The following is a 230686-nucleotide window of genomic DNA, read 5'->3' on the forward strand; positions in this document are numbered from 1 at the left end:
CCGCCAACACAGGCTAGTACGGCATCCGGTAAGCGTCCTTCTGCTTTTAATACTTGTTGTTTAGCTTCTTCACCAATGATTTTTTGATACTCTCGTACAATTGTTGGGAATGGATGAGGACCCGCAGCGGTACCAAGTAAGTAATGAGCGTCTTGGTAGTTTGCAGACCAGTCGCGTAGCGCTTCGTTTACCGCATCTTTTAATGTGCCAGAGCCGGCGGTTACCGGAATAACCTCTGCGCCCATTAATTTCATTCTAAATACGTTAGGCTGTTGGCGCTCAACGTCTTTAGCCCCCATATAAATGCGGCATTTTAAGCCAAGTAATGCACAGGCTAGGGCTGTTGCCACGCCGTGTTGGCCCGCTCCAGTTTCGGCAATAACTTCTTTTTTACCCATACGTTTAGTTAGCAACGCTTGACCAAGTACTTGGTTGGTTTTGTGTGCGCCGCCGTGCAGTAAATCTTCACGTTTTAGGTAAAGCTTTACTTTAGGGTTTTTAATTAAATTACGCGTTAATGTAAGCGGCGTAGGGCGACCGGCATACTCGTTTAATAATTTTGTAAACTCAGCCTGAAACTCAGGGTCTTTTTGTGCTTTGTTAAATTCGTTCTCTAACTGCTTAAGCGCAGGGACAAGTAGCTCAGGTACAAACATACCGCCAAACTCGCCAAAATAAGCTGGATTTTGCATTATAACCTCAATAATTTCTGATGCTTGTAAAAGCATTTTGTAATTTGATAGGGCACTTTTTACCCGCAGATTCTTCAACGCCTGAATTTAAATCAAGGCCTAGGGCACCTTGAAACAGCGCGTCTTTTATATTGTCTGGATTTAAGCCACCCGCTAACATAAAGGGGGTTGTTGCGTCGCGCAGTACTGCCCAATCAAATGCTTTACCTGTACCACCGGCTTGTGTATCGCTGTGGGTATCATAAAGATGGCGGTCTACGCCCGTAGCTGCTGGGGTTGGCAATGTATCTTTAATTGCCTGTGCTTTCCAAATTTCACAACCTTTAGGTAACTGTGTACGTAATGCGGCAATGTAATCGTCACTTTCTTGACCGTGTAATTGTACTGCGGCAAGTTTTAGTTCGTGCGCGTATTGTACCACTTGCTGCGGGCTTGCATTAACAAAAACGCCTACAAATTTAAGTGGCGCACTTTGGCTCAGCTCAATCGCACAATCTAAATCAACATAACGAGGCGATTTAGGGTAAAAAATGAGTCCACCGTACACTGCGCCGTTGTTGTAAGCGGCCTGTACGTCTTGTGCTCGGGTTAAACCGCACACTTTGTTATCACCTAAAATCACTTTTTTGCAGGCTTGTTCTAAATCGCGCTCAGCCATTAAAGAACTGCCAATTAAAAAGCCGTCACAAAATGGCGCTAGGCGTTTAACATCTTGATGAGTGTAAATACCTGACTCTGAGATAACCACTTTATCTTGTGGGATAAGCGTACGTAGCTTTTCGGTGGTGGCTAAATCAGTGCTTAAATCGCGAAGGTCACGGTTATTAATACCAATAATTTGTGCATCAAGTGCAAGGGCGCGGTGCACTTCTTCTTCGTTACTTACTTCGGTTAATACCGACATGTTAAGCGAGTCGGCAACTGCATGTAGCGCTTTATATTGTTCATCATCAAGTACTGAAAGCATTAGTAATATAGCATCGCCGCCATAAATACGTGCCATGTAAACTTGGTACTCATCAATAAAAAAGTCTTTACAAATAAGTGGTTGCTCTACTTGGCTACGTACAAACTCTAAATAATCAAAGCTACCTTGAAAGTATTTAGTATCTGTAAGTACGCTCATGCAGCTAGCATATTTTTTATAAACAGAGGTGATCTCGGTTAAATCAAACGGCTCTCTTATTAGTCCTTTTGAAGGAGATGCTTTTTTACATTCTAAAATAAACTGCGTACCCGGCTTTGCTAACGCTTTATAAAAGCTGCGGCTGGTTGGCACTGCTAGGTGTTTAAAGCTCTCTAGTGGGCGCGCGGCTTTACGCTCTATTAGCTCTTGTTTTTTATCAGCAACAATTTTGTCTAATACATTAGCCATGACTTACCTCAATAATTGCATTTAATGTGTTCATGGCTTTGCCTGAACTTAGTAATGTTTGTACCTGTTGTGCGCCTTCTTTTAATGACTGTACTTTACCGCTTAGGTATAAAAGTGCAGCCACATTGACCACGATTGCAGCATTGTGCGCATCACTGCCTTTACCTTGTAAAATAGCAAGGCTCGCATTTGCGTTGTATTGTGGGCCTTCACCGGCTAGTTGTTCAAGTGAATAGTTTGCAAGGTCAAAGTCGCTTGGGTTCAATGTGTACTGCGTTATTTCGCCATTGTTTAGCTCAACTACGTTAGTTGGGCCGTGCAGGGCTATTTCATCAGTGCCAGAACCATGCACTATCATCGCGCGCTTAGTGCCTAATGTTTTAAGGGTTTGCGCCATTGGCATACATAAAGACTCATCGTAAACACCCAGTAATTGCACGTGTGGTGCAGCAGGGTTAGCAAGTGGGCCTAAAATATTAAAAATGGTACGTGTTTTAAGCGCAGTACGTACGCCCATTGCGTGGCGTACACCACTGTGGTAATGCGGTGCAAACAAAAAGGTAAAATGGGTTTGTTCAAGGCACTGTGCAGCCTGTGCTGGACTCATATCAATATTAATGCCCAGTGCTTTTAATAAATCAGCAGAGCCCGAATTACTCGATACACTGCGATTACCATGTTTTACCATATTAATACCCGCGGCAGCTGCAACAATAGCCGCGGTAGTACTAATATTAATCGTGTTTGAGCCATCGCCCCCGGTGCCGCAGCTATCGGCAAGTTGCGTGCTAGCGGTTGTAAAGGCAACGGCGTTTTCTCGCATTGACGCTGCAGCGCCGGCAATTTCATCGCTTACTTCGCCTTTTATTTTAAGGCTGATTAGCAATGCAGTGAGCTCTATTTCGCTCATGTTACCTTGCATTATTTGGTTAAATAATGCGTTTGATTGGGCATAGTTTAACGACTTGCCTTGAATAAGTTGCTCAATAGCGTATTGAACATTTATGGTCTCTTGTGCTTGGGTACTCATAATGTCCTCTATTAGTTGGTGCGCGTTAAGTACGCAACACTTTGTTGAAGTAGCATTGCCCCATTTGGCGTAAGTATTGACTCAGGATGAAATTGATAACCTAACGCTTTATCGTCGTGGTGATATATGGCCATAGGAATATCGTCAAATTGTGCAATTACCTCAATATTTTCAGGTACCTTGGTTGCCATTAATGAATGGTAACGGGCTACGGGCATGGTGTTGCCCATTCCTTCAAACACCGGATGCGGGTTTAAATTAATGATTGATGACTTACCATGTACGGTTTCGCCAGCGTGGCCGATTACTCCGCCATAACTTTGTGTAAGTGCTTGTTGCCCTAGGCAAATGCCCAGCATGGGGAAGTGACCTTTAGCCAGTTCGATTAATTCCATTAAGCAACCTGCATCACTGGGTGCACCAGGTCCTGGCGAAAGCACTAATAATACTTGCCCAGGCTCTTGGCGCATTTTATTAAAAATAACCTCTGCACGTATGTTATTTCTGTATACCACAAGCTCACAGCCCAGCATGGTTAGTTCATCAACAAGGTTGTAGCTAAACGAATCAAAGTTATCTAAAAAGTATATTTTCATTGGGTTTGCTGTGCTCATTTTATACCGCCTCATAAGTCGATTTTATGGCGGTGATCACCGCTTGGGCTTTAGCGCGGGTTTCGTTAGCTTCGGCTTGCGGATCAGAATCGTAAACGACACCTGCACCTGCTTGCACATACGCGGTATTATTTTTAACAAACGCTGAGCGAATAACAATGCAGCTATCCATTGCACCATCGCCTGTTAAATAGCCTACTGCGCCACCGTAGCTGCCACGGCGTTTGCCTTCGGTTTGGCGTACAAGTTCGGCAGCGCGTACTTTAGGAGCGCCTACCAGCGTGCCCATGTTCATACACGCTTGGTAAGCGTGTAGTGCATCAAGCTCAGGCTTTAATGTGCCCACCACGCGAGAAACCAAGTGCATTACTTGCGAGTAGCGGTCTACTTTTAATAGCTCTTTTGCATGGCGCGTGCCGGCTACACTAATGCGTGCCACATCGTTACGAGCTAAATCAACCAGCATTAAATGCTCAGCACGCTCTTTTTGATCGTTTCTTAGTTCAAGCTCAATACGGCTGTCTAAATCTGGGTTGATTGTGCCATTGGCAAATTTTCCACGTGGGCGAGTACCGGCAATAGGGTAAACTTCAACTTGTTTGCTTTGTACTTCGTATTTAAGTGCAGACTCAGGTGAGGCGCCAAATAAAGCAAATTCTTCATCGCGCATATAAAACATATAAGGGCTTGGGTTTTGCTTTTTAAGCTGGCTATATGCGTGCAATGAATCAGGGCAGGGCAGTGAAAACGTACGCGAAGGCACAACCTGAAAAATATCACCATCAACGATGTTCTTTTTAAGTTTAACCACTTGCTCGCAGTAAGTTTCATCGCTTATATCAACACTTACATCGCAGGTGCCAGTTTGCATAGGCGCACTAAACTCTTCTGCTTTGTCGCATAAGGCATTTAATCGTTCTAGCTCTTTACCTACCTCAAAACAATTAGCGTGTACGTCTGGGCCATTAAACACATTACCAATAAGCTCGGTGGTTTGTTTTTGATGGTCGATAACCACTAAGGTTTCGGCTAAGTAAAATACGTAGTCTGGGCAGGTGTTTTCGCCATCGGGTACGTCGCTTAGCTGCTCAAAATTAGCCACCATGTCGTAGGCAAATACACCGCCTAAAAATACCGAAAACGGGTTTTCGGTGGTGCTTTTGATACTGTTTATACAGGTGCGTAGTGCGCTAAATGCATTATCGGCAACCAGTTTACTTGCCTCGTCAATGTCATTAGAGCCGCCTTTATAAACAAGAGTTAGGCTTGTGTCAGTTAAGGTTGCATCGCAGCTTTGTACATTGGCTCTTAAATATGGCAGTAACTGTTTACCGTTATTAGATTGAGCACTTACCGTGACGGTTTTACCTTGGCAAACAATGCGCAGCGCGCAGTCAACTAAAATTAAGCTTTTAACACTGTCTTTAGAATCAATTTCGGCTGATTCAAGCAGTAGCGAATTAGGCTTATCAAGTGCTGCATAAAGTGCAAGTGGGCTACTAATGTAGTCGCGCACTTGCGTTATGCTAGTAACTTCGCCTGGTGTGGTAGTTATATGACTAAAAATCAAACCTCATTCCCTCAAAAAATAAAACCCCGCAATGCTTTTGCAATGCGGGGTTTGAATAACGATATCTAAATTACAAACAGATCATTACCGTCCCGCTATATCAGGCGCCACCACCAACGATGTGTAAGAGTAAGACCGTTATTCATGTTTTTTTGCCTCAAAATAAAAATTAAATACGTAAAATTTAGTTATAAAAAAACCCGCATAGTTGCGGGTTTTGAATATTTGCTAGACACGACAATTCATCACCCAAAAATTATGAGTGCCACCACCAAATAGTGTGTTGAATTGAATTGATCATTTTTATTAATTCTTAATGTGTCTTAAAGTGGCTACAGTAAAACGTATTTAGCGCTTTTGTGTCAAGTGTTTATTTAAAACAATTTAGTCAAAAAAGTTGTTATACTTATATAAACATCTATTACCCTTAAATTTAAGCAGTTTTCTTTTGATAAAATACGATTTACACAGCCATACAACGCATTCAGACGGACATTTAACAGTTGAGCAATTATTAAACCGCGCCGTAGAAAAAAACATTGATGTGTTTGCGATAACCGATCACGACACTGTGGCTGCTATTACGCCGGCAAAAGCGTTTATCGAAACAGAAAACCTACCGCTTAAGCTTATATCTGGCGTAGAAATTTCTACCAAGTGGGAAAGCTTTGAAATACATATTGTTGGGCTAAATATTGATATAAATAACAATGCCCTTACATCATTGTTATCGGCGCAGCAGCAAAAGCGTGATGAACGCGCCATTGAAATTGGCAAAAGGCTGGCAAAAAACGGTTTTGATGGCATTTACGAACAAGCCAAGGCGCTGGCAGAAAACGCCCAAATAACCCGTGCTCATTTTGCGCGTGCATTGATTGAAAGAGGCGTAGCTAAAAATTTTCCTGGGGTATTTAAAAAATACTTAGGGCGCAGCAAAACAGGTTATGTTCCAAGCAATTGGTGTGATATGCAAACAGCTATTAGCGCCATTCATGCTGCGGGCGGGGTTGCAGTACTTGCACACCCAGGGCGTTATCAAATGTCTAATAAATGGTTACGTAAGTTGCTTGTGCAATATAAAAGTGACGGGGGCGATGCCATGGAAGTTGCGCAGCCGCAACAAGCGCCCACTGAACGCCAATTTTTAGGGCAATTGAGCCAAGAGTACGGTTTACTGTGCTCGCAAGGTTCTGACTTTCATTTTCCAACTAGTTATTTAGAGCTAGGTAAAAACTTATACTTACCCAAAGACTGCCAAGGGGTTTGGCAAGTGTGGGAAGGGCAAGAAGGAGCATTATCATGAGTCAATTAATTCATATTCACCCAGCAAACCCACAGCCACGACTTATTAGCCAAGCGGTTGATATTATTAAACAGGGCGGGGTTGTTGTATACCCAACAGATTCGGGCTACGCAATAGGGTGTAACCTCGGTAATAAGCAAGCAAAAGAGCGCATTGAGCGCATTCGTGGAATAGAAAAACACCATAACTTTACGCTGGTATGTCGTGATTTATCTGAGCTGGCAACTTATGCCCGTGTAGATAACCAAATGTTTAGACTTATTAAAAATAATACGCCAGGGCCATACACCTTTATTTTTAAAGGCACAAAAGAGGTGCCAAAGCGGTTATTAAACGATAAGAAAAAAACCATTGGTATGCGCGTTATAGAGCATCCAATTGCATGTGCATTACTTGCAGAGCTTGGGGAGCCGTTAATGTCGTGTTCGTTAATTTTACCTGGAGAAGAGTTTACAGAATCAGATCCAGATGAAATTTTAACGCGTTTAGATAAACACGTAGATTTAATTATTGACGGCGGGCACCTTGCAGAGCAAGCAACCACGGTTATTGACCTATCAGAAGATGATATTCACATTTTGCGTGTAGGGTGTGGCGATACCAGCCCGTTTGAGTAACCTTGGTGAGTGATACAACACTGGGCGAAAAAAATACTCAAAGTGAGCCAGTGCAGCAAAAGCTGCCACTGGCTTTTTTGCATGGCAAAGCCGTTGTAGATAAACCTGAAGATTTATACATTCCGCCCGATGCACTTGAAATTATTTTGGAAACCTTTGAAGGCCCGCTTGATTTACTGCTGTATTTAATAAAAAAGCACAAGTTAGATGTGCTCGAACTCTCTATTTTTAGCATTACTGAGCAATATGTCAGTTATGTAGAAATGATGAGTGAGTTTCAGTTAGAACTTGCCGGTGAGTACTTAGTAATGGCAGCGTTATTGGCACAAATAAAATCGCGTCTGTTATTGCCTGTGCACGAGGAGCTCGAAGAAGAGGAAGACCCCCGCGCAGAACTGATCAAGCGTTTACAAGAATACGAGCAGTTTAAAAAAGCAGCCGAAAATATAGATTCCATCCCCCGTGTAGGCCGTGATATTTTTGTTGCACATGCAACTATGCCGGTCATTGAAAATACCGCTCAAAACCTGCCAGAGCTTGAGTTAAAAGATTTAATGTTAGCACTGAGCGACGTGATGGCGCGCGCCAAAACATTTGAGCATCACCAAGTGACCGCAGAAATCCTCTCTACCCGTGAACGGATGAGCCAAATTTTAGCCCAGCTGAGTAACGCAAAAAAAGCGCTGCCGTTTAACGATTTATTCACCCTTAGTGAAGGGCGAAGCGGTGTAGTGGTTAGCTTTATTGCTATGCTTGAGCTTATAAAAGAAGGCTTAATTAGCTGTTTGCAAGTCTCACCTGATAGCCTAATTTACATAAACCTTACTGACACACCAAATAGCTAATTAGTAAAACTGTAGCTCAAGTTGTATGTGCGTATATGCACAGATGCTGTTTGTATACGCTATTTTAGTTTTCCTTCACCCTCTATATTCTTAAATTATTGAATTTAGAGGAACCCACATGTTTAAAAATACGCCCACATCTTATGGCCTTATTGCCATTACTTTACACTGGTTGATGGCTTTTACCGTGTTTGGTTTATTTGGCTTGGGCTTATACATGGTTGAGCTAACCTATTACGACAGCTGGTATAAAGGCTCACTGGATTTACATAAAAGTATAGGTATAACGCTCGCCGCAGTGCTTATTTTTAGAATATTGTGGCGCGTATTCAGCCCCAAACCTCGCCCCCTTAGTCAAAATAAAACAGTAAACCACATTGCACATACCGCGCATATTGTTATGTACCTAATTTTAGCAGTCATTGTAGTGGCGGGATATTTGATTTCTACCGCCGATGGCAGAGCAATCGCCGTTTTTTCGATATTTAATGTACCTGCTTTGGATTATAGCTTTGATGGACAAGCCGATATTGCCGGAAAAATTCATTACTACGGTGCGTGTACATTAATTGGCTTGGCTGTTTTGCATGCACTGGGGGCATTAAAGCACCACTTTATTGATAAAGATAAAACCTTAACAAGAATGATCAAACCAAAGGAATACTAACATGAAAAAACGACTAGTAAGTGCAGCTCTATCGGGTGTAATGATGTTATCGGCCACTGCAAATGCAGCAGATTATGTAATTGATACGCAAGGGGCGCATGCATTTGTTACCTTTAAAATTAAGCATTTAGGCTACAGCTGGTTGCACGGGCGATTTAACCGTTTTGATGGCAGCTTCAGTTACGACGCTAAAGCGCAAACAGGGTCTAATATTTTAGTAAATATAGATACAGCAAGTTTAGACTCTAACCATGCTGAGCGTGATAAACACTTACGCGGTAAAGACTTTTTAAATGTGGATAAATACCCAACAGCAACATTTAAAAGCACCAATGTGAAATTTACCGATGATGATACAGCCACAGTAACGGGCGACTTTACTTTACATGGCGTAACTAAACGCATTACGTTTGAAATGGATAAAGTAGGTGAAGGGCAAGACCCTTGGGGTGGCTACCGTGCTGGTTTTGAGGGCGAAACCAGTTTAAAACTCACCGATTACGGTATTGATTATAATTTAGGCCCGGCGTCTACCCATGTTGATATTGGGCTGTCTATTGAAGGTGTGCGTAAATAATAAAGTGTAGATTAAATTAAAACGCCACTTTAGTTAGTGGCGTTTTTGTTTTTTGTAGCGTGAATTCTTGATTCTAATAAGGGTTTTAAATGTGGGGGCAACCAGCGTAACATTACTTGGTGGTATTGCTCGGTTTGCTTAATTTTTTTTAATTGCTCATCTAATAGTTGAATATTTTTAGCACCTTGCTCATTTTTAGTGCAGCCAATGTAGCCATAACTGAGCGGTGGCGCTTCAACAATCGCTCGCTGAGTTAGGTTTTCTTCAAAGTACATAGATTTAGCTAAGTAATGGTGCTCACTTGGGTAACCTAATAAAATATCTAAGCGCTTTAAATTAAGCATATAGGTAAGGCTGGCTAAACTATTTCGCGTTGGGCGAATAACAATATCAACATCGGGGGTGTTATTTATTACGCTGTCGAGTTGCTCGCCGTATGAGCGGTTCATAGATACACCTAATGTGAGCTTTTTTTCTGCTAGTAAATCCTGCAACGACACTGGCTCTGAGTTAGGCACTTCTAGTGAATGCGCCAAACCTTTATGCATAGCAATGGAAGGTGAAAGGCCCGTGGTTGAGCTTTGCTCACTAAAGTGAATAAACTTTTCTCTAAATGCATTTTTATAAAGTGATAGGGCGCAATGTGTGGCTGATTTATTGGCTAGTTCTTGCGTTACTTTGCCTGAGGGGATAACAAGGCGATTAAACGTGATGTGCTCAAGTTGTTGCTCGAGTAAGGTTATAACGCTTTCATCACGCCCCTGGTGTTGGTATTTTCCATTTAAAATGTAATAGGGCGCAAAGTCGTGCGTTAGCCAGTTAATCGTGTGGGCGTAACTGACTGAAGAAATGCTTAAATATAAGGTGATACACAAAAATGCACGGAGCATTACTACAACTACCTAAAACAATGAAAGTATCGCTATTGTAGTCAATTAAGTGCAACAAAGTAAAATGCCAGCTACAAAGCTGGCACATTTTATTAACATTAACTGCTTAATCAGTTAATTGCTCGCAATGTTTAGTTGGCTTTTAACCATTTTACAAATTCGCGCGCTTCGCTTGCTTTTTGGAACATTGCGTTTTTCAAACCTTGTGTATCACTAAAAATAACACGTTGTTTGTTTACAGAAATTGATTGCACCGGATGGGCAATTTGGATCATAGATCCATTGTATTTATAAGACATAATAAAACTCACTTTATTCTTGTTATTTACTCTGCGCTATTTTTTATAGCCAAATGCAGTTAATAAATTAACGATGTTGTGTTTAGCTTCATTACAGTGTTGACGATCTTTATGACACTTTTGCGATGATATTAAAAAAATCATCAAGGTATTAATAGGGGTTCTCGCCGTACAATAACTTAGCTTTAAAATATACGTTTTGCGGGGCTTACTGGATCAGGGTAAAAAGGTTAACCGCGGTGGTTTTTTTAAGACCAGAGAAGAAAGGTAACCTAAATAAAAAATGTGTGCAAGCTATTTATTTAAAAATTATTTATACTTAATTTTATCAACTGCTTAAACGCATGGATTCTAACCTTAAAAGGGTAAGTATGAATTACATAATAGTCAGCGATATTTATGGTTTAACAGCACCTTTAATGAGGTTGTTAGATATTATGCAAGCCAATACAGAGGTTATAGACCCCTACAAAGGAGAACTGCAACCCATTGATAGTGAAAAGTATTATTATAATAAATTTATAAATGACTGTGGCCATGACAATTACGTAGCTAAGCTCTTAAATGTATTTAATAACCTTACAGAGCCAACAGCCTGTATAGGGTTTAGTGCAGGCGCAAGTGCCGCGTGGCGCGCACAGTTATTAACAGGCAATCCACACCTAAAAAAGCTGATTGGCTTTTACCCTTCACAAATTAGAAATCATTTAGATATTGCGGCAAAAGTACCTTGTACGTTTATTTTTCCACATACCGAAATGCATTTTAATGTAGATGAAGTGATAAGTGCTTTAGCCAGTAAAAGCCAAGTTACGTGTAACAAAACACCGTTTTTGCATGGTTTTATGAATGCTTACTCAACTAATTACAATGTAAAAGCATATGATGAGTATTGCGCACTTATTAAAAGCATTTAAAGTGTATTTAACTGCGTTTTAGTAATAACAGGAAAGTCGGTACGCGTATTATATTGCGCGTACAAGGTAGTAAAAATACTACTGCGTGAGAGCTTATCTAGCTCTTTTATGAGCGTTTTAGCACTTGTGCGTGCAGCTCTGCAGCATAGTTGGTATTGTTTTATTATAGCGGCAACGCTTTTACCTTGTTTTTGAAGGGCTAGATCGGCTTCTACAAAAAATGCTGCCCCTGTCCAATAAACCCGCTGTTGTGCACGTTGCTTCCACATATCACTTGAAAGTTTATTAAGTGGCTGCTGCTTTGTTTTAGTTTGTAAGCGTGCTCGCTCAAACCCTGCGTTTAGGCGCTGAACAAATTGCGCTTGGCTAATGACACCGCTGTTGCGCATTATTACGTTTTGCATGTAACTGGCAAACCCCTCGCTTAACCAAAAGCCAGAGTAAGGCAGTAGTGGTAAATATAAATGTGAAAGCTCATGGTAAAGCGTCCAATCTTTTGTAAATGCATTTAAACTTGCGTAGCGGTCAATATGCAGCTCTAATCCATCGGGATTATTTCGTTTTACGCTAGCCCATGGCACGGGTTCAAAAGCAAAATATTGTGGCTTTAAATTAATAGGGAGGGTGCTTTGTTGTAATGGGCCTAAGGTATTTTGTGTTTTTTTAAGGCTTTGATTTACCCAAGTAGCTACCGTTTTTTGACCCTTAGTAGTCAGTGCGTCTAAATTATGAATAACCACATCAACAGCTGAGGCTTTTAAAGAGCACATTAATAGCAATAACAGCCAAAATAACTTCATTTATACCTCCTAAATACGCGCTTAATACTAGACCCACTATTTACGTAATTAAGCACATGTTATTCGTTATTTTTTTAACTAATATCAATTATAAAAAGCAAATTGCATACATGCTCAATCAAGCATGATTTAATCAGGTAACACTATTTTTAGTATAGGTATTAACCATGGCTTATCAGCATATTAAAATCCCTGAGCACGGACAAAATATTACTATTGATGCTAAAGGCCAATGGCATGTGCCTGTAAATCCTATTATTGCTTATATTAATGGTGACGGGGTTGGGCAAGAGGTCACACCGGCCATGCAGCATGTGGTGAATAATGCCATTACACACTGTTATGCAAAGGAGCGAAAAATTCACTGGATGCAAGTATATAACGGCGAGCAAGCAGCAAAGTTATATGATGGCGATTGGTTCCCAGAGGAGACGATTAACGCAGTACGTGCGTGTAAAATAGCAATTAAAGGGCCGCTAACTACACCTCTTGGCGGCGGTTTTCGCTCATTAAATGTGGCGCTAAGGCACGAAATGGATTTATTTGTAAATATGCGCACTGTTAAAGGGTTAAGTGCATTGCCATCGCCGTTAAAAAATCCATTTTTAACTAACATAACAGTGCTGCGTGATAGCAGCGAAGATGTATATTCAGGAATAGAGTGGCAAGCGGGCAGCGTAGAGAGCGAGAAAATGCTCGACTTTTTATGTGAAGAAATGGGAGTAACGCGCCTAAGGTTTTCTCAAGAGTGTGGCATAGGTATAAAAAATATATCTAAAGAAGGCTCTGAGCGCCTAGTACGCTATGCAATTAATTACGCCCTTAAAAATAACAGCGAATCGTTAACGCTTGTGCATAAAGGAAATGTACTTAAATTTACCGATGGTGCCTTTAAACGTTGGGGGTTTGCCTTAGCCCAAAATGAGTTTAACGCTACCCCACACGAAAACGGGCGCTGGCTTGAAATAGCACGCGCTAATAAATCGCCTTTAATTATTAAAGAAGTGATAGCCGATAACATGCTGCAACAATGTTTAATGAACCCAGAGCAATTTGATGTGGTAGCAACCACAAACCAAAATGGCGATTTTTTAGCAGATATGCTCAGCGCACAAGTTGGCGGAGTGGGCATTATGCCGGCTGCTAATTTAAATAACGATGTGGCATTTTTTGAACCAACTCATGGTACGTTTGAGAGAATAGCAGGGCAAAACAAAGCAAATCCAAGTAGCAGTATTTTAAGTGCCGTTTTAATGCTTAAGTTTATGGGCTGGGATGAGGCAGCAACGCTGATTGAACAAGCGCTCGAACAAGCACTCAAAAGCAGTAATGTAACCTTTGATTTAGCGCAAAATATTAATAACTCGACAACCCTAAGCTGCAGTGATTTTGCACAAAAGGTTATCGAGTATTTTTAAGCAACTCCATTATTAGGCCGCTGTGGCTGTTTTTGCCTTGTGTACACATGGGCGATTAGTAAGCTGTGCAGCGCGGTGGTAAATATCGTGTGCATTAGGTTCATCGCACTGAGTACCGCTAAGCGTATCCATTAATGCAACTACAATAATAGCCGGTACTTGGCAGCAGTATTCATCAAGTACTGCCTCGGTTGTTTGTGCATCTACATGGCAAAGCGGGTGGTTTTTACGCTGATACGCATGCAGTAGTGTATCTACTTCTAAAATGTCATCGGGTTGGTGCTTTGTTTTACGGCACTTACAACCAAACTCATCAACCAAGGTAGCAAGTGCTTGGTATGTCTCAGCGGCATTGGTTTTAGTGCATAACTGCTGGGTAATAAACTGATGTAAATTAGCGTCAATAAATAACCCGTCTTGTTGTGTGAAGCTTGATGTTGTCATAATCATTACTCTTAGTTTGTTGGCTTAACTTCACTTTAGCGCTAAGTGTATTATTAATGAAATTGTTGTTTTCAATAACTGACATTGATTTTATCAATAGTAAATGACAACTAACCAAAAACCACTGAGCATGTTTAATTAAAGTGGTGCAAAAACCTATAAAAATGCACAAAACTGGGACACACTAAATAATAATTAAAAGCATAACTTAGTTAGGTGATTGATTTTAAATCTGTTTTATTTTTGTGGTGGGTTGGCATCAAGGTTGCTAAATATAAAGGGTAGGGTTCACTCCTATTTCTACGATTTTAAAAAAGCGCCGTGGTATTTTCCCAAAGTTGAATACCATGGCGCTTTTTTATTTTTAAAAGAGCAATGCGCATATAATAGTTGTGATAAAAACGACAAAATAAAGTTTATGATGCCAGTTTTTCTTATAATTTTTACGATACTGTTTGATCATAATATCAACATCTTCTTCAGAAAAAACATGTTCACACCGATAGCACACGTGCATTCCCTTTTTAATAAATGCGCCACATTTTATACATCTATAAATATAGCTAAGGCGGCTTTCGCATAGGTAAGGATATTCTTTTTTATTTTTCATAATTGTTATTTTTGAGCGCTTTTTTTTGTTTTACTATCGTTTCTATACCGTGCGCGACGGTTATACACCCTAAGCCTATTGCACCAAAAATAAAAAAATAGAATTTTTTAGGGCTCGATTCGATAGAAGCAATTACTCGTTCCCCTCCTTTATTATGTATAACGCCATCATTATAAGTAAAGTAGCTCCATAGAATGAAAAACAAGCCTAGTAAAATAGTTACGTATGCTTTGGCTTCTTTCTTTGAGTTTTGCTCTGTTATTTCTAATTGCTTTATAACCTTAGGATCCACTCTCTTTGGGTTGTTTAGCTCTTCTATTAGACGTTTGTATCTTTGCGGGTATTTGTTTGCATCAATAGTTTCAAGTGCTTCATGTAATTCTTTAAGTGAATAATTAGAGTAATCAATGTTGATAGTGATTTTCCTTAAATCTTTTTTAATACATTTTGAGCTGTAATCAGAATTTTAAATTAAAGAAAATTACTAATTACCTATCAGCAATTGTTTTAGCAAACTCAAGCAACTCACGGCGTAACCACTGGTGTGCGGGAGCATGGTGAAGTAGTGGGCTCCATATCATTTTTACCTCAATAGGGACTATTTGAAACGGTACTGGGCTAATGACTAAATCGGTATGTGTGGTTAATAATTTAGCCTGCCTGCGCGGTAAAGTAGCAATAAGTTGCTCTGATTGGCATAGCAAACTTGCAATCATGTAGTGGCGTGTAAACACCCGTATTTTACGCGTTTGCTCTAGCTGCCAAAGTGCTTCATCTACCCAGCCTAGTTTTTGCTTGCCTGACTTATTGGTAACGGCAGCTTCTGGCCCCCAGCCAGCGCGGTTTACCCAAACATGTTCTTTTTGTAGGTAATCATCAAGGCTTGAGTGCTGTAAAAAGGTATTTTTAGGGTGGGTTAAACAGCAGTAATTATCGCGCCAAACACTGGCTTGATGAAACGAGCGGGGCAAGCCATTAAACCGGTTTATGGCTAAATCAATAGTGCCTTTTTCCATATCTTGCAGGTTTACATCGCTTGGACACAGTACATCAAAATTAACCCCCGGGTTTTTAGTTAACTGCTCAGTAATAAAGGGGGCAATTAAGGTCGACTCCATGTAGTCGTTTGCCATTATTCTAAAAGTCACCTCTGCCGTTGCCGGGTTAAATTGCTCACTGGGCTGAGTAATCGCCTCTGCCATTTTTAAAAGAGACTCTATTTCAGGCTTTAAGCTAAGTGCTTTGCTGGTGGGGGTCATAGAGCCTGCGGCACGCACAAGTAGTGGGTCGTCAAATAAGTCACGTAATCGTTTAAGTGCGTTACTCATGGCAGGTTGTGTTAGTGCGAGTTTATTAGCCGCTTTTGAAACACTTTTTTCATCAATGAGCACATTTAAGTACACTAATAAGTTGAGATCGACGTTACGTATATTCATATGATCAATTTTATTTATATGCTTTATTAATTACCTAAATTAAAGCCTGCTTGCTAAGGTGTAAACAATTAATAAAAAATAACCGCTATAAGTGGTAAAAATAAAAGTGCTGCAATCATGTCAAAATCGTTAACTAATCAATCCAATAATGCGCTACAGCAAGTTATTGCTACTAAGTTGGCCCGCGCTGTTTTTGCAGGCTTTGAAGCAATGTTTGCGCAGTTTTTAAATATTACCCTAGGTGCGCAAAGCCGGTTTGAACAACAAAAATATCACGATGTGCAAACTGCCATGCGCGAACGCTTACAAGTGTACGAACGGGAAGTAAAAAATGTCAGTGAAGCTGTGAGAGTTATTGCTTACGCTGAACTGAGTTGCCCGCAAACATGGCAGCTAGCTAAAAATATATACGGCGATATGGTGCAAAATCATGAAAACAAACCCATAGCGCATACCTTTTTTAATTCTACCTTTGGTGCAATTTGGGACGATAAAAAAATTCGAACCGTACATTTGTTTGTATTAAAAGCAAAATACAGAAGCGAGCCGCGTTCGTATGAAAATTTAGTAAGGCGAATATCGTTTAAAGATGGGTTTAACCATGCTGTAAAAACGCTCATTACCCGCCAAGCATTTAGAGTGCCTTTTGGTCATTTAGACGCAGATTTACAGGCCTTGCAAACAACGTTAATGGCCGGTGCAAAGCAACAATGTAAACAAGTGTATGAGCTTATAAATTTAAACGACGGGTTTATAGAATACGCAAATTCATTATTTTTTAGAAACAAAGCCTGCTACTTAATAGGGCGCTGTATCGCTAAAAATGGCGATAATATGCCTTTTGCTATCGCCATATTAAATACTAATAAAGGGTTAAAGCTTGATGCCGTAATGATGGGCGCCGATCAGTTAAGTTTGCTGTTTGGTTTTGCTCGTACCTATTTTATGGTTGATACCGACCAACCCGCGCGCTATGTAGATTACTTAAGCGTGCTGATGCCACATAAAAAACGCTTTGAGTTATTTAACGCCATTGGTTTTATTAAGCACGCTAAAACAGAGTTTTATCGTTACAAAGTTGATACTACTAAAAATAGCCCTACTAATTTTAAATACGTGACAGCCCCAGGTACACCCGGCATGGTTATGCTGGTATTTACCATTGAAGGGCTAGACTACGTTTATAAAGTAATAAAAGATAAATTTAGTGCACCAAAAACAGCCACCAAAGCGCAAGTAAAAGCCAAATACAACTTTGTAAAGCAAGCCGACCGCGTAGGGCGCTTAGTAGATACACACGAATTTAGGTATTTAGCGTTCGACCTCAGCCGCTTTAGCGACGAGTTACTTAAGCAAATGAAATCACAAATTGGCAGCAGCATGGTTATATCGGGTAAGGCGCTTATTTTAAAGCATGTGTATGTTGAGCGAAAAATGACGCCGCTTAATTTATACATTAATCACTGCTCTAACAAAGCATTACAACAGGTTATGACCGATTACGGTAAAGCGATTAAAGACTTAGCCGGCGCAAATATATTCCCAGGCGATATGCTAATGAAAAACTTTGGCGTAACCCGTTGGGGGCGCGTTGTTTTTTACGACTTTGATGAAATTTGCCCATTGACTGATTGCCACTTTAGGGATGTACCTAGTGCACAAAACGACCTAGAGGAGCTAAGCGCCAACAGTTATTTTGATATAGCAGAAAACGACATTTTCCCCAGTCAGTTTAAGGTGTTTTTTAGCGCAAACGAAACAGCATTTAACTATTTTAACTGCGAACATAACGATCTGTTTTTAGCCGATTTTTGGCAAACTTGCCAACAACAAATTAAATCAGGCTTTTTACCTGACGTATACCCGTATAAACAAAGCTGGCGGTTTAAATAAAAATAACTAACCCCATGTCTAGCTAGGGCCTGTTTATCTTTCGAGGTTAAATTTGCAGCCGTCTGTTTGGTAATTAGGCAAGGCAGAGCCTATGTAGTGTGGTTGTTCCCCATAAATAGGCGATAACGTAGCATAAATGCCAAACAGGCGCTGCCCGAAGGGTTTCTGCCTAGGGGCCATTTACTCTTTGTTGCCTACATGGATGTAGGTAAGGGGCGTGAGCAGGACGCGGAAGCTTTGCTCGGTTTTTACTTAGCCCACTAGGTTACAAACCTCGCGCCGCGATTAAATGGCCCCTAGATTGAACAAATTTTAATCCTGAAAGGTTAACAGGCCCTAATTAAAAGGCTAAATACGGAGCATTAATGAAATATATTTCTCATGAGGGTGGCACCCTTGCATTTAGTGAAACCGATAAACCGGTTTTAAAAAGCCACGAAGTGCTAGTAAAAGTGTCTGCTATAGGTGTAAATCGCGCTGATTGCATGCAGCGCCAAGGTAAATACCCAGCGCCAGCTGGGGATAGCCCCATTTTAGGTTTAGAGTGCGCAGGCACAGTGGTTGAGCTTGGTTTTGATGTTGATAAAAGCTGGCTTAATAAACGTATTTTTAGCTTGTGCGCAGGCGGGGCTTACAGCGAATACGTTGCCATAGATGCTAAACAATTAATGGTATTGCCAGATGATTTAACCATGGTTGAAGGTGCAGCTATTAGCGAAGTGTACCTAACAGCATTTGGTGCGCTTTTTGAACTTGGTAAATTACAACAAGGCCAAACAGCGCTTATTCATGCAGGGGCAAGTGGTGTAGGCGGTGCGGCTATTCAAATGGCTAAAAGTGCAGGTGCAACGGTGGCTATTACTGCCGGCTCAGATGAAAAATGCAAGCATGCAAAAGCCCTTGGCGCCGATCATGCCATTAACTACAAAACAACTGATTTTGTAGTATATATGCAAGCAAATGAGCTTTTAGCAAATGCAATTGTAGATCCTGTTTCGGGCAGTTATTTAAATAAAAATGCGGCTATTGCTGCCATGGATTGCCAAATTATTATGCTCGCTTTTTTAGATGGGCGTTTTGCTGAGGTTGATTTTGCAGCGCTATTACGCAAACGTATTTCGTTTCATGCATCAACACTTAGAAACCGTAGCATTGAGTTTAAACGCCAATTACGCGATGACTTAGTTGCGCGTTTTTACAATGATATTGCTACTAAAAAGTACGACTTTAACGTGTATAAAACACTACCGTGGAGCGATGCTAACGAAGCGCATGCTATTTTAGAGCGTAATGAAAATGCCGGTAAAGTGGTATTACTTGTAGAATAACCACCCAATGTAACACTGAGGCGTGTGTTGGCGTTGTTAATGCATGGCTCAGCTAATATAATTTAGTAAATATAAAATACGTACAAAACACACAAGGTTAAAAATGAACCCAATACTAGCAATACTTAAAGAGCACAATGTAAGCGACGAAAAAGTAAAAGCATTGTTCGAAGCCTTTACACAAAACCCAATGATGGCAATGGCATTAGTACAAGAACTTGGTATTCCGCCTGAAAAACTACAGCAGTTAATGGCCGTGGTTATGACTCAGCCGCACTTAATTAAAGAAGCCACCGACGAACTCGGCCTAGACTTTGAAAAAGTAAAAGAAGCGAAAGACAAGCTAAACCAGCAATAAGCTTCACAAATTATCCCTTACCAAGGCATAAGCCTTGGTAATTCTACCTAAAATCACCACACTTTTTGTTACATTATTCATTGAACTGCTTGCTATTAAGCTAGTCATACTATTACTTATGATAGGTAGGGACTAGGTATGAAGCCACTTTATAAATTTTGGAAAAATAACCGTTCATTAATTTTATTTATTGCGCTGATGAGCGTGTTTAGAAGCGCAGTTGCCGATTGGTATGAAGTACCGACAGGCTCGATGAAACCCACCATATTAGAAGGCGACAGAATCTTAACCGATAAAATGGCTTATGATATACGCATCCCTTTTACGCATATTCCTTTAGTTAAATTAGCCGACCCACAAACAGGCGATATTATTGTATTTGACTCACAAGCTGCTGATAACCGGTTAATTAAACGCGTAATTGGTGTGCCAGGCGATACGGTAGCGCTTTATAACAACGAGCTAGAAATTAATGGCGTTAAACTTAAATACAATAACTTGCAAAGCAATATTGATTCTTTAGATAAAATAGAAGATTTAAATGGCCACAAGCATACGATTCGTGTTGCGCATACGCCTTCACAGCTATCGGGTTTTAATAAAATAACTATTCCTGAAGATTATTATTTAGCAATGGGTGATAACCGCGACCACAGTGCTGACTCGCGTGTTATTGGTTTAATCCCCCGCAGCGAACTACTTGGCAAAGCAGAGCGTATTATTGTGTCGCTTGATTACGACGATTATTACTTACCTCGTAAAAACCGCTTTTTAAAACCCTTACTTTAAGGCGGTTTTGGGCGCTAACCATACGCCGATGTTAATCGCTTAGCTCTACAATTTTTTGCGCAATATTATAAAGCGAGCAGTGCGAGTCCATTGCTTGCTTTTGCAACTTTTTATGAGCTTGCTCTTCGCTAAGGCTTAGCTGCTCTATTAAAATATACTTTGCCTGATGTATTATTTTTTGCTCTGTTATTACTCGTTTAGCATCAACTAAAGCCTGGTTTATTTGCTTAATATGTTGGCTTTGCTCCATGATTAGGTCGTACATGCTTTTATTACTATTGAGTTTATTAGCAGCGGTATTTTGGGGGGTATTTTGTTTAAACGCGAGTTGCCCGTCGGTCATTGGCATGTATTGTTCTTCAAGACTGCTTATAACCTGTTTATTTGAATTTAAAGTGCGCTGCGCCTGAGCAATTTGCATTGCTGCAGAGTCAATAAGGTAGTCACTGAGGTTTTGCTCAATTTTGTGCATAATATCGATACGCGTTGTTGTTACCTCGTACCACACCTCACTAAGCTGAGAAAGCGGCTGCGCATTTTCGTCATCTAAATTTTGTAAAAGCCCGCGTAGCTGATCCACTTGCTTATTTACGGGGTGATCAGTTAACGAGCGATAGCATTTTAATACGTGTTCGTCGGCGTATTCGTTAAAAAACGTAAAGCTGTGATGCTGTTGTTGAACAAAATGAGCAAGCTGTTGTTTTTGCTCCACGGTAAACTTACTTGATGCAAACGCTTGCGCGCCACAGGCACGTTCTTGTCCGGCGTATTCTTTACCTTGCATAAAATTAAAATAAGCCACTAGCAATCGTGTAACGCGCGGGTCGCTGGCGCCATCGGCGGCTTCTAAAATTATATTTAGCAAACACGAAATAAGCTGCGTATACGATTGAGTTGCATGCACTGGGGTAATTTTTTGATTTGCTATTTGTTGTCGCAGATCTGGCAGCGCCTCTAACGTTTGCAAACTATGGGTAATTAAATTGTACAAACGGGTGTGGCCCGTGTCGGCGTTATCGGTAATAAAGGTCGTTTTAATTGAGTGGTAAAACTGCGTTTGTGTTTGCTCTGTTAAGCTAATTTGTTGTTTTAACTGCGAAGCAAAACGTTTGCGGTTAGAGGCTAAGTAAATATTGCTCATGCCACGCTCTTTTTGTAACTGGTGTATAAAATCGCCCAGTTTAGTAAGCGATGCACAGCTTTTTTGAAGCTGTTTTAAGGCATGAATTTCTTGGTATTTTGCTGCTAATAAAAACTGTTTTGTGAGAGGATTGCTCGATAACATAGGACTTGTTCCACACTTTTTTGTATATAAAGTGCAACCACTGTTCCAATCATTTAAAAAATTTTCGATTGAATTTAAAATTAAATTAAAACAGCTGCTTAAAGCCATACTTGTTATTTGTTCCCATTTTAACTTATCTGTCCTTATTACAGGAATAAACCTTTTTGGTGCAAAAATAGTTGTTTTTGCACTCGATTGCGCCCTTCATGAATTAGGGGAAAAAAGTGTTTACTCTGTAAACTGCACAGAGCAAACACCAGAGGGGGAATTTATACGTTGCTACATTGCAGCAACGCAGGGCTGATAGCCATTTGATGATTTATTACCTCGCCAACCATAATTAGCGTAGGGCCTGTTAATGTATGCACTGCACTTTCGCTAATAATTTGCCCAAGCGTGCTGGTTATTATTTTTTGCTGGTTGGTGGTGGCATTTTCTATCAATGCGATAGGGGTTGTTTTAGGCCAGCCAACCGATTGCAAACCAGTACTTAATGCGTTTAAACGTCCTAAACCCATATAGACGACTAGCGTGGGGTTGTTAGAGCCTTGTACATAGGTGTAGTTGTGCCAATTAGGGAGTTTATTAGGATCGGCAAATTGCGCCGTTAAAAATGTAACACTTCGGGCCACATCGCGAGCAGTAAGCGGTATACCAGTATAAGCCGAGGCTGCACACGCGGTGGTAACGCCCGGGACAATAGCAAAATTAATATTGTGCTCTGATAGGGCGTTGGCTTCTTCATTAATACGCGCAAAAATACTCGGATCGCCACCTTTTAAACGAACAACTTTAAACCCTTGTTGTGCGTATTTTACTAATAAGGCACTAATGGCAGCTTGTGGCATAGAGTGCTTGCCTGCGCGTTTACCTACATACACTCGCTGCGCATGTTTAGGCAGTGTATTTAACAGCGCTTCACTAACTAGGCTGTCGTACAATACCACGTCGGCTTCTGCAATCAGGCGCTGCGCTTTCACCGTTATAAGCTCAGCATCGCCCGGGCCTGCCCCTATTAAATACACTTGGCCGTTTTTTTGATGTTTGGCTTTGTGCTTTGTATCTTGAGTGAGTTTATTAACAAACTTGTTTAGCCATGGGCTTTCAATACCCGAAAAATACGAAAGAACACTCATTTTATTGCTCCTTATGCTAACGCTGTAATGGCTTTTGGCTCAGCGCTAACAAAGACATTGCCATTGTCTATTTTGGCTTCAAATACGGGGAGCTGTATTGCCTCTGCTTCTAGGCACTCGCCGGTATTTAAACAAAAATGTTGCTTATACAAAGGGGAGGCCACTACTAATTTTCCATCAATAGAGCCAATAATGCCGCGCGATAGTACATTGGCTTTGCCTATCGGGTCGTAGTTGCTAATGGCTAACACAGGCTCACTATTTTGTGGAACATAAAATATGGCCACTTGCTGGTTGTTTACTAATGCGCATACGCCACTATTAGCAACTAGGTCGTCGATTGTTCCAATTTTATGCCAATACATCAGCTTGCTCCTGCTCAATTTCCATTACGGGGATACGGTTTGTCGAATTTTGCTGGTTACGTTTTTCAGACTCAGTGGCGGGGCGAATTTGGTTGCGCTCTTGTACAAATAAAATATTGCTATCGGCATCTGGGCTATTAATAAATTGGCGGAACCGTTTTGATGCCTCTGGACTTTCGACTGCTTTTTTCCATTCGCAGGCATAAGTTTTAGTTATAAGCGCCATTTGGGTTTCAAGCTCATGGCAAATACCTAGGCTGTCGTCTATTACTACGCTTTTTAAATACTCTAACCCACCCTCTAAATTTTCCATCCACACTGAGGTGCGCTGCAGTTTATCGGCGGTTTTAATGTAAAACATGATCACGCGGTCAATGTATTTAATGAGTGTTTCGGTATCTAAATCGGTAGCAAATAAATCAGCATGGCGCGGGCGCATACCGCCATTTCCACATACGTATAAGTTCCAGCCATTTTCGGTTGCTATTACGCCTATATCTTTGCTTTGTGCCTCAGCGCATTCGCGAGTACAACCCGATACGGCCATTTTAAATTTATGCGGGGCGCGTAAACCTTTGTAGCGGTTTTCAATCGCAATCGCGTGGCCAACACTGTCTTGTACGCCATAGCGACACCACGTACTGCCAACACACGATTTAACGGTTCTGAGCGATTTACCATAAGCGTGACCGGTTTCAAAACCGGCTGCAATAAGTCTTTCCCAAATAATAGGGAGCTCTTCAAGGCGTGCGCCAAATAAGTCGATACGCTGCCCACCGGTTACTTTACAGTACAGGTTAAAGTCTTTGGCAACTTGGCCAATAACAATAAGTTTGTCGGGCGTAATTTCGCCACCCGCTATACGGGGAACGACAGAGTAAGAGCCTTCTTTTTGCATATTTGCAAGGTAAGTGTCGTTGGTGTCTTGCAGGCCAACATGAGCGGGTTCTAAAATAAACTCATTCCACGTTGAAGCTAAAATAGAGGCCACGGCAGGTTTGCATATTTCGCAGCCGTGATGACCGCTGCCATGTTTAGCGAGCAAATCATCAAAAGTTTTAATGCTTTCTACTTTTACTAAATGCAGTAACTCTTGGCGCGAAAAAGCAAAGTGTTCACACACATGGTTGTTAACTTCAACCCCACGGCTTTGAAGTTCACTGTCGACTACCGATTTTAATAATGCGGCACAACCACCACAGCCGCTGGCGGCTTTGGTGCAAGCTTTAACTGCAGATAAATCGCATGAGCCGCCATCAATTGCACCCACAATGTCGCCTTTGCTTACATTGTGGCACGAACAAATAGTGGCAGTATCGGGCAGGGCATTTCCCGCTAAAACAGGCGCTCCTTCGCTATCAGGTAAAATGAGGCACTCAGGGTGTGCGGGTAATTCCATGTCGTTTAACATGTACTGCAACAGTGTGTCGTAATCGCTAGTATCGCCAACAAGTACTGCGCCTAATAACTTGTTACCTGCCTCATTTAAAATAATTTTTTTATAACAATCACGAATAGGATCTTGATAAATTAACTCTTTGCAATCGGGGGTTTTAGCGTGGGCATCGCCAATTGAGCCTACCTCTACCCCGAGTAGTTTTAATTTTGTGCTCATATCGGCACCTAAAAACTCAAGTTCGCCGCCTGTAAGTTGGCTTGCAACCACGCGAGCCATGTTATAACCCGGAGCGACTAGGCCAAAAAGCTTTTTGTCCCACAAGGCACATTCGCCAATAGCATATATATCTGGGTTTGATGTCTGGCATTGGTTATTTATTACAATGCCGCCACGTTGCCCTAATTCAAGTTCGGCCACTTTGCCAAGCTCATCGTATGGGCGAATACCGGCCGAGAACAAAATTAAGTCGGTTTCTAAAAACGTGTCATCTGAAAAATTTAGTCTGTAACGGCTCGTTTCGCCTTTTACTATTTCGCTGGTGGCTTTAGCGGTATGCACGCTTACGCCCAATTTTTCAATTTTGTTTTTTAACAGCGTGCCACCTTGTTCATCAAGTTGTACCGCCATGAGTTGGGGTGCAAACTCAACTACATGAGTATCAAGCCCAAGTTGCTTAATTGCATTAGCTGCTTCAAGCCCTAATAAGCCGCCACCTATCACTACGCCACTTTTACTTTGTGCAGCGCTTGCTTTTATTTTCTCTAAATCTTCTAGGGTACGGTAAACCAAGCAATGGGGTTGCTCATTCCCTTTAATTGGCGGCACAAACGGGTACGACCCTGTTGCTAAAATAAGTTTATCGTAATTAAATTTATCACCGGTTTGAGTGCTAACTACCTTGTTTGTTTTATCTATTTCATTAACCCACTGGTTAGTATGCACATTTATATTTAACTGCTGATAATTATCAAAGGTGGTTAGGGCTAAATCGGCGGCTGTTTTACCATCAAACACGCTGGATAAGTAAACACGGTCATAAGCTAAATTTGCTTCTCCACACAGTACGGTAATGTGCGCGTCAGCGTCGCTTTGGCGCATTTGCTCTACAAAATGGTGCCCAACCATCCCATTACCAATAATGAGTATTTTTGTTGGTGTTTGCATTGGTATCCCCTCAATGACGGTTTAATTTAAAAACAAAAAAGCCCGCCACAGTTACAAATTAATGCAACTGCGAGCGGGCTTCTTTGCCTGTGGTCATAACAACCTAAATGTGTGTCGTTTTAATAACGAACGGTATGGTTATCATATAAGCAAAAACACGGCCACTTTTATAAGTGTTTGTTTTTTAATAGCTACATTACTTTTAAATGGTTTTACTTACGCATATTTGAGTTGTTTTGGTGCGGTGCCAGCACTATGGGAGTGCACAAAATGAGTCTACAATGTGGTGTTTAGTCAGCAAAAGTGCATTTGTGCCGTTAACTAAAAACGAGGGGTAAGCGTTTAGGCTATAAATAAAAAATGCGCTTTGTTATTTTGAGATAAAAATAACAGTAAGCGCATTAATTCTGTAAAGCGGCTTTACTTGCTTTGTTTTGCTAGGGTTTCTACATCGGTATCTTCAACAGGTTTAAAGCTGCCCGTTGCTTCATCGTAGGTTTTAATTTCTGCAGATTCTATATCATATACCCAACCGTGTAGCTTAACTTGACCAGTTGCAATTTTTGCAGCCACAGCAGGGTGTGTTTTTATATGCTGTAATTGTTGTACTACGTTTTCTTCAATTACTAAGCCTAGGTGGTCGTTATTGTTTAGCTCTGCGCAACCGCATTTTTCTTTTACAACTTCAGTTGCTACGCGGCTGTGGCCAAGCCACTCTTTAACGTGCGGTAAGCTTGATAAACCTTCAGTATTTATAGCGCCTTTCATTGCGCCACAATCCGAGTGCCCACAAATAATAATGTGCGATACGCCCAGTGCAGCCACCGCAAATTCAATTGAGGCTGTCATACCGCCGGTTTGATTACTATGTGGCGGGATAATATTGCCCGCGTTACGACAAATAAATAATTCACCGGGTTCAGTTTGAGTCACTAAGTTAGGATCGATACGCGAGTCGGCACAGGTGATAAATAACACTTCTGGGTTTTGACCATTGGCTAGTTTTTGAAACGCTGCTTTTTTTGATGGGTAAACTTCTTTTTGAAACTTAGCCACGCCCGAAATAATATGTTCCATGTACAACTCCTATTGGTGTAATTTAATCGTGTTATTTATAGCTTTATTCGCCTGACAAATTAGCGCCATTATAACTTTGTTCTTGTTTGTTTTGTACTATTACACTGTTTAATAAATTTCATGCGCACGATCAAAGGGCGACACACGTACATGCAGTGATTAGCGTATACATAAGCGTAGCTAGCAGAGACTTCGAGTAAAATAAAAGGCGTTAAGTGGCGAAAAAGGTGGTTGAGGAAGTTAGTAGCTTAACTTGCTTTAAGTTTATGGGCTGATTTTAAGTTATACATGCGCTGATCCGCTAAGGTTAAACACTCAGTATGGCTTTGGCACTCATCGCTAGATGCTATGCCATAACTAATACCTGATTGGGGCCATTGCTGTTGAATAGTGCGATGTAATGCGGTGAGCTTTTGGGTAAGTGTGGTTTTTAGTTGGGGAAGGTGTGATTTGTTTTTAACTTTACATAACCAAATAAATTCATCGCCCCCGGTTCTAAATACGGTGCCGTCTTGCGCTAGATGCTGTGTCATTAATTTTGCTGCATTAATTAAAAACGCATCACCTTTGGCGTGCCCAAGCGCATCGTTTATTTTTTTTATTCCATCACAATCTATAAACACAATGATGTAAGCACTATGTGCAAGTTTAATCAGCTCATCATTTAATAGTAGTCGGTTGCCAACTTGGGTTAGAGGATCAAAGCGAGATTCATGTAACAAGGTACTAAATTCGTGCTGTTTTAACTTTAGCCACTCAGACAAAGACAGCACAATACACACACAATCTATTGCTAAGGCTAACAGCACAAGTATTTCTGATGAGGTCGCATTTATTAAATCAAAATGAAACGCAACGAATACTACTAATGACAGGCTATAGAGCATATTTCCAAATAAAAAATACTTGGCTCTAAAATCGTTCAGGCTAAGCATGGCAAACCCAGTGGTTAAGCTAAGCATAACCCATACGGCTGCTAAAAAGTGCGTGATATAAAACACTAAATAAAAGGGCATAAATAGGCTGCAGATACCGCATACAAATGCGCTAACGGTAAAGTATTTTAAAGCACTCCCAAGCTTATTGGCTTTTTCTTTATCGAAATTAAACAGGTAGTAGGTAAATGCTGCTGCGCAACTCACAGCAAAGGAAAATAAATAAATACCTAAGTAATGCTTATTAAAAGAGGGGCTGGCATAAATTGTATTTACAGCGCCCGAAGCAAACGCCCAGCCTAGACCGTGCAAACCGACATACCCAGCACAAAACAAAGCCACTTTTTGCTTTACTCTTAAAAACATTACAAAGGCCATCATTGCTAAAGTGAGCATGACAGAAATAGTAATAAGGCTTAATGAGTTTATATAAAACTGATGATGCAAAAATACACCTTCGCTTAAAATACTTAAATCAACCGGCGTTGGATAGTGTTTGGCTTCTAAATATATCCATAAATAGCCACTGCTTGGCGCATAGAAGGGCAGTTTAAATGCTTGTCCATGCATTAAAATTGCCGGTTGATTAACGTGAGACTGCGAAAAATCAGCAAGCTTAACTATATCCCCCTGTTCGGTTTGCCAATAGGCTAAACCAACGTCGATAAAATTGGCTTGCGGCAGCACATACCAATCTCCAGTGGTGGGGTTATTTAGCGCAATTTTTGTTACTACAGCGCCACTTTTACCGAGCAGGTTACTCGTTTCACTAGCGTTTTTATAAGATGTAATTACTTGCTGTCCAGAAGGAGGCGTATTGAATGCTAAGATAGGGCGCCATAGGTTATCATCCTCTAGGGTAATGTTGTTATTAAGTGTATAAGCAGGTGTTAGCGGGCTAAACAAAGCACAGAAAAAGAATACTGTTAATATACCAACCCGCACCATACCTAAACTCACTTTAAAAACCGACTAAGCGATTATAATCAAATTGTAAACAAATAGTATATAAATCAAACAAAATTATCGCCTTTAAGTAATGGCTTAATTTGGCTTTAAATAACAAACTGCATTAATAAATAAGTAATAATGAATATGCAATTAGCTCGCAGTTAAGTGGTTTGTGCATGCAGATTGAAAACGCCAGTACAAGTAATGGCGCTAAGTTGGAGCAGTGGGTTTGTGATCATGCAAAAGCCAGTCAACGCTTTACTCTCAATAGCACGGGTGATGACTACTTCGAGCTCAAATCAAGTTTAAGTAATAAATGTGTTGATATCGCAGGTAAACTGCAAACATATGGTGCTGATATTGTACAGTGGCAGTGTTATAACGGCGACAATCAACGTTTTCAATTTATTGAATAATACAATTAGCAAAGTTTTTTACACTAATTTAAATTGTTGACAATTAATTGTTATTTATTTTGTGTTGTGTAATTATTCAACATAGTACCTAACCGCTTTTTTACAAAAGCGGTTCTTTAATAATAAAAGAATAGGCTTGCTATGAAACACACACATAAAACCATTTATATCCCAATAGCTCTATTGTTAGGCACTGGGCTTGTCGGCTGTACTAATAATCAACCAGAACAAAGCATACAGCTTAGTAATACTACACAAAAAGAACACATGCTGTGGGATTTTGAAAAAGCTGACTACCAACCTTTTTTAAAAAGCCACAATGCCACTACAAGTCTAATTGAACAGCAAGGCAACCATAAATTAAAGGTTACATTTGCTGCAAAAACGCATCACGAAAGTGATATTGAATTTGTAAATAACCAAACTTGGAATTGGCAAGCTTTAGGTAATTTCGCTTTTGCTTTAGATATTGAAAACCCTGATAAAGTGTCTACCCAGTTATATATAAAAACAATTGATAAAACTGGCAAAGCACAAAGCCGCAGTGTAGTGGTACCCAGCGAATCAACTAATACTTATTATATTGAATTAAAAGGCGCTGATTTAAATATAGAGTCGGGTATACGCTCTAATCCTCCAAGTTGGAAAAGCAGCTACACACCGGTATTGTATCGAGGTGGTGCAAAAAATATTGATGTCAGCCGAGTAACAAAAGTGAGCTTTGGCACAAAGGGCTTATTAGAAGACAAACACTTACTCATTGATAATGTAAGGCTAATAAAACCGACAAACTTTGATACTGAGTACCTAGCAGGCTTAGTGGATAAGTTTGGCCAAAACGCCAAGCGTGACTTTGCCAATAAAGTATCTTCAACTGAGCAGTTAATTGCGGTTTCAAAACAAGAGCAAGCCAATCTTAGCAAAGTCCCTTTAGCTGGTCGCTCTAAGTTTGGTGGATGGCAGGATGGGCCAAAACTTAAGGCTACAGGCTACTTTAGAACCGACAAGTACAATGGAAAATGGAGCCTAGTTGACCCACAAGGCTATTTATTTTTTTCAACCGGTATCGCCAATGTACGCTTAGCCAATACCACTACCATTACAGGTTACGATTTTGATCAAAAATACATAGTACAAAGAGAGCCCGGTGATTTAACCCCTGAAGATTCGATTGGTTTAAACCCTGCACCGAAATCGGCATGGCCATCACGTTATATTAGCTCAGAATTAAGAGCAAATATGTTTAATTGGCTACCCGCTGTTGATGATCCGGTCGCAGATAATTATGGATATCGCCGTGAAGTTCACAGTGGTGCGTTAAAAAAAGGCGAAACATTCAGTTTTTATAGAGCTAATTTACAACGCAAATATGAAACCCAAAACGAACAGGTATTGATGCAAAAATGGCGAGATACCACCATTGACCGTATGCTCACTTGGGGTTTTACCTCGTTCGGTAACTGGATTGATGAGGGTTTTTACCAAGAAGACCGCATACCCTATTTTGCGAATGCGTGGATCATTGGTAACTTTAAAACCGTTAGCAGTGGCAACGATTACTGGAGCCCACTACCAGACCCCTTTGATCCCGCCTTTATTAAACGCGCTGATGCGACGTTAGCAACGCTAGCCGCACAAGTTAAAAATAACCCATGGTGTGTTGGTGTATTTATAGATAACGAAAAGAGCTGGGGCATGATGGGCTCAGTTAATTCGCAATATGGTTTAGTGATTAACACATTAACTGTCAATGCAAAACAAAGCCCCACAAAAGCTGAATTTGTGTCCCTGATGAAAGAAAAGTATCAAGACATATCAGTATTAAATGTAAACTGGAAAACTAATATTTCATCTTGGCAGGAATTTGCCTCAGGGGTGGTTATCCATGATATCAACGAGGCAGTACAAGCTGATTTTTCCGTGATGTTATACCACTACGCAAAACAATACTTTGCCGTTGTTGAGCAAGCGACAGCCAAGCACTTGCCTAATCATCTATACATGGGCGCGCGATTTGCTGATTGGGGCATGACACCTGAAATTCGCCAAGCTGCGAGTGAGCACGCAGATGTAATGAGTTATAATTATTACCGTGAAGGCTTAAATGATGATTTTTGGGATTTTTTAGCCGCACTTGATAAGCCCAGTATTATTGGAGAGTTTCATAATGGGGCGTTAGATTCAGGGCTATTAAACCCAGGCCTTATTCATACTCAGTCACAACATGAGCGTGGCGTTAAATATCAACAATACATGAAGAGTGTGATCGATAACCCATACTTTGTTGGCGCACATTGGTTTCAATATATAGATTCGCCGTTAACTGGGCGCGCTTATGATGGCGAAAACTATAATGTTGGCTTTGTTAATGTCGCAGACATTCCGTATCAGCCGCTTGTCAACGCCGCTAAAGAAGTTAATCAGCAACTATATCAACGCAGGTTTAGTCATGAAGATAACTAAAAGCTTGGCCTTTAGCTTATTTTTAGTGATTACTTTATCTGTATATGCAGAGCAACACGAGGTTAAGCCGCTTATAAAGCAAGGCCCTTATGAGATATGCAATAAAAAAGCGTTACAGGTTTTAGATTTAGATGCAGCGATTGAGACACTGGCATCTGGCTTTGATTGGTTAGAAGGGCCTGTGTGGGTGAATGATGGCCAGTACTTGTTGTTTTCAGATATTCCCACGCACCGTGTGTATCGGTATCAAGAAGGCGAAGGAGTGCAGCTATATTTAGCACACAGTGGTTATTCAAATGGTCTATTGCTGAATCAGCAGAACGAGCTGGTGTTGTTGCAATCGCGCTCACGTCAAGTAGTTAAAATGGCCGCGCCATTAACATCAGCTAAGGCAAACTATCAACAACTTGCTAGCCAATATAAAGGCCAGCGGTTAAATAGCCCTAATGACGGCGTATTTAATCGCCAAGGCCAGTTGTTTTTTACCGACCCTCCTTATGGTTTAGCCAAGCAATTGGACGATCCCGCTAAAGAGCTAAACTTTCAAGGTGTTTATAGCCTAACAGCGGCAGGGCAGTTACAGCTATTAGACAAGACACTGATTTACCCAAATGGCATTGCGTTATCAAAGGATGAAAGCACCTTGTATGTGGCCGCATCCAACCCGCAAAAGCCTGCATGGTATCAATACAAATTGCATAAAGACGGGACGGTAATAAATAAAACGTTACTGCATCAATTGCCTGCTGTTACATCGGATAGCCATGGTTTGCCAGATGGCTTAAAAATACATACAGATAGCGGGATTATTTTTGCAACCGGGCCTAACGGGCTCTGGCTATTTGATGAACAAGGCACGTTATTGGCACGGGTAAGGCTGCCTCACATCAGTGCCAATTTAGCCTTTAATGCTCAGCAAAATCGGGTGTATATCACTGCACATCAACACTTGCTGGCGCTCTCACTAAAGAATTAAGCTAGTAAGGTTCACCATTACAACTCATCGAGCAAGTCAAATCAGTTGATTAACTTGCTCGCGCTTTACTTCAAAGCAAATTTCCGCGTTAAGTTATTTTCATTTTATTAACTATATATCCTTTACAATAAATTTGCGTTATTGTAAATTGTTAACAATAGACAGTATCATGTAAACTAATTTGGTGGCTAGATGAGAAATTCATTACTAAAAATAAAAAGCGTAAAGGTGGAGTATTATCAAATTCCTCTGGCTGAGGTGTTAAGTGATGCTAAACATGGAGATCATACCCATTTTGAAGTGATTGCTGTGCGCATCATGACAAACGACGGCTATGAAGGCATGGGTTATACCTACACCGGTGGCAAAGGTGGCCGTGCTATTTATTCATTATTAAATGATGAAATTAAACCTGGCTTAATTGGCGTCGACTCATCAGCCATCATGTCAATTTGGGATAAATTACAGTGGGATCTGCATTATGTTGGTCGCGGTGGTTTATTAAGCTTTGCTATTTCTGCAGTTGATATTGCGCTGTGGGATATCAAATGTAAGCGGTTATCAGCACCACTGTGGCAAGTCGCTGGTGGTCATAGCGATAAAACAGCGTGCTACGCTGGCGGAATCGACCTTAACTTTGATGAGAAAAAGCTGCTGGCGAATATTCAAGGCTATCTAGATCGTGGCTTTAACGCCGTTAAAATTAAAGTTGGTAAAGCAGACAATAAAGAAGACGTAGCTCGTGTTGAAGCTGTCAGGCAGTTGATTGGTGATGATAGAACGTTAATGGTCGATGCTAATTACTCAATGAACGTAGAGCATGCAATTCGTTTTGCCAAAGCGATTGAAAAATTTGATATTACGTGGTTTGAAGAACCAACCATCCCTGATGACTACAAAGGTTTTGCTCGTATAGCACAGGCGACATCTATTCCTTTAGCGATGGGCGAAAACCTGCACACTTTACATGAATTTGGCTATGCAATTGATCAAGCCAAATTAGGCTTTTTACAACCTGATGCCTCTAATATTGGCGGTATCACTGGCTGGCTGCACGTAGCAAGTCAAGCTTATACCCACAACTTACCTATTTGTAGCCATGGTATGCATGAATTACATGTATCGCTTCTGGCTTCACAACCTCATGCGGGATTTTTAGAAGTTCACTCGTTCCCGATTGATGAATACACAACGCGACCGTTACAACTTGATGATAACGGTAAAGCCTGCGCCCCAGATATTATCGGTACTGGCGTAGAGTTTGACGCGCAATTAGTTAAACCACATTTAGTAAAACAATCATAAGGTATCACTATGCAAGCAGCAGAATATATTGGTAATAAATCGTTTCGTATCGTTGCAGGTCAAGCGATAAAGCCACAAGCAGATGAAGTTCGTTTAGATGTTGGTTTTGTTGGTATTTGTGGTACCGACATGCACATTTACCACGGTGTAATGGATCAACGTGTAAACCCACCACACACCATAGGACATGAGATTTCAGGTGTTGTCGCCGAGCTTGGCAGTGAGGTTACTAACCTACAAGTAGGTGCTCGTGTTGTTGTACGTCCACTTGATTATTGTGGTGACTGCCCAGCCTGTAATGCAGGCCATAGCCACGTGTGCCATAACCTTAAATTTATGGGGATTGATTCAGTTGGCGCATTCCAAAATTCATGGACCGTAAAAGCCCGCACTATCCATAAACTACCAGAGAATGTATCACTTGAGCAGGGTGCACTGATTGAACCGTTATCGGTTGCATGCCACGATATTTCGCGTTCTCGTTTAAAAGCAGGCGAAAAAGCTGTAGTGATTGGGGGTGGCCCAATTGGTCAGCTTGTCGCATTAGTGGCAAAAAGTGTGGGTGCAGAGGTATTGATCTCAGAGGTTAATAACGAACGACGTAAATTTTCGTCACGTTACGATATTGAAACAATTAATCCGCTGGAACAAGATTTACAAGAATATGTGTCTAAATGGAGCGATGGAAAAGGCGCTGATGTTGTGTTTGAAGTATCTGGTGTGCAGCCTGCAGTTGAAGCCATGACCCAAATTGCAGCTGTGCGTGGCCGTATCTGTATGGTTGCTATCCACTCACAAAAACCGCCAGTCGATCTATTTCAGTTTTTCTGGCGTGAGTTAGAGCTGGTTGGTGCACGTGTATACGAAGATGCTGACTTTGAAATGGCAATTGATTTGGTAGCCAGTGGCAAGATTGACTTAGCACCATTTATTACATCTGTGAGTGAACTTGCTGATATTAGCTCTGCATTTGCCAGTATGGATAACAATCCAACGGGTATGAAAGCACTTGTCTCTTGCCAAACTAAGTAATGGAACAAATTATGTTAGATAAATTTAGCCTAAAAGGTAAAACAGCGTTAGTCACAGGGTGTAGTCGTGGTATTGGTAAAGCAATGGCACTGGCATTAGCAGAAGCGGGCGCTGATATCATCGGCGTATCAGCAAGTCTAGCAAAGTCTGGCTCAGATGTTGAAACCCAAGTCTTGGAGCGCGGTCAGCTATTTCATGCTTATCAATGTGACTTTTCATCACGAGAAAGCTTGTATACTTTTATTGAGCAAGTGAAAAGTGAGCACCCTAAAATAGATATTTTAGTGAATAACGCTGGCTCAATCTTGCGCGATCCAGCGGTTGAGCACAGCGATGAATATTGGGATAAAATCATTGAGATTAACTTAAACTCACAATTTATCTTAAGTCGCGAACTAGGAAAAGAAATGGTCTCGCGTGGCCAAGGTAAAATTATCTTTACTGCGTCATTATTAACCTTTCAGGGCGGGATCACCGTACCTGGCTATGCGGCAAGTAAAGGGGCAATAGGCCAATTAACTAAAGCACTTGCCAATGAGTGGGCGAGTAAAGGTGTTAATGTAAACGCTATTGCACCGGGTTACATTGCAACAGATAATACCGAAGCACTCAGAAATGACCCAGAGCGTGCAAAATCGATTTTAGAGCGTATTCCGCAAGGTCGTTGGGGAACACCGGATGACTTTAAAGGGCCAACTGTATTTTTAGCATCAGACGCCTCAAACTACATGAACGGCAGTGTATTGCTAGTTGATGGCGGCTGGATGGGACGATAAAAAATGACAATTAAAAATAACGTAAACTTTATCAATGGTGAGTATGTAAGCTCATCAAATAGCGACACCATCAGCGTGCTCTCGCCAAGTACCGGCGAGCAGGTGGGTGTTATTCCTAAAGGCAGTGTTGAAGATGCACAAACAGCCCTTGAAACAGCGACTGTTGCACAAACTGCATGGGCACAAAAAACGGCACGTGAACGTGCCACAATCCTACGCCGTTTTGCACAAGGTATTCGTGATAATAATGAGCGCCTAGCTGAGTTATTAGTACAAGAGCAAGGTAAGCTGATTGATGTGGCTCGTATGGAAGCCAATGTCACAGCAACGTTTATTGAATATGCATGTGATAATGCCTTAACAATCAAAGGGGATATCATTCCTTCAGATCACGAAAACGAAAAAATCTATATTCATAAAGTGCCACGTGGTGTGGTTGTGGCAATCACAGCGTGGAATTTTCCGCTGGCGTTAGCTGGTCGTAAAATTGGCCCTGCACTAATCACCGGTAATTCTATCGTTATTAAACCAACGCAAGAAACGCCATTAGCAACTATGGAACTCGGTGAAATTGCTAACCAAGCGGGTGTTCCTGCTGGCGTACTTAACATTGTTAATGGTACTGGCTCTGTGGTGGGTCAACATTTATGTGAAAGCCCGCTGACAAAACTGATCACCATGACCGGAAGTACCCGTGCAGGGCAAATTATTCATCAAGCCAGCGGTAAGCATTTAACTCCTGTTATGCTTGAGCTTGGCGGCAAAGCACCGTTTATCGTAATGGAAGATGCAGATCTAGATAAAGCTGTTGACGATGCTGTTACAGCACGATTTGCAAACTGTGGTCAAGTGTGCACCTGTGCAGAGCGTTTATATGTGCACAGTGATGTATACGACAGCTTTATTGAAAAGTTCATCCCTAAGGTTAAAGCCTTAAAAGTGGGGGACCCGATGGATCCAACATCAGAGATGGGTCCTAAAGTAAACCAGAGTGAAATTAATAATATTCACTCAATTGTTGAAAAAGGCATTGCTCAAGGCGCGAAGCTTGCCACTGGCGGCAAAGTCGCGACGGTGGCAGGATTTGAAGGCGGAAACTGGTACGAACCCACGGTACTTGTGGATGTTGACCAAGATAATATTTTAGTGCACGAAGAAACCTTTGGCCCAATATTACCTATTATTAAAATCAATAGTATTGATGAAGCGATTGCATACACGAATGACAGTGAATACGGTCTATCAGCTTATTTATACACAAAAACATTGGATTACATTCACCGCTCTATTGCTGAAATGGAAGTAGGCGAAGTGTATGTAAACCGTGGTTTAGGTGAGCAGCATCAAGGTTTTCACAATGGTTGGAAACTAAGCGGTATGGGCGGTGAAGACGGCCAGTACGGGTTAGAGCAATACCTTGAGAAGAAAACAGTGTATTTAAATGAGAAGTAATTAGGCAGGGTGGATTCTCTCACATTTGCCCACCTAAAGCCGATGCAGTGCATCGGCTTTTTTGTGCTTGTGTGTTTTTTAACAAAAAACAAATAGGACATGAAATTACCATTTTTAAGCGTTAGTTGTGTATTTTGAGCAAAAATAACGGACTAGTATGGTTCATCAAATTTATATTTTACGGTGAAGGTATTAAGTCATGACAACAAAAAACACAAAGGTGAGTGAATTTGCCGATGCATTTAAAGGGCAACGTACCGCAACAGGCATAGGCCAAATGGATGACCAAAATGATCCCGTAAATATGATATTAGGTTTAAAAGAAGTACGAAAAGCCGCGCATAATTGTACCGTGTTTCAATCAGGTGCCAAACCTGGCCGCATTGTTATTCCTTCTGAAGTTGCAATTAGAGAAACCCGGCAAATTCCCTTTGAAGTTGACCCACCTGAGCATGGCGGTGTTCGTGAGTTATTAAACCCGTGGTTCAAACGTCCGTTAGAAGAGCAATACCAAGCGCGTTTACAACAAATCATAGATGACACTATTGAACATGCTCTGAATACCGAGACGATTGAAATTGTCAGTGAATTTGCACTGCCACTGCAATCGAAGGCACTGACATTGTTACTTAATACCCCAATGGATACAGCACAAACATGGATTGATTGGGGAACACATGTATTTCGCAGTGAAGACAGTAATCTAGATGGCGATAAAGCCAACATTCTGTACGACTACATAGATCAACAAATTGATAAAGCAGTGGCGCAACCTAGTGATGATCTGTACTCAGTATTACTGGCAGCCAAGGTCAATGGTCAAACCATGACCAAGGAGCAAGTTAAAGGGGTCATGATCCTAACTTTTGCAGGTGGCCGCGATACCGTCATCAATGCTATCACTAACTCAATGGCTTACTTTAGCGAACACAGTAGCGATTTACAGCGTATTTGCAATGAACCAGAAATCCTTAATCGTGCGGTGGAGGAGTTGCTTCGTTATTTTTCACCCTTAACGCATATGGGGCGAGTATCCACACAAGATACACAGGTTTGTGAGCATGCGATAAAAGCTGATAGCCGTATCTCTTTGTGCTGGGCATCAGCAAACCGTGATGAAAACATCTTTAAAAATCCAAACCATGTAGATTTTGACCGTAAAGTAAACCCTCACGTCAGTTTTGGCTTTAGTCATCACAGCTGTTTAGGAGCCACTCATGCGCGACAAATATTACGTCAATTGGTGTTATCTCTGGCTAAAAAAGTTGCCAGCATAGAGACAGTTAAAGCCGACGAAAATATTGAACAGCTTGGTGAATTTTCAAGAAAAGTCGGCTTTAACAGCCTTCACGTTCGTTTAACCGCTAAATAATTAATCGATAACAAAGCGCACTGTAGCAAGTGTCAGTAAAAAGTAGAGGAATAATCATGGCTAAAGTAATTTTTATGACCCAAAGTAATGGCGCAATTGCAGTGGAAGGAAACGGTGGTTCGTTAATGGAACTTGCGGTGGCAAATGGTGTATCAGGCATTGATGGTGATTGTGGCGGAGTGTGCTCTTGTGCAACCTGTCATGTTTATGTTGCCCCTGAAGATTTTGAGAAAGTGGGAGCCGCGGATGAAATTGAAAGCGACATGCTCGAACTTGACGATAACGTGACTGAATATAGTCGGTTATGCTGTCAAATTGAGGTATCGGATGTCATCGATGGCATGACATTTGTGGTGGCAAATTAATCGGTAAATTCTTATGCAACATATAAATACAGAGCAAAACGACATTGATTTAAATGTAGTCGTCATAGGTGCCAGCTACGCAGGTGTTAACTTTGCGTTTAATTTACGCCAACAGGGCTGGCTTGGCGCTATTACACTGATTGATAGCGACCCTGAATTACCTTATCACAGACCGCCGTTATCAAAAAAAAACTTGCAAGCAAGTGACACAATTGCCAGCCCATTGAAAGCAGAAAAAGCTTATAAAGATAACAATTTATCGCTGTATTTAGGGCAAACGGTTACAGCCATCAACAGTGAAACAAAAACAATCACATTAGCATGTTGGCGGTTAATTACCTTTGACAAACTTGTTATTGCCACGGGCTGCTCGGCGTTTATTCCTGCGATTAAAGGCTTAAATGAAACTGTTGATGCTCAAGGAAGTCGTCAGTATTTTGCTATGCGAACCTTTGCTGACGCAAAGGCGATAAAAGCTGCGCTTAATAACAGTCGCGATAAACAAGTCGTGATTATTGGCGGCGGGTATATTGGGCTTGAGTCAGCATCGTCATTTGTTGCATTAGGTGCCAATGTCACTGTGATTGAAAAGCAAGACAAAATATTATCCCGGGTGACCTCTGCGGTGATGTCTGACTTTTTAACTGATTTACATAAAAGCAAAGGGGTAAATTTACAAACCAGCAAGGATGTAGTCGAAATAAAACACCAAAGCAATAAACACATCGTGGTATGCAGCGATGGCAGTCAATACCCCGCTGATTTTATTCTAGTGGGTGTGGGTGTAAAGCTAAATACCCAATTGGCAAGTGCTGCGGGGATAGAGGCCGATCAGGGAATTAAAGTAAATGAAGCGTGCCAAACATCCCATCCTGATATATTTGCTATCGGTGATTGTACTCGTCATTTTAGCAAAATTTATCAGCGATGGATCCGTTTAGAATCAGTCCAAAATGCGGTTGATCAAGCCAAATCGGCGGCCATGTTTATTGCTAAGCAACAATACACGCCCGCGGCTGTGCCTTGGTTTTGGTCTGATCAATATCAATACAAGTTACAAATTGTGGGCTTAGCAAATGGATATAATAAGCTAATAGTGCACAAAGAAACACCAGAGCAGTTTTCTGTTTGGTATTTTCATGATGACACCTTGTTATGTGTTGAAGCAGTTAATAGTAGCAAAGCTTATGTACTAGGGACGCAAGCGCTAAAACAAGGGCTATCAGTCAATAAGGCGTTATTAAGGATCACAACAGCATTAAGTAAAACCTTATTACAGAGCACATAATTGCGCTTATTAGCGCAGTTGTTGACGATACTGTAGCGGCGTGACTTTGAAGTGAAACTTAAACTGTTTAATGAAGTAAGAAGGACTGGAAAAGCCTAAATCATAAGCAATATCTGTGACTGATATATCAGTTTGACCCAATAATCGCGCAGCGTTATATAACTTATGTTGAATAAGGTAATCGGAGTAGGGAACACGAAAGTGCTTTTTAAAAACCCGAGAAAAATACGACGGCGATAAATGACACATATCAGCGGCTTGCTCTAACGAAACGTTAATACCGTTATGGGTCTTCAATTGTTCAATAATCGGCGTTAACTTTTTAAAGCTTGCTAAGCCAGAGCGCGGTTTATTGAGCGTTGCCGCGCCATTTTTACCGTACTCGCAAACGAGTGTTATAAGGCTATTAAACAACTGCTTACAGGTTTTGCTTTTAGGGTTTTGGTTGTATTCGCTTAGCATCCAGGCTAATAAGCAGTGCAGCCTTTGTTGTATTTCGACACAGAAACTAAGATGCATACCCGATTTAAGCAGCTCGGTAAATTCGTTTAAAGCCGGGTCATTTAGTTGCTCAGGCATAAATTGCACTATATACCAAGATTTAGACCGCGGGTTTAACTCAAAGTCATGGGTTTCCATTGCTGGTGTAAATACGGCCTCATAATCAGATAGCTTTGACTCGCCCTGATGATAGAAATAAGTGCCATCGATGCGCTCAAAAAAGATGAATTCATGGACCTGATGAAAGTGCATAAAACAGGAATAAGCATCGTGCTGCAAGTAACTGACATGATGAATTTCAAAATCGTAGCCATCCTTTATGGTAAATGGCTCGCAATAGATTGCAGGCTTAGACATATGGTTTATTGTTAACAAAACTTAGTTGAAGTGTATCGCGCCTTATTAAAAGCTGCAATGTCTGATAAGCCAAATTGAATATTAGATACCCTGAAGTAGAAAATATGGAATTAAAGTTTTTATGCCCTTACTGGGGTTGTGAAGGAATAGCCGCAGAGCAGTTTCTTGCCCGCGTACTCGCTGCGGGTTTTGATGGGGCTGAAATTAACTTCCCTGATGACGATGAGTTTATTGCAACCATTAAACGTGCAGCTCGTGAAGATAACTTTGTTGTGGTTGCTCAACAGTGGCTGGCTGCTAAAGCAGAATCGTTTGCACAGTACCGAGCTAGGTTTAATGCGCGACTACGCTTTCTTGCTACACTTAACCCTGTGTTTATAAATTCACATACAGGGAAAGACTTTTATAGTTTTGCGCAAAACAGCTTATTAATAAAAGATGCGTTAGCGTTAGAACGTACTTTAGCAGTGACAATTACGCACGAGACTCACAGAGGGCGCTTTAACTATGCCGCTTTTGCTACTAAGCCTTACCTTCAACAATTTCCAGAGCTAAAATTAAACGCAGACTTCTCCCATTGGACTAATGTAAGTGAAAGCTTGCTTGAAGAGCAACAAGATGCCCTATTAGCAGCGCAACAGCAGAGCTACTATATTCACGCAAGAGTCGGGCATACTCAATCCGCGCAAGTAAATGATCCCTTAAGTAGCCAATGGCGAGAAACATTAAACCTGTATGTACAATGGTGGCAAACGCTCATCGACTTAGCAAAAGCACGAGGTCAGCAAACATTTTATATTTGCCCAGAGTTTGGTCCTTGGCCTTATATGCCGAATGAACTCAATTCTAATAAACCAATAACAGAGCAATGGCAACTGAATGTTGCTATGAAAGATTACCTAAAGCAGCACTTGGTTGTGTAACTAGAGGGTATATTTTATAACCGGCTTTAATTAAAAAAGCCGGTTATATCAGCGTTTGTACTATTTCCCGTAGCGTTTTTCGTACATGGTCGATGTGACGTCTTTTACCGCCTCAATCATTTTAGGGTAAGGAATATCGGTGCCCGTGACAAAGCCGATATTGGCATTTTCACCATCAAAGGCTCGCCCAGATACCGGTTCATCAACATACTGAAACCAATGCGCGCCTACCATATAAGGTTTTTCGAGAACGCTTTGCATGTATTTTTTATACATGGCTGCACGGTCAGTTTGATTCGCTGCATGGACAATGCCTGGATTGAACAAGCCAGAGTCGGTTGCAGTTCCGATATGAAACTCGCCAATAACAACGGGTAAATCAACATCTTCTAAAAATTGCCAATAATGATCTTGCATGCCTTCTTCGTAAATATTAAAGCTTAACACATCTGAGTATTTTACAGAGGCTTTAATAATTTCATCGGGCATACCCCAATTAGCCATGCGAGCACCCATATATAAATGATTAGGGAGCTTTTTAGCTAAGGTGCCATTAACCACTTTAAAGTATTGCTCGCCGAGCATTTCTAGCATTTTAGAAATATCAGCTATTTGTGCATCGCTGTAAGTGGTAAATGTTACGCCCTTGTCGAACTCATCCCAGTTAGCGATATCACTTTGCCATGCTTTATTTAATGCAGTAATTGAGCTGTATTTTTGTTTAAGGTGCGTAGTAAAAGCATGCTTAGCAGGGCTATTCGCTGCATTTTTAGAAAGTGCATCGAGTATGATCCCATAACGCTTTTCAACACTGCCTTCACGCTCGCCCCAACTTTTCTCGTTATCTATAAAAATACCGATACACCAAGGTGATGCTTTAATTTTTTGTGCTATAGCATCGATTGTTATTTCGGCGCGTTTTTTAAATTCAGGGTCGTATACGTCAGGCATTAAACCCCAGTGGTTGGTGTGGCCAGAAAGGGTTTTAAAATCACCAATAATCCAACCGTTAGCAAAATAGGGCACTGATTCTTTATCATAAAAAGCTGGGTCGACCCAGTTACCAAACGATGTGAACCCCCAATCCTTCATGCGGTCAAGTGTTACATCATGCCATTTATCTATGTACGATTTAGGTGATGTTTCGCCGTAGCGACGTTGTAAATTTGCACGATAAAAGCTGTATGTTTCGCCATGTGCCACGGGGCCTTTATGGGTTGAGCGTCGGTAGCTGTAATGCTCGCTCAGTGGCTCATTGTAATCCGGCAGCCATTGGAACATATTATGACGCAGCTCAGAAGTAATAAAGCGGCTCTGGCGAGCTTGCTCTGAGACTTTAACAATGCCCATAGAATCTTCGGGGGTGATTTCATCACTGCTGCGATTACGTACTGAGTCGTCTTTAAAGTCTACCCCGGTAATTGTTGTTAGGTTAGCCATACGGACATTAGCGGGACCATGAGAGAAAAATAAATACCCTTCAGGGTCGACCATCCACCATTTACCGTCTACTTTTTCAGTTCTGAAATAGCCTGTAGCCTCTAACTTAGGACCGTTGGCGTAACCACCAAATCGTGAGCGGTCGCTCATGCCTTTGGATTTTGCAAGTTCAGCTAGTTCAATATCAGCCAAACGTTTAAGCTGCTCATCTGATGTGATTGTCAGTGCATTGGTTTGTTTACTGTATTGACCATATTTGTCGATGATATTAACCATCCAATTTGGATCAGATGGTGGGTTTTCTCTTAGTTTGATATCGCCAATTAATATTGACTTATCTTCTAACACGCCGATAGTGAACAGGTTCATTGCGCTAATTTTAGTAAAGTCGCCACCATCATCACGCCAAGAGCGCCACACCATTAAGCGATCTTTTGTTTGCCAAGGTGGCGCATCTCCCCACATACCGGCATTTGTTTGTGCTTCTTTGCCAGCTAAAGGAAAATACACCGTCCCTTGGTAATTAGCAGGTAAACTCACTGAGCGACTTTGTAGTTGACCGTGTGGGTTTTCTAATGACAAGTAAACATGTATAGAGTCTGAGCTGGTGTTTTGTACATCAAATGCCAAATTATAGTTATTATATGCCGACACGTCCCACGGGCTCGGTGGAGCTATTTTTAGCTCAGAAATATTTCCCTGAGCTGAAAAATTTAACGCTAATTGTTTATTATTTGCTGATTCAATCAATTGATGAGATGTGTGACTATCAAAAAGCCAACTTTGCTGTTGTTGATCTGAAAAATCAACCAGCTTGGTCAGTGTTTCTACCTCAGTAAATGGATCTGCTTGTGAGTTAACTGATGGCTCTTGCACAGGCGCTTTATGTGTATCGCTGCAACCATTGGCAAACACACAGGCTAAGCTTAGCGCAATTAAATTAAGTGTCATTGAAGGGCGAGGTGTTGTCATTATAGTTTGGTCCTGTTGTAAACTAGAATGAATAACATACGATCATTGTTAACAATAAACAATGATCGTATGCATATTTATCACTATTAATTCTGTTTTATTAACTTCATTGGGTAGCTGTTGGACGAATTCCATTGGCCAACATATAAATTGTCATCTTGATCTACACAAATACAGTGCACATGATTAAATACTTGCCAATCAGTTTGCATCGGTTGTAGTTGACCGTCCTGATAAACAGGTTGTGGTGCACCCAAGTTAGCGATGATTTTATTTGTTTCGTCAAAAATACTAATAAAACCTGAATCATCGGCATTGCGATTATCAACGTGTGACCAACACACCGGCGCATAAAAAACGGATCCCTTGAATACGGGACCACCAATGTAGGCGCCATTAGCACTGATTTTTTTAAGGTATTGGCCATCTAAAGAAAATACTTTTAAACATTGCTCAAACCGAGAGCTTACGAGCAAAGTCGGGTTATTTTCATCACGTAAGTCAATTTCAATCCCGTGCGTATTTTGTAAGTTGTAGTGGCTATCGCTGTTATCGTGTCCTCCCCAGTGTTTTATATAGCGGCCTTGTTTATCAAAATGAAGTAAAAAGTCGCTACCGTAGCCGTCGGTTACATACAAATCGCCATTCGGGGCAATGGCGATATCAGTAGGGCGAAAAGGTTGCTCAGGTGAATAAGCGCCATAAGTTTGTGGGTGGCCAATTGTGTAAATGAGCTTGCCGTCTAGGGTCATTTTGGCAATAAAACCAGCTTGTGGTATTACATTGTTGGTAGGGCTATCCCATTGTTCTTTGCTGTGACCATCCCAATGTCGGTTTACGACCCAGCCACTATCGACCACATATAAATACTCTTGCTCGCCTTCTTGCACAATTTTAATGGCATGGCCACCTGGGAACAGGGTACCAAATGCATCCAGTAACTCACCTTGTTGCGAGTAAACTAAAATGTTATTGCGCGTGTTATCAGTGATCATAAAAATACGCCCTTGCGAGTCCATCACCATGGCGTGACAATTTTCGATGGGGTAGTCTTCGGGGTCTAATTTACCCCAGTGCGCATCTATCTTGTATTGGTAGTTACCATGACCCACTATTTTGCCATGCGGGTCTTGTCCGTTTTTTGGTATTGCGTGAGCAATTTGTTGTTTTTGTTGTAAAGTTAACTGTTGGATCATTGTAATTTCCAAATAAAAAAAACCAACTCAAAGTAAGGGCTAACAATCTTTGAGTTGGTTTGGCTAGAAAAGGGTGGCTATCCTGGGTGATTTAAAATCGCATCCTCATCAACCCTATCGAGAGGATAGTAAATCGCTTCATTTTCTTTAAATGATTGATTGCTGACGGCATTATAGGCACAAATCATTGACCAACGTGGCTCAGACGCTCTATTTTGGTTAGATTTATGTAGCAAATTACAGTGGAAAAACAACACATCGCCAGGCTCAAGCTCAACGTTAACCAGCTCATGATATTTCATGGCCTCTTCGACAAACTCTAAGCACGCGCCTTTTTGATCGCCAGTTTTACTGTGATCTAAACGCCCTAAATGATGAGAGCCTTTTAAAACTTGTAAGCAGCCATTTTCAATCGTTGCTTTATTAATCGCCACCATACAACTGATTGCTTTAGGGTAAAGCATATAGTTATCACGATGCCAGTAACCAAAGTCTTGGTGCCATTCCCAAGCACCGCCTACAAAGGGTTCTTTCATCATAATTTTGGTGCTGGTATGGTAAACCTCTTCGCCGATGAGGGTTTCACAGACATCAACTAAACGACGGCCACGGGAAAACATACTGTAAAAGTCATCTCCCGTTTTTTGCCATAAACACACTTTACTTACTGCACCATCGGCATCTTTTTTATGCCATGCTCGCTCGTATAACGAATCGTCGTTAAAGGCGGTTTGTTGTAGGCGCGCAATTTCTTGCTCATTGTAATAGCCTTTTGAAATAACGTAGCCGTCTCTATGAAAGTCAGCAATTTGTTGTGGTGTGAGTTGTCTGTTGTTCATAACTGGGTGTCCTGTTAGTGACTATTTGTTGTAAATTGTTGACAATGATGTATCGGTTTATTTAACCGGTCAAGCTGTAATTTATATAAAAATATGGTATTTATATATGAATGATGGTGAAATTAATTAACTAATTGTTTCTACATAAATTCATTGTAAATACGGTAGAAAAATTATTTTTTAATTCATATATGAAGATGGCAAATTGATTAATTTTTGCGCTGATGGTGGCTTATGAACACAAAAGTAAAAAATAAATACGCAGTTCCCGCGTTAGATAAAGGTCTCGATATCCTTGAGTATTTGGCGCTCAAGGGCAGTGCATGCTCACAAAGTGAAATAGCGGCTGGGCTTGATCGCAGTGCAAATGAAATTTATCGGGTTTTGGTCGGCTTAGAGTCTAGAGGTTATTTAATTCGGGATGAATTTTCTGGCCGGTATAGCTTATCTTTAAAGCTTTATAACTTATCCCGTTCTATTTCACCTATAGATCAAGTGCGCCAATGTGCTATTCCATATATGGAAGACCTAGCAGTCAGTTTAGGGCAGTCGTGCTACTTAACTATGTTGTATCAAAGCCAAGCTATGACGGTAGTACAAGCTCGCAGCCACAGTGCGATGCATTTGAGCATTGCTGAGGGATCACTATTTAAGTTGTATCAATCAACACCTGGCAAACTGCTGTTAGCAAATAGTAATAGTGCAGTACGAGAGATGCTTATTGATCATGATGACGTTTACAGGGAATACAAAAAGCAAAATGAAATCTTAAACGATTTAAATATAATCCAAGAACAAGGATACATAATACAACGCAACCCACTTATTAATGGTGTTAACGACTACAGCTTTTTAATAGGGAAGCCTGAAGCAACGTTAATAGCAGCACTCACAATATCGTCATTCGAAACCCCCTTTTACGATGCGCTTAACCAGCAAAGTATTATTACTGAGCTAAAAGCGGCCGCTAATAGCATTACTTCTATATTAATAAGATAAAGCGATTAACTTATATCACACCTTTTGTGATAAGCAGTTTGGCAAAGTTATTTCATTACTTATTGTGTAACAATAAAACATAAGCATTAAGCACCCATGCTCTATAAAGAGTATTTGTTACTCAATTAAAAAATCCTAGCTTATATCACTAATTTTTAGCGCTATTAATATTACTGGGCGCTCAACTTCTTATTTTTATACCTCCAGTCCCCGTATTTGCTCTTAATTCACGATGATTAAAAAATGCCCATAAATTGTAAAATAAATACGCAATTTATTTGACTTATGTAGCAAAGTTACTTTACTGTAAAGTTAATTGTTAACAATATTATGGTAACAATAAGGCATCTCGTTAAATATTAAACAACAATTACACTCTACAAACACATTATTTAGGTGCAAAAATGACTCACACACAATTTAAATTAAATGCGATTTGCGCAGCTATGCTACTCACATCCACATTGGCTAATGCTGAGCAACAAAACGATACAGCAGCGCAAAATGATTTAGAAGTTATACAAGTAACCGGTATCAGAAGTGCTCTTAGTAAATCTGCATCAATCAAACAAACTTCATCGGGTGTGGTTGATGCCATTTCGGCAGAGGATATCGGTAAATTACCTGATACTAATTTAGCAGAATCATTACAGCGTATTAGCGGCGTATCTATTGATAGAGCCAATAACGAAGGTAACCAAGTAACAGTGCGTGGCTTTGGTCCTAGCTTTAACTTAGTGACTTTAAATGGCCGCCAAATGCCGAATTCGTCGGTATTACAAGAAGCCGGCGTGTCACGTAGTTTTAATTTTAGAGAAATTGCAGCTGAAAGTGTCTCTGGTGTAACTGTTTATAAAACAGGTAAAGCGAATGTCGCATCGGGTGGTATTGGTGCAACCATTGACATTAATACCGCCAAACCATTTGATTACGACGGCTTTAAAGCGTTCGCGAATGTTAAAGCGATAAAAGACACCAGTTCAGAAAAATCCAATGTTACACCTGAAATATCCGGCATGATCAGCCAAACATTTGCTGATGATATGTTTGGGGTATTGTTGTCAGTTTCTCACTCAGAGCGTGAAAGTGGTCGTGAACGCGTTGGTACGTCGCAGGGGTGGGTTAAAAATCGCGCTAAACCAGATGGTGTAGATAGCAGCGCTATTGATACATCAGCAAACCCCACTGGGACCTATTGGGTGCCTTGGACCCCAGAAATGGAGCGCTTTGAAACGGAGCGTACCCGTGATAACGCTCAATTAGTATTACAATTTGCCCCTACACATAATATAACTGCTACGTTTGACTACACTTTATCGCGTTTTGAAGAGATCAGTGAAACCAATAAAATGTCGTTTTGGTTTGATAATCCAGGCGGTACAGCAGATCAAAATGGTACTTTAGTGGATATCACCAATGCCAATGATGAGCTTAACTTTTGGGCATGGGAGCTTTATGAGAAAAAAGAAAACGACTCTTTTGGTTTAAACTTAGCGTGGCAAGCATCTGATTCGCTTAAATTAAGCTTTGATACCCATGATTCAACCTCTCATTCGAACCCTGACGGTACAACGGCCGAAACAATTGCAAATTTAAAAAATGTGCCTGGTTCAGTTGATTTGATTGGTGCTAACTTCGCAACTGAAGTGCCCAGTATTACTATTGATGACTCATCATTATCGGGCGGTGCTTATAATCCTGATAATATCGTATCTGATTTATATCAGCGTCGCGGCTACGAGATGAAAAATAACATCAAGCAATATCACGCCAGTGGTATGTGGGAAAACTTAAACAGCGGTGCAATTTCAGCGATTCATTTTGGTGCTATGTACACGGATTATCAAATTGATACTTATTTATCCGAGCAATTCTCATTTGTAGATATTCCGTTAGATAGCTTAGGGTTGACGTTTGATGACGCAGCAGGTTTTGCTGATGGTTTTTCAGGCTCTGATCAACTATTTCCTTATATGCCAAGATACAGTGCCCATGACTTTGTGGATATTGTTAAAAACGAAGGTTTATTTTTAGAGCCTAATGTTTCTACTAATGGTGTACAAGAACAAACAATGGCGTTTTATGTGTCATTAGATGTAAGTACTGAGTTTAATAATATTCCAATTGATATGAATGTTGGGGTACGTTATGAAAGCACGGATGTAACCGGTTATTCTGTGAAACCAGCGATCATCGCGCTTAACTATCGCCATGCTGAAGAGCTACGCCCTGTGTATGCAGATGAAGCCACACCCCAAGAGCTGGAAGGTGAATACACGCGTATTTTACCAAACCTTGATTTAAGTGCTGATCTAGATAACGGCTATAAAGCACGTTTTTCATACAGTAGAACGTTAGCTCGTGCAGGTATTGATGCTATGTTCCCATCTACCACAATTAATGCACGTCCTGGAGGTCCATTTGATGCCTCACAGGGTAATCCAAATCTATTACCTATTACCTCAGATAACTTTGACTTCTCGTTTGAGTGGTATGGTGATGATGGCAGCTATGCATCTGTAGGTTACTTTAAAAAGTTTGTTGAAAACTTTATAGGCGCAGGGGTGGTACAAGGCACACTTGATGACATTAACGGTGAGCCGCTGCGCGACCCAAGTGTAAACCCGCGTCCTGGCTGCCCTGACAGCAGCGATGAGCCTAACCCAGATTGTTTGAGCCAACCGTCTGATCCGGTTGTTACCTTTGATATCTCAACACCTGATAACCTACAAAATCGTGAAGTAGATGGTTGGGAATTAAATGGTCAGTACATGATTGAAGATACAGGTTTTGGTGTTGTTGCTAACTATACCATAGTTAATAGTGATGAAGAGTTTGATCCGTATAACTTTGATCAAACTATTGCACTGGCAGGCTTGAGTGACTCTGGTAATCTTGTTGGTTTTTATGAGAATGACGACTTCGAAGTGCGTCTTGCTTATAACTGGCGCGACGAGTTTTTACTTTCGCTTGGCACAGAGCCTACGTTTACTGAAGCCTATGGTCAGCTAGACTTCAACTTTAATTACACCATTAATGAATCGTACTCAGTTAATTTCGATGCGTTGAACTTGACTGACGAAACCGTTCGTCGTCATGGTCGCTTTAGCGAGCAATTGATCTCTGCTGAGCAATATGGTCCACGTTATAGCATTGGTTTCACGGCTAAGTGGTAATAAGCTAAATTTAAAGAGCAAGGCACTGCTAGTCTTGCTCTTTTTATCGGCTATATAGCAATAATAGAGGTTGCTATGAATGACACATTAAAATCAATTGTAATAGTCGGTGGTGGAACCGCTGGTTGGTTAAGTGCAGGGATTATTGCAGCCTATTTAAAAAAACATCACAGTCTTAATTATCACATTACATTAGTTGAATCAGCTGATATAGCAACGGTTGGCGTCGGTGAGGGCACATGGCCGACCATGCGCAGAACGTTACAAAATATGGGGGTTGATGAAGCACAGTTTATTAATCAATGTAATGTATCATTTAAACAAGGTGCCAAATTTGCCAACTGGCATAGCACAAAAGAAAACGACTTTTACTACCACCCGTTAATGATGCCACAAGGGTTTGCAGATAATGATTTAGCGGCAGCTTGGCTTCGCCAAGACACTGACTCAGCAGCACCGCATAACCATTTTGCAAATTTTGTTTGCCCACAACACGCATTGTGTGAGCACAACCTAGCGCCTAAAGCCCTAACAACTCCACAATACAGTGGTGTGGCAAATTACGCATATCATTTAGATGCAGGCCTATTTGCCACATTTTTAAAAAATCATTGCATTAACCACTTAAACGTAACACATGTAGTGGCCAGTGTTTTATCGGTAAATAATAACGCTAATGGCGATATACACTCCTTAAGTTTGGATAATAACACGGCGCTTTGCGGCGATTTATATATAGATTGCTCAGGGTTTAAATCTTTACTATTAGGTGAAAATTTAAAAATCGGCTTTAAATCATGCAAAGACATTTTGTTTGCTGATAGCGCATTAGCAGTACACATGCCGTATGACGATGAAACTCAGGTGATTAGTTCACACACCATCTCTACAGCACAAACAGCAGGTTGGATATGGGATATTGGCTTGCAGACACGTCGTGGAGTAGGGCACGTTTACTCAAGCCGCCATATCAGTGAGCAAGAGGCCAAAGAGCAGCTTTTTGGTTACTTAAACATCTCGCCCGCTAAGCGGGCTGACTTTAATGTGAAAAAAATTAGTTTTGAACCAGGACACAGAGAAAAGTTTTGGCACAAAAACTGTGTGGCAATTGGTTTGTCGGCTGGATTTATAGAGCCATTAGAGGCGTCGGCCTTATTGCTGGTGGAAATATCCGCTAACTTTATAGCAGAGCAATTACCAGCTAACCGGCAAGTCATGGATATAACTGCCGCACGATTTAATCGCACCTTTAGCTATCGTTGGCAGCGTATTATCGATTTTTTAAAGCTGCACTACATGTTAAGTGAGCGAACCGATAGCCTTTTTTGGCAGCAACATTGCGCTGAGCAAAGTATCCCGCAAAGCTTACAAGGTAACCTAGCATTATGGCGAACACATATCCCTAATGACAACCACTTTGATTATTCTGTCGAGGTATTTCCGGCAGCAAGCTACCAATACGTACTGTATGGCATGGGCTTTAAAACGGCGACGACCCATTATGGTAATCATCCTCGCGCGATTAAAAAAGCGCGCAATCTAGCAGCTATAAATACCAAAGACACGGCTGAATTAGTGAGTAAATTACCGGATAACCGCACATTATTAAAACAAATCAAGCAGTATGGTTTACAAAAAATTTAGCTAAATCACCGCATTTAAATGAGCAACTTTACGATGACAAACGCAACATTATTAGATAAAAAAACACACGTAAACTTATACATAAACAATGCGCCAAGTGCTGAATTTGGTGACAATATTAATTACATTCCCATAGTGGCTGATGAGCTAAAACAATTGGTGCTAGATTACCCTGTGTATTTTATGAAAAACCCACAGACAGGCCAGTTTGAACTGTTTGTTTTAACCGGCTTTACAGCGGGAGAGAACCTATTTTTGCAGCAAGGACGTTGGCGAGCGCAATACATTCCGCTGCACATCAAGCGCCAGCCGTTTAAACTAGGTCTACGTGATGCCACGATAACCGAGCCTACGGATAACGATTTAGCGGTGCTTATTCACCAAGATCACCCACGGGTTAATGAAAACACTGGAGAGCGGATTTTTGATCAGCAAGGAGAGCCCACAGCTTACTTGAATGCTGTTTGTGAGCAGTTAATGACATTAATGCACGGTAATAAGCGCACTAGCGCGTTTATTACAACCTTGCTAGAGCATGAATTGCTTGAAGCCGTACAACTGAGCCTCAAACAACAGGGCGAAAAGCAAACGTATAGTGGCTTATACGCCATTAACGAACAAGCATTGGCACAGCTTGACGCACACGCGCTTAAGTCATTACACGAAATGGGCTATCTCCAAGCCTGTTATATGATTATCGCTTCAACAGGGCATATACAAAAGTTAATCGGCTGGCTTAACGAAACACCTTAAAACAACCGATCATATAGTGGTGAAAGCTCAATTGATGGCTTGTTAAATTAATTGAAGTTTCAGCCTATTAATAATCTATAGCTAAAGGCAATAGGACTAGATGAATAAAAATAAAACAGTATGTTGGGGAATTGCCGGGCTTGGTAGCATTGCGCAGCGTTTTGCTTTCGATTTAAAAAATAATGTAAATAATGCCGAGTTATATGCTGTGTCATCGCGCTCTCAAGAAAGAGCAGATAAATTTGCCAATGAGTTCGCTTGTCAGGCTGCGTATGGTGATTATAAATCGCTTGCAGAAAATCCACACGTCGATGTTGTTTATGTGGCGACTATTCATCCATGCCACAAAGAGTTGGTAGCTTTATTTTTAGCCCATAATAAGCATGTTTTTGTAGAGAAGCCAGCCTTTACTAATGTCGAAGATTGGGATGAAATGCTCAATTTAGCAAAGAGTAAAAACCTTTTGCTTATTGAGGCAATGAAATCAGTTACTTTTCCTGCTTATCGTGAACTGCTTAAATTTATTAAAAGTCATAATCTGGCAATTACTCGTATTGAGGCTTCATTTGGTACTAAGAATGAGTTTAATAATACTAATCGTCTATTTGATCCAAAACAGTGTGGAGGTGCCACATTAGACGTTGGGGTATATCCTCTATGGCTATATGTCGATATTTGTCGCCAGTTAAATATTCCTCTACAGAAACCCTTAGTAAATATTACGCGAGATAATCCAATATCAGCCGTTGATGAAATGGTCTCCTTTGTATTTAACACCAAGGTACAAGGTAATCTATCAGCTTCAATAACCAGAAACTTACCAAGTAAAGCTGTTTTATCAGGCCCAAATGTTGAGATTATCATCCATGAGAAATGGTGGAACCCGCAAATTATTGAGATCACACACTATGGAGCCAAACAAAAAATTGAAATTGATAGTACAGGGGAAAGCTTTGAGTTTGAGATAGAGCATATTTCAACGCTTATCTTAACGAACAAGTTAGAATCTGATGTGATACCTCATGCTAACAGTCGCGCAGTCATTGAGATAATGGAGCAAGCGTTGATAGCCAATGGTTACCAGCATTTGGTTACTGCTCAGAATGTTTGACGCTACTTAGCTTTGAGCGAAACGATAAATCAATATTATGAGATTCAGGTTTTATTGGCGGATGCTATAACCATGAGTAGTGATGGCGAATGAATTATATGGTGGGTTTAAATGTCTTCTTTTAAGCGCAGCGCCTCATAATCTCTTTGTGAATAATAACTTAAAGGGGTTTTATTGGCTTTAAAACTAAAAAAGCCACTTTGCAGCGGCTTTAATTCAGCATAAAATTTATTTCATTACTTGATATTGTGTTTAATCGCTTTGATTGCAGTGGCGCTATCTTGGGCTTTTAGGGCTTCAAGAATTGCACGGTGTTCGTTAACACACTCAGAACTTGAGGTAATACGTTTGTAATTTAAACGCATACGCATGACATACGGATACCAAATATTAACCAGCTCTTCACCACCGGCTTGGTAAATTAAATATTGGTGAAACGAGATATCGATTTTTGTGACTTCAGTGTAATCTTCACGTTCCAAGGCATCTTGTAACGAAGCTAAGATATCTTCTAAATCTGCAAAGTGTTGCTCATTTAAACTGCCGTTTAACTCGGTTACGGCATATTCTTCGATACTGCGGCGAAGTTTGATCATTAGCTTTTGCAGTTTAGGGTCGAGTACACTGTTTACTGATGCGCCACAGTTATTACGTGAAATCAATAAACCTTCTTTCGTTAATTGCAGTATAACATCGCGGATAGGGCCACGAGATAGGCCAAATCGTTCTGCTAATTCTTTTTCATTTAATTTAGTTTGTGGGGGCATCTCACCAGAAATAATATCTGAACGTAGCTGCTCAGCTATCTGATCTTTTACAGATAAAATTTTTGTTGGTTTAGTTGCGGCCATATTTTTTCCTACGTTTATTTTATGCTTTGTTTTTCTTTACTTAGTGTATATAAAAAAAAGCGAATGGTCTATTGTCAACACATTACAATAGACCACTATTTAAGCTTATTTTTTAAATCGACGCTCGTACATTTCGTTGTTTATAGTTTTTGCCGCTTCGACCATTTCAGTATAGGGGCGATCTGTGACTGTAATAAAGCCAACGTTATAGTTTTCTCCATCATAAGCTCGTCCTGTAATAGGTGAGTCTATGTATTGGAACCAGTGAGCACCAATAAAGTATGGGTTATCAATCACTGAACGCATGTAATCTTTGTACATTTTAGCACGGTCTTGTTGATTTGACGCATGGATAAGACCTGGGTGGAATAGGCCAGAATCTGATGCGCCTACATGGAACTCACCAATAATAGTTGGCTTGTCGAATTCGCTTAAGAATTCCCATTTTTTAGGTTTAATGCCTTCTTTGTATGCATTAAAGCTTATCACATCAACATGCTTTGCTGATGCTCTAACGACTTCAATGGGCATTCCCCAATCAGGAAAACGTGCGCCTAAGTACAAGTGATTAGGTAAGTATTTATCCATAGCTGCATCAACAACGCTAAAATATTTATCGGCGTAAGCGCTTAGCATAATTGAAAAGTCAGCCAGTTGGTCGCTGTTTTTAACATCCACTTTCACGCCTTTATCAAACTCTTGCCATGAGGCTAAATTTAAATGCCACACTTTATTGAGTTCGTTTATGTCAGTGTATTTTTGTTTCATTAAACGTGAGAATTCAGCTTTAGTTGGCACTGTGGCGGCGTCTCTGCCTAGGGTGTTGATCACGATACCATAATGGCTTTGCACTGAATCAGGGCGACCAAAGCTTTTTTCGTTATCAATAAACACGCCTACTGCCCAAGGAGAGTTTTTTACCTCTTTAGCCACATTTTCTACTGTAATATTGGCACGCTCTGTAAAATGCGGGTCGAATACGTCAGGCATTGCACCCCAAAAGTCATTACCGCTCGAAACGGTTTTAAAGTCGCCGATGATCCAGCCATTGGCAAAGTAGGGAACTTGCTGATTATCGTAGTAGCTTGGATCTGTCCAGTTACCTAGTGAAGTAAAGCCCCATGTGATCATGCGTTTTAAGGTTACTTCACGCCATTTTTGCATATAGTCGTTATTGTTTTGACCATATTTACGCTCAAGGTTGGCAGAATAAAAGCTGTAAGTTTCACCATGAGCGAGTGGACCAGAGTGAGCACTCTTACGGTAACCATAGTGTTTACCCATTGGCTCATCGTAACTGGGCAACCATTCAAACAGGTCTTTACGTACTTTTGATGCGACAAAGCGACTTGCTAGGGCTTCTTTATTCACTTGGTTTAAGCCTTTAGAATCTTCCGGTGTTAAACCTGATTCATTGGCACTTTTGAATAGGGATTGGTCAAAATCATAGCCAGTTAAGGTAGTGGAATTGGCAAGACGAATAATATCTAAACCCGTTGCCAAATAAAGGTAACCGTCTGGGTCAACCAGCGACCATTTACCCTTGTATTTTGCTGTTTTGAAGTAGCCTGTTCCTTCAAGTTTTGGCCCTTGTGCCCAACCGCCAAAGCGTGAGCGATCTGCTGGACGCTGTGATAGCAGCTGTTGCGCTTCTTGTTTTTTATCTGCGATTAACTCGGCTTCAGACTCTACTTTGTAGGCAAAGTCTTGTTTTGCATTTTGGCCGAACTTATCAACAATGTGGGTTAAAAATTCAGTATCGAATTCAGGGTTGCTACGTAAATCGATTGATTTTATCTGTAATGCTTTATCATGTAATGCGCTTTGTACACTCAAAGAAATCTTAGTGATCCCTTTTAGGTTTAAATTCTTTTTGCCCCACATAGAGATAAACTGAGTTTCATCGGATTGCCATGTTGCAGGGTTAGAGCGTAAGCCTGAGGTAAAGTTAAGCTCTTCACTTTGTTCTCCCTCAGGAGTGGCTAAATCATGGCCATCAAGTTTGGCATAATAAGTATTAAAGCCACCGATAGGTACATTCACTGTGCGGGTATAATTAGCACCATCAATATCTGAGATATCTAAGTAAATTTGTACTGAATGTTGGCCAGGGTTTGCAAGCTCAAAGGCAATATTGAAATCTTTAAATTGGCTCCAATCCCATGGGGTATCTGGGGTTAATGTGATACCTGAATAGAGGTTTTGCTCTGAATCAAATGCAACATTAATCACATCGGCATCATTGGTGACTCTTGCGCCGCTGGTTTTTATTTGTACGGCGGTGTTAGCAGTATGTTGGGCATCATCTAACAGCTGCAGTAGGGTTTTGCTGGTGTTTGTTGCTTGGGCTGCCACGGGCTCTGACACGCTGTTTGTCTGCTGATTACATCCTGTGAGAGCGAGTAGGAGTGCAGTTACAGCTAGATTTTTGTTATGTTTCATTGTTGTCCAACCTTATTTAAGTATTTAACACACCATACACGAAAAACAACAAATTGAAAATTGTTAACAAAGTGCAATTTATTGTGTTGCCGTTATTCTATTATAATTTATTGATTTTAAATGATTTAAAAGTTTCAAAAAAATATAAGCACAAATCGAATTTGCTAGTTTTTTCAAAATATATGTTGCATACGAGTTAATTATGAAATAACCTCAAATGAATCGCTCATGGTTAATTGTTAACAATTTTAAGGGTGGCATACTTTGATTGTTAATTTCTCAATTAATACACACACAATGATAACAACAAAATTGGATAAAGATGTATGAATGGTAGCAACCGTAATGTGTTCTTTTTCGCCTTGGTGGTCGCCTTTGGCGGTTTTATTTTTGGCTTAGATGCTGCTTTGATCTCAGGAACGGTTCGTTTTGTCTCTGCTGAGTTTAATTTAACTGATATACAAATAGGCACTGTGGTAAGCGCTCCTGGTTTTGGCGTGTTATTCGCTTTATTGATCACCGGGTACATATGTAACGTATTTGGTCGTAAAAATACACTGATTGGCATTGCATTCATTTATATATTTTCAGCTATTTCTTCGGTATTAGCGCAAAGTTACGAAGCGTTAGTGATTGCACGTTTTATTGGAGGGTTGGCATTTACGTCTTTATCAGTGGCTGCAATGTATATTGGCGAAGTAGCCCCAGCTAAGTATCGTGGCAAGCTGGTTTCTATGATCCAAATAAATATTGTTGTCGGTTTATCAGCAGCCTATTTCGCAAATTACTTACTCGTTGAACTTTCGCAAAGTAGTTACCAATGGGTCAGCACTTATGCAATGCAAGATAACTTATGGCGTTGGATGCTGGGTGTTGAAGTTATTCCTGCTGTTATTTGGTTTTTATTGTTATTTACCATTCCGCAAAGCCCTCGCTGGTTAGTAATGAAAGGCAACGAAACACGTGCAAAAGCAGTGTTATTACGCTTAACCAAATGTAGTACGCTGGCCGCTGAACAACTGCAGACTATAAAGTCGAGTTTAACCGACTACTCAGATAGCGGTAGCTATCTAGCTTCATTCAAACAGTTACTTGATAGTCGTGTTCGTGCCGCTGTGATTATTGCGTTAACAATAGCATTGGTACAGCAAGTCACTGGGATTAACGCCATTATGTTTTATGCGCCAACCGTGTTTGAGCAGTTGGGTGTGGGGACTGATGCGGCATTTTTAAATGCGGTGTTAATTGGTTTGGTTAGTATTGTGTTTACAGTGGTGGCAATTGTTTTGATTGATAAGCTTGGCCGTCGACCTTTAGTGATTGGCGGTTTAGCAACAGCAACGTTGAGCTTATTTATGTGTTATATCGGCTTTAGTCAGGCAGAATACAGCTTATCAGCAGAGCATATTGCTGAATTTTCAAGCTTAAATACAGTGACTGGGTTAGAGCAATTAATTGGTCAGGTATATCACAGTGATGTTGAGTTTAAACGTGCTTTGGCCACGGTGTTCTCCGCAACCCAATTACAAGGTTTTGAAAGTGATTTAATACAACGTGCGGCAACAATTAATGCACCGCTTATTTCACTCGGTATTGCAGGTTTTATTGCCGCGTTTCATTTTTCAATCGGGCCTATAATGTGGGTGATTTTTTCTGAAATATTCCCAACCCGTATCCGTGGTGTTGCCATTCCAACGTTTGCCTTTATTGCCAGTGTTGTGAGCTACTTAGTTCAGCAGTTTTTCCCTTGGCAATTAAATAACTTTGGTGCGGCGAATATCTTTTTGTTTTATAGCATTAGTGGCGTGATTGGTTTTGTCTTACTTTATAAAATTATGCCAGAGACGAAAAACAAGTCGATTGAAGAAATTGAAGCGCAATTAGCCGGTGTATCAACTAAAAAAGTATTGGAGGGTGTGTGAGTACTTTATTAGCGATCGGCGAATGTATGGTGGAGCTGGTTCCTCAAGGGATCAGTGAATGCAAGCAATCGTTTGCCGGAGATACGTATAACGCTTTAGTTTACGCCAAGCGTTTTGCACAGCAGCTAAATTGTGAATTATTTACAGCGGTTGGTGAAGACGTATTAAGTGTCAACATGCTGAAAAAATGGCAACAAGAAGGCATTAGCGCTCAGCAAGTAATAAAAACGGCTACGCATAATGTGGGGATCTACGCGATTTCAACAGATCAACAAGGTGAGCGTGGTTTTGATTATTGGCGCAATCAATCTGCTGCTAAACATATGATGCAACTGTTTGCTGCCAAGCCATTTGATTTAGGTTTAGGCGCGAATGATTGGGTGTTTTTTAGTGGTATTAGTTTAGCCATTCTTGATGATGAATCTAAACAAGCATTGCTCGATTTATTAGCTAGTTTAAAACGACAAGGCTGCACCATTGCGTTTGACCCTAATTACCGTGCCCGTATGTGGCAATCAAAAGAGCATGCAATTGACTGGTTAGAGCGCGCATACCAAATCAGTGATCTCGTATTGCCTGGGCTTGATGACCACCACACCTTATTTGGCCACACGGATATTGGCGAAATAGTCCAGTATTGCCAACAATTTGCTGTTAATGAAGTGATAGTAAAAGCCGGTGATAAAGGCATGCAGGTGTTTTGCCAAAATAGCTTAACGGCACAGTGCTCATTTAATCCTGCGCCACAGCAAGTTGACAGCACCGCGGCAGGCGACTCTTTTGCCGGCACTTACTTAGCGGCCAGAATGACTCTTCATGAACCACAAACCGCATTACACATGGCTGATAAAGTTGCCTCACACGTTGTGCAACATCAAGGCGCCATTTTACCTTTTGAGGTTTACCAAGCGCTTAAATTAAACAGTGCAAAGTAAGGAATAGACATGTCTGATAATCAACAAAAATTAAGTTTAGCGAGCCGCCGAGCAATCGAAAGAGGCTATGACAGCCGAGGTCCTCAATGGTTAACAGAGTTTGATGTAACACCATTAAAAGGTGATTTTGCTTATCAAGAAGGGGTTATTCGCCGTGATCCGTCATCAGTTTTATATATAGATGGGCTTTACCATTGTTGGTACACCAAAGGCGAAGGCGAAACGTTAGGTTTTAATGCAAATGATCCCGAGGCAAAAGTATTTCCGTGGGATTTAACACAAGTGTGGCATGCCACATCGAAAGACAGTATTACGTGGCAAGAGCAAGGCGTTGCTATTGCACGTGGTAAAGCCGGTGAATATGATGATCGTGCCGTATTTACACCTGAAGTATTTGCTCATCTAGGTAAGTATTATTTGGTTTATCAAACAGTTGAAACACCTTATACCAACCGTCAATACGAGCATATTGCCATTGCTCAGGCCGATTCTCCTTTTGGCCCATGGTACAAGTCAGCTGCGCCAATCGTTAGCCCAAGTAAAGATGGTGTGTGGTCTGGGTATGAAGACAACCGCTTTGCCGTTAGTAAAAAAGGCAGTTTTGATAGCCATAAAGTACACGATCCATGTTTAGTGTTTTTCCAAAATAAATTTTACTTGTATTACAAAGGTGAAACGCAAGGAGAGGGGATGAACTTTGGCGGGCGTGAAATCAAACATGGTGTTGCAATTGCTGATGACGTAATGGGCCCGTATGTAAAATCAGAGTTTAACCCTATCTCTAACAGTGGTCATGAAGTGGTGGTATGGAACTTCAGAGGCGGAATTGCCAGCCTGTTGACAACCGACGGCCCTGAAAAAAATACCATTCAATTTGCAAAAGACGGTATTAACTTTGAAATAATGGCGCATATTAAAGGCGGGCCTGAAGCCATTGGTTTATACCGCCCAAGCAAAGGTTTTGATGAAAACCCTGCGCCAGGTCTTAGCTGGGGGCTGTGTCATAAATATGATGCTAGTTGGAATTGGAATTATATTTGCCGTTTTACACCGCGTAAGCAAGTGCTTGATGCCGGCACATTTCAAAATAGTAATTAAGGCTTTCAGTAATGAATAATCAAAACAGCCAATTTGACCCTACTGAACACCCACACCGCCGATTTAACCCTTTATTAGGGGAATCCGTATTGGTCTCACCGCATAGAGCTAAACGCCCTTGGCAGGGCCAAGAAGAGAGTGTCGATCATGAAATCAAACCTGCCTATGACGAAAACTGTTTTTTATGTAAAGGCAATACTCGGATCAATGGTGAAGTAAACCCTGATTATGAAGGGACGTTTGTTTTTACCAATGACTTTGCTGCACTGCGTGAAGATGTACCTGATGTTGCGTTTAATGATCCATTATTTAGTATGCAAACTGAGCGCGGTACTGCACGAGTAATCTGCTTTTCGCCGGATCATTCGAAAACCTTGCCTGAATTGTCTTTGGCTGAAATTACCAATGTGGTGGCAACGTGGCAGCAGCAATGTAAAGAGCTATCACAGACCTACCGCTGGGTACAAGTGTTTGAAAACAAAGGCGCTGTAATGGGTTGCTCTAATCCGCACCCGCATGGCCAAATTTGGGCGCAACACCAGCTACCTAGCTTAGTCGAGCGTAAGCAGGTTAACTTACAACAATACACCCATCAGCATGGGTCAAACTTATTGCTTGATTATGCCAAACGAGAAGTGGAATTACAGGAGCGCGTTGTCTGCATCAATGATGACTGGCTAGTGGTTGTGCCTTATTGGGCTGCGTGGCCATTTGAAACGCTTCTATTACCGCGCTTTGCGATAACCAGAATGACTGATTTAACAACAGTCCAGCAAGCGAGTTTAGCTGAGGTGATCAAACAAATCACAGTCAAATATGACAATTTGTTTCAATGTTCATTTGCTTATTCAATGGGTTGGCATGGTGCGCCATATGATGACCAAGATGACTCATGTTGGCAATTACACGGCCAGTTCTTCCCGCCACTGTTACGCTCTGCAACTGTTAAAAAGTTTATGGTGGGTTATGAAATGATGGCTGAAGCGCAGCGCGATATAACCCCAGAGCAAGCCGCAACTATATTAAAAAAACAATCACTCACTCATTATAAAGAGAACAAGAAATGAATGTTGAGCATAGCGTACGTTTAGCTTTTATTAATCACTATGGACGCGAAGCAGACTTTATAGTTAAAGCTCCTGGGCGTGTCAATTTAATTGGTGAACATACAGATTATAATGACGGGTTTGTACTACCTTGCGCTATTGAATACGCCACTTTTATTGCGGTGTCGGCGCGAGATGACGATAAAGTAAATGTACTTGCACTAGATTGTAATAATCAAACAGATTCGTTTGTTATTAATACTGAGCTTAATAGCCACAGCACTCAAACGTGGAGTAACTACGTGCGCGGTGTAGTAAATGAATTACAAAAAAGCGGCTATACACTAAGTGGTAGCGATATCTGTATCAGCGGTGATGTACCCCAGGGCGCAGGCCTTAGTTCTTCGGCCTCCCTTGAGGTGGGTATTACCTATGCGTTTAATCATTTATGTGATTTGTCTATTGAGCGAAAAGAGATAGCCAAAATTGCGCAAGCTGCAGAAAACAATTTTGTGGGATGCAACTGCGGGATAATGGATCAGCTTATTTCAGCATGTGGTAAGCGGGGGCTAGCACTGGGTATTGACTGCCGCTCACTTGATTTAATTGAAGTGGGTATTGACCCAAGCATGAGCATTTTGATGATTAACTCTAACGTTAAGCGTGGCTTGCTAGATAGCGAATACAACTTACGCCGCGAGCAGTGTTATGAAGGTGCTGAGGCCTTAGCTAAATCAAGCTTACGTGAGGTTAGTATTGAGGAGTTTGAGGCGCAAAAGCATACCTTAAAAGCAGATGTTGCAAAACGTGTTGAGCATATAGTGTATGAAAATGCGCGAACTCTAGAGGCAATGGACGCGTTTAGTAATAACGACACCACAGCATTAAGCAAACTGATGATGCAAAGCCATGAATCCATGCGTGATTTGTTCGAAATCACGACACCAGAAATTGATTTTCTTGTGGATATTATTGCAAATGTAATTAATACACATGGCGGCGTAAGAATGACGGGCGGTGGTTTTGGTGGGTGTGTGGTTGCATTTGTTCCTAAGGTTTTAGTAAAGGATGTAATTTACGCTATTGAATCGCAGTACGAGCAGCAAACTGGATTAAAAGAAACAATATACACAAGCGTACCTTCAACAGGTGTATCACTTATTAGTGCATAAGGAGAGCCAAATGGACAAAGTACTGGTAACAGGTGGGGCGGGCTATATTGGCAGCCACACTGTTTTAAGCTTATTAAGAGATGGTTTTGATGTAGTTGTAATAGATGATTTAAGTAACTCAAGTCGTGAAGCGCTTACTCGCGTAGAGGCCTTAGCAAAGCGCAAAGTAGAATTTATTCATGCTAGTTTACTCGATACTGACAAGTTATCTGCCACGTTTTGCGAGCACAAGTTTGATTCCGTTATTCACTTTGCTGGCTTAAAAGCGGTTGGCGAATCAATAAAAAAACCACTTGAATATTACTATACCAACTTGGTATCTACCTTAAACTTATGCCAGTGCATGCTTAAATATAACGTTAATAAGCTAGTTTTTAGCTCTTCAGCTACGGTTTATGGTCAAGGTGCTTCTGTCCCGTATACCGAAGATTTACCGCTTGGGCGCGCGGCAAGCCCATATGGGCAAACCAAAGTAATGATCGAACAAATTTTGCAAGAAATCGTTGCCTCTAACACAGCTCTCCAAGTGGCAAGTTTGCGATATTTTAATCCTATAGGTGCAGATGTTAGCGGCCAAATAGGAGAAGACCCATTAGGCATTCCCAATAACTTAATGCCTTTTATTGCTCAGGTAGCTGTAGGTAAACTTGATAAACTCGCTATTTTTGGTGGTGATTATCCTACAGAAGATGGTACATGTGAACGTGACTATATACACGTTAGTGATTTAGCTAATGGTCATATTAAAGCTCTTAAGTGGCTTGGCGAGCAACACCACAGCTTATATGAAGCGTTTAACTTAGGCACTGGTATTCCTTATTCTGTGCTTGGCATAGTAAAAGCGTTTATTGAACATACCGGAGTTGATATAAACTTTGAGATCGGAAAGCGCCGCGATGGCGACTTAGCATCTTTTTGGGCTGACTCATCTAAAGCCCAGTCTGTTTTAGGCTGGCAATGCAAATATACCCTCGCAGACATGATGAAAGACACATGGCGATGGCAAAGTAATAACCCCCAAGGCTTTTTAAGCAAGTAACCGTGATGCAGACAATAACGCTTAAGCGGCATGATGGCTTAAAAGTGACTTTAAGTAGCTATGGCGCCACTATTCGAACAATTGAGGCGCCTAACGGCGATCACCTTGCTTTGTGTTATGAAAATAAAGCAGATTGGCGCAGTAATCCAGCACGATATCAGCATTAATAAGGTGGCTTTTCACTGCGTTAGCCCTAGCAATGATCAAGGTTTTTCTGGTCGTGTTGAATTTATTTTTAGCTATAAGCTTAGTGATAACCAGCTAGTGATCACAATGCAGGGTGAGCCAAGTGAAATCACCAAGCTTGATTAAGTTCTAACTGGCAACGGTTTTGATGATTACTATTTATTAGACCCAAAGGGGGCAGGGCAATTACAGCTTCATGGCTCTATTGTAAATAAAATAACGGGCTACCAAGTTGATATACATTCAACGGCAACGGGTTGTAAGTTTTATACTGGGTTTTACCTTGACCCGCAATTTAAGCATCTTGATGGCCAACAATTTGGCCCTTACATGGGGCTGTGTATTGAGCCACATGAACTTCCCAATGCTGTCAATCATCCACATTTTCTCAGTACGCTTTATGCACCAGAGAAACCGTATTACCAACAAATAAAATTTGAGATCCATTTCCCACAATAAAAATAATCAAAAATAAGGTAAGCCGATATGAAACGGAGAAACTTTCTTAAATTAAGTGCAGGGTTAATTGGCTCTAGCTAAATGCAAACAATTTACCAGTTGGCCTTATGTTAAAAAGTTTAACAAATAATTTAACTGACTTTTATAAATAACGTTGAATCCCTTTAATTTAGCGAAACCGTGATAAAGAGTGCGAAGTAAGCGTGAAAGCAGCTTCGCTTTTTTTGAATTAACACTGTATTGTTAACAAAATACAGTTGACAATGAATTGCTGCTCATACTATTGTTTACAAAATAATAACCTGACAACATAATAAAACCTTCAATGGGGAACACACATGAAAACCATCAACAGTATATTTAAACTCAGTGCAATAACTGCAGCACTTATGACTACTCAACTGGCTTACGCTCAGCAAGAAGAAACTAAAAAAGCTGAAGAAGACATAGAAGTTATAGAAGTAAGTGGCCTAGCTGCTAGTGTTAAAAAATCAATTAACGATAAACGCTTCGCTGAAAACGTGGTTGATTCAATTAACGCTGAGGATATCGGTAAATCGACAGACCAAAACATCGCTGATGCATTATCACGTGTAACGGGTGTTTCTGTTCAGTCAGTAGATGGTGAAGGTTCTCGCATCTCTGTTCGTGGTGCAAATTCACAGCAAAATAACATCAGCATGAATGGAGTTCAGCTTGGCTCAACAGGTTATAGTCAAGGTGTTGATTTATCGCAATATTCATCAGATATTTTATCGAAAATTGAGGTGGTAAAAACACCAAGTGCCGATCATGAAGAAGGTTCTCTTGGTGCGAATATAAATTTAACCACTACAAAACCACTCGATTTAAATTATGAAATTGCAACCGTAACACTTGAAGGTCGATATAATGATTTATCTGAAGAAGATAACTATAAAGTATCAGGCACTATGTCGAAGAAGTTTTTTGAAGACACTTTTGGTGTAGTTGTAACTGCAGTAAAAGAAACAAATGCCTACAGAAAAGATCAGTATTCAGCAACGCAGTGGTTTGCACTAGAATCGCCTCTGGCCAAAGATACAAATGGTAATGTAGTAGAAAATGCGGTAGGTATTTCACCTCGCCTTACTGATTATGAATACCATGAAAGCCAAAATGACCGCACTAATTTTAACCTAGGTTTGCAATGGTTAGCGTCAGAAACTACGGAAGTAAATTTTAATGCCAATTTGAGTAACCAATCAATCCAAAACTCAATGCACGGTATTCGTACACGTTCTGTTGATTATAAAAACTTAGTTGAAGGTGAAGATCCTGGTCTATCAACGGGACCTTCAATTTATACAGATCCAGAAGCTGATTGGCGTACCATTGATCTAGAAACCAACACCTTCACTAAGTTTGTAAACCGCTTTGGTACTGGTGACTTGCTGCAATCTGAAGCTGATTTTGATAACAAAAGCGCTGTTTATTCGTTAGATATTAATCATCAATTTAGTGATTTGTTGCAAATGGATGCTGGTGTTGGTTATTCAAAATCAGAGCAAGTTCCTAATAATTCTGTGTATGTTGGTATGCAAAACTATGGGAATATTAATGCATGGATCATTAATAATGTCTCGCCAGAAGATGTTGAACCAGTAGGCTACGACTGTACGCTAAGTAGTCAATGTCAGTTGATCTCTGGAAGTGGTGAGATTGATTATGGCGAAAACAATACATTTGGTGATCCACTCAATGTATGGGATAACTATGGCACGACAGGATTTAACCCTGATGATTTAAGTGCGCAACATTTGAATTATATGAATCGTACGTTAAATACAGTAGAAGATGAGCAAAAATCGCTATTTGTTGACTTTGATTATGCACTTGATTCAAATAACTTCCGTTCAATTGAGTTTGGCGCGAAATGGTCTAACCGGACTAAGTACGTAGATGCGCAACAGGGTACATTTAACACAGTGGGCGAAGGTGTTGTTGTGTTAAATCCTTATACAGGACAACCAACCGTATTAGGCAGTGGCTTACGTGATATATCAGGCGATATGGTGACAAGTGGTGACGAATTCCCAGTCGATGACTTTATGGCTGGTCTTGGTTACGGTCGCGATAGTATTACTGATGGTTGGTCTAGTTTTTCTGCATTTAAAGCCTTTGAAGTCGCGCAAGGTAGTTCAGAGGTTGCGTTTGATATTAATGATTCAAATACACGTAATACGGAACTTGATAACTTAGCTTTATACACTAAGTTAAATTTCGAAGTAATGGATGGCAAAATTACTGGTGATGTGGGTGTTCGTTATGTTAAAACGACAGTTGAAGTACAGGGATCATCCGGCGTGCAATTTGCTTATGACCCTTCAAATGCGGCACGTTTAATGGACCCATTTAAGCTTGAGGAGTTACGTGATACCAGCTTACCATTATGTGAGGCCACGCGTTTTTACGGAACTAATTATGACGAAGAAGCGCGTTGGTCACGGGTTGATGGTTTAGGCTATGATACATTAGGTACTAATGACAAAACAGATGATGTTGTTATTGCTGACCAAGGTGCATGTCATGATCCAAATGCTATTCAAGGCAATCCTAATGAAACAGAGTGGTGGTTATGGCGTCACTCTGATGTCTCAACTGAAAAAAATTATGTATACGGCGAACGTAAGTTTGATGAAAACGGGAATTTGTTACCAACAGAAGATCGCAGTGTTCGCACATTTGCTGTAACAGATGAGCATGAATATGATGTGTTTTTACCAAGCTTAAATATCAATTATCTGCATGATGAAGATACAATTATTCGATTTGCTGCATCTAAAACTATGGCGCGCCCACAAATAGATTCGCTTCGCCCAGGCTTTAAAGTAAGTGAGACACAATGGGGCGGAGAAAACAGGAATAATTCTATTACACTGACTAACCCGAAATTAGATCCACTTGAATCATTTAATCTAGATTTATCGTATGAGTGGTATTTCAATAAGTCAGGTTTATTAGCTGCGACACTGTTTTACAAAGATATGACTAACTTTGAAGAGTCAGAAACAATCGTGACCTATATGGATGACTTACGTGACGTAGGACTCACAGAAGGTGAATCATATGATCCAAGTGACTTAGTGCTTATTGCAGGACAAGATAGCTTAGAAGGGTGTATGCCTAAGCGCTTCCAAGGCGGCGAAGACTACTTAAAGGACTGGATGTACTCGGGTGATTTAGAGCAAATGTGTGCTAAGTTTAATACCACGCGTATTAAAAACGGTAAAGGAGCGTCAATAAAAGGTCTTGAACTACAGTACATGCAAACCTATGATAACTTACCGGGTATTTGGTCTGGTTTAGGTCTACAGGCTAACTATACATATCAAGACAGTGAATATGAGCAAGAAGTGTCGTCAATTGACAGTAATATCAAAGCTCCATCACTTGCGGTGGCGTATACCCCTGAGCATAGTTACAACTTGACTGGTTTCTGGGAGAAAAATGGTCACCAGTTGCGTTTATCATACCAAGGTACGACTGATCAGTTAGTACAACGTTCTTGGGAGAATGGCTCGCTGTGGGAAGATGGTCGTCAAACACTCGATTTCTCAGCTACTTATCAAGTAACAGATATGATGTCTGTATCATTCCAAGCGGCTAACTTAACAGATGAAGGAGTACGCCAGTACTTCACGAGCAGGTTTCTTGAAGCAGGCGGTGTGACCTTTAATGAAGGTAGCCCACTAGAAGGGGATGCAACTAAGTCACGCACGGTTTATCAATACCATACCGGACGTACATTTAGACTTAATACGCGTATTAATTTCTAGCACGTTTATCGAGAAAAAGCCCGCAACATCGTTGCGGGCTTTTTTTTGTCTGATAATTGTACAAGCTTTTTTATACCGTGCAGATGAAGTGAGTGGCATATATTAAAGTAGGTTAATTACTGATCTAGTTCAGTTTGAGCACAGTAAAGCCAGGGCACGTTTGATTCTATATCAATTTAGTAACTTTATGCACTAGGGCTTTAAGCGAAGCGTTGCATGAAAAATTTCTTAACACCTTGTTTTACTGAAAAAGTTGAATTGTAAATCAAGGGATGACCCATTGAAACGGGAAAATAAAGTATTGGCAAAGTATGGGGAATTGTAGGTGATTAATTAAAAAACTCCCAAGGCTGGAACTATTAAACTAGTGTTGAATAGACCCTATATTTACCAAACTATCAGCGGGTTGATCGTAGAGCTCAATATGGCTGCCATCACGCCAAGTGACACTAATCTCTTTTATGTTAGAATCATTCCCTAAGCCAAAATGGGCAATGTTCATTAAACTCTGTGAGTGGTTTGCACTGTGCGAACCGACAACTTGATATTGGGTCGTTTGAGCCGTTTTTATTTCAACCTTTGCCCCCATTGCATCAATCCCTGATGGCGAATATCCGATACGCACTAAGCTGTAATGGTTATTAAGCATCGCTGAGGTGTTTTTATACAAGTGCCAACGACCGTTGTCGTCATCGCCACTGAGCAGATCAAGCTTACCGTCATGGTTGTAATCAAATGCTGCGCCCATATCGCCATGAGAATCTTGATTTAACTCGCTGGTGGCTGAATTTAATAGCTGGCTAGTAAATTGGTTATTGCCTTGGTTAATGAGCATCACATCGGCCACGCGTTGTTTTAAATAGCCAAATCGATACACCACGAAATCAATTAAAGTGTCATTATTAAAATCACCCGGCACCACGCCCCAGTTATTATCAATAGTTTGTTTTGGTAATTGCGCTGATATATCCGTAAGTTGATCTTTATCGTTACGTAGTAAAATATCACTTAATGCCAGATCTTGTGGTGTCCAATCTGTGTTATAGCTAGTGACATTTTTGAACGAAGCGCGCACATCCCATGCTAAATTATCCGCTAAATACCATTCTACCCGCCATTTGTTGTTACCTAAATGACCAATATACCAGCCTGTTTTATTGATATTTTTTGCAAATCCTTGGGCTTGATCTGCAGCGATGCTTTGCTCTGAGACTGGCGTGTTTATGGGTACCTGTTCGGCACCTAAAAAGACCGGCATAGCTTTCATTTTTTTGCCCCGAGGAAAATGATAAAAATCACTTAGAATCAAATCCCCCTGTGTTGTTAGGCTCAAGCCATCATGACTTTTATTGCCTTCGTCTCGTAAGTCTAAACGCTTTAGTTGGTCATTGTATGAAATACTATTATTGGCGATGGTGTAATGTAACTTGCCCCTAGCAAGGTAGTAGTCCAAATCTCTATCATTATCGATATCGGCATGGGCAAGAGTTAAAGTACCCGTTGTATCGAGTGATTGTGGCAACACCTTAGCTGTGACATCGGTAAAACTAAAATCATTGTTGCCTTGTAAAATTACTAACGGGCTGTAACCATTAAAGCCGAAAATATCAGGAATGTTATCGTTATTAAAATCAGTGATCAGCACGCGCTCGCTATTTAAATTTTCAAAGACGGGGGAAGGGTGATAATCGAATGTACCATTGCCGTTATTTTCAAATAAAATGTTACGGGGGCTCTGCTCTGTCACCATTTTTTCAGCGTTAACTTGCATAAAGTCCAAGTCGCCATCGTTATCTAGATCAATCCACCGAACAGAACGTCCTCGCGCTCCCATTTCTGATAAGCCAGCTTGCGCTGTAACATCAGTAAATTGACCTTGGTTGTTTTGTAATAACCGCTGTGGTTGCGGGCTAAGGCCATTACCGCCGCCTAATGATAATAAAATGTCATTATCGCCATCATTATCGTAATCGCCACTGGCCATGCCGCGTAAGTCAACTCGTGGGTAAATATCAGCTTGCTTGGTAAAACTAAAATCACTATTTGATAAGAATAACTGAACAGGCGTAGAGTCATGATTAGTTAGTAATAAATCATACAGGCCATCATTATTTAAATCAGATAGGGATGGGCCGCCGTACTTCCAATTTTTATCAGTTGTTAATCCCACTTCAACAGAGACATCGTCGAACATTATTTTAGGTTTAGCTTGCATGCTGGTGTGTTGATTACTGCAAGCTGTGATGCAAAGTGCAATAGATATAGCACTGAGTTTAAATACTGTATTGCTCATAGAAATACTCCTTATAAGGTGTTGGTGTAGGCGTAGCCAAAGTAAACTCATAAATGTAGCTTTCTAAGTTTTCAACAATATCAGCTAAGTTATCGACCGTTTGTTGGTTGCTTAGGGTAGTACTTGTTACAGATTGAGCATCAGTGTTGATTAAGGTTATTTGCTCATTGATGAAATTAGACACTGATGTTTGTTCTTCTGTGGCTGTGGCAATTTGCAGAGCCATGTCGATCAGCTCTTTAAGTACATTTCAATGGTGCGCTGTTGTATGGCTGACACATTTTTAACAAGCTCTGGCCAATAAGTGCCAGCGATATTTAGCGGTTTATTGATTTTTTGATAGATGTTTTCACGGGGTTGTAGCGTCACTTCTTCAGACTTTAAATAGCTCACGTTTTGCGTCATTTGAATAAACGCACATTGTGCATTTTAAGTGGCAAAATTATAAAATAGGCCATTATAAGTTTGCACTGCGGTCGCGCTTCTGAAAATTTCGCCGTATATGTATACATCTAATTGTGTATTGCTTGCAGTATTTATAACGCTATCGTGAAATGAGCGTTCGACACTACTGGTGATGACCACAATTTCACTCAATGTCATTAATAGTTTGCGGATGAGATTGTTAATTTCATACATCGTGTCAACTTCTCGACCAAATTGCGTTATGTATGCTTTACTTAGGTGATTTTTTTCATCAGCTACTTGTCAGACTATTTGCAGATCGCTTAATTGTTTATCGATTATTTCTACGTGGTTATTCAAGTTCGGAAATTGCTTAACTGGCTGCTGGTTCTCAGTAATGAATTGTTTAAACTGATTAGTATTTGTTAGCGCGTTTTGTCGATAAGCGAGCCTCTGCTGCTGCGCCAAAGAAGATCGTACTTTTTCAACTGATATAAGCCCTGTAATTAGTAATGGAATAAGCACTAGCATTAAAATTCGTGTCTTTATTTTATAGTTATTTAGGAATGACATAACAAGCTAAGTTTTATGTTAATTGTCAACAATTTGCTTAGGTTACATTTTTTTGTGTCTAAATAGCAACCATTAATTAGTGCAATAATAAAGCAAAGCATAAAGTTGGGTGCTCAGCGTTTAGTTAAACGTTATATCTTGGTGCGTGAGTAAATGGCAAACGTGTTAAATATAAGGGCCTAAATCAATGTTGAACCGTGTGTTATTCCGGGTTAAATAGGGGTCTTCAAAACATGTAATCTTACATTTGAATGAAGTTTTTATAATTTCTTAATGTTTTTATGAAAACAAATGCTGATATTTTTAACGAAAACATATATCGTTTGTTTACTGTTAACAATATTCAATGTGTGAGATTGAAAATATGAATAAAAATATATCTCGTCGCTCAGTTCTCAAAATGTTTGCTGCTGGGGTTGTTGCAACTGGCGTCTCTGGTTGTACTCGTCATTTAGGTGCTATGACTTCAACCTTTACTTGCGGTAACAAGGCTCACCGTGATAACTGGTATAAAACGTATAATAGAGTTTGGCTTGGCAAACAGTATTGGGCTAATCCGATGGAAGATTGGCGTGTGAATAACGGTGCGGCTGAATGTATAACTCGTGGGGGGAATCGCAGTGTTCATTCTCTAACACATCAAATAACGAATATTGATCAAGCTTTTTCCATGTCAGTGGAGGTTACGCGTTTAGAGCAAAATAATAACGATGGAGGCGCGGGTATTCGTCTTGGCGCTAAAAGTGAGCTCAATGAATACCGCAGTAACTGTTTTGTTCAACAGGGATACGACCTCGGTATCAAAAATAACAATTTAGTGTTGGGTAACAACACTGTGCCTTTAAAAATTCCGTTAGAGAATCAATCCGTTACTTTAACACTTTCTGGGACTCCTCAATCAGGTGCTATGGCGTTAGAGCTAACGGCTCGTTTAACATCAACTGAAAATATAATCGGTACGGTTACCCATTTGGTACCTGCATCAGAGCTATTAGGTAATGTCGCGCTAGTGAGTAATTTCTCAATTCAATCTGTTACTTATGAAAATGTGCCAGAAGATAAATTAGGCGCACGTTATAAATTTAGCCACTGGGCTATGCAAGGTGAAGCGTTCTCTGTTACTAATGAACAGACATTTGGCCCTATTCTTTGGACTATGTATTCGTTGAGCGATACATTAAGTCATGAAGATTTTGTGATGAAATTGAGTGCTTACACAGGACCAATAGGTGAGCAAGACAATCAACAATTAGAGCTGCAAGTACAACGTGACAATCAATGGATTGCTATCGACTCACAGCGTATTGACCATGATGGCTGGTTGGCGACTTTTCGTATTGCCAATTGGGATGAGAAACAAGATACGCCTTTTCGAGTTGTATATCATGAGAAATTCAGCGATGGTACACACACACCAGATATATATTCAGGGATTATAAAAGCAAACCCAAGCAATAATACGCTACGAATGGCTGCATTGACCTGTCAAAATGATTATGGCTTTCCGTACCAACCTGTTGCGCAAAATGTCGAAAAATTAAACCCCGATTTAGTGTTTTTCTCTGGCGATCAAATTTATGAAAGCCATGGGGGATTTGGTGTTATTCGTACGCCGGATGATTTGGCAATTTTAAACTATTTACGCAAATTTTATCAATTTGGTTGGGCTTTTAAAGAAGTCATGCGTAATCAACCGACAATTTGTTTACCTGATGATCACGATGTACTGCAAGGGAATTTGTGGGGTGAGGGGGGCGCAAAAATGCAAAATATTGCAAAAGACCCTTCAGCAAGTGTTTTAGGCGGTTACATAGATTCTGCGCGGGTGGTTAATATGGTACATAAAACAACGCTTAACCATCATCCAGATCCTTATGACTCTACACCAACGAATGGCATTACTTCTTATTATGGGGCGATGCTATACGGCGGTGTTGGTTTTGCCATTCTTGCCGATAGGCAATGGAAAAGTGGCCCGGAGCGTATTAATGTTTCGGTAGGAGAAACAGGGCAAGACAAAGATCCGCTTTATTATAACCCGTTATTCAATCCTCCTGGTTTGGATCTGCTAGGAAATCGCCAAGAGAATTTTCTTAAAGCGTGGGGTAATGACTGGCGCGGGCATAAATTAAAGGCGGTATTAAGCCAAACCGTATTCGCTGCTATTTCTACTCATCAGCCTTTGCCAGATCGTTTCTTAAAATATGATTTTGACTCAAGTGGTTGGCCTGCCGCTGCGCGTAATCGTGCAATTGATGCAATGCGTGACTCTATGGCGTTACATATTTGTGGCGATACCCATTTAGGTTCTTTATCGCAATATGGTGTAAATCAACAAAGAGATAGTAATTGGGCTTTTTGTACGCCTGCCATTTCAGCAGGTTGGCCAAGGTGGTGGAAACCTGACTCGATGAATATGCCTTACCAAAACCGCCCTGCACACGGACTTGCCGAAACAGGCGAATATAATGACACCTTTGGCAACAAGATTTATGTCTATGCGGTTGGTAATCCAGAGGTTGGAAAATCAAATAACCGCTATGTGAAAGCGCATGAAAAAGGCAGTGGTTTTGGTTTTATTACGTTTGATTGTGACAATCTCACTTACACAATGGATGCCTATCGATTTTTAGTCGATGTTAACGATGGTAAAGCAAGTAATCAGTTCCCGGGCTGGCCTGTAACCATTCATCAGCAAGAGAACAAAGGTAACAACCTGTTAAGTTAATTCAGGTTAAAATTACTAGTGTACTTTTTAAAACGGCAGTTGATATATTCCATCGCCGTTTTTATTGACGCAATTTTAAGTAAAAAATAATGCCTTAGCTCTTTCAGTAATTCGGTTCTGAATTCGGCGTGGGCATAAAGAGTAGGAAGCGCGCTAATCAATTGAGTTATGGTTTAACTATTTATAGGAATAGGTTAATTAAATTGATTCAGTGGAATGAATAATTTTGGTACGACTGAGTGGATTCGAACCAGCGATTTCGGCGCGGGGCATAAAGAGTAGGTAGCGCGCTAACCAACTGAGCTAAAGTCCCACAAATAGTATCTAAAGTATATTTATTCAGAGGGGAGAATAGTTTTGGTACGACCGAGTGGATTCGAATCAGTGATTTCGGCGTGGGCATAGAGAGTAGGTAGCGCTCTAACCAACTGAGCTACATTCGTACATATAGTATCTTAATTATATTTATTCAAAGGGAAGAATAAATTTGGTACGACCGAGTGGATTCGAATCAGTGATTTCGGCGTGGGCATAGAGAGTAGGTAGCGCTGTAACTAACTGAGCTACAGTCGTACAAATAGTATCTTAATTATATTTATTCAGTGGGAAGAATAGTTTTGGTACGACTGAGTGGATTCGAACCACCGACCTCTACCATGTCAAGGTAGCGCTCTAACCAACTGAGCTACAGTCGTACAAATAGTATCTTAATTATATTTATTCAGAGGGAGGAATAAATTTGGTACGACCGAGTGGATTCGAACCACCGACCTCTACCATGTCAAGGTAGCGCTCTAACCAACTGAGCTACGGTCGTATTACCTAATTAAGATGCGATAAATTTAATTATCAGCGGCCGCTAATATATAGCGTGGTGAGTGGTGAATCAAGCAAGTTTGTTGCTTTTACGTTTATTTGCCGTTTTTTTATTCATATTGGGCTGATTTCACACGTTTTATAAAAGTTTTGCCACCAGGTAATGTGTTTTTTGGCTGAGCCTTTAAGCTGGTTTAGTAGATTGTTTTGTGAATCCAGCGCTATTAAAGTATTTATTTGCTTATTTGTTATGGCTTGGTTAAACCACAGTTGGTTATACAAAGGTAAAAGTGTTTCAAGGTAGCCTGCTAAAGTAGCCTGATAAGGCTGTATTTCTTTAAGGAAATACTTTTGAAACACGTTACTGACGATAGTGGCTACTTTTTAATTTTTTCCTGCTGGGCATATTTCATCAATGGATTGCGATTCAATAAATTGCGTGGCTGAATTATTAAACGCTATTTGCAGCCTTGCAGAATAAATAAGTAATTGGTTAAAACGGTACTTATTAAGCTGCTCTAACGCGTTAAAAATGTCTGCGGAGTTAATTTTTAAGTAGTGTTTATTGAGTATGTGTTGTTTTATGAGTGCAAGCTGCTGCATGGCCGCTACCGTGTCGCTAAACCCTGCCGGCGAGACAGAAAGCTCTGCGCTGCTAGCTTGCCACGTGTTTTTTAGCTCAAATTCGTTATACAACATTAAATTAAAGTAGTGGTTTAGTGTTTGCTCTTTATGTGTTTTTGCTTTTAATAGGGTTTTATAAACTGCTGAGTCAGGCTTAAGCGTGCTTAAGCACTGCTGTGCATTTTGCACAAACTCTATTTGATACTTTAAAACACCGGCATGTCCGGCCGTTTTACCTAGCTGATTGTTGTGCTCACTAATAAGTAAGCTGAGCTTACAATGGCTTAAGCTGGCAAGTTCAATCAAACTAATGGTGGTGGTGTTTAAAAGCGTGTTAGGGGGTAAAAGCGGACTAATTGCTACAGGTTTACTTAAACCAGGGGCTTGAGTTTCAAGGGTATTACTTAGGCGTGCTATGTATGTTTGATAAGTGTTGCTGGGCGCTTTTGAACACCCAGCAAGCACGGCGCAACACACAGCTAATAAACAACTTAACCATGTTTTGCTTGGTATTAATGTTAGTGCTTTTTTATACAAATGGCGCCTGCTTTAATCGCTTATTAACGGTGAACATAAGCCATACAGCAGCAACGGTTAAACCAAAAATAATACCTATCCAAAAACCGTGCGGCCCCATGGCGGGCACAATTAAATCTGTTCTTCCCAATACGTAGCCTAAAGCAAAACCGATTAACCAGTAAGATATAAACGTTATATACGATATAGGCTGCGTGTGTTTTAAACCTCTTAAAATGCCGTTCGCAGCGACTTGAAGTGCATCAGGAATTTGATAAATACATGCCAAAATCATAATTGAGGTCGCTAATGCAATAACGGCTGGGCTGTCGGTGTATAGTTGGCTTATTAAATCGCGGCCAATAAAGGTTATAAAAGCTAAAAATAACGCAATAGCAATGGCTAATATGTAGCTGGTTGATATAGCAGTTTTTAATTGGCTTAAATGGTTTTGACCAAATAAATTACCAATACGAATACTAATGGCGATAGATAAGCTCAGTGGCATCATAAATAATAACGCGGTCACGCTTCCCGCAATTTGATGGCCCGACACTGCAACAGCACCTAAGTGTGCAATAAATAAAGGTATACACGCAAATAGCGTAATTTCAAAAAAGGTAGCCAACGAAATGGGTATACCTAATTTAGTAATAATCCCAATGGTTTTAATATTGGGCTTTTCAAAATTTGCCAGCAGGGCTTTTGCATCGATTTTTTTACTAAACTGGCAATACGTTACTTGTGCAACAGCCATTACAGTTAGTACCAATGCCGTAGCAATACCACAACCTGCACCGCCGTAGGCTGGTAAGCCAAATAAACCATTTATAAAAATATAGTTAGCCGGAATATTAACGCCAAGGCCCAGTAAACTGATATAAAAAGCGGGTTTTGTCATCCCCATGCCTTCGGTCATATTTCGATAAACGGTAAAAATTAAAAAGCCAAAGGCTCCCCATTTCACAAAATGGATATAGTCGTACGCAAGGTTTGCGATAGCGGGGGTTGTATCGAGTTTTAAAATCACTATATCGGCTAGGTTGGCTATACCAAAACCAATTGCGCTTAAAATAGCGGTTAAATACAGAGCTTGCTGAAAATAGTGGCTAATGCCTTTTTTATCATTAGCGCCCGCAAATTGGGCAATAATACCGGTTAACGCGAGCAAAATACCTTGCAGTGCCAGTAATAACGGGTTCCATATACCGGTTGCAATCGACAGCGCAGCTAAATCTGTTGGACTTACTTGGCCTGCCATAATGGTGTCGACCACCGACATTAAAACGAGTGTTACTTGTGCTAAAAATACAGGTACGGCAAGGGTGATTAAACGTTTGGCTTCCCAGCTACTAAAGGTCATAAAAACAGCTATTTGATAAAACAGGGCGCAATTGTAATCGATTGTGTTTCAAATAAAAATCACTGTTGTGAATGATTTTACGAGTTGATACGTTAAACTAGCACTTTGTAATAATTTTAAGTGATTTTATGTTTACAGGAATCGTTCAAACTCAAGCTACTGTTGTATCTACCACGCACACAGAAGGGGTTTTACGTTTAGTTGTATCGGTAGGTGATGAATACGTTAAACATTTAGATTTAGGCGCCAGCATTGCAATTAATGGCTGTTGTTTAACAGTGGTTAAAGTTGAATTAAGTAACCACGATGTAGTGGCACAAGTACATTTTGATGTAATTGATGAAACACTATTACTAACGAATTTAGGCAAGCTTGCACTAGGTAGCTTAGTTAATTATGAGCGCTCAGTAACCTTTGGTACTGAATTAGGTGGGCATATTGTGTCGGGGCACATACACTGCACTGCCCAAATCGGGCAAATAGTTAAGCAACAAAATAACTGTAAAATTCAGTTAAGCTTACCTACTAAATGGCAAAAGTATGTTTTGTACAAAGGCTTTGTAGCAATAAATGGCGCAAGTTTAACCGTGGGCGAAATTGACGAGCAGGGGTTTTGGTTACACCTGATCCCCGAAACGCTGGCCATTACAAATTTAGGTAACGCTCAAGTGGGTGATGAACTAAATATAGAAGTTGATCAGCAAACTTATACCATTATTAACACGGTAGAAAATTACTTACGCCACCAAGGCTAAAAAATTTGTTCATCGTCGCTGTCTATGTGTAACTCTAATTTTTTATGAGCATGGTCTATGTGCATGTTTAAATGAATAGGGTTACAACAGGCACTGCATTCTTCTACGTAGTCTTGATCCCCCATACTTGCGTCAATGTCTAGGTGTATGTGGTTGCCACAGTGTGGGCACGTGATACGTTGTGATAAAAAATCTTTCATAATCACTCCAATAGTACCAAGGTTAGAATTAACTTGTTGATACGCATTAATTAAGTTGTGCAGTTATACTAGCAACAACTTGATGGCTCAAAACTGAACCAAACAACAAGGTATTGAGCCTAAATAACATCCTTTTTAAATATAGTGCTGAAGCAACGATTATGACAGTTATTTTACGCCTTATAAGGCGTTATTATTTAAAGCGATAGCAGCTCATCAATATGCTGCTTAGCCTGAGTAAGGTAGTGCCCTGCAAATATATTTGCGTGATTTAAAATAGGGTAAAGTTGGTATATTGCTTTGCGCTTTTTATAGTTTTCGCTTAATGGGTATTGCGCGTTATAGGCGTTATAAAAATCATCAGGTAAGGGGGCAAATAGCTCGCTCATTGCAATATCTACCTCACGGTCTCCGTAATAACATGCGGGATTAAATAAGGTCGGTACATTTTTAATAAAGCCCATATTTCCTCGCCAAAAGTCGCCATGTACTAAAGAGGGCTCCACAATATGGCTGTGCAATTGCTCTTTTACCAAATTAATTAATAGCTCAGGCTCTACAAGCTGGATGCCTTTTTCGGCTAATAGTTGCAGTTGCCAGCCGATGCGCTCTTCTGCGTAAAATAAGTCCCATTTTTTATGCCATTGGTTTGGTTGCACGGTAGTGGCTAGGTAATTATCTACATCAAAGCCAAACATTGCTTGGTCGTGCTTTTGGTGCAGCATAGCCAGTTGTTTACCCATATCGTGCCAATGCGTGTGGGGCTGTTTATCAAGTACTAACCATTCAAGTACAATAAACGAAAATTCAATATTAGCACCTGTTACAATGCAGTCGGGCACCATAAAAACACTATTTTGGGTGAGCTGCTTAAGTCCTATTGCTTCGCTTTCTAGACGATCTAGTTCGCTTTTAAGGGCAATTTTAACCAGGTAATTGTGTTTTCCATCGGTGAGTTGATAGAGTTTATCGGTATTTGTACTTTGCAGCTGACGTTTGTAAGTATGTTTAAAGTCATAATGAATGGCTTGGCTAATGTGCTCGTTTACTGTTTTCCACATATCAATTGCTCGCCTTTTAAACAGATACTTAAACTATGGCAAAAAAGTATTAATTTAACAAACTAATCGTTGTAAAATTAACGATATAAAAAATGCTAATGGAGTAACAATGAACAAAAGTTTTATCACCAATTTGCTTGCTGTCTTGTGTGTAGTTATAGGCTACTTTTTTAACCACGCTATTGTGTTATCGGTGGGGTTATTTGCGCTATCTGGTGCTGTCACAAACTTATTGGCTGTTCATATGTTATTTGAAAAAGTACCTTTGTTATATGGCTCGGGTGTTATTGCTCTAAAATTTGAAAGTTTTAAAGTGGCTATTCGTAATTTAATTTTGACTGAGTTTTTCTCTGAGCAAAAAATTAATAACCTACTTAGCAAAGCGCAACCTAATATCGATTTTGAGGGCATTATTACTAAAGTTGATTTAAACCCTGCATTCGACAACCTACTTCAAGTAATAGAGCAATCACAGTTTGGCAGTATGTTAGGTATGTTTGGTGGCACAGCGGCTATAGAGCCAATGCGAGAAAAGTTTATTGAAAAAATGCAGCTATCACTTGCGCAAATTAGCCAAACAGACGATTTTAAAGCGCTAGTAAACGATACGTTATCGCAAGGGAATAGCGCACAAAGCTTACATGCTACGGTACTTAAATTAGTTGATGAGCGCTTAAATGAACTCACCCCTAAAATGGTTAAAGACATTATTCAAACTATGATACGTGAGCATTTAGGTTGGCTAGTAGTATGGGGCGGTGTGTTTGGCGGTTTATTTGGCTTAATTGCGGCCATTATTTAATAACTAAGCCTGCTTACAAAGCAGGCTTAATTTTGTGTTAACGCCATACTATTTTGGCCCTGTGATGATTACTTTTTCTGGGTTGTACGATTTAGCTAAATCTTTAATTGATGTGCGAGTACTGGTATCAATATTTAAATAATTTGCGCTTTTATCAAGGTTATACAAAGTAACAAAGTCGCCCATTGATAAGTTATTACAGTGCAGCTTTTTGCTCATTACCGCTTTGCTTATATTTAAATCCCGTGACGCTTTACGTACTACGTACGATTTATTAGCTGCAACAGCCATACAAGCCTGTGTACCTGGCGATGAATCGGCCGCGACAAATTGGGTGGCTAATGCTGGTTTTGCAATTAGTAAAGTTGCGCCTAGTACCATAGTTGTGCATAAAGTAGCTTTTAACGTGTTCATAATTAGTCCTCATTGTTTGTGGTTCAGCTTTATTATTGAGCGATTTAAACTAAAAAGCTGTTAACCAAACGCAACAAGGTGTAAGCAGGTATGTTTAAAAATACACACTTAAGCTAGGTGACTGAATTTAAGCCCTAATAAATGTGTTTTTTGACACACTTAGGCAAAATTATTTTATAGCTACTGACATATTTTCTCAGCCTGCTATTATCGCCCCATTATTTACGCGCTTAATTTTTAGGAGAACCAGTGAGCAAAACGTTAGCCAGCTATTACCAGCAAGCGTATGCCTGCGAGCACAAGCATTTTAACCAATGTTTTTATTGTGGATGCGAAGCCACAGAGCGCGATCATTGCCCGCCGTTACATATGCTACAGAGCATTATTGATTTAGGCGAAGAGGCCGACTTTGTCTCTATTGCCGCGTGTTATGAGTGCCATGCCTTATTACATAATGAAAGGCTAATGACGATAGATGAGCGTTTTACAAAACTTAAAAAAAAGCTCTCTAATAAGTACGCTAAGGCGCTGCGTGTTTATAACATGTGGGAAGAAAACGAATTAAGCGAAATGAGTGACGAATTTGCGCACAGCATTCAAGCGGGTATGAAATTAGGTAAAGAGGCATCTGAGCGTTTAGCGTTTACAGGCTTTACATATGCCACCGAAGAAGCCCGCGTGACCGTACGCGAAAAAACCAAAGAGTTTGATGTAGAAGGGAGCGTTTTTACCGACTTTAAAGAGGCATTAAATTACTGTATTAACGTACTTAAAGTTCATAAAAGTGACTTTTATAAAATATTGGTAGAGGATTATAACGGCGACTTTAATAGAGCACTTAGCCAGTATCGTCATCGCCATGATAAAGTAACAGCAGCAAGCGATGGCAATACATTAATTAAGGATTTTGCTAAGCAACATAAGCAAAACTCAGACTTTGTAACTCGCACCGTAAAACACTTTATAAACAAAGACCCATCGCTTACAACCGAAGGCGCACTTGAAAAGCTGTATAACAATTATATAAAAAAATAATTACAGCTGTTTAACTCATTTAATCGCTTTTTTACCTGTTTTTTTAGCTTTATTACGCCGCTTTAGCTAAAGTAGCAAAAAAACAGGAGAACCTAACAACATGCAAAAATTTGCTCCCTCATTGTTAGCAGTTGGTTTAGCTGCTGCCCTTGTTGGCTGCCAAGAAAACGGCCCACAAGATGCAAAAATCACCATCAATAAAAACCCATACCCAAGCACCTACACACCGCTTGCAAGTAAAAGCACATTAATTACCAATGCAACAGTACTTACTGGCACTGGCGAGCGCTTAGATGACGCCGATGTGTTACTTGTTGATGGTAAAGTACAACAAGTAGGTAAAGACTTATCGACTAATGCAGATGCAACCATTGATGCACAGGGAAAATGGGTTACCCCAGGTATTATTGACGTACATTCTCATTTAGGTGCTTACCCAAGCCCATCAGTTGAGTCTCATCAAGACGGAAACGAAATGACCAGCCCAAATACTGCTGAGGTGTGGGTAGAGCATTCTGTATGGCCTCAAGATCCTGGCTTTAACCGCGCGCGCGAAGGCGGTATTACTTCACTACAAATTTTACCAGGCTCAGCTAACTTATTTGGTGGCCGTGGCGTAACACTTAAAAACATTCCTGCGCATACCATGCAAGCAATGAAATTCCCTGATGCGCCTAATGGTTTAAAAATGGCCTGTGGTGAAAACCCAAAACGCGTATATGGTCGCCAAGGTACTTTGCCTTCAACCCGTATGGGTAACATGGCCGGTTACCGTATGGCATGGGCAGAAGCACAAGAGTACAAACGTGCATGGGATAAGTACGACGCCGATTACGAAGCAGGTTTAAACCCAGAAGCACCAGTTCGCGATATTAAGCACGATACTCTTCGCGCGGTAATTGAAGGTGAAGTGTTAATTCATAATCACTGTTATAAAGCTGAAGAAATGGCGATGATGATCGACCTTTCAAAAGAATTTGGCTATCACGCAGGTACGTTCCATCACGGTGTAGAAGCTTATAAAATTGCAGATTTATTAGCTGAAAATGGTTCGTGTGCTGCACTTTGGCCAGATTGGTGGGGCTTTAAAATGGAAGCCTACGACATGGTTCAAGAAAACGTAGCTATTGTTGATGCGGTAAAAAATTCGTGTGCCATTGTGCATTCTGACTCAGACACCACTATTCAGCGCTTAAACCAAGAAGCGGGTAAAGTAATGTACCGTGCAAACGAAAATGGGTTTGATATTTCGGAGCAGCACGCGATTAAGTGGATCACCTCAAACGCGGCTAAATCATTAGGTATTGAAGATAAAACTGGTTCGCTTGAAGCAGGTAAACAAGGCGATGTGGTTATTTGGAACCAAAACCCATTTAGCGTTTACGCAAAAGCTGAACAAGTATTTATTGATGGCGCAAAAGTTTACGATAGAAACGATAGCGCATTTCAAGCACAAAGTGATTTTATGTTAGGCCAACAATAAGGAGCCCAGAATGAAAAATTTATCACGTTCGTTTTCGCTATCTCTGGTTGCTGCCGGACTATTAGCCTCAGGTGCAGCCAATGCACAATCGCTTGCTATTATTAATGCCACGCTGCATACGGCAACCGAGCAAGGCGTTTTAGAAAACGCCAGCATTGTTATGGATAACGGTAAAATTACCGCTATTAATCCACAGCAAGTACAAGCAGATAAAGTTATTGATGCAAATGGGCAAATTGTAACCCCAGGTTTTATTGCTAGCATTAATCAACTTGGCTTAGTGGAAGTAAGTGCAGTTGCAGGCTCACGCGATGCAGGCGAAGAAAAAGCAGGCATTGATTTTGATGTAAGCCTTGCTTATAACGCTCACTCAAGCCTTATCCCGTATGCACGTAAAGGCGGTGTAACCCGCGATGTAATTACCCCGCATGGTGGCGATAGTATTTTTTCGGGCTTAGCAAGCGTTGTTGATTTAAGCGGTGATTTACAAGGCGACATACAAAAACAAGCTGCATTAGTGGTTTATTTAGGTGAGCGCAGTAAGGGCTCGCGCGCATTTACATTGCAAACGCTAATTAATAAGCTTGAAGAGCACCAAACAAAAGCAGCTAAAAAGCCTAAAAAAGACGACGACAGCACCCCAAGTACTGAAGATAAAGTAATGGTTAAAGTACTTAGCGGCGATATGCCACTTGTAGTGGGTGTATCTCGTGCGGCTGATATTATTGAGCTACTTAAAGTTAAAGAGCAATTTGGTATTAATTTAGTGCTCAATGGTGCACAAGATGCTGTTGTTGTTAAAGAGCAGATTGCTAAAGCGCAAGTACCAGTAATTATGAGTGCTATGGATAGCTTACCTTCAAGCTTTGACTCTTTACATGCCAGTTTAGATAACGCAGCCGCGCTTGAAAAAGCTGGGGTAAAAGTTATTTTAACAGTGGGCGGCGATGCCAGTCATAATATTTATCAACTTCGATTTGATGCAGGCAATGCAGTTTCGTACGGCATGAGCCAGCAAGGTGCACTTAATGCTGTTACATCCAATGTAGCCGACGTATTTGGCATAAATGCAGGTAGCCTTGAAGTAGGTAAAGCTGCCGATGTGGTTGTATGGAGTAACGACCCATTTGAGCTAAGTAGCCATGTAAGTAAAATGATTATTAACGGTGAAGAAGTATCTACGCAGTCGCGCCAAGATAAACTGCGTGAGCGCTATACCAGTGAATCATCTATGCCGCGTGCATATACAAAATAATTAATATAGCTTTAATTATCCAAAATTCAGGTTAATTATTAAAGGCACAAAAAAACCGCTTACTTTAAACGTAAGCGGTTTTTTAATTTAATCTAAAATTATACTAATTTAGATAAAATTTCGTTAAACGTTGCACTTGGGCGCATTGCTTTAAACGCTGCATCATCATTTGGTTGGAAATAACCACCAATATCCATTGAAGGACCTTGTGCATCGTTAAGCTCGCTTACGATTTGCTCTTTTTGCGTTTCTAAATCGCTCGCAATTTGTGTAAATTGCGCTTTAAGCTCGCTGTCTTCGTCTTGCTTAGCCAGCTCTTGTGCCCAGAATAAAGATAAGAAGAAGTGAGAACCACGGTTATCAATTTCTTTTACTTTACGTGAAGGCGACTTGTTTTCAGCTAAGAACGTACCTGTTGCTTTATCTAGTGTGTCAGCAAGTACTTGTGCTTTTTTGTTGCCTGTATTCAAGCTTAGGTGCTCAAGCGAAGCCGCTAGTGCTAAAAACTCGCCTAACGAATCCCAACGTAAGTGGTTTTCTTTTTCGAACTGTTGAACATGCTTAGGTGCTGAACCACCTGCGCCAGTTTCAAATAAGCCACCACCGTTCATTAGTGGCACAATAGAAAGCATTTTAGCACTGGTACCCAGCTCTAAAATTGGGAATAAATCTGTTAGGTAGTCACGTAATACGTTACCCGTTACAGAGATAGTGTCTTTACCTTCTTTAATACGCGCTAATGAGAACAAAGTTGCTTCAAGCGGTGCTAAAATTTGAATGTCTAGGCCATCAGTATCGTGATCTGGTAAGTATTTGTTTACCTTTTTAATTAGCTCTGCATCGTGAGCACGGTTTTCATCTAACCAGAAAATAGCAGGCACGCCCGTAGCACGTGCGCGGTTTACAGCAAGCTTAACCCAATCTTGGATTGGTGCATCTTTAACCTGACACATTCTCCAAATATCGCCTTGCTCAACAGTGTGCTCAAGTAATGTTGTGCCATTTGCATCAACAACACGAATAGAACCATCCGCTTTTGCTTCAAACGTTTTATCGTGAGAACCGTATTCTTCTGCTTTTTGAGCCATTAGGCCTACGTTTGGTACGCTACCCATAGTGGTAGGATCGAACGCGCCGTTTTCTTTACAAAAATCAATTGTAGCTTGGTAAACGCTTGAGTAGCTACGATCTGGGATCACAAAGCTAGTGTCTTGTAGTTTACCGTCGTTGTTCCACATTTGACCGCTTGAACGAATGGCAGCAGGCATAGACGCATCAATGATCACATCGCTTGGAACGTGTAAGTTAGTAATACCACGGTCAGAATCAACCATTGCAATAGCAGGACGCTCAGCGTAAACCGCTTGAATGTCTGCTTCAATTTCTTCGCGCTTAGCATCATCTAATGTTTGAATTTTAGAATAAACGTCGCCTAAACCGTTATTTACATCAACACCTAGCTCTTCAAAAAGCTCGCCGTGTTTAGTAAATACGTCTTTGTAGAAAACTTTTACCGCATGACCAAAAATAATAGGGTCAGATACTTTCATCATTGTCGCTTTCATGTGAAGCGAAAATAATACGCCTTTTTCTTTAGCTGCATCAATTTCTGCTGCTAAAAACGCTTGTAGTTTAGCTGCGCTAATGCGCGATGCATCAATTACTTCGCCAGCAATTAGCGGCGTGCTTTGTTTAAGTACAGTCACATCGCCATTAGTCGCTACGTGCTCAATACGTACATCAGTTGCTGCATCAACAGTTACAGATTGCTCAGAACCAAAGAAGTCACCTTCGCTCATGCTTGCAACGTATGATTGTGAGTCTTTGCTCCACGCACCCATTGAATGAGGGTTATTGCGTGCATATTCTTTAACAGAACCTGGTGCACGACGATCTGAATTACCTTCACGCAATACTGGGTTTACAGCACTGCCTTTGATTTTGTCGTAAGTTGCTTTAATTTTAGCTTCTTCATCATTTTTAGGCTCAGCTGGGTACTCTGGTAGTGCGTAGCCTTTTTCTTGAAGCTCTTTAATTACAGCGCGTAACTGCGGTACAGACGCACTGATATTTGGTAATTTGATGATGTTTGCTTCTGGTGTTTTTGCAAGTTCGCCAAGCTCTGCAAGCGCATCGCCAATGCGTTGCTCTTCAGTAAGGTAATCAGCGAAGTTTGCAATTACACGACCTGCTAATGAGATATCGCGAGTTTCAACTTCAACACCTGCCGCATTTGTATAGGCTTGGATAATTGGTAGCAACGAGTAGGTTGCTAGCGCCGGAGCTTCGTCCGTTTTAGTGTAGATAATTTTTGATGTCATCATCATTCCTAGATAGTAGGCCGCAGTGGCCGTATTCAACAATGCAAAGAAACTCATTAGCGCATGGTTGCGTTAATAAGCAGTTTGTTAGGTGTCGGTACTCTTAATATGCCAAAAGGCAGAATAGTCACACCTGACTAACTGATTTTTATAGGTTGCAAAGTACACGTATTTTAGCCGCGTAAAAGCATAAGCTAAAATGTAACCGCGTAATTTAGCAACAAGAGTGTAACAAGCTTGTTTAAAAAGGGCTAGCGCTTGCGCTTTTGAACAGCCTTAATTAGCAGGTAACTGTTAGAACATTGGGGTATATAAAATAAAATCAAGGAAAAGGGTTGAATTTAGCGTGTACAGGAGCAATTTAGTAATAAGAAGAGAGTTGAGTGGTAAGTGGGGAATTAAGCGAGGATCTAAATTAGGTCGCTCGCTTTAGTCGAACAAATTTTTGATCACTCTAAAATGTCGCCGTTAGGCGCAATGTTTTTAGCGTGTAAGCCCTTAGGGCCTTGTTCTAGCTCGAATGTTACATCCTGACCAGCTTTAAGTGTCTTATAACCGTCCATTACAATCGTTGAGTAATGAGCGAAAATATCATTCTCGCAGCCGTCTTCTACGATGAAACCAAAACCTTTGGCGTTGTTGAACCATTTGACTTTACCACAAGCCATACTTCTACATCCTTCTATAAGTTGACTAATTTAGTTATTCTAAACCGTATAATTTGCTAGACTGACTAAGGATTAATCAATCTACTTCTGACTGTAGTTTATTTGGCCAGTCAGTCAAGTGTTTTGTGGTATTTTTTTAACATTTAATTTATTTTTTATTCAAGTTTGCTTGAGTTCTAAAGACAAGACTATATTTAATTATGAGTGGTATGAAAGATTCAGGTGTCATCGACACAGTTCGCGATAGTGAAAAGCAAAAGCTGCAGCCACCGCGAAAATACAAAGTTGTTTTAAATAACGACGACTACACGCCAATGGACTTTGTAATAGAAGTTTTAATGACGTTTTTCAATATGGATAGCGATAGAGCAACTGATGTGATGCTACAAGTTCACGAAAAAGGTAAAGGGATATGCGGTGTATTTAGCGCCGATGTAGCCCATACCAAAGCGGAACAAGTTAACCGTTATGCACGGGATAACGAGCATCCACTGCTTTGTAGTTGTGAGCAGGAATAAATACCAATTAGGTGATCAATCATCTCATTGTTGTGGTATAAAATAATTATCTCAGTAAGGGGTTGCCAATGCTAAACAAAGACTTAGAACTAACGTTAAATGCCGCGTTTCGTGAAGCGCGTACACGCCGCCATGAGTTTATGACGGTAGAACACCTTTTACTTGCGCTTTTAGATAACCCTTCAGCAGGCGAAGCGCTAAACGCCTGCGGTGTTGATATTTCTGGTTTAAAAACCGAACTATTAGAATTCATAGACGAAACCACACCGGTTATTCCCGATTTAGAAGAAGAACGCGAAACCCAACCAACACTGGGCTTTCAGCGCGTGCTTCAACGTGCGGTTTTTCATGTTCAATCATCTGGTAAAAACGAAGTTACAGGCGTTAACGTGCTCGTTGCTATTTTTTCTGAACAAGAAAGCCAAGCGGTTTATTTACTTAAGAAAAGCGATATTTCTCGCTTAGATGTAGTGAATTTTATTTCTCATGGTATTTCTAAAACGGATGATGAGTTAGGAGATGACACTGACGATATTCATGAAGAAGTACAAGAGGTTCAAAACGAAGAGGCAAGTAAGTTAGATAGCTTTACCACTAATTTAAATGCCCAAGCCAAAGACGGTAACATTGACCCATTAGTAGGGCGCGACAGCGAAGTAGAGCGCACCGTGCAGGTTTTATGTCGCCGTAAAAAGAATAACCCACTGCTTGTTGGTGAAGCAGGGGTAGGTAAAACAGCCATTGCAGAGGGCCTTGCGTACCGCATTGTTAATGAACAAGTGCCTGAAGTAATTGCCGATGCTGTTGTTTACTCGCTTGATATGGGCGCATTGCTTGCCGGTACTAAGTACCGCGGCGACTTTGAAAAACGCTTTAAGAGCTTATTAAAAGAGTTACAAGCAAAACCTAATTCAATTTTATTTATTGATGAAATACACACTATTATTGGTGCAGGTGCTGCATCGGGTGGTGTTATGGATGCCTCTAACTTACTTAAACCGCTGCTTTCAAGCGGGCAGTTACGTTGTATGGGCTCAACCACTTACAATGAATACAAAAATATTTTTGAAAAAGACCGTGCGTTAGTGCGCCGTTTCCAAAAAATTGATGTACTTGAACCAAGTGTGGCCGATACCACTAAAATTTTAAATGGTTTAAAAGAGCGTTATGAAGAACACCATGGTATTCGTTACACGCAAAAAGCATTAAAAGCAGCTGCAGAGCTAAGTGCTAAATACATTAATGAGCGTCACTTACCTGATAAAGCTATTGATGTAATAGATGAAGCTGGTGCCAACCAACGTTTGCAGCCAAGCTCTAAACGCAAAAAAACCATTGGTGTATCAGATATTGAATCGATTATTGCTAAAATGGCGCGTATTCCAGCTCAAAGCGTGTCATCGACCGATAAAGAAACGCTTAAAAATCTTGATCGTAATCTTAAAATGTTAGTGTTTGGGCAAGATCAGTCTATCGACGCGCTAACATCTGCGATTCGTTTATCTCGCTCTGGGCTTGCAAACGAAGATAAGCCAGTGGGCTCGTTCTTATTTGCGGGGCCAACGGGTGTAGGTAAAACCGAGGTTACTAAACAGCTTGCTAAATGTATGGGCGTTGAGTTTATTCGCTTTGACATGTCAGAGTATGTTGAGCGCCATGCAGTAAGCCGTTTAATTGGTGCGCCTCCTGGGTATGTTGGCTTTGAACAAGGTGGTTTACTTACCGAAGCCGTTATTAAAAACCCGCATGCAGTTGTATTATTGGATGAAATTGAAAAAGCCCATCCAGATATTTACAACATATTACTGCAAGTAATGGATCACGGTACGTTAACCGATAACAATGGTCGTAAAGCTGACTTTAGAAACGTGGTGGTGGTTATGACAACCAATGCCGGCGTACAAGAAACCACACGTAAATCGATTGGCTTTACCGAGCAAGATCATACGCACGATGCAATGAGTGAAATTAACAAGGTATTTTCACCTGAGTTTAGAAACCGCTTAGATAATATTATTTGGTTTAACCACCTTGAAAAAGACGTTATCTTGCAAGTGGTCGATAAATTTGTAGTTGAGCTGCAAGCGCAATTAGATAAGAAGTCAGTTAACCTTGAGCTGACCTCTAAGGCCCGAGAGTGGTTAGCAGATAAAGGCTACGATAAAGCAATGGGTGCACGTCCAATGGCACGTGTTATTCAAGATGAGCTTAAAAAGCCATTGGCTAACGAAATACTCTTTGGTGAACTGGTTGATGGCGGTACTGTTAAAGTATCAGTTAAAGATAAGAAAATTAACTTTGACTATGAAAGTAATTTAACACCCGCTTAAATAAGTGTATTCACTTATCATACCAATGCGCAAATTATGCGAATGGGTATATAAACTAGCCTGCGCGATACGCGTGGGCTTTTTTGTGCTTTTTTATAGGCAACAAAAAACCCAGCAAAAGCTGGGTTTTTTGTTTATTAAATGTAATTGCTAGTCAGTACCATCAATTACATTTAATAAACGCTTTAAGCTAGTTATTCACTAGCCAAAAACTAAATCTCGTTTACGCACTTAGCGAGCACGGAATACGATACGTCCTTTCGATAAATCGTAAGGAGTCATTTCTACCGTTACTTTATCGCCGGTTAAAATACGGATATAGTTTTTGCGCATTTTACCTGAAATATGAGCCACAACTACGTGACCATTTTCTAGCTCAACTCGGAACATTGTATTTGGTAAAGTATCAAGGACTGTCCCTTGCATTTCGATTACGTCTTCTTTCGCCATGTTTAGCGTAACACCTCTTTAATAGTTAAACGCTGCAGATTTTGCCCAAAATACGCCAATAAGTAAAGGCGCAGCGGGCATTTTTGCAAATTAAATAGCCAACCACTGGTCATTAACGTGTTTTTGCGCGGGTAAAAACTGAGTTTTGTATTTCATTTTGGTGCATTCATCGATTTGGTAGCCCAAATACACAAATTCTTTATTTTGCTGTTTGGCAAATTCGAGCTGCTGTAAAATCATCACAGTCCCTAAACTGTAGTGCTCAAAGTCGGGATCGAAAAACGTATAAATAGCCGAGACAGCGTTATCCATGCAATCTGTTACGGCCACTGCAACTAAAGTGTCTTGGTGCCAAAGCTCAATAAACGTTATTTCTAACCAGCTACAAAATAAAAAGCTTTGAAACTGTTCTAAGTTAGGCGGAAACATAGTGCCGTCGCTGTGGCGCATTGAAATGTATTTACTATAAAGTGGATAATATTCTTCGCGCTTAGCGTGTGTGTATTTAACTTCAAAGTTTGCTTTTACTTTATTTAGTTTTCTTTTTTGTGACTTTGAAGGGAGGAACTCTTGGGCTAACACGCGCACCGAGTTACAGGCGCTACACGAAGGGCAGTGCGGTCGATAAATTTGGTTACCACTGCGCCTAAAACCGAGCGATAAAAGCATCTCAAATTTATGCGTGCTGTAACAGGTCGGGTCAAGTATTACCAATAATTGCTCTTGCCTGTCAGGTAAATAGCTACAAGCAAACTCTTGGCTAAGGCCAACGCGTGCAGGAATGTGTTCACTCATAAATTGCTGTTAACTCCTGTGGTTGCCACATGGTTGAGTTGAGGGTGTAAGCATTTGCTCGTTTAAGTTTAGTCAAAAATTCTGAGCGAGGGATCACTTTTGCGCCTAAAGAGGTTAAATATGGGTTTTCTAGTTGGCAGTCAATAAAATGTGCGTTATGGCGTTTTAACCAATTAACTAACGCCCACATGGCCAGTTTTGAGCAATTAGTTTGATGATGAAACATCGACTCGCCACAAAAAACGCCATTTTGCATAATGCCATACAGCCCACCGGCAAGTTCGCCGTTTTGCCATACCTCAACACTATGCGCAATATTAGCGTCATGTGCAGCAATATAAGCGCTTAACATATCGTTTGTTATCCATGTGCCTTCGGTGTCTATACGTTGCTCACAGCACGCTTCTATCACCTCAGCAAAGGCATTGTTAATAGTTACTTTAACAGGGTGCTTTTTTAAATGTTTACGCAAGCTTTTACTTATATGAAAGTCATTTAGCTCTACAATGCCGCGTTCACTTGGCGACCACCACATAATGGGCTCACCTTCGCTAAACCATGGGAAAATACCCATTTTATAGGCATTACTTAAGCGCTTTACAGATAAATCGCCGCCTATGGCAAGCAGTCCATCGGGGGAGGTAAGTGCATATTCGGGATTTGGAAATGCTATATCGGTTTCACTTAGTTGGTATAGCTGGTTTCTCATAGAGGGCTTAACTTATTAATTATCATAAAAGTGTAACTATATTTTAGGCATAAAAAAAGGCTGAACTAACAGCCTTTATTAATTTTGTAGCGTTTATAGGTTATCTAAGAAACGCTCTGCATCTAGGGCTGCCATACAGCCTGTACCTGCAGACGTAATTGCTTGACGGTAAATATGATCAGACACATCACCTGCGGCAAATACGCCAGGTACGCTTGTTTGTGTAGCGTTACCGTTAAGACCAGACTCAACCACTAAATAGCCGTCTTTCATTTCTAGTTGGCCTTCAAACATGTCGGTGTTTGGCTTATGGCCGATAGCAATAAACACACCCGCTAAATCAAGCTCTTCGGTAGCATCAGATTGTGTATCTTTAATGCGTACGCCAGTTACACCCATGTCATCGCCAAGTACTTCGTCTAGCGTACGGTTGTAGTGCATTACTACGTTACCATTTTGTGCTTTTTCGTTAAGGCGATCAGCAAGAATTTTTTCACTGCGGAAGCTATCACGACGGTGAATAACGTGTACTTCATCCGCAATGTTAGATAAGTAAAGCGCTTCTTCTACAGCAGTGTTACCACCACCTACAACGGCAACTTTACGCCCTTTATAGAAAAAACCATCACATGTAGCACATGCAGATACACCACGACCTTGAAAATTAGTTTCAGACTCTAAGCCTAAGTATTTAGCCGATGCACCAGTGGCAATAATTAATGCATCACATGTGTAAGTACCTTGGTCGCCAGTAAGCGTGAAAGGCCGCTTAGACACATCTACTTTATTAATGTGGTCAAACACAATTTCCGTTTCAAAGCGCTCAGCGTGCTCTTTCATACGGTCCATTAATGCAGGGCCTGTTAAACCGTGCGCATCGCCTGGCCAGTTTTCAACTTCAGTTGTGGTCGTTAATTGGCCACCTTGTTGAATGCCGGTAATTAAAACGGGGTTTAAATTTGCACGTGCGGCGTATACTGCGGCAGTGTAACCCGCAGGGCCAGAGCCTAAAATTAGTAACTTAGAGTGTTTTGCTTCAGTCATGATCTTTTCCTAAACGTTTAATACTGAACTTAATGGCTTCGATTCTAAGAAAAACAAGGCACAAGTAAACAAATTATGTGAATATTTTTTTCTGACAAAATTAAAAGCTGTGCAATTTTATGTACTGACTTTGCCTTGAACGATAAAAAAGCCCGCGTAAAGGCTAAAAAACAAACAGATGAGCAACAAAGCTTCGTTAATTCATGACCCGTTAGTATTTTTTTGATATGTTTTACCTAATTTTATTTGTCACTGATAGATTATGTGACCTTAGTGAATAGGCAACTATGTTATTTTGGCAGGAAAAACCCGCATTTGGGTTGACTTCAAAAGACGTTAACGTCTTAACCAACGCACAAGAGTACCGTACGCAATTGCTACGTTTAATTAGCAATGCAAAAAAAAGAATCTACATTACGGCACTTTATTTACAAGATGACGAAGCAGGGCGCGAAATACTTGAAGCACTGCATCGTGTGTCGTTGGCAAACCCCAACCTTGAAATAAAAGTGTTGGTTGATTTTCATCGTGCACAACGTGGTCTTATTGGTGCAAAAAAATCAGACGGTAACGCAAGTTTATATTGTGACTATTTAGAAAAATTTAAATCAAACGTACAAGTTTACGGTGTGCCAGTTAAAGCCAAAGAGTTGTTTGGTGTGTTACACCTTAAAGGTTTTGTTGTAGATGATACTTTATTATACAGCGGCGCCAGCTTAAATAACGTGTACTTACAATACAACGAACGCTACAGGCTCGACCGTTACTTTTTAGTTGACCAAGCATCGCTGTGCGACTCTGTGGTTGATTTTATTGAGTCTAAGCTAATAGGCTCGCAAGCCGTGCCACGTATTGATACACGCCCGCTTAAGCGCTTAATAGACTTTAAGTTTGAACAAAAGCAATTAATGCGCGAGCTCAAGTCGGCCAGTTATGCAAACCCAACTACGCACAATACCGACCCACTCGGTGTGCGTTTGTTTTTAGGTTTAGGGCGTCGTAATAATAGCCTTAACCGATTAATTAAAAACTTGTTTGATACCACAGAACAAGAGCTCGTACTTTACACACCGTATTTTAATTTTCCGGCGCCGCTTATGCGCTCACTACGTCGATTATTAAAACAAGGTAAGCAAGTAACCATTGTAGTAGGTGATAAAACCGCAAACGATTTTTATCTGCCGCCAAGTGAGCCATTTAGTAAAATTGGTGCACTCCCGTATTTATACGAAACTATTTTGCATAAATTTGTAAAATCGCAAAAGCTCCATATAGATAACGGCAATTTAAACGTGTATTTATGGAAGCACGAGAGTAACTCGTTTCACTTAAAAGGTATTTGCGCCGACCGACAACGCCACTTATTAAGCGGCCATAACCTTAATCCACGAGCGTGGGGCCTTGATATCGAAAACGGTATTTTAATTGAAGACCCACAGCAAAGTATTATGCAAGCCATAGATAACGAAAAGCAGGAAATTTTAAAACACTGCCGCCGTTTAACTGGGCCAAATGATTTAGAAACAGTAGAAAATTACCCGCAACCGGTTAAAAAGCTACTTGGTCAGGCTAAACGCGTAAAAGTAGATTTTATAATTAAGCGTTTTATATAAATTAATTTATATAGTCAAAATTTAGATACAAAAAAAGCAGCTAATTAGCTGCTTTTTTATTGCTTGTAGTTAGGTAACTATTTTATTCAATAACACCTAACAACTAAACGCAAAATTACGCGTTTTCTACTGCAGTGCGAGGGTCAACATATTCCATGTTGAACGCTTCAGCTACTTCTTTGTAAGTTACTTGGCCTTTAATTACGTTTAAGCCTTTTAAGAAGTGCGCGTCATCTAGTAGTGCTTTTTTGTAACCTTTGTTTGCAAGGTTAATAATAAACGGCAATGTTGCATTGTTAAGTGCAAAGGTAGACGTACGTGGTACAGCACCTGGCATGTTAGCAACACAGTAGTGAACAACTTCATCAACAATGTATGTAGGATCAGCGTGTGTTGTTGCTTTAGAAGTTGCAATACAACCACCTTGGTCAATAGCAACATCAACAATTGCAGAGCCTGGCTTCATTGCTTTAATGTGATCGGCTGTTACTAGTTTAGGCGCTGCTGCACCTGGAATTAGTACGCCACCAATTACTAAGTCAGCTTCTAGTACGTGTTTTTCTAGTGCGTCAGCCGTTGAGTAAATCGCTTTAACTTTGTTACCAAATTGCGCGTCTAGTGCACGAAGTACATCTATGTTGCGGTCAAGTACTACAACGTCTGCGCCCATGCCAACAGCCATTTGCGCTGCGCTACGACCCACCATGCCGCCGCCAATAACAACTACTTTAGCTGCTTCAACGCCTGGTACGCCACCTAGTAACATGCCACGGCCGTGGTTAGATTTTTCAAGCGCTTGTGCACCGGCCTGAATAGACATACGACCTGCTACTTCACTCATTGGTGCAAGAAGCGGTAAGCCGCCACGTGCATCGGTAACTGTTTCGTAAGCAATACAAATCGCTTTGCTTTTAACAAGGTCTTCAGTTTGTGGAAGATCAGGTGCAAGGTGAAGGTAAGTAAATAAAATTTGATCTTCGCGTAGCATTGCACGCTCAACAGCTTGTGGCTCTTTTACTTTTACGATCATGTCTGCTTTTGCAAAAACATCAGCTGCAGTTGCTAAAATTTCAGCGCCAGCTTGTGTGTAGTCTTCGTTAGTAAAACCAATGCCCATACCTGCATCTGTTTCAACAATCACTTGGTGGCCGTGATTTACTAATTCACGAACACTCGCAGGAACCATACCTACACGGTATTCATGGTTTTTAATTTCTTTAGGTACACCAATAATCATAAAATTTGCCTTATTAAGAACGGATTAACATTTTTCACTATTATATTCATCATAAGGCAGTGTGTCTCACCTTTTTTAAAAGGCTAGCCAGTGTTATTATCTAAATAATAAAAATAAACAGAATATTAAACTAGTTGGGTGTATGCATCAGTTATTAGATAGAATTGACCGTAAAATTTTAATGGAATTACAGCACGATGGACGCCTTTCTAATGTAGAACTGGCCCGACGAGTTGGCCTGAGCGCCACGCCCTGTCTGGAGCGCGTAAAAAAGTTAGAACGTGAAGGTTATATACTTGGCTACAAAGCGGTGGTTGATCCAGCAAAGCTTGGCCAAGGCTTATCTGTGTATGTTGAGGTAACCATTACCAAAACATCGCCCGACGTATTTGATGAGTTTAGTGCGGCGGTTAAACAGCACGAAGAGATAATAGAGTGTCACTTGGTATCGGGTAATTTTGATTTTTTATTAAAAACACGCGTAAACGATATGTCAGAATACCGCGGTGTACTAGGCGACATTCTTTTAAAGCTGCCAAACGTGAGTGAAAGCCGCACCTATGTAGTAATGGAAGAAGTAAAAGGTGAAGATGGCGTAATAATTCGCCCTTACATTGCCTAAATTTAACCGCAAAAGATAAACACACTCTAATTTATAAAAACTTGTTCATAATCAGGCCATACACATTAAGATAAAGTGCATCAAATTGCATTTCCTGCTAAGGTATTTGATTGCAAGCAAGTGCCAATAGAACAATAAAGAGGGATAGGAAGTTATGCGCCTAAACGGTGTGCAAAGACTATTAGAAACAGGGCTGATCATCAGTACCTTTGCGGCAATATTCATTTTATGTGCTTTAATCAGCTTTGATCCCGCTGACCCTGCGTGGTCGCAAACGGGTGAATTTAGAAACGTAAAAAATATTACAGGCACTGCCGGTGCTTGGGTAGCCGATATATTATTACTGTCATTTGGTTGGCTTGCTTATTTAGTGCCAGCCGCTATTCAGCTGTTTGGCTATTTATTATTTAAACAACCTCATCGTATTTTACAGCTCGATTACACCACTCTTGCCTTGCGTGTTATTGGCTTTGCTTTATTTATTACCTCAGCAACGGCAATCAGCAGCATTAACTTTGATGATATTTATAACTTTTCATCCGGCGGGGTAGTGGGCGATGTGATTGCATCGGCCATGATGCCAGCATTTAACTTTACCGGTACATCAATTTTATTATTGTGCTTCTTTTTTGCTGGGCTTACTTTATTAACCGGTGTGTCGTGGGTTGAATTTGTAGACTACCTCGGCGATTTAGTGGTTAGAGGCTACCGTTACACTGCTAATTACGCCCAAGGTTGGATGCAACGAGAGCGTATTGCGGCAAATCCGGTGCAAGCCGATGCGCAATTTAATGATGACCCTGACGATTATGAGCAAAGCGATACCAGATTCGAGCAATCATCAGAATTTGAACAAGAACCAGCTAAAAGTAAAAAACCAGCTAAACAAAAAGCCATTACTAAAGAGCAGCCTACCTTTAGCGAGCCGCAAATTAGTGATGACTACAGCCCATTTGATGAGCTAGACGATATACTCGACCAAGAAATTGGCTTTAGCGCCATAGACGATGAGCCAATGGATACAGCGGCTGCACTTAATGCGCTTGATCAAAGCCAAGTTGTTGAGCCTGAAAAACCGGTTACCACGGTGGTATCGCCAGCAAGGCCTATGCCTAAGCCAAAACCTGCATATCAGCCTCCGCCAACAGCAAAAGAAAAGTTTGAAGAGTTACTTGATAAAGAGCCACCGCCAGGGCCATTACCGTCGCTTGATTTACTCGACAGACCGGATAAAGCCAAAAACCCGATATCGGAAGAAGAGCTTGAAAGTGTATCGCGCCTTGTTGAAACAAAATTACTCGACTTTAACGTACAAGCAAAAGTGGTTGGCGTATACCCAGGCCCAGTTGTAACACGTTTTGAGCTTGATTTAGCACCGGGTATAAAAGTGTCTAAAATTACTGGTTTATCAAAAGATTTAGCCCGTTCGTTGTCGGCAATTAGTGTACGTGTGGTTGAGGTGATCCCAGGTAAAACTTACATAGGGATAGAGCTGCCTAATAAGTACCGTGAAATTGTACGTTTATCTGAGGTAATTAACGCCCCTAAATTTGAGCAAAATCCATCGCCACTAACCATGGTGTTAGGTAAAGATATTGCAGGGCAACCTGTGTGTGCCGATTTAGGTAAAATGCCCCATTTACTGGTAGCGGGTACCACAGGTTCGGGTAAGTCAGTGGGCGTTAATGTAATGATATTAAGCTTACTGTACAAATCGGGCCCTGATGATGTTCGTATGATCATGATTGACCCGAAAATGCTTGAGCTTTCGGTTTACGAAGGTATTCCGCACCTATTGTGTGAAGTAGTTACCGACATGAAAGAAGCCGCTAACGCACTACGTTGGTGTGTAGGCGAAATGGAACGCCGTTATAAATTAATGTCGGCGTTGGGTGTACGTAACTTAAAAGGTTACAACCAAAAAGTACTTGAGGCCAAAGAAGCGGGTTACCCAATTCTTGACCCATTATTTAAAGACACCGACGGCATGAAAGAAGGCCCAGACGAGTTAGATAAACTACCGAGCATAGTGGTAGTAATAGACGAATTTGCCGACATGATGATGATTGTAGGTAAAAAAGTTGAAGAGCTAATTGCCCGTATTGCGCAAAAAGCACGTGCCGCAGGTATACATTTAGTACTTGCAACACAGCGCCCATCGGTAGATGTAATTACCGGCTTAATTAAAGCCAATATACCTACGCGTATGGCGTTTCAGGTGTCGAGTAAAATAGACTCGCGTACCATATTGGATCAACAAGGCGCAGAAAACTTACTCGGTATGGGTGATATGCTTTACTTACCGCCAGGCACAAGCGTACCAGAGCGTGTGCATGGCGCATTTGTAGACGACCATGAAGTACATGCGGTAGTAAACGATTGGAAAGCACGCGGTAAACCTAATTACATTGATGAAATTTTAAATGGTGATGCAACAGAAGATGTTTTATTACCAGGTGAAACCAGTGAAAATGCAGATGAAGAGTCAGATCCGCTATACGACGAAGCCGTTGCGTTTGTAATCGAAACCGGCAAAGTATCGGTATCATCAGTACAACGTAAATTACGTGTTGGCTATAACCGCGCAGCACGACTAGTAGAACAAATGGAAACATCGGGTATCGTGAGTTCACCAGGCCATAACGGCGCTCGCGATGTATTAGTACCTAATGGAGCAAATTAATGAAAAAGTTAAACAGTTTATTATTAATGCTTGGCAGTTTAATTGCCACGCCTAGCTTTGCTGATGACAGCCAAGCACTGCAAGACAAACTCGCAACCCTTAAAAGTTTTAAAGCGCAGTTTTCTCAAAACGTAACCGATCCGCAAGGCCAAGCGGTTATGCAAGGCGAGGGCACAATTGCCCTTAAACAACCTATGATGATCCGCTGGCAGCAAACAAACCCAGACGATACCTTATTTGTATCCAATGGTGACAAAACCTATTACTTCGACAGCTTTGCTGAGCAAGTAACTATTATGGATACCCATAGCCTTATAGATTCAACACCGTTTGTACTGCTTACTTCAAAAGATCCCGCACAATGGGAAAAATACAGCGTTCAAGCCACAGAGTCTGGCTTTAGTGTAACGCCAAATAAAGGCGTAGAGAGCCAAGTAGAGCAACTTGATATTACCTTTGCAGGTAACGAGCAAGGCCTTGCTAAGTTAGTTGTGACTGATAATTCTGGTCAGCTTTCATCGTTTAGTTTTAACAATGCACAAGTAAATACCGCGCTTGATACAAGCACCTTTGAATTTACCCCACCAGAGGGTGTAGAAATAGACGATCAGAGTAACGGTGAATAATTTAGGCTTTAACTTTGGGCCCGATGTACGCCCACTTGCGGCGCGCATGCGCCCAACAACGCTTGACGAATACATAGGTCAGCAGCATTTACTAAGTAGCGACAAGCCCTTGCACCAAGCCATTGTTGCAGGGCGTTGCCACAGCTTAATTTTGTGGGGGCCGCCTGGGGTAGGTAAAACCACCCTTGCGCAAATTATTGCAAATCACGCCGATGCCGAACTTATACAAATGTCGGCTGTGACTGCAGGCGTAAAAGATATTCGCGACAGCGTAACGCAAGCGCACGATAACCTACAAAGCCGCGGGCAACGCACCTTAATGTTTGTGGATGAAGTACACCGTTTTAATAAATCGCAGCAAGATGCATTTTTACCTCACATAGAAGACGGCACTTTTATATTTGTAGGCGCGACAACCGAAAACCCTTCATTTGCACTTAACAACGCTATTTTGTCGCGTGCACGCGTGTATGTTTTAAAGTCGCTAGCCGATACCGACCTATACACCGTGATAGAGCGCGCACTTAAGCAAGATGAGCAACTAAACCAAAAAAACATTCTTATTGCCGATAACGCCAAACAGGCGCTTTGCCAAGCAAGCGGCGGCGATGCCCGTAAAGTATTAAACTTGCTTGAGCAAGCGGTTGATTTAACGAGTGAGCAAAACGGCACATACAACGTAGATGAGCACGTATTAAGCCAAGTACTGCCAACCCATTTAGCTAAATACGATAAAGGCGGCGATGAATTTTACGATTTAATATCGGCTTTTCATAAATCAGTACGAGGCAGCTCACCCGATGGTGCGCTGTATTGGTATTGCCGTATTTTAGCCGGCGGCGGCGACCCACTTTATGTAGCAAGGCGTTTACTTGCCATTGCCACAGAAGACATAGGTAATGCCGATCCGCGTGCGATGGAAGTGGCCTTAAACGCATGGGATATTTTTCAGCGTGTAGGCCCAAGCGAGGGCGAACGCGCCATTGCTCAAGCCACTTTATATTTAGCCAGCGCACCTAAAAGTAATGCGGTTTATATGGCATTTAACCAAGCAAAGGCTGATGCCAAAAACGAGCCAAGCTACCCAGTGCCAGAGCATTTACGAAACGCGCCTACAAACCTAATGAAAGATTTAGGCTATGGTGCCGAGTATCGCTACGCACATAACGAAGAGGGTGCCTTTGCCGCTGGTGAAAAATATTTACCGCCAGAAATTCAAGACAAACACTATTATTTACCGAGCGATCGTGGCCTTGAGCAAAAAATTAAGCAAAAGCTTGATTACTTAAAAGAACGCGACGCGCAAAGCCCACTTAAACGATACGAAAATGATTAAACTTTATATGATGATCGCCCTTGGCGGCGCCTCAGGAGCATGTTTACGATTTTTTATTAGCGAAACCATGCTAAAACTCCTTGGTAGGGGATTCCCTTTTGGCACGTTGACGGTTAATATTCTGGGTTCATTGTTAATGGGCATTTTGTACGGTTTGATAGAGAAAGAAATTATCGCCACAAGCCCCGCTAAAACCCTTATTGGTATTGGCTTTTTAGGTGCGTTAACCACCTTTTCAACATTCTCAATGGACTCGTTGTTGTTATTACAACAAGGTCACTTTATTAAAATGGCCCTCAATATCATCTTAAATGTGATGATCTGTATTTTTATGGCTTGGCTGGGCCTTCAGCTGGTAATGCAAAAAGGTTAAAAAACTAACATGTTAGATTCTAAATATTTACGACAAGACGTTGAGCAAACTGCAGCACGCTTAGCGGCTCGTGGCTACGAGCTTGATGTTGCAAAAGTGACAGAACTTGAAGAACAACGCAAAACATTACAAGTAAAAACGCAAGAGCTTCAAAGTCAACGTAACGCCAGTGCTAAAGCCATTGGCCAAGCAAAAGCAAAAGGCGAAGACGCACAACCACTACTAGACGCAGTGGCAAATTTAGGCAGCGAATTAGACGCAACTAAAAAAGCGCAAGACGAAGTACTCAACGCCATTAACGAAATTGCTTTAGCAATTCCAAACTTGCCAGACGAATCAGTACCAGAAGGCGCTGATGAAGAGGACAACGTTGAAATACTTACCTGGGGCACGCCTAAAAAGTACGACTTTGAAGTAAAAGATCACGTAGACGTAGGGCAAGACCTAAACGGCCTAGACTTTGAAATGGGCGTTAAAATTAGTGGCGCACGTTTTACAGTAATGCGCGGCCAAGTAGCGCGTATGCACCGTGCACTTACGCAATACATGCTAGATACCCACACAGATAAAAACGGCTATACAGAAATGTATGTACCGTACTTAGTAAATAGCGCAAGCCTTTTCGGTACAACCCAATTACCTAAGTTTGCAGGCGATTTATTCCATACATTAGGCCTAGTAAACGACGACGGTGAACAACAAGCTGGCTTTAGCTTAATCCCAACAGCAGAAGTACCGCTGACTAATAGCGCACGTGACGAAATTTACGAAGAAAGCGATTTACCGATTCGCTTAACTGCGCACACGCCGTGTTTTAGAAGTGAAGCGGGCAGCTACGGTCGTGATACACGCGGCTTAATTCGCCAGCATCAGTTTGATAAAGTTGAACTAGTTCAACTAGTAAAACCAGAAGATTCAATGCAAGCGCTTGAAGAGCTAACAGGCCACGCAGAGCAAATTTTACAAGCACTAGAACTACCATACCGTAAAGTAATTTTATGTATGGGCGACATGGGCTTTGGCGCAGCTAAAACATACGACTTAGAAGTATGGTTACCGGCCCAAGATACCTACCGCGAAATTTCGTCTTGTTCAAATATGGTCGATTTCCAAGCGCGCCGTATGCAAGCACGTTTTCGCCGTGAAGGTGCTAAAAAGCCAGAGTTACTACATACACTAAATGGCTCAGGTTTAGCCGTTGGCCGTACACTCGTAGCCATACTAGAAAACTACCAACAAGCCGATGGTTCAGTAGTTGTACCAGAAGTATTACGCCCATACATGGGTGGACTTGAAGTGATTGGGAAAGTTTAAAGTACTAGCTGTCATTTTTTAGCTGTAAGCTTTAGAAAGAAAGCCGCTGTTTTAACGAACAGCGGTTTTTTTGTTTTAGGAAAAGGTTCGAGGTTAAAGGTAAAAGCTGAGATATTAATTCGCAGTGAAATTCATTGTGTAAGAATCGGCTTCATACATATCGGCGCTATTTTTGTATAAGGCGTACTTTAACGCGTGACACACAATTAAAAACTTTTGCTGGTTTTATAATCTCGAAAATGGGCTTACAACACCATTGGCTCCTTGTTGTAAAACATGAGTATATATTTGGGTTGTTCGCACATCACTATGGCCTAATTGTGCCTGAACCGTGCGAATATCAGCGCCACTTTGCAATAGGTGCGTTGCAAATGAATGGCGTAAGGTATGTGGTGTAACGTGTTTCCTAATTTTTGCATCGTCAGCAGCCTATTTAACAGCGCGTTGTAATTGCTTTTCATCAATATGATGACGCCTCAGCTGCTTACTCTCAGGATCAATGCTTAATTTATGTGATGAAAATAAATATTGCCACCCTAATTGTTTGTTATAGTTTGGATATTTTTTACGTAACAAATGCGGCATGTAAGCGCCGCTATATAAGGGGTTTTTCAGATCTAATTGTAGGTAACTATCAACTAATTGTATTTGAGCACGTAATTGCGGCATGAGCTCTACTGCAAGCGTTACAACACGATTTTTACCTCCTTTGCCATCCCAAATTCGAATGCAGTTATAGTCAAAGTCAATATCGTGTACTCGTAAACGCAGTACCTCCATTAATCGCATACCACTGCCATAAAGTAGTCCACAGGGTAAATAATGCTTCGCAGAGCACACTTTAAAAAAATTATTTATTTCCTGCTGCGTTAAAACTACCGGTAGTTTAGTTGCTCGTTTGCTCTTAATAAAACCTAATGATAATGAGAGTGGCTTTTTAATCACTTCTTTAAATAAAAAGCTCAACGCATTTAAGGCTTGTGTTTGAGTATTAGGAGCAACATTTTGTTGGTTGACTAAATGATTTAAAAAAAGTTCGACCTCATTATCTCCCATCGTTGTTGGGTGCCTCATAGAGTTAAAACGAATAAACGAAGCTATCCAGTATAAATACGCTTTAATGGTACTTTTAGCATAACGCTTTAGATACATTTGTTCGGCTATCATAGTTAAAAAAGGTGATTTCATGAAATGAATCTCTAGTAAAATTTTACTGTATATATAGACAGTGCATATTGTTTTGTCCAATATTACTGATCTCCACCATTTCGGTGTATTTTCGCACTGATTAAAAATAATTTTCAGTTAACTAATTGTTTACAGGTGTTTATTTGATGGTTAAGATAAATGCATTGTAATATATGGACATTTGTCGGTTTATAAAACGACAAATGTCGTAGACAAAATTGTTATATGGCTAAGGAGTCAGCCTTTGAAACATCTCGCAGTATCGATACTTTTATTCTTCATGTTTTTTTTTGTTAAATGGCACTAATGATCTACTGAATAGTTATGAGTTTTCCCAAAAAACAATAGTAATTGCAAACCTTATAGGCTTTTTGTTTTTACTAACGAGTTTTATTCTAGCTTTTTCATTTGCGATAATGTGGAAAAATGATCGAGATACCAAAGCATTTATCCTTATCTTTGTTGGTTTGGCTTTTGGTTTTTTAATTCCTGAAGTATTGCTGCCTCTATTTAAAAATGTAAATCCTGCAATTCCATTTTACGTAGAAATCCTAAAGAACATTGCATTGTTTTCATCCGCTGGTTGTGCTGGAAGTCTATTTGCAATATCTGCAGAGCGCTATACAACAGATGAAAAAAACACATCGCAAGTAAGTAAATGTGAGTGTGTAAGCTCCAGAAAAGAAACGATAAAATTATCCGGCCAGGTATCTAAGCTAACAAAATTGATATACATTGCTTTTGTACTTCAATTTATTCTAGTTGTTGCTCTTATCGCCATATAACAAGTCGTTTAAAAGGACAAAAAACAGTTGGCTTTTGCTCCTTCGTCGCTAATTTTAGCCAACTATTTTATTGCCTCTTAACGGGGCGTTATAAGGCATAGTCGAAGAATGTTGAAAACGGAAAGATTACTGCTTCGTCAATGGACAGAGGATGATTTTCTTCCATTCGCTGAAATGTGTAACGATAAAGAAGTAATGGAATTTTTTCCAAAACTTCAGACCCAAGAAGAAAGTTTTGAGATGGGGAGAAAAATCCTATCCCTTATCAATGAGCGAGGATGGGGTTTATGGGCAATAGAAATTCCTAATCAGCATAAATTTATTGGCTTTGTGGGTTTGCATACTCCTACAAATAAAATGCCGTTTTCACCTTGTGTAGAAATTGGGTGGCGATTATCAAAACATTACTGGGGTAAAGGCTACGCAACCGAGGCTGCCGAAGAAGCTCTAAAATATGCGTTCAATACGCTAAATCTAAATGAGGTGGTCTCATTTACCACATTAGCCAATGATCGTTCTAAAGCTATTATGCAAAAAATTGGTATGCATAACAGCAACCAAAATTTTATGCACCCAGACATTGAAGTTTCACATCCTCAATGTGAGCATGTGCTATACAAAATTAGTAAATTAGCGTGGCAGAGAAATGCCTTATAACAAGTTACTTAAGTACGTTCCGCTTCGCTCCACAGGACGCGCTAACGCGCGCCTCTTAGCAAGGCGTTATATAGCAAAGGAAAGCCTGTGCAAATTGAAACCCAAAGGCTCATTTTAAAGCCAATTTGTAAAGATGACAGGGAGCTTTTTGAGCAGCTTCATCAATCAAGCGATGTACTCAAGTATGTTAGTGATCCATTTACCAAATCTGAAATAAATGAACGTTTTAATTGTCGCTTAGGCGAATGGAAAAAAACTTCTAATCATTGGTTAACTTTAACAATCATTGAAAAAGCTACTGGGATTAAAGTAGGCGTAACTGGTTTTTATCCCGAATGGGAGCCATATCAACAAGCTGAACTTGGCTTTTTACTAAGTCCTGAGTTTCAGGGCAAAGGGTATGGTAAAGAGTCAACTATTGCCGTTATTGAATATGCCTTTAATCAATGTAACTTCCATAAAGTGATCGCAACTGTCACTGAAGGTAATTCCCCATCATTTAATTTACTAAAAGCGTTGGGTTTTACTCATGAAGGTACAATTCGAGATAACTTTAAATTAGGTGGTAGTTGGTGTAATGATTTAAAGTTAGGGTTACTTAATCATGAGTACAATGCTATATAACAAGTCATTAAAGAAAGACTCGTCACGGCTTGCTCGAGTTCCTTCGTCACTCAGTATAGCAAGCCTAAACTCGCTTCTTAATGAAGCGTTAGCAGTCAAAAGGAATTTTATGCTTTATTTGTTTTTAGGAAATGTAATTGTTGGCTTGTTCATTCTTCTTGGCATACCAATTGAAGATAAGCTTTCTACTGGCCAATACATATTTCTCATCGCCTTTTCTATATGCTTAGATTTTCCACCAACCTTGGGCTATGTGCTTGGAAGGCGTTTATCTAAAACTACGAAAATTCATTGGGAAACTTTGCTTTTTCTAGGTGTTGTTGTGGGTTTGTTTACGCAAGTTGTACTACCTGAACTAGGCTTTGGCGTATCCGAAGATAGTTCACTTTGGTACGTTTCTGCCCTTTTGTTTTTTGCAGTCGCTTTCATACCTCCAAAAATTGAAAAATGGCGGTTTAAAACGGCATGACTGCTAACAAGTCAATAAACTCGCTCACTTCGTTCGCTGGGACGCATACACGCAGGGCGGCTTCGCCATTATGCCCTACGTGCCTGCGCCCGTTATTGAAAAGTTAGCTGATAAGGAGATTCAGTGAGTTTTTTTGTAAGAGCTTTAGTAAAGCAGGCGCACCTGATTTGGATCGCTTCGATTATCAACATTGGCCTTGGCTTTGTTATCCCTGGATTCGATGTTTTTGCCAAGAGCATCAGTCATGTCGCACTTGAAGCGCCTGTATTTGCATATACACACAGGGTTGCGGATATCGTGATCGGCATCTCCATGTGCCTTTTTGCCCTTGGAATACAGCTGACCACACCTAGTCGTGTTTCTTTTTCCATGGCATCTGTTTTATTGCTTGGTCTTAGCATGATCAGTGCGGGAGTTTGGACGTTAGAGACGCCCCTGCACTTGCTCTACAACCTGTCAATCTTCATGATTATCGCACCTCTTGCGTATTCGCTTGAGTTTAAAAATATCATCAAGTCGCCTTCGTTTGAACTTTTTTCAGCAGCAGCGTCGTTCCTGCATGTGTTCATGTTTTGGCTGATCTATGCTGGCTTCATCCCGTCAGAAATTAATGGGTTGGTACAGCGTGTATGGGCCATCCCGACAATGGGTTGGTTCGGTATTGCAGCTTACATGCTAGGTTCGCGGCAGTTTTCGGCTAACAATTCAATGCAAGCGACAAGCGCGTGATTGAGGCGTTAGGTAGCTATGGATAGTACGGCAATAGAATTCAGGGATTTGTGTCTAGGAATACTAAAGTTCATATCATCTACCTCTGAACAAAAAGAGTTTGCCCGAAAAGTTGAATATATCGACTATAAAAGTGAATTCGTTTGTTGGTGGTTTGACGATTTGGTAATGGAGTCACTGCCAAAAGGTACTGGCTTAATTTTCCAGAGTTTCAACGAAAGTGAGAGGCTTATTCTCTGGGAGTTCACCAAACTCTTTGATCAAAATATTGATAGCCAAAACCAACAAATTGATGACTTATTGCAAAATCCTCAATGGCAAAAAATAGTTGAGGCTGGCACAGGTAGCATTCGGAAAACTTAGTGTAAAAACTACCTAACAAGGCAAATAAAGCGGGACTGCTAACAGTTTGCTCAGTTCCGCTCCGCTTCACATTTTAGCAAACTATTAATCAGCCCCTTATTGTGGGCGTTAGGCTACATATTTCGACCACCGCACTCCGAGGATAAACATGACTGAAAAGCAGTTCGAAAAATTAAAATACTACGTGATTTCAATTACCATATTATTCGTCGTTGGACATCTGTTGTGGGAGCATTTGAATGGTGGAATATTGAGCCACCACTTGATGCACCATCCTGATTATCCTTCAATATCAAACTGGTGGGGATTATTAATCCTCCCATTTTTGGCTTGGCTTTCTACAGAACGGATAGAGAAGCGTGTAACTCTCCAACCTAATGACGCGCCAGTAAGGGCAAAGACTTTACGAGTCGTGCGCGTTGGTTTTTTTGGCATGCTGATTTTAAGTTTTGTGCAGTCATTCAGCTTTAGTGTCGGCTACGAAAACGTTGCAATTTACTTGTCTTTAGGTTTGGTAGTAGTCGGTTTATTCCTGCCTATATACAGAGCAGAGTGTATTTTTGGTTATGTGTTTGGCTCAATAGTTTTTACTGGAGCAATAATACCGCTCATAGGTATATTGGTAATGACGGGGATTTCATGGTTTTCTCACGTATGTATAAAGCCATTAGTTTTTCGAGTTGTTAGGGCGAAACCGCAGTAGTCTAGCCTAACAATCCGCGTCATTCGGGGCCTTCGGCCCCTGCGACGCTCACAAGTTCGCGCGCATGCGCAGGGCGTTAGGTGACAAGGAGAATTTAATAGATGGAACCAAATTATTCAGAGTATTCGATTACAGAGCTAGAAGATGCACTAGCCAATATAGATAAAGAAGCCTTTCCAGACCGAGCTGAGCGAATAAAAGGCGAATTAATTTCGCGACAACCATTAGAGAAAAGCAGCCCAGAGACGCTTGAAGTTAATTTTGAACCGAACGAACAGTTCTTTAAGTGTCCAACCTGTGAAGAGAAAATAGGTTTCTTCTCTAAAACTGCCAATAAGTGGGGAAAGAAAAAAGTATGTCCACACTGCAACTCACCTTTTGAATCAACGGTTAAGCTCAAAGTATTCGCTATTGCAATAATACCAGCGCTTATTATTCATTTGTTTATCTTGCGCCCGCTTGTAGTTTCTTTTGGTCTAAATGGAGCAATTAGCACCGGTATTTTATGTGGCATTCTTACAATTCTTGCTATGCGTTACAGGAATGTCCGGAGCGCTTATGTCACCTAACAAACCAGTCAAGCTCGCTCACTCCGTTCGCTGAATGATAAAGGGGTCAAATCTTGACTTCAGACATCAAATTGCAAATAGCTAAAGTGGATTAGACACAACTCCATCTGACATTTTTCATCACAGAGCTTAACTAATTCGGACAGTCAGCTCTGTACGTGAAGCGGACATTTCGCATTCTCTACCATACAAATACCGTGTATTGTTATTAAGCTGAAAATATTGATAGTGAGATACGAGAAATCTGAAATACTAATTTAGCTCACATATCAGTTCATATGGAAGGCAAACGTTTCTGCGCGAAAACAATTAGATAAGGAAAACTCATGCACAGATTAGTTCAGGCGTTCACGATTGGCCTACTACTAAATTCAGGTAAAGCTGTTGCACAAAATAATCAGATAATGCTTTTAGAAAAAAGAATGGACGCTATTGCCGAAAAGAGCATTAGGCTAGATGGGCCGGGCTGTTCCATAGGTATAATCCAAAACAAAGAGTTTATTTTCAAAAAAAGCTATGGTCTAGCCAATGTAGAACACCAAATACCACTCAATAGTCAATCGGTATTCAGAATGGCGTCGGTATCAAAGCAATTTACAGCTTTTGCTGTTTTGCTATTAGCTGATGATGGCGTCATCAAACTAACCGACGATATTCGTCAGCATCTACCAGAACTAAAAGACTATGGAAGAAAAATCTCCATTAACTCAATACTCGGCCATTTCAGCGGTTTAGGCGACTTTGAAGATCACCTAGATACGCTTCGTGAGTCTACTTTGAGCGGCTTTATAATTGGAAGTGAAAAGTTCGTATCAAATGCCGAATACTATTCTGTTATCAAAGACCTCCCGCTTGTGCATGAGCCTGACACCACTATGGAATACAGCAATCACGGGTATATCATTCTGGCAAAATTGGTTGAACGAATAAGCGGAATGACGATACGCGAATTCACCCATAAGCGTATATTTAAGCCCCTTGGTATGAGGCATACGTTTTTTTCAGATAGCGCCGAAGAGATTATTCCTAACCGCGCATCAGGATATCGTTCGTCTGAAGCAGGAAAACAACTCAATCATTTGACGGCCTTACACACAATTGGTGATGGTGGCTTATTCAGTACCATAGATGACATGCTTATATGGGATAATCACTTCCATGCGCCTAAATTAGGCAAAGATCCTGAGGCGTTAATTGCGCTAATGAACACGCCAAATGTGAATGTGCCAGAGAGTGACGAAGAAAAGTGGTATTACGCAAACGGGCAAAATACCGATGGTCGTTATTTTTTCCACAACGGAGGTTGGGTTGGTACAGACACCAGTTACATTCGAAGACCAGACACCCAAACGTCTGTTGTTGGAATGTGCAATTCGGTGTCACTGAGTGTAAATGATTTTACTTATACAACCTTTGAGATATTGGCTGATTTAGAGTTGTGGGACGGGGAAGACCCTTCGGTATACTGAAATAAAACGCGTGAGCCGGTGAAAAAACAGCTATCGCTGACCGGCTCAAATGGAAAAGACACGTTGACCGACCGCTCCTTGTCTTCAGCGAACCTTCATTCGAAGGAGATCAAGTAACCGCTTCTCGCGCAAATCCGCCTGTCAGGTTAGATCGGAACTACAGATGTAATGTGTCAGATCAGATATGAGCCACTACAGCTAAAGCGTCCTAATATAACCCATTATATTTCTCTAAAAGCGAAGCGCCTCTAATCCTCTTTGTGAACTACTTTGGCTTTAAACAACATCAGCTCAGCATCTTTTCCATCCATTAATATCGCTACATTACCCTCAGTGGTTACATACACATCCCTTAATCGTCCAGTTGTTTCTGGGAATACGTGTGATTGTGTGAATTTTCCATTAGCCAGATTAACGCTGTAGAGCTTTTTATCTACAAGCGTGGTAATGAGCGCATGTTTTTGAAGTGAAGGGAATGCGGCGTGTTTAGTGCCGTAATACGCCATACCTGACGGGGCGATTGATGGCGTCCAATCTACGCTTGGCTTTTGCATGCCGGGGTAATCTCTAAAAGGAGATATGCGCGCTTGCGAGTAATCGTCACCGTAGGTGATCACCGGCCAGCCGTAGTTGGTAGCTGGCGTTAAGTAATTTAGCTCATCGCCACCTGCGGGGCCGTGCTCGTGGCTAACAATTTGCTCGGTATCGTAATCATACACTAAGCCCTGTGGGTTTCGGTGACCGAGCGAGTAAACAGCGTGTGCATTGGGGTTTTTGTGATTAATAAATGGGTTATCTTTTGGGATAGTGCCATCTAGGTTTATGCGTAATAGTTTGCCAAGTTGGCTGGTTATTAGTTGTGCTTGCTCTCTAAAATCAAAGCCATCACCAGTTGAAAACAGTAGAGTGTTGTCGGGTAAAAAGAGGGCGCGGCCAGCGTAGTGTTGTGGGGTATTTTTATCAGTCGCTACTGTGTAAATAATAACAGGCGTTGAAAAGCCGGTGCCATTAAAGGTAGCTTTTGCAATTACTAGGCGATTAGCCTCAGCTGTGCCTTGTGCGTAGGTAAATATAACTTCTTTGCTGGTGTTAAAATTAGGCGAGAGCACTATATCGAGTAAGCCGCCTTGGCCTGCAACGTATAAACCTTCAAGGTTTAAATTTACTCTAGTTTGCTGATTGTTTTTTACAATAACAACGTGGCCGTCGCGCTCTGTAATTAGCCATGACCCGTTTGGTAGCTTAACCATGCTCCACGGCGAATTTAATTGTGCTGCGAGTGTGTGAGTGCTGTATTGCTCTTTAGGTAATGTAGCTGCACTGGCGGTAGATGCAAAAAGCCCTACAAACAGCCATAGCGCTAATAGAGAGAGTCGTTGTTTACATTGCAAGCCTTTGCTACTGTAAGAAAAAAGCTTTACTTTAAGTTGAGATAACCATGCCATTTTTAACACGTTTACTCCCTATATTTTTAGTTTCTTGGTTATTTACCTTTACGCTTGCTAGCTTGTTTCATAGCCAATACGTTGTCAATCAATTAGTTGATGTGGGCGTTGTGGTCAGCTTAAGCGACCGTATTAATTTAACGCTAGATGATTGGTTAGGGCTATTACCTACCTATGGCGCTATTATTGCCATTGCTTTAGCTATCGCTTTTTTTGCTGTTGTGTTACTTGTTAAAAAGTTTGAAAAATACAGCATGGTGTTATTTGTGGCATCGGGTATCACTGCTTTTGCCGTGGTGCTAGTGGCCATTGAGTCGATTATGAATATTCATATTATAGCGGGCGCACGTGGATGGGGGTTTTATTTTCAGTTACTAGCAGGTGCTTTAGGTGGCTTGCTGTTTGCCTTATTAACCAAGGCGTTAGCCCCTAAACAGTAGGTTAAATAAAAAACTCAGTGGCTAACGCTAAGCGTTAACCTCCTCGTTAAAATACGATGTAAAACGGTTAATTAAAGCGCTACATAATAAGCGCTTTAATTGCCTCTAGGCCTTTTCTGAGTGTAGCTTCATCGTTAGCGTAGTTAATGCGTACGCACTGGTGTTTATGCTCCCAGCTATCTTCAATGCCAATAAAAAAGTTATGCCCAGGAATTATATATACATCTTGCTCTTTGAGTTTTTGATAAAGCATTTCGCTGGTTATTTTTGAGTCTTTAAACCATAGCCACATAAAAAACGCGCCTTCGAGTTTATGCAAATAGACAGGTAAGTCTGCAAAAATTTCATCAAACAGGTTTATGGCTATCTCTGCTTTATTTTTATAAAAAGGCAATACCGTATTTTTACACAAAGGCAGTAATTCGCCTTCGTTAATTAAGCGGGTTACTAAGCTTGGGCCAATAGCGTTAGGCGATAACACCATAGAGCCGTTAACACGGCCAATGGCTTTAATTATTTCGTTATTGGCAACCACAATACCAGTGCGCAGGCCTGGCAAGCCCAATTTTGAAAGCGACATACACAATATAATGTTTGAGTTCCACGTAAGGTTTGCATCGGTGTAAATACAGCCCGGGAAAGGGTCGCCGTAGGCGTTATCAATAATTAGGGGAATATTGTACTTGTGTGCTAGGGCGTCTAGGTGGCGTACTTCCTCATCGGTAATGACATTACCAGTTGGGTTGGTAGGGCGCGATACGCACAGTGCGCTAATACTGGTATCGTTGGCTAATACGTTTTCAACTGCATCAAAATCAATGACATATTTAAACTGCTTAGAGCCACTGGGTGTATTTAAAATTTCGATGTCGGGCTTGATTGCCACAAACATATCATCAGATAAACCTTGGTCGGCGTAACCTACGTATTCAGGCGCAAGCGGAAACAAAATACGCTTATTAGTGCCACCGCTCATTTTGCCCGCAAGCATATTAAACAATACAAAAAAGTTAGCTTGGCTGCCGTTACCCAGTGCTATGTTTTGTGGTGTTAAGCCCCAGTCAAACTCGCTATTGAGCTGTTTAGCAAGGGCCGCTCTAAATTCATCATTGCCAGTTGGCCCGTCGTACAAACCAAATACTTGCGATACTTTATTACTGGCTACTAGCTTTTGTAATTCATCTAAAAATACAGCATTAACCTGTGGTACGTGTGCGGGGTTACCGCCACCTAGCATAACAATATTTGGATTATTGCTTGCGTTAGCGCTGCCTAAATCTTCCATAAGCTGAGTTATTCCGTTGGGTTGTGTAAATTTAGTACCAAAATTTGAGTAGTTCATAATACCTATGTGTGCGCTAATAACGAGGAGGGCAGTATAGCGTAAATAAAGGGCTTTATTTGCATGTTGAGAATAATTCACGGTTTAGAACTTTAAACCCTTTAGGGTATAATTAACGCACTTTTATTCGCTAGGCTATTGTTATCAGTAATTTTGAATCGACATTACATCACACTACGCTTGAGGCTGAACCTGCCGCTGATTTAAACGAGCCTGTAGTAAAAAACACGCAATTTAAAATAGCCACGTTTAATTTATTTAACTACCTTGAGCCGCCTAATGCATATTACGATTTTGAAAAAATTTATACCGCAGAGCAATGGGCACGCAAACAGCGCTGGATTGTAGATTATTTAAATGAGTACGCGCCTGATGTAATAGGTTTTCAAGAAGTATTTAGTATTGAATCGCTAAAAGCGTTAATGGCGCAGCAAGGCTATATATATTTTGCTGTGGTTGATACGCCAGAGGTGATTGATGATTTTATTTTTAAGCGCCCGGTCGTGGCTATAGCGTCTAAATTTGAGATTGTTGATGTTGCTGCGGTTAAGCACAATACCGAGCTTGTTGAAATGCTTGGCCTTAATAGTAATTTTACGTTTAGCCGTAAGGTGTTAAGAGCCACCATTAGATTACCCCATGTAGGTAATACAGACTGTTATGTGGTTCATTTTAAGTCAAAACGAGCCATGATTGAGAGTGATGAAAGTACTACTAGCTCAGCCAAAACCGAGCCACCCTCAAGCGAAAAAAACATAATAGACACTCTAAAAGCAAATGTGGCCGGCTCGTGGGGCTCGACCATTCAGCGCGGCAGTGAAGCCACTTTACTAATGATAGAAATGATTGCCCGACGCGAAGCTACACAGCAGCCTATGGTGTTAATGGGCGATTTTAATAACGACTTAGCCGATGGTGTGTTGAGCCATTTACTAACGAATACATTGCGATTTGCCCCAGCATTTGATGTTAAAACATACCTTGCAAAATATTGTTTAAATGACGCGTGGCAGTTATTTAAAACACTAAAAATGAGCCAATTTACGACGCACAACCCACAGCAAAACGCTGGGAATGCAGATGTTCAACAAAGTAATGCTCCCGCTGCGCCATTATTAAATCGCAGCCCTACCCATTACTATGGGACGAGTAGTACGGTACTTGATTATATTTTACTCTCGTGTGAATTTGACCCAAGTTACGATGATAGCTTTTATGAAGTGAGTGATTATCATACATACGACAGGCATTTAATAAACCCAGAATACGAACGAGACGATTTAACAACCGATCACGCAGTGGTATCAATTACGCTAACGTTAAGGAGTTAATTCGTGGGTAACATTTATAAATAGCTTTGCAGCTTTTACATTATTATTGAACCTATAAATTACAAGTTATTAATTATAATGAACTTATTTTAGGCTTAAAACTTGCTGTAACTACTAAGTTAAAACAATTTTAAGGACATAAAAATGACTGAAGTTGCGCTTTCTGCCTATATGGCGTTTTACCTTTACTTAATAATGTTAGTGGTACAGTGGTCGGTAGCTACCTTTAGCAAAGCTAAACAGTCTAATGCTGTACCGGGTAAAATTAGCGATGATTTATCGCACGACAGTTTTATATTTAGAGCCCATCGTACTTTTCATAACACACTAGAAAACAGCGCGCTGTTTATTGGTACTGTGTTGTTTGCATTTGTTATAAATTACCAAAGCCCTATATTTGCCATGTGTGTTTGGGTGTACGTAATAGCGCGATTAATTCATATGGCGCTGTATTACGTTATAGCCACAGAGAAAAACCCAAGCCCACGCACGTACTTCTTTTTAATCAGTTTTATAGCCAATATTGTTATGCTAATTTTAATTGGCTTAAGATTATTGGCTTAATCAAGTTAAACGGAAAATAAAGTTAACAACCACTATTATTTAAATTTTTGGCGATTGGATAATAAATGGGCAATGCTATATAGTTAAAATTTATGAATTAATATTTAACTTTCAAAGGCAACGGATGAAATTTAAAATAGCATTTATGTTTTTACTCGTTTCAATGTTTTTAATTTACAAGTTTTATTCTCCCCAAGAAACCAATAATAGTGGTTCGAGTAATGCTTTGAATAAAGGCAGTGAAGCGGGTTTAAAGCTATTGAATAATTTATCACTGGGCAGCCAAACTAAGCAATTTGAGTTATGTTCAAATAATTTAGAAACGTTAAAAACTAACGACGATTACTCTACTTGTGTTGATAGCGTATTGATTAATGAAAATAAACGTCTTTTAAGAGAACAAGCTAAGTTAGTCGAACCAATTTACTTAGCCTGGATATACTTTAATTGGCAAGAAGCTTTATTGCATTTAACTAGTTTAAAATTGGAACTACAGGATTTTTTAATAAAAAAAATCGCGTATACCGTAGGGCAAATAGATTTACAAGAATTACTCATTTGGATTGATAATAGTAAATTAAATAATGATATAAAGGCAAAACTAATTACAGCTGGGTATTTATCCTACATGGAAAGTAGACCAGAAACAGTTCTAGAGGAAGTAAGCTACCTCTCCAATACCTCGATCAAAATGGCAGTAATAGATAATTTGCTAATGCAATGGGGCGTTCAGGACACACTAGAAGCGCTTAGCTGGATTGAGCAACAACCCAGGCCTGATATGTATATGCGGTTGATATTACCTATGTTAACGGCATTAATTGATAAAGATACTTCTTTGGCTGAAGAGACTATTTTATTACTAGACGATTCACAAATAAAATATGACGCCGTTGCGTATTTCACACAAAAGCTTGCTAGTGATGATATTGAATCATCAGAAAGCTGGGTATTGTCATTACCTGGTGGTCCTGTAAGGCAAGCTGGTTTGCGCAGGCTAGTAGAGGTAATGGCTACACAGAGAGTCGAACTCTCACGTATACTCGATATCATTTTAGCTGAAAATGACTTAACACTTCAGGGTAAATTATTGACAAATTTAGTCGCTACTTCGCCTGAAAAAGGACTAGATGCGTTAAAAGAAATAATCCCCACATTATCATTTCCTATAGCGGTTAGAAAGTCACTTTTGGCTGCACTTACCAAGCGTCTAATTGCTCAAAACCCTGATGCAACAAAAATATGGCTTAATTCATTAACTCCTAGTGAAGAAACTAGTTATGCTAAGCGTTTGGCTGGCGAGAATATGTTAGCCAGCAGCTTATCATCAAGCATAGAGATTGCGAATAGTATGTATAGTTCAAAAGAGCGAATACTTTTGATTGAAGCGGCATTTTCATTTGTAAAGCAACAAGATGAAATTGATTACAATTTTCTGTATAGAAGTTTAGTTTTGACTGAAAGTGAAATAACCCATTTAGAAAATCACTATAATGATTAGTTGTTAGGTGAGGGAATTTAAAGCTTAGTGAGTGCATCAGCTTATAAGTACTTTGCATTAAATCTCAACGAATGTGTTTTAAAACTTATTAAATGCAGTGAGTATATCGCAAACATTAGAGGGTTTGTAAACATAAGTTCCGCACTTAATAAGTTAAGTTTTTAATATATTACTGGGCTTTATAAACTCGTATCCAATCTACCCAAAATATACTTTTATTGGGATCTGCAAGCTCAGATGCATTAGGCTTAACGTCTCGCCATGGCTGATGTTCCATATCCAGTATTATGTGCATAGGCTTGTTTAAGCCTGTTCCGTTAGTATAGTTTTCAGGATCAATAATATTTGGGCCAGAGACACTTCGAACCAAAACACCATCTATATAGTAATCTAAATTCCACGCATCCTTCCAATGTACTCCATATCTACGAAATTTATTGCGGTATGTTTCTCCGTTGTTGTAAACCCAAGAGCCAGCGTCCTTTGGCTGGTAATCTTGAAATGGGTCTCGAATAAATACGTGATGACTAACATGCATACGTTGGTCAAACCACTCTTGGCCAATTCGGTCGCTACCATATGACTCCATAGCATCGATTTCTTGGGTAGAATCAGCACTAAGCATCCATACAGCATTTGCCATAGTGTTGTTTGTTGGTTTTACCATCGCCTCTAGGTATAGGGGGTAAGTAAAGGTTGCTTTAGAAGAAATAATACCTGAGAGAACTTTGTTCGTACCTGCTTTTTCGGTTGCTTGCAGACCAAGCGCCCCGCCAGTTGTATATGAGTGGCCAGCGCTAAATTCTGTATCGCCAGGACCTAGCCAAGCATTTATATAAGATGCGTTCCAACGATTATTAAAAGCAGCTGGTTTATTATTAGGTTGTGCAATGTAGTTAAACTCATCTGAAACACTTTGTAACTGCCAGCTTTTACCTGCGCCTGCTTGTGCTGGAATACTAAAAGGGCTCCAATCAGCTGCCTGGACTGAAGTGATAGACATAAACAAAGTGCTACCTATTAGTAGCTTTAGCTGTTTCATATAAAATCTCCATTTAAATTAATGTTGAAAGTTTAAAGAAATAGATAAACCTTCTTTAATTTGCCGATACACATTTTTTAGATAGTCACACGATAATTTCGTCTTGAATAACGCAAATATGTGAAAAGGCTGTCAGTAAAATATTCTTTTTAAGTCCGATAATTCGCTTAAAAATCGAACTAGGTATAATATTGCATAGATGTTAATGGTTAACAATATTTAATCAACAAAAATAATAGTAAGGGATGTGCAATGAAGAGGAAGAAGTGTTCTATAAGTTTTTAGTAGTAAAAGTAAAATGTTGGATGCTATTTAAAAACTTTGCAACTTTAGAGGCTTGTAAAAACCAAGCGACAAACCTGTAAAGAGGAAGAGAGTAGAAAGGGTAAAGTGAAGGCCTAGTAAATTAAGGCCTTCGTTCTGAGCTATTTACTTGACGTATTTAACTATTTTTTATTCAATATTGATTTGTGTACTTGTTACTATCCCATCGTAATTGACAGAAACGATAACTGTACCGTTACCATTTGAATTACTCGTTAATCTATATCTAGCCTGATTGGTTCCAATATTAATTAATTCAGCATTTGCAATTGTGCTACCATTTACACTCCAATTCGCAAATTCTGAAACATTCAAGCTAGAAGAGGTATCACTATAGTTAGCGGTTAATGTTAAATCTAAAGTACCCAGAGGGCTCAAAGTTAATGGATTTTCAGCGCCATTAATTTGAATACTTTCTAGGGTTGCGTCGCCTTCAACTTGTACGGCTACTGTTTTATACACTCCACCACAGCTCGCAACAAGCTCTGTAACGCCTGGTTTTAATGCGAGTAAAGTACCTTTATTTTCGCCCTGTTTTGTAACACCGACAGTATATGAATCTAACGTAGACCACTTTATAGTATTGTCTATATCGAAAGGAGAAGGATTGTTTATTAGATTGGCTTGCGCAGCTACGCTTATACGAGAACCTAAGTTTAATTTGATAATATCCTTAGATGTATCATCAGAAAGAATATCAATACTCTCTAGGTTAACTGGGTTGGCTGTGACAATTAAGGTATCCGATATGTTACCTATATTCGCAGTAATTGAAGTGTTCTCAATTTCACTTGATGAGGTATATAGTGTACCGTTGTTATCGATTAACGCGCTTGTTTCATCATCAAGAGTAAAACTAATATCTTTTATTGTATTTAAAGATATATAGCCATCTGAATAAGTAATATCTGCACTAATACTTGCTTCTATACACGTATTAATGTCACCTATTTCTGGTGAGGCTTGTTTTAGTTCTATGTTCGAAACGGCTTCATCACTAATTGACATTTGTCCTTCACCGGATATTTCATTTATTGTAGTGCCAGTAACCGTAATCAAACCTCTATCCAGTGGAGAATTAGTAATGGCTGTCACTAAGCCACGACTATTGACAGTGGCTACTTCTGGGTCGCTTGTACTCCAAGTAAGCTCATCGGTTACATCTCTCGTTTCTCCGTTACTATCTATACCCATGGCTTTAAGCTGAAATTGTTCTCCAGGTCTAATGCGTGTTTGATTATTGATAATAGTAACGGATTCTATAATTGTACCTTCAGTGCGAAGCTCTTCGAGAGTTACTGCTTTTTTTAGGTCGGTTGACTCAGTATCAGAGCCACAGCCAGTAACTGCTATTAATAATATCGAAATAATAGAGAGTTTGTGAGAGGTGTGTTTTATTGCCATTTTAGGATTGTACCTTTTAAAATGAGAGAATGACTAAAATTGGTAAGTAAAACCAAGAGAAATAGCTGTTATCTCGATATCGTCTTTGTCATAAAGTGATTGATAGCCAAGCCTTACTTGGGTGCTGTTTAAGTATGGAATATCTTGGTGCATTGCCACACCCCAAGCAAAACCTTTATATTGAAATTCATCATTTATAGTTTCTTCAGGGCCATTAACTGTAATATCTGTTTGCGCATAGCCGACTGAAACATCTAAACCGAAACCATTAACAACATCAGACTGCATTACGAAAAATAATGCGGCACTTTTTTCTATATCGAATTCAATGCGATAAAGGTTATCTTTCTCGTTGGCGGTTAGGTATTGGGCTTCAAAAGCCATATTATTGTTACTGACCCCTAAACGAAGTGCAGTTGATTTTGGCTTAACATCTTCGTTACTAATTGCCATTTCAGGTAATACATAGTCAACACCAATATATGCGGTGTCTGCAAAACATTGCGTTGAGGCACAGAATAGGAGTAGATAAAGAGTTTTTTCCATGTGAAAGTAAACTATCCGTAAATTATTATAAGTAAGGATGGTATATAATTGACTTAACTTAATCAAGGGAAGAGATTCGCTTGGATAAAATTAGGAACAAATTATAAATACCTGATTTAATAGCGTAATGCGCAATAAAAATCGCGCTATTTTCGGCTTATAATCTTATCTTGGCTAATCTACACCAATAAACCCACCGGTTTGATGTGCCCAAAGGCCAGCATAAATACCATTTTGCGCAATGAGCGCTTCGTGGCTGCCTTGCTCTACAACGCGTCCTTCATCAAGGACAATAAGTCTGTCCATTTGCGCAATGGTCGATAGCCTGTGAGCAATGGCAATCACAGTTTTACCTGTCATTAAATCATCTAGGCTTGCTTGTATTGCGGCTTCTACTTCTGAGTCGAGCGCGCTGGTGGCTTCATCGAGTATTAAAATAGGTGCATTTTTCAGTAATACCCGCGCTATAGCGATACGCTGGCGCTGCCCACCGGAGAGGGTTACACCGCGCTCGCCTACTTGAGCATCAAACCCTTTATTGCCTTTGCTATCTTCTAAATCGCTTATAAACTCGAGTGCTTTAGCTTGCTTGGCAGCGCTGAGCATTTCGGCTTCTGAGGCATCGGGTCGGCCGTATAAAATATTATCTTTTACAGAGCGGTGAAGCAGGGAAGTGTCTTGCGTAACCATGGCTATATAACGGCGAAGGCTTTCTTGGCTTACATCGGTAATGTTTTGGCCATCAATTTTAATCGTCCCCGAATCGGTATCGTAAAAGCGCAGCAGTAAATTAACTAACGTTGATTTACCAGCGCCAGAGCGACCCACTAAGCCAATTTTTTCACCGGGTTTGATATGTAGGTTTAGGCCGTTCATTACCGGGCCGCGATTGGTTTCGTTAGCGGCTTTGCCGTAGTTAAAGTGAACATTTGAAAAAGCGATATCGCCCTTAGAAACGGCAAGCGTTTTTGCATCGGGTTTGTCATCTACTTTAATGGGCGTAGATAAGGTTTTCATGCCATCGGTGGCGGTACCAATGTTTTCAAACAAGCTGCTTATTTCCCACATGATCCACTGCGCCATGCCATTTAATCTAAGCGATAAACTAACCGCAACTGCAATGACGCCTGCGCTAATTGCACTTAACGACCATAAATAAAGGGATAGTGCGGCCACACTAAATACTAATAAGTAATTTAGGCTATTAATGGCAAAGTTAAGGCTGGTTACTAAACGCATTTGCTTATAAACAGGCTGCAAAAATACATCCATACTTTGTTTAGCGTATTGCTCTTCACGTTGTGTGTACGAAAAAAGCTTAATGGTTGATATATTTGTATAGCTATCGACTATACGGCCGGTCATTTCAGAGCGCGCATCGGCCTGCGAGCTGGCAATTTTTTTAAGTTTTGGCACAAAGTACATTTGAATGGCGGCATAAATAATTACCCAGACTAAAAGCGGTAGCATTAAACGCCAATCAGCTTCTGCAACTAAAAACACCATAGCGCCAAAATAAACCACAATATACATTAGTACATCGAGCAGTTTCATTACGGCTTCTCGTACGGCCAGTGATGTTTGCATTACTTTTGTGGCAATACGCCCTGCAAACTCGTTTTGATAAAAGCTAACACTTTGGCGTAATAAGTATCTATGCGCCGACCAACGAATCGACATAGGGTAATTACCCAGTAATGCTTGGTGTAAAATAGCCGAGTGAAAAAACACCACAATAGGCAATATCACTAAAAGTACTACCGCCATTTTTATAAGTTCGGTTTTTTGCTCTTCAAATAGGGTTTGCGGTGTGTAGGTGCCCAACCAATCAACCAATTGGCCCATATAGCTAAATAACGATACTTCTAAAATGGCAAGCAGGGCAGCACTAACAGACATTAAAACTAACGACAGCTCCATACCTTTAGTGTAATGACGACAAAACGCAAATAATGTAGAGGGCGGCTGCGTTGGCTTTTGCTCAGGAAATGCGTTGGTCATTTTTTCGAATAATCGATACATTTTATAAACTTAAATGACAAAAAATAGAAAAGGATCATACCATTTAAGTGGCGCGCTGTAGATCTTTAGCGACTAATTTACACTGCTACTTTTATCGAATAGGGTTTGTGAGATTTACGCCTTTAATCATATAAATGTCGTCATAGCGTAAACCGCCATTTCCGTAGGGCTTTTTATGTGGGCCCGTATTACAGTTAGCTAAAAAATAGCTAAGTGGGCGTTCGCGTTTCATTCTAAAGGTGGCATTTTTATACACTAAGGTTTGGTTTTTAAATTCGCCGCCTTGTACATATACATTGTATTGCTGGCCTTGCATTTTTACCGATGCATTATTAACAACGTACCAAATGTTGTACCAACTGTTTGTATCAAGTGGTTTAGCCGATTGCGCTTGTGCATAGTTTTGGATATTACTATAGCCCTTATCAGTTTTGACCATTAGGGCCCCGGTATTGACTAACCCATTTGATTCGGTTTTATCGGTAACCCGAAGAGTGGCTTCAAAGGCGTCGTAGCCATGAACGTTTATTTGCTCTGGCTCTAAGTTACTTAATCCAAAAGCATGGTTATTTGGAAAAGAGGCGACGTTAATACGGGTAAAAAAAGTGTAGGTTTCGCCAACGGGTACTGTTTTTGGAAGCTTTTTATAGCTGAGGGCTTTGCGGTTGCCGACAATACCATTTTCGGCAGGCTTTTTAATTAAAAAATGGTTAATCCCTTTGGCTGTCTCCTCAACTTCTATTTTAGTTACTTGTGGGTTAGCGACATAAGGTTGAGTTTGATTGTCTGTGTCAACCTTTGTCCAGCCTTTTAGCGGTTGTTCAAAGTTATCTACTAATAGCCACTTTGCAGAGGGAGCGTTTTGATTGTTTTGGCTACAGGCTAATAATCCTGAGCAGGCCACTAACAGTAAGCTGTATTTAACGCGCATAATCCCTCTTTTACTAATATAAGTGTAAGCATATAAATTGGTAAACCAATATATGACTTTTAATTTTTTAAACTTAAAATTTATATAACCAATTTAGTGTAAATTAGTCAACCAATATTGTATTTTATCTATTCTACTGACGTTTATATTTTAAACGCGTAAAATACCTAACTACACGCAATTAAAAATAATAAAAGGGATTATATGTATACAGGAACGTGCCTATGTAAAGCGGTAAGTGTTGAAATTAAAGGGGCTATTTCTCAAATTATTCATTGTCACTGCTCACTATGCAGAAAAAACAGCGGAACTGCTTTTGCCACGAATGGTTTTGTAAACACTCACGAATTTACACTTACCAAAGGTGAAGATAATTTAACTGAATTTAATTTCAAACCTGGGCGTGCGCGCTTTTTTTGTAAAACATGTGGCTCACCTATTTACAGTGCTAATGCAGAGGATAAATCTCGCTTGCGAATACGCCTTGGGTTGATAGATAACGATATTACTGAACAGGTAATATCGCATAATTTTGTTACCTCTAAAGCCAATTGGGAGCAATTAGAAACCCATTTGCCGTGCTATGAAAAACACGAACCAGGGCGCTAAATTACTCTATGTGATAAATGCTGTTTATGTCGTTGTGAAGGGTGGGCGCCCACGTTTTAAATAATGGCGAATGGGCTATTTCTTCTTTATTAATGTGCACTAAGCTTTGCTGAGAAAGTATCACGACAATATTTTTGTATTCGTTAAACTCTATAAGGGCAATACAGCTAAAGTGTTGCCTAAACAGGACGAGTAAAGCTTGGAGCTCTTTTCCTGTTTTAGGGTTTAAATTTATAATAATTTGCGCATTTAGCCCGCTGCAGCGACGTATGTTTTGCCAAAATTCGCTGTTAGATAAAAAGTCTTGATGTACATCGCCACTAAAAATATCAATTGTAATGACATTGTATGTGCGCGCGCACGTTGCAACAAACAGCTCTGCATTTTGTAAGTGCACTGTATGATTAGCGGGCAAGTTAAAATGGTGCTTAGCAACGCTTATCATCGCGGGGTTTATTTCTACACTGTCAAACACAGCTAAGTTATTTATATAAGCCGTTTTGTTATGTAAATAATGAATGGCTCGCTCAATACCCGCAGTACCTAAACCTAAATTTAAAACCCGTAGTGGCTCAGCTGTTTTAAGTAAAAATAACAGCATACATTGATTGACCGCAATCAGTAATTGCTCATTCTTATTAAGGCTCATCACCCCTTGAATAGTGATATCGCTTTGTGCATTTTGCGCAAGTGTTAACCAGCGATAGGCCGTATTTTGATAAACACAAATAGGCCCATATTGGTTGTTACTAGTGGCAATTAAATTAGCAGAGACAGTGTCGGCTTTAAGCTGGCGCATAGGTTACAAATACAAATAAAACACCCCATTAGTTTGCCACGAAAACACGCTATGTATATAGCGTATTTATGTAACAAGGTTTGTAATACGCTTGGTTACTTAAAAGAGGGGAGTACTTATGTGTGGTTAATTTTTACAGTTGAGCTTACTTGTATAAAGCTTTAACTCAAAATAGTTGCACTAAATAGGTTGTTGAGTAATGGTAAGGTAAAAAATAAGGAGCTTATAATGCGCAAAACCCCTTTTTCTATTACAACTAAACTTATTAAATTGAGTACGTTAGCCTTTGCTTGTACGGCAGGATTATCAGCACAGGCTCATGCCAGCATAAAATATGAAGAACAACAAAAGCTACATGATATTGCAGCGCAGGTATCAGCTAAACGTATTGAGAGCGACATACAAACGCTGGTGGATTTTGGTACCCGCCATACGCTTTCTGAAACTAAGTCAGATACACGGGGCATAGGTGCTGCACGGCGTTGGATTAAAAAAGAGTTTGAAAAAATATCAGCGCAATGTGGTGGTTGCCTAGAAGTTATTGAAGTTAAAGACACTATATCAGGTGAAAAACGAATTCCTAATCCTGTTGAAGTGGTGAATATAGTGGCTATTCAGCGTGGTAGCACTGAGCCAAACCGAATGGTTATTATGTCGGGCGATATTGATTCGCGGGTGAGCGATGTAATGGACTTTACCAGTGATTCACCGGGTGCTAATGATAACGCTTCAGGGGTTGCAGGGGTTATTGAAGCTGCACGTGTACTAAGCAAGCATAAATTTAATGGCTCAGTTGTGTATGCAGCGTTGTCTGGCGAAGAGCAGGGTTTATTTGGCGGTAAAATACTCACAGCGTATGCACAAGAGCACAATTGGCAAGTACATGGCGTTTTAAATAACGACATGATTGGCAATATTACCGGTATTAATGGCGTTACCGACAATACAACGGCGCGTATTTTCTCAGAAGGCACGCGTGTAGTAGAAACGAAACAACAAGCAAGAACGCGCCGTTTTACAGGTGGTGAAGTCGATTCGGCGAGTCGTAATTTAGCACGCTATATAGATACAATTGCCGATAGGTACATTCCAAATTTAGATACGATGTTAGTTTACAGGTTAGATAGGTTTGGCCGGGGCGGGCACCATAGACCGTTTAACGATGCGGGTTTTGCAGCAGTCAGAATTATGGAAACTAATGAGCATTACGACCGACAACATCAAGATTTACGTACAGAAAATGGTGTGGTCTATGGCGATACCATAGATGGCGTTGATTTTGACTACACAGCAAAGCTTACATCACTGAACGCAGTAACAATGGCTTCAATGGCTTGGGCGCCAGCTCCCCCTAAACAGGTAAAAATTGAAGGCGCGGTTAAGGCCGACACTACGCTTTCGTGGCAAAGTTCAGATGATGATAATATTGCCGGTTATCGTATTTATTGGCGCTATACCAGTGAGCCGCAATGGCAATTTAGCCAAGATGTGGGCAATGTAAGTAAAGCTACACTTAAAAACGTTGTTATAGATAATTACTATTTCAGTGTTGCAGCGATAAGCAAAGACGGGATTGAATCGCCAGTGGTGTTCCCAGGTGATGTAGGCTCGTTTGATCACAATATAAAATAACAGCGATTTACTATTGCTTATGTGCAATTGTGATTAAAAACAAATCAAATGGTGTATTTAAGGTGCAAAGCAGGTGTTTTATGCTTGCACCTTATTTGTTATGCACTTAGAGTGTAGAAAAAAAGCAGTAAAGGTTAATAAAATGCAGCAAGAAGAAAAAAAACCATTAACAGCGCAAGAGCAAGCACAAATAGAGCAACAACGGGTTGCTTGGCAACGCGAGTGTTTTCAAAACGCCCAAAAATACTTAGCAGAAAAAGGCATTATGCCTAAATCAGTAATAGACAAAGATAGCCGCTTTTTAGCGCCATTGTGTGCTATGTGGAAATTTAAAGCGCAAAACGGTAAGAACTACTGGGTAATAACAGGGCGCTTACCTACTGATCATGCAGAAGTAAGTGCAGCAAAAGATGCGCGCGATGCTATGCGTTATTTTTCATTACAATGGCAGTTAAAAGCAGATCAAATAATGAGTGTTGGCGCGCGTGATAAAACCCAGGTCGACTTTGCTAACTTACTTATAAACCGTGCACACGGCTTATACGAAATGCATGAAAACGAGCAACTTTGGGCTAATGAACCAAAATAAGGTATTGCTTGTATAAACGTAAAAAAGGGCTATTAATGGCCCTTTTTTAATGTACTAATGTAAATGGTTTAGTGACAAACTCAGACACTTGGCATTGCATTCGCTGCCTAGGTATACCTGCTTCCATAAAAACACCGCCTTGTTGTATAAAGCCGTTTCGTTTAAAGCGTTCAACTTCGTTTAAAATACAATTAATACTAATAACTTGGTGCCCATCGTTAGCGGCAAGATTAACAATAAAAGTAAGTAATGAAGTATAAACGTGGCGATTACGGTGTGCGGGTAAAACGGCTATTCGGCCTATTAAGCCATCTGTACACAGCCTACCTGTGGCTACGGGTGCGTTACTGTTGTGAGTAACTAGCACATGGTGTGCTAGTTTGTCTTGGCTATCAAATTCTACTCGTTTGGGTATGTGTAACTCATATACAAATACTTTTTCACGTATTTGTTGTAGCTGGTCTTTTTGCCTATCCCACTCGACTTTATTAATTTGATAGCCCATAGCGCACCTCTAATTAAACCACATCCCCTCATTAACTAGTGTAGTAAAGGTTTGAATAAAAACTAGGCTAGGCTGCGCTGCGTTTAAATCGTCGGTATTAACATAATCATGATCTGTTAATAGTGTAACGGCATTTAAGTCGCAAAGTGGTAACGGGTAGTTTTCGCCATTAATACTTAATAATAGGGTGTCTTCTAGCTGTTGATAGATAGCACGTACGCCGCCTAAACGCTCAAATTCTTCTGCATTGTTTGCTATTAACTCACTCATTTGCTCGCAGGTTATAGGCTCTTCGAGCGGGGCTAAGTCCATTTCGTGCTTGGCTTGACTTAAGGTATTACCAAGCCAATGCTTAAATAGCTCATCGTTATTAAGTAGCGCTTGCATAAGGGTTTTAACTTTATCGGTTTCGCTCTGTAAAAGCTCACCTTTAGAGTCCCTAAGGGCTAAAGTATGATCGGTATAGCGTTTTTGGCCGCTGTCGGTATCAATAACATGATCGGCAAAACTAGAAAATAAGTCTTGTTGATTAGGCGCTCTAAATCCAACCGAGTAGTTAAGGGCGTTTTCTATTGCATAACCTTCGTGAGGGCACCCAGGTGGTATGTATAAAATATCGCCGGGCTCTAAAATACAATCTATAACGGCTTCAAATTGCTCAACTTGCAGTAGTTTTTTATTTTGCGCAAATTGTTTAAGTGTTGGATCAGGCAGGCCAACACGCCAATGACGCTTACCCTCGCCTTGTATAATAAATACATCGTACTGATCTAGGTGCGGACCTACGCCACCTTTAGGGGTTGAGTAGCTGATCATTAAATCATCTATTCGCCAGTTAGGTATAAACCGAAATGGCTGAAGCAGTTGTGCTGCATCGCTATGCCAATGATCAACCGCTTGTACCAATAAAGTAGCGTGTTGCTCAGTTAATTTTTCAAAGTCTTCAAATGGGCCTTGGTATGCTTGCCAATCGTTATTGTGGTTGGTAACAATTCGCGACTCTATACTTTCTTCCATAGCAAGACCGGCAAGCTCTTCTGCCTCTATTGGGTCTTGAAAGTCTGTAAAGCCTTGTTTAATTAATAGCGGTTTTTTTTGCCAGTATTGGTTTAAAAACTCTTGCTCACAGAGGTTGTTTATTTTTAATTGGTACATAGAGTTGGCCTATAATTTTTAGTACAAAAAAAGCGAAAGGAATTATCCTTTCGCTTTTTATATGCGCAATTTAGTATTTAAACTAAATCGTCAATAAACTCAACAGCGCGGCCAATGTAGTTGGCAGGTGTTAGTTTTTTCATTTCTACTTTAGCGTGCTCTGGCAGGTCTAAACCATCGATAAAGTCGGCCATAATTTCTTGATTTACACGTTTACCACGTGTTAAATCTTTAAGTTTTTCGTATGGTTTTTCAATACCGTATTTACGCATAACCGTTTGAATTGGCTCAGCAAGTAATTCCCAGTTTTGATCAAGCTCATCAAGTAAACGTTGCTCATTTACTTCAAGCTTGCTTACGCCTTTAAGTGTAGATTGATACGCAATAAGCGTGTAGCCCATACCCACACCTAAGTTACGTAAAACGGTTGAGTCGGTAAGGTCACGCTGCCAACGAGAAACAGGCAGTTTTTGTGCAAGGTGAGCAAATATAGCATTTGCTAAACCTAGGTTACCTTCTGAGTTTTCAAAGTCGATAGGGTTTACTTTATGCGGCATTGTTGAAGAGCCGATTTCGCCAGCAATGGTTTTTTGCTTAAAGTGGTTAAGGGCAATGTAACCCCAAACGTCACGATCAAAATCAAGTAAAATAGTGTTAAAGCGAGCAATAGCATCAAATAGCTCGGCAATGTAGTCATGCGGCTCTATTTGTGTAGTGAACGGGTTAAAGGTTAAACCAAGGCTAGTTACAAAGTTGCTTGCGTGGGTATGCCAATCGTAATCTGGGTAAGCACTCAAGTGAGCATTGTAGTTACCTACAGCACCGTTAATTTTACCTAGCATTTCTACCTGTGCGATTTGGTCGCGCTGGCGTTTTAAACGCATGTATACGTTAGCAAACTCTTTACCCATTGTTGAAGGCGTAGCTGGTTGGCCGTGGGTACGCGTCATCATAGGTACTGCTTTGTACTCAATGGCTTTTTCTTTTATAGCGTTAAGTAGTTGGTCGCAGTATGGAAGGAGCACATTATCACGAGCTTCGCTTAGCATTAAACCATGAGATAGGTTATTAATATCTTCTGATGTACAGGCAAAATGGATGAACTCGTTAATAGCGTTAATTTCGCTGTTATCGGCTACTTTTTCTTTTAGTAAATATTCTACCGCTTTAACATCGTGGTTTGTGGTGCGTTCAATGTCTTTAACACGCTGTGCGTCTGCTTCGCTGAAGTTATCAACAATGGCATTTAAAAGTGCATTGGCTTGTTCGCTAAATGCAGGTACTTCTTTAATATCGCTTGCTGCAGCTAAGGCTTGCAACCAACGCACTTCAACGGTTACGCGGTATTTGATTAAGCCAAATTCGCTGAAAATACTGCGTAGTTCAGTGGTTTTGCTGCCGTAGCGACCATCCACTGGAGAGATAGCGGTTAACGCTGAAAGCTCCATAATAACTCCTAAATTTTAGTTTTGAACGATAATTAAATGTTTGTTTTTGCAATAGCGAGAATTTTTCTTTTTGCAAAGAAAAAGTGACGGCGTTTACCGCCCATTTGTCGCCATAATACAGCACTGCGAATTCCTGCTAATAAAAGGGCACGAATTTTATTTTGCGTTTGCTGCTGTTTTAATAACTCGGGTTTACCATAAACCTGAATTCGGTGCCCAAGGGGGCTCAGCACCGACGAGTATATATCTGCTAAACCGGCAACTACGGTGTCATCGGTTATGGCAAAGTGATCTAAGCGACGATGAATGTCGTCGATACGACGGCCAAGTTCAGCTAAGCTTTTTGGCTCGTTATTTAAAATGCGTTCAAGCTGCATTAAACCACCTACGTACTTAACTATTTCAACATCTTTTTGAGCGCCAGCAGTAAGCTGCGCCATTAATGTTTTATAGCCGTCGCGCAAGTTATGCGTACCTTGATAAACATCAACCGGCGATGCGGGTGATGTTTGTACAATACTTGTAAATAACACGTCTAAGTCTGAATCGTTTGCGCTGCCGTATTGCGCAATTTTTTGTACTTGTTTAGCCACTTGGCACATGGCGGCAAGCGCCATGACTTGGTGTTGATTCATTACTTAATCACCGAATCTATAATACCGCCACCTAAACACACATCATCGGCATAAAATACAGCTGATTGACCTGGTGTAACGGCTTTTTGTGGTTCATCAAATAATACGCGTGCCATACCATCTTCCCCAACGAGAAGGGTACAATTAATATCTTCTTGGCGGTAACGGGTTTTAACTGTGCAGCGCGTTGTACCTTGAGGACCAACACGGTCTACCCAATGTAATTGATTGGCGTTTAGGCCATTGCTGTAAAGGCGAGGGTGGTCTTTACCTTGTCCGACAACGAGCACATTGCGCTCAACGTCTTTATCTATAACGTACCATGGCTCGCCAGAGCCTTCTTTCATGCCACCAATTAACAAGCCTTTACGCTGGCCAAGCGTATGATACATAAGCCCTTCATGCTCACCTACGTTGTTGCCGTCAGTATCTTCAATCACACCTGGTTGAGCAGGTAAAAACTTTTGTAAAAAGTCTTTAAATTTACGCTCACCAATAAAACAAATACCGGTGCTGTCTTTTTTATCGTGGGTGATTAAGTCTTGCTCTTCTGCAATACGGCGTACGTCTGGTTTAGCTATATCGCCTACTGGGAAAAGCGTTTGGCCTATGTGTTCATGGCTTAAGGTATATAAGAAATAGCTTTGATCTTTGTTATCGTCTAAGCCTCGGCACATAACGTATTTGTCGTCTCGTAGTTCACGACGAACATAATGGCCTGTTGCAATATAATCGGCCCCAAGTGCTTGTGCTGCAAATTCTAAAAATGCTTTAAATTTAATTTCTTTGTTACACATAATATCTGGGTTTGGCGTACGGCCCGCTTTGTACTCTTCTAAAAAGTACTCAAAAACGTTATCCCAGTATTCGGCTGCAAAGTTAACGGTATGAAGCTCGATGCCTAATTTGTCACACACTGCTTGTGCATCTTTTAAATCTTCAGCGGCTGCACAGTATTCGTCATTGTCGTCTTCTTCCCAGTTCTTCATAAACAGGCCTTCTACTTGGTAGCCCTGTTGTTGTAATAAATATGCAGATACAGAAGAATCAACACCGCCGGACATACCAACGATGACTTTAATGTGACTATTTTCGCTCATGAATAATTTCGCTTATACAGATTGCTGTTAACTTGGAAAGGCCGCGATTATAGCACGCATTTTGTTTTTGCTTAAAGGGAGGAGTGGCGCAAACACACGATTTTGTAGTTATTTTATTCATATAATAAATAGCAAATAAGACTGAAACGCATTTAACATAAAAAATGATGAAAAATTTAAATAATCGATTGTAAAAAGATATTTCGGTGCCATTCTTACTCTATTAAATGATAATAATGCTTTTATTACCTTGTTCTTGATTGTAAATTCAGCTGCCAGTAAGATTTAGCTTATTAGACTCACTTTTTTATTATAAAAATATTTTCAACGGAATGAATATATGAATTACGCCTTCCAGGTAAAAAAGCTTTCAACGTTAATACAATATTATGCTGCAAACTCACGCGATGAACTAAATGAGTTGCTCATAATGCCTACAAGCGACTTAAAACGTGATACGTATACGCTTTTTCATGAAGTTTTTGAGCACACTTTACCCTCAGATGCCAAGCAAAACAGTCCTATTGATGAGATTTTCAATGCTGTCTCAAGTTCTTTTGAATTAGTTGACGAGTCAGAAACTGCCTTGTTTGAGACTATGAAACGCTGGTGGGATGAATGGTATTTTGCATTAAGTATGGATAATTCGCTTTCTAATGAAAAAGAAGATGCGCCATACAGTTTCCTTTCTAAAAAAATGCATCATCCTATGAAGCGCCACGAGATGAGCCACTACGCCCATTTATTTACTATTTTGCCTATGCCTATCTCTAATGTGTGTGCCAAAACCGGTGATATTATTAGAGTTAATCAGCGCTTTATAGATGTATTTGGTTATACCGTTGATGACTTACCTAACTTAGAGCTGTGGTGGGTTAATGCATACCCAGATCCTCACTATCGAGAGGCCGTGAAAAAAACGTGGCAATCGGCGTTAGAAATTGGCAATGAAACAGGGCACGACATCCCCGCGCATGATTACCATGTTACTTGTAAAAACGGTAATACAATTACCATGGAAGTATCTGGAATCAATTTGGGCGATGAATATATTGCTGTATTTAATGATGCGACCAAGCGTTTAGAAGATCAAAATATTTTACGCGACATGGCATTTTTAGATTCGCTAACACAAATAGCAAATAGACGTCGTTTTGATGAAAAGCTAAGTAAAGAGTTTGAAAAAGCCGTTGAGTGTGGTGACGATTTGGCGATTATTTTAATCGATATTGATCACTTTAAACTATTTAACGACCGCTACGGGCATGTTGAAGGTGATTTATGTTTGTATAACGTGGCGCAAGCAATAGCGTGTACGGTAAGTCGCACCGAGGACTTTGTGGCGCGTTATGGCGGAGAAGAATTTGTTGTATTGCTGCCTCAAACCGATAAACAAGGGGCTTTATTTATTGCTGAGCATATTCAAAAAGCAATCGAAGAGCTGCACCTCCCTCATGAAGACAGCTTTACCGGCTACTTAACCCTGAGCATAGGTATTCACGCAATTAATAAAGAGGATAGTTGCGATCAAAAAGAGTTTATTAAGGCCGCCGACAGCGCACTTTATTATTCAAAAAGGCAAGGACGAAATTGTTTAGCATTAAGTTAATTTATAGCCTTGGACTATTTATATAGTTTTGAGAATTATATAAAGCGCAGATGTTTAATTATCGCCGTAAATAAAGTCTACGTCTTGAATAGGGCGGTTTAGGCTGTCTTCAATACATTTTAAAACTAAATGGCTTCTTAGAGGCAGTGCTTTTATGTCTTCTAAACTGTGCCAGTTGGCACTAATTATATCTGCATCTTTTGGGCAGGGCTCAGTGGTGACTTGAGTGCCATCAAACATAAAACAAAAGCGTAAGTAATGCACCCCATTAGCCGCATGTAAGTTATAAATACCGATTAAGCCAGTGGGCGTTAGGGACAAACCTGTTTCTTCAAAAAGCTCTCTGCTGGCTGCTTGAGCCAGTGTTTCGTTTAGTTCTAAATGGCCGGCAGGTTGGTTATAACAAATATTAGAAGTAAATTTATCTCGCTCTTTTACCAGTAAAAAATGCTCTCTTTTTTTTACTACAGCAGCCACCGTTACATGGGGTTTATGCATTTACCTCACCTTTTATAACACTGTACTGTGCGCTGTTTATGCCATCTAGCGTGTAATTGCCAATACTGTAGCGAATAAGCCTTAATGTAGGGTGTCCAACATGGGCGGTCATACGACGAACTTGCCTATTACGTCCTTCATTAATTGTAATACTTAACCACGTTGTAGGAATCGACTTTCGCTCTCTTACCGGCGGCACGCGAGGCCAAAGTTTTGGCTCGTCAATAATTTTTACGTTTGCGGGTAAGGTCATCCCATCTTTTAGTTCAACACCTTTACACAGGGCATTAATTGCCTCTGCGCTAGGCTCGCCTTCAACTTGCACCCAATAGGTTTTATTGGTTTTTTTATTCGGTGCGGTAAGGGTATTTTGAAGCTTTCCGCAGTTTGTTAAAAGTAACAAGCCTTCACTGTCACGGTCGAGTCTGCCTGCAGCGTATACATCTTTAATGGGAATAAATTCAGCCAAGGTTTTTCTATTGGCATCGTCTGTAAATTGGCAAAGCACATCGTAAGGTTTATTAAATAAAACAATTTTTCTATCTTTAGGCGCTATAGCGGGTTTAATTTCACGCGAAGTTGTGCTTTTTTTAGTGAGTGAATTGCGTGAGTAAGTTCTACCCGTGGTTCGTTTAGTGGTACTTTTACTTGCGCGATTATGCATTGGTTTGTTCGCCATTAAATACACCTAGCGGGCTTGGGTAAGCCAGCAATTTTTGTGGCTTGTTTTGCAGGCCCCTTGGGAAATAATTTATACAAATAAATACTATTGCCTTTGTCCTCGCCAAGCGCTTTAGCCATTGCTTTAACAAGCATTCTTATTGCTGGGCTGGTGTTATATTCTAAGTAAAAATTGCGCACAAAATTAATCACTTCCCAGTGTTGTTCACTCAAGATAATGTTTTCTTGCTCGGCGATAATGGGGGCTAACTCTTTTGTCCACAAGGTGTAATCTAGCAAGTAGCCTTGTTTATCAGTGTCGATTTGTTGATTATTAAATTCAAGCATGGATTACCAGGTAATAGATTGGTTAGTAGATAGAGTAAGGGCAACAAACTCATCGTAATTAATAAGTGTTTGGCCTGGGCTTAGTTTAACTGCGCGTGCCTGCGCATCCTCTAAAAGCAACAATAATGAATCGTTTAATTGAAAATACTGCTTAGCGGCATAACAGGCATCACCAACAAGGAGTACTTTATCAGTGTCTTTAATTAAGTTTTCAAGCTGAGTAGAGTCGTAATAAGCCAGTGGCTTTGAAAAAATGTGTAATGTACTCATAGGTTCACCACAAAATCTTGCTGGCCGATCAGCTGCTGTTGCTCAGTGTAATTGAGGCTGGTTGAATCAATAATTAACTGAGATTTGTTTAAGTTATAATCAAGTAACGATTTTTCACATACATATATGTTTTCTACTTCATAGATTTCAAGCATTTTGATGTTTTTAAAAAAATCTTTTACACCAAGTTGCTGTGTTGATTGATTATGTTTTAAAGCAAGCACTGCAGGGCCGCTAAATAGCCAGCTAATATTTTGATCAACTGCGGCAAATATCAGTGCCATGTCTAGGGCATCGCGGGTATTAAGCTCATCAAAGGGGCTGGATTGGCTCATTACTAAAACGTTTTTCATTTAAACTGTATCCATTTATCTGCATCACTCGCTAGCATGGCAAATTCTGCAAGGCCGGCTACAGTAAACACACCTGTTTGGCTTGTGTTTAAGCCACGTTTTTCTGCTGCAGTAATACATAGCATTAAGTTGACGTTTTTATCTGCAAGTTGTTGCCATTGCGTAGGAATTTGCAGCTCGTCAGAGGCTAGCTCAAAGTTAGCTGATGCGTGATAAATCCCATTTTGATACAAAAATATCGCATCTATGGTGTGGCCTTGTGCTAAACATGCATTCGCAAACTTTATAATACGTTGCGTTGAGTCATGATCTGAAGGAGGAGTATGTAAAGAAAGAACAAATCGCGCCAAAACAATTCCAATAAAAAAGCCCCAATAAAGGGGCTATTTTAACAGAACTATTTAATTAGTCATCACTTGCGCCAAGAAGGTGCAGTAAAGAAGTAAATAGGTTATATACGTTTAAGTATAGAGCGACCGTCGCGCGAATGTAGTTAGTTTCGCCGCCATTAATAATACGGCTAGTATCAAATAAGATTAAGCCAGACATAATTAACACAACAGCAGCGTTAAGCACCATAAACATTAGCGAGCTGCCAATGAAGATGTTAACTATGCTTGCAACAATAACCACTAGTAAGCCTACTGTTAAAAAACCACCCATAAATGAGAAGTCTTTTTTAGTGTTTAATGCATAAGCCGATAGACCAAAAAATATTAATGCAGTAGAACCAAGCGCCTGCATAATAAGCATAGGGCCATTAGGCATAGCAGCATAATAGTTAAGTAGTGGGCCAAGGCCTGCGCCCATACAGCCTGTAAAAGCAAACACCCAAAACACGCCTGAGGCTGAGTCTGCTTTTTTGTTTACAACAAATAATAAACCAAACGAAACCAGTGTGAACACAATTCCCATAAAGTAAGGTAATTGTAATGCCATTGAAATACCCGCCGTAACAGCACTAAATGCTAATGTCATGGCCAGTAAGAAATAGGTGTTTTTAAGTACCTTGTTTGTTTCAATGGTCGACATTACCGGTTTAGCGGTATTGTACGAATGATTAAATGCCATTGTAGAGCTCCTTTAAGTGAAACATGTTTGTTTCGATAATTTAACTAAAATTAGATTACCAACTCTTATATGTTTGGGCAAACCTTTGTAGATCAATAGAGTGTTATTTTTTAATTAAAGTTCATTAAAGCATCAAAAAGAAATTATTTGTTTTATCTTTAAACAAATTAATTGTTTTTTAAGCACTTAAACAATTTTTTTAAAAAAAAGCTTCACAAAGCCAATGGGTTTCCCTATTATGCAGGCCGTGCGGAGAGATGGCAGAGTGGTCGAATGCACCGGTCTTGAAAACCGGCATAGGTTTGTAGCCTATCTAGGGTTCAAATCCCTATCTCTCCACCACCTTATTACAATAATTATGAGTACACTCTTACTTGTAATTTATAGCACTTTCGGAGAGATGGCAGAGTGGTCGAATGCACCGGTCTTGAAAACCGGCATGGGTTTGTAGCCCATCTAGGGTTCAAATCCCTATCTCTCCACCATTATATTAAAGCCCGCTTTTAGCGGGCTTTTTTGTTTTTACGCTTTATTATCAGGCCATCTTAGGTTTCCTCGCTTATTTGCCCATTTCGGTTTGCTATTAGCCGCTATTAATAGATTATTAACATATTGATGTACTACTTTTTATTTTTTAGATATTAAAGTTGCTAATTAAAATAGTATGTTGTGTCTCAAGGATGATTTACCTTCAAGAAAGCTTATTGTTTATCGTACAATGATGCTCTCGTTGGTAACGTTGTTTGTTTTATTTGTATTTCAACCTTTTGACACAATTAACGATAGATCATCACTTTTGCAGCTTTACTGTGCTGTATACCTACGACGTATTTAATATTGCAATCTAAAGGTTAGGTTTTATTGACGATAGCGCCTATAAGGTAGTGAACTTTGTCTTATAGGCGGCTAAGCAGCTCAAAGTAAGCGTGGGCTGGCAGCACAATGCGTGTTTGTTTTTTGTTAGCAAAACCATTTATTAAAATCATTTGCAAAACATTATTAAACCCACTCACTAAACAGCCCAACATAAATTAAATCTTGAAATTATCACACCTTGCAAAGGGGGTTAAATACCTTTGCTAGAAACGCTAAGGTATATTTTTATAAAATTAAAATGCCTAGTTATAGCAGTTTAAAGAGTGCTTGTTTTCCCATCATAAATTACGACCATAGTCTCTGTTTCTAACCTTAAGAACTTGGTGCATGCTTAAGATAATGTTTGTAGTGTGTAATTAGGAACTTATATGAAACATCAACTAGCCAAAAGTGTCGCGCTTTCTTTATTATCCCCTGTGATTGTTGGTAGTTTACTTGGCCTTTATTATGGGCTCACTATGAATGGCGATGCGGTTACCATTTTTTTACAACTACTTATGAGTGCAATCGCGAACGCACATATTGTTGGGCTTACTATGGCCGCTTTTGTCGTACCGGGTTATTTGCTTATGTTTAAGTATGCAAAAGTGAATTATTCAGGTGTATTAACACTTGGTCTGCTTGGTGGTGCAATATTTAGTTATTTACTCAGTGCTACAACAGGCGAGATATTTTTAATTAATAGTGTAATGGCCGCTTTTGCCGCAGGACTATTTTTATTTGGCCTGCGTAAAACATCAAAAAAATAATTGCAGAAATATTAATCAAGCGTGCTGAAAAACGGCGCTATTTCTGTTTTTTTGCCTGTAAAAGGTTTCAATTTTTCACGACAAAGAGTACCTTTAGCTACTGTCTGTTTAATAAGAAGTAGTTTGGTATGCAAAAGCACGATTTTTACCAGTCATTAGTTAAGCAAACTGAATCACTAATTGCTGGTGAATCTAATGTCATTGCTAATATGGCTAACGTAAGTGCGCTATTATTTACCTCATTAGAAGATGTAAATTGGGCGGGCTTTTACTTTATGGATTCGCCAAGTGAATTAGTGCTTGGGCCTTTTCAAGGTAATCCAGCGTGTATTCGTATTCCTGTTGGTAAAGGGGTATGTGGTACGGCTGCAGCAACGTTAGAAACTCAACTAATTGAAGATGTGCATGCGTTTGATGGCCACATAGCCTGCGATGCAGCGTCTAACTCTGAGATTGTTGTACCTATCATGAAAAATGATAAAATAGTTGCTGTTCTTGATATCGATAGCCCAACTATTGGTCGATTTGATACTGATGACCAAGCAGGTCTTGAAGCATTAGTTAAATGCTTAGAGGCAAGCTTATAATGAAAGACTTGCTAAATGTTCAAGACTACCTATTCGCAGTACAAGATGTAGGCGATTGGGAAGGGGAAGAAGAACATGTAGCGGAAACGCTCAATGATTTGATTCACATAGCCTGGGATAAACTTCCAGATGATTTAGATTGTGAATCAATCGATGAAATAATAAATGGTATTTGGGAACACCTTCGAGGTGATTTGGCTGTACTTGAAGCCGACTTCGAAGAGTTAATCGACTGGGTAATACACTACGTTGACTCGTCCCTTGATGAAAAGATGTGAAAAATAGGTTCTAAAATGGAAACCACAAACAAGCTAAAAGATATTAATGAAGTGCTGGAATTTCTTTATCAAGAATTTCCACAATGTTTTAAACAAAAAGACGGTATTAAACCGCTTAAAGTCGGTATTTTTAAAGATATTGCCGAGCGTATAGAAGGGTCTGAAAAAGTAAGTAAGACTCAAGTACGTCAAGCGCTTAGAAAATACACGTCTAACTGGCGTTATTTAGAAGCTGTGACTAAGTCAGAGTTTCGTATTGATCTTGATGGCAATCAAGGTGAAAAAGTTGAGCAAGAGCACATTGACCACGCTCAAAAAGCACTAGAAGAAAGCCGTGCTAAAATGGCAAAACGCAAAAAACAACAGCGTCCACGCCAAGATTCAGATTCTAAATCTTTCAAGAAAAAACCAGCCCACGCTAGCAAAAACAATGCACAAGCTAACAAACCAGCTAAAGCAGCCCCTGCTAAACGTTCAGGAAAAGTTGAACCTTTACCTGCAAGTGAGGTCAAGGTTAATAACAAGGTTAAGGTTAAACTTGGCCAAGCACTTGTAAATGCGGTAATTACTGAAGTAAACAAAGACGAAGTTCATGTTGAATTAGTAACTGGCATGCAAGTTAAAACCAAAGCTGACAGCTTATACATTATTTAAGTTGTAAATAAATTAAGGAGTTGTGTATGAGTAAAAAGTTTACGCTCATTCCGTTAGTTGCTGCCCTGTTTTCGGGTTCTTTATTCGCTTCAGTAGAAGCGGCAAAACTTGAAGACTTGCCTGTACTTAAACAAGAAAGTCAACATGGCACTGCCAGCAAACGAGTGGCTAACTTATTTGCTCGTTCACACTATACACCGGTTCGATTTAACGATGGGCTTTCTAGCAAAGTGTACGATCGTTATATCGAATCCCTTGATTTTAACAAAAGTGTGTTTTTAGCAAGCGACATTGCTGCGTTTGAAAAATACCGCAACGATTTTGATAATGCTATTACCACCGGTAAGCTTGGCTTTACGTTTGATATTTTTAACTTAAGCTTAAAGCGCCGTTTTGAACGTTATGATTACTCTTTATCACTACTAGATAAAGAAATGACGTTTGATAAAGACGATGAATACTTTTTTGACCGTGAAGATTCAGCATGGCCAGCATCGCAAGCTGAGCTTGATGAAATTTGGCGTGAACGCGTTAAATACGATGCCTTACGTTTAAAAATGACAGGCAAAGATTGGGAAGGGATCAAAGAGGTCCTTACCAAGCGTTATAAAAATGCACAAAAACGTTTAGTTCAAACAAATTCAGAAGATGCATTTCAAATTGTAATGAACTCGCTAGCGCGAAGCATTGAAGCGCATACGTCGTACTTATCGCCGCGCCGCGCAGAACAATTTAAAATGGATATGGACCTAGAGCTTGAAGGCATTGGCGCCGTTTTAAGCCCAGATGAAGATTACACCGTTATTCGTAGCTTAGTTCCAGGTGGTCCTGCCGATAAAACAGAGCAGCTTAAAGCTGACGATAAAATTATTGGCGTTGCCCAAGATCAAAAAGAGTTTGTTGATGTTATTGGCTGGCGTTTAGATGATGTAGTTGATTTAATCAAAGGCCCTAAAGGCACTAAGGTACGTTTACAGTATCTTAAAGGCTCTGATGCACATGGCACGCCTAAAGTAGTTGAAATCACCCGTGATAAAATTCGTTTAGAAGATAGGGCTGCTAAATCTGAAGTATTTGAAGCGAGTTATTCAAATTTAACTTCAAAAATTGGTGTTATTGAGATCCCAGGCTTTTACAACAATCTTTCAAAAGACGTTAAAGTTGAATTAGCTAAACTTAAAGAAGAAAACGTAGACGGTATTATTATTGATTTGCGCCAAAATGGCGGTGGATCATTATATGAAGCTACACAGCTATCAGGCTTGTTTTTTGACCAAGGTCCGGTTGTACAAATTCATACATTAAATAACCGTATTGAAGAGCAAAAAGACCGTGACGGAATTACCTACTACGATGGCCCATTAACTGTTTTAGTTGACCGTTACAGTGCTTCAGCCTCTGAAATTTTTGCCGCTGCAATGCAAGACTATGGCCGCGCAGTAATTATAGGCGAGCAAACCTTTGGTAAGGGAACGGTTCAGCAACACAAAGGCTTAGGCCGTGCGTACGATTTATACGACAACGACTTAGGTAGTGTACAATACACTATTGCTAAGTTTTACCGTATAAACGGCGGCAGTACTCAACATAAAGGGGTTATTCCTGATATTTCATTCCCTTCGGCGATAGACCCAGCAGAGTGGGGCGAGAGCAAGCAAGATAATGCATTGCCATGGGATAGCATAGTACGAGCTAAGTATAATAGGCAGGGTAATTTAACGCCTGTAATCACTTATCTTGAAAAACAGCACGAAGTACGTATTAAGTCAGAGCCAGAGTTTGGTTACGTATTTGATGATATTGCCCGTTACAATGAAGAGAAAGACCGCAAAACTATTTCTTTAGTTGAAGCAGACCGTATTAAAGAAAAAGATGAAAATGAAGCACGTACTCTAGCGCGCACTAATGAGCGTTTAAAGCGTTTAGGTAAGGAGCCAATAGAAAACCTAGATGATGTACCTGAGGTAATTGAAGAGCTTGACCCTTTCTTAGAAGAGGCAGCACTGATCACTCAAGATTACATTAACTTTGGCCGTATCGCTAAAAAATAAACACGTGTTTACCCCGTTTAAAAGGCGCTTTTTGCGCCTTTTTTGTTACCTAAATTTCGCTAAATTGCTATAATCGCGAATTACTAAATTGAGTTACATTACTGTGGCTTAAAAAAAGCACTGATACGCTAAAAATAATAAATAACCACGCCACGATATGTGGTGTGCAGGAGTCACTATTTTGAAGCCTTTAGAAAAACCGATTAAACCCGCCTCGTTTTTTGATGCACTTGTTCCTATCTCTGTTTTAATTTGCCTTTTAGGCGCAGCGGTATATTTATTTGGCGATAATTCGTCATCAGGTCCTAACCAAATAGCGTTATTATTTGCCACCTTTGCTGCGGCACTAATAGGGCTAAAAAATGGCTATACGTGGAAAAAGCTTGAAGAAGCCATGATTGAAGGTATTACCTTATCATTGGGGGCTATTTTAATTTTATTAATGGTGGGTGCCTTAATTGGTACTTGGCTGTTGTCGGGCACCGTGCCAACGCTTATTTATTATGGCTTACAGGTTATTAACCCAAGCTGGTTTTACGCTGCAAGCTGCTTAATTTGTGGCATTGTTGCAATGAGTATAGGTAGCTCTTGGACCACAGCTGCCACCATAGGTGTGGCGCTTTTAGGGGTGGCCACCGGGTTAGGGCTTGATCAAACTGTGACGGCAGGGGCGGTTATTTCGGGAGCTTACTTTGGTGACAAACTCAGCCCGCTTTCTGAAACTACTAACTTAGCACCGGCTGTTGTTGGAGCTGATTTATTTGAACATATTCACCACATGTTATGGACTACTGTTCCTAGCTTTGTCATTGCATTAATCATTTTTATATTTATGGGCTTTAATGCAACGGCTTCTAACGAAGCCGGCAGGATTGACGAAATAACAGCGATTTTAGAGCAGAACTTTAATATAGGCTTTGAAATGTTAATTCCATTAATTGTGCTGCTAGTTTTAGCTATTAAAAAAATGCCAGCGTTTCCGGCTATTTCAATTGGCGCTGTAATCGGTGCTGTGTGGGCAATGTTGTTTCAGTCTGATTTAATTGCGACACAAATTGACCTTTCTCAGGGTGAGTTGGTTGGTTATTTTAAAATTATTTGGACGACTTTTTTCGATGGTTTTAGCATCGACACGGGTGATGACAAAATGGATTCATTGCTCAGTGGTGGCGGTATGGCAGGGATGTTAACCACAACATGGCTGATCATGACGGCTCTTATGTTTGGTGCCATTATGGAAAAAACCGGCTTATTAGATATTTTTGTTAAGAGCATTTTAAAAATTGCAAAAAGCACGGGCTCGCTTATTACATCAACCATTGCTACTTGTGTGGGCACAAACTTAATAGCGGCTGATCAATACATTGCTATTGTAGTGCCAGGTCGTATGTTTAAAGAAGAATATAAAAAGCGTGGCTTAAAGCCCGTTAATTTATCGCGTACTTTAGAAGATGGCGGCACAATAACAAGCCCGTTAATTCCGTGGAATACCTGTGGTGCGTACATGCAAAGTGTTTTATTAATAAACCCATTTGACTATGCCCTGTATGCTTTCTTTAATTTAATTAACCCTTTCTTAGCTATTATTTATGCGTACGTAGGCATTAAAATTTTACGCATTGAACCCAAGCAACCTGCTTAAATCTAAATAGCTCCTTTTTTAAGGAGCTTTAGTTGGAGTAACTATGACTGTTTCAGCAAAGCCAAAAGCGCAATACTTAAAAGACTACACTGCGCCTAATTTTTCTATAGAGCACACTGAACTCACTTTTGACTTACAACCACTAAATACAAAAGTGACGGCGCTTCTAACACTTAAAAGAACAACAAATCAAAACTCAGCGCTTGTGTTAGATGGCATAGACTTACAATTAGTGGAGCTGCAAGTAGATAATGTTGCTTATACTAATTATAAGATTGAAGGTGAGCACCTAATCATTAATGATTTACCTCACACATGCCAGCTTAAAATTGTTACTGAAATTTCTCCTGATACAAATACCTCTTTAGAAGGCTTGTATTTATCTGGTGGAGCGTATTGTACGCAATGTGAAGCGCAAGGTTTTAGAAAAATAACCTACTTTTTAGACCGCCCTGACGTGCTAAGCACTTACGATGTGACGATTATTGCTGATAAAAGCTTTAAGCATTTACTGTCAAATGGTAACCAAATTGACAGCGGTGAAACAGCTGATGGCCGCCATTTTGCTAAATGGCAAGACCCATTTAAAAAGCCAAGTTACTTATTTGCATTAGTAGCGGGTGATTTTGATGTACTAAAAGACACTTACACAACAAAAAGTGGGCGCGAAATTGAGCTTGCGCTATTTGTTGATAAAGGCAATTTATCTAAAACACCACATGCAATTAACTCATTAAAAAAAGCCATGCATTGGGATGAGACACGCTTTAACTTAGAATATGACTTAGATATTTACATGATTGTTGCCGTAGATTTTTTCAATATGGGAGCAATGGAAAACAAAGGGCTAAATGTATTTAATAGTAAATGCGTATTGGCTAACCAAGAAACCGCCACCGATAAAGATTATCACACGATAGAGTCGATTGTTGGTCATGAGTATTTTCATAACTGGACGGGTAACCGTGTTACCTGTAGAGACTGGTTTCAGCTATCGTTAAAAGAAGGGCTCACAGTATTTAGAGACCAAGAATTTAGTAGCGATTTAGGCTCACGCGCACTTAACCGCATTGATGCCGTTAAGGTAATGCGCACACATCAGTTTAGTGAAGATGCGGGGCCAATGGCGCACCCAATTCGCCCAGAAAAAGTTATCGAAATGAATAACTTTTATACCGTAACGGTGTACGATAAAGGGGCTGAAGTTATCAGAATGATGCACACCCTGTTAGGTGAGGTTAACTTTCAAAAAGGGATGCAGCTTTACTTTGAACGCCATGATGGCCAAGCGGTTACCTGTGATGATTTTGTTGCTGCAATGAGTGATGCTTCAGGCATAGATTTAACGCAATTTAAGCGTTGGTATAGCCAATCTGGTACACCACGATTAAATGCAACACAGCATTATGATCACGATAAGCAACTTTATACTTTAACAATTGAGCAATCAGCTCCGCTAAATCAGCCAGATAATAAGAGCCTTCACATTCCATTTGCCATCGAATTATTAGATGAAAATGGGCAAAGTATTGCACTTACTTATCAAGGTGAAAAACGCGACCACGTGCTTAACGTAACTGCGCCAACGCAAACGTTTTACTTTGATCAAATACCTGCTCGCCCAGTGGCTGTACTACTTGAAGATTTTTCTGCGCCCTGTATTTTAAGCCAGCAAAATTCAGAACCTGATTTACTGCATATTATGCGTTTTGCGCGCAGCGATTTTTCGCGTTGGGATGCGCAGCAGCAATTATTTATTAATGCAGTTAAGCAAGCAGTCAACGCACCTGAACACGCAACATTAAGTGAAAACGTTATTAATGCACTCCGTGTGTTAATAAGCGCACAAAGTGGCGATTTAGCACTGGTAGCAGAGCTTATAAAACTGCCAAGCTTTGACACCTTTGCCGCTGAGTTTGACATAATTCCTGTTGACGAAATCATTACGATCACAAGGTTGTTTGAGCAACAGATTGCCGAGCAATTATCTGATGAGCTTTTACATTGTTACAGCTCGTTAGTAGATGATGGCAGTATAAATGCAGATGCAGTGGCTATAAGAGCGCTTAAAGGTGTTTGTCTACATTACTTAGCTAAAATACCTTCTGAGCAAGTTGACCGCTTTATTAAAAAATCGGCAGATTCACCGAATATGACCAATGTTTTAGCTTCATTAAGTGCGGTAGTAAAAGCATCACACCCGTTAAGAACAACGTTGTTAGATCATTTTGATAGCCAGTGGCGTCATGATGTTTTAGTTATGGATAAATGGTTTGCGCTGCAGGCTATGCAATCTGGTGATGATGCTATTGAGAATATAAAAGCGTTGTACGCGCATCCTAGCTTTGATTTTTCAAACCCAAATCGTGTACGGGCATTAGTGGGCAGCTTTAGTCATTTTAATACCGCACAATTTCACCGAAAAGATAGTGAAGGCTACGCATTATTAGGTGATTTACTTATTAAGCTAAACGCGATTAATCCGCAAAATGCCTCTAGAATGTTAACGCCTTTCATGTCGTGGAAACGCTTTGACACCACCCGTGCTCAAGCAATGAAAGCACAGTTGCAACGCTTAGCAAACCTTGAAGGATTAAGTGCTGATTTATTTGAAAAGGTTGAAAAAGCGCTTAATTAAATGATTGAGTATTACTTCTCTTTACACCTGAGCTATAACAAATGCATGGACTACTACCATGGTCGTTTTAGCTCAGTACAAGTGGTTGAGGATAACGGTAAAACAATACGTTTTGCCGCCTCGCACTTACGCCCTTACATTTCATCTATAGGAATAAGAGGGCGTTTTAGACTTTTACTTACCCCCGAGAATAAATTTATTCGCCTCGAACGTATCGCCTAACCTGCTGTTTTTATGTTATAGATACATAAAAATATTATCTTTTTGTTAATTCAATTTGTTCTATTGTTAATTTACGTGTATAAATTATCTGGTATGACGTCTTACCAATACGTAAACGTCAGCTCAAAAAATATAATAATTGATTGAACGCGACCATTTGTAATTTTTTATAATCGCTTCTATCGTTAAGATTACACTAAAAACAATAACTTGATCACACATAATTACCCACGACAGGGGGGATACACAATGATAAGAAGATCGCTTTTTGTTAAAAACAAAATAGCTATAGGTTTAGCAGCCGCAAGCTTAGGTTTATCTGCAGCAGCGAATGCAGCAAATTTTGAGGTAGGGGGCTTTGATGTCACCTTCGACTCAACTTTTTCCTATGGTCAAAGCGTCCGTGTTGAAGACAGAGATTTCGACATTATTGGTAAAAGCAATAATCCTGCATTTGATTGGACTGGGTATAATCCTTCATTAAATACAATTTATTCTTCTCAAGATGTTTGGGCTCAACCAGGCTCTTACTCTAATAATGGCGATGCAGGTAATCTTAATTTTGATAGCGGTGATTCGTTTTCAAAATTATTGAAAGGAACACACGACCTTTCAATTAGTAAAGATAACTACGGCTTATTCACACGTTTTATGTACTTTTACGATTTTGAGTTAATGGATGGTGATAGAGCCTACGTTAACCCAACCTCAGGACAAGGCGTAGATCCATGTGATGATGACGACACAAAAGAGCAAAGCTGTGCCGACATTCGTTTATTAGATGCCTACGTTTGGGCAAATTTTGACTTAAACGATGGCAATAACCCGCTGTCAATTCGCCTAGGTCAACAAGTAGTTAACTGGGGTGAGAGTACACTTATCTCTCATGGTATTAACGTAAACCCGGTCGATATTGACCGCTTAAAAGCGCCAGGTGCTGAGCTTAAAGAAGCATTTATTCCTGTAGGTATGCTTTGGGCGTCATTAGGGATCACTGAAAATATTACTTTAGAAGGTTTTTATCAGTACCAATGGCATGAAACACGCCTACCGGCTGCGGGTACTTATTTTTCTACCAATGACTTTGCAGCAGAAAACGGCTATCAGCAAAATGTACAGTTAGGTTTTACTTCTAACCCTGACATTGATATGGCCTTTTTAACCGACAGCCTTAATAACCTTTATACTAATTTTGCTCAGGTAGCCGCTGCACAGGGTATTGACCCAACAAGTGCTGAAGGCCAAGCCCTGCTTGCAAACATGTATTTAGCTCATCCAACTAAAGTTGCGCTTAAAGGTAAAGGCGATAACGGTAAAACAGAGCCAGATGACGGCGGCCAATATGGTTTACGTTTAGGTGTATTTTTACCAGAGTGGAACGACACAGAAGTGGCGTTATACCACGTTAATTACCATAGTCGACGTCCGCTAATTTCTGGTCGTGTATCTAACTTTTCTCAAGCTGCCATCGCACAAGATTTAGCGATGATTGCAACAACAGAAATTACAGATGACAACGTGGCAGATTTAGTTGCGTTTTCAAAAGCAGAAAATGATTACCCAGAAGATATTAAACTTTACGGTTTAAGCTTTAACACCACAATTGGTGAAACCGCGTTTGCTGGTGAGTTTGCATTTCGTAAAGACGAACCATTACAAATAGACGATGTAGAGCTACTTTATACCGCCATGCCTGAACAATTGGCGCTTGCCGGTATTCGCCCAGACTTTGCGGGTATTTCGCAAATGAGTTTTGGTGATGCGATTAGCTCTGTAGCGGCAGGTGAAGTTGCACAAGGTTATATTGAACGCGACACATCACAAATTCAGTTTACTGCAACACATTTATTTGGCCCGTCATTAGGTGCTGATAGCTGGGCTGTAGTAGGTGAAGTAGGTGCTGTTAAAATTCATGATATGCCTGATTACGACGAAATGCGTTTAAATGTGTCGGGTACAGGTCGAAGCGGTGTGATCACAGGCCCAGGCACTACTGACTACACAACATTACAACTAGGCCTTTCTAATGGCCCAGAAGAAAAGTCGTTTGCAACGGCATCATCTTGGGGTTACCGCCTAATTGCTAAAGGTGATTACTTTAACCTTTACAATGGCATTAACTTCTCTCCACGATTTGTATTTTCTCATGATGTAAACGGTAACACACCTGATCCTATGTTCTTGTTTATTGAAGACCGTAAATCGTTGGGTGTAACGATGAACTTTAATTACCAAAATGCATGGTCACTTGATGTGAGCTACAACTCATTTTGGGGTGGTGGCGATATCAATACTTTCTCAGATCGTGACTACGTTTCTTTCAATTTAAAATATTCAATTTAGGGGTAATATTAGTATGATTAAAAAACCTACCCTCATCGCTACCGCTTTGTGTAGCATGTTTTTAAGTTCAGCGGCAATGGCAAAAATGAGCGCTGAAGAAGTTGCACGTTTAGGACAAGACTTAACGCCATTTGGCGCAGAAAAAGCAGCCAATGCTGATGGGTCAATTCCAGCGTGGAATGGCGGTATTACATCTGCACCAGAAGGTTATGAGCCAGGCATGCACCATTTAGACCCGTATTCTGCGGACAAAGTGTTGTTTACCATTGATAAAACAAACCTTGATAAGTACAAAGCTAACTTAAGCCCTGGTCAAATTGCTTTATTTGAAGCATACCCAGATACGTTTAAAATGCCTGTTTATGAAACGCGCCGCTCTGCGTCTTACCCACAGTTTGTATACGATGCAACAAAAGAGTTTGCTGCAACGGCTGAGCTTATTGAAGGTGGCAACGGAATAAAAAATACCGCAATTGGTATTCCATTTCCTATTCCTAAATCTGGCTTAGAAGCTATTTGGAATCACTTATTACGCTATCGTGGACAATCAATAGAGCGTTTTGGTGGACAAGCTGCACCCACCGCATCGGGTTCGTACAATTATGTAGGCTTTGATGAACAACTATTGGTTAAATATTCAGATCCTAAAGCGACCCCTGCAGAGCTTCAAGACTCAAACATTTTGTTTAAATTTAAGCAAAAAGTGACAGAGCCAGCACGCCTTGCCGGTACAGCGCTACTTGTACACGAAACCATGGATCAAATTTTAACACCTCGCCAAGCGTGGACATATAACTCGGGTCAGCGTCGTGTTCGTCGTGCACCAAATGTTGCATATGACGCACCAGGTACAGCCGCAGATAGCTTACGTACTACCGATGATTTTGATATGTTTAATGGCTCACCTAACCGTTACAACTGGACGTTAAAAGGTAAGCAAGAGCTATATATTCCGTACAATAGCTACAAGTTACACAGTGATAAACTAGAGTACGATGATATTTTAAAACCCGGCCACATTAATCCAGAGCATACGCGTTATGAAAAGCACCGTGTATGGGTGGTTGAAGCTAACTTAAAAGATGATACACGCCATATTTATAAAAAACGCGTGTTTTATATTGATGAAGATAGCTGGCAAGTACAAGTGACCGATATTTATGATAATCGCGACCAGCTTTATCGTGTAGCAATGGCATATGGCTTAAACTACTACGAAGTACCTACGCAGTGGAGTACCTTAGAAGTGTATCATGATTTAAATTCGCGCCGTTACTTAGCTATTGGTTTAGATAACCAAGAAAAAATGTACGACTTTTCAGAGTCGTTTAACGATAACGAATTTACTTCAAGCGCATTACGCCGTGAAGGTAGATAACAACGTAATATGCAGCTAACAGCCCGTTAGCTGCTTTTTTCTTTCTCATCGCGTTTGTCTATACGACACGCAGGATTTTCCTCAGCAAACAGACAAACAATTCTTCAGTTCAAGGCGATTAAAATTTATGAAGTATTTGGTATATGCCAGCCTGATCATAAGCGGTGCGAGTATTGCACAAGATGCACCTCAGTATGCTATTAGCGCAATCAACGCAAATAAAACCCTACTAACTGATATTACTAATACAGGTGCTGCTTTAGTGGCTGTAGGTAAGCACGGTACGGTAATAACAAGCAAAAACGCTGAGCAATGGCAGCAAGCGCAAAGCGTCCCTACACAGGTATTGTTAACGGCTGTCGATTTTTCTAATGAAACCCACGGGTGGGCGTGCGGGCACGATGCCACAATAATTAATACCACCGATGGTGGTTTAAATTGGCAATTACAACAAGCAAAGCCAGAGCTTGATAAGCCGTGTTTAGATATTTACTTTGAAGATGACTCAAATGGTTTTGCTGTTGGCGCTTATGGCATGTTTTATCAAACCAGTGATGGCGGCAAGCACTGGCATAAACGCTTTTTAGACTCTTTACTGTTTAGTGAAGATAGAGAGTATTTGAATGATTTAAAAGAAAATGATCCTCAAGGCTACGAAGCTGAAACAACATCTATACTGCCTCATTTTAACCGTATTGAAAAAACAGACAGTGGTTTGATGTTAGTCGGTGAAATGGGGTTAATGGCCAAAAGCAGTGATAATGGTCAAACATGGCAACGCCTTGATGAAATTTACCCGGGTTCTTTTTTTGCGGTAGCATCAGATCCGCAGCAAGAGATTGTGGCAGGGCTCAGAGGAAATGTATTTGCTAAAAATAAAAATGAACAACAATGGCAGCATTTTGAAAATGTTAAAACGGCCACGGTTAATAACATCATAAATTATAATAATGAGCATTGGTTACTGCTGGCAAATAGTGGTGTGATCTTTCATTTAAAAGACGGCTTACTTACACATGAACAACGCCCCGATGGTAAAGCTATTCTTGATGGCGTAATAATTAATAATAAATTAGTCATGGCAACAGAAGATGGCATTAAAGTGAAGGAGTTAAACCCTTAATGCATACGTTTTTAGATTTTTTAGAAAAGGCGGTGTTTAGACACCGTACTATCATGTTGATCGCTTTTGCGCTAATCACATGTTTTTTAGGCTATAAAGCCACTCATATTGAATTAGACGCCTCGTTTAACAAAAATATTCCGCTAAATCACGAATACATGAAAGTGTATACCAAACACGAAAAACAATTTGGTGGCGCAAATAGCATTTTAATTTCGGTGTGTGATGACAGTGGTAACATTTTTAACCCCGAATTTTTCACCCAATTAAAAGCAGTACACGATCAACTGTATTTTATTCCCGGTGTAAACCGCCCATTAGTTAACTCTATTTTTGCGCCCAGTGCGCGCTTTGTCGAAGTGGTTGAAGATGGTTTTGCTGGCGGCCCAATTATTCCTGCAAACTTTAAAGCTGACCAAAAAGGTTTAGCGGTAGTTAAAGAAAACATTGAAAAAGCAAAAGTAGTAGGGCGAATGATTGCCAGCGATTATTCATGTGCCATGGTGACCGCGCAGCTACTAGAAACCGACCCGCAAACTCAGCAAAAGCTAGATACACTCGCATTTGCAGATAAGTTAGAAACGCAAGTAAGAGAGCCTTTAAGTACAGATAAAGTCAGTATTCATATTATTGGATTTGCCAAAATGGCCGGCGATATCGCTCAAGGGGCAAAAGGCGTTGTGCTATTTTTTGCTATTGCCATTTGTTTTACCTTTATTATGGTATGGCTATTTTGTGGCAGTTTAAAGCTCACCATTTTACCTATAGCGTGTTCAATTATTGCCGTAATCTGGCAAATGGGTTTATTGTCTAGTTTAGGTTTTGGTCTCGACCCTATGTCTATATTGGTGCCGTTTTTAGTATTTGCGATTGGTGTAAGCCACGGCGTGCAGATGATCAACGCCATTGGTAAAAAAGTAGGTGAGGGAAAAAGTACCCGCATTTGTTGTCAATCAAGCTTTAGAGCATTACTTGTACCTGGTGGTATTGCGCTGCTTTCAGACACGGTGGGCTTTTTAACCCTGCTGACTATTGATATAGGTATTATTCGTGAACTTGCAATCACAGCAAGTTTAGGTGTTGCTGTTATTATATTTACTAATTTAATTTTATTGCCAGTGTGGGCCTCGTATATGAATTTTGCCAACACTGTGCATATTCAATCAGGCGATGCGCAAAAGCCAAATATGCTAGATGCGATACGCGATTTATTGGTAAAAGCCACAGACCCTAAAACCGCAAAAATGATTATTGGTTTTACGCTGGTGTTATTTGCATTAGGTTACTGGCAAGCAGATAAAATGCGAATTGGTGATTTACATGCAGGTGCGCCTTCGCTGCATCAAGATGCTCGCTACAATCAAGATACTTTTTTAATATCGGACAAATACACTATTTCGTCGGATATTTTAAAAGTGATTGTTGAGGCTTATCCTGCGGCGTGTACAGAGCACGATGTGATGGCGCGCATTAGCCGTTTTCAGTACAAGGTAGAAAACGTGCCAGGGGTACAATCGGCGGTTAGTTTAAGCTCTGTGGCGCAGTCGGTTAACGCAGGTTACAACGAAGGTAACTTAAAATGGCAAAGCTTACCGCGTAATTCAGCCAGCTTAGTGCAATCAACAGCCCGTGTAGAAACAAGCACAGGGTTACTCAATGGTGATTGCTCAGTCATGCCGGTGATTATATTTTTAGATGATCACAAAGCAAATACAATCGATACCGTTATTCAACGTGTTAAGCAATTTGCACAAGAAGAAGGCACAGACAAGTTAGCCTTTAAGTTAGCGTCTGGGCCTGTAGGGGTGATGGCGGCAACAAACGAGTCTGTGTCTGCGGCGCAAATTCCGATGATGCTTTACGTTTACGGCGCAGTTATTATTTTGTGTTTGTTAAGCTTTAAGAGCGTAAAAGCGACAATTGCAGTGGTATTACCTCTGTATATTGTATCAACTCTTGCACAAGCACTTATGGTGCAATTAGAAATTGGCTTAACGGTATCTACTTTACCTGTTATAGCCTTAGGTGTAGGTATTGGTGTGGATTACGGTATTTATATACTTTCTTCGATGATGGGCCAACTTAAGCAAAACGTACCGCTGAGCGTGGCGTACCGTAATGCACTTGTTGAGCGTGGCAGTGCTGTATTGTTTACCGGTATTACCCTTGCGATAGGTGTTAGTACGTGGATATTCTCTGATCTTAAGTTTCAAGTAGATATGGGAATACTGCTTACCTTCATGTTTTTAGTAAATATGTTAGGTGCGGTACTGCTATTACCCGCAATTGGTAGTCTGCTGTGGACCGACCAGAAAAAATAAAGTGAATAATTGTGCTCCTAAATGACCTGTAATGGTCATTTATATCTATATTTTGTGAATAGATGACCAAATAGCTGAAATGCTTAAAATGTTTTCATCGAAAAGGCTGTTTATTAGCGCTAAAAGGGTTAGAATTTAACTGACTCCACGCTAATAAATGGCTGTACAAATATTCTGCTTAACTAAAAGCAGTAATAGATTAAGGAACATACAATGACACGAAATGAAGGCCAAGCCTCGGTTATCCTAGATAATGTCTGTAAGCTTATCCAGAAAAAAGTTCACGCTGATAATGTGTTACTCGTTGAGAAATTCGCCAAAGCCTTGTACAGCAATATGTCTAAAGAGGATTTGGCAAATCGCAATGATAGTGACCTATACGGTGCTGCACTCAGCCTTTGGAATGCACTAGAAAAAAACACCACGGACGACGCAGTAATTCGCGTTTTCAACCCTGAAGTAGCAAAAGATGGCTGGCAGTCATCACATACAATTGTAGAAATTATTGCTAAAGATATGCCATTTTTAGTCGATTCTGTTCGTATGGCTATGACCCGTGAAAATATAGCTTCTCACTTATTACTTCACTGCCCACTAAAAATTCAGCGTGACGATAACGCTAAAATTTCTGGTTTATCAAATTTAAAAGCAGAGCAAGAATCAACCTCTACTAAAACAGTGTTTTTTATTGAGATTGACCGCCAAACCGATGCATCTGTTATTGCTTCTTTCAAAAAAGAGCTCGAATCAGTATTGGTTGATGTTTCTATTGCGGTAGATGATTGGCAGCCAATTCGCGAAAAATTAGTCTCTGTTACTAAAGAAGTACCAAAACGTAAGCACAATAAAAACAAAAACGAAGTATCTGAAGCCGTAGAGTTTTTAGATTGGCTGGCTAAAGATAACTTTACTTTAATGGGCTATCGCGAGTACGAGCTTACCCCTGTACAAGGTGATTACCAGTTAAAAGGTAAAATGGACACCAGTCTCGGCCTGATGAAAAATTCAACCGATGAGCACACACGTTTATTATCTGAATTACCAGAATTTGCTCGCCAAGAAGCCCTCAGCAGTAACTTATTAGTATTAACAAAAACAAACTCTGTATCGCGCGTTCATCGCCCAGCCTACATAGATTACGTTGGTATTAAACGCTTTGATGATGAAGGCAATGTGGTTGGTGAAGACCGTTTTATCGGCCTATTTTCATCAAGCTTTTACAACAACAGCGCAGCAGATGTGCCTGTTCTAAAAACTAAAATTAACCGCATCATGGATATGTGTGACTTTGCAAAAGGCACCCATGCATACAAAGCGGTACTTAATATTTTAGAAACGTACCCACGTGATGAATTAGTTCAAGCTCGCGAGAGCGAGTTACTCGAAGTAGCAATGGGTGTTTTACAAATTCAAGAGCGTGACATGTGTCGCTTGTTTGTTCGTAAAGACGCCTACGGACGTTTCTTCTCTTGTATGGTGTACGTTCCGCGTGAGCGATATAACACAGCGCTGCGCCGAGAAACACAAGACATTTTAGCTAACGCCTTTAATTCTGACGAAAAAGTCGAATTTACTACCTATTTCTCTGAGTCAACACTGGCGCGTACGCATTACACCGTTCGTGTGACCGATAACAATATCGAATATAACGTGAAAGACATCGAAAACAACCTAGTAGAAGCTGCTCGTACATGGGAAGATAAATTACAATCTGCACTGTTAGAGTCAGCAGGGGAAGCCCGCGGTAATGAGCTAAATCGTAAATATTGCAACGCGTTTGCACGCTCTTACAAAGATGAAGTACTACCGAGTGCTGCGGTTGTAGATATTGAAAAACTAGAATTGTTAAACGACGAGAACAAGCTAGAAATGCTGTTCTACCGTCCGCAAGAAGAAGCTAACAGCAATATTGTACGCCTAAGCTTGTTCCATAAAGATGAGCCAATTCACTTATCTGATGTTATGCCAATGCTAGAAAACTTTGGTTTACGCGTTGTAGGTGAAACGCCATATTCTGTTAAAACAAGTGATGGTCGTATCAATTGGATCATGGACTTCTCTATGCTGATTGACAGCAAAGGAATGGCCGACTTTGATAAGATTTCTGCTCGTTTTCGCGCTGCATTAACTAATGTATGGGGCAACCGCCTTGAAAACGACGGCTTTAACCGCTTAGTATTAATGGGTGGTTTAACAGGTCGTGAAGCCTCTATATTACGTGCCTATGCAAAATATATGCGCCAAATTGGGGTTACCTTCTCGCAGACCTACATTGAGAGCACGTTTGCAAACTACCCGCATATTGCTGCGCAAATAGTTAACTTATTTGCTAAAAAATTCTCAGTAAAAAGCCCTGCAAGCCCTAAAACACTTGAGAAATTAAGTGCACAAATTTACTTAGAGCTTGAAAACGTAGCGAACCTTGATGATGACCGTATTATACGTTTATACGTAGATATGATTGTCGCAACACTGCGTACTAACTACTTCCAAAAAGATGAAACAGGTCAGTTTAAATCTTACGTGTCGTTTAAAGTACAGCCTAGCTTAATTCCTGATATGCCGCTTCCGCTGCCAGCATTTGAGATTTTTGTATACTCTCCGCGTGTAGAAGGTGTGCATTTACGCGGTGGTAAAGTTGCTCGTGGTGGCCTTCGTTGGTCAGACCGTCGTGAAGATTTCCGTACTGAGGTACTGGGCTTAGTAAAAGCACAACAAGTTAAAAACACCGTAATTGTTCCGGTAGGTTCTAAAGGTGGTTTTGTATGTAAGCAGCTACCGAGTGAACGCGAAGCCTTTATTAAAGAAGGTCAAGAGTGTTACAAGATTTTCATTCGTGGTTTATTAGACATTACCGATAACATTGAGCGTGGTGAAATTGTACCGCCAGCTAATGTAACGCGTCACGATGAAGACGACCCATACTTAGTAGTTGCAGCAGATAAAGGTACAGCTACCTTCTCTGATATTGCTAACGGTATTGCTAACGAATACAACTTCTGGCTAGGTGATGCGTTTGCATCAGGTGGTTCAGTAGGCTATGACCATAAGAAAATGGGCATAACAGCAAAAGGTGCATGGGAGTCTGTTAAACGTCATTTCCGTGAAATGGATATTGACTGTCAAACTACCGACTTCACTGTGGTTGCTATTGGTGATATGGCCGGCGACGTATTTGGTAACGGCATGTTATTGTCTAAGCACATTCGCTTACAAGTCGCGTTTAACCATATGCACATATTTGTAGACCCTACACCAGATGCAGCGACCTCTTACCCAGAGCGTGAGCGCTTGTTTAACCTGCCTCGTTCATCATGGGAAGATTACAATAAAGATCTGATTTCAGCGGGTGGTGGGATTTTCTCGCGCGCAGCTAAATCGATTTCTTTAAGCCCAGAAATGAAAAAAATGCTTGGCACTAAAAAAGCAAGCATGACACCGAACGAGTTAATCAAAGCCTCATTAATGATGGAATTTGATTTACTGTGGAACGGTGGTATTGGTACTTATATTAAAAACAGCCACGAAACAGACGCTGATGTAGGGGATCGTGCAAACGATGCGCTGCGCATAAACGGTAAAGACCTTGGCGCTAAAATTTTAGGTGAGGGCGGTAACTTAGGTGCAACCCAATTAGGGCGTATCGAGTTTGCAGCCAAAGGCGGGCGTGTAAATACCGACTTTATTGATAACGTAGGCGGTGTTGCGTGTTCAGATAACGAAGTAAATATTAAAATTTTACTTAACGGCTTAGTTTCAGAAGGGGATTTAACACGTAAACAACGTGATGAGTTACTTTACTCTATGACCGACGAAGTGTCTGAGCTTGTACTTAAAGATTGTTACCGTCAAACACATACATTGTCGATTACACAGTCTAAAGGTGCATCAACACTTAAAGAGAAGATCCGCTTTATTCATGCCCTTGAAAAAGAAGGCAAGCTAAACCGTGCAATCGAGTTTTTACCAACTGATGAAGAGTTGGCAGAGCGCGCTGCAGCAGGTAAAGACCTAACACGTCCAGAGCTTTCAGTATTAGTTTCGTACGCTAAAATGGTGCTTAAAGAGTCTTTAGTAACAGATGAAATTACTGAAAACCCGTACTACCGTCAGCTACTAGTTAAGTCTTTCCCGCGTCCACTGCGTGAAAAATTTAACGACGCGATGGATAATCACCCACTGCGCAAAGAAATTATTGCAACAAAACTGGCGAACAATATCGTTAATGACATGGGCTTAAACTTCATGGTACGCATGAACGAAGAGACCGGTGCTAACGAAGCTGAAATCGCAATGTGCTACTCAATTGCGAGTGAGATTTTTGAAATGCGTGAAACCTGGTCATCAATCAGCGCGCTAGATAATAAAATCCCAGCAGCAGTTCAAACCGAAATGCTGTACCAATTACGTCGTACTGTTCGCCGTGCAACACGCTGGTTCTTACGTCATCGTAATAAAGCACAAACAATTGAACAAGCTATCGAGTTCTTTGCGCCAACGTTTAAAGATTTAAGCGAAAACTTAAATACGTACATGCAAGACAAAGAACACGAATGTTTGACTGGCAAAGCAAATGAGCTAGTTGAAAAAGGTGTACCTAAGCAAATTGCTAAGCGTATTATTGACCTTTCTAGCCTGTTCTCTGTAATGGATATTGCTGAAATAGCGCATAATTCAGGCCGCAGTGTGGCGATGGTATCTAATACCTACTTTAAACTTGGCTCGCGTATGGGCTTACACTGGTTCTTAGATCAAATTACTAACCAGCCTGTTTCTAACCATTGGCAAGCACTTGCCCGTGCGTCGTATCGTGAAGAGCTTGATTGGCAACAACGTACGCTTTCTCATGTTGTGCTAAACAGCTTTGAAGGTGACGAAAACGATGTTGATAATCAAATCGATCAGTGGATGGCCAGCCAAGATCTGCTGCTACAGCGTTGGAAGCAAATGTTAGCTGAATTTAAAACCTCGCAAAGTCACGACTTTGCTAAGTTCTCAGTTGCACTGCGCGAATTAATGTTGTTAAGCCATAACTGTGATACATCAGGAAAATAATTTAGCTTTAATTGGTTATTTATTCAGTAAATAATCAGTTAATTGTTAAAATTGTTATACAATACCTCAGCCTAGTCTGAGGTATTTTTTTGTCTGTAATTTAAAGAGGAACAATTCATGTTTTACGATTTAGCTCGCCGTTTTATGTTCACCCGAGATGCTGAATGGGCACATGAGTTTGCGCTTAATAATTTACGCCGTTTTGCACACACCCCTTTAAACGCAGCTTGGTCACAACATCTACAAAACAAACCAGTTAATTTTTTAGGCCTTGAGTTTAAAAACCCTGTGGGTTTGGCTGCAGGTTTAGATAAAAACGCTGAGTGTATTGATGCCTTTAGCCAAATGGGCTTTGGTTTTGTGGAAGTTGGCACGGTTACCCCGCGCCCGCAAGCAGGTAATGATAAGCCGCGCATTTTTAGATTACCGCAGTCAAATGCCATTATTAACCGAATGGGCTTTAATAATAAAGGGGTCGATAATTTAGTTAATAACGTAAAAAATGCCAAGTACACTGGTATTTTAGGTATTAATATTGGTAAAAATAAAGATACCCCGAATGAGCAAGGTAAAGACGATTACATTCATTGTATGCGTAAAGTGTTCGAGCATGCTTCGTATATTACGGTCAATATTTCATCTCCAAATACCCCAGGGCTGCGCGATTTACAATATGGTGCTGCGTTAGATGATTTACTGCAAAGTTTAAAGAATGAACAGCTTGATTTAATTGCCAAGCATAATAAGCAAGTACCTATGCTGGTTAAAATAGCGCCAGATCTTGATCAAATCCAAATTGAGCAGGTTAGCGAGTCACTATTAACTAATCAAATTGATGGCGTAATCGCAACAAATACTACGCTTGAACGTAGTGCAGTAATGGGTCAGCAATACGCCGATGAGGCGGGTGGTTTATCTGGCAGCCCAGTAAGAGAGCGTTCTACACACGTTGTTAGCGAACTTAAACGTTTAACACAAAGTAAATTACCAATTATTGGTGTAGGTGGTATTGATGATGCGCAATCTGCTCAAGAAAAGCTTAATGCAGGCGCAAATTTAGTGCAGGTTTATACTGGGTTCATCTACAAAGGGCCACAATTGGTAAAATCGATCGTTGATTCCTTATAAGGATCAGTTATGTAAGCTTTTGATCGTTCAATAAATGTTCTAAACAAATGTTTTAAAAATGGTCAAAAGCCGTTATAATCTAATATTAATGTCTTAATTAAAAATAAATTTTTAAACAAGGAGGAGGCAAATGTTACAAGCAACAAAACAATGGCAGTGGATTGCATGTGCAAATAAAAACCGCTTACTACTTGATTTAAATGACGATATGCAACTATGCACACCGTATAAATTAAGACAACTCACCGACTGTGTATTTGAAAACCCGCGTTTTAGCTTAGAAGATGCTGCTTTTTATGAACAGGTATATAACTACTTAGATGGTTTTGAGCTGTATAAGCCTGCACAAATTTGCCAAATTGCGCTCAATGCCACCGCTGTAAAATTTCATTTAAAACCGGTACTGGCTAAAAGTTGGTTTTTTGAAGAGTACACAGGCACCCAGCCAAGTACAGAAGCCATAGTTAAACTTACTTCAAAAGCACAAACCGGTGAGTTTTTAATTGTTGAACATTGCCCTGATGCTTCAATTTGCCTAAACCTTAACGAAACATTCAAACTTGATGATAATTTGTCTCTTGAACAGTTTGAAGTTATCCGCGTTTTAAACAATCGTGTTCACCCGCTATTACTTGAGCAATATCACACTAAATCAGCTTAGCAAATTTACAAATCGAGCTGCGTTTATCAAGTGTTTGTCAGCCAACCTATGTTATAATCCTGCGCAATTAGCTATTAAGGGTTATTACTTTGCAATTTATCGCACTTACTTCTATCGGAATCGAAAATTTACTTGTTGATGAACTAACAGAATTAGGCGCCGTCGTGTCTAAACAAACTGTGGGTTCTGTTCGCTTTGAGGCAGATTCAACATTGGCGCAAAAGGTTTGTCTATCAACTCGTTATGCAACACGTGTGCTGATGCTTATTGAAGAAAAAGAAGGCGTTAATGATAAAGATAGCCTGTATAAATTTGCTCGTTTTCAGCCATGGCAAGAATGGTTTGGCCCTGCCCAAACATTTGCCGTTGATTTTAATGGTACCAACGACTCTTTAAAAAATACCCAGTTTTCAGGCTTGGTAATTAAAGATGCGATTGTTGACTACTTTAACGATTTATACGAACAACGCCCAAATGTAGATAAGCAAGATGCCAATGTGCGTGTTGTGGCGCGTTTAAATCGCCATGGTGTGGCTTTGTATATTGATTACTCGGGTCCTCGTTTATCTGAGCGCGGTTATCGCCAAGGTCAAGGTAAAGCCCCAATTAAAGAGCACTTAGCGGCCGCGATTATTAAACGCAGTGGTTGGCTTGAAAATGTAAATCAACCTTTATTTGACCCATGTTGTGGTGCCGGCACTATTTTAATAGAAGCGGCGGGCATGGCGCGTAACGAAGCACCTGGTTTATTTAGAGAAGGGTTTGCTTTTGAGCGTTTACCTAGTTTTAGAGCGGCAAAATTTAAACAACTGCGTGAAGAATTAATTGCACAAATTACCGATCCTAAATTGTGGTTAATTGGCCACGATTACGATGCGCAAGTTCTTGATAAAGCCATTGCCAATGCTGAGCGTGCAGAGCTGGGTAATGTTATTAAGTTTAAGCAAAGTGATGCAACTAAGCTTACCTCTGTTGCTAAATTACCCGGGGTGGTTATTTCTAACTTACCGTACGGCGAACGTATTGGCTCTATGGCTGAGCTGGTAAATCTACACCGCAGCATGGGCGTGGGTTTTAAAAAGCACTTTAATCATTGGAAGCTTGCGTTACTAGGCATGGATGAAAGCCTATTTAAGCTGTTAAAACTGGTTAAACAAAAGCGTTATAAATTTAAAAACGGCCCATTAGATGTAGAGCTAAATTTATACCAGTTAGATGATAAACAGGTAAGCCTGACAAGCGATGACAAACCGGCTCTTAATTTTGAAGGCTCAATGTCGTTTGCTAATCGTTTGAAAAAGAACAAACAAGGCCTAAAAAATTGGCTTAAACAAAACGAAGTACAAGCTTATCGGGTATACGATGCTGATATTCCTGAATACAACGTAGCGGTTGATATTTACGGCGATTCTGCTGTCATTTTTGAATACGCAGCACCTAAAGAAATTGACGAAAAAACATCAGAAAAGCGTCTTCAAGATGTGATTAGCTTAACTGCACAGCAGCTAAACATAGCGCCTGAAAACATTGCCGTTAAAGTGCGTAAAAAACAAAAAGGGGAAGAGCAGTACACCCCAATGGCTAAACAAAACCGCACTATGGTGGTGGAAGAATTTGGCGCTAAGTTTAAAGTAAACTTGTTTGATTACCTCGATACAGGGCTGTTTTTAGATCATCGTTTAGCGCGTCGCTATATTCAGCAAAATGCAAAAGACAAACGCTTTTTAAACTTATTTGCCTACACAGGTACAGCCTCTGTGCACGCGGCATTAGGGGGTGCAAAAGCAATTACCACCGTTGATTTATCAAAAACCTACCTTAAGTGGGGCCAAGATAACTTTGCGTTAAATGATATTAGCAATACCCGCTACCGTTTTGAGCAAGCTGATTGTTTAAAATGGCTAGAATACGCACAAGGGCAATACGATTTAATCTTTTTAGACCCGCCTACTTTTTCTAATTCTAAACGAATGAAAGACGCGTTTGATGTGCAAACCGATCATATAAAATTACTTACTTGGGTTAAAAAAATCTTGAGTCCTTCGGGTACATTAATTTTTTCTAATAACAAACGTGGTTTTGTAATGGATGAAGTAGGTTTAATGGGCTTAGGGTTAAAAGCTGAAAATATTTCAGAAAAAACGTTATCACCTGATTTCAAACGTAATAAAAAAATACACAACAGTTGGTTAATTACCCATGGCTAATTATGTTTTATACCACACCGATGGCTGTCATTTATGTGAGCAAGCCGAGCAGGTTTTATTATCGGTTTTGGATAAAAATAGTGAGCTTAAATTAATTGATATACTCACTGATGAGCAGCTAATAGCGCGTTTTCAGTTAAGTATTCCCGTATTTGAGAGCAAAAGCGGCCACCATTTGTATTGGCCGTTTGATGCACAAACAGTGCATGAATTTTTAGCGCAAGAATAAAAGAGCAGTATTTATGGATTTAATTAGAATACAAAAAGCGCAGTTAGCTTATGGTACGCACCCATTACTTGATGATGCTGATGCAGTGATAGAAAGCGGTGAGCGCGTCTGTATTGTAGGGCGAAATGGGGCGGGTAAATCTACACTTTTAAAAGTACTAGATGGCCAAGTTATTTTAGATGATGGTGAAATTAACCAACTTGGCGGGATCAAAATATCTCGCTTAGAGCAAGATCCTCCTAAAGGAGCAAATGGCTCAGTATTCGACTATGTAGCACAGGGTATGCCTGATATTGCTAATTTGCTAATTGATTATCATCATGTAAGCACGCAGTTACAAACCGACTGCACCGACAAACTGCTAAATAAGCTTGAGCGTTTATCTAACGATTTAGAAGCGTGTGACGGTTGGCGTTTTGATTCGCGTATTCAATTAGTACTCACGCGTTTAGAGCTTAGCCCAGATGCTAAATTAGAATCGCTCTCAGGTGGTTGGTTGCGTAAAGTTGCCTTAGCACGTGCACTTGTGAGTGAGCCTGACTTATTGTTACTTGATGAGCCAACAAACCATTTAGACGTAGACAGTGTTAAATGGCTAGAGCAGTTTTTAAAAGAATTTAAAGGCGGTATTGTATTTATATCGCATGACCGTGCGTTTATCCGTGCTGTTGCAACGCGTATTTTAGATTTAGACCGCGGTAAACTTATCTCTTACCCTGGTGATTACGCGACCTACCTTGAACAAAAAGCGCATGACTTAAAAGTAGAAGAATCACAAAATGCACTTTTTGATAAGCGTTTAGCAGAGGAAGAAGCCTGGATACGCCAAGGTGTTAAAGCCCGTCGTACCCGCAACGAAGGCCGTGTACGTGAACTTAAACAGTTACGTGTTGAGCGCAAAGCCCGTGTAGAGCAAGTAGGTAAAACCGATTTTAATATTGAAACGGCTGATAGATCCGGCAAGCTAGTGTTTGAGGCAAAACACCTTAGTCATGCATTTAAAGATAAAGTGATTGCTAATGATTTTTCTACCCTTGTTATGCGCGGTGACCGCATTGGCTTAGTAGGCCCAAATGGTATTGGTAAAACTACCTTACTTAAACTGCTGTTTGGTGATTTAGAAGCCGATAGCGGCCATGTTAAACAAGGCGTTAATTTAGAATTTGCTTACTTTGACCAATATAGGCAAAAGCTTGATGAAGAGGCCACTGTTCAAGATAACGTTGCCGAGGGTAAACAAGAGGTAATGATGGGCGGGCGTTCTCGTCATGTACTTGGTTACCTGCAAGACTTTTTGTTTCCACCGGCACGTGCGCGTACACCTGTAAAAGCACTCTCTGGTGGTGAGAAAAACAGGCTTTTACTTGCAAAACTATTTCTAAAACCCTCAAATATTTTAGTACTCGATGAGCCAACCAATGACTTGGATATTGAAACATTAGAGTTACTCGAAGAAATTATTAATCAGTATCAGGGTACTGTGCTTATAGTAAGCCATGACCGTGAATTTATTGATAATACGTGTAGTAGTGTATGGGCGTTTGAAGGTGATGGAAAAATAACTGATATGGTAGGGGGTTACACCGATTACCAAGCTTATTTAAGCTATTTAGCTGAGCAGGAAAAACAGCAACAAGCACCAAAAAAAGACGTTAAGCCTGCGCCTGTAGCCGCGGCAAAGCCTGAAAACAAAAGCACTAAGCTTTCTTACAAATTAAAACTTGAATTAGAGCAACTACCCAATAAAATGGAACAACTTGAAGCCGCTGTAGAAGCGCAGCAAGCTGTAGTGAGCGATCCTGACTTTTTCAAACAAGCTAGCGACGTAACCACTAATGCATTGAACCATTTAGCAAAACTTGAGTCTGACCTTGAAGCCGCGTTTGAGCGCTGGGAAGAACTTGAAGAATTACAGAATCAGTAGTAAGGATTAAAATGAAATATAAATTACTCGCTGCCAGTATTTTAGCGACATTGAGTACATCTGCATTAAGTGCAACCTATGAATTAACAGAACTAGGTACTCTTGACGGCGCTAAACATTCTTACGTGACTGACGTAAGCGAAAGCGGGCACATTATTGGTACTGCCAACGGATTGTATAATTTACCAATCGATATTAGCTATATCGACTTTACCGAAAGCGTTATTGAAAATGCGTACGATAGTGAAGAGTACAACTTTGAGCTAAGTGATAAAGAAATTACTTTTACACTTGATGATATAGAAAATAACGATGCGGTTTTTAATAACGCCGATGCGCATTCATTTATGGTTAGCTTTTTAGCTGGCAGACCAACGGATTACGAGTACCAAAAGTTAAGCTCGGTAGTTGGTATTAAGTTTGACGATGGCATAGTGACTGAGCAAATACTGTTTGATGAAGAGTCGGTAGATTACGATGGGTTAACGCGTTCGGTTAGTAACTTTTATAATGCGGTAAGCGAAGATGGCGTGAGCGTTGGTTGGAGTGCAGCTCCATATGATAAAGTTTTATTTACGCCAGATGATGAAGATGAAGAAGAAACATGGTTTACCCATGACTTTATTGAGCGCGGAATAGTTATTTCTGAAGATGGAACGCAAAAGGTTGAGTTAGTTCCAGACTTTGACGATTACGGCGGTACTAGCCGAGCTAACGATATTGTTAAAACAAATGACGGGTACACTGTCGTTGGTTATGTTTCAACAGGTATTCCTGAAGACAGGCTTGATAATATTGAAGATAACTGTGATAACGAAGACGAGCCAACCAATACCTGTGTGGAATTATTAAATTCAAGTGTAACCACCGGCGTATTTGATGAGCGCGCGGTAAAATGGGAGCTTGATGAAGCATTTAATATCACTTCTACTGAAATACTAGGCCTTGCCTTAACGCCAGAAGAAGATGATGACTTTGCTTTTACAAGTACCGCTCTTGCACTAAATAATAATGGCACAGTGGTGGGCTCTTCAAATGCTCGTTACTATAAAAATGACGACACTATTTTAACAATGCCTGTTTATTTTAAAAATGGTGACGTGTTTAATTTTATAGACCAAGAAGATGATTGGCTTTCTGGTAAAGCGCTTGCTGTCAATGACAACGATGTAATTGTTGGTTATGCATCAAAGCGTATTGAAACCACGATCCGTGATCAGTTTTTCTATCATGATATAAGTACTGGCAATACCGTTTTCCCTACCGGTTACTTTAATAGCTCAAGCGCTTATGGTAATGATATTAATAACCAAGGTTATGTTGTTGGTGAAGGCGAGGTGGGTACATCTGAAAACAGCCGTCGTAAAGAAGCGTTTATATATAAAATTGGTGACGATAAAATTACCAACTTAAACGATTTACTACCTTGTTACGAAACAGATGGTGAAACAGACTACGCCTACACAATGGCTGAAGCGAAAGTCATTAATGAAGACAATGAGATTTTTGGTGTAGCTACCAAAACCGTTGAAAAGCGCGATACCTTTGGTAATGTAGAAACCGATATTGAAGGTAATGTTGAGTACGAGAGTGTTGCTGTTGCAGTAAAACTGACACCTATTGATGGTGAAGTAGAAGACTGTACACCTATAGAAGAAGAGCTTTATGAAAGAAGCTCAGCAAGCTTCCCTTGGTACACACTGTTATTATTGCCGCTAGTGGGCTTACGCAGAGTATTTAGATTTTAAGCTTTTTGCTTTTCATAAAAAACCAACTTATAAAAGTTGGTTTTTTTTCGTCTATAATAAAGTGCTTGGCGTTAATTAGTTATCTCAATTTGCTTCATTAAGTCATTCTATTTGAGTACTTTAATCGTTGGCTTTATTACGTATTAGTATTTCGTGCTAACCAGGCTTTGCGCACAGAGCGTCGCCAAATAATATCAATACCTAAATAAGCAATAATAGCGGCAACAGAAGCGCACACCAGTGAGCCAATTAAAAATGCAGGACCGATGGTAGAAAGGCTTTCTAAGAACCATGCCCAACTGGCTTCAAATGCAAAATGCTGCTCTGGTTGATTTAAAACAAGCGTACCTACAAGGTATGAGCCGTAAAATATTGGCGGCATAGTCAATGGGTTGGTAAGCCACACCAATGCCACAGAAATAGGTAAGTTAACTCTAAATACAATAGCTGCCGCAGCGGCTAAAACCATTTGAAAAGGAACAGGGATGAACGCAAAAAATAAACCAACCGCAAATGCGCCCCTTGCCGAGCGTCTGTTTAAATGCCATAGGTTGGCGTCTTGTAATAGGCGGCCGAATATTCTAAGTGTTTTATGATGCCTAATTTTATTAGGATCAGGTAAAAATCGTTGGATCGTTTTCTTAGGCATTTCAAGCAACCATTTACTTCAGTGTGGATTAGTCTTGGATTTGTAATAGGTTGTATTTCAACCGTATTTTATTATCAAACCCATGAATTTACAGTCATCACAATATCTGTCCTTATTGCGAGCGCCTATTTTAAGCCGTTTTTGAATGTTTTGTTAGGGTTTATTTTAGCTATTTGCTGCATTGTTATGCACTTTTACCTGTTTTATAGCTATACATTGCCAAATGATGAAAATAACTATGCTTACCCTGCCACAATTCTCGTTGATGACGTTATCTCTGCAAAGCAACCACAGTATATAAAAGCAACGTTATTAAAGTTAAATGGGGATGAAATACACAAATTTAAAGCACCTAAAGCCATGTTAAGTGTCGATTCTGCACAGCTTATTAAGCAGGGCGATACTTTTGAGGCAACAATAGCGCTGAAAAAATTCAGAACAATTAAAAATATCGGTGTGTTTGATAATAATGTGCATGCCTTTAAACAACGCATATTATTTAAAGGCAAAGTACTTAATAAGCAATTGCGCATTACTAACGCGGTTTCACCTTCAATAATTTATAAATACAGGTCGTTTTTAAAACACACCTATCAAAACACAACGCTTAACTGGCTATATTATGCATTGCTTAGTGGTGATAAATCACTGATGTCGTTTGAAAATAAACAAACAATGCAAAGTTTAGGGCTCAGCCATTTATTAGCCATTTCAGGGTTGCACATAGGGCTTATATTCAGCTGTTTTTATTTACTGAGTAAGTACACAGCATACATTTTGAAAATTAATGTATTGCAGTCTATTAATTTAACTATTATTTATTGTTTTATCGGATGGTTAGCGGCATTTATATATGTTTATTTAAGTGAATTTTTACTCTCAGCGACTCGCGCATTTATTATGTTAAGTTGCGTATTAGGTCTTTACTTTATTGCCAAACAGCCACTGCGCTGGCGAAGCATTCTATATGCTTTAGTCGCTGTATTACTCATCAATCCTTTTAATGTTTTAAACCCAGGTTTATATTTTTCTTTTATTGCGGTTGCAATTATTTTCCTTGTTATAAAGCACCTTCCTAAAACTAAATATAATTGGCTTAGCGTGTTTATAGCGCTGTGTATTATTCAGCTTGCTTTATTTATTGGGCTTTTGCCTATTACCCTTATTTATTTTAATGGGGTAAGTATTGCTGGGTTGGTTATTAATTTATTGGCAATTCCATTATTAAGCGTGGTGATCATGCCGCTTTTGCTGCTATTTACGATAATAAGTGCTGTGGTAGATATAACGCCCATCATTTTATTATTCGATAGTGTACTTATAACATTGTTTAAGTATATGGAAGCAATCCCTTGGCATTACAGATGGTTAGATATAGCTAAACCGCGTACATTGTACTTAGTTGCAGCTTATCTATGCATACTATTCGCTTGGTTTAGCCCCTTTAAACGTTTAGCACTCATTCCTCTATGCGTTACATTAATAGATTATCTGTATTTACCAAAACCTCTTTGGCAATTGCATGTGTTTGATGTTGGGCACGGATTAATGACGTTACTCGAAAAAGACAATCAAGCGCTGGTTTACGATTTTGGCCCGAGTTATTTTAACCGTTTTAGCCGTACATACAGTGTGTTAATTCCTTATTTGAAAACACATAACTTAACGGTCAGTGATGCAATAATAAGCCATCAAGACAACGACCATGCAGGGGGCGCAGCACATTTTATTAATGCAGGATTTGGTGAAAGCTTTAAGCGTTTTCACCCACACGGCACAACCACACAGTGTATGTCTTTAGATTATAACTTTAATGGATTGCGCATTAGCAGCTTTGCTGATAGCACATTTAATAACGAAAATGATAATTCGTGTGTGCTTTTAATCAAATCACCCCAACTTACTATGTTATTAACGGGTGATATTTCTAAAGCACGTGAGCTGAGCCTTATTAAAACTCACTCGTTACAAGCCGATGTGATTTTAAGCCCTCATCATGGCAGCGATACGTCTTCAAGCACGGAATTTATCAACCATGTAAATCCACATACGGTTATTCACTCAACAGCATTTCAAGGCCAATGGCAATTTCCCAGTGAAAAAGTGGTTTCGCGCTACAAAGCAATAAATGCTAAACAGTATGTTACGGCACGTGATGGGCAAATTACGGTAAGTATTTATCAAGATAGCTTTAAAGTGACAACGGCGCGCAAACACGAAAGTTATTGGTTTATAGAAGATTGACGTTTAGTTTTAACGGTTTGAAGGATACAATAAGGGCTGTAATTGTATAACGAGAGTAATATGAGTCAAAGTACTACACAAATTTATAAACGGTTGATTTCTTACGTTGGTGATTATAAAAGCGTTGCCTTCGTCGCTATTATTGGAATGATCGGCTATTCGGGTATGGATGCTTTATTTATTCAATTAATGAAACCCTTTATTGATGAAGGCCTAAACCAACGTAATAGCGAAGTGCTAGCTTATGCCCCTTTTGTTGTAATTGCGCTGGTAATAGGGCGTGGCCTGTTTAATTTTATGTCTTCGTATTGCCTAAGCTATGTAGGCTCGCAAGTTGTACGTTCGTTACGGCAGCAGTTATTTGAACACATATTACATTTGCCTGTTTCGTTTCATGATAAAAACTCAACAGGTGATTTAATTTCAAAAATTACTTTTGATACAGAACAAGTTCAGCAAGCGATCACCAAAGCACTGTTAATTGTTGTAAGAGAAGGCGCTTTTGTCGTTTTTCTACTTGCCCTTATGTTTTATACCAGCTGGCAGCTTTCGCTGATTTTTTTAGTGATCATTCCATTAGTGGCAATTATTGTAACGTTTGTGTCTAAACGCTTTCGCCATATTTCAAAAAATATACAGTCTGCAATGGGGCAGGTCACCCGTAGCTCTGAGCAAATGCTAAGTGGACACAAAGTTATTCATGGCTTTGGTGGGCAAAAACAAGAAATCGACCAGTTTTCAAAAATCAATAATCATAATCGCCAGCAACGTATTAAAATGGATGCCACTAAAGCGTTAAGCGTGTCGGTAATTCAAGTGCTTGCAGCAAGTGCAATGGCTGTTATTTTGTGGGTTGTATCTATGCCTTCAATGATAGATACGATCAGCTCTGGCGATTTTATGGTACTCATCTCTTCTATGATGATGCTTTTACGCCCGCTTAAACAATTAGCAAACGTGAACAGTGATATGCAGCGCGGTATTTCTGCAGCGCAAAGTATTTTTTTAGTTTTAGATGAAGAAATTGAAAAAGACAAAGGTACTTACAGCGTAGATAAAGTGAAGGGCGAAATTGAGGTTAAAAATGTTACCTTTAAATACCCAACTAAAGATGAAGCTGTTTTAAATAACCTATCAATAAGTATAAAGGCCGGTGAAAGCATCGCGCTAGTAGGGCGTTCAGGCTCGGGTAAATCGACTATTTCTAATTTATTACCGCGTTATTATGATTTAGAAGCACCAAGTGAAATTTTATTAGATGGCGTTGCGCTTGAGAAATATAAACTGGCCGATTTACGCCGCCAGTTTGCCTTAGTATCTCAGCAAGTTGTGTTATTTAACGACACAATTGCCAATAATATTTGTTATGGCATAAGCCGCGAAATAACACCGCAGCAACTAGAAGAGGTGGTTAAACAAGCCCACGTGTGGGAATTTGTTAAAGACCTACCTGAGCAACTCAATACCATGGTCGGTGAAAACGGGGTAATGCTCTCTGGTGGTCAACGTCAACGTATAGCAATTGCTCGCGCTATATTAAAAGATGCACCTATTTTAATTTTAGATGAAGCAACTTCAGCCTTAGACACAGAGTCTGAAAAACTAATTCAGCAAGCTCTTGATACCCTAATGCAAGACAAAACGTCTATAGTAATCGCCCATCGCCTTTCAACTATTGAGAACAGCGACAAAATATACGTTATTGATGGTGGTCGGGTGATTGAAAGTGGCGATCATCAGAGTTTATTAGCTAAAGATGGTACTTATTCAGCTCTATGTAAGATGCAGTTTGGTGAGCACGGGTGAGTAAAATAGAGCAAAGCTGGTATAAACCATTTAGTTTTATAACGCTACTTTTACTGCCATTAGCTGCGCTTTTTTGGTTAATTTCAAGTATTAGGAAATGGTTTTTTAAGGTTGGCTTTGCCACGCCTTTTAAAGCTAAATCTAAAGTGATTGTGGTGGGCAATATAAGTGTAGGTGGAAATGGCAAAACGCCATTTGTGTTATGGCTTTACGAATACTTGTCAGAGCAAGGCCTAAAAGTGGGCATTATCAGCCGAGGTTACGGCGGTAAAGCCAACAGCTACCCGCTGGTGGTAGAGCGCGGCGTAACAAGTGCACAAGCTGGTGATGAGCCAATACTTTTATTTAATCGCTTAAAATGTCCACTTGTTGTCGGACCCGATAGAAAAGCCAACATTACATTATTAGAGCAGCAATTTTGTGTGGATGTCATAATCTCAGATGATGGTATGCAGCATTATAAAATGGCACGCGATATAGAGTGCTGCATTGTTGATAGCCAAAGGCGATTTGGAAATGGCTTTGTTATGCCTGCAGGGCCATTACGCGAAACCACAAACAGATTAAATAGTGTTGATTTAGTGATTGAAAATGGGGGAGATGCATCCCTTAGCTACGTTTTGCAAACTGGTGCACTTAAACACGTTGCTAACAATACCCCTGTGAATAAAACCATTGAAAAAGGCCATGCGGTAAGTGCCATTGGTAACCCACAACGTTTTGAAGATTCATTAAAGGGGCAAAATATTCAGCTGCTTTCGACTCATCATTATAGAGATCACTATGCTTATAGCATGGCTGATTTTACTCAATTTAATGATGATAACGTATTAATGACAGAAAAAGATGCAGTAAAATGTAGAGACTTTGCAAAAGATACTTGGTATTACCTACCCGTAAATGCAAAACCTACTGACGCTGTAATACATAAATTAGATTTATTATTAAAACAAAAAGGGATCCTCAATGGCCTTTGATACAAAATTACTTGAAATAATTGCTTGTCCAGTATGTAAAGGAAAGCTTCGTTTTGATAAAGAAAATGCAGAACTTATTAGTACTGCAGCTAAACTTGCATACCCAGTACGCGACGATATACCGGTACTTTTAGAAAATGAAGCGCGTGAGCTATCTCAAGATGAGGTTGATAAGTGGAATTCGTAGTTGTTATACCTGCACGTTACGCGTCTACCCGTTTGCCTGGCAAACCATTAGCTGACATATGCGGTAAACCTATGATTCAACACGTGTATGAAAAAGCGTGTTTGTCAGGTGCAAGTAAAGTGGTTATTGCAACCGATCATCAAAAAGTTTTTGATGCTGTTAAATTGTTCACAAACGATGTGCTGATGACGCGAGAAGATCATCAATCGGGTACCGAACGTTTAGCAGAAGTTGTTGACTTACTTAAGCTAGACGCAGAAACCTTAGTGGTAAATGTACAAGGCGATGAGCCATTACTTGCCAGCGAAAACGTATCGCAAGTTGCCACTTTACTAAATAATTCAAGCGCGCCAATGGCAACATTAAGTGTAGCCATTGAAGAGCAAGACGAAGTGTTTAATCCTAATGCCGTGAAGGTTGTTAGTGATATTAATAAAAATGCGTTGTACTTTTCACGTGCCAGTATTCCGTTTGACAGAAGCGCAATGTTAAATAGCGACAGTGTGTTAGATATAACGCCTTTTCAGCGCCATGTGGGTATATATGCTTATCGTGCGGGATTCATTAAGCAGTATATTGAGCTAAGTGTATCGCCGCTTGAAGTACTTGAGTCGCTAGAGCAACTTAGGGTGTTGTACCATGGTTACGCTATCAAAATTGAGCAGGCCAAAGTAACACCACATGCAGGGGTTGATACGGCCGAGGATTTAGAAAAAGTGATTGCCTACCTAAAAGCTAAGCAAGCCTAATAATGGTTAAAAGTGAATTACCCATAGTATTTAGCCACGCTGATTTTTATATATTTGAAAAACCAGCGGGGCTTAATTTTCACTCAGAAGGTGAAAAAGGGTTTGTGGTATTAGCTGAGCAGCAAACTGGCGAAAAATTATTTGCTGTTCACCGCCTTGATAAAGTGACATCTGGCCTTATTATTCTTAGTCGCAATAAAGAAGCCGCTGCTAAATTTACGTCTCTTTTTACTGAGCACGCAATAAACAAGTTTTATTTAGCTATAAGCAATGCTAAACCTAAAAAAAAGCAAGGGTGGATAAAAGGTGATATGGCTAAGTCTCGCAGGGGCATGTTTAAGCTTTTACCGACCCTGCAAAACCCGGCCATTACCCGCTTTTATTCTTTTAGTTATAAGCCGGGGTTTAGAGCGTATATTTTAAAGCCGTATTCGGGTAAAACCCACCAACTTAGAGTGGCATTAAAAAGTTTAGGGGCGCCAATTTTAGGCGATACACTTTATAGTGGCACCGCAGCTGAGCGGGCGTATCTTCATGCCTATGCGTTAAGTTTTTTATGGCATGGGGAGCAAATTAATTGCTCTTTGCTACCTACTACGGGTGATGAGTACCAGCAATTAATTAATCATCAAGAATTTCAAGCATGGCAATCGCCATGGCAACTGGATTGGTAAATGAGCGAAAAAGTAACAGATATTCGTTTTGGCGGGATCAAACGCCTATACGGTAACCAACAATTTGACTGGCTACAACAAGCCCATTTTTGTGTAGTGGGGATAGGCGGTGTAGGAAGTTGGGCCGCCGAAGCTTTAGCACGTACAGGCGTGGGTAAAATCACTTTAATTGATTTAGATGATATTTGCGCGACGAACGTAAATAGGCAAATTCATGCACTTAGCGGCAGTATTGGCCAAGCCAAAGTAGATGCAATGAAAAGTCGCTGCGAACTGATAAACCCAGAGTGTAAAGTAACTGTGATAGATGACTTTATTACTCTTGAAAATATTCGTGAGCATATTCAAGGTTTTGATTACGTCATTGACTGTATTGATGCAGTTAAAGAAAAAGCAGCGCTTATTGCTCATTGTAAGCGCAATAAAATGCCTATTATTACTACTGGCGGCGCGGGTGGGCAAACTGATCCTAGCCAAATAACATTTGGTGATGTGGCTAAAACCACGCAAGATCCGCTACTTGCTAAAGTGCGTTATATTTTACGCAAACAATATAATTTTAGTAACAACCCTAAACGCAAATTTAATATTGATTGTGTGTACTCAACTGAGCAACTTGTTTACCCAGGCAGTGATGGCAGTGTATGCCACGCTAAACAAAATGCTGATGGTACAATGAATATGGATTGTAATAACGGGTTTGGCTCGGTAACTATGATCACCGGAAGTTTTGGCTTTTTTGTAGCGGCTAAAGCGGTACGTAAATATTTAGATAAAAAACAGCGTTTACAACAAGCTCAATAGTTTAATTGAGCTTGTTAGTTGCCATGCTTTGAATTGCCTCGACCATGGCTTTTATTCCGTTCCCTCGAGATGCACTAAGGTGTTTAATTAAGCCTAACTTTTCAAATTCGTCATACGCATTAATATTTACGACTTCTTCAGGTGTTAAGCCATTATAAAGCGCTAAAATTATCGCTAATAAGCCTTTTACAATGCGGGTGTCTGAGTCGCCAATAACCACTAAACGATTCTCGCTATCGTCAAACTCCATAAACATCCACACTTTGCTCTCACACCCTGGCACCAGTGCGTCATCGGTTTTAAGTACATCCGCTAAAGCGGGAAGTGTTTTGCCCAGAAGCATTATTTCGCGATATTTTTGCTGCCAAGATTGCGCCTGTTGTATAGGTTTTACTACGTTTTTAAACGTATTTGTCATGAGTTATCCTAAATTAGTCTAATAATTCAATCGTTTCTTTCAAGGCATTGATGAAATTATCAACATCTTGGTGGGTATTATAAAATGCAAAGCTTGCTCGAACAGTGCCTTTTACCCCTAAATGGTGCATTAATGGTTGCGTACAATGGTGTCCACTGCGTACTGCAATACCAAATCCGTCAAGCAAAGTTGCCAAATCGTAAGGGTGTTCACTTTTATAATTAAAACTAAGGGTGCCAATATTGTTGTTTAGGTCGCTATAAATAGTAATACCGTTAATTTTACTCAACTGTGTAGCTGCATAATTAAAAATAGCCTGCTCATGGCGCTGTAACTGTTCTATGTTTAGGGCTGATAAATAATCAATTGCTGCACTGAAGCCAATGACGCCGGCTATATTTGGGGTGCCGGTCTCAAATTTAGCAGGAGCGTCTCTGTAGGTGGTTTTTTCAAGGGTTACAGTATCTATCATCTCACCACCCGTTTGAAACGGGGTAAGCGCATTAAGTAATTCATAGCGACCATATAAGCCCCCTACACCCGTAGGGCCAAGCATTTTATGCGCTGAGAATACATAAAAATCGCATCCAAGCTGCTTTAAATTAGGGCGTAAATGCATGGCTCCTTGTGCGCCATCAACAACAACTAACGTGCCGACTGCTTTCGCTGCAGCTATTAATGGGGCTAAATTGGTAATATTACCTAATGTGTTAGACGCTTGGCTGATACACATTACCTTTGCTTTAGTATGTGTGATCATGTCTATACAGCGAGCTAAATTAAACGTCGCGTTTTGCTCAAGGGGGAGTGCAGATAGCGTAGCCCCGGTATTTTGCGTTAATACTTGCCAAGGTACAATATTAGCGTGGTGCTCAAGGGGTGTAATTAAAACCGTATCTTCACCAGTAATTTGCCTTTGTAGGCCATGAGCAAGTAAATTTAGCGCTTCTGTCGCGCCTTTTGTCCAGACGATTTCTTTAGCATTTACGTTAAAGTAATCAGCTGTTTTTAATCTTGCTTCTTCATATTGTTCTGTAGCGCGCTCGCTTAAGGTGTGCCGGCCTCTGTGAACGTTTGCGTTGCCTAAATTATAAAAACGAGTGGTTGCATCAATAACGCTTTGTGGCTTTTGCGACGTTGCGCCAGAGTCTAAATATACTAAAGGGTTGCCATTAAGGGTTTGGTTTAACGTAGGGAAGTCGTTACGGATTTTTGTTATATCAAACTCTTGAGAAGGCATGGCTATTCAACATCTATAAATTTAGGCAGGAATTGTAATCGGTTTCATAAAATTGACAAGCAAAGCACACAAAAAAGGCCGCAAAAGCGGCCTTTTTTACCTAACTAAGCTTAGCGCTTGTCAGTTGATACGAAGTCACGTTGAGTGTAACCAGTATACATTTGACGAGGGCGGCTGATCTTATGACCAGGTTGAGATAGCATCTCATCCCAGTGAGTGATCCAACCAACAGTACGTGCCATTGCAAAAATTACAGTGAACATGCTTGTTGGAATACCAATCGCTTTTAAGATAATACCTGAGTAGAAATCAACGTTAGGGTAAAGTTTCTTCTCTACAAAGTATGGGTCTTCAAGGGCAATTTGTTCAAGCTTCATTGCAATATCAAGAAGCGGATCTTGAATGTTAAGCTCTTCCAATACTTCGTGACACGTTTGACGCATTACTGTAGCGCGTGGGTCGAAGTTTTTGTAAACACGGTGACCAAAGCCCATAAGACGGAACGGATCAGACTTATCTTTTGCTTTTGCTACGTACTCATCAATACGATCAACAGAACCAATCTCTTCTAACATGTTTAAACATGCTTCGTTAGCACCGCCGTGAGCAGGGCCCCAAAGAGATGCGATACCCGCTGCAATACATGCATATGGGTTAGCGCCTGAAGAGCCCGCTAAACGTACTGTTGACGTTGAAGCGTTTTGCTCATGATCAGCATGAAGCATGAAGATTTTATCCATTGCTTTAGCTGTAACAGGGTTAACTTTGTATTCTTCAGCCGGTACAGAGAACATCATGTGTAAGAAGTTTTCTGCGTAGCTTAAATCGTTACGTGGGTAAACAAACGGTTGACCAATGTTTGTTTTGTACGCCATAGCTGCAATAGTCGGTAATTTAGCCACAAGTTTAATAGCGCTTGTTTTACGTTGGCTTGCATCAGTAATATCAAGATCTTCGTGGTAAAAAGAAGATAATGCGCCTACTACACCACATAGCATTGCCATTGGGTGAGCATCGAAGCGGAAACCTTGGAAAAAGTTAGCAATTTTCTCATCAAGCATGGTGTTATGCGTGATTTCTTTTGCAAATGCATCGTATTGCTCTTTAGTTGGTAACTCACCGTTTAATAGTAAGTAACAAAGCTCGATGTAGTTAGAGTCTTCAGCTAATTGCTCAATTGGGTAACCACGGTGAAGTAATACACCTTTACCACCATCAATGTAGGTGATTGCAGATTCACAAGAGCCAGTCGACATGAAACCTGGGTCATAAGTAAAGTGACCGTGTGAACCTAACGTACGTACGTCGATCACATCTTGGCCAGCAGTGCCTTGATAAATTGGAAGTTCGATTGGATCTAGTCCATCAATATGGACTGTGGCTTTTTTATCTGCCATCTATGTATCTCCTATTAAGATATCTATTCTGATTTTTAGATTTTTAAAGTTCTGAAATCTTGTTTTAAGCACATCTTCGCATTTTAACGTGAAAGAGGGGGTTAAAGTCAATTTTTATAAACATTATGCATATATGTATAATAAATATTCGGTATTAATTAAATATTATACTATCGGCTAATTCGCAAACGTCTCTAACTAAACAAGAATTGTAAAACAACCTTTGGGTATATATACTATCGGAGGTTTTAAACCGCTTTGTATTTAGGTAAACATATTTTTACAGCGTAATTTTTGCAGATTTGTGAACTTTTGCTGTATTGACACGTTTACTTTGATAGTTCCACCAGAAATTTTGGTGGGTTTTAGAAAAACAAGTAGATGAGCTCCAATGTGAGCAAGATGGGCAAGTAACTGTGAAAAAGCAAAGACCTGTAAATCTAGATCTAACAACTATATCTATGCCGGCAACGGCTAAAGCATCAATCTTTCACCGCGTCACCGGTGTTGCATTATTTTTTGCTTTAACGTTTGTCATTTGGGCTTGGTCTGAGTCTCTTTCTTCAGCTGAAGGTTTTGAATTCGTCAAGGGTCTGTTTAGCGGATTCATTGCCAAATTCATAGCTTGGGGCACACTTTCTGTATTGGGTTATCACCTTATTGGTGGTATCCGTCACATCATTATGGATATGGGCCACTGGGAAGAACTTGAATCAGGTAACCTTAGCGCTAAAATTGCAATGGCACTTGGCGTTGTATTTGCCGTACTGGCAGGGGTGTGGATATGGTCTTAAATCAAGCAACTCTTAAACGTGATGGTGTACAAGATTTCGTATCTTTACGTACCACGGCACTAGTAATCACCGCATACGCGATTTTTATTATCGGCTATTTTTTAGCAACGCCAGAAGTCACTTTCGAAGCCTGGACAGGCCTATTCTCTAATCTAGCAATGAAGGGTTTTACACTTATTACTCTTGTATGCATGATGGTTCATACCCGCATTGGCCTTTGGCAAGTTTTAACGGATTACGTTAAAAACGCTAAACTACGCGCTGTTTTAGGCTTTGTATTAAACCTGATGGCCGTTGCTTACGTAGCTATTGGTCTAATCGTTTTATGGGGTGTTTAAGTGAAATATTCTGTTCGTGAATTTGACGCCGTAGTAATTGGTGCAGGTGGTGCTGGTATGCGCGCCGCTCTTGCCATTACCGAATCTGGCAAAACGTGTGCATTAATATCTAAAGTATTCCCAACACGCTCACACACTGTATCTGCACAGGGTGGTATTACAGTAGCGCTAGGTAATTCACACGAAGACAACTGGGAATGGCATATGTACGACACCGTTAAAGGTTCCGATTTTATCGGTGACCAAGACGCTATCGAATACATGTGTCAAACAGGCCCAGAAGCTATTACTGAATTAGAAAACATGGGTTTACCATTTTCTCGTTTTGAAAATGGCCGTGTTTACCAACGTCCTTTCGGTGGTCAATCGAAAAACTTTGGTGGTGAACAAGCTGCACGTACTGCAGCAGCAGCTGACCGTACTGGTCACGCTTTATTACACCTTCTATACCAACAAAACGTTAAAAACCAAACTAATGTATTCTCTGAGTGGTATGCACTAGATTTAGTTAAAAACGACAATGGCGATGTAGTAGGCTGTACAGCAATTGAGATTGAAACAGGTGAAATCACTTTCTTCAAATCAAAAGCTGTTGTACTTGCAACCGGCGGTGCTGGTCGTATTTTCGCATCAACAACCAATGCTCACATTAATACGGGTGATGGTGTTGGTATGGCAGCCCGTGCAGGCGTTGCTATGCAAGATATGGAAATGTGGCAATTCCACCCAACGGGTATTGCAGGCGCTGGTACACTTGTAACGGAAGGTTGTCGTGGTGAAGGTGGTTATCTTTTAAATAAAGATGGCGAACGCTTCATGGAACGTTATGCACCAAACGCTAAAGACTTAGCGTCTCGTGACGTTGTAGCGCGTTCAATGATGACTGAAATCCGTGAAGGCCGTGGCTGTGATGGTCCTTGGGGTCCACACCTTAAGCTGAAACTTGACCACTTAGGTGAAGAAACGCTTAACTTACGTCTCCCAGGCGTATGTGACCTTGCTAAAACTTTCGCACACGTTGACCCTGCTAAAGAGCCAATTCCAGTAATACCAACTTGTCACTACATGATGGGTGGTGTTCCAACTAACGTAAATGGTCAAGCGCTACAAATCGATGCTAATGGCAACGAAAAAGTAGTAGAAGGCTTATTTGCAGTAGGTGAAATTGCCTGTGTATCTGTACATGGTGCAAACCGCCTAGGTGGTAACTCATTACTTGATTTAGTTGTATTTGGCCGTGCTGCGGGTAACTTCCTAGGTAAATACCTTAACGAAGTTGAAATTACTAAAGCACCGACAGCATCTGATATTGACGCGTCTCTTGCACGCTTTAACCGTTGGGAAAATTCAACGGCTGGCCAAGGTGAAGACCCAGTTCAAATCAAAAAAGACCTACAACAATGTATGCAGCTTAACTTCTCGGTATTCCGTGAAGGTGAGTCTATGGCGACAGGTCTTAAAGAGCTTAAAGAAATTCGTGAACGTCTGCAGCATGCACGTCTTGATGATAAATCATCAGACTTTAACACGCAGCGTATCGAATGTCTTGAACTAGACAACTTAATGGAAACAGCTTACTCAACTGCAGTAGCTGCAAACTTCCGTACTGAAAGCCGTGGTGCACACTCTCGCTTTGACTACCCAGATCGTGATGACGAAAACTGGTTATGTCACTCAGTATTCAATCCGGTAACGGATGAAATGAGCAAGCGTGACGTAAACTACGCGCCTAAGACGCGTGAAGCGTTCCCACCTAAAGCACGTACCTACTAGGAGCGAGACGATGGCACAAGTACAATTTTCAGTTTATCGTTACAATCCGGATGTTGATAACGCACCTCGTATGCAAGAATATACTTTGCAAACAGAGGAAGGTCAGGACATGATGGTATTGGATGCACTTTTATTATTAAAAGAGCAAGATCCAACATTATCATTCCGTCGCTCATGTCGTGAAGGCGTGTGTGGCTCTGATGGCGTTAACATGAATGGTAAAAATGGTTTAGCATGTATTACACCATTATCTACGCTGCAAAAAGGCGGCAAAGGTACTATTGTAATTCGTCCTTTACCTGGCTTACCTGTGGTACGTGACCTTGTTATTGACATGAGTCAGTTCTACACTCAGTACGAAAAAGTTAAACCATACCTAATTAACGATCAGCCAGCGGCTGGTGAGCGTCTTCAATCTATTGAAGAACGTGATAAATTAGATGGACTTTACGAGTGTATTTTATGTGCATGTTGTTCTACATCGTGTCCTTCGTTCTGGTGGAATCCAGACAAGTTCATTGGTCCAGCAGGCCTTCTTCATGCTTACCGTTTCTTGGCAGATAGCCGCGATACGGCAACTGAAGAACGTTTAGCAGACTTAGACGATGCGTTCAGTGTGTTCCGTTGCCACAGTATCATGAACTGTGTTAGCGTTTGTCCTAAAGGTCTTAACCCGACCAAAGCAATTGGACAAATTAAATCTATGTTATTAAACCGCGCGGTTTAATCACTTAGTAACGTAAGATGGCTAATATTTTTATTAGCCATCTTGTTATGACAACTATTAATTTCTGCGCTAAAGAAAAGGGCTTATAAATGCACGAAGGTGTGATGAAGGCATGGCTAGAATCTTCACATTTAAACGGCGGCAACGTTGCTTATGTAGAAGAGCTTTATGAAGCGTATTTAGATGATGCGACTTCTGTGCCAGAAGAATGGCGAGAAGTGTTCGAACAATTACCTAAAGTAGATGGTGTGGATGTTGAAGTAAAGCATTCAGAAGTTCGTTCACAGTTTGCGGCGCTTGCTAAAAACAAGCATAGAGAGGTAGTGGTAGCAGAGGGTAGTGGCGGTGACCTTAAACAGGTTAAAGTACTACAACTTATTAATGCTTTCCGCTTTCGAGGACACCAAAATGCTAACCTAGATCCATTAGGCATTTGGCAACGAGAGCGTGTTCGAGATTTAGAGCTAGAATACCACGACTTATCTAAAGCTGATTTTGACCGCGAATTTAACGTAGGATCGTTTGCCGTAGGCCGCGATACTATGCCTTTAGGTGAACTATACCAGGCACTTAAAACCACCTATTGTGGTTCTATTGGTGCTGAGTATATGCACATCACATCAACAGAAGAAAAGCGTTGGTTACAACAGCGTTTAGAATCTGTTCAATCACGACCTACTTTTTCTAAAGAAGAAAAACTGCGTATCCTTAAAGGCTTAACCGCAGCAGATGGTCTTGAAAAATATTTAGGTGCAAAGTTCCCTGGTGCTAAGCGTTTCTCACTTGAAGGTGGTGATGCGTTAGTTCCTATGCTTAAAGAACTTATTCACCGTGCTGGCGAAAGCGGGCAAAAAGAAGCAGTTATTGGTATGGCCCACCGTGGTCGCTTAAACGTACTAGTTAATGTGTTAGGTAAAAACCCATCTGAGTTATTCGATGAGTTTGCTGGTAAACACAAAGACACGTTAAGCTCTGGTGACGTAAAATACCATATGGGTTATTCATCTGACTTTGCGACCAAAGGTGGCAATGTTCATATGGCACTTGCGTTTAACCCTTCTCACCTAGAAATTGTTAACCCTGTGGTTATGGGCTCCGTAAGAGCGCGTTTAGACCGTTTAGGTGACAGTTCAGGTAGCAAAGCATTACCTATTACTATCCACGGTGATTCTGCGATTACAGGTCAAGGTGTTGTACAAGAAACATTTAACTTGTCGCAAACAAACGCCTTCTCATGTGGTGGTAGTATCCGTATTGTTGTAAATAACCAAGTTGGTTTTACAACTTCAAAACAAGACGACGTACGTTCTACAGATTACTGTACTGACATTGCTAAAATGGTTCAGTCACCAATCTTCCACGTTAACTCTGATGACCCTGAAGCCGTTGCATTTGTTACACAACTTGCACTTGATTTTAGAAACCAGTTTAAACGTGACGTAGTAATCGATTTAGTATGTTATCGCCGCCATGGTCATAACGAAGCTGATGAGCCTAATGCAACACAGCCTCTTATGTACCAAAAAATTAAAAAGCATGCGGTTCCGCGTTTAATTTACGCTGATCAACTTATGTCTGAAGGCTCATTCACTGAGAGTGAAATTAAAGCATTAGCTGATGAATACCGTAACGGCTTAGATGAAGGTAACTGTGTTGTTGAAGAAATTCAGCCAGAAACTTCGCACTCATCTGATTGGGCAAAATATGTTGGCCATGAGTGGAATGTTGAGTACGACGCAAGCGTACCGGTAGATAAGCTAAAAGCACTTGGCGAACAAGTTGCGCAGTTCCCTGAGCAATATAAAGCACAGTCTCGTGTTAAAAAGATTTACGATGACCGTAAGCTTATGGCAAGTGGCGAAAAACCACTAGATTGGGGTATGGCAGAAACACTTGCTTATGCAACAATTGCCTCTGAAGGCACTGATATACGTTTAACTGGCCAAGACTCAGGGCGTGGTACTTTCTTCCACCGCCATGCTGTAGTACATAGCCAGTCGGATGGTTCAACTTACCTCCCTCTTCAAAATTTAAGTGAAGACCAAGGTACTTTTGAAGTATTTGATTCTGTTTTATCAGAAGAAGCGGTACTTGCTTTTGAATATGGTTATGCAACAGCTGAACCTACATCATTAGTCCTTTGGGAAGCCCAGTTTGGTGACTTCGCAAATGGTGCACAAGTCGTATTTGACCAGTTCTTAAGCTCTGGTGAGCAAAAATGGGGCCGTTTATGTGGCTTAACATGTTTGCTTCCGCATGGATATGAAGGTCAAGGCCCAGAGCATAGTTCTGCACGTTTAGAGCGTTTTTTACAGCTTTGTGCCGATCACAACATGCAAGTGTGTGTTCCTTCAACACCTGCACAAGTTTACGCTATGCTTCGTCGTCAATCAGTTAGACCACTTCGTCGTCCATTGATTGTAATGACACCAAAATCACTACTTCGTCACCCACTTGCGGTATCTTCACTTGAAGAACTTTCACAAGGTGTATTCCATAATATGATCGACGAAATCGATGATATTAACCCTGAGAAAGTAGAACGCGTAGTATTTTGTAGTGGTAAAGTTTACTACGAACTATTACAAGAGCGTCGTAAGCTTGAGCAAGACAACATTGCTATTGTACGTGTGGAGCAGTTATACCCGTTCCCGCATGCAGAAATGGACACGATTATGGAACGTTACCAACACGTTACTGATTTTGTTTGGTGTCAAGAAGAGCCACAAAATCAAGGTGCTTGGTACTGTTCGCAACATCACTTTATTGATGCAATCCCACAGGGTGCTAAATTGACTTACGCAGGGCGTAAGGCGTCGGCATCTCCAGCGTGTGGTTACATGTCAGTACATACTAAAGAACAACAAGCGCTCGTTGCAGACGCGCTTACTATACAAAAGAAAGGATAAGCAATGAGCACAGAAATTAAAGTTCCTGTTCTTCCTGAGTCGGTTGCAGATGCTACCGTTGCTACATGGCATGTAAGTGTAGGCGACAAAGTAAGCCGTGACCAAAACTTAGTAGACATTGAAACAGATAAAGTGGTTTTAGAAGTGGTTGCACAAAATGACGGTGTAATTACTGAAATATCACAAGAAGAAGGTGCAACGGTACTTGGCGACCAAGTTATCGGTTTACTTGGTGATGCTGATGCAGCACCAGCAAGTGACAGTGCTCCGGCTAAAGAAGAAGCCGCACCTGAAAAATCAGAAGACGCGCCTGCGGCGCAATCAGCTCCAGCATCAGAAGGTAAAGAAGTGGACATTAAAGTACCTGTACTTCCAGAATCAGTTGCAGACGCAACAATTGCTACATGGCATGTACAACCAGGTGAAGCGGTAACTCGCGACCAAAACTTGGTAGATATTGAAACTGATAAAGTTGTTCTTGAAGTAGTAGCTCAAGAAGACGGTATCATGGGCGAGCAACTAAACGCAGAAGGCGATACTGTACTTGGCGAACAAGTTATTGGTAACGTTAAAGCGGGCGGCGCTCCAGCAGCACCTGCAGCTAAAGCAGAAGAAGCGCCTGCTGCAAGTGAGTCTAACGATAGCTCAGATGTGTTAACGCCGTCTGTACGTCGTTTAATCGCTGAAAAAGGGCTTGATGCGTCTAAAATTAAAGGCACAGGTAAAAATGGCCGTGTAACTAAAGAAGACGTTGATACTTTCTTAAAAGCACCTGCTCCAGCTGCTAAAAAAGAAGCCGCTTCAGCACCTGCTGCACCGATGGGTGACCGTACACAAAAACGTGTACCAATGACGCGCTTACGTAAAACCATTGCTAATCGTTTATTAGAAGCGAAAAACTCAACAGCAATGTTAACTACATTTAACGAAGTAAACATGAAACCTATCATGGACCTTCGTAAGCAATACCAAGAAGTATTCGAGAAGCGTCACGGTATTCGTTTAGGCTTTATGTCTTTCTACGTGAAAGCAGTAACTGAAGCACTTAAGCGTTTCCCTGACGTAAATGCATCAATTGATGGTGACGATATTGTTTACCACAATTACTTTGATATCAGCATCGCTGTATCTACACCACGTGGTTTAGTTACACCAGTACTTAAAGATTGCGACAAACTATCTGTTGCTGAAATCGAGAAAGGTATTCGTGAATTAGCCCTTAAAGGCCGTGACGGTAAACTAACACTTGACGATATGACAGGTGGTAACTTTACCATTACTAACGGTGGTGTATTTGGTTCGTTACTTTCTACGCCTATTATTAACTTACCACAGTCATCAATCTTGGGTATGCACAAAATCCAAGAGCGTCCTATGGCTGTAAATGGTAAAGTTGAAATTCTTCCTATGATGTATTTGGCACTATCTTACGATCACCGCCAAATCGATGGTAAAGAATCTGTTGGTTTCTTAGTGACTATTAAAGAGTTACTTGAAGATCCAACTCGCTTATTACTGGATGTTTAATCGAGTAGTATGAAATATAAGCTGTGAATGACAATTCACAGCTTTTTTTTTGCGCCTTTGGTGTTACTGGGGTTTTCATGTTAAGCCTTGGGATCTATACTAGGTGCGCAATTTGGGATAGCTGTTTATTTGCATAAATATTCAGCTCTTTTAGTATAAAAAATTGGATAAAGCATCATGAATTTGCATGAGTATCAGGCAAAACAACTTTTTGCCGAATATGGTTTACCAGTTTCTCAAGGTTTCGCTTGCGATACACCTGAAGAAGCTGCAGCAGCTGCCGAAAAAATCGGCGGTCATATGTGGGTTGTTAAAACTCAGGTTCACGCAGGTGGCCGTGGTAAAGCTGGCGGTGTTAAGCTAGTTAAAACAATCGAAGAAGTAAAAGAATTCGCTGCAAACTGGTTAGGTAAAAACTTAGTTACTTACCAAACAGACGAAAATGGTCAGCCTGTTGCTAAAATTTTAGTAGAAAGCTGTACAGATATCGCTAACGAATTGTACTTAGGTGCAGTTGTTGACCGTGCTTCTCGCAAAGTTGTTTTCATGGCGTCTACTGAAGGCGGTGTTGAAATTGAAACTGTTGCTGAAGAAACTCCAGAGCTTATCCACAAAGCAGAGATCGATCCATTAGTGGGTCCTCAAGCTTACCAAGCACGTGAGTTAGGTTTTAAACTGGGTCTTAACCCTACACAAATGAAGCAGTTCGTTAAGATCTTTATGGGTCTTGGCAACATGTTCAACGATTTTGATTTCGCTCTTCTTGAAATCAACCCGTTAGTAATCACAGACGAAGGTAACCTTCACTGTCTTGACGGCAAAATCGGTATCGATGGTAATGCACTTTACCGTCAACCAAAAATCCGTGAAATGCACGATCCATCTCAAGAAGATGCACGTGAAGCTCACGCAGCAAGCTTCGAGCTTAACTACGTAGCACTAGATGGTAACGTAGGTTGTATGGTTAACGGTGCAGGCCTAGCGATGGGTACTATGGACATCGTAAACCTACACGGCGGCAAGCCAGCTAACTTCCTAGATGTTGGTGGCGGCGCGACTAAAGAGCGTGTTTCTGAAGCATTCAAAATCATCCTTTCTGACGATAACGTAAAAGCTGTTTTAGTTAACATCTTTGGTGGTATCGTACGTTGTGACATGATTGCTGAAGGTATCATTGGCGCAGTTAAAGAAGTAGGTGTAAACGTGCCTGTAGTTGTACGTTTAGAAGGTACTAACGCTGAATTAGGTCGTGACGTTCTTAAGAACTCTGGCCTAGATATCATCGCTGCTGAATCACTAACAGACGCTGCTGAGAAAGTTGTAGCTGCTGCGGAGGGCAAATAATGTCTGTATTAATCAATAAAGATACAAAAGTTATCTGTCAAGGTTTCACTGGTGGCCAAGGTACTTTCCACTCTGAGCAAGCGCTTGAGTACGGTACACAAATGGTTGGTGGTGTAAGCCCAGGTAAAGGCGGTCAAACGCACCTTGGTCTTCCAGTATTCAACACAGTACGCGATGCAGTTAAAGAAACAGGCGCAACAGCGTCAGTTATCTACGTACCAGCACCGTTCTGTAAAGATGCAATCTTAGAAGCTATCGATGCGGGCATCGAGCTAATTGTTTGTATCACTGAAGGTATCCCAACACTAGACATGGTTGACGTTAAAGTTAAGCTTGATAACTCTGGTGTTCGTATGATCGGTCCTAACTGTCCAGGTGTTATCACTCCTGGTGAGACTAAGATTGGTATCATGCCTGGTCACATCCACAAGCCTGGTAAAGTAGGTATTGTTTCTCGCTCTGGTACTTTAACGTACGAAGCGGTTAAACAAACTACAGACGCTGGTTTTGGTCAGTCTACGTGTGTTGGTATTGGTGGCGACCCAATCCCAGGTACTAACTTTATCGACGTGCTAGAAATGTTCGAAAAAGATCCACAAACTGAAGCAATCGTAATGATTGGTGAAATTGGTGGTACTGCAGAAGAAGAAGCTGCAGAGTACATTAAAGCTAACGTAACTAAGCCTGTTGTTTCTTACATTGCTGGTGTAACTGCACCAGAAGGTAAGCGTATGGGTCACGCTGGCGCTATCATCGCAGGCGGTAAAGGTACTGCTGATGAGAAATTTGCTGCACTAGAAGCTGCTGGCGTACAAACTGTACGTTCACTTGCTGATATCGGTAAAGCACTTAAAGAGAAAACAGGCTGGTAATCAGTTTGCTTAATCTTTAAAAAGGCTCGCATTTGCGAGCCTTTTTGTTATTGGCTTAAAAATTAGTATGGGTAACTAATGTGTTGAAAAAACCGTACTGATAAATCTTGTCGTTCTTTATTTATTGCCAGCTCTGAGCACATAGCGTGTATTGTTTTCTCTACTTGATTCATAAAGCGGCCATAGCCCATTTCATGTTTATCTTTATGGGTGGCAACAATCACAAAATGTAGTGACTCAACTAATTTTTCAGCATTGAAAAAAATATGTATTTGCGTGGCTGTGCCATTCACATCAAAACTTATTTTTTGTAATTCTGCATTCCCATCATTTTTATCTGTTTGGCTATTACGCACTATGGGCCTTGCACCATTAGCAACCATAGCGCCGTGAGATAATTCGTATCGCTCGCAGCACCCTTTAAATGATTGGGCAAAGTAGTTATAAAACTCAGTGTAATTATTTTTATTTATTAAGCTTTGAAATTGCGTTTTAATGCCACGCGAAACCGGTATAGAAAACGTTGCATAGGTCATTTCTGCATGCTCGATGGGTATTTTACATTGGCGAGCTAAATAACGAGGGTATAGGCTTCTAAGTTTGTAGCCGTAACTTTGGTTACAGCCTTTGCTCTTGGCAAATAAGTCATAGGTTAAATGCTGATGATCGCGAAGCTTAAACTGGGATTGTTCAATAAATAATTGTGTTTGTAAATTATCTAACACTTTTTGCACCCTGCTATGAAATTGTGCCGAGCTTGCGCGTAAATCATCACCAGTGGCTAAAAATAACAAGCGAATTTTTTTACTTTTAAAAGCAGGGGTGTAGTGTAGTTTGTGCGCTTCGTGGTAACGCGGGTTGTAAAAAAACAACATTTGCTTTGCTGTTTCTAATTGATACGACTCATCATGAAATCTGACCACGGGTAATTTGTCGTTAGCGAGTAGGTGTACATTATGTAGCTCGTATTCATCACAGCTTGCAAATAGTTGCTTGGCAATGCGGGTATAGCAACTATCGATATCGCTAAAACTAGTGTAAAAGTCATCAGTGGGTGTAATTTCAGCGAGTAAATAGTGATTAGCTCGCGCATTTGTTGGAATATAAACTCTGTGTTGTGTAGAACTGGCCATCTTTGAATCCTTTTAAGGAGCTTAAGTTTAGGTACTATAAATGCCTTTCATGACTCAAATATTGCGCTAAAACAAATTTAAGTAATAAACTAATGCACCATTGCCATAATAACTAGAATAAACCCGCATCTAGTGCTGTATGTTAGTGTTTGTTTTTGTAATAATGCATTAGTTTTGTTATCACGAATATTCAGAGGATCGCACTCCTATGGCGGAAATTGAGAATCGCCCAAGTAACTTTATAAGAACTCGAATTGATGAAGATTTAGCAAGTGGCAAACATGCAACTACGCATACACGTTTTCCACCTGAACCAAATGGCTTTTTACATATTGGCCATGCAAAATCAATTTGTTTGAATTTTGGCATTGCAAAAGATTACGATGGTTTATGTAACCTACGTTTTGATGATACAAACCCAGAAAAAGAAGATATTAACTACGTTAATTCAATCAAAGAAGACGTGCAGTGGTTAGGCTTCAACTGGAGTGGTGAGATAAAATATTCGTCAAACTATTTTGATACCCTATACGGCTATGCAGTAGAGCTTATTGAAAAAGGCTTAGCGTACGTTTGTTTTTTAACGGCCGATCAAGCGCGTGAGTATCGCGGTACGTTAAAAGAGCCGGGTAAAAATAGCCCATACAGAGACACCTCAGTAGAAGAAAACCTCGCCTTGTTTGAAAAAATGCGCGCGGGTGAATTCAAAGAAGGTGAGTGTGTTCTACGCGCTAAAATTGATATGTCAAGCTCATTTATGGTGCTTCGCGATCCAATTATTTATCGCGTTCGTTTTGCTCATCACCATCAAACAGGTGACAAGTGGTGCATTTACCCAATGTATGACTTCACACATTGTATTTCTGATGCACTTGAGGGCATAACCCATTCATTGTGTACACTTGAGTTTCAAGATAACCGTCGTTTATACGACTGGGTACTTGATAACATCAGCCTTGAATGCCACCCACAGCAAATTGAGTTTTCGCGCTTAAATCTTGAATACACAATTATGTCTAAGCGTAAGCTAAACGACTTAGTTGTAAATAACTATGTAGAAGGGTGGGATGACCCACGTATGCCAACTATTGCTGGTTTACGTCGTCGTGGTTATACACCGGCTTCAATACGTGAGTTCTGTTTACGTATCGGTGTAACTAAGCAAGAAAACATGGTTGAAATGGGCATGCTTGAAGCGTGTATCCGTGAAGACTTAAATGAAAACGCACCACGTGCAATGGCAGTACTCGATCCAGTTAAAGTTGTAATAGAAAACTTTGATGCAGAAAAAGTAGAAACATTGTCGGTAGCTAACCACCCTAATAAAGAAGAAATGGGGCGTCGTGAAGTACCGTTTACTCGTGAGCTTTTCATTGAGCGTGAAGATTTCCGCGAAGAAGCGAATAATAAATTTAAACGCTTAGTACTTGATAAAGAAGTACGCTTACGTGGTGCTTATGTAATTAAAGCCCAGCGTGTAGAAAAAGATGAAAATGGTGAAATTACCACTATTTACTGTACTTACGACAACGAAACACTAGGTAAAAACCCAAGTGACGGTCGTAAAGTAAAAGGGGTTATTCATTGGGTTTCTGCGCCTGAGTCGGTTAATGCAGAAGTTAGATTGTATGACCGTTTATTTAATGTACCAAACCCAGGTGCTGCTGAAGAGTTCGAATCAACACTTAACCCTGATTCGTTAGTTGTATTAGAAAATGCAAAACTAGAAGCATCGCTTGCTAAAGCTGAACCGGCACAAGGCTTCCAGTTTGAGCGTACTGGCTATTTCTCACGTGATACAAAGTTAGAAAATTTAGTATTCAACCAAACGGTTGGTCTTAGAGATTCATGGGCTAAAATCGAGAAGCAGTAACGCTTTAAAATACCAATTTGCATAATATATTATTATTGCAAATTGGTATTAAACACCGTTTAAATGCTTAATTTTAAACACAAAAAAACCTGCAAAAGCAGGTTTTTTTATTACTATAGCGCGTTATTAGCTATTTGAATCGCTAAATGCTTTACACGCTGCTTTGTCTTGACACTCACCGTATAGGTATAAAGAGTGATTTGTTAGTGTAATACCGTTTTCTTCGGCTATTTCTAACTGGCGACGTTCAATTAAGTCATCTTCAAATTCAACAACTTTGCCACATTTTAAACACACTAGGTGGTCGTGGTGAGTGCTGCCAGAAAGTTCAAATACTGACTTTCCGCCTTCAAAATGGTGACGGCTTACAATACCTGCGTCATCAAATTGGTTTAATACACGGTAAACAGTCGCAAGACCAATTTCTTCACCTAAATCTAAAAGAATTTTGTATACATCTTCAGCGCTGATGTGTTGGTTATCTGGAGATTGTAGAATTTCTAAGATTTTAATACGCGGTAAAGTTACTTTTAAACCGGCTTTTTTAAGTTCCAAGTTATGATCAGTCATTAAATCTGTCTCAAATTTGTTTGGTTATACTAGACATCTCTTACAGATGCACACGACACATTAGCAATAACAAGGATAACGCGCCTAAGCACTGAGTGCAAAGAACAATTGATCAATTTTGCTATTAATTCTAAAGTCGCTAACTGTTTGATAATTATTTAAACAGTTAGCGATAAAAGGGGGGAAGGTTAGTCTGCTAGTTCGCTTAAGCACATTTCATCATATACTTGTGCGCACCATGCTTTAACACGTTGCTCTGTTAATTCAGGTTGGCGGTCTTCATCAATACCTAAGCCTACAAAGTGCGTGTCATCAGCCATACCTTTAGATGCTTCAAAGTCGTAGCCTTCACTAGACCAATGGCCAACCACAATAGCACCGCGCTCGGTAACGATATCGTTGATCATACCCATAGCGTCTAAAAAGTATTCTGCGTAGTCTTCTTGGTCGCCACAACCAAAAATAGCCACTAGCTTACCTTCAAAGTCTACTTCTTCAAGCTCAGGGAAAAAGTCATCCCAATCACATTGTGCTTCACCGTAGTACCAAGTAGGAATACCGAATAAGATTAAATCGAACTCTGCAATCTCTTCTTTAGAGCTTTTTGCAATGTCGTGTACAGCCACAAGCTTTTTACCCAATTCTTTTTGGATCATTTTTGCTACGTGTTCTGTATTACCTGTGTCACTTCCGAAAAAAATGCCTACACTTGCCATGGACTTCAAACCTTTTATCTATCAATAGCCAATCTTTCTTGTAAAATTGTTTCAATCAGCGCACTACGGCTAATATTTTGTGCATCTGCCATATCACTCAGTGCCTGATATAACTGTGATGAAACTTTAAATTCTACACGCTTTAAACCGCGTGCTTTATCTCGTTTTATTTGATTACGTTTATTAACCTTTAACTGCATATCCCTTGGTAAAGGGTTCGTTTTAGGCCTGCCTGGGCGCTTTTCGTATTCAAATAAATCGGGAGTTGTTCTATCTGTTTCTGACTTCGCCATGCCTAACCTACACCTGCACCTTGCCAAAAAACTTGTATAAGTCCTTTCGCAATAAAGCCAGAACACCCTAAAAAGAGGACGCCCCACACAATGTAGCGACCAAACTTAGGTACGTTACCACTATTAAGTACGTCTTTAATTGCCAGGCCGATGAATACAAAAATACCGGCTAAGCCAAAGTACAACCCTAGGGTATCAAATTCGTTAATAAACTGACTGACCATCAACGTATAACCTTTAAATTAAACGGCGCGTACTATAGCATATAAATATGCATTAATTTAGTACGGATAACCAAAAACACATGATTAAAATTGCATTAAAGCCCTGTTAAAAAGTCATTTATTGCTTTATTAACTGCAGCGGGTTTTTGTGCATGAAGCCAATGTCCTGCACCGTGTATAATTTTTGCTCGTGTATTTTTAAAGCGCTTTGTTATTTCATCGCGGTATTCTGGCAGTATGTAATCAGAATCGTTACCTTTGATAAACAAAGTATCGCACAAACAAGAATTATTTTCATTAACATTGGCTGTGATTGTCGAATATTTTTCATCAAGTACATCTAAATTAAATCGCCATTTGTAATGTCCATCGTCGTTTTTAGCTAAGCTTTTTAGTAAAAACTGCCTAACACCTAGCTCATTAATGTACTGGCTCATAATAGCATCGGCTTGTTTTCTATCAGTAACCTGGCTAGTTGCCACTTTTTTTAGTGCATTAATAATTTGTGTATGGCGGGCAGGGTAACTCACAGGGGCAATATCAAGTACCACCAGCTTATTTACTTTTTGGCTATGCATTAGCGCCACTTCCATCGCCACTTTACCGCCCATTGAATGGCCAATCAGGTGCGCATTGTTAATATTTAACGCGTTCATTAGCTCAACAATATCTGCGGCCATTGCAGGGTAGTTCATTTCATTACTGTGCGGTGAAGCGCCATGGTTACGCAAATCTACATTCGTTACCTTAAAGTGCTCGCTCAATGGTTTTGCAATAACATTTAGGTTTTCTAAAGAGCCAAATAAACCATGAATGATCACTACATCCGGACCTTCACCGTATTGTTTATAGTTTAATAGCATGACCGCCTCCTAAAATTTTGGCTTAGTTTGCCGAGCATTGCCCTAAAAAGCAAAAGATATAACGGTTAACTGCTCTGCACGCGCCTTTTATGGGGTAACACCGTTTATTTTTACGCCAGTTATGGGCTCTTTGGTGTTACCAGTCTAATGGAGATAATAATATGGGTAGTACTTTTAAAAGCTGTTAATTACTACATTGGGTTTATAAGCAAATAATCAACACACCTTTATTAGCGCGTTTATAGGTTATGTTTGTGCGAGTGCTTGTTGTAACTCGCATTTATATTTGGTTTGGGTATAATCACGGGGAAAGAAAAAATGTGGCCCGTAATGACAGGAACAACATGAAACAAATCGACATAGACGACGAGTTATATCAGTATATTGCTAGCAATACACAAAGTATTGGCGAAAGCGCATCCACTATTTTACGTCGTTTATTAAATCTAAACGGTGATGACAACACTCCCGTTGCTAAGAACAATCAAAACAACCAAACAGCTACTCAAGCCCCACTTGACGACACGCCAGCTACTAACGACAGCCATGAGCAAGAGGTTGTCACACCCGTGAAGCAAACAAACGCTAATGTATTTAATATTCTAAATAAAGAAGAACTAGCAATGCAAAAAGGGGTGGTAGGCAGGTTTTTATTTATTTTAAGTGCTTTTTATAGAACGCATAAAAAAGAATTTAGTGCTGTGCTTGATATAAAAGGGCGCGACCGCGTTTACTTTGCAACCAGCAAAGAAGACTTAGTTAATAGCGGCAGTAGTATGAACCCTAAAAACATTACCGACAGTGAGTACTGGGTAATGACAAATTCAAACACGACACGTAAAAAAATGATGCTACACGAGGTTGCGCTGTGCTTAGGTTATTCAGCAGAGCAAGCAGAAGAAATTCGCGATTACTTGTAAGGAAATAAACATGGCTATTCATTCAGGTGCTGGGAAAACTGCGCCACATTCAACTTTAGTTAACGTACCAAAACTGGTATCGGCTTATTACTTAAATGAGCCAGACTTAGAGCAAAACCCAGAGCATTGTGTTGCTTTTGGTACGTCGGGTCACCGTGGTTGCTCTTACGATGTTAAGTTTAACGAATCTCATATTTTAGCCATTACACAAGCTATTTGTGACTACAGAAAGCAAAACGACATTTTTGGTCCGCTTTTTTTAGGTAAAGATACGCATGCATTAAGTGAAGCTGCTTTTAACTCTGCCATAGAAGTATTAGTGGCTAATGAGGTGCAAGTAATCACCCAGCAAAATCACGATTACACGCCAACCCCTGTCATTAGCCATGCTATTGTTTGCCATAACAAATTAAATCCTAACGAATTAGCCGATGGTATTGTGGTAACGCCTTCACATAACCCGCCAGAAGACGGTGGCTTTAAATACAATCCACCTAACGGCGGCCCAGCAGACACCGACGTAACTAAATGGATTGAAGACAGAGCAAATCAATTACTATTAGAAGATTTAGTAGAAGTTGAGCTGTTTCCATTTGCTAAAGCATCGCGTTCAGGGTTTATTAAATACGAAGACCTAATGACGCCATACATTAACGACTTAGAAAATATCGTTAATTTAAAAGCCGTTAGCGATGCGGGTATTAAAGTAGGTATTGACCCGCTAGGTGGCTCTGGTATTAACTTTTGGCCATTAATAGCGCAAAAATATAATTTAGATTTAACCGTAGTAAACGACAGTGTTGATCCGCGTTTTGCATTTATGCCACTTGATAAAGATGGCAAAATCCGTATGGATTGCTCATCGCCTTACTCAATGGCTAATTTAATTAAATTAAAAGACGACTTTGATATTGCTATTGGCAACGACCCAGATTACGACCGCCACGGTATTGTTACCCCAGATGGGTTAATGAATCCTAATCACTTTTTAGCGGTAGCGATTGATTATTTATTAAAACACCGCGACTGGGACAGCAGTGTAGAAATTGGCAAAACGCTGGTTTCTAGCTCAATGATTGACCGCGTAGTAGCTCGTAATGAGCGTAAAGTTAAAGAAGTGCCGGTTGGCTTTAAATGGTTTGTCGATGGCTTAAACAAAGGCAAGCTTGCCTTTGGTGGCGAAGAAAGTGCTGGTGCTGCGTTTTTACGATTTGATGGCAGCGTATGGTGTACCGACAAAGACGGCTTTATTATGGGGTTACTTGCAGCTGAAATACTCGCAGTAACAGGTAAAACACCATCAGCGCTTTATAAAGAGCTAGAGCAAGAATTTGGCTCTCCACTATACAAGCGTTTAGATGCCCCTGCTAGCAGTGCGCAAAAGTCACGTTTAAAAGCACTTAGTGCAAGCGATGTTAAAGCTGATACATTAGCTGGTGAACCTATTTTACAAAAACTGACTCATGCCCCTGGCAATGATGCGGCCATTGGCGGCTTAAAAGTAGTGACTGAAAACGGCTGGTTTGCAGCACGCCCTTCTGGTACTGAAGATATTTATAAAATTTATCTTGAGTCTTTCAAAGGTGAAGAGCATTTAGCACTACTAGAAAAAGAAGCGAAGCAATTAGTTGATTCTGTGATCAGCTAACACGGCTTACACTATTTAAAAACGGCTGATTTATTCAGCCGTTTTTGTTTGTATCTCTCACACTATAAAAGGGCTTATCATGTTAGCCAAACCAGATTATTTAAATGAACTAATAAATAGCGGCGATTTTTTAACACTCAGTCGCGACAATGAATGGCATTTAGAGGCAAGTGAATTTGCTTTAGAAAATGGCACGCGCGTAACCGTTCACGATACAGGCGTTATTGAATTTCAACCACAGGGTACAACAACAAAAGATGTTGTGCTTTCAAGTGCTGTACACGGTAACGAAACCGCACCTATAGAAATATGTGACGAGCTTATAAAAACCATAATAAAAGGTGAGCTTGCATTAAATCAGCGTGTGCTCTTTATATTTGGTAATCCAAAATCAATAAATATTGGCCTGCGCTTTGTAGAAGAAAACCTAAACCGTTTGTTTAATGGCCACCACACTGTTGAGGGTGTGCCAATGAATGATGAGCGCAAACGCGCAGCAAAACTAGAAGAGTATGTAACTGACTTTTTTGCACGGGGCGAGCAAGGCAGTGCACGTTATCATTATGATTTACATACTGCTATACGTGGCTCAAAAAATGAAAAATTCGCTGTGTATCCTTATCTTCATGGTAAACCATGGAAAAAATCGCAGTTACAATTTTTACTTAGCTGCGGTGTAAATACCGTATTGATGATGAAATCACCGGCAACCACATTCAGTTACTATTCTTCGTTTGTTCATGGCGCTGATTCATTTACCGTTGAACTGGGTCAAGTTAAACCGTTTGGTGAAAACGACATGGCTCGCTTTGCAAAAACCAAGCAAACGCTAACTGCATTAATTAGCCAAAAAGAAGTGCAATACCCTCAATTTAATGCAAGTGACTTTGAGCTGTTTGCCGTACATCGCACAATTAATAGAACGCAACAGGACTTTAGCTTTCCGTTTTCTGATGATGCAGAAAATTTCACAGGGTTTGCTAAAGGTGAGTTGCTAGCAACAGACGGCGATACCCCTTATTATGCCGATGTGGAAGGGGAAGCTATTATTTTTCCAAATGCGCACGTTGCGCTTGGGCAAAGGGCATTGCTTACCGTTATTCCTATGCAAGTAGATAGTAATTTCGTCTAATAAAACTCATCAGACCACTCGCCTTAAATATTTAACTGTATGTTTTTATTAGTTTAATAAATGCGTACAGTTAACTTTCCATATTTTTAATCGTATTTTACTTTTGTTTCGTCTTACACTTGTTGAATAACATCTTACGTTAACGTAAGGTGGTGGCAGCTTTAATTAAATACAGCGCAGATGCTGCAAAGTTTATTCGCAAGCCTCACCCATAATAAAAACTTAAAAGGGGCGCTGTATCACAGACAACAAGAGAAGGTAGGTTATGAGTAATCCAAATAACGTATCGCTGAATATTAACCACGACCTCGAGTTTATAGACGGTCATGCGCTAACTATTCCAACCCTTAGTATTTTAACTGAGGACGGCGACATTCATCCTAGTGCTACCGCACCGACTATTTCTAAACACACAGCGATTAAACTATACGAAACAATGCGTTTTATTCGCCTACTCGATGAGCGGATGCAAGGGGCGCAGCGCCAAGGCCGCGTAAGCTTCTATATGCAATGTTTAGGTGAAGAAGCCGCTGTTACTGCCTCTGCTGCCGCACTTGATCAAGATGATATGATTATGGCGCAATACCGTGAGCAAGCCGCTTTGCATTACCGCGGATTTACGCTTGATCAATTTATGAATCAAATGTTTTCTAATGAGTTAGATTTAGGAAAAGGGCGCCAAATGCCGATTCATTATGGTTCAAAAGAATTAAATTATATGACCATATCATCGCCCCTCGGTACGCAAATTCCTCAAGCTACAGGGTATGCCTACGGGCAAAAAGTAAAACACATTGACGCAAAAACCGGAGAGCTTGCAAGCACCATAGATAATGTGACTATTTGTTACTTTGGTGAGGGAGCAGCATCTGAAGGTGACTTTCATGCGGGTTTAAATATGGCTGCGGTACACAAAGCCCCTGTTATATTTTTTGCACGTAATAACGGGTATGCAATATCAACACCTGCAGATGAGCAATTTAAAGGCGATGGTATAGCGTCGCGAGGCGTAGGGTATGGCATTAAAACTATACGAGTTGATGGTTCAGATGCATTAGCCGTGTTTGCAGCAACACAAAAGGCCCGCGAAATTGCAGCAACGCAGGGCGAGCCGGTATTAATTGAGTCAATAGCGTACAGATTAGGTGCTCACTCAACCTCAGATGATCCAAGTGGTTACCGCTCAAAAGATGAAGAGGCCACGCATAAAGTTTGCCCAATTGATAAATTTAAAAAATGGTTGATCAAACAAGAGTGGTTAAACGAAGAGGACGATGCTAAAGCGAAAGACACTATTCGTGAAGATATTTTAGCCGCCCTTAAACGTGCTGAAAAAGTGCAAAAACCAGCGCTTGAAGAGCTAATATCAGATGTTTACGATACGCCAATTCCTTCACTTGAGCGCCAATATAACGATTTAAAAGCACATATAAAGCAGCACCCAGATGCGTACCCAATCACAGCAGGGAGAATTAAGTAATGGCTAAAATGAACATGCTACACGCAATTAATTCTGCGCTCGATATCACCATGAATGAGCACCCTCAGGCGTGTATTTTTGGTGAAGATGTTGGCTATTTTGGTGGTGTTTTTAGGGCGACCTCAGGTTTGCAAGAAAAGTACGGTAAACACCGCGTATTTAACACTCCGCTTACAGAGCAAGGTATTTTAGGTTTTGCCAATGGCTTAGCCGCGTTTGGCGCGCCTGCACTTGCTGAAATACAATTTGCTGATTATATTTTTCCGGCATTTGACCAAATAGTTAATGAGTCTGCCAAGTTTAGATACCGCAGTGGTAATGAATTTAACGTAGGCAATTTAACGATACGAACACCGTATGGTGGCGGTATTGCGGGGGGCTTATATCACTCACAATCGCCAGAGGCATATTTTGCCCATACGCCAGGGCTAAAAATAGTGGTACCGCGTAACCCTTACCAAGCAAAAGGGTTACTAAGAGCAAGTATTAAAGACGATAACCCCGTTATTTTCTTCGAGCCTAAACGTTTATACCGCGCTTCTACCGGCGAAGTACCAGAGGATGATTACAGCATTGAGCTGGGTAAAGCAGAAGTAGTACAAGAAGGTACAGATATCACTGTACTTGCGTGGGGCGCGCAAATGGAAATTGTTGAAAACGCAGCAAAACAAGCCAATGAACAAGGCATTAGTTGTGAGGTGATTGACCTTAGAAGCATATTACCTTGGGATGTTGAGACAATTGCTAAGTCGGTCACTAAAACAGGACGTTTAGTGATAAGCCACGAAGCGCCTATTACCAATGGCTTTGGTGCCGAAATTGCGGCGACTATTCAGCAAGAGTGCTTTTTACACCTTGAGTCACCTATTATGCGAGTATGTGGGTTAGATACACCTTACCCATTAGCACTTGAAAAAGAATATGTGCCTGATGCGCTAAAAGTAATGGCCGCAATTAAACAATCAATGGATTTTTAGGGGATACCATGGCTAAAGATTTTATATTACCCGATATTGGTGAAGGCATTGTTGAGTGCGAAGTGGTTGAATGGCTAATACAAGAGGGTGACACAGTAAAAGAAGATCAACCCATTTGTGACGTGATGACCGATAAAGCCCTAGTGCAAATACCGGCTGTGCACGATGGCGTAATCACTAAATTGTATTATCAAAAAGGGGAGATAGCGCAGGTTCATGCACCCTTGTTTGCTATGAATGTAGCCGATGAGCAAAGCCAAAACGATGAAACACACACAGAGCAAGTGCAAAATACACAAAGCGACAACGCATCGTCAGAGCATTTAGAAGATTTTATTCTTCCAGATATTGGTGAGGGGATTGTTGAGTGTGAAATTGTTGATTGGCTAGTGGCCGAAGGCGATGAAATACAAGAAGATCAGGCTGTGTGTGATGTAATGACTGACAAAGCGCTGGTACAAATTCCGGCTAAATACACAGGTACAGTGCAAAAACTTTACTATCAAAAAGGTGAAATTGCTCAGGTACATAGCCCGTTATTTCAAATGAGCATAGCCGGCAGTACAGCGAAACCAAATGTAGATGTAAACGACGCCGTTGTAAAAGCACAAAGTAAAGCGGCAGATAAATCTATAGCAACGCAGCAAACAACAGCAAATAAAGTTGTTAATAAAAAAGCGGTTGCCTCTCCAGCTGTAAGGCGCAAAGCGCGAGAGCTTGATGTTGATTTAACGTGCGTACCGGGCAGCGGTAAAAATGGCCGCATTTATAAACAAGACATAGAAGAATTTATTAAAGGTGAGGTACCTAACACAATAGATACATCACCACTTAGCAGTGCTACTACTAAAAACAGCGTTACTCAAAATAAAGAGCCACAATCGCCACAAACACAAAACGGTGGTATGCGAGCAGAGCCAATTAAAGGCATTAAAGCGGCTATGGCAAAGCAAATGATGGCCTCGGTCTCTACAATCCCTCACTTTACCTTTAGTGACGAGATAGACTTAACGCAATTAATTGCCCTGCGAGCGAGTTTAAAAGAGCAGTATAAAGCGCAAGGTGTAAAGCTCACTATGATGCCATTTTTTATCAAAGCGTTATCACTTGCGATGAAAGAGTACCCAGTGCTTAATTCTAAAGTAAATGATGATTGCACTGAGCTTACCTACTTTGACGATCATAATATTGGGGTAGCAGTGGATTCAAAAGTGGGTTTGCTAGTGCCTAATATTAAATCGTGCCAATCTAAGAGTATTGTTGAAGTTGCAAACAGTTTAACAAGCCTAACTGATGCAGCACGCGAGGGACGAGTAGCGCCAGATGACTTAAAAGGGGGCACCATTAGCATTTCAAATATTGGGGCAATTGGCGGCACTATTGCGACCCCGATTATTAATAAGCCAGAAGTTGCTATTGTAGCATTAGGGAAGTTACAACACTTACCGCGCTTTGATGAAAGCGGGCAAGTTGTGAGTAAAGCTATTATGCAAGTGAGTTGGTCTGGCGATCACCGTGTTATTGATGGCGGTACAATTGCGCGCTTTAATAACTTGTGGAAATCATATTTAGAAAACCCATCGGCAATGATGATGGCTATGAGTTAATAATTAAACTTATAAAAAAACCAGCAATTTGCTGGTTTTTTGTTTTAAAGCGCGGTGTTTTTAATTAAGATACAAATGTTACTAAAAGGTAATAAAACAAACCCGCTAGGGAATATAAAAACTAACACTAAGGAATTGTAATGGAACATTATATGAACGCGCTGCGTAGCTACGCAGATTTTTCAGGACGTAATCGCCGTAAAGCATTTTGGATGTTTTACTTAATAAATTTATTAATCAGCATAGTACTAGGTGTTGTTGATGAGCTAATGGGCGTAGCTGTAATTGGTACTATCTATAGCTTGGCACTGTTAATTCCTCAATTAAGCGCAGGTGCACGCCGTTTACACGATACAGGCCGCTCTGGCTGGTGGCAGCTACTTTGGTTAGTGCCAATCATTGGCTGGATTGTTATAATTGTATTCCTTGCGCAAGACTCACATGAAGGTGAGAACGATTATGGCCCAAATCCAAAAGAGTTAGCGGCTGAACCTGTTTCTGTATAAATAATACGCTAATATTAAAAAGCTCAGCAATTGCTGAGCTTTTTTGTACTTATGATTTTTTAAACTGTTAACTTAAAAAGTAAAGCCCGTAACCAACAACTAAAGCAGGTATAGAGGTATACAAGGTAGCAATTACAGCCGCTTTTGGCGCCATTGCAATAGCAGGAAACAACGCATCGCCATCATTTGAAATCGCATTAGCAGCTAATGCACTAAAAGGAATAATGCCCTGTATATAAAGCGTGGTTACAATTATTTGTGGCCCACAGCCAGGTAAAAAACCAATGACGACTGCAATTAACGGTGCTAAATAGGCGTAGTGCATAAACCAGGTTTTTAAATCAAGGCCTACCACACTGACTAATATTTCAAACAGCATGAACGAAGCCACCACCCAAGCAGTTACAAAATGGGTATCTTGTAATACTTTTATAAGCTTTGAAGGCGGATTACATTCATCGTCTTCAGAGGTTACTTCTTTATAGCTTTCGCCTTTAGAAGAGTAGGCCCAAATAACAACCGTAAACAGTGCCATTGCTGCACCAAATAAGCTAATACCGGTGCTGGTATATTGACCAAATTGATTAAAGTCCACATTAAATGCAATTAAAAACGCAATGATTAAACTTGGAATAATGGCAAACATCCACACAGGTTTGCTAATTTTTATTATTTTAGTGGGCAAAACTTTTACTTGGTGTTTTTGCTCTTGTGCGCTGGGACGTAAAAAATCAGGTTTGTGAATTGCATTAACTATTAATCCACACAGTGTGCCTACCACTAAACCTATAGCCATTATTGTTAAACCTTCAGTAGGGCGCGTAGCAAGCAGTAAAAAAGCAGCATCTCCCATCGTGGCGGTAAGTACAGCAACAATAGCCCCAAAGCTTGCTTGGCCTTTAGTGTATTGAGTAACCACAATAATTGCACCACCACAGCCGGGTAAAGCGCCAAGAACGGATGCAAACAGCACTTCAAGCGATTTAGATTTAGCGCTTAAGTAGCTCATTTCTAATTGAGGGATATGTTCTATTGCGTAGTAGTAAATAAGTAACGTAGCCGCTACAAATACACTAACCTGAAAAAACGCATCACTGAGAGCAGTAATGGTTATTTCGCGAAGACTAGGAACAGCTAAACATACCAATAAAAAAAGTGGTAGGAGTAAGCGTTTATTTTGGCTAACAAACCGTTTGGAAGCTGGCGTAATAAATCCTATTTGAGAGAGTAAAATCATAAGTGTGCCCCAGTTTTATTTTAACTAGGACACACTGTATACATTTTGCAAATGATAATCAATATCATTTGCATCTATTTAAATCGATAGCTCAGTTTGAGTTTTTCGATGGTAAATAACCTACGCTCAGGCGAATTACATTATTTGCGTTGAAACTCTGAGTTTTCGTACCATGCTGGCCATTGTGCTTGCTCAGAAATATCAAAGCCTACTTTATAAAACAACTGTAAGTCTTGCACCGCACCCGATAAATCCCACTCATCGCGGTATCTATCACAGGGTTGATGGTAGCAACCACGTAGCACTAAGCTCATACGTTTACGATAATTTGCTGTATCCTCATCAGCAGCAACAGTACCGCCGCCTGCATACATAGCCGGAATCCCCATGTTTGCAAATGCAAAATGATCAGAGCGGTAATAACCACCTGAAGATGGTTTAGGGTCGCCCGCTATTGTTCTACCTTGCTCTTTTGCTGCTTTGGCTAGTAGGTCGTCCATTTGCGACTTTCCTAAACCTACTACGTTCATGTCTTTTACTTTACCTAATAAGTTTAGGCTATCCATGTTTATATTGGCGACTGTTTTATCGGCAGCAATAACTGGGTTAGCAGCGTAGTATTTAGATCCAAGTAAGCCTTGCTCTTCAGCCGTAACAGCTAAAAATGTCATTGAGCGAGTAGGGTGCTTTGGCAGCTTAGTAAATGCCTCTGCAACCTCAATTAGCCCCGCAGTGCCTGTGGCGTTATCGTGTGCCCCATTATAAATTTGGTCGCCCTTACGGGTTGTATCTGTACCTAAGTGATCCCAATGCGCTGAATAAATAACATGTTCATCCGCTTTTTCGCTACCCGGCAACGTGGCAATAAAGTTATACGACACCGATTTTTTAATTGTATTTTTAACATTAACCGATGCAGTTAAATCGCCCATGTCAACGTTATACGCACCTTTAGCTGCATTGGCTTTTGCAGTCTCAAAATCAAGACCCGCTTTAGCAAATAACTCTTTAGCTACATCAGTGGTCACCCAGCCTTCAACCGCAACGCGGTCCATATTGTTGTTCTCTTTTTGAAAACCAAACTGCTCACCGCTCCATGAGTTTTCAACAACTGACCACGGGTATGACGCAGGGGCGGTTTCGTGAATGATAATAGCACCGGCTGCACCTTGACGACTCGCTTCTTCATATTTATAAGTCCAACGGCCGTAGTAGGTCATTGCATCGCCGGTAAATAACGCAGGATCTTTTGTAGCAAAACCCGGATCGTTAACAAGCATTACAACAGTTTTGCCTTTTACGTCTAGGCCTTCGTAATCGTTCCAGTTATATTCAGGGGCATTTACACCGTAACCTACGAAGACAAGCTCTGAATTTTCAATCCCTTCTTGTGCGCTAATGCGGCTACTGCCCATAACCATATCTTTTTTGTATTGATAATCTTTACCACCAATACTTAATACCATATTTGAATCAGCTTCTAATGAAACAAGCGGCACTTCTTGTAAAAAGCTATCACCATTACCAGGTTCAAACCCTAATGCTTTAAATTGAGTGGTCAGATAATCAAGCGTTAACTTTTCACCTTCAGATGAAGGCGCTCTACCGCCAAATTCATCAGAGGCAAGCACTTTAATGTGCGCTGCAAGTTCATCTGCTTTAATACTGTTGTAACCATTTGTTACATCGGTAGGTGTAATACTTGTTGTTGCACAGCCAGCTAATACAGCGCCAGCAATCAATGTGAGAGAGAAATATCGTTTCATAGTAGCTCTATTCTTGTTCTAAGATGTGATTAGTATATTAACTTCTATTAATTAGAACCAGTTTTTGCGGTAAACTGCCCGCAAATTAACAGCATAAATTGTTAAAGGTATAAATGAAGCGCTTTACTCCGCCCGAGCAATGGCAAGTTAGTAGTTTGAAAAGCGGTGCGTTTGAGCACTTACGAACACTGTTTAATATTGATAAACAAACTGATTGGCCAACCCCCGATTGGTTCACTGTGTATTTGGATGCCATTAATGCTAATAACCTGCCAATAACGTTTGAAGACGATGCAAACGTTGATTTTGGTGAGCGCTATTACGAGCAAGTCATTTTTGAAACTGGCGTAGTGCCAACACGCAGTAAAAATTGGCACGACTTATTTGGTGGCTTTATTTGGTGTTTGTTTCCAAAAACCAAGGCGCTTATTAATCAGCGTCACGTACAAGAAATAGCGCAGCATGGCTTAAAGCAACGTACTAAACATCGTAATGCACTCACATTATTTGACGAGTGCGGCGTGGTGCTTGCCATTAGTGATACTAAGTGGCAAACACTTTTAACAGAGCACCAATGGAAAACGGCATTTATAACTCACCGAGAAGAGTGGGGCAAAACAATACAACCTTTTATGTTTGGCCACGCTAATTATGAAATGCTCACAAAACCCTATATTGGTTTAACGGGTAAAGCGTTATTTGTAAGTGTACCGGATGAAATATTTTGTAAAGATTTAGTTACTCAATATCAGTACCTAGACCAAGTACTTTATGAGAAGATAAAAATAGAGCATTGCTTAGCCGATAACAAACAGCTTTCTCCATTGCCATTATTAGGTGTACCAGGATGGCATGACGCAAATGAGAATGAATCGTTCTATGATAATACCGATTACTTTAGAGCTAAACGAAGGATACGAAAATGATAGAAGTCGCAGGGCTTAAAAAAAAGTTTAAGTTAACCAAGGATCATAAAAAAAATAAAGTTGATGATATAGACCCGCGTGAAGATAAAGATTTTTTTCATTCAGTAAGAGATGTCAGCTTTCAATGTGCAAAAGGTGAAGTGTTAGGGTTACTTGGCCCTAATGGCGCGGGTAAAACTACTACATTGCGTATGCTCTCAACTGCACTTAAGCCCGATGAAGGCACAATAACTATTGCCGGCAACGACATAATTAAAAAGCCGTTAGTAGGGCGCAAGTCTATTGGTTTTTTATCCGGTTCAACTGGTTTGTATGGTCGCCTGACCGTTAAAGAAAATATTGAATACTTTGCAAAGCTTCATGGAATGAACAAAGAGCAAATAGCGGCTCGTTGTGAAGAACTTTTTACTTTGCTCGACATGCATAAATTTATTGATAAACGTGCAGAAAACCTATCTACCGGCATGAAGCAAAAAGCCAATATTGCCCGTGCTGTGGTACATCACCCAGAAGTGGTGGTACTCGATGAGCCAACCACAGGCCTTGATATCATGACCACACAAACGGTTATAAACTTTATTAAAGGCTTAAAGGCGCAAGGCACGCCTGTTATTTTTTCAACGCACCATTTAGATGAAGTAGCCCTTTTATGTGACCGTGTTGCGGTAATTAATGAAGGCGTAAGCTGCTTTGATGGCACGCTTGCTGAATTCAAACAGGCAGGTAATAGTGAAGAGCTAAACCAAGCGTTTATGAACATATTAACGGAGAAACACGATGTTTGAAGTTTTTAAAAAGGAATTAACAGAACTCTTACGCGATAAAAAAACCTTGTTGTTTGTAGTCGCTCTACCCGTTGCGGTATTTCCCTTATTATTTGCCGTTATGGCGTTTATTAGCTCTCAAGCGGCACTCGATGCTGAACAAAAGGTACATACCTACGCCATTATTAATGGCGACTACGCGCCAGAGTTTACCGAAAAAGTGTTTTATCATAAAAGCTTTGAACTTTATAAAGGTGCTAAAACCTTTAATAGCATTGAAGAGCTAAAAGAAGGGGTAATCGCAGGTGATATAGACATGGGTATATATTTACCCACTAACGCTAAACAAGCCTTAAATGATGCCCAGCAAAGTAAGTGGGAAGTGGTATTTAATGATGCTAAATCTATCAACTTTTTATTTCAGCGTGTAAAAGAGCTCGCCAAAGAATATAGCGATGCATTACAAACAGAAAAATTAATCAGTTTTGGTATTGAAAAAGAAGCCCATTTAGCACTTTTAACCCCTATTGAAGTAGTTAAGGTTGATACCGCCGATAAACGTGAAAACTTAGGTGAAAAACTAGGTGGCTTTTTGCCCTACCTACTGATTCCTATAGTTCTTATGGGCGCTACGTACCCAGCAATAGATTTAGGTGCAGGTGAAAAAGAGCGCGGTACATTAGAAACCTTATTGCTTACACCTATTACGCGTACCGAGCTGGTACTAGGCAAATTTATAACCTTACTGACAACCTCAATTGCATCAACAACTATAACTGTACTCAGTATGGGCGGGTGGATAGCCGTAGCCCTTGCATTTGCAGACCTAGAAGTAATTAAAACAGCATTTAGCACATTAGCGGTAAGTGATTTATTAATGATTTTTGTATTGTTATTACCTATTGCCGCGATATTCTCAGCATTGGCGTTAGCAATATCTATTTATGCTCGTACATTTAAAGAAGCACAAAACTACATGGCACCATTAAGTATGGGGGTGTTTTTTCCCATCATTGTATCCATTATGCCTAATGTAGAGCTAACAGCTAAAACTGCTTTTATTCCTGTTACTAATGTAGCTCTCGCAATTAAAGAAATTGTTAAAGGCACGGTAGATTACACCCTTGTAGGCTTAATATTTTTAGCAACAGCTATTATAGCCGGCGCGTTACTTACCTTTTGTGTTAAGTGGTTTAACCGCGAAGACGTTCTTTTCAGATAAAATTGTTAATTATAAAAAGCACCACTGTATTGGTGCTTTTTTGTTTCTTAAGCTACTTCTTTCAAAGCAGTTTGTATTAAGTCGTTAAATAGTTTAAGGTTATGGGCTGAATTATGGAACACAAAACAAGGATGGATTCTTGAAAATACCCCTCATTTACTTTTCACTATTGAGCGTAAGCAGTGCTTTTAGTTTGCTAAGTTATACAATTCCCGCTCAAGCAAAAACAATTCAATCGCCACCACCTGTAGGCACGTGGCAAAATAATGATGAAGACGCTGACGGTGTGCCTGATGAGCAGGACGATTATCCGTTTGATGTAAACTTAGTTAAAGCAAAGTACTATCAAGAAACGGAATTAAACGACAATTTAGCCAAAGCAGAAAACTTGACTTCAGAGATCCCATACTTTGTTTCAGGTGTAGTGCAGCATACAGCTGATTTAGATTTATTTAAATTTACAACAAATAAAGCAGAACGTGTATCTGTTGTACTAAACACGACAAACACAATTTTCAGACCAAACATTTTTATACTCAATTCAGATGGTTCGTCGGTAGAAAAAATAAAATCAAACTTTACTGCTATTGGAAATATTGGTGCCGCTGCTAATTTTACGCTTCCTGCTGCAGATACTTATTACTTAGCTATTACTGATGTTGATGCGCGAGGGAATACTGATTTTACATATAAAGCAAAACTCTTTTTTGATGTAGATATAGATTACATAGATGATGGTCTAGAGTCAGCTTTTGGATTAATTGTTAACGATATAGATTCAGATAGAGATAGAATTTTTGACGGTACAGAATTTTATGTTTATTTAGATGGTAATACATATTCACACGATGTTGACTTGGATGGTATTCCTAATTGGTTGGATGACGATAGTGATGCAGACGGTATACCAGATAAAATTGAAGGCATTTCAGATCAAGATCAAGATGGTTTGGGTAACTTTGTAGACGTTGACTCAGATGGCAATGGCAATCTCGATAAAAATGAACTTAAGGATATTCTTACTTCTTTTCCAGCCGATACTGATGGTGACAGAGTACCAAATTACGCCGATGTTGATGACGATAACGACGGGTTACTTGATGGAAATGACGCTGAACCATTAAAAATAGTTGATTCAACTTTCCCTGGCGAAGCTGATTATAAAGATATAAGTACTGTAGATTATATTTTTAAGGGCGATTCGTATAATGGGCTTTTTGTAGAGAATGGGACGCACAAAATAAAGGGTAGAGGACTTGAAACCGAGGGCATACTCGTATTCAAACGAACTAATAATTTACCACCTATCAATAAAAAAGTATCATCATTGCTAGATGTTCCCTTTGTGCTGCCTGAGCATACCCAATCTATGTATTTTTTTGCTAAGGGTAAACGTTCCAATTCAATTAATGTGATTAAATCAAACCGTAACCTTCCATTAATATTAAAACCAGAACTTGATTACTATTCGGTGGGTGACACCTTAAGTCTATCGGGACAACATTTTTCTGATGATACGCTTGTTTTTATTGATAATATAAAAACTAAACCTTCAATTATAAATACCGAAAAGTTGACCTTTGTTGTTCCTGACGGCGTCAGATCTCAAGCTAAATTAACAGCCAAAACAACTTATGGTACAAGTAATACAGTCACAGTTAAAATTGGTGATGAAGTACTTTTAGATTACAGCCAATTGAACATACCCAATAAGGTATTAGCACCATTATTAGTTACTTCTTTAAAATCACCGATAAATCAAGAAGAGCAGCTTGGTGATGATTTAAACGTTAATTATATTTTTGGCGGTGATAGTGATGTTGTTATGGCGCTTTATATTGACGAGAACAAAGAGCCCTATGAATTTATTAATACTATGGTTTTTCAATCAGATAAAAATATTTTGATTACGCCAATTCATATAGCAGCATCTTCTGTATGGTATAGCGGTGCTTTAGGTAACAATATAGAACAAATTAATTGGAAAGAAGAGTTTAACGCGCTTAGTTCTAACGAAGACGTTAAAGTATTTGCCAACTTTATTGAAGCAAATTTAAGTAACCCTCGTTATATTGATGATAATTCAGCCAAGTACCGCTCACTTTTAAATAAAGCAATAGCGAGTTCAAAAGACTCAATATCAAACTGATAAGCAGCATCAATAAGTTATTTATTTTCAAACAGTAAAAACCAAAACTTAGTTAAGGATAATTATGAAACTCTATAAATTATTACCATTGTTTTTATTTTTTTCTTACTCCGCGAGTGCGGTACCCGATAAAGATTTTTTTGTTCAAAAGTGCTACGACAATGCTATAAAAATTGTGAACAAGGATTTTGATTCATATATAAAGGACTTTCACCCCAATGCTGAAGCTAAAGAAAAAGCTAAAAAGTACTTAAATAAAATGTTTTTAAAAAAAGCAGATAAGTATAATGAGTCTATTAAAACAGCAGGTTATGAACCTGAAGAATTCATAATTATAAATGAAAATGAAAATAACTTTTTGTTTGATATAGAAAAAAAAGTTCAAGTGGGAATTGGCTTTTTAAATATAAAAACTGGCCGTTCTTATTTTCTTTGTGAGTTTGGTTTGGATAAAGATACAAAAAAATGGTATAAAACGAGCATTTAATAAAAGTAGTCATTAAGCACCTTATTTACTGAAAGCTTAATAAATAAGGTGCTTTTTAATTGGTACAAGTTTTAATTTTAAAAGGAGCAGTATGCGCAATATAGTGATTACCGTCAGTTTAGTTTTATTAACGGGTTGCACCAATGGCGAAATTAAAATGACCTCGTTTAAAAAGTTTAAACCAGCTGATGATAAAGGTCACCCTTTCCATAGTGTGTTTTTTAATATCGAAGGAAATAATAAACAAGAATACTGTGAAATAAGTTTCCCCGGTAAAATCCTTGAAAACAAAGCGGAGATCGATGGCCCAGGTATTAACAACTTAATGATTGGGTGTTCGTTTGATGGCTATAAAAATGTAGGCATGCCAATAACATCAGAGTACTTTAATACAACACTTAAATTTATTGGTGGAAATAAAGCCACGCTTAATTTTCATGGTGAATTAGTGGCGGATCATGGTGTAAGTTATGAAGCAAGAACTGTTGGCCCTGTAGAGTTTGAATATTCATTGTAAATTGGTTAGCTAAATAGTTTTTACTGCATCGCAATACGCTAGAAGAAGGAACCTTTAAAACGTGAAAGATTCACTCTCGCACTATATATATAACAATGTAAAAAACATGCCTGTTTTTGCACATAATGATAATTATAAACTAAAAAATACGGGGCGCTGGCCACAAAAAACAACAAAACAGTGGTTGATGTTTTTTGTAATAAATACACTTGTTGCCGTTATTTTTGGATTAATCGGCATAGACCTTACCCCCAATAAATATCCTACCTATTCAGATCCACAACTAATCCAATCAATAGTTTTAAATTTATTACTCATAAATACAATCCGCTTTGTTATATGGGTTAACCACAGTATTAAATATGCCAAAGATTTAACCGTAGATAAACATACAGGCTGTGTAGAACCCATTGAATTAACTAAGCCGGTTAAAGTAACGGTAAAAGCATTTCCGACTAAAAGTACTGAGTTTAAAATTATTACCGGAGCGGTAATTGAATACCAGAACAATAAAAAACAGGCTTTTAATCGCTTATCGATATTACAGCTTCCTGAGTTTGTAGATTGGTTAAAAGAGAAGCATGGTGTAAGTATTGATTTCAAAACTTCATTAATTACAAAATTCCCACTGTATTTTTTATTGTTAATCATTTTTTGCTTGATGATTTTGTTATTTTTTATCTAACCCTATCACAAGGGATTTCTGATTTTATAAAAGAGGCTTTATGGACTTTTTGTGTAATAAATTTAGGCGATTAACTAACTCATATAACGCGGATGAACGCCTTGAGAAAGATAGTAAGGCCGATTTAACAACGTACCCTTTATTAAATAACTTTACTAAAAAACAACTCTACCTACACAGTGTAGTAGCTTACATTGTTGGGTTTTTATTAACCTGTTTTTTTATAAGTGAAGGTAGGGTGTACGATACTAATAATAGGCCTGAATATGTTGTACTTTATTTTACCGGCTTTTACTTTGCTGTTTTAATCGCGTTTCTGTTTTTTAAACGTGGCAACAAACAATCAATTACTCTGTATCAAGACTATTTTGAATTTAAAGGCACTGGTAGTGTAAATAAAAAGTTTTACTATCGGGATATTGAAGAGGTAACCGTGGGTAAATTTGATTACACCATAGTAAAGCGTATTCGTGGAACGGTTAGTCGCCATGAAAATATTAAACTCCCATTTTTTACTCATGCTACATTTTTATTTACTAATAAAGACACGCTGACAATTAATCGAATAAACCTTTTTATGCTGCCTGAAATAATAGAAGTAATGGTCAAAAGAACAGCTGTTGAAGTATCTTATTTATTTCCACCAGTCATTAAGGCTATAGCAATTATGTTTGCAGCACTTTTTGTAACTGTACTTACAAGTATTGTTATTGTTCAAACATACTTAATTTGATAGCTGTTAATTGATATTTTAACTTTGTTAAATTGGCGTAGCGGTTAAAAATAATGAAACACAAGGAATAAATGTGAAAAATAAAACATTAATAACGGCCATAGTAGGGTGCTTATTTAGTGCATCAACTGTTGCAATGGAGCGTTTTCATTGAGTTGAAGATGGTTCAGATGAAAATTTAAAATCAGTATGTAAAGATTATATGGTAAACAGTTATTTAAAAAATGATCCCGCACTGTTTTTTTATTTATTACCTGAATCAGTAAAAAATATGGAAGATAAAATTGAGAAAAGCTGGTTTGATGACCATACCAAAAAGTTTGGTGACGAGCCAATCACTGAGTATGAATTTTTAGAGATCAGTAATAATATAGAAAAAGGAGCTTACAAAGGAAAAGCCACAAAAACTATTAGGCTTGAATTTAAAGCTGGGAAAATGGATAAAACTAAAAGAAGCCTCTGTTATTTTAAGCAATCAGAAAATGGCCGTTGGTATTTAGGTCAAAAACCTTAAACTCAATAAGGAAGGCTTAGCCTTCCTTTTTCATCATTAAAAATTCATTTGTCGTGTTGGTGTATCAATGAGTTATAAATTACAAAAACAAAGTAATGAGCAGCTAATATTTACAGATAATGGCGGAGTCTCAGGGGTTATATTTCACTTTTTGTTAATGTGCTTAGGCGCATGGCTAATTTATATTAGTGTTATAGGTATATATGAAACAGGCGAGCTAGTTTGGTCCAGTATAATAATTTTATTGGGTTTGGTGCTGTGCACGCCGGTATTAAAAGTCAATAAAGTAATACTAAGCGCTAAAAATAAAGATATTGTCAGTACACGCTCTTGGCTTGGCTTTGTTACTAAAAAAAAGCATATTATTAATTCACAGTTATCCCTTGTTGAAGTAAGTGGCTTTACAACCGGTGAGTTTGAAAAATTCTTTGATCCAGAAAAGCCGGTACTAGAGCATTTTTCAATGAAGTTTTTTAGTTATCCAGAGCTCACAATGAACGTTGCGACACTTTCAGATATTTTAAAATCAGTTGCTTTTTTAGAGGCGCATTTTGATATTGATTTGGCGTTGGTTGCTGGTAATCGTAGGCATAAATTAAGTATTGATGGATTAAAAACTAAAAGCACAGAGTCAGCTGATATTCCTAATGACCGTTACTTTAAACAAAGTAACGGTGGTGAGTTAATAATAACTGCCAGACCCGTTACATCACCGCAATTTTGCTCGCTCTTAATGCTATTTTGGTTGTTTACATTATTTACTATTTGGTTTTTATTTAACCATGCAGACCTTGTAGGAGCTCAATATTTACCAGCCGCTCTACAGTCAGTTTTATCGGTAGTACTCATTGTGTTAGGGGGTTATTTAAGTATGTTAGTTATGGGCCGTAAGCGGTTTAGCGTAAGCAATGGCGATTTAATAGTTAAAGCTACTGGGGTCAAAAACAAAGTTATAAAGCTAGACGATGTTTGGGGCGCTGCCAAAGTCGCGCGAAGGACTTACCTGCTAACTAAATCTGGCACGATTTGTTTAGGTTATAACTTACCAAGAAAATACAGTATCGCCATACATGATTGGTTTGCAAAATCTATCAATAAGTAGGTGCCTATAGATATGTAAGTTTGAATGGTTGTATTAAATTAGGTACGATGACATCATAAACTAAAAAAGAATAAATTTTAGGCAAATAATTGTTACTTTAGCGGACTAATCAACAAGGATGGATTCTTGAAAATACCTCTATTTTATATCTCATTACTAAGCGTAAGCTGTAATTTTATAACACCATTACACGCAAAAACTATTCAGCCAACTACCGATATAGGCACTTGGCAAAATAAAGATGAAGACGGCGATGGTGTACCTGATGAGCAGGATGATTATCCGTTTGATGCGGATAAAACCACAATTACTATCGTCCAAGAAGAAGAGTTTAATAACAATAATGATGTGGCGACTGTCGCACCTGAAGAGTTACCATTTAAACTTTCTGGCCGAATTCAGCAAGCGAACGACTTAGATTACTACAAAATCCAGTTAGAAAAGGATGTTGCAGTGACCGTACTTTTATCGTCTTCAAGTAATGAATTTGACCCTGGTATGGCAGTAATGGACAGCTCTGTAGTAGCCATTCAATCATGGGCACCAAATTTTACTGCTGTTGGTAAGTATAAGCGGGCTATTCAAGTAAAGCCGAGCGAGTCTGGCACTTATTATATTGTTATTAATGATAAAGAGTTTAGAGGTAAGCAATCTTACGATTACCAATTACATGTATTTGTAGATGAGGATGTAGATGCAATTGATGACTCTTTAGAGCCTGCTTTTGGCTTTAAAGGTTATACGCAGGATACGGATGGCGATGGCATTTATGATGGTACTGAGTTTTACGTGTTTAATTTAGGTTCAGCGTATGCCCTTGATGTTGATAATGACGGTACACCAAACTGGCTTGATGAAGACTCGGATAATGACGGCATTAAAGATGTACTAGAAGGTGCATTTGATTTAGACGAAGATGGCTTGGGTAATTTTGTAGACTTAGATTCCGATGCAAACACAATTATAGATGGTAAAGATTCGGGAAATCCTCAAAGACCTTTAAATCATGATAAAGACGAATTAGCTAACTTTATTGATTTAGATGACGATAACGATTTAATTTTAGATGTAAACGATCCTGAGCCTTTAAACTCAGCATCAAATGGCGCGTATGGGACCGATAATTATTTAGAGATTAGTAACATTTACTATTTATTGAATGGCAGCCAAGAAGTTGAAAGTATTATTTTAGCAAATAAAAAACACCGAATTTACGGTGAAAACTTATCAAATGGATTTTTAAACTTCAACATAAAGGGCAGTCTTTCTCCCGTTAACCTTCCTGTTAATGCCAATGGCAAGGATTATATTGACTTTGTTATGCCGCGCAATGCTACAAGTATTAGTTATAGTGCAGCAAATATACGTACAGCACCTATTGAACTTTCGTTTAATCAACAATTCTCGCCCTTGATAGTGAACCAAGGGGTTATAGAATCTTCAGCGAATCAGGAAGTTACTTTATCTGGAATAAACTTTTCAGACGATACTTTAGTGTATTTAAACGAGGTAGAGCTTACCCCTTTAGCAACTTCTCCTACTAGCTTAAGTTTCACAGTTCCTACAAATGCTGAATCAGGCAAATTATATTTAAAAAACAGTTATGGAAAAAGTAACGCATCTAAAATTGCTGTATTTAGTGAAACAACACTAACAATAGATGACTCCTTGTCGTTTGCTAATTCTAAAGTGGTTGCAAGTACATTTATATCTGGCATAGAAAAAACGGTCGATTTTAACAACAGCGTTGCCGTCGTGCCTGTTTCTAGCAATAACGCCACAACGATTACCTTATACTTTGGTGATGAGCAAAAGTATTACTTAAATGTACTTTATTTAGGGCAAGCAGATTTACAAATTACACCACGATTTCTTGCTGCATCTACTGCATGGGGTTTAAGTGGCGTGAACCGAACACAGCAACCCGCAAAATTAAGAGCTTTATTCACACAAGTACTTAAGCTAAATGAAGTAATTGAATTTGCAGATTATATTAAAGAAAATAATAACCAATTGCCTAAATATAAAAGCAAAAAATTTATGACTTTAAAATGGGCGGCTGCGGATGCAATTACAGCTCATCTTAAAAAATAAAAGGACATTTTAATGAAAAATAAATTAATCACACTATTAATTGCGGGGCCTTTAATTAGCTCGTCTTTTTTATCAATGGCTAGCGAAGTGCCAACTAAAGAGTATTTTAATAAACGCTGTATGGATGCATGGCAAAGTATTAAAGCCGGAGACCGTGAAGCTTTATTTACAGAGTTACCACCAAAATTACAAAATTGGAATGAAGGTAAAACAGCGTGGAATCAGGTTGATAAAGCAATAAAAAACTACAAAGAGGATTGGGAGCAACTAAACTTAAATAATTTGAAAATAACAATGTTAGATTCAGGAGGCGTAGATAAAAATGGTGATATGTTACCATCAGGCTTACAGGGCTCAGTAGATAAACGAATGGCCCGCTTTTACCCAGAAGCTACTCGTGAATATACTTTAATGTACACTTTTATAAATAAAGAACGTAATGAGAGAAAATCATGCTCATTTTTAGAGTTTGATAACGAATGGTATATGTATCATAGACTTATTTGATTACTATGAATTTAATATCTGAAAAGCTTAAGAATACATTTCAAGTCTGTTTTGCGCACAAGCGCTGGGTGCCTTATACGCGAATAAAATCGTTTTTAGGTATGTTACTAGGCGCTTTTGTCGCCTCCTTTTTTGTTGATGGCCAACCAAGTTACTCAAACGCTGACCAAACATTGAATACTATGTTTGTGGTTACCCCGTTTTTGTTTTTTGGGTTGGTGCTATTGCAATCCTCGTTACAAAAAACATTTTACAACGCCGATGTATTTATCACGCGCAAAGGTTTAACCATGCCAGATTTTAAAGGCGAGCGTGAAGTATTTATCGCCTTTAAAGATATAGAGGCGATGTATATCAATTATTTTCCGTTAACGCCGCTTCTCTGGTTTGGTCCTTACATAAGTACGCATTTAGCGATTAAAACAGTCAATGGAGAGCGTTACGGAGTACATACGTTTAATTTAAGTGACTATAGAGCAATTGTTAATTATTTAGCGAAAGTGCATAACGTAAAAACTAAATACCGTTTTTCATGGTGGACATTAACCTACTTATCTCTTTTCCCAATCGGGTTTTTATTGGGCTTTATTGTTTAATTTACTTAAAAAACTAAGGAAAGACATGAGATTAAAATATCTATCAATCCCACTACTTGCAAGTGTGTTAACTGGGTGTGGCACACAAGATGTTGTTATAACAAAAGCGATTAGCTTTGAGCCATCAAGATTTATGCGTGAGAATGCTAAAACACAGCCTTTTTTGGTTGTTGAAATAGAAGGTGATGGAAAAGCGGGTACCTGTAAGATTGATTTTCCTATAGGTATGCTAAAAAGTAAAAGAGCGATTAAAGGCACCGGCTCTGAACTGCGAATGCGTTGTATCTATGATGATGTTAAAGGTTATGGAACGGGTTATACGCATGAGTATAAACACGCCGAGCTACACCATTTAGGTGACAACAAAGCCACGTTATCGTTAAATGTAGTGCTGTATACGCGAAAAGAAGATTTATCGATTGAAGTGAAAACACTCAAGCCACTTGAGTTTGAATACACGCTTTAAATAATAAATACCTTAATGGATAACCAAACAAGGATGGATTCTTGAAAATACCACTATTTTATCTCTCTTTATTAAGCACCAGCTGCGCTTTTAGCTCGCTAACCTATACAACAAATTTACACGCAAAAACCATCCAGCCAACAACTCATGTAGGCACCTGGCAAAATAAAGACGAAGACGGCGATGGCGTTCCTGATAAACAGGATGACTATCCGTTTGATAATTCGCGCTCTAAATTTTTTGAAGTTCAAGACAGCGAACCTAATAATAATCCCAGTGTTGCTAAACCTTTAGCTGCTGGGATCCCTTTTAGGGTAAAAGGTGCTATTTCAAACAAAGTAGACAATGGCGATCTATATCGTTTTAGAGGCAAAGAAGGTGATTTTGTTTCCGCATTAGTTACCTATGAGTCTGAAAGTTTTGCTCCTAAAGCTTACTTTTCGGATGAAAATGGTTTAGCTATTAACTCTTCTTTAATACATTTTAGTAAAGAAAATAAAACCTTTTTTGTGACAGTTATCATCCCTAAAGATGGTTTATTTCATTTGGGGGTAATTGATAGTCGTTCAGGCGGAAATCCAAGTTTCGAATATCAAGTAGATGTTTTTTATGACGAAGATATTGATGGTATCCCAGATAATAAAGAGAGGGCATTAGGGATACTTCCTAATAGTCAAGATACCGATAAAGATGGGATCCCCGGTTTTTATGAATACTATGTAGATGCATCTATTGGAATAGACTTCGATAGTGACGGCATTCTAAATATGCTCGACGAAGACAGTGATGGCGATGAAATTAGTGATAAGCTCGAAGGGTACACTGATCCAGACGAAGACGGCCTGTACAATTTTATTGACCTAGATAGCGATAGTGATTCAACTCCCGACAGTCAAGAAAAGGTAAACGATAAAGGCTTACCATTAGATTCGGATTACGATGATATAGCTGATTTTTTAGACTTAGATAATGATGGTGACTACATATTAGATATTCATGACTCTGATCCTTATGCAAAAGTTGAAAGTGTTTCAATGGATTCAACCCCATTTATCCAAATTAGTAGTGTGAGTTCTTTAATTAATGGGGTAACGACTAAGGAAGTATTGAGAGGGAATGATATCGTTGTTGTAAACGGTATGAATATGGAAAGTGCAAAAACACCAATTTTAGTTATTTATTCACAAGACAATATTTATAATTTTATACCTACCTATAGCAAGGCTAAGTATAGATTCAAGCTTAATATTCCTGAAGGAAAACATAGAGCATTTTTATATGTTGATGATTTAAAAACAAATGACATATACATTTCATCTTATAGCAATGATGTACCACTTATTTTAGGACCGTCTTTCGTTATGCTTAAACGAGGTACTAATTTCACATTAAACGTAACGGGGGCAACACAAGGCACTAAGGTTATATTTGGTGGCAAAACTATTGTTCCAAATAATATATCGGCAACATCAATAACTTTTAACGTACCAAATAAAGCGGTAAAGGGAACTCTTCATCTCTTAAATTACTCGGGTAAAAGTAATTCAATATTCTATAACTTTTAGAAAGATTTGCGTAAATACCTAATATGAATTACTAGCCTAAGATCTGTTCGTATCTGATACCTAGTTAGAATAAGTATTGGAGTAAGAGTTTATAAAACACGTTAACAGTGCACAGAGTACTGTTATTAAATAAAATTATTGGGAGTGCGGGCCTTTATTGCTCGCTTACTATAAGGACTATACAGATGAAAAAACTACCATTAGCGATTGTACTTGGCTTAGCCAGCGCTATAGCATCGCTTGAACTACAAGCAGATACCGATAAATCGCTATACGCAACGGTTTCAACCGAAGAGCAGCGCAATGTTGACATACAGCTTGGCAAAGCAAAACAAGGAGATGCTGAAGCGATGGCGAGAGTAGGTCGGCTTTATGCACAAAGCTCTGGTAGGGAGTACCCTCAAGACTTTGATAAGGCACGCTACTGGTTAGACAAAGCTATTGAACAGGGTAATACTAGCGCTTTTTACTATTACGCAAAGTTATATGAAAAGGGAACGTTTGGTAAAAAAGACCCTGTTAAAGCGTTTGAGTATTATCAACAAGGTGCCGAGGCTGGAAACATGACTGCTATGTACTTTGTATATGAGGGCTACCGAGATGGAAAAGGAGTTACGGCAGACCAAGAAAAAGCTCAACACGTGTTGGATGAGTGCGCAGAAAAGGGCGGGTCACTGTGTTCTGACTTGAAAAGGGTTTTAGGTAACTTAAATAAAAACAAATAATATTATGCTATTGAATAATGAAAAACTTAAACAGAGTTTGGCTGCTTACTCCCACATATTTGATAAGGTAAGCGATAAGAATCACATAGCATTTAAAACCAAAGCAACGGGTCTCGCTAGTAACTTAGGGGTTATATTTGCTGTGTTGGCGCTAGGTGCAAGTACACAAAGTTTATCTTTAACATTTTACGCATGGGCAACGGCGGTGTTTGTATGTTTATCACTTTTATTGCTTAGTGCCAAAGTGTTACTGGTATTTACAACTGCAAGCAAAGGTTGTTATTACAGTATTTCAATACTCGGTATAAAGCACAAACAACATGCTTATTTACATAGTAAAGGGTTTACCGTTGAGCCCGATACTGATTTACAAAATAAGTGGCGGTTAGTAGTTGCCAATCAACGCTATTTATTAAATAGCCGAAGCGATGCTGAGTCACTGGCTTTAATGTTAGCTTTAATTTTAAACACAAATGCTTTCATTAAAACGCACAGTGGTGCAAACCCTGAGCTAATAACTAAATAAAACTATCAAAATAATAAGGACATTTTTAAGATGAAACCATTTCTAAACGACCCTGCGCCAGTTTTATGGCGAATAAAAGATTACGCCAAGCTTACACTGCCTTTTTTTGCGCTGTTTTTATTTGCAAATATACTGAGGTTATTATGAAGCCAAAGTCCCGTAAATCAGCAGATGGCACCTTTTATATTTACAAAGATATGGGGATGTTTAGAGTTACAGGTTTTGTTATTGGACTTATTTGTATTGCTCAATTTGCATTTTCTTACGATAAAGCCGATTTTAACCTATTTGCGTGGGTATGTGTTTCTACATTGTGTTGGCATTTGCTTTTTTTAAAGTCGCGCTTAAGTGTGCCACCAAATAATAGTGTGCTTGAATTTAAATCCAGTTCACTTTACCCAATTAGGACTGTTCATTATCAATTGAAGGATATCACAAGTGTAATAGCCACTCGCCACCCTATAAAAAAAGAGTTTTTTCAATATCATGTTGAGTTTGAAAATTTATCTAGGGTTACTTTAGGTTACAGTCGCGCACATAAAAATGTTAGAAATATCGCAAAAGAGCTAGCTGAGCATATTAATAAGCCTTTTGTAGATGATATTAGAAATTTTTTTGATTGATACGCTAAAAATTTATAAACAGATAACCTATTAAACAGAAAAGTGCACAGTGCCTATGGTGTACTTATAAACTCAGCAAATGAGTAAAATGCATACAAATCGAAAGTTAAAGGAGAAAACTATGAAAAAAATCGCTTTTATTACACTGGCTCAATCATTACTTTTATCATTTACGGCAAGTGCCGTTGACTACAGCATCCCAATCGAAAATTGTAAAAAATCAGTAGATATCGTTTTAAATCAAGATTATGAGCTTTTCAAGCAGGTTTATGCACCGCTATCTAAAGATATGGACCAAAGTATTGTAAAAGGTATGTTAGCTCGTAAGCATGCTAATTACACAAAAAAACAGTATTTGGGTATCCATAACTTTACAATCGTTGGTACTGAGGTGCTTGAGGATGCTAAAAATAGTATAATTAAAAGAACACAAAGGAATGCATTGAAGTATGGTTATACTGACGAGCTGTGGATTAATTATACATTTAAGACATCAAAGGTTTTTGGTAAAAAGGAAGACAACGTAACAATAAAAGGGAAATGTAAGTTTGGGCAAGTCGATGGTAAGTGGCTCATGGTCAACTTATTAAGAAGCTAAATATGACTAATAAAGAACAACCAACCAGTCTAGACGATAAAAAATGGTTTAAAAATGTTCACTTTAAAGAGCAAGATACCTTATGCCCAACGAGTGAAATTAAACTTCCTTTATTGCGTTTATTATGTCATTTGTCTTTTCCAATAGAGTTATTATTTAGCGCAACTTTAATTACGCTTTCATTGTTAGCCGGACTTTGGTTAGTTGACAGCTATAGCTTAGCTAGCTTAGTTGTTTATTTACCGCTCCTTATTGGTACCCTATTTTTAAAACGTATTCTTATATGGCGCAAGTTTGGGTTTAGTTCAAAACACGTGATGACCATAAGTAAAGATAAAATTAAAGTTAACCCATTTATAAATGATTCATTAAAACAAAGCAGACTATTCAAAAGGGATGAAATCGAGTCGGTATTATTTAATTACAGTTTTATTACTCATGTGTCTGATACACAAATTCAAGTAAATGCTGCGCTAAATAGGGCTTTTATAAACCTAAAAACAGGCGAAAACATTGAGTTGAACGTTAACCGAGTGGGGTTGTTTAATGTTTTGTATTTGTTGTATTACTTTGATTACCCATTAATTTATAAAAAATCATTTGAAGGAGGGGGCTCTAGTATCGGCTATATATTCTTACGCGTTTCTGGCATTGTAGCTAACTTTCCTATAATAGCGATGTACCTTGCCGAGTTTTAGTAAGTAGCTAATATTAGAGCGCTTCAAAATCGCTGTGGAAACTAGTTAAATAGGCTAGGTAACTTAACAGGTTTCATGTCGTGTTAAAACCTAGCTCTAATTAAGTTAATATGAGAACTTAATTAAAAAATGGCTAGCGGATATGAGTGGCTTTTCAAAGCCAATTGCATTGGCTTTGTAATATAAAAAAATACCCATGCATACTAATATGTTAAGTTTTAATTTACGAGTTAAAGTATTAGAATATTTAACGTTTTCTAAATAAACTAATTTTTAGAGCCGAACCTATAAAAAAAGGAATTTTAATGAACAATAAAGTAATAAAAATACTCCAAATATTTATAATTTATCTAATTGGAGTATCAAGCGTACAAGCAAAGCCATTATTGTCACCGTATCCAAAAGCAAAGCTAGATAATTCAGTTACTCTAGCGGGTGAAGAAACTCAGTTAATGACAAAGTTTGATCCTAATGCAGAAAAATCTAAGCAGTTTGAGTTTACAAAATTGATTGGTGATACAGCTCATTACGCATATGAGATAAAAAATGTAGCTTCGTTAAAGGTTACAAAAAACTATGAAAACGCTTTACAAGATGCAGGCTTTAACGTGATTTACAGGTGTTCTTTGAGTGAGTGCAATTCTGGGAAATATAATAATGGTAAATTGATATCAGAAAAGACTAGTTATTTTAATGCTTATACCTACTATAAAAAGCCTCATTATATTTTTGCTACAAAAGGAGGTGACGAACTTAAAGCCGCAATTTCATTATTCGTAGGACAACATGAAAATAAAACAAGAGTGCTATTAACCTCTGTGGATATAAAAGACATTGAAACAGGCCTTATCTCAGCTGATTTTAATGCATTCAAAAAACAAAATGACACAAAAACAACAAAACCCCCTCGCAAAGATAAAGGTGGGTCGTCTGATCACCCATTAATCAGTCGTTACCCCAGCAGTTACATTGAAGATTACAAACAAGTAGATTATGAAGAATTTAGCATTCCTATTGGTATTGCTGATAAAAAGACCAAAAAGCTTCCAACACTTGATGTAACTGGCGATTTAACACAAATTACTTATGTTGTGAAAAATGTGTCAACACTTAAAATTTATCATAACTATCTAAGTGCATTAGTAAAAGAAGGGTTTGAAACCATATTTTCTTGTCAAAAATCTAGGTGTGGTTATAGACCTACGGTACAAAAATTAGGGGATGCTATTTCTATATCACAGGTCTACAATTACTGGCATCAGCCGCGATATAACGTAATGAAAAGCACATTTGAGGGGCAGACTACTTACGTAGCGTTTTTCATAGGCAACTATAAAGGTGATTCTCGTATTCAGCTTTTAGTTATGAGAACCGAGCCACTAATAACGGGGTTAATAGAAACAAATAGCGATAAAGTACTAGAACAACTAAAGCAAAAGGGCAAAGCGTCTATTTATGGTGTACTGTTTGACTATGATAAAGCAGTTATAAAACCTGAATCTAAGCAATCTTTAGATGTGATAGCGCAAGTTCTTGAAAAAAATAAAAAATTGAGTTTATATGTTGTTGGGCATACAGACGACAAAGGATCTGCAGAATATAATCTAGACCTTTCTAAACGCAGAGCTAATGCGGTAGTTAAAACGTTAATCGCTGATTATGGCATTGCCAAAACAAGGTTAATCCCTCAAGGTGTTGGGCCTTATTCTCCGGCAGCGACTAATAAAAATGAGCTAGGGCGCGAGCTTAACCGTCGTGTTGAGTTAGTTGAAAGGCTGTCTGATGCAATTTAATGTATTTTAAAAATATAATATAACCAACTTAGTTAATGCTAAAAAGCTAAGTTGGTAATTTTTCAATGCTATAAATAAAGATAGATAACATTTTCGCTAGTTGGAAAACAGCCACGCGCACTGTGCTAATCTTAAGGATGTGTAAAGTAAGTATTTATTATATAAGTACTTAATACACATCTTTTTTAGCTTTTAGCGTTATCAGCACTAAATTATAAAAATTGGATAATTAAACAAGGATGGACTCTTGAAAACACCACTAATATATCTTTCGCTTTTAAGTGTTAGCTGTGCTTTTTGCACGCTAACCTATACACCAAATTCACATGCAAAAAATATTCAGCCAACCACCCATATAGGTACATGGCAAAATAAAGATGAAGACGGTGATGGTGTGACTGATGAGCAAGATGACTATCCGTTTGATGCGAGTAAAACTCAATACCCTGTTTATTTTGAAAAAGAACCTAACGATAACCCATCTGTTGCAACTGCAGTAAGCTTGGTAAAGGTTTTAAAGTTAAGGGCGTTATTTCATCAAGAACAGACAAAGGTGATTTATATGGTTTTAACGTTGATGATGGAACTATGGTCACTGCTGTATTTGAAAGTGCAGCTAAACGATTTGACCCGCAAGTTTATGTTTCAAACTCAGAAGGCAGAGTAATTAGTAAGTATGTTATTAGTGAATATAAGAAATTGGGAAAACATATTGTTAATTTTCATATGTTTGAGGCGGGTCGTTATCAACTAAGTGTAATGGATAATAATTACGGTGGTGGCCCTGATTTAATCTACAGTATGGTTCTATTTTATGACGAAGATGTAGATGCTTTTGATGATGAGAAGGAACGTGCATTTGGCAGTAACCTTATTAAGAATGACCAAGATCAAGATGGTATTTTAGATGGTTTAGAGCACGTTTTATTAAATAGTAGTACTGACATAGACTTTGATGGTGATGGAATACCGAATTGGCAAGATGTCGACTCTGACGATGACTCTTTCACTGACAAAATAGAAGGCATTGAAGATTTAGATAAAGATGGCTTCCCAAATTATATAGACCGTGATGCTGATGGTAATACCATAGATGATGAACTGGAAATTGGTGATTTTAACCATTCACTTGATTTTGATGATGATGGAAAATTAGATCACTTAGATTTAGATGATGACGACGATTTAATATTAGATATTTACGATACGCAACGTCGTAAAAAATCTCAAACTATTAAATTAACAGGGCCTAATCAAAATCGTTTACTTGTGCGCAGGGTTTATAATATGTCCTTTGAGGGGCACTCTATTCGAGATTTTATTAGAGCTGGGGATAAAGTAGAGTTTGAAGTAGATGGCTTACCAGCAGATGCAAAAAATTTGGTCCTTGTTTTTCAATATCCTGATGATCTTATTAACTTAAAACCTACTATAGCTAGAATTGAAGGCAGCAAAACATATATAAGTTTAGAGCTGCCAAGTAAGATAGGCGAGGCTTATGTATATTTAGCTCATGATGAGGTTATTAGTGATGCCCAACCAATTGAAGTTAATAAGAGCAAATCCCCACTTTTAAAACCTGAAAAGCGAAGCATCAGTGCAGGAGAAACAATTACTCTTATAGGTGAAAATTTTAATGAGCAGACGGTTGTTCATTTTAAAAATGTGACTGTTAATAGCATTTATATAGATGAAAAAACCATTAAAGTTAAAACGCCACGTCAACTAAGTGGCTGGCGTTACTGGGCAAGTAATCAGTTTGGAAAAAGTAACGCGGTTAGCTTTTCAATCGAATAGGTCAGGCCCTAATGTTTTAAGGATAAATAATGAATAAATACCTAATTCCATTGTCGTTATTAGCAAGCTTTACATGCCACGCAAAGCTTGATTTAACAATCCCAAAAGAAAATTGTTTTAAAGCAGTAGAAATAGTAAAAAATAAAGATGAGCAGCTATTTAAGCAGCTGTTTACACCCGTTGACCATATCCCTAATGCTGATAAGGAAATTACAAAACTCGTTGACAGTACACATAATAAATACTACGTAAAAGAGTACGATGGTATTAGAAACTTTCGTCTTGTCGAATCAAAGCTTGTTAACTACTCTGAGGACACTAAGTATAGTGTTGTAGAAGAAACGTATGAAAGATGGGGATATACAGAGCAAGCATTTATATATTACAAATTTGATGCCTATGATAAAAGACTTAAAGAGCAGCGCACAGTGTATAATAAATGCCGTTTTGGTCTTAAAGACGGTAAGTGGTATATGGTAAATTTACTGCAAGATTAGTTCGTGCTTGTTAAAACTAGAAGAGCATGTAATTGATATTACATGCTCTTTTTTATAATTTACTGTTGAGATTATTAATGCAAAGCGAAAAGTTAGATATACAATTAGATGACAAGTTTTGGTTTAAGCTCGTAAATTTACCAGAAAAAGACGCCCTGACCCCCACGAGTAAAATCACTATGCCGGTAGTGACTAAATTATTTAGGCTAAATTTAGGCATTGAGTTTTTATTTGCAATTGCATTGGGTGCGCTTGCATTGTATAGCCATGTTTGGGTTGAAGAGGACTGGGTTAGCGGGTTGTTTTATATATATATTCCTTTATTCCTAGGACTATGTTTTTTACGAAAGGTGTTAATTTGGCAAAGGTATGGCTTTAATTACAAAGCCGCGTTTGAAGTAAGTAAAGATGAATTAACCATCGTTACCGAGCCATTATCTAAACAGCAACACATAACTATGGCTAAAGCCGATATAGATTACATACAATTTAGCTACGGGTATATGCGCTCAAACGGGCAAGGCTATCAAGAAAAACGATCGCACATTTCCCAAGCGGTTGTGGTTTTAAAAAACAATGAACGCTATACAATTAAGCCAAATACCATCGCAACATTAAACTTGCTTTATCTGTGCATTTATTTTGACTACCCCGTGAGTTACAAATATGGCCTTACTGATGGCGGTGGCAGTATTATGTTTATTTTGATGCGAGTTATGTCAATGGGTGGGAATTTTGTAATGATAGGTCTCTACTTATATTGGCTAGGGGCAGGGTACTTGAAATCAATTTTTTAGCTCAAGCAGAAATTTTCAACCTAAATGATTATGTAAAAAGTGTTCATAAGCATACAAAGTTTAAAACAAAGGGAATGTGATGATTAAAGGATTTGTGAGTATCATTTTAATTGCCGTACTGGGAATTACGTTATTAAGTATAGGACTGTACCGGTTTGCAATTCAGCCTGAATCTCTACAAACAATGACCTATGGGTTAATGTGTATTGGCGGACTTTTAAGTATGTACGGTTTGCTCGCTATGTTTTATGAAGGGCTTACTAAAAAGGCATATTAAATCTTTAGGGTGTATAAGCTGTAGGCTTTAATTCACTTAAAGTATATACAGTTGATTGCTCTAATTATCATTTTTGATTAAATTGCATACTTTATATAAATTAGGTACAGTTTATAACTGTAAATGCTTTATGGATAAACCAACAAGGATGGATTCTTGAAAACACCCCTATTTTACCTTTCATTGTTAAGTGTTAGCTGTGCTATTAGCTCGCTAATGTTTATAACACCATTAAACGCAAAAACTATTAAACCAACTACCCATATTGGCACATGGCAAAACAAAGATGAAGACGGCGATGGCGTACCTGATGAACAGGATGCTTACCCGTTTGATGCAACTAAAACCACAATGTCGGTTGTTCAAGAACAAGAGTTTAATAATAACGTTGGCCAAGCAAACCCTGTTGGGAATATACCTTTTAAAGCGGCGGGGGTTATTGCTAAAAATGTAGATATAGATGATTTTAAATTTAATATCCCCAGCTCAATGCTATTTGAAGACTTATCAGTGACGTTTATACTTTTTAAAGATAATTCACGTTTTACACCGTCTTTAACGATTATTAATAATAATGGCGATGTTATTTCTTCTATACCAACAAACATTGAACACGTTGGTAAAGTCGGTCAGGTTATTACTTTTTCACCTAAGCAAGCAGGTGAATACAATTTAAGTATTACTGATAGAAACAACTTAGGTGCAGATAGCTTTACATATACGGTACATGCATTTATTGATATAGATAAAGACGCAGTTCCTACAAACAAAGAGCTTGCTTTGGGAATGAACCACCTTGGGCAACATACAGATGCTGATAAAATACCCGATGGAAATGAGTACCATATCTATACAGCTAACTTTATCTTTAGTCATGATGTCGACAATGATGGTACTCCAAACTGGCTTGATTTAGACAGTGATGATGATGGCATTAATGATGCTATAGAACAAACCTACGATTTAGATGGTGATAAAAAACCAGCCTTTATAGACTTAGACAGTGACAATAATGCAGTTTTAGATTCAGATGAATTAAACTTAGTTGAGTTTATTCGTTATGACTTTGATGGTGATGGCATCCCTAATTTTTTAGATACTGACGACGATGGCGACTTTTTGTTTGATGAAAATGACACTCAGCCACTAGAAAAACTAATTGGTATAAATAACTTATACCCATCAAATACACCAGTCATTAGCTCTGCAACATATTCTCATAGTGACGAAGCAGTATTTATTAACAAAGTTAGGCCGTTTTTTCCTGCTAATTTAAATGCAGAAAACCTAAAAGGTGATGCGGCACATTTGGTAATATTAAAAGGGGATGATAAACAGCCGGTCGTTAATTTACCAGTGACGATTACATCAGAGAATAAAATTGAATTTGTTATACCTAATTATCCAAAGGTAGCGTTGGGCGGAGAACCCATTACATTTTTTCTAGCTATAGATGGCTATAAAACCCACAGTATTGATGCCAAATTACTGCATCCAAAAACACCAGTTATTACAGGCATTCCGACTAAAAATGTAGTCGAAGGCGATAAAGTATTAATAACTGGTGCAAATTTAGAAAGTGGTACTGCATTAGTTTTTGCAGATGGCCCAACAATACAGTTGGATTATATAGATGATACTAATGCTAGTTTTATTGTGCCTAGTGATGTTGGTACAGGCTGGTTTAGCTTACAAAATGTATATGGTGAAAGTAACTACTCAAGTATCAAAAAAGAACACGTTATATCGCTAAAGATTGTAATGCCTGATTACTTACATATTAAAGGGCCTTTTTATGTAGATAATTTAGACGGCGAGTTTTATGGCATTAATGCTTTTAATAACAAACAGGTACAAATAAGCTCAACCACTGATTATATTTCTCTTTATTACAAAGACGGCATTCGATTATTCCAAAGTTACATAGCCGATGATAGCCAAATAGAGCTAAGTGTTGATAGTACGCTTAAATCTTTTGTTTTACGTGCTTTTGCATATCAAAACAAAGTTGAGAATGTGCAAGAGTTAAAAAATAAAATAAGTGATTTAGTATCATACAAAG

205 protein-coding genes, 4 tRNA genes and 2 pseudogenes (2 of these 211 cut by a window edge) are annotated in these 230686 nt (G+C 39.8%); 138 read left to right on the plus strand and 73 right to left on the minus strand.

The genetic code is table 11. The features are described 5' to 3' along the window. The 5 genes in view from trpB to MSC25_RS00770 are tightly spaced (at most 11 nt apart) and all read right to left on the minus strand, a layout consistent with a single transcriptional unit that may run on beyond the window. A protein-coding gene (gene trpB / locus MSC25_RS00750) for a tryptophan synthase subunit beta (RefSeq protein ID WP_004586795.1) crosses the window boundary here: on the minus strand, positions 1-692 show its 5' portion. 493 nt of this gene lie to the left of the window's left edge; only the first 692 of its 1185 coding nucleotides appear in the window; its start codon is at positions 690-692; the stop codon falls past the left edge of the window. Between the two features lie 7 nt (positions 693-699). Further along, complete coding sequence (gene trpCF / locus MSC25_RS00755) at positions 700-2067, minus strand: bifunctional indole-3-glycerol-phosphate synthase TrpC/phosphoribosylanthranilate isomerase TrpF (RefSeq protein ID WP_248442122.1); 1368 nt, start codon at positions 2065-2067, stop codon at positions 700-702. After that, positions 2060-3097 (minus strand): anthranilate phosphoribosyltransferase, encoded by a 1038-nt coding sequence (gene trpD / locus MSC25_RS00760; RefSeq protein ID WP_248442123.1) that lies wholly within the window; start codon positions 3095-3097, stop codon positions 2060-2062. Before trpD ends, trpCF begins: the two co-directional genes overlap by 8 nt. An 11-nt stretch (positions 3098-3108) precedes the next feature. Further along, a complete protein-coding gene (locus tag MSC25_RS00765; protein ID WP_054982635.1) occupies positions 3109-3711 on the minus strand; it encodes an aminodeoxychorismate/anthranilate synthase component II in 603 nt (200 codons plus the stop codon). A gap of 1 nt (position 3712) precedes the next feature. Further along, positions 3713-5281 (minus strand): anthranilate synthase component 1, encoded by a 1569-nt coding sequence (locus MSC25_RS00770; RefSeq protein ID WP_055255700.1) that lies wholly within the window; start codon positions 5279-5281, stop codon positions 3713-3715. A gap of 448 nt (positions 5282-5729) precedes the next feature. Here MSC25_RS00770 and MSC25_RS00775 point away from each other — a divergent pair, with 448 nt between their 5' ends. The 5 genes from MSC25_RS00775 to MSC25_RS00795 all read left to right on the plus strand — a co-directional run bounded on the left by MSC25_RS00775 (position 5730) and on the right by MSC25_RS00795 (position 9290). Then, positions 5730-6584, plus strand: a complete 855-nt coding sequence (locus MSC25_RS00775) for a PHP domain-containing protein (protein WP_004586790.1) — start codon at positions 5730-5732, stop codon at positions 6582-6584. Further along, positions 6581-7201, plus strand: coding sequence for an L-threonylcarbamoyladenylate synthase (locus tag MSC25_RS00780; protein ID WP_004586789.1), 621 nt, complete (start codon positions 6581-6583; stop codon positions 7199-7201). The genes MSC25_RS00775 and MSC25_RS00780 overlap by 4 nt, the downstream gene beginning before the upstream one ends. A gap of 5 nt (positions 7202-7206) precedes the next feature. Further along, positions 7207-8046 (plus strand): ScpA family protein, encoded by an 840-nt coding sequence (locus MSC25_RS00785; RefSeq protein WP_248442124.1) that lies wholly within the window; start codon positions 7207-7209, stop codon positions 8044-8046. A 118-nt stretch (positions 8047-8164) separates the two neighbouring features. Then, on the plus strand, positions 8165-8713 hold the full coding sequence (locus MSC25_RS00790) for a cytochrome b (RefSeq protein WP_248442125.1): 549 nt from the start codon (positions 8165-8167) through the stop codon (positions 8711-8713). A gap of 1 nt (position 8714) precedes the next feature. Next, positions 8715-9290 carry a YceI family protein gene (locus tag MSC25_RS00795; RefSeq protein ID WP_029772693.1) on the plus strand — a complete coding sequence of 192 codons (576 nt, stop codon included), beginning with the start codon at positions 8715-8717 and terminating at the stop codon, positions 9288-9290. Positions 9291-9319: 29 nt separating this feature from the next. Here the strand turns inward: MSC25_RS00795 and MSC25_RS00800 are convergent, their stop codons facing one another. Both MSC25_RS00800 and MSC25_RS00805 read right to left on the minus strand, forming a co-directional pair. After that, positions 9320-10180, minus strand: coding sequence for a transporter substrate-binding domain-containing protein (locus MSC25_RS00800; protein ID WP_029772692.1), 861 nt, complete (start codon positions 10178-10180; stop codon positions 9320-9322). Positions 10181-10311: 131 nt separating this feature from the next. Next, on the minus strand, positions 10312-10479 hold the full coding sequence (locus tag MSC25_RS00805; protein ID WP_024033460.1) for a hypothetical protein: 168 nt from the start codon (positions 10477-10479) through the stop codon (positions 10312-10314). Positions 10480-10850: 371 nt separating this feature from the next. On the opposite strand from MSC25_RS00805, the gene MSC25_RS00810 reads away from it, so the two are divergent. After that, positions 10851-11396 carry a dienelactone hydrolase family protein gene (locus tag MSC25_RS00810; RefSeq protein WP_248442126.1) on the plus strand — a complete coding sequence of 182 codons (546 nt, stop codon included), beginning with the start codon at positions 10851-10853 and terminating at the stop codon, positions 11394-11396. Here the strand turns inward: MSC25_RS00810 and MSC25_RS00815 are convergent. Continuing rightward, a complete protein-coding gene (locus tag MSC25_RS00815) occupies positions 11393-12196 on the minus strand; it encodes a hypothetical protein (protein WP_248442127.1) in 804 nt (267 codons plus the stop codon). The two genes, MSC25_RS00810 and MSC25_RS00815, sit on opposite strands and share 4 nt — an antisense overlap. A gap of 167 nt (positions 12197-12363) precedes the next feature. Here MSC25_RS00815 and icd point away from each other — a divergent pair, with 167 nt between their 5' ends. After that, positions 12364-13614, plus strand: a complete 1251-nt coding sequence (gene icd, locus MSC25_RS00820; RefSeq protein WP_121637579.1) for an NADP-dependent isocitrate dehydrogenase — start codon at positions 12364-12366, stop codon at positions 13612-13614. A 12-nt stretch (positions 13615-13626) separates the two neighbouring features. On the opposite strand, the gene MSC25_RS00825 is transcribed toward icd, so the two are convergent. The 3 genes from MSC25_RS00825 to MSC25_RS00835 all read right to left on the minus strand — a co-directional run bounded on the left by MSC25_RS00825 (position 13627) and on the right by MSC25_RS00835 (position 16104). After that, positions 13627-14058 carry a hypothetical protein gene (locus MSC25_RS00825; RefSeq protein WP_004586781.1) on the minus strand — a complete coding sequence of 144 codons (432 nt, stop codon included), beginning with the start codon at positions 14056-14058 and terminating at the stop codon, positions 13627-13629. A gap of 599 nt (positions 14059-14657) precedes the next feature. Further along, positions 14658-14960, minus strand: coding sequence for a hypothetical protein (locus MSC25_RS00830; RefSeq protein ID WP_055255712.1), 303 nt, complete (start codon positions 14958-14960; stop codon positions 14658-14660). Positions 14961-15156: 196 nt separating this feature from the next. After that, complete coding sequence (locus tag MSC25_RS00835) at positions 15157-16104, minus strand: LysR family transcriptional regulator (RefSeq protein ID WP_248442128.1); 948 nt, start codon at positions 16102-16104, stop codon at positions 15157-15159. Between the two features lie 117 nt (positions 16105-16221). Here MSC25_RS00835 and aceK point away from each other — a divergent pair, with 117 nt between their 5' ends. From aceK to lepB, 4 genes are all read left to right on the plus strand, one after another. Beyond that, entirely contained in the window at positions 16222-17997 is a 1776-nt protein-coding gene (gene aceK / locus MSC25_RS00840) for a bifunctional isocitrate dehydrogenase kinase/phosphatase (protein WP_248442129.1), read from the plus strand. Positions 17998-18362: 365 nt separating this feature from the next. Further along, the gene (locus tag MSC25_RS00845; RefSeq protein WP_248442130.1) at positions 18363-19325 is read left to right on the plus strand and encodes a zinc-binding dehydrogenase; all 963 of its coding nucleotides are present in this window, start codon (positions 18363-18365) and stop codon (positions 19323-19325) included. A gap of 103 nt (positions 19326-19428) precedes the next feature. Next, positions 19429-19683 (plus strand): DUF2999 family protein, encoded by a 255-nt coding sequence (locus MSC25_RS00850; RefSeq protein WP_004586776.1) that lies wholly within the window; start codon positions 19429-19431, stop codon positions 19681-19683. Positions 19684-19821: 138 nt separating this feature from the next. Next, positions 19822-20472 carry a signal peptidase I gene (gene lepB / locus MSC25_RS00855; RefSeq protein WP_004586775.1) on the plus strand — a complete coding sequence of 217 codons (651 nt, stop codon included), beginning with the start codon at positions 19822-19824 and terminating at the stop codon, positions 20470-20472. Positions 20473-20503: 31 nt separating this feature from the next. Here lepB and MSC25_RS00860 read toward each other — a convergent pair whose 3' ends face one another. The 6 genes from MSC25_RS00860 to MSC25_RS00885 all read right to left on the minus strand — a co-directional run bounded on the left by MSC25_RS00860 (position 20504) and on the right by MSC25_RS00885 (position 28793). After that, on the minus strand, positions 20504-21757 hold the full coding sequence (locus MSC25_RS00860; RefSeq protein ID WP_248442131.1) for a nitrate regulatory protein: 1254 nt from the start codon (positions 21755-21757) through the stop codon (positions 20504-20506). 269 nt (positions 21758-22026) lie between these two features. Then, positions 22027-22893 carry a uroporphyrinogen-III C-methyltransferase gene (gene cobA, locus MSC25_RS00865; protein ID WP_248442132.1) on the minus strand — a complete coding sequence of 289 codons (867 nt, stop codon included), beginning with the start codon at positions 22891-22893 and terminating at the stop codon, positions 22027-22029. Between the two features lie 11 nt (positions 22894-22904). Further along, entirely contained in the window at positions 22905-23258 is a 354-nt protein-coding gene (gene nirD / locus MSC25_RS00870) for a nitrite reductase small subunit NirD (RefSeq protein ID WP_138541236.1), read from the minus strand. Further along, a complete protein-coding gene (gene nirB / locus MSC25_RS00875) occupies positions 23245-25821 on the minus strand; it encodes a nitrite reductase large subunit NirB (protein WP_248442133.1) in 2577 nt (858 codons plus the stop codon). Before nirB ends, nirD begins: the two co-directional genes overlap by 14 nt. Before the next feature lie 420 nt (positions 25822-26241). Continuing rightward, positions 26242-26898 (minus strand): carbonic anhydrase, encoded by a 657-nt coding sequence (locus MSC25_RS00880; protein WP_055255729.1) that lies wholly within the window; start codon positions 26896-26898, stop codon positions 26242-26244. 248 nt (positions 26899-27146) lie between these two features. Next, positions 27147-28793 carry a diguanylate cyclase gene (locus tag MSC25_RS00885; RefSeq protein WP_248442134.1) on the minus strand — a complete coding sequence of 549 codons (1647 nt, stop codon included), beginning with the start codon at positions 28791-28793 and terminating at the stop codon, positions 27147-27149. Positions 28794-28912: 119 nt separating this feature from the next. Here MSC25_RS00885 and MSC25_RS00890 point away from each other — a divergent pair, with 119 nt between their 5' ends. The 10 genes from MSC25_RS00890 (at position 28913) to MSC25_RS00935 (ending at position 40229) form a co-directional block, all read left to right on the plus strand. Next, positions 28913-29200 carry an RICIN domain-containing protein gene (locus MSC25_RS00890; protein ID WP_348983526.1) on the plus strand — a complete coding sequence of 96 codons (288 nt, stop codon included), beginning with the start codon at positions 28913-28915 and terminating at the stop codon, positions 29198-29200. Positions 29201-29341: 141 nt separating this feature from the next. Further along, positions 29342-31663 (plus strand): agarase, encoded by a 2322-nt coding sequence (locus tag MSC25_RS00895; protein WP_248442135.1) that lies wholly within the window; start codon positions 29342-29344, stop codon positions 31661-31663. Beyond that, positions 31650-32639, plus strand: a complete 990-nt coding sequence (locus tag MSC25_RS00900; protein WP_248442136.1) for an SMP-30/gluconolactonase/LRE family protein — start codon at positions 31650-31652, stop codon at positions 32637-32639. The genes MSC25_RS00895 and MSC25_RS00900 overlap by 14 nt, the downstream gene beginning before the upstream one ends. Before the next feature lie 192 nt (positions 32640-32831). Further along, positions 32832-33944, plus strand: a complete 1113-nt coding sequence (locus MSC25_RS00905) for a mandelate racemase/muconate lactonizing enzyme family protein (protein WP_248442137.1) — start codon at positions 32832-32834, stop codon at positions 33942-33944. 9 nt (positions 33945-33953) lie between these two features. Then, positions 33954-34976, plus strand: a complete 1023-nt coding sequence (locus tag MSC25_RS00910) for an alcohol dehydrogenase catalytic domain-containing protein (RefSeq protein ID WP_248442138.1) — start codon at positions 33954-33956, stop codon at positions 34974-34976. A gap of 11 nt (positions 34977-34987) precedes the next feature. After that, complete coding sequence (locus MSC25_RS00915; protein ID WP_248442139.1) at positions 34988-35752, plus strand: SDR family oxidoreductase; 765 nt, start codon at positions 34988-34990, stop codon at positions 35750-35752. Positions 35753-35755: 3 nt separating this feature from the next. Then, positions 35756-37204: an aldehyde dehydrogenase gene (gene aldA / locus MSC25_RS00920; protein WP_248442140.1), complete on the plus strand. Its 1449-nt coding sequence runs from the start codon at positions 35756-35758 to the stop codon at positions 37202-37204. 199 nt (positions 37205-37403) lie between these two features. Then, on the plus strand, positions 37404-38576 hold the full coding sequence (locus tag MSC25_RS00925; protein ID WP_248442141.1) for a cytochrome P450: 1173 nt from the start codon (positions 37404-37406) through the stop codon (positions 38574-38576). Positions 38577-38632: 56 nt separating this feature from the next. Next, positions 38633-38941 (plus strand): 2Fe-2S iron-sulfur cluster-binding protein, encoded by a 309-nt coding sequence (locus MSC25_RS00930; RefSeq protein ID WP_248442142.1) that lies wholly within the window; start codon positions 38633-38635, stop codon positions 38939-38941. Positions 38942-38954: 13 nt separating this feature from the next. After that, a complete protein-coding gene (locus tag MSC25_RS00935; protein WP_248442143.1) occupies positions 38955-40229 on the plus strand; it encodes an FAD-dependent oxidoreductase in 1275 nt (424 codons plus the stop codon). 9 nt (positions 40230-40238) lie between these two features. On the opposite strand, the gene MSC25_RS00940 is transcribed toward MSC25_RS00935, so the two are convergent. Next, positions 40239-41087, minus strand: coding sequence for an AraC family transcriptional regulator (locus MSC25_RS00940; protein ID WP_248442144.1), 849 nt, complete (start codon positions 41085-41087; stop codon positions 40239-40241). Between the two features lie 104 nt (positions 41088-41191). Between MSC25_RS00940 and MSC25_RS00945 the strand changes: the two genes are divergently transcribed. Then, the gene (locus MSC25_RS00945; protein ID WP_248442145.1) at positions 41192-42010 is read left to right on the plus strand and encodes a hypothetical protein; all 819 of its coding nucleotides are present in this window, start codon (positions 41192-41194) and stop codon (positions 42008-42010) included. Between the two features lie 60 nt (positions 42011-42070). Here MSC25_RS00945 and MSC25_RS00950 read toward each other — a convergent pair whose 3' ends face one another. The 3 genes from MSC25_RS00950 to MSC25_RS00960 all read right to left on the minus strand — a co-directional run bounded on the left by MSC25_RS00950 (position 42071) and on the right by MSC25_RS00960 (position 46457). Beyond that, positions 42071-44422, minus strand: coding sequence for an agarase (locus MSC25_RS00950; protein WP_248442146.1), 2352 nt, complete (start codon positions 44420-44422; stop codon positions 42071-42073). An 86-nt stretch (positions 44423-44508) separates the two neighbouring features. Continuing rightward, entirely contained in the window at positions 44509-45618 is a 1110-nt protein-coding gene (locus MSC25_RS00955) for a 6-bladed beta-propeller (RefSeq protein ID WP_248442147.1), read from the minus strand. Positions 45619-45695: 77 nt separating this feature from the next. Then, positions 45696-46457 (minus strand): phytanoyl-CoA dioxygenase family protein, encoded by a 762-nt coding sequence (locus tag MSC25_RS00960; protein WP_248442148.1) that lies wholly within the window; start codon positions 46455-46457, stop codon positions 45696-45698. Positions 46458-46691: 234 nt separating this feature from the next. Between MSC25_RS00960 and MSC25_RS00965 the strand changes: the two genes are divergently transcribed. From MSC25_RS00965 to MSC25_RS00985, 5 genes are all read left to right on the plus strand, one after another. Continuing rightward, entirely contained in the window at positions 46692-47456 is a 765-nt protein-coding gene (locus tag MSC25_RS00965; RefSeq protein WP_248442149.1) for an IclR family transcriptional regulator C-terminal domain-containing protein, read from the plus strand. Between the two features lie 404 nt (positions 47457-47860). Next, the gene (locus MSC25_RS00970) at positions 47861-50632 is read left to right on the plus strand and encodes a TonB-dependent receptor (protein WP_248442150.1); all 2772 of its coding nucleotides are present in this window, start codon (positions 47861-47863) and stop codon (positions 50630-50632) included. A gap of 75 nt (positions 50633-50707) precedes the next feature. Continuing rightward, positions 50708-52276, plus strand: a complete 1569-nt coding sequence (locus MSC25_RS00975) for a tryptophan halogenase family protein (protein ID WP_248442151.1) — start codon at positions 50708-50710, stop codon at positions 52274-52276. Between the two features lie 33 nt (positions 52277-52309). Further along, complete coding sequence (locus MSC25_RS00980; RefSeq protein ID WP_248442152.1) at positions 52310-53029, plus strand: SapC family protein; 720 nt, start codon at positions 52310-52312, stop codon at positions 53027-53029. Positions 53030-53129: 100 nt separating this feature from the next. Beyond that, on the plus strand, positions 53130-54140 hold the full coding sequence (locus MSC25_RS00985) for a Gfo/Idh/MocA family oxidoreductase (RefSeq protein WP_248442153.1): 1011 nt from the start codon (positions 53130-53132) through the stop codon (positions 54138-54140). A gap of 236 nt (positions 54141-54376) precedes the next feature. On the opposite strand, the gene MSC25_RS00990 is transcribed toward MSC25_RS00985, so the two are convergent. Continuing rightward, complete coding sequence (locus MSC25_RS00990) at positions 54377-54991, minus strand: GntR family transcriptional regulator (RefSeq protein ID WP_096041592.1); 615 nt, start codon at positions 54989-54991, stop codon at positions 54377-54379. A gap of 105 nt (positions 54992-55096) precedes the next feature. Further along, positions 55097-57433, minus strand: coding sequence for a beta-galactosidase (locus MSC25_RS00995; protein ID WP_248442154.1), 2337 nt, complete (start codon positions 57431-57433; stop codon positions 55097-55099). A gap of 326 nt (positions 57434-57759) precedes the next feature. On the opposite strand from MSC25_RS00995, the gene MSC25_RS01000 reads away from it, so the two are divergent. The 8 genes from MSC25_RS01000 (at position 57760) to MSC25_RS01035 (ending at position 69087) form a co-directional block, all read left to right on the plus strand. After that, a complete protein-coding gene (locus tag MSC25_RS01000; protein ID WP_248442155.1) occupies positions 57760-59355 on the plus strand; it encodes an MFS transporter in 1596 nt (531 codons plus the stop codon). After that, a complete protein-coding gene (locus MSC25_RS01005) occupies positions 59352-60290 on the plus strand; it encodes a sugar kinase (RefSeq protein WP_248442156.1) in 939 nt (312 codons plus the stop codon). The genes MSC25_RS01000 and MSC25_RS01005 overlap by 4 nt, the downstream gene beginning before the upstream one ends. 9 nt (positions 60291-60299) lie before the next feature. Continuing rightward, positions 60300-61388, plus strand: coding sequence for a family 43 glycosylhydrolase (locus MSC25_RS01010; protein ID WP_138576762.1), 1089 nt, complete (start codon positions 60300-60302; stop codon positions 61386-61388). Positions 61389-61399: 11 nt separating this feature from the next. Continuing rightward, complete coding sequence (locus MSC25_RS01015; RefSeq protein ID WP_248442157.1) at positions 61400-62455, plus strand: UDP-glucose--hexose-1-phosphate uridylyltransferase; 1056 nt, start codon at positions 61400-61402, stop codon at positions 62453-62455. Continuing rightward, positions 62452-63606, plus strand: coding sequence for a galactokinase (gene galK, locus MSC25_RS01020; protein WP_248442158.1), 1155 nt, complete (start codon positions 62452-62454; stop codon positions 63604-63606). The genes MSC25_RS01015 and galK overlap by 4 nt, the downstream gene beginning before the upstream one ends. 10 nt (positions 63607-63616) lie before the next feature. Then, the gene (gene galE, locus MSC25_RS01025; protein WP_064385073.1) at positions 63617-64645 is read left to right on the plus strand and encodes a UDP-glucose 4-epimerase GalE; all 1029 of its coding nucleotides are present in this window, start codon (positions 63617-63619) and stop codon (positions 64643-64645) included. Between the two features lie 117 nt (positions 64646-64762). After that, positions 64763-64957 carry a hypothetical protein gene (locus MSC25_RS01030; RefSeq protein WP_248442159.1) on the plus strand — a complete coding sequence of 65 codons (195 nt, stop codon included), beginning with the start codon at positions 64763-64765 and terminating at the stop codon, positions 64955-64957. Between the two features lie 671 nt (positions 64958-65628). Next, positions 65629-69087, plus strand: a complete 3459-nt coding sequence (locus tag MSC25_RS01035) for a TonB-dependent receptor (RefSeq protein ID WP_248442160.1) — start codon at positions 65629-65631, stop codon at positions 69085-69087. A gap of 364 nt (positions 69088-69451) precedes the next feature. On the opposite strand, the gene MSC25_RS01040 is transcribed toward MSC25_RS01035, so the two are convergent. From MSC25_RS01040 to MSC25_RS01050, 3 genes are read right to left on the minus strand one after another with little or no spacing between them, the layout of a single operon-like run. Further along, positions 69452-71380 carry a CRTAC1 family protein gene (locus MSC25_RS01040; RefSeq protein ID WP_248442161.1) on the minus strand — a complete coding sequence of 643 codons (1929 nt, stop codon included), beginning with the start codon at positions 71378-71380 and terminating at the stop codon, positions 69452-69454. Continuing rightward, positions 71361-71606: a hypothetical protein gene (locus tag MSC25_RS01045; RefSeq protein ID WP_138576754.1), complete on the minus strand. Its 246-nt coding sequence runs from the start codon at positions 71604-71606 to the stop codon at positions 71361-71363. Before MSC25_RS01045 ends, MSC25_RS01040 begins: the two co-directional genes overlap by 20 nt. Before the next feature lie 5 nt (positions 71607-71611). Then, positions 71612-71785, minus strand: coding sequence for a hypothetical protein (locus MSC25_RS01050; RefSeq protein ID WP_248442162.1), 174 nt, complete (start codon positions 71783-71785; stop codon positions 71612-71614). Between the two features lie 937 nt (positions 71786-72722). Between MSC25_RS01050 and MSC25_RS01055 the strand changes: the two genes are divergently transcribed. Continuing rightward, positions 72723-75086, plus strand: a complete 2364-nt coding sequence (locus tag MSC25_RS01055; protein WP_248442163.1) for an alkaline phosphatase D family protein — start codon at positions 72723-72725, stop codon at positions 75084-75086. Between the two features lie 618 nt (positions 75087-75704). On the opposite strand, the gene MSC25_RS01060 is transcribed toward MSC25_RS01055, so the two are convergent. The 4 genes and pseudogenes from MSC25_RS01060 to MSC25_RS01075 all read right to left on the minus strand — a co-directional run bounded on the left by MSC25_RS01060 (position 75705) and on the right by MSC25_RS01075 (position 78405). Continuing rightward, a tRNA-Val gene (locus MSC25_RS01060) sits at positions 75705-75781 on the minus strand. A gap of 45 nt (positions 75782-75826) precedes the next feature. Beyond that, a tRNA-Val gene (locus MSC25_RS01065) sits at positions 75827-75903 on the minus strand. A gap of 113 nt (positions 75904-76016) precedes the next feature. Continuing rightward, a pseudogene (locus MSC25_RS01070) lies at positions 76017-77003 on the minus strand (DUF3080 family protein). Between the two features lie 52 nt (positions 77004-77055). Then, positions 77056-78405, minus strand: a complete 1350-nt coding sequence (locus tag MSC25_RS01075; RefSeq protein ID WP_248442164.1) for an MATE family efflux transporter — start codon at positions 78403-78405, stop codon at positions 77056-77058. A gap of 128 nt (positions 78406-78533) precedes the next feature. On the opposite strand from MSC25_RS01075, the gene MSC25_RS01080 reads away from it, so the two are divergent. Further along, positions 78534-79160 carry a riboflavin synthase gene (locus MSC25_RS01080; RefSeq protein ID WP_024033478.1) on the plus strand — a complete coding sequence of 209 codons (627 nt, stop codon included), beginning with the start codon at positions 78534-78536 and terminating at the stop codon, positions 79158-79160. Here MSC25_RS01080 and MSC25_RS01085 read toward each other — a convergent pair. Then, positions 79157-79360 carry a CPXCG motif-containing cysteine-rich protein gene (locus MSC25_RS01085; RefSeq protein ID WP_004586763.1) on the minus strand — a complete coding sequence of 68 codons (204 nt, stop codon included), beginning with the start codon at positions 79358-79360 and terminating at the stop codon, positions 79157-79159. The genes MSC25_RS01080 and MSC25_RS01085 overlap by 4 nt on opposite strands. Before the next feature lie 197 nt (positions 79361-79557). After that, entirely contained in the window at positions 79558-80421 is an 864-nt protein-coding gene (locus MSC25_RS01090) for a fructosamine kinase family protein (protein ID WP_004586762.1), read from the minus strand. Between the two features lie 109 nt (positions 80422-80530). Between MSC25_RS01090 and MSC25_RS01095 the strand changes: the two genes are divergently transcribed. After that, positions 80531-81223: a DUF445 domain-containing protein gene (locus tag MSC25_RS01095; RefSeq protein WP_096739530.1), complete on the plus strand. Its 693-nt coding sequence runs from the start codon at positions 80531-80533 to the stop codon at positions 81221-81223. Between the two features lie 48 nt (positions 81224-81271). Here the strand turns inward: MSC25_RS01095 and MSC25_RS01100 are convergent, their stop codons facing one another. After that, positions 81272-81637, minus strand: a complete 366-nt coding sequence (locus MSC25_RS01100) for a DUF3718 domain-containing protein (protein ID WP_054982616.1) — start codon at positions 81635-81637, stop codon at positions 81272-81274. Positions 81638-81886: 249 nt separating this feature from the next. Between MSC25_RS01100 and MSC25_RS01105 the strand changes: the two genes are divergently transcribed. The 3 genes from MSC25_RS01105 (at position 81887) to MSC25_RS01115 (ending at position 85410) form a co-directional block, all read left to right on the plus strand. Beyond that, positions 81887-82672: a hypothetical protein gene (locus MSC25_RS01105; RefSeq protein ID WP_248442165.1), complete on the plus strand. Its 786-nt coding sequence runs from the start codon at positions 81887-81889 to the stop codon at positions 82670-82672. Positions 82673-82772: 100 nt separating this feature from the next. Beyond that, the gene (locus tag MSC25_RS01110) at positions 82773-84155 is read left to right on the plus strand and encodes an amidohydrolase (RefSeq protein WP_248442166.1); all 1383 of its coding nucleotides are present in this window, start codon (positions 82773-82775) and stop codon (positions 84153-84155) included. 10 nt (positions 84156-84165) lie between these two features. Continuing rightward, entirely contained in the window at positions 84166-85410 is a 1245-nt protein-coding gene (locus MSC25_RS01115) for an amidohydrolase family protein (protein WP_248442168.1), read from the plus strand. Between the two features lie 98 nt (positions 85411-85508). Here the strand turns inward: MSC25_RS01115 and MSC25_RS01120 are convergent, their stop codons facing one another. Together MSC25_RS01120 and cspD are read right to left on the minus strand one after the other, a co-directional pair. Beyond that, positions 85509-87731, minus strand: coding sequence for an NADP-dependent isocitrate dehydrogenase (locus tag MSC25_RS01120; protein ID WP_248442170.1), 2223 nt, complete (start codon positions 87729-87731; stop codon positions 85509-85511). A gap of 449 nt (positions 87732-88180) precedes the next feature. Beyond that, positions 88181-88399: a cold shock domain-containing protein CspD gene (gene cspD / locus MSC25_RS01125; RefSeq protein ID WP_004586755.1), complete on the minus strand. Its 219-nt coding sequence runs from the start codon at positions 88397-88399 to the stop codon at positions 88181-88183. 209 nt (positions 88400-88608) lie between these two features. Between cspD and clpS the strand changes: the two genes are divergently transcribed. Then, positions 88609-88917 carry an ATP-dependent Clp protease adapter ClpS gene (gene clpS / locus MSC25_RS01130; RefSeq protein ID WP_004586754.1) on the plus strand — a complete coding sequence of 103 codons (309 nt, stop codon included), beginning with the start codon at positions 88609-88611 and terminating at the stop codon, positions 88915-88917. Positions 88918-88985: 68 nt separating this feature from the next. Further along, positions 88986-91247: an ATP-dependent Clp protease ATP-binding subunit ClpA gene (gene clpA / locus MSC25_RS01135; RefSeq protein WP_248442172.1), complete on the plus strand. Its 2262-nt coding sequence runs from the start codon at positions 88986-88988 to the stop codon at positions 91245-91247. 231 nt (positions 91248-91478) lie between these two features. On the opposite strand, the gene infA is transcribed toward clpA, so the two are convergent. The 4 genes from infA to trxB all read right to left on the minus strand — a co-directional run bounded on the left by infA (position 91479) and on the right by trxB (position 94245). After that, complete coding sequence (gene infA / locus MSC25_RS01140; protein ID WP_002962494.1) at positions 91479-91697, minus strand: translation initiation factor IF-1; 219 nt, start codon at positions 91695-91697, stop codon at positions 91479-91481. 90 nt (positions 91698-91787) lie between these two features. After that, a complete protein-coding gene (locus MSC25_RS01145) occupies positions 91788-92492 on the minus strand; it encodes an arginyltransferase (RefSeq protein ID WP_248442175.1) in 705 nt (234 codons plus the stop codon). Then, a complete protein-coding gene (gene aat, locus MSC25_RS01150; RefSeq protein WP_248442177.1) occupies positions 92485-93201 on the minus strand; it encodes a leucyl/phenylalanyl-tRNA--protein transferase in 717 nt (238 codons plus the stop codon). Before aat ends, MSC25_RS01145 begins: the two co-directional genes overlap by 8 nt. A 93-nt stretch (positions 93202-93294) precedes the next feature. Continuing rightward, entirely contained in the window at positions 93295-94245 is a 951-nt protein-coding gene (gene trxB, locus MSC25_RS01155) for a thioredoxin-disulfide reductase (RefSeq protein ID WP_024033489.1), read from the minus strand. A 287-nt stretch (positions 94246-94532) separates the two neighbouring features. Here trxB and pssA point away from each other — a divergent pair, with 287 nt between their 5' ends. After that, positions 94533-95858, plus strand: coding sequence for a CDP-diacylglycerol--serine O-phosphatidyltransferase (gene pssA, locus MSC25_RS01160; protein ID WP_248442179.1), 1326 nt, complete (start codon positions 94533-94535; stop codon positions 95856-95858). 115 nt (positions 95859-95973) lie between these two features. Here pssA and ald read toward each other — a convergent pair whose 3' ends face one another. Next, positions 95974-97095, minus strand: coding sequence for an alanine dehydrogenase (gene ald, locus MSC25_RS01165; RefSeq protein ID WP_004586748.1), 1122 nt, complete (start codon positions 97093-97095; stop codon positions 95974-95976). A gap of 142 nt (positions 97096-97237) precedes the next feature. Between ald and lrp the strand changes: the two genes are divergently transcribed. The 6 genes from lrp (at position 97238) to serS (ending at position 104049) form a co-directional block, all read left to right on the plus strand. Next, the gene (gene lrp / locus MSC25_RS01170) at positions 97238-97717 is read left to right on the plus strand and encodes a leucine-responsive transcriptional regulator Lrp (RefSeq protein ID WP_004586747.1); all 480 of its coding nucleotides are present in this window, start codon (positions 97238-97240) and stop codon (positions 97715-97717) included. 154 nt (positions 97718-97871) lie between these two features. Next, positions 97872-100400: a DNA translocase FtsK 4TM domain-containing protein gene (locus tag MSC25_RS01175; protein ID WP_248442181.1), complete on the plus strand. Its 2529-nt coding sequence runs from the start codon at positions 97872-97874 to the stop codon at positions 100398-100400. Then, positions 100400-101026, plus strand: coding sequence for an outer membrane lipoprotein chaperone LolA (lolA, locus tag MSC25_RS01180; RefSeq protein ID WP_096739538.1), 627 nt, complete (start codon positions 100400-100402; stop codon positions 101024-101026). The genes MSC25_RS01175 and lolA overlap by 1 nt, the downstream gene beginning before the upstream one ends. After that, on the plus strand, positions 101019-102362 hold the full coding sequence (locus tag MSC25_RS01185; protein WP_248442183.1) for a replication-associated recombination protein A: 1344 nt from the start codon (positions 101019-101021) through the stop codon (positions 102360-102362). The genes lolA and MSC25_RS01185 overlap by 8 nt, the downstream gene beginning before the upstream one ends. Next, positions 102355-102735: a fluoride efflux transporter CrcB gene (gene crcB / locus MSC25_RS01190; RefSeq protein ID WP_004586743.1), complete on the plus strand. Its 381-nt coding sequence runs from the start codon at positions 102355-102357 to the stop codon at positions 102733-102735. The genes MSC25_RS01185 and crcB overlap by 8 nt, the downstream gene beginning before the upstream one ends. Before the next feature lie 9 nt (positions 102736-102744). After that, positions 102745-104049: a serine--tRNA ligase gene (serS, locus tag MSC25_RS01195; protein ID WP_248442185.1), complete on the plus strand. Its 1305-nt coding sequence runs from the start codon at positions 102745-102747 to the stop codon at positions 104047-104049. Between the two features lie 225 nt (positions 104050-104274). On the opposite strand, the pseudogene MSC25_RS01200 reads toward serS, so the two are convergent. Continuing rightward, a pseudogene (locus MSC25_RS01200) lies at positions 104275-105237 on the minus strand (integron integrase). 290 nt (positions 105238-105527) lie between these two features. On the opposite strand from MSC25_RS01200, the gene MSC25_RS01205 reads away from it, so the two are divergent. The 9 genes from MSC25_RS01205 to MSC25_RS01245 all read left to right on the plus strand — a co-directional run bounded on the left by MSC25_RS01205 (position 105528) and on the right by MSC25_RS01245 (position 111605). After that, positions 105528-106022, plus strand: coding sequence for a hypothetical protein (locus MSC25_RS01205; protein WP_248442187.1), 495 nt, complete (start codon positions 105528-105530; stop codon positions 106020-106022). Between the two features lie 108 nt (positions 106023-106130). Continuing rightward, positions 106131-106679 carry a GNAT family N-acetyltransferase gene (locus MSC25_RS01210; RefSeq protein ID WP_055255060.1) on the plus strand — a complete coding sequence of 183 codons (549 nt, stop codon included), beginning with the start codon at positions 106131-106133 and terminating at the stop codon, positions 106677-106679. An 87-nt stretch (positions 106680-106766) separates the two neighbouring features. Then, positions 106767-107303, plus strand: a complete 537-nt coding sequence (locus tag MSC25_RS01215; protein ID WP_248442189.1) for a GNAT family protein — start codon at positions 106767-106769, stop codon at positions 107301-107303. Next, on the plus strand, positions 107284-107772 hold the full coding sequence (locus MSC25_RS01220; protein ID WP_248442191.1) for a hypothetical protein: 489 nt from the start codon (positions 107284-107286) through the stop codon (positions 107770-107772). The genes MSC25_RS01215 and MSC25_RS01220 overlap by 20 nt, the downstream gene beginning before the upstream one ends. Positions 107773-107895: 123 nt before the next feature. After that, positions 107896-108501, plus strand: coding sequence for a DUF998 domain-containing protein (locus MSC25_RS01225; RefSeq protein ID WP_248442193.1), 606 nt, complete (start codon positions 107896-107898; stop codon positions 108499-108501). Between the two features lie 18 nt (positions 108502-108519). Then, on the plus strand, positions 108520-108864 hold the full coding sequence (locus MSC25_RS01230; RefSeq protein WP_248442194.1) for a hypothetical protein: 345 nt from the start codon (positions 108520-108522) through the stop codon (positions 108862-108864). A gap of 148 nt (positions 108865-109012) precedes the next feature. Beyond that, positions 109013-109567 (plus strand): hypothetical protein, encoded by a 555-nt coding sequence (locus MSC25_RS01235; protein WP_248442196.1) that lies wholly within the window; start codon positions 109013-109015, stop codon positions 109565-109567. Between the two features lie 101 nt (positions 109568-109668). After that, a complete protein-coding gene (locus MSC25_RS01240) occupies positions 109669-110136 on the plus strand; it encodes a hypothetical protein (RefSeq protein ID WP_248442198.1) in 468 nt (155 codons plus the stop codon). A 326-nt stretch (positions 110137-110462) separates the two neighbouring features. Beyond that, positions 110463-111605 carry a serine hydrolase domain-containing protein gene (locus MSC25_RS01245; RefSeq protein ID WP_248442200.1) on the plus strand — a complete coding sequence of 381 codons (1143 nt, stop codon included), beginning with the start codon at positions 110463-110465 and terminating at the stop codon, positions 111603-111605. A 248-nt stretch (positions 111606-111853) separates the two neighbouring features. On the opposite strand, the gene MSC25_RS01250 is transcribed toward MSC25_RS01245, so the two are convergent. Further along, positions 111854-113059, minus strand: a complete 1206-nt coding sequence (locus MSC25_RS01250) for a PQQ-dependent sugar dehydrogenase (RefSeq protein ID WP_248442203.1) — start codon at positions 113057-113059, stop codon at positions 111854-111856. Between MSC25_RS01250 and MSC25_RS01255 the strand changes: the two genes are divergently transcribed. Next, a complete protein-coding gene (locus tag MSC25_RS01255) occupies positions 113044-113490 on the plus strand; it encodes a hypothetical protein (protein ID WP_248442205.1) in 447 nt (148 codons plus the stop codon). The genes MSC25_RS01250 and MSC25_RS01255 overlap by 16 nt on opposite strands. A gap of 79 nt (positions 113491-113569) precedes the next feature. Here the strand turns inward: MSC25_RS01255 and MSC25_RS01260 are convergent, their stop codons facing one another. Beyond that, positions 113570-114832, minus strand: coding sequence for a valine--pyruvate transaminase (locus tag MSC25_RS01260; protein WP_248442629.1), 1263 nt, complete (start codon positions 114830-114832; stop codon positions 113570-113572). Positions 114833-115071: 239 nt separating this feature from the next. On the opposite strand from MSC25_RS01260, the gene MSC25_RS01265 reads away from it, so the two are divergent. From MSC25_RS01265 to MSC25_RS01275, 3 genes are all read left to right on the plus strand, one after another. Next, complete coding sequence (locus MSC25_RS01265) at positions 115072-116163, plus strand: endonuclease/exonuclease/phosphatase family protein (protein WP_248442631.1); 1092 nt, start codon at positions 115072-115074, stop codon at positions 116161-116163. 144 nt (positions 116164-116307) lie between these two features. Beyond that, positions 116308-116727, plus strand: a complete 420-nt coding sequence (locus MSC25_RS01270; RefSeq protein ID WP_248442207.1) for an MAPEG family protein — start codon at positions 116308-116310, stop codon at positions 116725-116727. A 124-nt stretch (positions 116728-116851) separates the two neighbouring features. Beyond that, a complete protein-coding gene (locus MSC25_RS01275; protein WP_248442209.1) occupies positions 116852-118228 on the plus strand; it encodes a hypothetical protein in 1377 nt (458 codons plus the stop codon). A 169-nt stretch (positions 118229-118397) separates the two neighbouring features. Here MSC25_RS01275 and MSC25_RS01280 read toward each other — a convergent pair whose 3' ends face one another. The 5 genes from MSC25_RS01280 to MSC25_RS01300 all read right to left on the minus strand — a co-directional run bounded on the left by MSC25_RS01280 (position 118398) and on the right by MSC25_RS01300 (position 124497). Beyond that, a complete protein-coding gene (locus tag MSC25_RS01280; RefSeq protein WP_171036152.1) occupies positions 118398-119270 on the minus strand; it encodes a family 16 glycosylhydrolase in 873 nt (290 codons plus the stop codon). Between the two features lie 453 nt (positions 119271-119723). Next, positions 119724-120998: an Ig-like domain-containing protein gene (locus MSC25_RS01285; RefSeq protein WP_096041629.1), complete on the minus strand. Its 1275-nt coding sequence runs from the start codon at positions 120996-120998 to the stop codon at positions 119724-119726. A gap of 33 nt (positions 120999-121031) precedes the next feature. After that, the gene (locus tag MSC25_RS01290; RefSeq protein WP_096041630.1) at positions 121032-121544 is read right to left on the minus strand and encodes an outer membrane beta-barrel protein; all 513 of its coding nucleotides are present in this window, start codon (positions 121542-121544) and stop codon (positions 121032-121034) included. A gap of 174 nt (positions 121545-121718) precedes the next feature. Further along, on the minus strand, positions 121719-123566 hold the full coding sequence (locus tag MSC25_RS01295) for an ABC transporter ATP-binding protein (protein ID WP_248442211.1): 1848 nt from the start codon (positions 123564-123566) through the stop codon (positions 121719-121721). 91 nt (positions 123567-123657) lie between these two features. Next, the gene (locus tag MSC25_RS01300; protein ID WP_248442213.1) at positions 123658-124497 is read right to left on the minus strand and encodes a hypothetical protein; all 840 of its coding nucleotides are present in this window, start codon (positions 124495-124497) and stop codon (positions 123658-123660) included. Between the two features lie 204 nt (positions 124498-124701). Here MSC25_RS01300 and MSC25_RS01305 point away from each other — a divergent pair, with 204 nt between their 5' ends. Further along, complete coding sequence (locus tag MSC25_RS01305; RefSeq protein WP_248442215.1) at positions 124702-125106, plus strand: GFA family protein; 405 nt, start codon at positions 124702-124704, stop codon at positions 125104-125106. Position 125107: 1 nt separating this feature from the next. Here MSC25_RS01305 and MSC25_RS01310 read toward each other — a convergent pair whose 3' ends face one another. Then, positions 125108-125905: a hypothetical protein gene (locus tag MSC25_RS01310; protein WP_248442217.1), complete on the minus strand. Its 798-nt coding sequence runs from the start codon at positions 125903-125905 to the stop codon at positions 125108-125110. A gap of 228 nt (positions 125906-126133) precedes the next feature. Between MSC25_RS01310 and MSC25_RS01315 the strand changes: the two genes are divergently transcribed. Next, positions 126134-127537 carry a M28 family metallopeptidase gene (locus tag MSC25_RS01315; RefSeq protein ID WP_248442219.1) on the plus strand — a complete coding sequence of 468 codons (1404 nt, stop codon included), beginning with the start codon at positions 126134-126136 and terminating at the stop codon, positions 127535-127537. 142 nt (positions 127538-127679) lie between these two features. Beyond that, positions 127680-128126, plus strand: coding sequence for a DUF4826 family protein (locus MSC25_RS01320; protein WP_138611493.1), 447 nt, complete (start codon positions 127680-127682; stop codon positions 128124-128126). Between the two features lie 46 nt (positions 128127-128172). Here the strand turns inward: MSC25_RS01320 and MSC25_RS01325 are convergent, their stop codons facing one another. The 5 genes from MSC25_RS01325 to mnmA form a co-directional block, all read right to left on the minus strand. Beyond that, positions 128173-128631 carry a GNAT family N-acetyltransferase gene (locus MSC25_RS01325; protein WP_121637558.1) on the minus strand — a complete coding sequence of 153 codons (459 nt, stop codon included), beginning with the start codon at positions 128629-128631 and terminating at the stop codon, positions 128173-128175. A 9-nt stretch (positions 128632-128640) separates the two neighbouring features. After that, positions 128641-129786: a cupin domain-containing protein gene (locus MSC25_RS01330; RefSeq protein WP_138579297.1), complete on the minus strand. Its 1146-nt coding sequence runs from the start codon at positions 129784-129786 to the stop codon at positions 128641-128643. 77 nt (positions 129787-129863) lie between these two features. Beyond that, positions 129864-131234, minus strand: coding sequence for an adenylosuccinate lyase (gene purB, locus MSC25_RS01335; RefSeq protein WP_024033516.1), 1371 nt, complete (start codon positions 131232-131234; stop codon positions 129864-129866). A gap of 32 nt (positions 131235-131266) precedes the next feature. Continuing rightward, a complete protein-coding gene (gene hflD, locus MSC25_RS01340) occupies positions 131267-131869 on the minus strand; it encodes a high frequency lysogenization protein HflD (protein WP_004586725.1) in 603 nt (200 codons plus the stop codon). Next, positions 131869-132969 (minus strand): tRNA 2-thiouridine(34) synthase MnmA, encoded by a 1101-nt coding sequence (gene mnmA, locus MSC25_RS01345; RefSeq protein WP_248442221.1) that lies wholly within the window; start codon positions 132967-132969, stop codon positions 131869-131871. The genes hflD and mnmA overlap by 1 nt, the downstream gene beginning before the upstream one ends. Before the next feature lie 340 nt (positions 132970-133309). Between mnmA and MSC25_RS01350 the strand changes: the two genes are divergently transcribed. Continuing rightward, positions 133310-134578, plus strand: coding sequence for a diguanylate cyclase (locus tag MSC25_RS01350; RefSeq protein ID WP_248442223.1), 1269 nt, complete (start codon positions 133310-133312; stop codon positions 134576-134578). A gap of 54 nt (positions 134579-134632) precedes the next feature. Here the strand turns inward: MSC25_RS01350 and MSC25_RS01355 are convergent, their stop codons facing one another. From MSC25_RS01355 to MSC25_RS01385, 7 genes are read right to left on the minus strand one after another with little or no spacing between them, the layout of a single operon-like run. Beyond that, positions 134633-135076 (minus strand): NUDIX domain-containing protein, encoded by a 444-nt coding sequence (locus MSC25_RS01355; RefSeq protein WP_248442225.1) that lies wholly within the window; start codon positions 135074-135076, stop codon positions 134633-134635. Continuing rightward, entirely contained in the window at positions 135069-135755 is a 687-nt protein-coding gene (locus tag MSC25_RS01360; RefSeq protein ID WP_096041638.1) for a pseudouridine synthase, read from the minus strand. Before MSC25_RS01360 ends, MSC25_RS01355 begins: the two co-directional genes overlap by 8 nt. Further along, entirely contained in the window at positions 135755-136084 is a 330-nt protein-coding gene (locus MSC25_RS01365) for a TusE/DsrC/DsvC family sulfur relay protein (protein ID WP_004586720.1), read from the minus strand. Before MSC25_RS01365 ends, MSC25_RS01360 begins: the two co-directional genes overlap by 1 nt. A gap of 3 nt (positions 136085-136087) precedes the next feature. Beyond that, complete coding sequence (gene tusB, locus MSC25_RS01370; protein ID WP_054982589.1) at positions 136088-136354, minus strand: sulfurtransferase complex subunit TusB; 267 nt, start codon at positions 136352-136354, stop codon at positions 136088-136090. After that, complete coding sequence (gene tusC, locus MSC25_RS01375) at positions 136351-136707, minus strand: sulfurtransferase complex subunit TusC (protein ID WP_096041639.1); 357 nt, start codon at positions 136705-136707, stop codon at positions 136351-136353. Before tusC ends, tusB begins: the two co-directional genes overlap by 4 nt. Next, positions 136704-137057 carry a sulfurtransferase complex subunit TusD gene (gene tusD / locus MSC25_RS01380; protein ID WP_096041640.1) on the minus strand — a complete coding sequence of 118 codons (354 nt, stop codon included), beginning with the start codon at positions 137055-137057 and terminating at the stop codon, positions 136704-136706. The genes tusC and tusD overlap by 4 nt, the downstream gene beginning before the upstream one ends. 55 nt (positions 137058-137112) lie before the next feature. Continuing rightward, positions 137113-137778 carry a Bax inhibitor-1/YccA family protein gene (locus MSC25_RS01385; RefSeq protein ID WP_004586716.1) on the minus strand — a complete coding sequence of 222 codons (666 nt, stop codon included), beginning with the start codon at positions 137776-137778 and terminating at the stop codon, positions 137113-137115. Between the two features lie 251 nt (positions 137779-138029). Here MSC25_RS01385 and MSC25_RS01390 point away from each other — a divergent pair. The 21 genes from MSC25_RS01390 to MSC25_RS01490 all read left to right on the plus strand — a co-directional run bounded on the left by MSC25_RS01390 (position 138030) and on the right by MSC25_RS01490 (position 167592). Beyond that, positions 138030-138120: transfer RNA gene (locus MSC25_RS01390), tRNA-Ser, on the plus strand. A 52-nt stretch (positions 138121-138172) separates the two neighbouring features. Beyond that, a tRNA-Ser gene (locus MSC25_RS01395) sits at positions 138173-138263 on the plus strand. 759 nt (positions 138264-139022) lie between these two features. Beyond that, positions 139023-139403 (plus strand): hypothetical protein, encoded by a 381-nt coding sequence (locus MSC25_RS01400; protein WP_024033524.1) that lies wholly within the window; start codon positions 139023-139025, stop codon positions 139401-139403. A 128-nt stretch (positions 139404-139531) separates the two neighbouring features. Next, entirely contained in the window at positions 139532-139990 is a 459-nt protein-coding gene (locus MSC25_RS01405; RefSeq protein ID WP_004586714.1) for a GAF domain-containing protein, read from the plus strand. After that, positions 139990-140268 (plus strand): hypothetical protein, encoded by a 279-nt coding sequence (locus MSC25_RS01410; RefSeq protein WP_004586713.1) that lies wholly within the window; start codon positions 139990-139992, stop codon positions 140266-140268. Before MSC25_RS01405 ends, MSC25_RS01410 begins: the two co-directional genes overlap by 1 nt. Positions 140269-140283: 15 nt before the next feature. After that, on the plus strand, positions 140284-140922 hold the full coding sequence (gene proQ / locus MSC25_RS01415) for an RNA chaperone ProQ (RefSeq protein ID WP_004586712.1): 639 nt from the start codon (positions 140284-140286) through the stop codon (positions 140920-140922). Between the two features lie 26 nt (positions 140923-140948). Next, the gene (gene prc / locus MSC25_RS01420) at positions 140949-142973 is read left to right on the plus strand and encodes a carboxy terminal-processing peptidase (protein ID WP_248442228.1); all 2025 of its coding nucleotides are present in this window, start codon (positions 140949-140951) and stop codon (positions 142971-142973) included. Between the two features lie 181 nt (positions 142974-143154). Beyond that, positions 143155-144615: a Na+/H+ antiporter NhaC gene (nhaC, locus tag MSC25_RS01425; protein ID WP_173644030.1), complete on the plus strand. Its 1461-nt coding sequence runs from the start codon at positions 143155-143157 to the stop codon at positions 144613-144615. Between the two features lie 43 nt (positions 144616-144658). Further along, complete coding sequence (gene pepN, locus MSC25_RS01430; protein WP_248442230.1) at positions 144659-147253, plus strand: aminopeptidase N; 2595 nt, start codon at positions 144659-144661, stop codon at positions 147251-147253. After that, positions 147254-147475, plus strand: a complete 222-nt coding sequence (locus MSC25_RS01435) for a DUF2835 domain-containing protein (protein WP_024033528.1) — start codon at positions 147254-147256, stop codon at positions 147473-147475. Positions 147476-147724: 249 nt separating this feature from the next. Further along, positions 147725-149818: a DUF1302 domain-containing protein gene (locus tag MSC25_RS01440; protein WP_004586707.1), complete on the plus strand. Its 2094-nt coding sequence runs from the start codon at positions 147725-147727 to the stop codon at positions 149816-149818. Positions 149819-149831: 13 nt separating this feature from the next. Then, positions 149832-151196 carry a DUF1329 domain-containing protein gene (locus MSC25_RS01445; RefSeq protein WP_024033529.1) on the plus strand — a complete coding sequence of 455 codons (1365 nt, stop codon included), beginning with the start codon at positions 149832-149834 and terminating at the stop codon, positions 151194-151196. A gap of 127 nt (positions 151197-151323) precedes the next feature. After that, complete coding sequence (locus tag MSC25_RS01450) at positions 151324-152319, plus strand: YCF48-related protein (RefSeq protein ID WP_248442232.1); 996 nt, start codon at positions 151324-151326, stop codon at positions 152317-152319. Then, positions 152319-154640 (plus strand): MMPL family transporter, encoded by a 2322-nt coding sequence (locus MSC25_RS01455; protein WP_248442234.1) that lies wholly within the window; start codon positions 152319-152321, stop codon positions 154638-154640. Before MSC25_RS01450 ends, MSC25_RS01455 begins: the two co-directional genes overlap by 1 nt. A gap of 213 nt (positions 154641-154853) precedes the next feature. Further along, positions 154854-159695, plus strand: a complete 4842-nt coding sequence (locus MSC25_RS01460; protein ID WP_054982573.1) for an NAD-glutamate dehydrogenase — start codon at positions 154854-154856, stop codon at positions 159693-159695. A 117-nt stretch (positions 159696-159812) separates the two neighbouring features. Beyond that, on the plus strand, positions 159813-160823 hold the full coding sequence (gene pyrD, locus MSC25_RS01465; RefSeq protein WP_248442237.1) for a quinone-dependent dihydroorotate dehydrogenase: 1011 nt from the start codon (positions 159813-159815) through the stop codon (positions 160821-160823). 130 nt (positions 160824-160953) lie between these two features. Next, positions 160954-161484, plus strand: coding sequence for a cell division protein ZapC (locus MSC25_RS01470; RefSeq protein WP_024033533.1), 531 nt, complete (start codon positions 160954-160956; stop codon positions 161482-161484). 89 nt (positions 161485-161573) lie between these two features. Beyond that, entirely contained in the window at positions 161574-163691 is a 2118-nt protein-coding gene (rlmKL, locus tag MSC25_RS01475) for a bifunctional 23S rRNA (guanine(2069)-N(7))-methyltransferase RlmK/23S rRNA (guanine(2445)-N(2))-methyltransferase RlmL (RefSeq protein ID WP_248442240.1), read from the plus strand. Then, complete coding sequence (locus MSC25_RS01480) at positions 163684-163920, plus strand: glutaredoxin family protein (RefSeq protein WP_004586699.1); 237 nt, start codon at positions 163684-163686, stop codon at positions 163918-163920. Before rlmKL ends, MSC25_RS01480 begins: the two co-directional genes overlap by 8 nt. 13 nt (positions 163921-163933) lie before the next feature. Then, a complete protein-coding gene (locus MSC25_RS01485) occupies positions 163934-165844 on the plus strand; it encodes an ABC transporter ATP-binding protein (RefSeq protein WP_248442242.1) in 1911 nt (636 codons plus the stop codon). A gap of 11 nt (positions 165845-165855) precedes the next feature. Then, on the plus strand, positions 165856-167592 hold the full coding sequence (locus MSC25_RS01490; RefSeq protein ID WP_248442244.1) for a DUF3466 family protein: 1737 nt from the start codon (positions 165856-165858) through the stop codon (positions 167590-167592). A 136-nt stretch (positions 167593-167728) separates the two neighbouring features. On the opposite strand, the gene MSC25_RS01495 is transcribed toward MSC25_RS01490, so the two are convergent. After that, positions 167729-168241 carry a DUF2062 domain-containing protein gene (locus MSC25_RS01495; RefSeq protein WP_024033538.1) on the minus strand — a complete coding sequence of 171 codons (513 nt, stop codon included), beginning with the start codon at positions 168239-168241 and terminating at the stop codon, positions 167729-167731. Between MSC25_RS01495 and MSC25_RS01500 the strand changes: the two genes are divergently transcribed. From MSC25_RS01500 to tcdA, 7 genes are read left to right on the plus strand one after another with little or no spacing between them, the layout of a single operon-like run. Further along, positions 168221-170485, plus strand: a complete 2265-nt coding sequence (locus MSC25_RS01500) for a DNA internalization-related competence protein ComEC/Rec2 (protein WP_248442246.1) — start codon at positions 168221-168223, stop codon at positions 170483-170485. The genes MSC25_RS01495 and MSC25_RS01500 overlap by 21 nt on opposite strands. Positions 170486-170545: 60 nt before the next feature. Beyond that, on the plus strand, positions 170546-172291 hold the full coding sequence (msbA, locus tag MSC25_RS01505; RefSeq protein WP_096739572.1) for a lipid A export permease/ATP-binding protein MsbA: 1746 nt from the start codon (positions 170546-170548) through the stop codon (positions 172289-172291). Beyond that, positions 172288-173268 carry a tetraacyldisaccharide 4'-kinase gene (gene lpxK / locus MSC25_RS01510; protein ID WP_248442248.1) on the plus strand — a complete coding sequence of 327 codons (981 nt, stop codon included), beginning with the start codon at positions 172288-172290 and terminating at the stop codon, positions 173266-173268. Before msbA ends, lpxK begins: the two co-directional genes overlap by 4 nt. Beyond that, the gene (locus tag MSC25_RS01515) at positions 173258-173455 is read left to right on the plus strand and encodes a Trm112 family protein (RefSeq protein ID WP_004586692.1); all 198 of its coding nucleotides are present in this window, start codon (positions 173258-173260) and stop codon (positions 173453-173455) included. The genes lpxK and MSC25_RS01515 overlap by 11 nt, the downstream gene beginning before the upstream one ends. Continuing rightward, entirely contained in the window at positions 173443-174204 is a 762-nt protein-coding gene (gene kdsB, locus MSC25_RS01520; protein WP_248442250.1) for a 3-deoxy-manno-octulosonate cytidylyltransferase, read from the plus strand. The genes MSC25_RS01515 and kdsB overlap by 13 nt, the downstream gene beginning before the upstream one ends. 2 nt (positions 174205-174206) lie before the next feature. After that, positions 174207-174878, plus strand: coding sequence for a TIGR01621 family pseudouridine synthase (locus tag MSC25_RS01525; RefSeq protein WP_248442252.1), 672 nt, complete (start codon positions 174207-174209; stop codon positions 174876-174878). Continuing rightward, positions 174879-175682 carry a tRNA cyclic N6-threonylcarbamoyladenosine(37) synthase TcdA gene (gene tcdA / locus MSC25_RS01530; protein ID WP_004586689.1) on the plus strand — a complete coding sequence of 268 codons (804 nt, stop codon included), beginning with the start codon at positions 174879-174881 and terminating at the stop codon, positions 175680-175682. It abuts the gene before it with no gap. Between the two features lies 1 nt (position 175683). On the opposite strand, the gene MSC25_RS01535 is transcribed toward tcdA, so the two are convergent. From MSC25_RS01535 to MSC25_RS01545, 3 genes are all read right to left on the minus strand, one after another. Beyond that, positions 175684-176100 (minus strand): SufE family protein, encoded by a 417-nt coding sequence (locus MSC25_RS01535; RefSeq protein ID WP_004586688.1) that lies wholly within the window; start codon positions 176098-176100, stop codon positions 175684-175686. A gap of 13 nt (positions 176101-176113) precedes the next feature. After that, entirely contained in the window at positions 176114-177340 is a 1227-nt protein-coding gene (locus MSC25_RS01540) for a SufS family cysteine desulfurase (protein ID WP_248442254.1), read from the minus strand. 110 nt (positions 177341-177450) lie between these two features. After that, entirely contained in the window at positions 177451-178737 is a 1287-nt protein-coding gene (locus tag MSC25_RS01545; protein ID WP_004586686.1) for a citrate synthase, read from the minus strand. A gap of 416 nt (positions 178738-179153) precedes the next feature. On the opposite strand from MSC25_RS01545, the gene sdhC reads away from it, so the two are divergent. The 8 genes from sdhC to sucD all read left to right on the plus strand — a co-directional run bounded on the left by sdhC (position 179154) and on the right by sucD (position 189021). Then, positions 179154-179531 carry a succinate dehydrogenase, cytochrome b556 subunit gene (gene sdhC, locus MSC25_RS01550; RefSeq protein ID WP_084554498.1) on the plus strand — a complete coding sequence of 126 codons (378 nt, stop codon included), beginning with the start codon at positions 179154-179156 and terminating at the stop codon, positions 179529-179531. After that, a complete protein-coding gene (sdhD, locus tag MSC25_RS01555; protein ID WP_004586684.1) occupies positions 179522-179869 on the plus strand; it encodes a succinate dehydrogenase, hydrophobic membrane anchor protein in 348 nt (115 codons plus the stop codon). Before sdhC ends, sdhD begins: the two co-directional genes overlap by 10 nt. Then, the gene (gene sdhA / locus MSC25_RS01560; RefSeq protein WP_004586683.1) at positions 179870-181642 is read left to right on the plus strand and encodes a succinate dehydrogenase flavoprotein subunit; all 1773 of its coding nucleotides are present in this window, start codon (positions 179870-179872) and stop codon (positions 181640-181642) included. It begins immediately after the preceding gene. A 10-nt stretch (positions 181643-181652) separates the two neighbouring features. After that, a complete protein-coding gene (locus tag MSC25_RS01565) occupies positions 181653-182369 on the plus strand; it encodes a succinate dehydrogenase iron-sulfur subunit (protein ID WP_004586682.1) in 717 nt (238 codons plus the stop codon). A gap of 89 nt (positions 182370-182458) precedes the next feature. Continuing rightward, positions 182459-185278 (plus strand): 2-oxoglutarate dehydrogenase E1 component, encoded by a 2820-nt coding sequence (locus MSC25_RS01570; protein ID WP_004586681.1) that lies wholly within the window; start codon positions 182459-182461, stop codon positions 185276-185278. A 3-nt stretch (positions 185279-185281) separates the two neighbouring features. After that, a complete protein-coding gene (gene odhB, locus MSC25_RS01575) occupies positions 185282-186805 on the plus strand; it encodes a 2-oxoglutarate dehydrogenase complex dihydrolipoyllysine-residue succinyltransferase (protein WP_024033546.1) in 1524 nt (507 codons plus the stop codon). Positions 186806-186982: 177 nt separating this feature from the next. Then, positions 186983-188149, plus strand: coding sequence for an ADP-forming succinate--CoA ligase subunit beta (sucC, locus tag MSC25_RS01580; protein WP_096739578.1), 1167 nt, complete (start codon positions 186983-186985; stop codon positions 188147-188149). After that, positions 188149-189021, plus strand: coding sequence for a succinate--CoA ligase subunit alpha (sucD, locus tag MSC25_RS01585; RefSeq protein ID WP_004586678.1), 873 nt, complete (start codon positions 188149-188151; stop codon positions 189019-189021). The genes sucC and sucD overlap by 1 nt, the downstream gene beginning before the upstream one ends. A gap of 62 nt (positions 189022-189083) precedes the next feature. On the opposite strand, the gene MSC25_RS01590 is transcribed toward sucD, so the two are convergent. Continuing rightward, positions 189084-190154: a DUF3083 family protein gene (locus MSC25_RS01590; protein ID WP_096739579.1), complete on the minus strand. Its 1071-nt coding sequence runs from the start codon at positions 190152-190154 to the stop codon at positions 189084-189086. A gap of 208 nt (positions 190155-190362) precedes the next feature. Between MSC25_RS01590 and glnS the strand changes: the two genes are divergently transcribed. Continuing rightward, a complete protein-coding gene (gene glnS, locus MSC25_RS01595; protein ID WP_096739580.1) occupies positions 190363-192027 on the plus strand; it encodes a glutamine--tRNA ligase in 1665 nt (554 codons plus the stop codon). A gap of 126 nt (positions 192028-192153) precedes the next feature. Here the strand turns inward: glnS and fur are convergent, their stop codons facing one another. From fur to MSC25_RS01620, 5 genes are all read right to left on the minus strand, one after another. Further along, positions 192154-192597 carry a ferric iron uptake transcriptional regulator gene (gene fur, locus MSC25_RS01600; RefSeq protein ID WP_004586675.1) on the minus strand — a complete coding sequence of 148 codons (444 nt, stop codon included), beginning with the start codon at positions 192595-192597 and terminating at the stop codon, positions 192154-192156. Between the two features lie 188 nt (positions 192598-192785). Beyond that, positions 192786-193313, minus strand: a complete 528-nt coding sequence (gene fldA, locus MSC25_RS01605) for a flavodoxin FldA (protein WP_004586674.1) — start codon at positions 193311-193313, stop codon at positions 192786-192788. Between the two features lie 14 nt (positions 193314-193327). Then, entirely contained in the window at positions 193328-193606 is a 279-nt protein-coding gene (gene ybfE, locus MSC25_RS01610; protein ID WP_004586673.1) for a LexA regulated protein, read from the minus strand. Between the two features lie 2 nt (positions 193607-193608). Further along, a complete protein-coding gene (locus MSC25_RS01615) occupies positions 193609-193830 on the minus strand; it encodes a DUF2788 domain-containing protein (protein ID WP_004586672.1) in 222 nt (73 codons plus the stop codon). A gap of 95 nt (positions 193831-193925) precedes the next feature. Continuing rightward, a complete protein-coding gene (locus MSC25_RS01620) occupies positions 193926-194693 on the minus strand; it encodes an alpha/beta fold hydrolase (protein WP_248442257.1) in 768 nt (255 codons plus the stop codon). A gap of 344 nt (positions 194694-195037) precedes the next feature. Here MSC25_RS01620 and seqA point away from each other — a divergent pair, with 344 nt between their 5' ends. From seqA to MSC25_RS01655, 7 genes are all read left to right on the plus strand, one after another. Then, entirely contained in the window at positions 195038-195613 is a 576-nt protein-coding gene (gene seqA, locus MSC25_RS01625; RefSeq protein WP_055253686.1) for a replication initiation negative regulator SeqA, read from the plus strand. Between the two features lie 10 nt (positions 195614-195623). Then, a complete protein-coding gene (gene pgm, locus MSC25_RS01630; protein WP_004586669.1) occupies positions 195624-197261 on the plus strand; it encodes a phosphoglucomutase (alpha-D-glucose-1,6-bisphosphate-dependent) in 1638 nt (545 codons plus the stop codon). 79 nt (positions 197262-197340) lie between these two features. After that, positions 197341-198393, plus strand: coding sequence for a succinylglutamate desuccinylase (gene astE / locus MSC25_RS01635; RefSeq protein WP_054982559.1), 1053 nt, complete (start codon positions 197341-197343; stop codon positions 198391-198393). A 265-nt stretch (positions 198394-198658) separates the two neighbouring features. Beyond that, a complete protein-coding gene (locus MSC25_RS01640; protein ID WP_004586667.1) occupies positions 198659-199873 on the plus strand; it encodes a thiamine pyrophosphate-dependent dehydrogenase E1 component subunit alpha in 1215 nt (404 codons plus the stop codon). Continuing rightward, on the plus strand, positions 199873-200850 hold the full coding sequence (locus tag MSC25_RS01645) for an alpha-ketoacid dehydrogenase subunit beta (protein ID WP_024033553.1): 978 nt from the start codon (positions 199873-199875) through the stop codon (positions 200848-200850). Before MSC25_RS01640 ends, MSC25_RS01645 begins: the two co-directional genes overlap by 1 nt. Before the next feature lie 8 nt (positions 200851-200858). After that, a complete protein-coding gene (locus MSC25_RS01650) occupies positions 200859-202457 on the plus strand; it encodes a dihydrolipoyllysine-residue acetyltransferase (protein ID WP_096739585.1) in 1599 nt (532 codons plus the stop codon). A gap of 140 nt (positions 202458-202597) precedes the next feature. Then, positions 202598-202963 (plus strand): DUF805 domain-containing protein, encoded by a 366-nt coding sequence (locus MSC25_RS01655; RefSeq protein WP_054982556.1) that lies wholly within the window; start codon positions 202598-202600, stop codon positions 202961-202963. 67 nt (positions 202964-203030) lie between these two features. On the opposite strand, the gene MSC25_RS01660 is transcribed toward MSC25_RS01655, so the two are convergent. Together MSC25_RS01660 and MSC25_RS01665 are read right to left on the minus strand one after the other, a co-directional pair. Further along, entirely contained in the window at positions 203031-204200 is a 1170-nt protein-coding gene (locus MSC25_RS01660) for a putative manganese transporter (RefSeq protein WP_096739586.1), read from the minus strand. 140 nt (positions 204201-204340) lie between these two features. Beyond that, positions 204341-205966 (minus strand): M28 family metallopeptidase, encoded by a 1626-nt coding sequence (locus MSC25_RS01665; protein ID WP_096041668.1) that lies wholly within the window; start codon positions 205964-205966, stop codon positions 204341-204343. Positions 205967-206079: 113 nt separating this feature from the next. Here MSC25_RS01665 and MSC25_RS01670 point away from each other — a divergent pair, with 113 nt between their 5' ends. The 27 genes from MSC25_RS01670 to MSC25_RS01800 form a co-directional block, all read left to right on the plus strand. After that, on the plus strand, positions 206080-206892 hold the full coding sequence (locus tag MSC25_RS01670; RefSeq protein WP_248442259.1) for a DUF3025 domain-containing protein: 813 nt from the start codon (positions 206080-206082) through the stop codon (positions 206890-206892). Continuing rightward, positions 206889-207677 carry an ATP-binding cassette domain-containing protein gene (locus MSC25_RS01675; protein ID WP_024033559.1) on the plus strand — a complete coding sequence of 263 codons (789 nt, stop codon included), beginning with the start codon at positions 206889-206891 and terminating at the stop codon, positions 207675-207677. Before MSC25_RS01670 ends, MSC25_RS01675 begins: the two co-directional genes overlap by 4 nt. Beyond that, positions 207670-208878: an ABC transporter permease gene (locus tag MSC25_RS01680; RefSeq protein WP_138576476.1), complete on the plus strand. Its 1209-nt coding sequence runs from the start codon at positions 207670-207672 to the stop codon at positions 208876-208878. The genes MSC25_RS01675 and MSC25_RS01680 overlap by 8 nt, the downstream gene beginning before the upstream one ends. Positions 208879-209017: 139 nt before the next feature. Beyond that, positions 209018-211027: an IPT/TIG domain-containing protein gene (locus MSC25_RS01685; protein WP_248442260.1), complete on the plus strand. Its 2010-nt coding sequence runs from the start codon at positions 209018-209020 to the stop codon at positions 211025-211027. Positions 211028-211091: 64 nt separating this feature from the next. Then, positions 211092-211514 carry a hypothetical protein gene (locus tag MSC25_RS01690; RefSeq protein ID WP_096739590.1) on the plus strand — a complete coding sequence of 141 codons (423 nt, stop codon included), beginning with the start codon at positions 211092-211094 and terminating at the stop codon, positions 211512-211514. Positions 211515-211605: 91 nt separating this feature from the next. Then, on the plus strand, positions 211606-212031 hold the full coding sequence (locus MSC25_RS01695; RefSeq protein ID WP_138576472.1) for a hypothetical protein: 426 nt from the start codon (positions 211606-211608) through the stop codon (positions 212029-212031). A gap of 61 nt (positions 212032-212092) precedes the next feature. After that, complete coding sequence (locus MSC25_RS01700; protein WP_248442262.1) at positions 212093-212716, plus strand: hypothetical protein; 624 nt, start codon at positions 212093-212095, stop codon at positions 212714-212716. Between the two features lie 40 nt (positions 212717-212756). After that, the gene (locus MSC25_RS01705; RefSeq protein WP_096041675.1) at positions 212757-213449 is read left to right on the plus strand and encodes a hypothetical protein; all 693 of its coding nucleotides are present in this window, start codon (positions 212757-212759) and stop codon (positions 213447-213449) included. A 202-nt stretch (positions 213450-213651) separates the two neighbouring features. Then, complete coding sequence (locus MSC25_RS01710) at positions 213652-213963, plus strand: hypothetical protein (protein ID WP_248442263.1); 312 nt, start codon at positions 213652-213654, stop codon at positions 213961-213963. A 67-nt stretch (positions 213964-214030) separates the two neighbouring features. Next, the gene (locus MSC25_RS01715; RefSeq protein WP_248442265.1) at positions 214031-215065 is read left to right on the plus strand and encodes a hypothetical protein; all 1035 of its coding nucleotides are present in this window, start codon (positions 214031-214033) and stop codon (positions 215063-215065) included. 126 nt (positions 215066-215191) lie between these two features. After that, positions 215192-217159 carry a hypothetical protein gene (locus tag MSC25_RS01720; RefSeq protein WP_096739599.1) on the plus strand — a complete coding sequence of 656 codons (1968 nt, stop codon included), beginning with the start codon at positions 215192-215194 and terminating at the stop codon, positions 217157-217159. A 12-nt stretch (positions 217160-217171) separates the two neighbouring features. Next, positions 217172-217666, plus strand: a complete 495-nt coding sequence (locus tag MSC25_RS01725) for a hypothetical protein (RefSeq protein ID WP_096739600.1) — start codon at positions 217172-217174, stop codon at positions 217664-217666. 5 nt (positions 217667-217671) lie between these two features. After that, positions 217672-218262 (plus strand): hypothetical protein, encoded by a 591-nt coding sequence (locus MSC25_RS01730; RefSeq protein WP_096739601.1) that lies wholly within the window; start codon positions 217672-217674, stop codon positions 218260-218262. 25 nt (positions 218263-218287) lie between these two features. After that, a complete protein-coding gene (locus MSC25_RS01735; protein ID WP_096739602.1) occupies positions 218288-218728 on the plus strand; it encodes a hypothetical protein in 441 nt (146 codons plus the stop codon). A gap of 41 nt (positions 218729-218769) precedes the next feature. Then, the gene (locus MSC25_RS01740; RefSeq protein WP_096739603.1) at positions 218770-220293 is read left to right on the plus strand and encodes a cell surface receptor IPT/TIG domain-containing protein; all 1524 of its coding nucleotides are present in this window, start codon (positions 218770-218772) and stop codon (positions 220291-220293) included. A gap of 185 nt (positions 220294-220478) precedes the next feature. After that, positions 220479-221018: a tetratricopeptide repeat protein gene (locus MSC25_RS01745; RefSeq protein WP_096041687.1), complete on the plus strand. Its 540-nt coding sequence runs from the start codon at positions 220479-220481 to the stop codon at positions 221016-221018. A 4-nt stretch (positions 221019-221022) separates the two neighbouring features. Next, the gene (locus MSC25_RS01750) at positions 221023-221544 is read left to right on the plus strand and encodes a hypothetical protein (RefSeq protein WP_096041688.1); all 522 of its coding nucleotides are present in this window, start codon (positions 221023-221025) and stop codon (positions 221542-221544) included. Between the two features lie 143 nt (positions 221545-221687). Beyond that, a complete protein-coding gene (locus MSC25_RS01755; protein ID WP_096739604.1) occupies positions 221688-222167 on the plus strand; it encodes a hypothetical protein in 480 nt (159 codons plus the stop codon). Between the two features lie 121 nt (positions 222168-222288). Next, complete coding sequence (locus MSC25_RS01760) at positions 222289-222765, plus strand: hypothetical protein (RefSeq protein ID WP_096739605.1); 477 nt, start codon at positions 222289-222291, stop codon at positions 222763-222765. A gap of 2 nt (positions 222766-222767) precedes the next feature. Further along, positions 222768-223463: a hypothetical protein gene (locus MSC25_RS01765; RefSeq protein WP_096739606.1), complete on the plus strand. Its 696-nt coding sequence runs from the start codon at positions 222768-222770 to the stop codon at positions 223461-223463. 305 nt (positions 223464-223768) lie between these two features. Further along, positions 223769-225256 (plus strand): OmpA family protein, encoded by a 1488-nt coding sequence (locus MSC25_RS01770; RefSeq protein WP_248442267.1) that lies wholly within the window; start codon positions 223769-223771, stop codon positions 225254-225256. Positions 225257-225503: 247 nt separating this feature from the next. Then, positions 225504-225923 (plus strand): hypothetical protein, encoded by a 420-nt coding sequence (locus MSC25_RS01775; protein ID WP_248442270.1) that lies wholly within the window; start codon positions 225504-225506, stop codon positions 225921-225923. Continuing rightward, positions 225845-227053 carry an IPT/TIG domain-containing protein gene (locus tag MSC25_RS01780; RefSeq protein ID WP_248442273.1) on the plus strand — a complete coding sequence of 403 codons (1209 nt, stop codon included), beginning with the start codon at positions 225845-225847 and terminating at the stop codon, positions 227051-227053. The genes MSC25_RS01775 and MSC25_RS01780 overlap by 79 nt, the downstream gene beginning before the upstream one ends. A 29-nt stretch (positions 227054-227082) precedes the next feature. Beyond that, complete coding sequence (locus tag MSC25_RS01785) at positions 227083-227550, plus strand: hypothetical protein (RefSeq protein ID WP_248442275.1); 468 nt, start codon at positions 227083-227085, stop codon at positions 227548-227550. Positions 227551-227627: 77 nt separating this feature from the next. Then, entirely contained in the window at positions 227628-228347 is a 720-nt protein-coding gene (locus MSC25_RS01790; protein WP_248442277.1) for a hypothetical protein, read from the plus strand. Between the two features lie 79 nt (positions 228348-228426). Further along, a complete protein-coding gene (locus tag MSC25_RS01795) occupies positions 228427-228624 on the plus strand; it encodes a hypothetical protein (protein WP_096739610.1) in 198 nt (65 codons plus the stop codon). Between the two features lie 156 nt (positions 228625-228780). After that, on the plus strand, positions 228781-230686 hold the 5' portion of the coding sequence (locus tag MSC25_RS01800; RefSeq protein WP_248442279.1) for a hypothetical protein. Its footprint extends 149 nt past the window's final position; 1906 of the gene's 2055 nt are visible here — the first part of the coding sequence; the start codon lies at positions 228781-228783; its stop codon lies off the right edge, out of view.

The sequence above is a fragment of the Pseudoalteromonas sp. 1CM17D genome, from assembly GCF_023161805.1.
In the GTDB taxonomy this organism is placed as follows: Bacteria; Pseudomonadota; Gammaproteobacteria; order Enterobacterales; family Alteromonadaceae; genus Pseudoalteromonas; species Pseudoalteromonas atlantica.

What these genes read in the sequence shown, in the direction of transcription:
- MSC25_RS01245 (WP_248442200.1), top strand. Translation starts at nt 110,463, where the DNA reads ATGCACAGATTAGTTCAGGCGTTCACGATTGGCCTACTACTAAATTCA.
- MSC25_RS01455 (WP_248442234.1), top strand. Translation starts at nt 152,319, where the DNA reads ATGCATACGTTTTTAGATTTTTTAGAAAAGGCGGTGTTTAGACACCGT.
- MSC25_RS01725 (WP_096739600.1), top strand. Translation starts at nt 217,172, where the DNA reads ATGAAAAATAAATTAATCACACTATTAATTGCGGGGCCTTTAATTAGC.
- MSC25_RS00970 (WP_248442150.1), top strand. Translation starts at nt 47,861, where the DNA reads ATGACTCACACACAATTTAAATTAAATGCGATTTGCGCAGCTATGCTA.
- MSC25_RS01440 (WP_004586707.1), top strand. Translation starts at nt 147,725, where the DNA reads ATGATAAGAAGATCGCTTTTTGTTAAAAACAAAATAGCTATAGGTTTA.
- MSC25_RS00940 (WP_248442144.1), bottom strand. Translation starts at nt 41,087, where the DNA reads ATGTCTAAGCCTGCAATCTATTGCGAGCCATTTACCATAAAGGATGGC.
- nirB (WP_248442133.1), bottom strand. Translation starts at nt 25,821, where the DNA reads ATGCAAACACCAACAAAAATACTCATTATTGGTAATGGGATGGTTGGG.
- fur (WP_004586675.1), bottom strand. Translation starts at nt 192,597, where the DNA reads ATGACTGATCATAACTTGGAACTTAAAAAAGCCGGTTTAAAAGTAACT.
- MSC25_RS01785 (WP_248442275.1), top strand. Translation starts at nt 227,083, where the DNA reads ATGAATAAATACCTAATTCCATTGTCGTTATTAGCAAGCTTTACATGC.
- MSC25_RS01460 (WP_054982573.1), top strand. Translation starts at nt 154,854, where the DNA reads ATGACACGAAATGAAGGCCAAGCCTCGGTTATCCTAGATAATGTCTGT.
- MSC25_RS01410 (WP_004586713.1), top strand. Translation starts at nt 139,990, where the DNA reads ATGAAAGACTTGCTAAATGTTCAAGACTACCTATTCGCAGTACAAGAT.
- MSC25_RS00850 (WP_004586776.1), top strand. Translation starts at nt 19,429, where the DNA reads ATGAACCCAATACTAGCAATACTTAAAGAGCACAATGTAAGCGACGAA.
- MSC25_RS00845 (WP_248442130.1), top strand. Translation starts at nt 18,363, where the DNA reads ATGAAATATATTTCTCATGAGGGTGGCACCCTTGCATTTAGTGAAACC.
- MSC25_RS01730 (WP_096739601.1), top strand. Translation starts at nt 217,672, where the DNA reads ATGAATTTAATATCTGAAAAGCTTAAGAATACATTTCAAGTCTGTTTT.
- MSC25_RS01470 (WP_024033533.1), top strand. Translation starts at nt 160,954, where the DNA reads ATGTTACAAGCAACAAAACAATGGCAGTGGATTGCATGTGCAAATAAA.
- clpA (WP_248442172.1), top strand. Translation starts at nt 88,986, where the DNA reads ATGCTAAACAAAGACTTAGAACTAACGTTAAATGCCGCGTTTCGTGAA.
- MSC25_RS01490 (WP_248442244.1), top strand. Translation starts at nt 165,856, where the DNA reads ATGAAATATAAATTACTCGCTGCCAGTATTTTAGCGACATTGAGTACA.
- MSC25_RS01355 (WP_248442225.1), bottom strand. Translation starts at nt 135,076, where the DNA reads ATGCATAAACCCCATGTAACGGTGGCTGCTGTAGTAAAAAAAAGAGAG.
- MSC25_RS00915 (WP_248442139.1), top strand. Translation starts at nt 34,988, where the DNA reads ATGTTAGATAAATTTAGCCTAAAAGGTAAAACAGCGTTAGTCACAGGG.
- tusC (WP_096041639.1), bottom strand. Translation starts at nt 136,707, where the DNA reads ATGAAAAACGTTTTAGTAATGAGCCAATCCAGCCCCTTTGATGAGCTT.
- MSC25_RS00980 (WP_248442152.1), top strand. Translation starts at nt 52,310, where the DNA reads ATGACAAACGCAACATTATTAGATAAAAAAACACACGTAAACTTATAC.
- MSC25_RS01525 (WP_248442252.1), top strand. Translation starts at nt 174,207, where the DNA reads ATGGTTAAAAGTGAATTACCCATAGTATTTAGCCACGCTGATTTTTAT.
- trpCF (WP_248442122.1), bottom strand. Translation starts at nt 2,067, where the DNA reads ATGGCTAATGTATTAGACAAAATTGTTGCTGATAAAAAACAAGAGCTA.
- sucD (WP_004586678.1), top strand. Translation starts at nt 188,149, where the DNA reads ATGTCTGTATTAATCAATAAAGATACAAAAGTTATCTGTCAAGGTTTC.
- MSC25_RS01365 (WP_004586720.1), bottom strand. Translation starts at nt 136,084, where the DNA reads ATGCTTGAATTTAATAATCAACAAATCGACACTGATAAACAAGGCTAC.
- glnS (WP_096739580.1), top strand. Translation starts at nt 190,363, where the DNA reads ATGGCGGAAATTGAGAATCGCCCAAGTAACTTTATAAGAACTCGAATT.
- MSC25_RS01640 (WP_004586667.1), top strand. Translation starts at nt 198,659, where the DNA reads ATGAGTAATCCAAATAACGTATCGCTGAATATTAACCACGACCTCGAG.
- MSC25_RS01620 (WP_248442257.1), bottom strand. Translation starts at nt 194,693, where the DNA reads ATGCTATTAAACTATAAACAATACGGTGAAGGTCCGGATGTAGTGATC.
- MSC25_RS01085 (WP_004586763.1), bottom strand. Translation starts at nt 79,360, where the DNA reads ATGAAAGATTTTTTATCACAACGTATCACGTGCCCACACTGTGGCAAC.
- MSC25_RS01000 (WP_248442155.1), top strand. Translation starts at nt 57,760, where the DNA reads ATGAATGGTAGCAACCGTAATGTGTTCTTTTTCGCCTTGGTGGTCGCC.
- MSC25_RS00780 (WP_004586789.1), top strand. Translation starts at nt 6,581, where the DNA reads ATGAGTCAATTAATTCATATTCACCCAGCAAACCCACAGCCACGACTT.
- MSC25_RS01405 (WP_004586714.1), top strand. Translation starts at nt 139,532, where the DNA reads ATGCAAAAGCACGATTTTTACCAGTCATTAGTTAAGCAAACTGAATCA.
- fldA (WP_004586674.1), bottom strand. Translation starts at nt 193,313, where the DNA reads ATGGCAAGTGTAGGCATTTTTTTCGGAAGTGACACAGGTAATACAGAA.
- MSC25_RS01760 (WP_096739605.1), top strand. Translation starts at nt 222,289, where the DNA reads ATGAAAAAAATCGCTTTTATTACACTGGCTCAATCATTACTTTTATCA.
- MSC25_RS01315 (WP_248442219.1), top strand. Translation starts at nt 126,134, where the DNA reads ATGCGCAAAACCCCTTTTTCTATTACAACTAAACTTATTAAATTGAGT.
- MSC25_RS01670 (WP_248442259.1), top strand. Translation starts at nt 206,080, where the DNA reads ATGAAGCGCTTTACTCCGCCCGAGCAATGGCAAGTTAGTAGTTTGAAA.
- MSC25_RS01495 (WP_024033538.1), bottom strand. Translation starts at nt 168,241, where the DNA reads ATGCCTAAGAAAACGATCCAACGATTTTTACCTGATCCTAATAAAATT.
- seqA (WP_055253686.1), top strand. Translation starts at nt 195,038, where the DNA reads ATGAAACAAATCGACATAGACGACGAGTTATATCAGTATATTGCTAGC.
- pepN (WP_248442230.1), top strand. Translation starts at nt 144,659, where the DNA reads ATGACTGTTTCAGCAAAGCCAAAAGCGCAATACTTAAAAGACTACACT.
- MSC25_RS01015 (WP_248442157.1), top strand. Translation starts at nt 61,400, where the DNA reads ATGAATAATCAAAACAGCCAATTTGACCCTACTGAACACCCACACCGC.
- MSC25_RS00800 (WP_029772692.1), bottom strand. Translation starts at nt 10,180, where the DNA reads ATGCTCCGTGCATTTTTGTGTATCACCTTATATTTAAGCATTTCTTCA.
- MSC25_RS01535 (WP_004586688.1), bottom strand. Translation starts at nt 176,100, where the DNA reads ATGACAAATACGTTTAAAAACGTAGTAAAACCTATACAACAGGCGCAA.
- MSC25_RS01680 (WP_138576476.1), top strand. Translation starts at nt 207,670, where the DNA reads ATGTTTGAAGTTTTTAAAAAGGAATTAACAGAACTCTTACGCGATAAA.
- MSC25_RS01480 (WP_004586699.1), top strand. Translation starts at nt 163,684, where the DNA reads ATGGCTAATTATGTTTTATACCACACCGATGGCTGTCATTTATGTGAG.
- MSC25_RS01695 (WP_138576472.1), top strand. Translation starts at nt 211,606, where the DNA reads ATGCGCAATATAGTGATTACCGTCAGTTTAGTTTTATTAACGGGTTGC.
- MSC25_RS01690 (WP_096739590.1), top strand. Translation starts at nt 211,092, where the DNA reads ATGAAACTCTATAAATTATTACCATTGTTTTTATTTTTTTCTTACTCC.
- MSC25_RS00995 (WP_248442154.1), bottom strand. Translation starts at nt 57,433, where the DNA reads ATGAAACATAACAAAAATCTAGCTGTAACTGCACTCCTACTCGCTCTC.
- MSC25_RS01750 (WP_096041688.1), top strand. Translation starts at nt 221,023, where the DNA reads ATGCTATTGAATAATGAAAAACTTAAACAGAGTTTGGCTGCTTACTCC.
- MSC25_RS01280 (WP_171036152.1), bottom strand. Translation starts at nt 119,270, where the DNA reads ATGAAACAGCTAAAGCTACTAATAGGTAGCACTTTGTTTATGTCTATC.
- ybfE (WP_004586673.1), bottom strand. Translation starts at nt 193,606, where the DNA reads ATGGCGAAGTCAGAAACAGATAGAACAACTCCCGATTTATTTGAATAC.
- MSC25_RS01270 (WP_248442207.1), top strand. Translation starts at nt 116,308, where the DNA reads ATGACTGAAGTTGCGCTTTCTGCCTATATGGCGTTTTACCTTTACTTA.
- MSC25_RS01790 (WP_248442277.1), top strand. Translation starts at nt 227,628, where the DNA reads ATGCAAAGCGAAAAGTTAGATATACAATTAGATGACAAGTTTTGGTTT.
- MSC25_RS00860 (WP_248442131.1), bottom strand. Translation starts at nt 21,757, where the DNA reads ATGTTATCGAGCAATCCTCTCACAAAACAGTTTTTATTAGCAGCAAAA.
- astE (WP_054982559.1), top strand. Translation starts at nt 197,341, where the DNA reads ATGTTAGCCAAACCAGATTATTTAAATGAACTAATAAATAGCGGCGAT.
- MSC25_RS01100 (WP_054982616.1), bottom strand. Translation starts at nt 81,637, where the DNA reads ATGAACACGTTAAAAGCTACTTTATGCACAACTATGGTACTAGGCGCA.
- MSC25_RS01300 (WP_248442213.1), bottom strand. Translation starts at nt 124,497, where the DNA reads ATGCGCGTTAAATACAGCTTACTGTTAGTGGCCTGCTCAGGATTATTA.
- MSC25_RS00810 (WP_248442126.1), top strand. Translation starts at nt 10,851, where the DNA reads ATGAATTACATAATAGTCAGCGATATTTATGGTTTAACAGCACCTTTA.
- MSC25_RS00805 (WP_024033460.1), bottom strand. Translation starts at nt 10,479, where the DNA reads ATGTCTTATAAATACAATGGATCTATGATCCAAATTGCCCATCCGGTG.
- MSC25_RS00925 (WP_248442141.1), top strand. Translation starts at nt 37,404, where the DNA reads ATGACAACAAAAAACACAAAGGTGAGTGAATTTGCCGATGCATTTAAA.
- MSC25_RS01360 (WP_096041638.1), bottom strand. Translation starts at nt 135,755, where the DNA reads ATGGCGAACAAACCAATGCATAATCGCGCAAGTAAAAGTACCACTAAA.
- MSC25_RS01655 (WP_054982556.1), top strand. Translation starts at nt 202,598, where the DNA reads ATGGAACATTATATGAACGCGCTGCGTAGCTACGCAGATTTTTCAGGA.
- cobA (WP_248442132.1), bottom strand. Translation starts at nt 22,893, where the DNA reads ATGAGTGTTCTTTCGTATTTTTCGGGTATTGAAAGCCCATGGCTAAAC.
- MSC25_RS00815 (WP_248442127.1), bottom strand. Translation starts at nt 12,196, where the DNA reads ATGAAGTTATTTTGGCTGTTATTGCTATTAATGTGCTCTTTAAAAGCC.
- MSC25_RS01090 (WP_004586762.1), bottom strand. Translation starts at nt 80,421, where the DNA reads ATGTGGAAAACAGTAAACGAGCACATTAGCCAAGCCATTCATTATGAC.
- MSC25_RS01115 (WP_248442168.1), top strand. Translation starts at nt 84,166, where the DNA reads ATGAAAAATTTATCACGTTCGTTTTCGCTATCTCTGGTTGCTGCCGGA.
- MSC25_RS01010 (WP_138576762.1), top strand. Translation starts at nt 60,300, where the DNA reads ATGTCTGATAATCAACAAAAATTAAGTTTAGCGAGCCGCCGAGCAATC.
- MSC25_RS01645 (WP_024033553.1), top strand. Translation starts at nt 199,873, where the DNA reads ATGGCTAAAATGAACATGCTACACGCAATTAATTCTGCGCTCGATATC.
- lepB (WP_004586775.1), top strand. Translation starts at nt 19,822, where the DNA reads ATGAAGCCACTTTATAAATTTTGGAAAAATAACCGTTCATTAATTTTA.
- MSC25_RS01075 (WP_248442164.1), bottom strand. Translation starts at nt 78,405, where the DNA reads ATGACCTTTAGTAGCTGGGAAGCCAAACGTTTAATCACCCTTGCCGTA.
- MSC25_RS00955 (WP_248442147.1), bottom strand. Translation starts at nt 45,618, where the DNA reads ATGATCCAACAGTTAACTTTACAACAAAAACAACAAATTGCTCACGCA.
- MSC25_RS00905 (WP_248442137.1), top strand. Translation starts at nt 32,832, where the DNA reads ATGAGAAATTCATTACTAAAAATAAAAAGCGTAAAGGTGGAGTATTAT.
- MSC25_RS01715 (WP_248442265.1), top strand. Translation starts at nt 214,031, where the DNA reads ATGAGTTATAAATTACAAAAACAAAGTAATGAGCAGCTAATATTTACA.
- MSC25_RS01650 (WP_096739585.1), top strand. Translation starts at nt 200,859, where the DNA reads ATGGCTAAAGATTTTATATTACCCGATATTGGTGAAGGCATTGTTGAG.
- MSC25_RS00975 (WP_248442151.1), top strand. Translation starts at nt 50,708, where the DNA reads ATGAATGACACATTAAAATCAATTGTAATAGTCGGTGGTGGAACCGCT.
- MSC25_RS01705 (WP_096041675.1), top strand. Translation starts at nt 212,757, where the DNA reads ATGGACTTTTTGTGTAATAAATTTAGGCGATTAACTAACTCATATAAC.
- MSC25_RS01320 (WP_138611493.1), top strand. Translation starts at nt 127,680, where the DNA reads ATGCAGCAAGAAGAAAAAAAACCATTAACAGCGCAAGAGCAAGCACAA.
- prc (WP_248442228.1), top strand. Translation starts at nt 140,949, where the DNA reads ATGAGTAAAAAGTTTACGCTCATTCCGTTAGTTGCTGCCCTGTTTTCG.
- MSC25_RS01055 (WP_248442163.1), top strand. Translation starts at nt 72,723, where the DNA reads ATGAATAAAAATATATCTCGTCGCTCAGTTCTCAAAATGTTTGCTGCT.
- MSC25_RS00825 (WP_004586781.1), bottom strand. Translation starts at nt 14,058, where the DNA reads ATGACAACATCAAGCTTCACACAACAAGACGGGTTATTTATTGACGCT.
- purB (WP_024033516.1), bottom strand. Translation starts at nt 131,234, where the DNA reads ATGGAGCTTTCAGCGTTAACCGCTATCTCTCCAGTGGATGGTCGCTAC.
- ald (WP_004586748.1), bottom strand. Translation starts at nt 97,095, where the DNA reads ATGATTATTGGTGTACCTAAAGAAATTAAAAACCATGAATACCGTGTA.
- pssA (WP_248442179.1), top strand. Translation starts at nt 94,533, where the DNA reads ATGTTATTTTGGCAGGAAAAACCCGCATTTGGGTTGACTTCAAAAGAC.
- pgm (WP_004586669.1), top strand. Translation starts at nt 195,624, where the DNA reads ATGGCTATTCATTCAGGTGCTGGGAAAACTGCGCCACATTCAACTTTA.
- MSC25_RS01665 (WP_096041668.1), bottom strand. Translation starts at nt 205,966, where the DNA reads ATGAAACGATATTTCTCTCTCACATTGATTGCTGGCGCTGTATTAGCT.
- cspD (WP_004586755.1), bottom strand. Translation starts at nt 88,399, where the DNA reads ATGGCTTGTGGTAAAGTCAAATGGTTCAACAACGCCAAAGGTTTTGGT.
- MSC25_RS01030 (WP_248442159.1), top strand. Translation starts at nt 64,763, where the DNA reads ATGAAAATAAAGCAGATTGGCGCAGTAATCCAGCACGATATCAGCATT.
- galK (WP_248442158.1), top strand. Translation starts at nt 62,452, where the DNA reads ATGAATGTTGAGCATAGCGTACGTTTAGCTTTTATTAATCACTATGGA.
- tusB (WP_054982589.1), bottom strand. Translation starts at nt 136,354, where the DNA reads ATGAGTACATTACACATTTTTTCAAAGCCACTGGCTTATTACGACTCT.
- serS (WP_248442185.1), top strand. Translation starts at nt 102,745, where the DNA reads ATGTTAGATTCTAAATATTTACGACAAGACGTTGAGCAAACTGCAGCA.
- trxB (WP_024033489.1), bottom strand. Translation starts at nt 94,245, where the DNA reads ATGACTGAAGCAAAACACTCTAAGTTACTAATTTTAGGCTCTGGCCCT.
- MSC25_RS01545 (WP_004586686.1), bottom strand. Translation starts at nt 178,737, where the DNA reads ATGGCAGATAAAAAAGCCACAGTCCATATTGATGGACTAGATCCAATC.
- MSC25_RS01590 (WP_096739579.1), bottom strand. Translation starts at nt 190,154, where the DNA reads ATGGCCAGTTCTACACAACACAGAGTTTATATTCCAACAAATGCGCGA.
- MSC25_RS01260 (WP_248442629.1), bottom strand. Translation starts at nt 114,832, where the DNA reads ATGAACTACTCAAATTTTGGTACTAAATTTACACAACCCAACGGAATA.
- MSC25_RS01295 (WP_248442211.1), bottom strand. Translation starts at nt 123,566, where the DNA reads ATGTATCGATTATTCGAAAAAATGACCAACGCATTTCCTGAGCAAAAG.
- lrp (WP_004586747.1), top strand. Translation starts at nt 97,238, where the DNA reads ATGCATCAGTTATTAGATAGAATTGACCGTAAAATTTTAATGGAATTA.
- MSC25_RS00945 (WP_248442145.1), top strand. Translation starts at nt 41,192, where the DNA reads ATGGAATTAAAGTTTTTATGCCCTTACTGGGGTTGTGAAGGAATAGCC.
- hflD (WP_004586725.1), bottom strand. Translation starts at nt 131,869, where the DNA reads ATGAATCAACACCAAGTCATGGCGCTTGCCGCCATGTGCCAAGTGGCT.
- pyrD (WP_248442237.1), top strand. Translation starts at nt 159,813, where the DNA reads ATGTTTTACGATTTAGCTCGCCGTTTTATGTTCACCCGAGATGCTGAA.
- MSC25_RS01350 (WP_248442223.1), top strand. Translation starts at nt 133,310, where the DNA reads ATGAATTACGCCTTCCAGGTAAAAAAGCTTTCAACGTTAATACAATAT.
- MSC25_RS01235 (WP_248442196.1), top strand. Translation starts at nt 109,013, where the DNA reads ATGACTGAAAAGCAGTTCGAAAAATTAAAATACTACGTGATTTCAATT.
- MSC25_RS01485 (WP_248442242.1), top strand. Translation starts at nt 163,934, where the DNA reads ATGGATTTAATTAGAATACAAAAAGCGCAGTTAGCTTATGGTACGCAC.
- odhB (WP_024033546.1), top strand. Translation starts at nt 185,282, where the DNA reads ATGAGCACAGAAATTAAAGTTCCTGTTCTTCCTGAGTCGGTTGCAGAT.
- MSC25_RS01765 (WP_096739606.1), top strand. Translation starts at nt 222,768, where the DNA reads ATGACTAATAAAGAACAACCAACCAGTCTAGACGATAAAAAATGGTTT.
- MSC25_RS01570 (WP_004586681.1), top strand. Translation starts at nt 182,459, where the DNA reads ATGCACGAAGGTGTGATGAAGGCATGGCTAGAATCTTCACATTTAAAC.
- MSC25_RS00765 (WP_054982635.1), bottom strand. Translation starts at nt 3,711, where the DNA reads ATGAGCACAGCAAACCCAATGAAAATATACTTTTTAGATAACTTTGAT.
- MSC25_RS01795 (WP_096739610.1), top strand. Translation starts at nt 228,427, where the DNA reads ATGATTAAAGGATTTGTGAGTATCATTTTAATTGCCGTACTGGGAATT.
- MSC25_RS01735 (WP_096739602.1), top strand. Translation starts at nt 218,288, where the DNA reads ATGAGATTAAAATATCTATCAATCCCACTACTTGCAAGTGTGTTAACT.
- MSC25_RS01050 (WP_248442162.1), bottom strand. Translation starts at nt 71,785, where the DNA reads ATGACGCAAAACGTGAGCTATTTAAAGTCTGAAGAAGTGACGCTACAA.
- infA (WP_002962494.1), bottom strand. Translation starts at nt 91,697, where the DNA reads ATGGCGAAAGAAGACGTAATCGAAATGCAAGGGACAGTCCTTGATACT.
- MSC25_RS01445 (WP_024033529.1), top strand. Translation starts at nt 149,832, where the DNA reads ATGATTAAAAAACCTACCCTCATCGCTACCGCTTTGTGTAGCATGTTT.
- nirD (WP_138541236.1), bottom strand. Translation starts at nt 23,258, where the DNA reads ATGTATTGGCATAAAATTGGAACAATCGACGACCTAGTTGCTAATAGT.
- MSC25_RS01515 (WP_004586692.1), top strand. Translation starts at nt 173,258, where the DNA reads ATGGCCTTTGATACAAAATTACTTGAAATAATTGCTTGTCCAGTATGT.
- MSC25_RS00990 (WP_096041592.1), bottom strand. Translation starts at nt 54,991, where the DNA reads ATGGCCGCAACTAAACCAACAAAAATTTTATCTGTAAAAGATCAGATA.
- MSC25_RS01040 (WP_248442161.1), bottom strand. Translation starts at nt 71,380, where the DNA reads ATGAGCAATACAGTATTTAAACTCAGTGCTATATCTATTGCACTTTGC.
- aat (WP_248442177.1), bottom strand. Translation starts at nt 93,201, where the DNA reads ATGAGAAACCAGCTATACCAACTAAGTGAAACCGATATAGCATTTCCA.
- icd (WP_121637579.1), top strand. Translation starts at nt 12,364, where the DNA reads ATGGCTTATCAGCATATTAAAATCCCTGAGCACGGACAAAATATTACT.
- tcdA (WP_004586689.1), top strand. Translation starts at nt 174,879, where the DNA reads ATGAGCGAAAAAGTAACAGATATTCGTTTTGGCGGGATCAAACGCCTA.
- mnmA (WP_248442221.1), bottom strand. Translation starts at nt 132,969, where the DNA reads ATGAGCGAAAATAGTCACATTAAAGTCATCGTTGGTATGTCCGGCGGT.
- crcB (WP_004586743.1), top strand. Translation starts at nt 102,355, where the DNA reads ATGATTAAACTTTATATGATGATCGCCCTTGGCGGCGCCTCAGGAGCA.
- MSC25_RS01385 (WP_004586716.1), bottom strand. Translation starts at nt 137,778, where the DNA reads ATGGCATTTAATCATTCGTACAATACCGCTAAACCGGTAATGTCGACC.
- MSC25_RS01780 (WP_248442273.1), top strand. Translation starts at nt 225,845, where the DNA reads ATGGTCACTGCTGTATTTGAAAGTGCAGCTAAACGATTTGACCCGCAA.
- MSC25_RS01330 (WP_138579297.1), bottom strand. Translation starts at nt 129,786, where the DNA reads ATGTACCAATTAAAAATAAACAACCTCTGTGAGCAAGAGTTTTTAAAC.
- aceK (WP_248442129.1), top strand. Translation starts at nt 16,222, where the DNA reads ATGTCAAAATCGTTAACTAATCAATCCAATAATGCGCTACAGCAAGTT.
- MSC25_RS00935 (WP_248442143.1), top strand. Translation starts at nt 38,955, where the DNA reads ATGCAACATATAAATACAGAGCAAAACGACATTGATTTAAATGTAGTC.
- MSC25_RS00900 (WP_248442136.1), top strand. Translation starts at nt 31,650, where the DNA reads ATGAAGATAACTAAAAGCTTGGCCTTTAGCTTATTTTTAGTGATTACT.
- MSC25_RS00835 (WP_248442128.1), bottom strand. Translation starts at nt 16,104, where the DNA reads ATGAATATACGTAACGTCGATCTCAACTTATTAGTGTACTTAAATGTG.
- MSC25_RS01120 (WP_248442170.1), bottom strand. Translation starts at nt 87,731, where the DNA reads ATGACATCAAAAATTATCTACACTAAAACGGACGAAGCTCCGGCGCTA.
- sdhD (WP_004586684.1), top strand. Translation starts at nt 179,522, where the DNA reads ATGGTCTTAAATCAAGCAACTCTTAAACGTGATGGTGTACAAGATTTC.
- MSC25_RS00790 (WP_248442125.1), top strand. Translation starts at nt 8,165, where the DNA reads ATGTTTAAAAATACGCCCACATCTTATGGCCTTATTGCCATTACTTTA.
- MSC25_RS01035 (WP_248442160.1), top strand. Translation starts at nt 65,629, where the DNA reads ATGAAAACCATCAACAGTATATTTAAACTCAGTGCAATAACTGCAGCA.
- MSC25_RS01255 (WP_248442205.1), top strand. Translation starts at nt 113,044, where the DNA reads ATGCCATTTTTAACACGTTTACTCCCTATATTTTTAGTTTCTTGGTTA.
- MSC25_RS01210 (WP_055255060.1), top strand. Translation starts at nt 106,131, where the DNA reads ATGTTGAAAACGGAAAGATTACTGCTTCGTCAATGGACAGAGGATGAT.
- MSC25_RS01400 (WP_024033524.1), top strand. Translation starts at nt 139,023, where the DNA reads ATGAAACATCAACTAGCCAAAAGTGTCGCGCTTTCTTTATTATCCCCT.
- MSC25_RS01675 (WP_024033559.1), top strand. Translation starts at nt 206,889, where the DNA reads ATGATAGAAGTCGCAGGGCTTAAAAAAAAGTTTAAGTTAACCAAGGAT.
- MSC25_RS01770 (WP_248442267.1), top strand. Translation starts at nt 223,769, where the DNA reads ATGAACAATAAAGTAATAAAAATACTCCAAATATTTATAATTTATCTA.
- MSC25_RS00930 (WP_248442142.1), top strand. Translation starts at nt 38,633, where the DNA reads ATGGCTAAAGTAATTTTTATGACCCAAAGTAATGGCGCAATTGCAGTG.
- MSC25_RS01080 (WP_024033478.1), top strand. Translation starts at nt 78,534, where the DNA reads ATGTTTACAGGAATCGTTCAAACTCAAGCTACTGTTGTATCTACCACG.
- MSC25_RS01145 (WP_248442175.1), bottom strand. Translation starts at nt 92,492, where the DNA reads ATGAGTGAACACATTCCTGCACGCGTTGGCCTTAGCCAAGAGTTTGCT.
- MSC25_RS01305 (WP_248442215.1), top strand. Translation starts at nt 124,702, where the DNA reads ATGTATACAGGAACGTGCCTATGTAAAGCGGTAAGTGTTGAAATTAAA.
- proQ (WP_004586712.1), top strand. Translation starts at nt 140,284, where the DNA reads ATGGAAACCACAAACAAGCTAAAAGATATTAATGAAGTGCTGGAATTT.
- MSC25_RS01435 (WP_024033528.1), top strand. Translation starts at nt 147,254, where the DNA reads ATGATTGAGTATTACTTCTCTTTACACCTGAGCTATAACAAATGCATG.
- MSC25_RS00880 (WP_055255729.1), bottom strand. Translation starts at nt 26,898, where the DNA reads ATGGAACATATTATTTCGGGCGTGGCTAAGTTTCAAAAAGAAGTTTAC.
- MSC25_RS00950 (WP_248442146.1), bottom strand. Translation starts at nt 44,422, where the DNA reads ATGACAACACCTCGCCCTTCAATGACACTTAATTTAATTGCGCTAAGC.
- MSC25_RS01045 (WP_138576754.1), bottom strand. Translation starts at nt 71,606, where the DNA reads ATGGCTCTGCAAATTGCCACAGCCACAGAAGAACAAACATCAGTGTCT.
- MSC25_RS01290 (WP_096041630.1), bottom strand. Translation starts at nt 121,544, where the DNA reads ATGGAAAAAACTCTTTATCTACTCCTATTCTGTGCCTCAACGCAATGT.
- MSC25_RS00960 (WP_248442148.1), bottom strand. Translation starts at nt 46,457, where the DNA reads ATGAACAACAGACAACTCACACCACAACAAATTGCTGACTTTCATAGA.
- MSC25_RS01540 (WP_248442254.1), bottom strand. Translation starts at nt 177,340, where the DNA reads ATGCCTTCTCAAGAGTTTGATATAACAAAAATCCGTAACGACTTCCCT.
- MSC25_RS01615 (WP_004586672.1), bottom strand. Translation starts at nt 193,830, where the DNA reads ATGGTCAGTCAGTTTATTAACGAATTTGATACCCTAGGGTTGTACTTT.
- galE (WP_064385073.1), top strand. Translation starts at nt 63,617, where the DNA reads ATGGACAAAGTACTGGTAACAGGTGGGGCGGGCTATATTGGCAGCCAC.
- clpS (WP_004586754.1), top strand. Translation starts at nt 88,609, where the DNA reads ATGAAAGATTCAGGTGTCATCGACACAGTTCGCGATAGTGAAAAGCAA.
- MSC25_RS01220 (WP_248442191.1), top strand. Translation starts at nt 107,284, where the DNA reads ATGAGTACAATGCTATATAACAAGTCATTAAAGAAAGACTCGTCACGG.
- MSC25_RS01755 (WP_096739604.1), top strand. Translation starts at nt 221,688, where the DNA reads ATGAAGCCAAAGTCCCGTAAATCAGCAGATGGCACCTTTTATATTTAC.
- MSC25_RS01660 (WP_096739586.1), bottom strand. Translation starts at nt 204,200, where the DNA reads ATGATTTTACTCTCTCAAATAGGATTTATTACGCCAGCTTCCAAACGG.
- MSC25_RS01095 (WP_096739530.1), top strand. Translation starts at nt 80,531, where the DNA reads ATGAACAAAAGTTTTATCACCAATTTGCTTGCTGTCTTGTGTGTAGTT.
- MSC25_RS01710 (WP_248442263.1), top strand. Translation starts at nt 213,652, where the DNA reads ATGGTAAACAGTTATTTAAAAAATGATCCCGCACTGTTTTTTTATTTA.
- msbA (WP_096739572.1), top strand. Translation starts at nt 170,546, where the DNA reads ATGAGTCAAAGTACTACACAAATTTATAAACGGTTGATTTCTTACGTT.
- sucC (WP_096739578.1), top strand. Translation starts at nt 186,983, where the DNA reads ATGAATTTGCATGAGTATCAGGCAAAACAACTTTTTGCCGAATATGGT.
- MSC25_RS00910 (WP_248442138.1), top strand. Translation starts at nt 33,954, where the DNA reads ATGCAAGCAGCAGAATATATTGGTAATAAATCGTTTCGTATCGTTGCA.
- MSC25_RS01745 (WP_096041687.1), top strand. Translation starts at nt 220,479, where the DNA reads ATGAAAAAACTACCATTAGCGATTGTACTTGGCTTAGCCAGCGCTATA.
- aldA (WP_248442140.1), top strand. Translation starts at nt 35,756, where the DNA reads ATGACAATTAAAAATAACGTAAACTTTATCAATGGTGAGTATGTAAGC.
- MSC25_RS00985 (WP_248442153.1), top strand. Translation starts at nt 53,130, where the DNA reads ATGAATAAAAATAAAACAGTATGTTGGGGAATTGCCGGGCTTGGTAGC.
- MSC25_RS00965 (WP_248442149.1), top strand. Translation starts at nt 46,692, where the DNA reads ATGAACACAAAAGTAAAAAATAAATACGCAGTTCCCGCGTTAGATAAA.
- MSC25_RS01285 (WP_096041629.1), bottom strand. Translation starts at nt 120,998, where the DNA reads ATGGCAATAAAACACACCTCTCACAAACTCTCTATTATTTCGATATTA.
- MSC25_RS01565 (WP_004586682.1), top strand. Translation starts at nt 181,653, where the DNA reads ATGGCACAAGTACAATTTTCAGTTTATCGTTACAATCCGGATGTTGAT.
- trpD (WP_248442123.1), bottom strand. Translation starts at nt 3,097, where the DNA reads ATGAGTACCCAAGCACAAGAGACCATAAATGTTCAATACGCTATTGAG.
- MSC25_RS01310 (WP_248442217.1), bottom strand. Translation starts at nt 125,905, where the DNA reads ATGCGCCAGCTTAAAGCCGACACTGTCTCTGCTAATTTAATTGCCACT.
- MSC25_RS01230 (WP_248442194.1), top strand. Translation starts at nt 108,520, where the DNA reads ATGGATAGTACGGCAATAGAATTCAGGGATTTGTGTCTAGGAATACTA.
- MSC25_RS01175 (WP_248442181.1), top strand. Translation starts at nt 97,872, where the DNA reads ATGCGCCTAAACGGTGTGCAAAGACTATTAGAAACAGGGCTGATCATC.
- MSC25_RS01110 (WP_248442166.1), top strand. Translation starts at nt 82,773, where the DNA reads ATGCAAAAATTTGCTCCCTCATTGTTAGCAGTTGGTTTAGCTGCTGCC.
- lolA (WP_096739538.1), top strand. Translation starts at nt 100,400, where the DNA reads ATGAAAAAGTTAAACAGTTTATTATTAATGCTTGGCAGTTTAATTGCC.
- MSC25_RS01275 (WP_248442209.1), top strand. Translation starts at nt 116,852, where the DNA reads ATGAAATTTAAAATAGCATTTATGTTTTTACTCGTTTCAATGTTTTTA.
- MSC25_RS01450 (WP_248442232.1), top strand. Translation starts at nt 151,324, where the DNA reads ATGAAGTATTTGGTATATGCCAGCCTGATCATAAGCGGTGCGAGTATT.
- MSC25_RS01240 (WP_248442198.1), top strand. Translation starts at nt 109,669, where the DNA reads ATGGAACCAAATTATTCAGAGTATTCGATTACAGAGCTAGAAGATGCA.
- MSC25_RS01325 (WP_121637558.1), bottom strand. Translation starts at nt 128,631, where the DNA reads ATGGGCTATCAAATTAATAAAGTCGAGTGGGATAGGCAAAAAGACCAG.
- MSC25_RS00895 (WP_248442135.1), top strand. Translation starts at nt 29,342, where the DNA reads ATGAAACACACACATAAAACCATTTATATCCCAATAGCTCTATTGTTA.
- MSC25_RS00795 (WP_029772693.1), top strand. Translation starts at nt 8,715, where the DNA reads ATGAAAAAACGACTAGTAAGTGCAGCTCTATCGGGTGTAATGATGTTA.